Annotated in this window: 170 protein-coding genes and 1 pseudogene (1 of these 171 only partly in view); 103 read left to right on the top strand and 68 right to left on the bottom strand. The window is 58.4% G+C overall.

The features are described 5' to 3' along the window. Positions 1–148 precede the first annotated feature (148 nt). Together BFW87_RS12075 and BFW87_RS12070 are read right to left on the bottom strand one after the other, a co-directional pair. On the bottom strand, positions 149–1,369 hold the full coding sequence (locus BFW87_RS12075; protein ID WP_078740030.1) for a CaiB/BaiF CoA transferase family protein: 1,221 nt from the start codon (positions 1,367–1,369) through the stop codon (positions 149–151). A 12-nt stretch (positions 1,370–1,381) separates the two neighbouring features. Beyond that, positions 1,382–2,563: an acyl-CoA dehydrogenase gene (locus tag BFW87_RS12070; protein ID WP_078740029.1), complete on the bottom strand. Its 1,182-nt coding sequence runs from the start codon at positions 2,561–2,563 to the stop codon at positions 1,382–1,384. Positions 2,564–2,720: 157 nt separating this feature from the next. Here BFW87_RS12070 and BFW87_RS12065 point away from each other — a divergent pair, with 157 nt between their 5' ends. The 20 genes from BFW87_RS12065 (at position 2,721) to BFW87_RS11970 (ending at position 23,359) form a co-directional block, all read left to right on the top strand. Continuing rightward, positions 2,721–3,620 carry a LysR family transcriptional regulator gene (locus BFW87_RS12065; protein ID WP_078740028.1) on the top strand — a complete coding sequence of 300 codons (900 nt, stop codon included), beginning with the start codon at positions 2,721–2,723 and terminating at the stop codon, positions 3,618–3,620. A 452-nt stretch (positions 3,621–4,072) separates the two neighbouring features. Then, positions 4,073–5,194 (top strand): Re/Si-specific NAD(P)(+) transhydrogenase subunit alpha, encoded by a 1,122-nt coding sequence (locus tag BFW87_RS12060; RefSeq protein WP_078740027.1) that lies wholly within the window; start codon positions 4,073–4,075, stop codon positions 5,192–5,194. A 15-nt stretch (positions 5,195–5,209) separates the two neighbouring features. Then, entirely contained in the window at positions 5,210–5,530 is a 321-nt protein-coding gene (locus tag BFW87_RS12055; RefSeq protein WP_003187417.1) for an NAD(P) transhydrogenase subunit alpha, read from the top strand. Further along, positions 5,530–6,966: an NAD(P)(+) transhydrogenase (Re/Si-specific) subunit beta gene (locus tag BFW87_RS12050; protein ID WP_078740026.1), complete on the top strand. Its 1,437-nt coding sequence runs from the start codon at positions 5,530–5,532 to the stop codon at positions 6,964–6,966. Before BFW87_RS12055 ends, BFW87_RS12050 begins: the two co-directional genes overlap by 1 nt. Positions 6,967–7,203: 237 nt before the next feature. Continuing rightward, entirely contained in the window at positions 7,204–8,697 is a 1,494-nt protein-coding gene (locus tag BFW87_RS12045) for an acetyl-CoA hydrolase/transferase family protein (RefSeq protein WP_078740025.1), read from the top strand. Positions 8,698–9,015: 318 nt separating this feature from the next. Then, positions 9,016–9,231: a DUF1127 domain-containing protein gene (locus BFW87_RS12040; RefSeq protein WP_048721398.1), complete on the top strand. Its 216-nt coding sequence runs from the start codon at positions 9,016–9,018 to the stop codon at positions 9,229–9,231. 262 nt (positions 9,232–9,493) lie between these two features. Further along, complete coding sequence (locus tag BFW87_RS12035; RefSeq protein ID WP_078740024.1) at positions 9,494–9,676, top strand: DUF1127 domain-containing protein; 183 nt, start codon at positions 9,494–9,496, stop codon at positions 9,674–9,676. A 159-nt stretch (positions 9,677–9,835) separates the two neighbouring features. Next, complete coding sequence (locus BFW87_RS12030) at positions 9,836–10,156, top strand: DUF2388 domain-containing protein (protein ID WP_078740023.1); 321 nt, start codon at positions 9,836–9,838, stop codon at positions 10,154–10,156. Between the two features lie 106 nt (positions 10,157–10,262). Further along, complete coding sequence (locus BFW87_RS12025) at positions 10,263–10,571, top strand: DUF2388 domain-containing protein (RefSeq protein WP_078740022.1); 309 nt, start codon at positions 10,263–10,265, stop codon at positions 10,569–10,571. Positions 10,572–10,610: 39 nt separating this feature from the next. Then, complete coding sequence (locus tag BFW87_RS12020) at positions 10,611–10,931, top strand: DUF2388 domain-containing protein (protein ID WP_078740021.1); 321 nt, start codon at positions 10,611–10,613, stop codon at positions 10,929–10,931. Then, positions 10,928–12,889: a DUF7844 domain-containing protein gene (locus BFW87_RS12015; protein ID WP_078740020.1), complete on the top strand. Its 1,962-nt coding sequence runs from the start codon at positions 10,928–10,930 to the stop codon at positions 12,887–12,889. The genes BFW87_RS12020 and BFW87_RS12015 overlap by 4 nt, the downstream gene beginning before the upstream one ends. A 365-nt stretch (positions 12,890–13,254) precedes the next feature. Next, positions 13,255–14,562, top strand: coding sequence for a CitMHS family transporter (locus BFW87_RS12010; protein ID WP_078740019.1), 1,308 nt, complete (start codon positions 13,255–13,257; stop codon positions 14,560–14,562). 65 nt (positions 14,563–14,627) lie between these two features. Beyond that, on the top strand, positions 14,628–15,395 hold the full coding sequence (locus BFW87_RS12005; RefSeq protein WP_017734669.1) for a TerC family protein: 768 nt from the start codon (positions 14,628–14,630) through the stop codon (positions 15,393–15,395). A 211-nt stretch (positions 15,396–15,606) separates the two neighbouring features. After that, on the top strand, positions 15,607–17,265 hold the full coding sequence (locus tag BFW87_RS12000) for a Na/Pi cotransporter family protein (protein ID WP_078740018.1): 1,659 nt from the start codon (positions 15,607–15,609) through the stop codon (positions 17,263–17,265). A 58-nt stretch (positions 17,266–17,323) separates the two neighbouring features. Then, positions 17,324–18,706, top strand: coding sequence for a M16 family metallopeptidase (locus tag BFW87_RS11995; RefSeq protein ID WP_078740017.1), 1,383 nt, complete (start codon positions 17,324–17,326; stop codon positions 18,704–18,706). A gap of 70 nt (positions 18,707–18,776) precedes the next feature. Further along, the gene (locus tag BFW87_RS11990; protein WP_078740016.1) at positions 18,777–19,808 is read left to right on the top strand and encodes a DUF5924 family protein; all 1,032 of its coding nucleotides are present in this window, start codon (positions 18,777–18,779) and stop codon (positions 19,806–19,808) included. 54 nt (positions 19,809–19,862) lie between these two features. Beyond that, the gene (locus BFW87_RS11985; protein WP_078740015.1) at positions 19,863–21,011 is read left to right on the top strand and encodes an MlaE family ABC transporter permease; all 1,149 of its coding nucleotides are present in this window, start codon (positions 19,863–19,865) and stop codon (positions 21,009–21,011) included. Next, positions 21,008–21,811, top strand: coding sequence for an ABC transporter ATP-binding protein (locus BFW87_RS11980; protein ID WP_078740014.1), 804 nt, complete (start codon positions 21,008–21,010; stop codon positions 21,809–21,811). Before BFW87_RS11985 ends, BFW87_RS11980 begins: the two co-directional genes overlap by 4 nt. A 1-nt stretch (position 21,812) precedes the next feature. Beyond that, positions 21,813–22,751 carry an MlaD family protein gene (locus tag BFW87_RS11975; RefSeq protein ID WP_078740013.1) on the top strand — a complete coding sequence of 313 codons (939 nt, stop codon included), beginning with the start codon at positions 21,813–21,815 and terminating at the stop codon, positions 22,749–22,751. Beyond that, complete coding sequence (locus tag BFW87_RS11970) at positions 22,748–23,359, top strand: ABC-type transport auxiliary lipoprotein family protein (RefSeq protein WP_078740012.1); 612 nt, start codon at positions 22,748–22,750, stop codon at positions 23,357–23,359. The genes BFW87_RS11975 and BFW87_RS11970 overlap by 4 nt, the downstream gene beginning before the upstream one ends. Before the next feature lie 91 nt (positions 23,360–23,450). On the opposite strand, the gene BFW87_RS11965 is transcribed toward BFW87_RS11970, so the two are convergent. The 5 genes from BFW87_RS11965 to BFW87_RS11945 form a co-directional block, all read right to left on the bottom strand. After that, on the bottom strand, positions 23,451–24,680 hold the full coding sequence (locus tag BFW87_RS11965; RefSeq protein ID WP_078740011.1) for a nucleoside recognition domain-containing protein: 1,230 nt from the start codon (positions 24,678–24,680) through the stop codon (positions 23,451–23,453). 99 nt (positions 24,681–24,779) lie between these two features. Then, positions 24,780–26,111 (bottom strand): glutamate/aspartate:proton symporter GltP, encoded by a 1,332-nt coding sequence (gene gltP / locus BFW87_RS11960; RefSeq protein WP_078740010.1) that lies wholly within the window; start codon positions 26,109–26,111, stop codon positions 24,780–24,782. Between the two features lie 740 nt (positions 26,112–26,851). Further along, positions 26,852–27,319 carry an inhibitor of vertebrate lysozyme family protein gene (locus tag BFW87_RS11955; protein WP_078740009.1) on the bottom strand — a complete coding sequence of 156 codons (468 nt, stop codon included), beginning with the start codon at positions 27,317–27,319 and terminating at the stop codon, positions 26,852–26,854. A gap of 2 nt (positions 27,320–27,321) precedes the next feature. Beyond that, a complete protein-coding gene (locus BFW87_RS11950) occupies positions 27,322–27,486 on the bottom strand; it encodes a DUF1328 domain-containing protein (protein ID WP_003170804.1) in 165 nt (54 codons plus the stop codon). Between the two features lie 77 nt (positions 27,487–27,563). Further along, a complete protein-coding gene (locus BFW87_RS11945) occupies positions 27,564–27,851 on the bottom strand; it encodes a hypothetical protein (RefSeq protein ID WP_078740008.1) in 288 nt (95 codons plus the stop codon). A gap of 382 nt (positions 27,852–28,233) precedes the next feature. Between BFW87_RS11945 and algB the strand changes: the two genes are divergently transcribed. Next, positions 28,234–29,580 carry a sigma-54-dependent response regulator transcription factor AlgB gene (gene algB / locus BFW87_RS11940; protein WP_078740007.1) on the top strand — a complete coding sequence of 449 codons (1,347 nt, stop codon included), beginning with the start codon at positions 28,234–28,236 and terminating at the stop codon, positions 29,578–29,580. A 10-nt stretch (positions 29,581–29,590) separates the two neighbouring features. Then, the gene (locus BFW87_RS11935) at positions 29,591–31,378 is read left to right on the top strand and encodes a KinB sensor domain-containing domain (protein WP_078740006.1); all 1,788 of its coding nucleotides are present in this window, start codon (positions 29,591–29,593) and stop codon (positions 31,376–31,378) included. Positions 31,379–31,507: 129 nt separating this feature from the next. On the opposite strand, the gene BFW87_RS11930 is transcribed toward BFW87_RS11935, so the two are convergent. The 6 genes from BFW87_RS11930 to BFW87_RS11905 form a co-directional block, all read right to left on the bottom strand. Then, a complete protein-coding gene (locus BFW87_RS11930; RefSeq protein ID WP_078740005.1) occupies positions 31,508–32,284 on the bottom strand; it encodes an N-acetylmuramoyl-L-alanine amidase in 777 nt (258 codons plus the stop codon). Positions 32,285–32,372: 88 nt separating this feature from the next. Further along, on the bottom strand, positions 32,373–34,445 hold the full coding sequence (locus tag BFW87_RS11925) for a diguanylate cyclase (RefSeq protein ID WP_078740004.1): 2,073 nt from the start codon (positions 34,443–34,445) through the stop codon (positions 32,373–32,375). After that, positions 34,442–35,320: an endonuclease/exonuclease/phosphatase family protein gene (locus BFW87_RS11920; protein ID WP_078740003.1), complete on the bottom strand. Its 879-nt coding sequence runs from the start codon at positions 35,318–35,320 to the stop codon at positions 34,442–34,444. Before BFW87_RS11920 ends, BFW87_RS11925 begins: the two co-directional genes overlap by 4 nt. A gap of 10 nt (positions 35,321–35,330) precedes the next feature. Then, positions 35,331–35,966, bottom strand: coding sequence for a thiol:disulfide interchange protein DsbA (gene dsbA, locus BFW87_RS11915; protein ID WP_078740002.1), 636 nt, complete (start codon positions 35,964–35,966; stop codon positions 35,331–35,333). Positions 35,967–36,134: 168 nt separating this feature from the next. Beyond that, positions 36,135–36,740, bottom strand: coding sequence for a c-type cytochrome (locus BFW87_RS11910; RefSeq protein WP_078740001.1), 606 nt, complete (start codon positions 36,738–36,740; stop codon positions 36,135–36,137). A gap of 34 nt (positions 36,741–36,774) precedes the next feature. Continuing rightward, positions 36,775–37,077 (bottom strand): c-type cytochrome, encoded by a 303-nt coding sequence (locus BFW87_RS11905; RefSeq protein ID WP_078740000.1) that lies wholly within the window; start codon positions 37,075–37,077, stop codon positions 36,775–36,777. A gap of 192 nt (positions 37,078–37,269) precedes the next feature. Between BFW87_RS11905 and yihA the strand changes: the two genes are divergently transcribed. Further along, positions 37,270–37,911: a ribosome biogenesis GTP-binding protein YihA/YsxC gene (gene yihA / locus BFW87_RS11900; protein WP_032862650.1), complete on the top strand. Its 642-nt coding sequence runs from the start codon at positions 37,270–37,272 to the stop codon at positions 37,909–37,911. A gap of 267 nt (positions 37,912–38,178) precedes the next feature. Here yihA and polA read toward each other — a convergent pair whose 3' ends face one another. Continuing rightward, positions 38,179–40,956, bottom strand: a complete 2,778-nt coding sequence (polA, locus tag BFW87_RS11895; RefSeq protein ID WP_078739999.1) for a DNA polymerase I — start codon at positions 40,954–40,956, stop codon at positions 38,179–38,181. A 74-nt stretch (positions 40,957–41,030) separates the two neighbouring features. On the opposite strand from polA, the gene BFW87_RS11890 reads away from it, so the two are divergent. Together BFW87_RS11890 and BFW87_RS11885 are read left to right on the top strand one after the other, a co-directional pair. Then, positions 41,031–41,321 (top strand): DUF2782 domain-containing protein, encoded by a 291-nt coding sequence (locus tag BFW87_RS11890; protein ID WP_078739998.1) that lies wholly within the window; start codon positions 41,031–41,033, stop codon positions 41,319–41,321. A 56-nt stretch (positions 41,322–41,377) separates the two neighbouring features. Then, positions 41,378–42,331 (top strand): homoserine kinase, encoded by a 954-nt coding sequence (locus BFW87_RS11885; RefSeq protein WP_078739997.1) that lies wholly within the window; start codon positions 41,378–41,380, stop codon positions 42,329–42,331. A 92-nt stretch (positions 42,332–42,423) separates the two neighbouring features. Here BFW87_RS11885 and BFW87_RS11880 read toward each other — a convergent pair whose 3' ends face one another. Beyond that, positions 42,424–43,353 carry a zinc ABC transporter substrate-binding protein ZnuA gene (locus tag BFW87_RS11880; protein WP_078739996.1) on the bottom strand — a complete coding sequence of 310 codons (930 nt, stop codon included), beginning with the start codon at positions 43,351–43,353 and terminating at the stop codon, positions 42,424–42,426. Positions 43,354–43,411: 58 nt separating this feature from the next. On the opposite strand from BFW87_RS11880, the gene zur reads away from it, so the two are divergent. From zur to BFW87_RS11860, 4 genes are read left to right on the top strand one after another with little or no spacing between them, the layout of a single operon-like run. After that, the gene (gene zur, locus BFW87_RS11875; RefSeq protein WP_078739995.1) at positions 43,412–43,894 is read left to right on the top strand and encodes a zinc uptake transcriptional repressor Zur; all 483 of its coding nucleotides are present in this window, start codon (positions 43,412–43,414) and stop codon (positions 43,892–43,894) included. Then, positions 43,894–44,679: a zinc ABC transporter ATP-binding protein ZnuC gene (gene znuC, locus BFW87_RS11870; protein WP_078739994.1), complete on the top strand. Its 786-nt coding sequence runs from the start codon at positions 43,894–43,896 to the stop codon at positions 44,677–44,679. Before zur ends, znuC begins: the two co-directional genes overlap by 1 nt. Beyond that, positions 44,672–45,460: a zinc ABC transporter permease subunit ZnuB gene (gene znuB, locus BFW87_RS11865; protein ID WP_058421933.1), complete on the top strand. Its 789-nt coding sequence runs from the start codon at positions 44,672–44,674 to the stop codon at positions 45,458–45,460. The genes znuC and znuB overlap by 8 nt, the downstream gene beginning before the upstream one ends. A 37-nt stretch (positions 45,461–45,497) precedes the next feature. After that, on the top strand, positions 45,498–46,217 hold the full coding sequence (locus BFW87_RS11860) for a PA5502 family lipoprotein (protein ID WP_078739993.1): 720 nt from the start codon (positions 45,498–45,500) through the stop codon (positions 46,215–46,217). Between the two features lie 28 nt (positions 46,218–46,245). Here BFW87_RS11860 and katE read toward each other — a convergent pair whose 3' ends face one another. After that, positions 46,246–48,375, bottom strand: coding sequence for a catalase HPII (gene katE / locus BFW87_RS11855; protein WP_078739992.1), 2,130 nt, complete (start codon positions 48,373–48,375; stop codon positions 46,246–46,248). 229 nt (positions 48,376–48,604) lie between these two features. On the opposite strand from katE, the gene BFW87_RS11850 reads away from it, so the two are divergent. Genes BFW87_RS11850 through BFW87_RS11840 form a run of 3 tightly spaced genes read left to right on the top strand, consistent with a single transcriptional unit; the run spans position 48,605 to position 51,110 of the window. Continuing rightward, positions 48,605–49,612 carry a methionine ABC transporter ATP-binding protein gene (locus BFW87_RS11850; protein WP_078739991.1) on the top strand — a complete coding sequence of 336 codons (1,008 nt, stop codon included), beginning with the start codon at positions 48,605–48,607 and terminating at the stop codon, positions 49,610–49,612. Beyond that, positions 49,612–50,286 carry a methionine ABC transporter permease gene (locus BFW87_RS11845; protein ID WP_078739990.1) on the top strand — a complete coding sequence of 225 codons (675 nt, stop codon included), beginning with the start codon at positions 49,612–49,614 and terminating at the stop codon, positions 50,284–50,286. Before BFW87_RS11850 ends, BFW87_RS11845 begins: the two co-directional genes overlap by 1 nt. 50 nt (positions 50,287–50,336) lie before the next feature. Continuing rightward, entirely contained in the window at positions 50,337–51,110 is a 774-nt protein-coding gene (locus tag BFW87_RS11840) for a MetQ/NlpA family ABC transporter substrate-binding protein (RefSeq protein ID WP_078739989.1), read from the top strand. A 173-nt stretch (positions 51,111–51,283) separates the two neighbouring features. Here the strand turns inward: BFW87_RS11840 and BFW87_RS11835 are convergent, their stop codons facing one another. The 6 genes from BFW87_RS11835 to BFW87_RS11810 form a co-directional block, all read right to left on the bottom strand. Next, positions 51,284–51,628: a BRO-N domain-containing protein gene (locus tag BFW87_RS11835; protein WP_078739988.1), complete on the bottom strand. Its 345-nt coding sequence runs from the start codon at positions 51,626–51,628 to the stop codon at positions 51,284–51,286. 442 nt (positions 51,629–52,070) lie between these two features. Beyond that, the gene (locus BFW87_RS11830) at positions 52,071–52,706 is read right to left on the bottom strand and encodes an SCO family protein (protein WP_078739987.1); all 636 of its coding nucleotides are present in this window, start codon (positions 52,704–52,706) and stop codon (positions 52,071–52,073) included. Further along, the gene (gene cyoE / locus BFW87_RS11825) at positions 52,703–53,602 is read right to left on the bottom strand and encodes a heme o synthase (protein ID WP_078739986.1); all 900 of its coding nucleotides are present in this window, start codon (positions 53,600–53,602) and stop codon (positions 52,703–52,705) included. Before cyoE ends, BFW87_RS11830 begins: the two co-directional genes overlap by 4 nt. Beyond that, a complete protein-coding gene (locus BFW87_RS11820; protein ID WP_078739985.1) occupies positions 53,590–54,669 on the bottom strand; it encodes a COX15/CtaA family protein in 1,080 nt (359 codons plus the stop codon). Before BFW87_RS11820 ends, cyoE begins: the two co-directional genes overlap by 13 nt. Before the next feature lie 10 nt (positions 54,670–54,679). Then, the gene (locus BFW87_RS11815; RefSeq protein WP_078739984.1) at positions 54,680–55,264 is read right to left on the bottom strand and encodes a hypothetical protein; all 585 of its coding nucleotides are present in this window, start codon (positions 55,262–55,264) and stop codon (positions 54,680–54,682) included. Continuing rightward, positions 55,230–55,994 (bottom strand): SURF1 family protein, encoded by a 765-nt coding sequence (locus tag BFW87_RS11810; protein ID WP_078739983.1) that lies wholly within the window; start codon positions 55,992–55,994, stop codon positions 55,230–55,232. Before BFW87_RS11810 ends, BFW87_RS11815 begins: the two co-directional genes overlap by 35 nt. 28 nt (positions 55,995–56,022) lie before the next feature. Between BFW87_RS11810 and BFW87_RS11805 the strand changes: the two genes are divergently transcribed. After that, positions 56,023–56,226 carry a twin transmembrane helix small protein gene (locus tag BFW87_RS11805; protein ID WP_078739982.1) on the top strand — a complete coding sequence of 68 codons (204 nt, stop codon included), beginning with the start codon at positions 56,023–56,025 and terminating at the stop codon, positions 56,224–56,226. 6 nt (positions 56,227–56,232) lie between these two features. Here BFW87_RS11805 and BFW87_RS11800 read toward each other — a convergent pair whose 3' ends face one another. The 4 genes from BFW87_RS11800 to coxB form a co-directional block, all read right to left on the bottom strand. After that, complete coding sequence (locus BFW87_RS11800) at positions 56,233–57,120, bottom strand: cytochrome c oxidase subunit 3 (RefSeq protein ID WP_078739981.1); 888 nt, start codon at positions 57,118–57,120, stop codon at positions 56,233–56,235. 35 nt (positions 57,121–57,155) lie between these two features. After that, positions 57,156–57,707 carry a cytochrome c oxidase assembly protein gene (locus BFW87_RS11795; protein WP_078739980.1) on the bottom strand — a complete coding sequence of 184 codons (552 nt, stop codon included), beginning with the start codon at positions 57,705–57,707 and terminating at the stop codon, positions 57,156–57,158. Positions 57,708–57,851: 144 nt separating this feature from the next. After that, on the bottom strand, positions 57,852–59,438 hold the full coding sequence (gene ctaD / locus BFW87_RS11790; protein ID WP_065895270.1) for a cytochrome c oxidase subunit I: 1,587 nt from the start codon (positions 59,436–59,438) through the stop codon (positions 57,852–57,854). A 58-nt stretch (positions 59,439–59,496) separates the two neighbouring features. After that, complete coding sequence (gene coxB, locus BFW87_RS11785) at positions 59,497–60,624, bottom strand: cytochrome c oxidase subunit II (RefSeq protein WP_078739979.1); 1,128 nt, start codon at positions 60,622–60,624, stop codon at positions 59,497–59,499. A 369-nt stretch (positions 60,625–60,993) separates the two neighbouring features. On the opposite strand from coxB, the gene BFW87_RS11780 reads away from it, so the two are divergent. Beyond that, on the top strand, positions 60,994–61,641 hold the full coding sequence (locus BFW87_RS11780) for a hypothetical protein (RefSeq protein ID WP_016969520.1): 648 nt from the start codon (positions 60,994–60,996) through the stop codon (positions 61,639–61,641). Between the two features lie 130 nt (positions 61,642–61,771). Here BFW87_RS11780 and BFW87_RS11775 read toward each other — a convergent pair whose 3' ends face one another. The 6 genes from BFW87_RS11775 to BFW87_RS11750 all read right to left on the bottom strand — a co-directional run bounded on the left by BFW87_RS11775 (position 61,772) and on the right by BFW87_RS11750 (position 69,356). Continuing rightward, a complete protein-coding gene (locus tag BFW87_RS11775; protein WP_078739978.1) occupies positions 61,772–63,319 on the bottom strand; it encodes a SulP family inorganic anion transporter in 1,548 nt (515 codons plus the stop codon). A gap of 85 nt (positions 63,320–63,404) precedes the next feature. Beyond that, positions 63,405–64,136, bottom strand: coding sequence for a carbonic anhydrase (locus BFW87_RS11770; RefSeq protein ID WP_078739977.1), 732 nt, complete (start codon positions 64,134–64,136; stop codon positions 63,405–63,407). Positions 64,137–64,365: 229 nt separating this feature from the next. After that, positions 64,366–65,424, bottom strand: coding sequence for a PA0069 family radical SAM protein (locus BFW87_RS11765; RefSeq protein ID WP_078739976.1), 1,059 nt, complete (start codon positions 65,422–65,424; stop codon positions 64,366–64,368). An 81-nt stretch (positions 65,425–65,505) separates the two neighbouring features. Beyond that, positions 65,506–66,804: a cytochrome c gene (locus BFW87_RS11760; RefSeq protein ID WP_078739975.1), complete on the bottom strand. Its 1,299-nt coding sequence runs from the start codon at positions 66,802–66,804 to the stop codon at positions 65,506–65,508. Positions 66,805–66,816: 12 nt separating this feature from the next. After that, complete coding sequence (locus BFW87_RS11755; protein ID WP_078739974.1) at positions 66,817–68,601, bottom strand: GMC family oxidoreductase; 1,785 nt, start codon at positions 68,599–68,601, stop codon at positions 66,817–66,819. Between the two features lie 2 nt (positions 68,602–68,603). Next, the gene (locus BFW87_RS11750) at positions 68,604–69,356 is read right to left on the bottom strand and encodes a gluconate 2-dehydrogenase subunit 3 family protein (RefSeq protein WP_078739973.1); all 753 of its coding nucleotides are present in this window, start codon (positions 69,354–69,356) and stop codon (positions 68,604–68,606) included. 273 nt (positions 69,357–69,629) lie between these two features. Here BFW87_RS11750 and BFW87_RS11745 point away from each other — a divergent pair, with 273 nt between their 5' ends. Next, entirely contained in the window at positions 69,630–70,244 is a 615-nt protein-coding gene (locus BFW87_RS11745) for a dual specificity protein phosphatase family protein (protein ID WP_078740044.1), read from the top strand. A 35-nt stretch (positions 70,245–70,279) separates the two neighbouring features. On the opposite strand, the gene BFW87_RS11740 is transcribed toward BFW87_RS11745, so the two are convergent. From BFW87_RS11740 to prlC, 3 genes are all read right to left on the bottom strand, one after another. Next, the gene (locus BFW87_RS11740) at positions 70,280–72,283 is read right to left on the bottom strand and encodes a M3 family metallopeptidase (RefSeq protein WP_078739972.1); all 2,004 of its coding nucleotides are present in this window, start codon (positions 72,281–72,283) and stop codon (positions 70,280–70,282) included. A 125-nt stretch (positions 72,284–72,408) separates the two neighbouring features. Continuing rightward, positions 72,409–72,684 carry a YheV family putative zinc ribbon protein gene (locus tag BFW87_RS11735; protein WP_010207776.1) on the bottom strand — a complete coding sequence of 92 codons (276 nt, stop codon included), beginning with the start codon at positions 72,682–72,684 and terminating at the stop codon, positions 72,409–72,411. After that, complete coding sequence (gene prlC / locus BFW87_RS11730) at positions 72,681–74,780, bottom strand: oligopeptidase A (RefSeq protein ID WP_176159731.1); 2,100 nt, start codon at positions 74,778–74,780, stop codon at positions 72,681–72,683. The genes BFW87_RS11735 and prlC overlap by 4 nt, the downstream gene beginning before the upstream one ends. A 54-nt stretch (positions 74,781–74,834) precedes the next feature. On the opposite strand from prlC, the gene BFW87_RS11725 reads away from it, so the two are divergent. Both BFW87_RS11725 and BFW87_RS11720 read left to right on the top strand, forming a co-directional pair. Then, on the top strand, positions 74,835–75,377 hold the full coding sequence (locus tag BFW87_RS11725; RefSeq protein ID WP_078739970.1) for a gamma carbonic anhydrase family protein: 543 nt from the start codon (positions 74,835–74,837) through the stop codon (positions 75,375–75,377). Further along, positions 75,374–76,033, top strand: a complete 660-nt coding sequence (locus BFW87_RS11720) for an HAD family hydrolase (protein WP_078739969.1) — start codon at positions 75,374–75,376, stop codon at positions 76,031–76,033. Before BFW87_RS11725 ends, BFW87_RS11720 begins: the two co-directional genes overlap by 4 nt. Positions 76,034–76,117: 84 nt before the next feature. Here BFW87_RS11720 and BFW87_RS11715 read toward each other — a convergent pair whose 3' ends face one another. Further along, positions 76,118–77,161 carry an aminopeptidase gene (locus BFW87_RS11715; protein WP_078739968.1) on the bottom strand — a complete coding sequence of 348 codons (1,044 nt, stop codon included), beginning with the start codon at positions 77,159–77,161 and terminating at the stop codon, positions 76,118–76,120. Positions 77,162–77,304: 143 nt separating this feature from the next. On the opposite strand from BFW87_RS11715, the gene BFW87_RS11710 reads away from it, so the two are divergent. After that, the gene (locus tag BFW87_RS11710; protein ID WP_078739967.1) at positions 77,305–77,727 is read left to right on the top strand and encodes a PA0061/PA0062 family lipoprotein; all 423 of its coding nucleotides are present in this window, start codon (positions 77,305–77,307) and stop codon (positions 77,725–77,727) included. Here the strand turns inward: BFW87_RS11710 and BFW87_RS11705 are convergent, their stop codons facing one another. Both BFW87_RS11705 and BFW87_RS11700 read right to left on the bottom strand, forming a co-directional pair. Continuing rightward, complete coding sequence (locus BFW87_RS11705) at positions 77,728–77,967, bottom strand: DUF1161 domain-containing protein (RefSeq protein WP_078739966.1); 240 nt, start codon at positions 77,965–77,967, stop codon at positions 77,728–77,730. A 236-nt stretch (positions 77,968–78,203) separates the two neighbouring features. Next, positions 78,204–78,635, bottom strand: a complete 432-nt coding sequence (locus BFW87_RS11700; RefSeq protein WP_064450019.1) for an OsmC family protein — start codon at positions 78,633–78,635, stop codon at positions 78,204–78,206. Positions 78,636–78,851: 216 nt separating this feature from the next. Between BFW87_RS11700 and BFW87_RS11695 the strand changes: the two genes are divergently transcribed. Continuing rightward, a complete protein-coding gene (locus BFW87_RS11695; RefSeq protein WP_078739965.1) occupies positions 78,852–79,853 on the top strand; it encodes an LLM class flavin-dependent oxidoreductase in 1,002 nt (333 codons plus the stop codon). Positions 79,854–80,004: 151 nt separating this feature from the next. Here the strand turns inward: BFW87_RS11695 and BFW87_RS11690 are convergent, their stop codons facing one another. Together BFW87_RS11690 and BFW87_RS11685 are read right to left on the bottom strand one after the other, a co-directional pair. Next, positions 80,005–80,229, bottom strand: coding sequence for a DUF1161 domain-containing protein (locus BFW87_RS11690; protein WP_078739964.1), 225 nt, complete (start codon positions 80,227–80,229; stop codon positions 80,005–80,007). 113 nt (positions 80,230–80,342) lie between these two features. Beyond that, positions 80,343–80,558, bottom strand: coding sequence for a dodecin (locus tag BFW87_RS11685; protein WP_078739963.1), 216 nt, complete (start codon positions 80,556–80,558; stop codon positions 80,343–80,345). A gap of 154 nt (positions 80,559–80,712) precedes the next feature. Here BFW87_RS11685 and BFW87_RS11680 point away from each other — a divergent pair, with 154 nt between their 5' ends. Beyond that, positions 80,713–81,039 (top strand): DUF883 family protein, encoded by a 327-nt coding sequence (locus BFW87_RS11680; RefSeq protein ID WP_003170746.1) that lies wholly within the window; start codon positions 80,713–80,715, stop codon positions 81,037–81,039. Here the strand turns inward: BFW87_RS11680 and BFW87_RS11675 are convergent. After that, the gene (locus BFW87_RS11675; RefSeq protein ID WP_078739962.1) at positions 81,036–81,932 is read right to left on the bottom strand and encodes a LysR family transcriptional regulator; all 897 of its coding nucleotides are present in this window, start codon (positions 81,930–81,932) and stop codon (positions 81,036–81,038) included. The genes BFW87_RS11680 and BFW87_RS11675 overlap by 4 nt on opposite strands. Positions 81,933–82,042: 110 nt before the next feature. Between BFW87_RS11675 and trpB the strand changes: the two genes are divergently transcribed. The 3 genes from trpB (at position 82,043) to BFW87_RS11660 (ending at position 84,678) form a co-directional block, all read left to right on the top strand. Beyond that, the gene (trpB, locus tag BFW87_RS11670; RefSeq protein ID WP_078739961.1) at positions 82,043–83,284 is read left to right on the top strand and encodes a tryptophan synthase subunit beta; all 1,242 of its coding nucleotides are present in this window, start codon (positions 82,043–82,045) and stop codon (positions 83,282–83,284) included. Continuing rightward, the gene (gene trpA / locus BFW87_RS11665) at positions 83,284–84,093 is read left to right on the top strand and encodes a tryptophan synthase subunit alpha (RefSeq protein ID WP_078739960.1); all 810 of its coding nucleotides are present in this window, start codon (positions 83,284–83,286) and stop codon (positions 84,091–84,093) included. Before trpB ends, trpA begins: the two co-directional genes overlap by 1 nt. 138 nt (positions 84,094–84,231) lie before the next feature. After that, entirely contained in the window at positions 84,232–84,678 is a 447-nt protein-coding gene (locus tag BFW87_RS11660; RefSeq protein WP_078739959.1) for an anti-virulence regulator CigR family protein, read from the top strand. Positions 84,679–84,907: 229 nt separating this feature from the next. On the opposite strand, the gene BFW87_RS11655 is transcribed toward BFW87_RS11660, so the two are convergent. The 6 genes from BFW87_RS11655 to BFW87_RS11630 form a co-directional block, all read right to left on the bottom strand. Next, positions 84,908–86,212 carry an MFS transporter gene (locus BFW87_RS11655; RefSeq protein ID WP_078739958.1) on the bottom strand — a complete coding sequence of 435 codons (1,305 nt, stop codon included), beginning with the start codon at positions 86,210–86,212 and terminating at the stop codon, positions 84,908–84,910. A gap of 159 nt (positions 86,213–86,371) precedes the next feature. Beyond that, entirely contained in the window at positions 86,372–87,520 is a 1,149-nt protein-coding gene (dgoD, locus tag BFW87_RS11650; RefSeq protein ID WP_017137927.1) for a galactonate dehydratase, read from the bottom strand. A gap of 48 nt (positions 87,521–87,568) precedes the next feature. Beyond that, positions 87,569–88,189 carry a 2-dehydro-3-deoxy-6-phosphogalactonate aldolase gene (locus tag BFW87_RS11645; RefSeq protein ID WP_078739957.1) on the bottom strand — a complete coding sequence of 207 codons (621 nt, stop codon included), beginning with the start codon at positions 88,187–88,189 and terminating at the stop codon, positions 87,569–87,571. Then, the gene (locus BFW87_RS11640) at positions 88,182–89,150 is read right to left on the bottom strand and encodes a 2-dehydro-3-deoxygalactonokinase (protein WP_078739956.1); all 969 of its coding nucleotides are present in this window, start codon (positions 89,148–89,150) and stop codon (positions 88,182–88,184) included. The genes BFW87_RS11645 and BFW87_RS11640 overlap by 8 nt, the downstream gene beginning before the upstream one ends. Positions 89,151–89,267: 117 nt before the next feature. After that, the gene (locus tag BFW87_RS11635; RefSeq protein WP_078739955.1) at positions 89,268–89,594 is read right to left on the bottom strand and encodes a DOPA 4,5-dioxygenase family protein; all 327 of its coding nucleotides are present in this window, start codon (positions 89,592–89,594) and stop codon (positions 89,268–89,270) included. A 31-nt stretch (positions 89,595–89,625) separates the two neighbouring features. Continuing rightward, the gene (locus tag BFW87_RS11630; protein WP_078739954.1) at positions 89,626–90,576 is read right to left on the bottom strand and encodes a choline sulfate utilization transcriptional regulator; all 951 of its coding nucleotides are present in this window, start codon (positions 90,574–90,576) and stop codon (positions 89,626–89,628) included. A 103-nt stretch (positions 90,577–90,679) separates the two neighbouring features. On the opposite strand from BFW87_RS11630, the gene betC reads away from it, so the two are divergent. From betC to BFW87_RS11615, 3 genes are all read left to right on the top strand, one after another. After that, positions 90,680–92,194 (top strand): choline-sulfatase, encoded by a 1,515-nt coding sequence (gene betC, locus BFW87_RS11625; protein ID WP_078739953.1) that lies wholly within the window; start codon positions 90,680–90,682, stop codon positions 92,192–92,194. Positions 92,195–92,212: 18 nt separating this feature from the next. After that, positions 92,213–93,127, top strand: coding sequence for a choline ABC transporter substrate-binding protein (gene choX, locus BFW87_RS11620; protein WP_078739952.1), 915 nt, complete (start codon positions 92,213–92,215; stop codon positions 93,125–93,127). 163 nt (positions 93,128–93,290) lie between these two features. Further along, positions 93,291–94,859 (top strand): SulP family inorganic anion transporter, encoded by a 1,569-nt coding sequence (locus BFW87_RS11615; RefSeq protein ID WP_078739951.1) that lies wholly within the window; start codon positions 93,291–93,293, stop codon positions 94,857–94,859. Positions 94,860–94,987: 128 nt separating this feature from the next. Here the strand turns inward: BFW87_RS11615 and aroE are convergent, their stop codons facing one another. Continuing rightward, a complete protein-coding gene (gene aroE, locus BFW87_RS11610; protein WP_078739950.1) occupies positions 94,988–95,806 on the bottom strand; it encodes a shikimate dehydrogenase in 819 nt (272 codons plus the stop codon). After that, the gene (hemF, locus tag BFW87_RS11605) at positions 95,806–96,738 is read right to left on the bottom strand and encodes an oxygen-dependent coproporphyrinogen oxidase (RefSeq protein ID WP_078739949.1); all 933 of its coding nucleotides are present in this window, start codon (positions 96,736–96,738) and stop codon (positions 95,806–95,808) included. The genes aroE and hemF overlap by 1 nt, the downstream gene beginning before the upstream one ends. A 159-nt stretch (positions 96,739–96,897) precedes the next feature. Here hemF and BFW87_RS11600 point away from each other — a divergent pair, with 159 nt between their 5' ends. Next, on the top strand, positions 96,898–97,875 hold the full coding sequence (locus tag BFW87_RS11600) for an NADPH:quinone reductase (protein ID WP_078739948.1): 978 nt from the start codon (positions 96,898–96,900) through the stop codon (positions 97,873–97,875). Between the two features lie 113 nt (positions 97,876–97,988). On the opposite strand, the gene BFW87_RS11595 is transcribed toward BFW87_RS11600, so the two are convergent. The 3 genes from BFW87_RS11595 to BFW87_RS11585 all read right to left on the bottom strand — a co-directional run bounded on the left by BFW87_RS11595 (position 97,989) and on the right by BFW87_RS11585 (position 100,535). After that, complete coding sequence (locus tag BFW87_RS11595; RefSeq protein WP_078739947.1) at positions 97,989–98,546, bottom strand: L-threonylcarbamoyladenylate synthase; 558 nt, start codon at positions 98,544–98,546, stop codon at positions 97,989–97,991. Positions 98,547–98,600: 54 nt separating this feature from the next. After that, on the bottom strand, positions 98,601–99,695 hold the full coding sequence (gene dprA, locus BFW87_RS11590; RefSeq protein WP_078739946.1) for a DNA-processing protein DprA: 1,095 nt from the start codon (positions 99,693–99,695) through the stop codon (positions 98,601–98,603). A gap of 63 nt (positions 99,696–99,758) precedes the next feature. Beyond that, entirely contained in the window at positions 99,759–100,535 is a 777-nt protein-coding gene (locus BFW87_RS11585) for a peptidoglycan-binding protein (protein WP_078739945.1), read from the bottom strand. 135 nt (positions 100,536–100,670) lie between these two features. On the opposite strand from BFW87_RS11585, the gene def reads away from it, so the two are divergent. The 5 genes from def (at position 100,671) to BFW87_RS11560 (ending at position 105,232) form a co-directional block, all read left to right on the top strand. Continuing rightward, complete coding sequence (gene def, locus BFW87_RS11580) at positions 100,671–101,177, top strand: peptide deformylase (RefSeq protein WP_078739944.1); 507 nt, start codon at positions 100,671–100,673, stop codon at positions 101,175–101,177. Between the two features lie 69 nt (positions 101,178–101,246). After that, positions 101,247–102,200 carry a methionyl-tRNA formyltransferase gene (gene fmt, locus BFW87_RS11575; RefSeq protein ID WP_078739943.1) on the top strand — a complete coding sequence of 318 codons (954 nt, stop codon included), beginning with the start codon at positions 101,247–101,249 and terminating at the stop codon, positions 102,198–102,200. Then, positions 102,197–103,507 carry a 16S rRNA (cytosine(967)-C(5))-methyltransferase RsmB gene (gene rsmB, locus BFW87_RS11570; protein ID WP_078739942.1) on the top strand — a complete coding sequence of 437 codons (1,311 nt, stop codon included), beginning with the start codon at positions 102,197–102,199 and terminating at the stop codon, positions 103,505–103,507. The genes fmt and rsmB overlap by 4 nt, the downstream gene beginning before the upstream one ends. A gap of 22 nt (positions 103,508–103,529) precedes the next feature. Beyond that, positions 103,530–104,903 (top strand): Trk system potassium transporter TrkA, encoded by a 1,374-nt coding sequence (gene trkA, locus BFW87_RS11565; RefSeq protein WP_078739941.1) that lies wholly within the window; start codon positions 103,530–103,532, stop codon positions 104,901–104,903. 17 nt (positions 104,904–104,920) lie between these two features. After that, complete coding sequence (locus tag BFW87_RS11560) at positions 104,921–105,232, top strand: hypothetical protein (RefSeq protein WP_078739940.1); 312 nt, start codon at positions 104,921–104,923, stop codon at positions 105,230–105,232. A 130-nt stretch (positions 105,233–105,362) separates the two neighbouring features. On the opposite strand, the gene BFW87_RS11555 is transcribed toward BFW87_RS11560, so the two are convergent. Together BFW87_RS11555 and BFW87_RS11550 are read right to left on the bottom strand one after the other, a co-directional pair. Further along, positions 105,363–106,250 carry a lysophospholipid acyltransferase gene (locus BFW87_RS11555; RefSeq protein WP_078739939.1) on the bottom strand — a complete coding sequence of 296 codons (888 nt, stop codon included), beginning with the start codon at positions 106,248–106,250 and terminating at the stop codon, positions 105,363–105,365. Positions 106,251–106,290: 40 nt separating this feature from the next. Continuing rightward, positions 106,291–106,848, bottom strand: coding sequence for a DNA-3-methyladenine glycosylase I (locus BFW87_RS11550; RefSeq protein ID WP_078739938.1), 558 nt, complete (start codon positions 106,846–106,848; stop codon positions 106,291–106,293). A gap of 81 nt (positions 106,849–106,929) precedes the next feature. On the opposite strand from BFW87_RS11550, the gene glyQ reads away from it, so the two are divergent. The 4 genes from glyQ to BFW87_RS11530 all read left to right on the top strand — a co-directional run bounded on the left by glyQ (position 106,930) and on the right by BFW87_RS11530 (position 111,326). Continuing rightward, complete coding sequence (gene glyQ, locus BFW87_RS11545; protein ID WP_003187265.1) at positions 106,930–107,883, top strand: glycine--tRNA ligase subunit alpha; 954 nt, start codon at positions 106,930–106,932, stop codon at positions 107,881–107,883. Continuing rightward, positions 107,880–109,934: a glycine--tRNA ligase subunit beta gene (glyS, locus tag BFW87_RS11540; protein WP_078739937.1), complete on the top strand. Its 2,055-nt coding sequence runs from the start codon at positions 107,880–107,882 to the stop codon at positions 109,932–109,934. Before glyQ ends, glyS begins: the two co-directional genes overlap by 4 nt. Positions 109,935–109,936: 2 nt before the next feature. Beyond that, on the top strand, positions 109,937–110,473 hold the full coding sequence (gene gmhB / locus BFW87_RS11535; protein ID WP_176159730.1) for a D-glycero-beta-D-manno-heptose 1,7-bisphosphate 7-phosphatase: 537 nt from the start codon (positions 109,937–109,939) through the stop codon (positions 110,471–110,473). An 82-nt stretch (positions 110,474–110,555) separates the two neighbouring features. Continuing rightward, positions 110,556–111,326: a lysophospholipid acyltransferase family protein gene (locus BFW87_RS11530; protein WP_078739936.1), complete on the top strand. Its 771-nt coding sequence runs from the start codon at positions 110,556–110,558 to the stop codon at positions 111,324–111,326. Between the two features lie 182 nt (positions 111,327–111,508). Here BFW87_RS11530 and BFW87_RS11525 read toward each other — a convergent pair whose 3' ends face one another. Then, on the bottom strand, positions 111,509–113,782 hold the full coding sequence (locus tag BFW87_RS11525) for a CHASE2 domain-containing protein (RefSeq protein ID WP_078740042.1): 2,274 nt from the start codon (positions 113,780–113,782) through the stop codon (positions 111,509–111,511). Between the two features lie 384 nt (positions 113,783–114,166). Between BFW87_RS11525 and BFW87_RS11520 the strand changes: the two genes are divergently transcribed. Next, positions 114,167–114,889, top strand: a complete 723-nt coding sequence (locus BFW87_RS11520; protein ID WP_078739935.1) for a response regulator transcription factor — start codon at positions 114,167–114,169, stop codon at positions 114,887–114,889. A gap of 425 nt (positions 114,890–115,314) precedes the next feature. Here the strand turns inward: BFW87_RS11520 and BFW87_RS11515 are convergent, their stop codons facing one another. Both BFW87_RS11515 and BFW87_RS11510 read right to left on the bottom strand, forming a co-directional pair. Further along, positions 115,315–116,220, bottom strand: a complete 906-nt coding sequence (locus BFW87_RS11515; protein WP_078739934.1) for an SDH family Clp fold serine proteinase — start codon at positions 116,218–116,220, stop codon at positions 115,315–115,317. Then, on the bottom strand, positions 116,213–116,413 hold the full coding sequence (locus BFW87_RS11510) for a hypothetical protein (protein ID WP_078739933.1): 201 nt from the start codon (positions 116,411–116,413) through the stop codon (positions 116,213–116,215). Before BFW87_RS11510 ends, BFW87_RS11515 begins: the two co-directional genes overlap by 8 nt. Positions 116,414–116,811: 398 nt before the next feature. Here BFW87_RS11510 and BFW87_RS11505 point away from each other — a divergent pair, with 398 nt between their 5' ends. From BFW87_RS11505 to BFW87_RS11415, 18 genes are all read left to right on the top strand, one after another. Then, positions 116,812–118,368, top strand: a complete 1,557-nt coding sequence (locus BFW87_RS11505; protein ID WP_078739932.1) for a recombinase family protein — start codon at positions 116,812–116,814, stop codon at positions 118,366–118,368. After that, complete coding sequence (locus tag BFW87_RS11500; RefSeq protein WP_078739931.1) at positions 118,365–119,270, top strand: plasmid partitioning protein RepB C-terminal domain-containing protein; 906 nt, start codon at positions 118,365–118,367, stop codon at positions 119,268–119,270. The genes BFW87_RS11505 and BFW87_RS11500 overlap by 4 nt, the downstream gene beginning before the upstream one ends. Continuing rightward, positions 119,270–120,229, top strand: a complete 960-nt coding sequence (locus BFW87_RS11495; RefSeq protein WP_078739930.1) for a plasmid partitioning protein RepB C-terminal domain-containing protein — start codon at positions 119,270–119,272, stop codon at positions 120,227–120,229. The genes BFW87_RS11500 and BFW87_RS11495 overlap by 1 nt, the downstream gene beginning before the upstream one ends. A 751-nt stretch (positions 120,230–120,980) precedes the next feature. Then, the gene (locus BFW87_RS11490) at positions 120,981–121,289 is read left to right on the top strand and encodes a hypothetical protein (protein ID WP_139372420.1); all 309 of its coding nucleotides are present in this window, start codon (positions 120,981–120,983) and stop codon (positions 121,287–121,289) included. Between the two features lie 885 nt (positions 121,290–122,174). Beyond that, complete coding sequence (locus BFW87_RS11480; protein WP_254865870.1) at positions 122,175–123,377, top strand: EAL domain-containing response regulator; 1,203 nt, start codon at positions 122,175–122,177, stop codon at positions 123,375–123,377. A 144-nt stretch (positions 123,378–123,521) separates the two neighbouring features. Continuing rightward, positions 123,522–124,148: a response regulator transcription factor gene (locus BFW87_RS11475; protein WP_078739928.1), complete on the top strand. Its 627-nt coding sequence runs from the start codon at positions 123,522–123,524 to the stop codon at positions 124,146–124,148. Further along, positions 124,149–127,787 (top strand): transporter substrate-binding domain-containing protein, encoded by a 3,639-nt coding sequence (locus BFW87_RS11470; protein ID WP_078739927.1) that lies wholly within the window; start codon positions 124,149–124,151, stop codon positions 127,785–127,787. Positions 127,788–127,972: 185 nt separating this feature from the next. Next, positions 127,973–128,518 carry a fimbrial protein gene (locus tag BFW87_RS11465; RefSeq protein WP_078739926.1) on the top strand — a complete coding sequence of 182 codons (546 nt, stop codon included), beginning with the start codon at positions 127,973–127,975 and terminating at the stop codon, positions 128,516–128,518. Positions 128,519–128,580: 62 nt separating this feature from the next. Next, positions 128,581–129,321 (top strand): fimbrial biogenesis chaperone, encoded by a 741-nt coding sequence (locus BFW87_RS11460; protein ID WP_254865869.1) that lies wholly within the window; start codon positions 128,581–128,583, stop codon positions 129,319–129,321. 33 nt (positions 129,322–129,354) lie between these two features. Continuing rightward, positions 129,355–131,940, top strand: coding sequence for a fimbria/pilus outer membrane usher protein (locus tag BFW87_RS11455; RefSeq protein WP_078739924.1), 2,586 nt, complete (start codon positions 129,355–129,357; stop codon positions 131,938–131,940). A 12-nt stretch (positions 131,941–131,952) separates the two neighbouring features. Further along, positions 131,953–133,116, top strand: coding sequence for a fimbrial protein (locus BFW87_RS11450; protein ID WP_078739923.1), 1,164 nt, complete (start codon positions 131,953–131,955; stop codon positions 133,114–133,116). 232 nt (positions 133,117–133,348) lie between these two features. After that, positions 133,349–133,897, top strand: coding sequence for a fimbrial protein (locus BFW87_RS11445; RefSeq protein WP_078739922.1), 549 nt, complete (start codon positions 133,349–133,351; stop codon positions 133,895–133,897). A 66-nt stretch (positions 133,898–133,963) separates the two neighbouring features. Next, a complete protein-coding gene (locus BFW87_RS11440) occupies positions 133,964–134,698 on the top strand; it encodes a fimbrial biogenesis chaperone (protein ID WP_078740040.1) in 735 nt (244 codons plus the stop codon). 77 nt (positions 134,699–134,775) lie between these two features. Continuing rightward, a complete protein-coding gene (locus BFW87_RS11435) occupies positions 134,776–137,286 on the top strand; it encodes a fimbria/pilus outer membrane usher protein (protein WP_078739921.1) in 2,511 nt (836 codons plus the stop codon). A 55-nt stretch (positions 137,287–137,341) separates the two neighbouring features. After that, positions 137,342–138,385 carry a fimbrial protein gene (locus BFW87_RS11430; protein WP_078739920.1) on the top strand — a complete coding sequence of 348 codons (1,044 nt, stop codon included), beginning with the start codon at positions 137,342–137,344 and terminating at the stop codon, positions 138,383–138,385. Positions 138,386–138,549: 164 nt separating this feature from the next. Next, positions 138,550–139,758: an EAL domain-containing response regulator gene (locus tag BFW87_RS11425; protein WP_078739919.1), complete on the top strand. Its 1,209-nt coding sequence runs from the start codon at positions 138,550–138,552 to the stop codon at positions 139,756–139,758. Next, entirely contained in the window at positions 139,755–140,225 is a 471-nt protein-coding gene (locus BFW87_RS11420; protein ID WP_176159729.1) for a response regulator, read from the top strand. Before BFW87_RS11425 ends, BFW87_RS11420 begins: the two co-directional genes overlap by 4 nt. A gap of 34 nt (positions 140,226–140,259) precedes the next feature. After that, positions 140,260–141,030: an SIR2 family NAD-dependent protein deacylase gene (locus BFW87_RS11415; protein ID WP_078739918.1), complete on the top strand. Its 771-nt coding sequence runs from the start codon at positions 140,260–140,262 to the stop codon at positions 141,028–141,030. Positions 141,031–141,218: 188 nt separating this feature from the next. Here the strand turns inward: BFW87_RS11415 and BFW87_RS11410 are convergent, their stop codons facing one another. Continuing rightward, the gene (locus tag BFW87_RS11410) at positions 141,219–141,551 is read right to left on the bottom strand and encodes a hypothetical protein (RefSeq protein ID WP_078739917.1); all 333 of its coding nucleotides are present in this window, start codon (positions 141,549–141,551) and stop codon (positions 141,219–141,221) included. Positions 141,552–141,643: 92 nt separating this feature from the next. Here BFW87_RS11410 and BFW87_RS11405 point away from each other — a divergent pair, with 92 nt between their 5' ends. Together BFW87_RS11405 and BFW87_RS11400 are read left to right on the top strand one after the other, a co-directional pair. Then, positions 141,644–141,856 (top strand): hypothetical protein, encoded by a 213-nt coding sequence (locus tag BFW87_RS11405; RefSeq protein WP_078739916.1) that lies wholly within the window; start codon positions 141,644–141,646, stop codon positions 141,854–141,856. A 70-nt stretch (positions 141,857–141,926) separates the two neighbouring features. Next, complete coding sequence (locus tag BFW87_RS11400; protein ID WP_078739915.1) at positions 141,927–142,538, top strand: HAD family hydrolase; 612 nt, start codon at positions 141,927–141,929, stop codon at positions 142,536–142,538. 118 nt (positions 142,539–142,656) lie between these two features. On the opposite strand, the gene BFW87_RS11395 is transcribed toward BFW87_RS11400, so the two are convergent. From BFW87_RS11395 to dnaA, 8 genes are all read right to left on the bottom strand, one after another. Continuing rightward, positions 142,657–144,504: a TniQ family protein gene (locus tag BFW87_RS11395; RefSeq protein ID WP_078739914.1), complete on the bottom strand. Its 1,848-nt coding sequence runs from the start codon at positions 144,502–144,504 to the stop codon at positions 142,657–142,659. A gap of 81 nt (positions 144,505–144,585) precedes the next feature. Further along, positions 144,586–145,527, bottom strand: a complete 942-nt coding sequence (locus tag BFW87_RS11390; protein WP_078739913.1) for a TniB family NTP-binding protein — start codon at positions 145,525–145,527, stop codon at positions 144,586–144,588. After that, the gene (locus BFW87_RS11385; protein ID WP_078739912.1) at positions 145,524–147,479 is read right to left on the bottom strand and encodes a DDE-type integrase/transposase/recombinase; all 1,956 of its coding nucleotides are present in this window, start codon (positions 147,477–147,479) and stop codon (positions 145,524–145,526) included. Before BFW87_RS11385 ends, BFW87_RS11390 begins: the two co-directional genes overlap by 4 nt. After that, on the bottom strand, positions 147,460–148,098 hold the full coding sequence (locus BFW87_RS11380) for a TnsA endonuclease N-terminal domain-containing protein (protein WP_078739911.1): 639 nt from the start codon (positions 148,096–148,098) through the stop codon (positions 147,460–147,462). Before BFW87_RS11380 ends, BFW87_RS11385 begins: the two co-directional genes overlap by 20 nt. 899 nt (positions 148,099–148,997) lie before the next feature. Beyond that, complete coding sequence (gene gyrB / locus BFW87_RS11375) at positions 148,998–151,415, bottom strand: DNA topoisomerase (ATP-hydrolyzing) subunit B (protein ID WP_078739910.1); 2,418 nt, start codon at positions 151,413–151,415, stop codon at positions 148,998–149,000. Positions 151,416–151,419: 4 nt separating this feature from the next. Next, positions 151,420–152,523, bottom strand: coding sequence for a DNA replication/repair protein RecF (recF, locus tag BFW87_RS11370; RefSeq protein ID WP_078739909.1), 1,104 nt, complete (start codon positions 152,521–152,523; stop codon positions 151,420–151,422). 20 nt (positions 152,524–152,543) lie between these two features. Then, on the bottom strand, positions 152,544–153,650 hold the full coding sequence (gene dnaN / locus BFW87_RS11365) for a DNA polymerase III subunit beta (RefSeq protein ID WP_078739908.1): 1,107 nt from the start codon (positions 153,648–153,650) through the stop codon (positions 152,544–152,546). A 38-nt stretch (positions 153,651–153,688) separates the two neighbouring features. Continuing rightward, complete coding sequence (dnaA, locus tag BFW87_RS11360) at positions 153,689–155,209, bottom strand: chromosomal replication initiator protein DnaA (RefSeq protein WP_078739907.1); 1,521 nt, start codon at positions 155,207–155,209, stop codon at positions 153,689–153,691. Between the two features lie 586 nt (positions 155,210–155,795). On the opposite strand from dnaA, the gene rpmH reads away from it, so the two are divergent. The 26 genes and pseudogenes from rpmH (at position 155,796) to BFW87_RS11225 (ending at position 180,688) form a co-directional block, all read left to right on the top strand. Next, entirely contained in the window at positions 155,796–155,930 is a 135-nt protein-coding gene (gene rpmH / locus BFW87_RS11355; protein WP_003213577.1) for a 50S ribosomal protein L34, read from the top strand. Between the two features lie 16 nt (positions 155,931–155,946). Continuing rightward, complete coding sequence (gene rnpA, locus BFW87_RS11350) at positions 155,947–156,351, top strand: ribonuclease P protein component (protein ID WP_010565857.1); 405 nt, start codon at positions 155,947–155,949, stop codon at positions 156,349–156,351. Then, positions 156,344–156,589, top strand: a complete 246-nt coding sequence (gene yidD, locus BFW87_RS11345; protein ID WP_078739905.1) for a membrane protein insertion efficiency factor YidD — start codon at positions 156,344–156,346, stop codon at positions 156,587–156,589. The genes rnpA and yidD overlap by 8 nt, the downstream gene beginning before the upstream one ends. A gap of 2 nt (positions 156,590–156,591) precedes the next feature. Next, positions 156,592–158,274, top strand: a complete 1,683-nt coding sequence (gene yidC / locus BFW87_RS11340; RefSeq protein WP_078739904.1) for a membrane protein insertase YidC — start codon at positions 156,592–156,594, stop codon at positions 158,272–158,274. Positions 158,275–158,353: 79 nt separating this feature from the next. After that, on the top strand, positions 158,354–159,724 hold the full coding sequence (gene mnmE, locus BFW87_RS11335; RefSeq protein ID WP_078739903.1) for a tRNA uridine-5-carboxymethylaminomethyl(34) synthesis GTPase MnmE: 1,371 nt from the start codon (positions 158,354–158,356) through the stop codon (positions 159,722–159,724). Positions 159,725–160,274: 550 nt separating this feature from the next. After that, the gene (gene mnmG / locus BFW87_RS11325) at positions 160,275–162,167 is read left to right on the top strand and encodes a tRNA uridine-5-carboxymethylaminomethyl(34) synthesis enzyme MnmG (protein WP_078740039.1); all 1,893 of its coding nucleotides are present in this window, start codon (positions 160,275–160,277) and stop codon (positions 162,165–162,167) included. Beyond that, on the top strand, positions 162,164–162,808 hold the full coding sequence (rsmG, locus tag BFW87_RS11320) for a 16S rRNA (guanine(527)-N(7))-methyltransferase RsmG (RefSeq protein WP_078739902.1): 645 nt from the start codon (positions 162,164–162,166) through the stop codon (positions 162,806–162,808). Before mnmG ends, rsmG begins: the two co-directional genes overlap by 4 nt. Before the next feature lie 18 nt (positions 162,809–162,826). Further along, positions 162,827–163,624, top strand: a complete 798-nt coding sequence (locus tag BFW87_RS11315; protein WP_071485337.1) for a ParA family protein — start codon at positions 162,827–162,829, stop codon at positions 163,622–163,624. A 9-nt stretch (positions 163,625–163,633) separates the two neighbouring features. Beyond that, positions 163,634–164,506, top strand: a complete 873-nt coding sequence (locus tag BFW87_RS11310; protein ID WP_078739901.1) for a ParB/RepB/Spo0J family partition protein — start codon at positions 163,634–163,636, stop codon at positions 164,504–164,506. 145 nt (positions 164,507–164,651) lie between these two features. After that, positions 164,652–165,062 carry a F0F1 ATP synthase subunit I gene (locus BFW87_RS11305; RefSeq protein ID WP_078739900.1) on the top strand — a complete coding sequence of 137 codons (411 nt, stop codon included), beginning with the start codon at positions 164,652–164,654 and terminating at the stop codon, positions 165,060–165,062. Positions 165,063–165,078: 16 nt separating this feature from the next. Then, entirely contained in the window at positions 165,079–165,948 is an 870-nt protein-coding gene (atpB, locus tag BFW87_RS11300; RefSeq protein ID WP_017736231.1) for a F0F1 ATP synthase subunit A, read from the top strand. A gap of 133 nt (positions 165,949–166,081) precedes the next feature. Continuing rightward, positions 166,082–166,339 (top strand): F0F1 ATP synthase subunit C, encoded by a 258-nt coding sequence (atpE, locus tag BFW87_RS11295; RefSeq protein WP_002555987.1) that lies wholly within the window; start codon positions 166,082–166,084, stop codon positions 166,337–166,339. Positions 166,340–166,395: 56 nt separating this feature from the next. Further along, positions 166,396–166,866, top strand: a complete 471-nt coding sequence (locus tag BFW87_RS11290; RefSeq protein ID WP_078739899.1) for a F0F1 ATP synthase subunit B — start codon at positions 166,396–166,398, stop codon at positions 166,864–166,866. Positions 166,867–166,878: 12 nt separating this feature from the next. Beyond that, a complete protein-coding gene (locus tag BFW87_RS11285) occupies positions 166,879–167,415 on the top strand; it encodes a F0F1 ATP synthase subunit delta (RefSeq protein WP_017135121.1) in 537 nt (178 codons plus the stop codon). A gap of 21 nt (positions 167,416–167,436) precedes the next feature. Then, positions 167,437–168,981, top strand: coding sequence for a F0F1 ATP synthase subunit alpha (atpA, locus tag BFW87_RS11280; RefSeq protein ID WP_078739898.1), 1,545 nt, complete (start codon positions 167,437–167,439; stop codon positions 168,979–168,981). A 50-nt stretch (positions 168,982–169,031) separates the two neighbouring features. Further along, complete coding sequence (atpG, locus tag BFW87_RS11275; RefSeq protein ID WP_034139931.1) at positions 169,032–169,892, top strand: F0F1 ATP synthase subunit gamma; 861 nt, start codon at positions 169,032–169,034, stop codon at positions 169,890–169,892. A 27-nt stretch (positions 169,893–169,919) separates the two neighbouring features. Continuing rightward, on the top strand, positions 169,920–171,296 hold the full coding sequence (atpD, locus tag BFW87_RS11270; RefSeq protein ID WP_003177062.1) for a F0F1 ATP synthase subunit beta: 1,377 nt from the start codon (positions 169,920–169,922) through the stop codon (positions 171,294–171,296). Positions 171,297–171,340: 44 nt separating this feature from the next. Next, positions 171,341–171,757 carry a F0F1 ATP synthase subunit epsilon gene (locus BFW87_RS11265; RefSeq protein ID WP_003177061.1) on the top strand — a complete coding sequence of 139 codons (417 nt, stop codon included), beginning with the start codon at positions 171,341–171,343 and terminating at the stop codon, positions 171,755–171,757. Between the two features lie 122 nt (positions 171,758–171,879). Then, a complete protein-coding gene (gene glmU / locus BFW87_RS11260; protein ID WP_078739897.1) occupies positions 171,880–173,247 on the top strand; it encodes a bifunctional UDP-N-acetylglucosamine diphosphorylase/glucosamine-1-phosphate N-acetyltransferase GlmU in 1,368 nt (455 codons plus the stop codon). 227 nt (positions 173,248–173,474) lie between these two features. Continuing rightward, positions 173,475–174,242, top strand: a complete 768-nt coding sequence (locus BFW87_RS11250; RefSeq protein ID WP_078739895.1) for a DeoR/GlpR family DNA-binding transcription regulator — start codon at positions 173,475–173,477, stop codon at positions 174,240–174,242. Positions 174,243–174,252: 10 nt separating this feature from the next. Continuing rightward, the gene (gene glmS, locus BFW87_RS11245; RefSeq protein WP_078739894.1) at positions 174,253–176,085 is read left to right on the top strand and encodes a glutamine--fructose-6-phosphate transaminase (isomerizing); all 1,833 of its coding nucleotides are present in this window, start codon (positions 174,253–174,255) and stop codon (positions 176,083–176,085) included. Positions 176,086–176,091: 6 nt separating this feature from the next. Continuing rightward, the gene (locus BFW87_RS11240) at positions 176,092–176,985 is read left to right on the top strand and encodes a LysR family transcriptional regulator (RefSeq protein ID WP_078739893.1); all 894 of its coding nucleotides are present in this window, start codon (positions 176,092–176,094) and stop codon (positions 176,983–176,985) included. A 107-nt stretch (positions 176,986–177,092) separates the two neighbouring features. Then, positions 177,093–177,248, top strand: a pseudogene (locus tag BFW87_RS31495) (alkene reductase); the annotation flags it as partial. Between the two features lie 92 nt (positions 177,249–177,340). After that, positions 177,341–178,852: a class I adenylate-forming enzyme family protein gene (locus BFW87_RS11235; RefSeq protein WP_078739892.1), complete on the top strand. Its 1,512-nt coding sequence runs from the start codon at positions 177,341–177,343 to the stop codon at positions 178,850–178,852. 100 nt (positions 178,853–178,952) lie between these two features. Next, positions 178,953–179,534: a LemA family protein gene (locus BFW87_RS11230; protein ID WP_078739891.1), complete on the top strand. Its 582-nt coding sequence runs from the start codon at positions 178,953–178,955 to the stop codon at positions 179,532–179,534. Further along, complete coding sequence (locus BFW87_RS11225; protein WP_078739890.1) at positions 179,531–180,688, top strand: hypothetical protein; 1,158 nt, start codon at positions 179,531–179,533, stop codon at positions 180,686–180,688. The genes BFW87_RS11230 and BFW87_RS11225 overlap by 4 nt, the downstream gene beginning before the upstream one ends. Before the next feature lie 133 nt (positions 180,689–180,821). Here the strand turns inward: BFW87_RS11225 and pbpC are convergent, their stop codons facing one another. Further along, on the bottom strand, positions 180,822–183,131 hold the full coding sequence (gene pbpC, locus BFW87_RS11220) for a penicillin-binding protein 1C (protein WP_078739889.1): 2,310 nt from the start codon (positions 183,129–183,131) through the stop codon (positions 180,822–180,824). Further along, positions 183,112–184,323: the 3' end of an alpha-2-macroglobulin gene (locus BFW87_RS11215; protein WP_078739888.1), read on the bottom strand. 4,596 nt of this gene lie beyond the right edge of the window; only the last 1,212 of its 5,808 coding nucleotides appear in the window; its start codon lies off the right edge, out of view — the gene reads right to left on this strand; its stop codon occupies positions 183,112–183,114. The genes pbpC and BFW87_RS11215 overlap by 20 nt, the downstream gene beginning before the upstream one ends.

Raw genomic sequence — 184,323 nt, 5'->3', positions numbered from 1 at the left:
TCCGTTTCGACTGCGCCGGAAGTGGGGCGAATTATAGACTTCCAGAATCTGCCGTCAACCCTTAATTTTGCTTTTCTATCAATTAGTTAGGATTGATCAAAAAACCATCAAGAACGCCCACCAAAGCTCTCTATATAGAAGAGGGCCGCTAGATAACACCCAGCTCTCTTAAGGCGGCCACATTGGCAGCCTCCAACCCCAACACGTCCTGCAGCACTTGAGCCGTGTGCTCTCCCAATAAAGGTGGCGCACTACGGTATTCCACAGGCGTCTTGGACAACCGTATCGGGCTGGCGACCTGAGGCACCATTCCCGCCAGCGGATGCGGCAAGGCCATTGCCAACCCACGCGCCTTGACCTGAGGATCGGCAAACACCTGCGCCAGATCATTGATCGGCCCACAAGGCACACCCACTTGTTCCAACTGCGATACCCACTCCGCCGTCGTCTTGAAGACTGTCGCCTGGCGAATCAAAGGAATCAGCTCCGTACGGTTGGCCACCCGCACCTTATTAGTAGAGAAGCGTGGATCGTCCGCCCACTGAGGTTGCCCAGCCACCTCAGCGAACTTTCGAAACTGACTGTCGTTACCGACGGTAAGAATGAAGTCGCCGTCCGCCGTAGGAAAATCCTGATAGGGCACGATATTCGGGTGCGCGTTACCCAACCGTTTCGGCGACACACCCGTCGTCAGGTAATTCATCGCTTGGTTAGCCAGGCAAGCCACCTGCACATCCAGCAATGCCATATCGATATGCTGCCCACCACCGTCATGATCTCGATGAGCCAACGCCGCCAAAATCGCTACGGTCGAGTAAAGCCCCGTCAGAATGTCAGTCAACGCGACTCCGACTTTCACCGGCCCGGCACCCTCATCACCCTCAGGTCGACCGGTCAGGCTCATCAGCCCACCCAAACCCTGAATCATGAAGTCATAGCCCGCACGCGTCGCATAGGGCCCGGTCTGACCAAAGCCTGTGATCGAGCAATAGATCAACTCCGGGTTGATCTCCTTCAGCGAGTCATAATCCAGCCCATACGCCGCCAGACCACCCACCTTGAAGTTCTCGATCAGGATGTCGCACTTGGCCGCCAGATCACGCACCAGCTTCTGCCCCTCAGGGCGAGTAAAGTCGATAGTCACCGACTCCTTGTTGCGGTTGGCCGACAGGTAATACGCCGCCTCACTGGTATTCTCACCATAGGCATCCTTAAGGAAGGGTGGCCCCCACGCACGCGTGTCATCGCCATTACCCGGTCTCTCGACCTTGATGACCTCAGCCCCAAGGTCCGCAAGAATCTGTCCGGACCAAGGGCCCGCCAGCACTCGCGATAAATCCAGTACCCGCAGATGTGAAAGCGCGCCCATGCCGTGCTCCTATTAATAGAAAGCCTGAAGACCGGTTTGCGCCCGCCCGAGAATCAAGGCGTGCACGTCATGGGTACCCTCATAGGTATTCACCACTTCCAGGTTGACCAAGTGACGCGCAACCCCGAACTCATCGGAGATGCCATTCCCCCCCAGCATGTCACGCGCCATACGCGCGATATCCAGCGACTTGCCACACGAGTTGCGCTTCATGATCGAGGTAATCTCAACCGCCGCCGTTCCTTCATCCTTCATCCGCCCCAAACGCAGGCAGCCTTGCAAGGCGAGGGTGATCTCAGTCTGCATATCCGCAAGCTTCTTCTGGATCAGTTGAGTAGCCGCCAGCGGACGACCGAACTGCTGACGATCCAGGGTGTACTGGCGAGCGGTGTGCCAACAGAACTCGGCGGCGCCCAGAGCACCCCAGGAGATGCCATAACGCGCCGAGTTCAGGCAGGTGAAAGGACCCTTCAAGCCACGCACATCCGGGAAGATGTTCTCGTCCGGCACAAATACGTTGTCCATCACGATCTCACCGGTGATGGAGGCGCGCAGGCCGACCTTGCCGTGAATCGCCGGAGCGCTCAGCCCCTTCCAGCCTTTCTCCAGGACAAACCCGCGAATATCACCGGCATCGTCCTTACCCCACACCACAAACACATCGGCGATCGGGCTATTGGTGATCCACATTTTAGCGCCAGTCAGGCTGTAGCCACCGTCCACCTTGCGAGCGCGCGTGATCATCGCGCCCGGATCAGAGCCGTGGTCAGGCTCAGTCAGGCCGAAGCAGCCGATCCACTCACCGGAAGCCAATTTCGGCAGGTATTTCTGCTTTTGCGCCTCGGTGCCAAATTCATTGATAGGCACCATGACCAGCGACGATTGCACACTCATCATCGAGCGATAGCCAGAGTCCACACGCTCAACCTCACGGGCGATCAAGCCGTAGCTGACGTAGTTCAAGCCGCTGCCGCCGTATTGCTCCGGAATCATTGCGCCCAACAGGCCGATTTCGCCCATTTCCCGGAAAATCGCAGGGTCGGTCTTTTCATGGCGGAAGGCTTCGAGCACACGCGGCGCCAGTTTGTCCTGGGCGAACTGCTCAGCGCTGTCGCGCACCATGCGCTCTTCTGCGGTGAGCTGTTGATCCAGCAGCAGCGGATCGATCCAGTTGAAGCTTGCCTTGCCAGCCATGAATAAGTCCTCGCGAAGAAAATCAGAAGTCGTGAAAGCAGACTAGGCCGGGGAGGCGAAGAGGGCAAACGAGGTTTGTGCATAGCATTGTGCTAATTTCTCACTCCGAAAGAGCCGAAATCAGCAGATATGCATTTATTGAGTGAGGACAAGATACATGCGCAGAAAAATTCCCAGCACCACCGCCCTTGTCAGTTTTGAGGCTGCGGCCCGCCACGAGAGCTTTACCAAGGCAGCGCACGAGCTTTCCATCACTCAAGGCGCGATCTGCCGACAAATTGCGAGCCTTGAGGAGTTTTTGAGTGTCGAGCTGTTTCGCCGGTCACGACGCGGTGTAAAACTCACCGAAGCCGGCCTGTCTTACAGCCGTCGCGTGGCCATGCAACTGGACGCCGTAGAGCGCGACACCTTGTCAGTGATGGGACAGCAAGGCGCCAGCGTTATCGAGCTGGCTGTAGTCCCCACCTTCGGCACCCAATGGCTAATCCCCCGGCTCAAGGACTTCCAGGGCAAACACCCGGAAGTCACGGTCAACCTCACCAACCGCACACGTCCCTTCCTGTTTGCCGACACTGAGTTCGACGCGGCGATCTACTTTGGTGATGCCGACTGGTCAGGCACCGAATCCCACCGGCTGATGGGAGAAAACCCCGTGCCCGTGTGCAGCCCTCGATTACTGGGGACTCGAGCCTACTTCAACCCTCTGGAAATAGCAGAGCTGCCATTGCTGCAACAAACCACGCGTCCTTACGCCTGGCGCCAGTGGTTCAACGCCCGGCAACTGGACGTGCCTCGCGACATGACAGGCCCTCGTTACGAGCTATTCTCGATGTTGTCCCAGGCAGCCATGCATGACATGGGGATCGCGCTGATTCCACCGTTCTTTATCCAGCGCGAGCTGGACGAGAAACGCCTGGTGATCGCACATCCCGAAGCACTGACCAGTTCGAAGGCTTATCACCTGATGATTCCGGAGAGAAAGGTCGAGTCGGCATCATTACACGCCTTCAGAGACTGGTTGACTGACCAATCGCAACGCTACAGCCCAAGTATTTAAAGGACTCAAGTGTTTTATTGACCCTGTAGTCAGATATATTTTAATCCTACAGATATACGTATATGTCGCATTTCAACCAACTGTATCTATCACACAAAAATACCGCTCAAAGCCATGATTTTCATGGCTTGTAGCGACTATAACCTGCCCATGTACGACCATTCACACCAGCGATTGAAAAACCGGCTATAAACACCTGTAAGCCTTTAAATACCTGTATTTAAAGCGGTTATTTCAAGGTGTTGCGACAATCAGTCACAGGGTGACTTGTAGTTAATTTTTCGTCACCCGTCATAATCCCTTGATGGCCGTAAAGTTCGCCTGCAAAATGCCGCGCCCCGCTGTCATTTCAGCGGGATCGTGCTGATCGGTCGCCCCAGATGCGCCACTCACGGTGCACTGGCCTTTTTACAAAAAGATCAAAAGCAAAAAGATCATGCAGGAGATTTGACGTGCACATTGGTGTTCCTCTCGAAACCCAGACCGGTGAAACACGGGTGGCTGCCACCCCGGAAACCATCAAGAAACTGATCGGCCAGGGCCATAAGGTCACTGTTCAAAGCGGCGCAGGCATTAACGCCAGCATCGTCGACAGTGCCTATGAAACGGCAGGCGCAACCATTGGCAGCGCCAACGATGCGTTTGGCGCAGAGCTGATTCTCAAGGTAGTTGCCCCCAGCGACAGCGAGCTTGCGCTGATCAAAAGCGGCACCGTACTGGTGGGCATGCTCAATCCGTTCAGCAACGAAACCATCACCAAGCTGGCCGAACGCGGCATTACCGCTTTCGCCCTTGAAGCTGCACCACGTACGTCTCGGGCACAGAGCCTGGATGTGTTGTCCTCCCAGGCCAACATCGCTGGCTACAAGGCCGTGTTACTCGCCGCCCATCACTATCCGCGCTTCATGCCGATGCTTATGACGGCTGCCGGTACGGTCAAGGCTGCACGCGTGCTGATCCTCGGCGCCGGCGTCGCAGGCTTGCAGGCGATTGCGACAGCGAAACGTCTGGGTGCCGTGATCGAAGCGTCTGACGTACGCCCGGCCGTGAAGGAGCAGATCGAGTCCCTCGGCGCCAAGTTCGTCGACGTGCCTTACGAGACCGATGAAGAGCGCGAATGCGCCGTCGGCGTTGGTGGTTACGCCCGCCCGATGCCGAGCAGCTGGATGCAACGCCAGGCCTTGGCCGTGCACGAGCGCGCCAAGCTTGCCGACATCGTCATCACCACCGCACTGATCCCGGGCCGCAAGGCACCGACGCTGCTGAGTGCCGAAACCGTCGCGCAAATGAAGCCAGGCTCGGTGGTCATCGACCTCGCTGCTGCCCAAGGCGGCAATTGCCCGCTGACCGTTGCAGACCAAACCGTGGTGGAGAACGGCGTGATCATCTGCGGCCCGACCAACCTCGCCGGCGCTGTCGCCGCCGACGCTTCGGCTTTGTACGCGCGCAACCTGCTGGACTTCCTGAAGCTGGTCTTCACCAAGGAAGGGCAGTTTGAAATCAACCTCGAAGACGACATCGTCGCCGCGTGCCTGATGTGCCGCGACGGCCAAGTCATCCGCAAAAACGCCTAAGCAGGGATTCAGACGATGGAAGAGCTTATCTCCCCCGGTATCTACAACCTGATCATCTTTGTGCTGGCGATTTATGTCGGTTACCACGTGGTCTGGAACGTAACGCCTGCGCTGCACACGCCGTTGATGGCGGTGACCAACGCGATTTCCGCAATTGTGATCGTCGGCGCCATGCTGGCTGCTGCCCTCACCGTGACCCCACTGGGAAAAACCATGGGCACCCTGGCCGTGGCCTTGGCGGCGGTGAATGTATTCGGCGGCTTCCTGGTCACCCGCAGGATGCTTGAGATGTTCAAGAAGAAAGCCCCGAAAGTAAAAGAAGAGGCGCCGAAGTAATGAGCATGAATCTGGTAACGACGCTGTATCTGATCGCGTCGATCTGCTTCATCCAGGCCCTTAAAGGCCTGTCGCACCCGACCACTTCGCGTCGCGGCAACCTGTTCGGCATGCTCGGCATGGCGCTGGCGGTGCTCACCACCGTAGGCCTCATCTATAAGCTCGGCGCCGAACTGGCGACTGCTGGTATCGGCTACGTGATTGTCGGCCTGCTGGTCGGCGGCACTGCCGGGTCGATCATGGCCAAGCGCGTAGAAATGACCAAGATGCCGGAGCTGGTCGCCTTCATGCACAGCATGATCGGCCTGGCGGCGGTGTTTATCGCCATCGCCGCGGTGGTCGAGCCGCAGTCGTTGGGCATCGTCAAACATCTGGGCGACTCGATTCCAGCAGGCAACCGCCTTGAACTGTTCCTCGGCGCAGCCATCGGTGCAATCACCTTCTCCGGTTCGGTGATCGCCTTTGGCAAGCTGTCGGGCAAGTACAAGTTCCGCCTGTTCCAGGGTGCCCCCGTACAGTTCGGCGGCCAGCACAAACTGAATCTGGTACTGGGTTTGGCGACGCTGGGCCTGGGCCTGGCGTTCATGTTCACTGGCAACCTCACAGCCTTCGCGCTGATGCTGGCCCTGGCCTTCGTGCTGGGCGTGCTGATCATCATCCCGATCGGCGGCGCGGACATGCCGGTAGTCGTGTCGATGCTCAACAGCTACTCCGGCTGGGCAGCGGCGGGTATCGGCTTTTCGCTGAACAACTCGATGCTGATCATCGCCGGCTCGCTGGTGGGTTCAAGCGGCGCGATCCTGTCTTACATCATGTGCAAGGCGATGAACCGCTCCTTCTTTAATGTACTGCTGGGTGGTTTCGGCAACATGGCGGACGCCGGTGCAGCGGCAGGTTCGAAGGAAGCACGGCCGGTGAAGTCCGGCTCTGCGGACGACGCAACCTTCCTGCTGACCAACGCCGATACCGTGATCATCGTTCCGGGCTACGGCCTGGCGGTAGCGCGGGCGCAGCATGCGCTTAAAGAACTGACCGAAAAGCTGACCCATCGCGGAGTGACCGTGAAGTATGCGATCCACCCGGTGGCGGGTCGCATGCCGGGGCACATGAACGTCCTGCTTGCCGAGGCCGAAGTGCCTTACGACCAGGTGTTCGAGATGGAAGACATCAACTCCGAATTCGGCCAGGCCGACGTGGTGCTGGTTCTGGGCGCGAACGACGTGGTCAACCCGGCGGCGAAGAACGATCCGACCTCGCCGATTGCCGGCATGCCGATCCTCGAAGCGTTCAAGGCCAAGACCATCATCGTCAACAAACGCTCCATGGCCAGCGGCTATGCGGGCCTGGATAACGAGCTGTTCTATCTGGACAAGACCATGATGGTCTTCGGTGATGCCAAGAAGGTCATCGAAGACATGGTCAAGGCCGTCGAGTAACACTGCTTCAGCGCAATACAAAAAACCCTGGCCTCCCGTAGGCTGGGGTTTTTTTATCGTTCCCATGCTCCGCGCGGGAATGCATCCAGGGACGCTCTGCGTCCCGCTGTGCACACACATATGAAACCCGACCAAAGGCTCTAAATCGCACCCCGGCATTCGACCATGGTAGCGGGCCGAAATTTTTTGAAATCACTAAACTGCGCACCTTGCTTCCGTAGCCTGAGATAACAATCCATGTACCGTGATCGTATCCGCTTGCCTTCGTTGTTGAACAAGGTCATGAGCGCGGCAGACGCCGCTGCACTGATCGAGGACGGCATGACCGTCGGCATGAGCGGCTTCACCCGTGCCGGTGAAGCCAAGGCCGTCCCCCACGCCCTGGCCGAGCGCGCCAAGACTTCGCCGCTGAAAATCACCTTGATGACCGGCGCCAGCCTGGGCAATGACCTGGACAAGCAACTGACCGAAGCCGGCGTGCTGTCCCGGCGCATGCCGTTTCAGGTCGACAGCACGTTGCGCCGCGCAATCAACGCCGGCGAGGTGATGTTTATTGATCAACATTTGTCCGAAACCGTCGAGCAACTGCGCAACAACCAGCTCAAGCTGCCGGACATCGCGGTGATCGAAGCCGTCGCCATCACCGAACAAGGGCATATCGTGCCGACCACCTCCGTGGGCAACTCGGCCAGTTTCGCGATTTTCGCCAAGCAGGTGATCGTCGAGATCAACCTTGCGCACAACCCGAACCTGGAAGGGCTGCACGACATCTATATCCCGACCTACCGGCCGACACGCACGCCGATCCCGTTGGTGAAAGTCGACGACCGCATCGGAAGCACCGCGATTCCGATCCCGCCGGAAAAGATCGTCGCCATCGTCATCACCAACCAGCCCGACTCCGCCTCGACTGTGACGCCACCGGATGCTGATACCCAAGGCATCGCGAATCACCTGATCAACTTCCTCAAGCAGGAAGTGGACGCCGGGCGCATGACCAACAAGCTCGGCCCGCTGCAGGCCGGGATCGGCAATATCGCCAACGCGGTGATGTGCGGCTTGATCGAATCACCGTTCGAAGACCTGACCATGTATTCGGAAGTGTTGCAGGATTCGACGTTCGACCTGATCGACGCCGGCAAACTCAGCTTTGCCTCCGGCAGCTCGATCACTCTGTCAGAGCGGCGCAATGCCGACGTGTTCGGCAACCTGGAACACTACAAAGACAAGCTGGTGCTACGTCCGCAGGAAATCTCCAACCACCCTGAAGTGGTGCGACGTTTGGGCATTATCGGGATCAACACTGCATTGGAGTTCGACATTTACGGCAACGTCAACTCCACGCACGTCTGCGGTACGCGAATGATGAACGGCATCGGCGGTTCCGGGGACTTCGCGCGCAATGCGCACTTGGCGATCTTCGTGACGAAGTCGATTGCCAAGGGCGGCGCGATTTCCAGCGTAGTGCCGATGGTCAGCCATGTTGACCACACCGAGCATGACGTCGACATCCTCGTCACTGAAGTCGGCCTAGCCGATCTACGGGGCCTGGCGCCACGCGAGCGCGCACGCGTGATCATCGACAACTGTGTGCACCCCGCGTACCGCGACGCCCTGAACAGTTACTTCAATGCGGCCTGCGCCATCGGCGGCCACACCCCGCACATCCTGCGCGATGCCCTGAGCTGGCACATTAACCTGGAAGAAACCGGGCATATGCTCAAGGCGTGATTGATACAGATTCGGGCTGATGCAAACACAGTTTCATCAGCTCGGCATCTTAACGGCCAGATCTGTAAAAAACTGTACTGCTGTACCGGTCTTTTCCTAGCGAAATATCCTACTCCCTCTGTCGAAAATGCCTATTTCGCACTATTACAGTGCGGACAGGTACAGTTGCCCCATTTCCGTACAGTACAGCCGCTATAAACAGTTAACTGGGCCCTCACAATACAAGTGAACTGTATCTGGAGAGTCTTGTGCTGGAGGAGGATCATTGGCATCAGTTAAACCACTACCTAATCCCGCCACAAGCGGAAGGATGTCACCATGGAACGTACACTCAGTTCCGATCTGTTCTTCGAAGAAAAAGCTGTAAACACCCAGGCTTCCATGCCTTTGCGCGTTCTCGCCAACCTGATGTTGTGGCAGCGCCGCATCTCCAGCCGCCATCAATTGGCCCGTCTGGATTCGCGTCTGCTGGCTGACGCCGGTATCAGCGAAGCTCAACGCTACGAAGAGCTGAGCAAGCCGTTCTGGCGCTGATTCAGCGCTCGCTGGCCCTGACCTGACGGGTCCACTGCCAGCAACCTGATTTGTCAAAACAAAGCCCGCCCCGGGAAACCGGAGGCGGGCTTTGTTGTTTCCGGCATCCGGATTTCAAGGCCCAAACAGATCCATCGCGCAAGGATAGGTACAGTTTCAAAAACATAACAATTAATAGGTACAATTCTACATTGGTGTATCTGTATCGGTTATGGCAAGCCGCTCAAGATGGTGTTCCAGGACTTCACGAAAGGCGCTCACCATGACCACACCGCTCTTACTCCCGCGTTTGCTGGGCCGTGCAGCCCGTGTTTGGCTCAGATGGGTGCACCACGCGCATGAACGTCGCCAACTGGCGCAACTCAATCCCCGCGAACTGTCCGACGCCGGTATCACCTCGGGCGAGCGAACGGCGGAGTTGTCCAAGCCTTTCTGGCGTGACTAACCCGCCAAGAGACTTCCCGAACGGATAAACGGCAGCTTAAGATCCACTCACCACGTGGCGAACCTTGTAGAACGGGCGTCTGATGCTCAACAGCAATAATGCCCGTTTCACAGTGGCCGCTTTGCGCCGCTTTATTCGTTCATCTACAGGAGTCATTCCATGTCCCGTCTTCGCCTGCTGAGCGCTGCCGCCTTGTTGGCCGTAGCTGCCAACGCCAACGCGAGCAGCTTCCTTGTGACCACCGACTCCATCGTCGGCGCACTGAAAGCCACTTCCGATGCCAGCTCCGATGCCACGTCGTCCCTGCGTGACAACAAAGTCGTCCAGGCCGCCCGTGACGATGCCGCCAGTTTTGTCGCCAGCGAGGGCGCCATTCGTGGTGTGAAACTGGAAAGCGCCCTGGCGCAGATCCGCCAACAAGCACCGCAACTTAACACCGCCACTGACGCGCAACTGGCCCAAGCCATTCTGGCTATCTGAACGGCAGATGAAATTTGGAAGCGCCAGCCGCTTCCAAATGTGTCAACGCTGGCCCTCACCGGGGCATTAGGCTAGCCTTGGCGCTCGCTTTCAGTTGTCGAGTCCCATGGCTTTTTCATACCGCCTATTGATCGTTCCCGTGCTGCTTTCCATGTGCTGGTCACCCATGGCTTCGGCCTTTGACACGAGCACCCAGAGCACCGTCATCAGTGTGTATGCCACCAGCAAGGTGACCTCTGCGCCTTTTGACAAGAAGTTGATACTGGCCGCCAAGGATGATGCCGCAGCGTTTATTGCCACCGATGGTCAATGGCGGGGCGCTCGACTCGAATCCGCGCTGGATTACCTGCGCCGCACCCAGCCAAAACTTCATGCTGGCGACCTTGAACTGGCGCAAGCAATTCTCGTCCAATAATCATCGTGTATTTCCATCTTTGTATTCTGGAGTTATTCCATGCGTAGCCCGCTGATCGCCGCCGCTCTCGGCCTGCTGTTGTTGGCCGATGTTGCCCACGCGCAAACCTTGAAGGCCACCAGTAACATCATCGTGCGTGCCTCCGCGCGCACCATTGATTTCACCTCGGACACCACCACCTCGATCCGCGACTCCAAAGTCGTGCGCGAAGCCCACGACGATGCCGCGAGCTTCGTTGCCTCCGATGGCCAAATCCGTGGTGCGCAACTCGAAGCTGCTTTCGACACCCTGCGCACCCGCGTGCCGGAAGCCCGCGACGCCAGTGACCAGACCCTCGCTGAAGCTATCCTCGCACTGTGAGGCGACTGTTCGCCTGGCTACTGGCCGGGACTGTGCTGCTCTGTGCAGGCACAGCCCAGGCCAGCCTGCACCTGCGGCTCAAGACCGAGGGCTTGAGCCCGGCGCAACAGCAGGCCAGCCAGGCATTGCTCGATGAGGCGATGCGCTCGTTGCCGCCGCGCTTTATCGAGCAACTGGACCGCACCATTGATGTCGGCTGGACCGACAAGATGCCCGAAAATGCTTACGGCCAGGCCTCCCTGGTGTCCGAGCTGGACCTCAATCAAAACCTGCTCGCCAGCCTGACCGATGGCAGCGCCGCTACCCAGAAAACCAATCGCCCCCACGGCACCGTACGCCGCGAGATGCTCGCCACCGTGCTGCATGAACTGACCCACATCTATGACCGCGCGCGCCTGTGGACCAAAGAAGACCGCGCGCTGATCAACCGTTGCAGCCGCCAGAACAACATTACCGGCCTGATTGGTTTGCCCGATCAATGCCGGGGTCAGAATGACCGCCGCTTTACCCTCAGTGACGACCCGCGCCTGCTCGACCTCGCCGGCTGGCCGCAATACGTTGGCCGCCGCGGTGAGCGTGAGCAGAACAACCACCAGGTCGCCCGCAGCCCGGACATCTACGAAACCACCAGCCCGCTCGAATTCGTGGCGGTCAACATGGAGTATTTCCTCCTCGACCCAAGCTACGCCTGCCGCCGCCCCTCGCTGTTTCGCTATTACAAGGACCATTTCGGCTGGGCGCCGCCGGAACAGGACACCTGCGCCAAGACTTATGCGTTCCTCAACGCGGGCAACGATTTCGCGAAGACCCCGCTGGGCCAGATTGACCCGGAGCGCGTCTATGAAATCGACTACCTGCTGGCTGAAGCCAACGAGAACCTGGTGAGCCGCTGGGGCCATAGCATGTTGCGCCTGGTGATCTGCGCACCCGGTCGCCCACGTGGCCCGGATTGTCGCCTGGACCTGGACCAGCACCTGGTGCTGTCCTACCGCGCCTTCGTCGGTGACGTACAACTGTCGAGCTGGGACGGCCTGATCGGCAAGTACCCGTCGCGTCTGTTTGTGTTGCCGCTGGCCCAGGTGATCGACGAATACACCAAGACCGAGCTGCGCGGGCTGGCCTCTGTGCCGCTCAAGCTTTCGCGTCAGGAAATCAACGACACCGTCGAACATGCCGCCGAGATGCACTGGAGCTACGACGGCAATTACTTTTTCATTTCCAACAACTGCGCGGTGGAGAGCCTGAAACTGCTGCGCAGCGGCAGCGCCAACCCGCAATTGACCGGCCTGGACAACATTACCCCCAACGGTTTGCTGGAAGTCCTTGCCGCACGCGGCCTGGCGGACACCAGCGTGTTGAAGGACAAGCGCGAGGCGCTGCGCCTGGGCTACCACTTCGACTCGTTTCGCGAGCGCTACCAGGCGATGTTCGACGTACTGCGCAAACATCTGCCGATCAAACAAACCCGCGTCGAAGACTGGCTGTCCCTCAGCGCCGAAGAACGCCGCCAGTGGTTCAGCCAGGCCGACCTGCGTACCAGCGCCGCGTTGTTATTGCTGGAACAGGCCAGCTATCGCAAGCAATTGATGCTGGCCCAGGACGAAGTCAAACAGCGTTACCTCAATGCCCGCGAGTTGAAAAACGGCGGGATGGAGAAGGCCAACAACACGCTGCAACAAATCCTCGCCAATAGCGGCTTCCTCAGCCGCCCGGCGGAACTGCTCGGCAGTGGCGGCTACGGCTTGCCGCAACCGTCGGAATCCAAACGCCTGGAATCGGAAAGCGCGCAGCGCCAGAAGCAACTGCAATCGCTGACCGGCGACCTGGATAAAGAGGTGAGGGCGCTGCTGGATCCCGCACGCGCTAATGAAATCGCCGCCTGCGAGGCCAACCTCAAGCAGATGGGCGAGCATCTGCGAGCTTTGCACAAAGCGGCCGGCGGCCTTGAACTGCCCTGAAACCTGCTGCCGAACGCAGTCCAACTGTGGGAGCGGGCTTGCTCGCGAAAGCGCAGTGTCAGTTGATGCATCATCAACTGGCAGACTGCATTCGCGAGCAAGCCCGCTCCCACATTTATCTGCGTAAGCCTAAAGACCGTGTGTCCCCTGTTTTTCCAGCGAAAGCTGGCTGAAAGCTTCCCCGTCTAGGATCGCCCCCACTGCCGGCAAAAGACCGGCTGTTAACAACAACAATGGTGATTCCCGATGTCCGCTCCTACCCGCCTGTTCGCCCCAACTCCGCTCGTACGCCCCGTGCCTTTCGTACTGCGCTGACCCCAACCCGGTTCGCCATTCCCTAGCCGCGCTACGCCTGGAGTATTCCTATGCTGACTTTCCTTGGCTTTGCCATGGTCATCACGTTCATGTTCCTGATCATGACCAAGCGCCTGTCTGCGCTGATCGCCCTGATCATCGTGCCTATCCTGTTCGCGCTGTTCGGCGGTTTCGCGCCGCAGATCGGCCCGATGATGCTTGCGGGTATCACCAAGCTTGCGCCGACCGGCGTGATGCTGATGTTCGCCATCCTCTACTTCGCCCTGATGATCGACTCCGGCCTGTTCGACCCGGCCGTGCGCAAAATCCTCAAGATGGTCAAGGGCGACCCGCTGAAAGTCTCGGTCGGCACCGCTGTGTTGGCGCTGGTCGTCTCCCTCGACGGTGACGGCGCCACCACCTACATGATCTGCGTGGCCGCCATGTTGCCGCTGTACCAGCGCATCGGCATGAGCCCGCGGATCATGGCCGGGCTGATCATTCTCGCCGGCGGCGTGATGAACATGACGCCTTGGGGTGGCCCGACTGCCCGTGCCGCCAGCGCATTGCATGTGGACCCGTCGGATATTTTCGTACCGATGATCCCGGCCATGGCCGCTGGCGTGGTGGCGATCCTGGTGATTGCCTATATGTACGGCAAGCGCGAGCGTGCTCGCCTGGGTGAACTGCACCTGGCGGGCGATGAAATCGACCACAGCGAAATCAGCGTGTCGCAATTCCCGGACGCTCGCCGTCCAAAGTTGATCTGGTTCAACGGCGCCCTGACCTTCGCCCTGATGTGCACGCTGATTGCTGGCCTGTTGCCGCTCCCGGTGCTGTTCATGGTGGCGTTCAGTATCGCCATGATCGTCAACTACCCGTGCCTGCAAATGCAGAAAGACCGCATCGCCGCCCACTCCAGCAGCGTATTGGCGGTTACCGGCCTGATCTTCGCCGCCGGCATCTTCACCGGCATTCTGTCGGGTACCGGCATGGTCGATGCCATGTCCAAGAGCCTGCTCGCCGTCATCCCGGATGCGCTGGGCCCGTACCTGGCCGTGATCACCGCGCTGGTGAGCATGCCGTTTACGTTCTTCATGTCCAACGATGCGTTCTACTACGGCGTACTGCCCGTGCTCGCCGAAGCCGCCAGCCACTACGGCATCACTGCGGCGGAAATGGGACGTGCGTCAATCGTCGGCCAACCCGTGCATCTGCTGAGCCCGCTGGTACCCTCGACGTACCTGCTGGTCGCCTTGGCCGGTATCGAATTTGGCGATCACCAGCGCTTTACCCTCAAGTGGGCAGTGCTGGTATGCCTGTGCATAATGTTCGCCGCGTTGCTGATGGGGATTATTCCGCTGTTCAGCACTCTATAATCCTACACACCCAACCGCGCGGCGCTGCAGCTTGCGCGGTTTAACATTTGCTCAAAGGAATACACATGGAATGGCTGACCAATCCGGAAATCTGGATTGCCTTCTTCACCCTGACGGCCCTCGAGATCGTCCTGGGCATCGATAACATCATCATGATTTCGATCCTGGTCAGCCGCATGCCCAAGCACATGCAGGCACGCACCCGGATCTTCGGCCTGGCGCTGGCCATGGTCACCCGAATCCTGCTGCTGCTGTCGATCACCTGGGTCATGCAACTCACCGCCGACTTGTTCGTGGTGTTCGGCCAAGGCATTTCCGGTCGCGACCTGATCCTGTTCTTCGGTGGCCTGTTCCTGTTGTGGAAAAGCTCCCAGGAGATGTACCACGCACTGGAAGGCGAAGACGAAACCCACGAGGAGCCGGGTGGCAAGGGCGGCAAATTCATCTACACCATCATCCAGATCGCGATTATCGACATCGTGTTCTCCCTGGACTCGGTGATCACCGCCGTCGGCATGGTTTCCCATGTGCCGGTCATGGTGGCGGCGATCGTCGTGGCGGTGCTGGTGATGATGCTGGCTGCCGGCACCATCAGCGAATTCATCGACAAGCACCCGTCGCTGAAAATGCTCGCGCTGTCGTTCCTGCTGGTGGTGGGTACCGTGCTGATCGCGGAATCCTTCGACGTGCACGTGCCAAAAGGCTACGTCTACTTCGCCATGGCGTTCTCGCTGGCGGTGGAAGCGGTGAACATCAAGATGCGCACCGCCATCGCGAAAAAGAAAAAACAGCAGGATCCTGTGAAACTGCGCAAGGACATTCCGGGTCAATAAAAATGATCCGCTGCTGAAAAGGGGCTTTCGAGCCCCTTTTTTTCATCCGCAAAAAGCTGATTTCATGACAGTTTTGTTTCAATCCCCACTTTAGCTATGCGATGCTGGCGCAGAGCCCATTCGCCAACTACAGCTTAAGTACAAGACGTAGAACGGCACGCGGCAACTTTCCTTCGCTCCTTTTGGAGCGCACCCACACGGGGGGCCGAGCATGCTGACCTTGCTCAATCTGCTTTCCGCCGTGACCCTGCTTATTTGGGGCACGCACATCGTCCGTACCGGCATCTTGCGGGTTTACGGTTCCAACTTGCGCCAAGTCATCGGGCAGAACATGTCCAAGCGCTGGCTGGCGTTTATCGCCGGTATCCTGGTGACGGCCATGGTGCAGAGCAGTAACGCCACGGCCATGCTGGTGACATCCTTTGTCGGCCAAGGCCTGATGGGGCTGATGCCTGCGCTGGCGACCATGCTCGGCGCTGACGTCGGTACCGCACTGATGGCGCGGGTGCTGACGTTTGACTTGTCCTGGCTGTCGCCGCTGCTGATCTTTCTCGGGGTGATTTTCTTCCTGTCGCGCAAACAGACGCGGGCAGGGCAGATGGGCCGCGTCGGGATCGGCCTGGGCCTGATCATTCTCGCGCTGCAGTTAATCGTCGAAGCTGCCGGGCCGATTACCCACGCCCAAGGCGTCAAAGTCATCTTCGCCTCGCTGACCGGCGATATCTTGCTCGACGCCCTGGTCGGCGCCCTGTTCGCAATGGTGTCCTACTCCAGCCTGGCCGCCGTGCTGCTGACGGCCACCCTGGCCGGCGCCGGCGTGATTGGCCTGCACGTCGCCATCGGCCTGGTGATCGGCGCCAACATCGGCAGCGGTGTGCTGGCCTTCCTCAGCACCAACATGCAAAACGCCGCCGGTCGCCAAGTAGCGCTGGGTAGCCTGCTGTACAAACTGATCGGCCTGTTGTTGATCATCCCGGTACTCGACCCTCTCGTACGCTGGATGGACGGCCTGGACTACAGCGCCCAAGGCATGGTCATCACCTTTCATGTGCTCTACAACACCAGCCGCTGCCTGATTCTGCTGCCGACCATCGGCCCGATGGCCCGCCTGTGTGCGTGGCTGCTGCCGGAACAACCGGAACTCAACGGCAAAGCCAAGCCGCGCCACCTGGACCTGGCCTCGCTCGCCACCCCGAGCCTGGCTTTGGCCAACGCTGCCCGGGAAACCCTGCGCCTGGGTGACTTGATCGACAACATGCTCACCGCCATGCTCGAAGTGCTGCGCGGCAAGCAAACCGCCATTACCCAGGAAATACGCAGCCTCAGCGATGACGTCGAAGCGCTGTACAGCGCGATCAAGCTGTACCTCGCACAAATGCCCCGTGAAGACCTCAGCGAACACGACAGCCGCCGTTGGGCGGAGATCATCGAACTGTCGATCAATCTGAAACTGGCTGGCGACCTGATCGAACGCATGCTGCGCAAAGTCCAGCAGCAAAAAACCTCGCAGCGTCGTCAATTTTCCGAAGTCGGCCTGGAAGAGTTGGCGGGCCTGCACAGCCAATTGATTGCCAACCTGCGCCTGGGCCTGTCGGTATTCCTCAGTGCCGACCCGGAAAGCGCTCGCCAATTGCTTCGTGAAAAACGTCGCTTCCGCGCCCAGGAACGCCGCCTGGCCCACGCTCACGTCAGCCGCTTGCAGCGCAAAATCGTGCAGAGCCTGGAGACCAGCTCCCTGCACCTGGAGCTGATTGCCGACATGAAGCGCCTCAACTCGTTATTCTGCAGCAGCGCCTACGTGGTGTTAGAAACGTCCGACACTGGCGCACTCTCGGCCGAAGATATTGCCGACATCACCCATTCGCCCTGAACGTACGACGGCGAGTGAAGTCAGTTAACAATGGACTTCACTCGCCAGGAAGCTTGTTATGCGTCGCCTGCTATTCGCCTGCCTGCTCATGGGCTCTGCTCATTCTTTTGCCTTTGACCGCCTGCAAGTCGAGGGCTACACCTTGCCCAACGGCCTGCAACTGTTGCTCAAACCGGGCACCGAGCGCGGGCACGTGGCCATCCGCCTGGTGGTGGGTGTAGGGCTGGATGACTTCCCCTGCGCCGAAAAAGAACTGCCGCACCTGCTCGAGCACTTGCTGTTCAGCGGTATCGACGGCGGCGGTGAAGGTGACCTCGAAGACCGCATGCAAGCCCTCGGCGGCGAATGGAATGCCTACACCAGCAACGCCGACACTACATTCGTAATCGAGGCCCCCGCGCAAAACCAGCGCAAGGTACTCGACCTGCTACTGGCGATCCTCACCCGCACCCAGTTGACCGACGCCAATATCAATGCCGCCAAGCAGGTGGTCGAACGCGAAGACGGCGGCCATTACTCGCACCTGCAACGCCTGCTCGATCGCCAGGACCTGGGCCACACCGCCAGCAATCAATTGGCCGTGGAATTGGGCCTCAAATGCGCTGAACGTGCCGAAGTCGGCCACCTGACTCGCGACCAGTTGGAGAAGCTGCGCACGAGTTGGTACGCCCCCAACAACATGACGCTGATCATCGTCGGCGACCTCGACAAGCTGCTGCCCGCCTACCTGGAGCGCACCTACGGCCAGCTCGAGCCGGTCGAGCCGAGCGAGCATCTGCCATTACCGGAAATCCAGCACGCCGCCGCCAGCCATCGCGACTTGATCCACGGCTGGCTCGGTGACAGCGCCAAGCTGCACCTGCTGTTGCCCGAGCCGGTGCTGGACGATGGGCATGATGAAACCTACGACCTGCTCAAGGACTACCTCGACTGGGCGCTGTACCGCCAACTGCGCCTCAAGCATGCTTTGTCCTACGGCCCCTGGAGCGAACGTGAAGTGCTTGGTGGCGTCGGTTTCCTCAGCCTGAATGCCGACGTTGAGCGGGACAACCTTCCCGAGGCAGAACAAGTACTCCAGGACCTCAAGGCGCAACTGCTCAAGGACGGCCTCGACCCGGGCACCTTCGCCCGCCTGCAACAAGCCGCCATCGCCCGCCAAGCGTGGGCTGTTCAAGGTAATAGCGCACTCGCCGACTATTACTGGAGCGCCTCCGGCGACTACAACAATGGCCACTTCAGCGACCCGGTCAAACGCATCAAAGCCGTGAGCCTGGAACAAACCAACCAGGCCATGCGTCAAGTATTCAAGGAGCCGGGCTACTGGCGTATCGAAAAGCCGCTGCTGAGCTACGACAGCCTGAGCTGGATCGGCGCCGGTGTGCTCGCACTGATCGCCATTGTGTTGGGCGGTGTGCGGCTTTATCGCAAACGGGTCGCGTAATGAGGCACCGAACATACGGCTAAGACGTTATTCTGTCTGGGCTTTTTCCTACACCAAGTGTGAACCTCCCATGCCAAACCTGCCGCCCCTCATCCAGCGCATCATCGAACTGATCAAGCGCTACCCGGGGGTGATCGCACTCGGCGGCTTTATCTCGGGTGTGTGCAGCTTCATTCTGGTAGATCGCCAGCAAGGCATGGCCAGCTGGATTGCGGTCATCATGCTGGTGAGCTGGCTGTGGCTGATGCTGGAAAACAGCTTCACCCAGCTGTTCGCCAAGGTGTTCAAGCGGGAAATCCCCGAGCCGCTGCTGCGCTACGCCACCCAGATGATCCATCAGGAAAGCCTGTTCTTCGTGCTGCCGTTCTTTTTCGTGACCACCGCGTGGAACAGCGGCCAATCGGTGTTCACCGGCCTGCTCGGCGCGGCGGCATTGGTATCGATCACCGACCCGCTGTACTACAAGTGGCTCGCGCCGAAGCGTTCGTTGTTCCTCGCGCTGCACACCTTGACCCTGTTCGCTGCGCTGCTCACCGCGCTGCCGATCATCCTGCACCTGACCACCGCGGAAAGTTACAAATTGGCGCTGGGTGTAGCCATTGCGCTGTCGATCCCGAGCCTGGCCGTGAGCCTGCCGCTGCGCAGCGTCAAAGGTTGGGCAATGCTGCTCGGCGTCACGGCCGCGATTGGCTGCGCCGGTTGGTTCCTGCGCAGCTGGGTGCCGCCAGCAACCCTGTGGATGACCGAAGTCGCCATCAGCACCCAGCTGCAAGACCGCACGCCAGGCGATGACCTCAAGGAAGTCACCGCCGCCCAATTGCGCAGCGGCGGACTGTACGCCTATACCGCCATCAATGCCCCGCGCGGGCTGGATGAGCGCATCTACCATGTGTGGAAATTCAACGGTCAGGAAGTCGACCGCATCGCCCTGGACATCCACGGCGGGCGCAAAGAGGGCTACCGCGCCTGGACCCACAAGCAGAACTTCCCGCCCGACGCGGTGGGCCGCTGGCAGGTACGGGTGCTGACTGAGGATGGGCAGGTCATCGGCGTGCTGCGCTTCAAAGTCACTGACACAGCACAAACGGACAACCCAAAGTAAGCTGTATCGTGCTATTACGTAGCCATTGTGGACAGCCAAACAAGCTCGGAGCTTATGACCACCAGTACGACGGCCGGCGCCGCCCATCTCGACTCTTCCACCACTCCGCCGTTACTCAGGATTACGGGGGACTGGACGCTTGCCCACTACGCCAACCTGAAAAAGCTGTCGGACACCCTCGACGGTCAATACGACGCTGGCGCCCGCATCGACCTGAACGGCCTCGGCGCTCTGGACACTGCCGGCGCCTCCCTGCTGGTGGAGCTGCTCGGCCCAACTCGCATCGAGCAGTCCACCGAGCAGTCCGATTGCAGCCTGTCCACCGCCGACCGTGCATTGCTCAAGACCGTCTACCGCTCGCTCAATGATTTTTGTGTACCCGACAAAGCGCCGGAAGAAGCCGCCGGCATTCAGGTCCTGGCCCGCATCGGCCGGGCGGTGGATACGGTCTGGCAGGACAGCACGAGACTGCTCGGCTTTATCGGCCTGATCCTCGAGACCTTCGCCCGTGGCCTTTTCCGGCCCAAGCGCTGGCGTATCACGCCGATGGTCGCGCATATCGAACAAACCGGCCTCGACGCCGCGCCCATCGTGGCCTTGCTGACCTTTCTGGTCGGCGCCGTGGTGGCGTTTCTCGGCGCCACCGTGCTCAAGAGCTTTGGTGCGACCGTTTTCACTGTCGACCTGGTGGCGTTCTCGTTCCTGCGCGAATTCGGCGTGTTGCTCACCGCCATCCTGATCGCCGGCCGCACCGCCAGCGCGTTTACTGCGCAAATCGGCTCGATGAAGGCCAACGAAGAAATCGACGCGATCCGCACCCTGGGCCTCGACCCGATGGAGCTGCTGGTATTGCCGCGCGTGCTGGCGCTGTTGGTATCACTGCCAATGCTGACCTTTCTGGCGATGCTTTCAGGGATCGTCGGCGGCGGCGTGGTCTGCGCCGTGGCGCTGGACATTTCACCGGCGATGTTTCTCTCGCTACTGCAATCGGACATCGGCGTGCAGCATTTCCTGGTGGGCATGGTGAAAGCGCCAATCTTCGCCTTCCTGATTGCGGCGATTGGTTGCCTCGAAGGCTTCAAGGTCAGCGGCAGCGCAGAATCGGTCGGCGCTCACACCACCTCCAGCGTGGTGCAATCCATTTTTGTGGTGATCGTGCTGGATGCGGTCGCCGCCATGTTCTTTATGGAGATGGGCTGGTGAGTCGTCTACACCGAGCGCCCACCGAGGCGGTGATCGAAGTGCGCGGCCTGTGCAACCGCTTTGGCAGCCAGAGCGTGCACGAGAACCTCGATCTGGATTTGTACAAAGGCGAGATTCTGGCGGTGGTCGGCGGCTCCGGCAGCGGCAAGTCGGTGTTGCTGCGCAGCATCGTCGGCCTGCGCCGCCCCAGCGAAGGCGAAGTGCGGGTGTTCGGCAAGAACCTGCCCAACCTTTCGGAACATGAGCGCTCGCTGGTGGAACGGCGCTTTGGCGTGTTGTTCCAGAAGGGCGCGCTGTTTTCCTCGCTGACCGTTACCGAAAACGTCGCCTTGCCGTTGATCGAACACGCGGGCCTCAGCCGTCGCGATGCCGAGCACTTGGCCGCGGTGAAACTGGCACTGGCCGGGCTGCCGCTGTCGGCGGCGGATAAATACCCGTCGGCACTGTCCGGCGGCATGATCAAGCGCGCCGCCTTGGCGCGGGCACTGGCGCTGGACCCGGACATCCTGTTTCTCGACGAACCCACAGCCGGCCTCGACCCGATTGGCGCGGCGCAATTCGACCAACTGATTTTGACCCTGCGCGATGCGCTGGGCCTGAGTGTGTTTCTGGTGACCCACGACCTCGACACGCTCTACACCATCACCGACCGCGTGGCGGTGCTGGCGCAGAAGAAAGTGCTGGTGGCCGATGCCATCGATATCGTCTCGGAAACGGACGACGCGTGGATTCACGAATATTTCCACGGCCCCCGTGGCCGCGCGGCATTGGATGCCGCTCAATCGCTAGACGAGGTATGACATGGAAACCCGAGCCCATCATGTGATGATCGGACTGTTCAGCGTGATTGTGGTGGTCGGCGCGATACTGTTCGGCCTGTGGCTGGCCAAGTCCAGCGTCGACAGCGCGTTTCAGGACTATGAGGTGGTGTTCAACGAGGCGGTCAGTGGCCTGTCCCAGGGCAGTTCGGTGCAGTACAGCGGGATCAAGGTCGGCGACGTGACGAGCCTGCGCCTGGACCCGAAAGACCCACGCCGCGTCTTGGCGCGCATCCGCCTGGCCGGGCAGACGCCGATCAAGGAAGACACCCAGGCCAAGCTCGCACTGACTGGCATCACCGGCACCTCAATCATCCAGCTCAGCGGCGGCACACCGCAGAGCCCGGAACTGCAGGGCAAGGACGGTAACCTACCGGAAATCATCGCCTCGCCGTCGCCCATCGCGCGCCTGCTCAATAACAGCAACGACCTGATGACCAGCATCAACCTGCTGCTGCACAACGCCAACCACATGTTCTCCCGCGAGAACGTCGAGCGCCTGAGCAACACCCTCGACAACCTGCAGCAAACCACGGGTGCCATTGCCGACCAGCGCGGCGATATCAAGGTGGTGATGCAGCAACTGATGCAGGTGAGCAAACAGGCCAGCGCCGCGCTGGAGCAAACCACCACGCTGATGCGCAGTGCCAATGGCCTGCTCAACGATCAAGGCAAGCACGCCTTCGGCAGTGCCGAACAGGCGATGAAGTCCCTCGAAAAAAGCACCGCGACCATCAACACCTTGCTGACCGACAACAAGGATTCGGTGAACAGCGGCCTGCAAGGCCTCAACGAATTGGCGCCGGCCGTGCGCGAACTGCGAGAAACCCTCGGTTCGCTGCGCGCCATCTCCCGCCGCCTCGAAGCCAACCCCAGCGGTTACCTGCTGGGCAGCGACAAGAACAAGGAGTTCACGCCATGAAGCGTGCTTACCAAATCATCGCTCCCGTAGCCCTGGCGCTCATCAGCGCGTGCTCGATCCTGCCCAAGGCAGACCCGTCAGATGTCTACCGCCTGGCGGCGGCGCAAACGACCACTCAAGGTGCTCCGGTGAGCTGGTCGCTGCGCATCAGCAAGCCGCAGACCAGCGAATTCCTCGACAGCCCGCGCATTGCCGTGGTGCCCAATGGCGACCTGATCAGCAGCTATGCGAACTCACGCTGGAGCGACCCGACGCCCGTGTTGCTGCGTAATCGGTTTATGGACGGCTTCCAGCGCGATGGGCGGGTGACGTTGCTGAGTACCGACGAGACCAACTTGCAGGCTGACTATGAGCTGGGCGGGCAGTTGCAGGCGTTTCAGAGTGAATACCGGGGCAGTGCGGTTGAGGTGGTGATTCGCCTGGATGCGCGGCTGGTGCGCGGGAGTGATCAGCGGATTATTGCCAGTCGGCGGTTTGAAGTGCGCCAGCCGGTGAGCGATACCAAGGTGCCGGCGGTGGTGGCCGGGTTTGGTCAGGCGGGGGATCAGTTGAACAAGCAGGTGGTGGAGTGGGTGGTGCAGCAGGGCAATGCAGCGCCGAAACGCTGAAGGCCTCATCGCAGGCAAGCCAGCTCCCACACTTGAACTGTGAATACATTCAAATGTGGGAGCTGGCTTGCCCGCGATAGCAATTTCAGTCTCAGCCAAAAAACCAGTAACACACCGCAATAGCCGCGACCACACCGGCAAACTCAGCCAGCAACGCACACCCCACGGCATGCCTGGCCCGCTGAATCCCCACCGACCCAAAGTACACCGCCAACACATAAAAGGTGGTTTCCGTACTGCCCTGAATCGTCGCTGCCACGAGTGCCGGGAAGCTGTCCACACCCTTGGTCTGCATCGTCTCGATCAACAGCGCCCGCGCGGCACTGCCGGAGAAGGGCTTGACCATCGCCGTCGGCAAGGCATCGACGAAGCGCGTGTCCATGCCGGTCCAGGCCACCAGATGGCGGATCCCTTCAAGGCCGAAATCCAAGGCCCCCGAGGCGCGCAACACGCCCACCGCGCAGAGCATCGCCACCAGATACGGCAGCAGGTTCTTGGCAACGTCGAAACCCTCTTTGGCACCTTCGACAAACGCCTCGTACACCTTCACCTTGCGCAGCGCGCCGATCACCAGAAACAGCATGATCAGGCCAAACAGCGTCAGGTTGCCGAGGATCGAAGACAAGCCCGCCAGCGCCGTGACCGACAACGTCGCCAGCAATGCCATGAAACCACCGAGGATCAGCGCACCGGGAATCAGGTACGCCAGCACCACCGGGTCCCACAGGCGCAGGCGCTGCATGATCGCGACCGACAGCAGGCCGACCAATGTAGAGGCACTGGTGGCCAGCAGGATCGGCAGGAACACCAGCGTCGGGTCGGCTGCGCCTTGCTGGGCGCGGTACATGAAGATGGTCACCGGCAGCAGCGTCAGTGAGGACGCGTTGAGCACCAGAAACAGGATCTGCGCGTTGCTCGCGGTATTGGGGATGGGATTGAGTTCCTGCAACGCTTTCATGGCTTTCAGGCCGATGGGCGTGGCAGCGTTGTCCAGGCCCAGGCCGTTGGCAGCGAAATTGAGGGTGATCAAGCCGATGGCAGGGTGGCCGGCCGGCACTTCCGGCATCAGGCGCCGGAACAGCGGGCCGAGGGCCTTGGCCAGCCAGTCGACGATCCCGGCTTTTTCAGCGATGCGCAGAAAGCCCAGCCACAAGGTCAGGGTGCCGAACAGCAGCACCATCACTTCCACCGACAATTTGGCCATGGCGAAAATGCTTTCGACCATGGCCGCGAAAATCCCGGCGTTACCGCCGATCAGCCATTGCGCCAGTGCTGACACCATTGCCACGACAAAGAAGCCAAGCCACAGGCCATTGAGCATCAGTTAAATCCCCCGAAAGATGGGGCGAATGATAGCGGGGCTGGCAGAAACGACAAACCCCGGAATTTTCCGGGGTTTGTCTCAACGCAAGTCGTGCTGTCAGCCGCGAGTGGCTTGGGCGGTTGGCGCGGCTTCTTTGCTGCGCCAGTGCGGCAGCGAGTTCCAGTAGCGCTCGCCCTTGGCGTCGTCGTACATGCCTTCCCAGCGCGAGATGACCAACACGGCCAGGGCGTTGCCGATCACGTTGAGTGCGGTCCGCGCCATGTCCATCACGCGGTCGACACCGGCGATGAACGCCAGGCCTTCCAGCGGAATGCCCACGCTGCCCAGGGTGGCCAGCAGCACCACGAAGGACACACCCGGCACGCCGGCGATGCCTTTGGAGGTGACCATCAGGGTCAGCACCAGCATCAGTTGCTGGCCGATCGACAGGTCGATGCCGTACAGCTGGGCAATAAAGATCGCCGCGATGCTCTGGTACAGGGTCGAACCGTCGAGGTTGAACGAGTAGCCGGTCGGCACCACGAAGCTGCAAATGGCTTTCGGCGCGCCGTAGGCTTCCATCTTCTCGATCACGCGCGGCAGCACGGTTTCGGAACTGGCGGTGGAGTAAGCCAGCACCAGCTCATCCTTGAAGATGCGCATCAGCTTGATCACCGAGAAGCCGAACAGGCGAGCGATCAGGCCCAGCACCACGAAGGCGAAGAACAGGATGGCGACGTAAACCAGGATCACCAGCTTGGCCAGCGGCAGCAGAGAGGCGAAGCCGAAGTTGGCGACGGTCACCGCGATCAGCGCGAACACGCCGATCGGCGCGTACTTCATGATCATGTGGGTGACTTTGAACATGCTCTCGGACACGCCCTGGAACATGGTCACCAGCGGCTCGCGCAGCTCGGGCTTGAGGCTCGACAAGCCCAAGCCGAACAACACCGAGAAGAAAATGATTGGGAGCATGTCGCCACGGGCCACGGCGGCAAAGATGTTCGACGGGATCAGGTTGAGGATGGTCTCGATGAACGCATGCTCATGCTGCACTTCGGCGGCGGTGGCGGTGTATTTGGAAATGTCGACAGTACCCAGGGTACTCATGTCGATGCCGGCGCCTGGGTGGAACAGGTTGGCCAACAGCAGGCCGACCACGATGGCGATGGTGGTGACGATTTCGAAGTAAAGGATGGTTTTGACGCCGATACGCCCGAGCTTTTTCGCGTCACCGACACCGGCAATGCCGACGATCAGCGAGGAAATCACAATCGGGATCACGATCATCTTGATCAGGCGAATAAAGATATCGCCCGCTGGCTGCAACACATTGCTGATCCACCAGGCCTTTTCAGCACTGAAATGGTTGAGCACTGCACCGATTGCGATCCCCAGCACCAAACCGATGAGGATCTGCCAGGCGAGGCTTAGCTTTGCCTTCTTCATGTCATTACCCTTACTTCAAGTGGACGTATGGCAAATGCGCCAGCTGCAACGCTCGAAAGCGAAAAAGTGTGTGCATCAGCCTCCATGGAAGGTCACCGCAGCGTGGCCGAAATGGCTTACTGGCAGGCGAAAAAAGGCGCAACTATTCCCATGCAAGGGAGCGACGTCTAATGCCGTAAACGCCTACCCTATGCCGAATCGGCATGACTTTTTTTGAAATTAACTGTCCGAACGGTCAGTTCGATTCCGCCATTCAAGCGGGTGAATATGCCGTGGACCTGCCAATACCGGCTCGCTCAGAGATATTGGACGACCTGCAACGTTTAGCAGAAATACCTGAGAATTCACGGGATTGGCGTCAGAAACGTCCTATAGCGCGGACGAAATTTTCTAGATGGATGGTCGATTGGACACACCAGGTAATGGTTGGTCACAAGCAAACCGGAGAATTTCAGCTATGAGCGGTATGAGATGCAGGTGCTATGAGACGCGAGGAATAAGAGCGGTAAGCCCGTCGCAAGTTCAGCAAGCTTGAGGACTTGTGAACTTGCGTCGCAGCTTTTCACCTGACCCGGCCCTTGCGCAGGCACTCCCTGTACCCGTAGGTCACGCCGACCTTGATCGATCAGAGCAACCCGACCCCCTGGTCATGCATTGCCCTTGGCGGGCAACGCAGACAGAAAGAAGCGAGGGGCTTCTTCCTATGGACGCCAGTCCCGTTGACATGCGTCAGACGGAACCTAGTACCAATTCGGGTCTTTCTTCAGCTGCTCCATGAGCAGCTTTTGCATGCCTTCATTCGGCTTACCGAGGAACCGGTAATCGGCGTGCCGCGTGGGCGACTTGTCCGACGGCAAACCGGCCGGGACTTGCACCAACATGGCGTAGGCATCTTTCTTGTCGTAGCTGAAGGCAACGATCAGGCGCTTGTTCAGGCAGGTGTCAGCGGTTTCGCAGAGCGGCCCGACCAAGTACTTGTCGCCATCTTCTTCCACGGCATTCATTTGATCGGCCGTGCCCGACAGGTTCATCACCCATTCCGGCAGGCGTTCTTCTTTCTTCACCACGCCTTGCCAGGTCTCGCGAAACTGCGGGTCCGAGGTCAGCAATTCGTTGGCCCGGGTCTGGCCGTCATTGGCGGCCATCACCAGACCGCTGCCGCCCAGAAGCAGGGCGGCAGCAATGGTTTTGAGGGTCAGGGTGGTCATATTCAGCCTCGGCCGCGACGACCAAAGAAGAACGAAGCGATGAACATCACCAGGAAGACGACAAACAGGATCTTGGCGATACCCGTGGCGGTGCCAGCGATACCACCGAAGCCCAGGACTGCAGCCACAATGGCGATGATCAGAAATGTGATTGCCCAACTCAACATGGTGATTCTCCTTAGCTCTTATAGAGGTAACAGCGGTAGTGCCGTACAGCCGCTCAACACAAGCGACCTTTTATTGCCTAGAACACCCAGCGCTCTTGAGCGGGCAGTTCGGCCAGGGTCGAATCCTGGTCAGCCACTCTCAATTGCGGGGCAGTCACGTCGGCGGCAGTCACGCTGCCAACGGAACGGAAATGGGTTTGGGTCATTACTGGACGCTCAAATTGCGGGACTTGCTGCGCGCTCTGCTGCCAATGCTGCATCTGCTGACCGGCAATCAAGGTGACCATCAACGCCAGGCTGGCGAACAGGCCTTGCTGCAAGCGCAGTGGCGATACACGAAATTGGCTGAGGCCTTGGCGAGTCATGCTGTGTGTCTCCCGCATTCTGATTATTTGTTCGTTGGGAGAGATATTGCAGAGTGCATGCCAGTTTTTTTACAAAATAAATCTCAATAAAATCAATTATTTATGATCGATTCAAGATTGCCTCACCCAGCATCCTGCACGATGGGCCTATCCTGGCCGTGCGAAATGCACGATGGTCAGTGGTCGGGTCAAGGGATCGAAAGCAAGTAACGCATTGCCGAAGTGGCAAGAAGGCATGAAAACGCCACTAGGCGGGGGGTTCGTAGGAGGATGCGCAGATACCTGCGCGAAGATGCCTTTTATGAATCAGAATAAACCATGCAACTTGCCCGATTATTCCGGGACTAATCACCATCATTCATAGTTAAGGAGCGCGGGACAGATGGAATCAGCCAAGGAACTTCAAGGCCGCATTCTTTTAGTGGATGACGAATCCGCGATCCTCCGCACCTTCCGTTATTGCCTGGAAGATGAAGGCTACACCGTCGCCACCGCCAACAGCGCTGCTCAAGCCGATGCCCTGATGCAGCGCCAAGTGTTCGACCTGTGCTTCCTGGACCTGCGTCTGGGCGAAGACAATGGCCTGGATGTGTTGGCCCAGATGCGTATTCAGGCGCCATGGATGCGCGTCGTGATTGTGACCGCGCACTCGGCTGTGGACACCGCCGTCGACGCGATCCAGGCGGGCGCCGCTGATTACCTGGTGAAGCCGTGCAGCCCAGATCAATTGCGCCTGGCCACCGCCAAGCAGCTGGAAGTGCGCCAGCTCTCGGCGCGCCTCGAAGCGCTCGAAGGTGAAGTGCGCCAACCCAAAGACGGTCTCGACTCCCACAGCCCGGCAATGATGGTGGTGCTGGAAACTGCGCGCCAGGTGGCCGGTACCGACGCCAACATCTTGATCCTCGGCGAATCCGGTACCGGTAAAGGTGAGTTGGCTCGCGCCATTCACGGCTGGAGCAAGCGCTCGAAGAAATCCTGCGTGACAATTAACTGCCCGTCGCTGACGGCGGAGTTGATGGAAAGCGAGCTGTTCGGCCACAGTCGCGGCGCGTTTACCGGCGCCAGCGAAAGCACCCTGGGACGCGTCAACCAGGCGGATGGCGGCACGCTGTTTCTCGATGAAATCGGCGATTTTCCACTCACGTTGCAACCCAAGTTGCTGCGTTTTATCCAGGACAAGGAATACGAGCGTGTGGGCGACCCGGTCACCCGCCGCGCCGACGTACGCATCCTTGCGGCCACCAACCTGAACCTGGAAGACATGGTGCGCGACGGCCGCTTCCGTGAAGACTTGCTGTACCGCCTCAACGTCATCACCTTGCACCTGCCGCCGCTGCGCGAGCGCAGTGAAGACATCCTGACGCTGGCCGATCGCTTTTTGGCGCGTTTCGTCAAGGAATACGCCAGGCCTGCGCGGGGTTTCAGTGATGAAGCGCGCGAAGCGCTGCTCAACTACCGCTGGCCGGGCAATATCCGTGAACTGCGTAACGTGGTGGAGCGGGCCAGCATCATTTGCCCACAGGAGAAGGTCGAAATCAGCCACCTCGGCATGGCCGAGCAACCGACCAACAACGCCCCGCGTATTGGCGCAGCGTTAAGCCTGGACGAGCTGGAGAAAGCGCACATCGGCGCCGTGCTCGCCACCAGCGACACGCTGGACCAGGCGGCCCGCACCCTGGGTATCGACGCGTCGACCCTGTACCGCAAACGTAAACAGTACAACCTGTGAGCTGGACCCTATGAAGCTTGCGATGAAACTGCGCACTCGGTTGTTCCTGAGTATCTCAGCGCTGATCACCGTCGCCCTGCTGGGTTTGATCCTGGGCCTGGTCAGCGTCATGCAAATGGCCAAGACGCAGGAGTCGCTGATCCGCAGCAACTTCATCACCCTGGACCTGGGGCTGAAACTGCGCCAGAGCCTGGGCGATCAGTTGATCATGATGCTGGAGAAGCGCCCCGACCCCGAGGCGCTGCAAGCTTCGAAACAGCGTTATTTTGACCTGCTCGACCAAGGCATCGCTCACGAGCAGAACGATGGCAACAGCCATGGTTTCAGCCAGGCCCACACCAATTACCAGAACCTGCTGGAAGCGTTCGGCGAGTCCCAACAGGCGTCACCGCCGCCGGGCAGCAAGGAAAAACTCACCGAGACCTTCAACGTGCTGCGCAACGGCTTGATTGCCGAGCACAAGATGGCCTTGGAAAACATCAGTAACAGCGAGCACAAATCCCGCGAACGCGCCCTGCTGATTGCCGGTCTGCTGGGGTTGGTGGGGCTTGCGGTATTGATCATCGGTTTTGTCACGGCCCACGGCATCGCGCGGCGCTTCGGCGGGCCCATCGAAGCGCTGGCCAAGGCAGCGGACAAGATCGGCCAGGGTGATTTCGAAGTGACGCTGCCGATATCCTCGGCGGCGGAGATGAACCAGTTGACGCGCCGCTTCGGGATCATGGCCGAGGCGCTGCGCCAGCATCAGGCCACCAACGTCGACGAATTGCTGGCAGGCCAGCAACGCCTGCAAGCTGTACTCGACAGCATCGACGACGGCTTGCTGATGATCGACCGCCAAGGCCGCCTTGAGCACCTCAACCCTGTGGCACAGCGTCAACTGGGCTGGGACGAGGCGCGGCTCGGCCAAGGCCTGGGTGAGGCGCTGGGCCGCCCGGAAATGGATGAACAACTGCAACTGGTGCTGCGCGGCGGCAACCTGGAGCGGGCGCCGGAAGACCTGGAAGTGGAAGTGGACGGCGAACTGCGTCTGCTGACCTACAGCCTCACGCCGGTCAGCCATACCCAAGGGCATATTCTGGGCGCGGTGATGGTGCTGCATGACGTCACCGAACAACGCGCCTTCGAGCGCGTACGCAGCGAGTTCGTGTTGCGCGCCTCTCACGAACTGCGAACGCCGGTGACTGGCATGCACATGGCCTTCGGCCTGTTCCGCGAGCGCGCGAAGTTTCCGGCCGAATCCCGTGAAGCGGACCTGCTGGATACGGTCAACGAGGAAATGCAGCGCTTGATGCAGCTGATCAACGACCTCCTCAATTTTTCTCGCTACCAGAACGGCCTGCAAAAACTCACCCTGGGGCCCTGCGACGTTACCGACTTGCTGGAGCACGCACGCGCCCGATTCACAGAGATGGCGAACGCGCAGCACATCGAACTGCTGGTGGAAGCTCAATCGGACTTGCCCCGCCTGTATGCCGACCAGGCTCAGCTGGAGCGGGTGCTCGACAACCTGCTGGCCAACGCCCTGCGGCACACCGCCAATGGCGGGCAAATCCGCTTGCAGGCGCGCCGCCATGGCGAACGGGTGATTATCAGCGTCGAGGATAACGGCGAGGGTATTGCGTACGGTCAGCAGGGCCGGATCTTCGAGCCCTTCGTGCAGGTGGGCCGCAAGAAAGGCGGCGCTGGCCTGGGCTTGGCGCTGTGCAAAGAGATCGTGCAACTGCACGGCGGCCGTATGGGTGTGTATTCGCGGCCGGGGCAGGGTACGCAGTTCTATATGGCGTTGCCGCTGTAATTTGGCAGGTTGCAAAAAAATGTGGGAGCGGGCTTGCCCGCGATTGCGGTGGTTCAGCCAAGAATGTATTGGCTGACACTCCCCGTAATCGCGCGCAAGCCCGCTCCCACACTGGATTGATTTTTGTCTTTAGGTGCGGTTCAAGGCGCGCAGGATTGCGGCACTTTCAGCATCCGGCGTGCCATCAAACAGCGACGGCCGGAAATGCATCTGGAACGCGGCGATCACGTGGCGCGTGGCGACGTCCAACTCACCGGTCTGTGGTGTCTGGTAACCCAGGCGCGCCAGCTCTTCCTGGAACCAGAGGATGCTCGGCAACTCGGTGGTGTACTGCACCTGGAAGCGAGCAACCGCTTGAGCATCCGGCCAAACCCCTAAACCTTCAGCCGCCAACCGTTTCCACGGGAACAACGGACCCGGGTCGAGCTTGCGCAGCGGCGCGATGTCGCTGTGGCCAATGATGTTCTTGGGGTCGATGCCATTGCGCTTGCTGATGTCTTTGAGCAGCACGATCAGCGACTGCACCTGCGGCTCGGAGTATGGGAACCAGACCCGGCCTTTCGGCGTGTCCTGATACCCGGGATTAACAATCTCGATGCCGATGGAGCTGGAGTTGAGCCAGGTGCGGCCCATCCACTCGCTTTCACCGGCGTGCCAGGCGCGCTGGCTCTCGTCCACCAGCTTGTAGATGGTGCCCGAGGCGTCGTCGCCGATCAGGTAATGGCTGCTGACCTGGCCGTGAGTCAACAGCGCCAGGGAGCGTTCAAGGTTGGTGGAGGTGTAATGGACGACGACGAATTGCACGCGGTTGTCGTGGTTGACCGAAGGGTGGCTGGTGTTCAGTCGCGGGCCACTGGCGCAGCCGGCGAGCAGAAGAAATGCAAAGGCGAAGTACAAGGATTTCATGACGGATCACATTACGCTGAAGACGATAATGCAACAGTGTAACGTACCGTTTGTGGCCCGTCGGTCAAATCACAAAATGGAACATCTTTTACGCTGGCAGCACCTGGTTACGCCCTGCCGCCTTGGCCCGGTAAAGCGCTTCGTCGGCGCGTTTGAGCGCCAGATCACTGCGCTCGCCCGGCTGAAACTGCGCCACACCCATCGACACGGTAATGGTGACCGGCTCGCCCTTGAAGTGGAACGGGCACGCCTCGATCGCCGCCCGCAGCACTTCGCCCACGGCCAGCGCATCGGCCAAAGATGAATCGGGCATCAGCAGTACAAACTCTTCACCGCCAAAACGCGCGATAAAGTCGGTGGTGCGCAGGCGCCTGCGCAACACGTTGGCGATGATCTTCAACACCTTGTCGCCCGCCAAGTGACCGTAGCTGTCGTTGATGCGCTTGAAATGGTCCAGGTCCAGCATGGCCAGCGCCAGGCTGTTGCCGCGCTGGTGCCAGGTGTTGACCTCATGGTCCAGGCGCTCGCTCCAGGCAGCGCGATTGGGCAGGCCGGTCAGCGGATCAATCAAGGCTTTCTGGCGTTGTACCTCTAGATGCTCGCGATAACCCAGGGCTTCCTGCTCCATATTCGCCACGCGCTCGGCCAGGCTTTTCAGGCGTGCAGTCACTTCGTGCTCACGCTGGTCACGTTGCTGCTGGTGTTCGTCCATGGTGCCGAGCAAGCCTTCAAGGTGGCTTTCCAGCACGTGCTTGAGGCTGTCCAGATCGGCCGCCTCCTGCACGCTGCTTTGCAGACCATCAACCTGCTCACGAATCTGCGTATCCAGCTCGCGCGCCGCAGAGCTACTGTCGGCATGGCCGTCACTGGCGACCTGCAGATGGCCCTGGAACGTCTCCAGACGCTCGTTGAGCTGCTTGAGGTAGGCCTCGAACTCGTGCTGACCGCTGTCGGTGATCGCCAGCATCAGCACTGCCAGGTCATCGAGGATCGGCAGCAGTTCGTACCAGTTCAGGCCATGGGCCAGACGCTCGCGCATGGCTTCGGCCTGGGGCCGGTGGCGCTCGGGCAGAGACAGGTCCTCCAGCAGACCGAGCAGTGTGTCTTCGATGTGTTTGGCGACGGAACTGTAGGACGGTTCCGGGGAGTCGGGCAGGGCGTAGATACCGTCGGGTTGCAGAGCCTGCGGGTCTGGCTCGGCAGCTTCCAGCACCGGCGGGAGAGACAGGCTGCCAATGCGGGTTTCATCGGGCGTCTCGACCTGCGCCTCGGGCGTTTCGATGAAGGCGGCGAGGGCACTCTCGGGAGCAGGCTCTTCTGGTACAGACTCCGCGTCTTCAGGCTCGGGGGCCTCGACAGGCTGCGCGGTGACTGCCACTGGAGCAGGCGCCTCAAAGACAAACGTTTCGCTGGCGACCTCTACCACCTTGGCAGGCACAACCGGCTCGGATGGCGCGGCGGCCGGTGGTGACGGCAACGGCGCAAAGGCGCGCAAGGCTTCTGTCAGCTCATCGGACTGCGCAGGCGCTTGAGGCTCGGCCAAGGGCTTTGGGGCAACAGGCGCAACAGGCGCAACAGGCACAGGCGTGGCCGGTGGAAGGGTTTCAACCACCAGCGCTTCGTTCGAAACATCCTTTGCACCAAACAGACGCTGCAACAGGCCCGGCCCAGCACGTGTCGCTTCACCTTCGGGCTCCAGGTTATTCAATGCCTGCCCTTGCAGGCTGCTCAACTCACTGAGCAGCAGCGGTATCTCCCGCGCCTGACCGACGCGGCCATCCAGTTGCTTGGCGAAGGTTTTAAGCGGGCGCGCCACCTCACGCGGCAGCGGTAATTTCTGCAGTTGCGCGACGAGCGCCGTCAGTGCGGTGCTGATCTGGTCGACCCGTGTTTCGCGGCGCTGCTCCGAATCGAGCACCGCCTTTTCCAGGCGGGGCAGCAAGGCGGCGAGGGCGGCGTCCATGTCGTCGGTGCGCACCACATCGCGCATCTCTTTCATGCATTGGTCGACCGCGCGGTCCGTCCCTTCGGCGGCCAGTGTGCTGCGTACCAGTCCTCGGCGCAGCAGGTCGAGGCGTGCAGCCCAGCGGCGCTCAAGTTTGTCTTGGCGCTCGATGCTTTTAAGGTATTTCTCTTTCCAGCGCTGGGCGTCGTCGCTCATGCAAGGGGTCCGCGAGGGCCTGGGCTCAACGCGGGGTATGCATCAGCCGTGAGCGAACCCGGCAGACGAATCTCTACCGCGACCGGCAGGTGATCGGAGATGGGCTGCGCAAGAACCTGCACACTTTCGAGGGTGAGGGTCGGGCTGAGCAGGATATGGTCAAGACAGCGTTGCGGGCGCCAGCTGGGAAACGTGGCTTCGACTTGCGGCGCCAGTAACCCGAGGTCCCGCAGCGGGGAATTTTGCAACAGGTCGCTGGCGTGGGTGTTCATGTCACCCATCAGCACCTGATGTTTGTAATTGCCGATCAGCTCGCGGATGTAGGCCAGTTGCATCATGCGCGTACGTGAGCCGAGCGACAGGTGCATCATGACCACAACCAAGGCTTCCGGGCCTTCGCCAAAGCGCACGAGGATCGCACCGCGCCCCTTGGGGCCTGGCAACGGGTGATCTTCGATAGCCCACGGCTTCAAGCGGCTGAGCACACCGTTGCTGTGCTGGCCCAGGCGTCCGAGGTTGCGATTGAGTTGCTGGTACCAATACGGGAAAGCACCCAGTTGGGCCAGGTGTTCCACTTGGTTGATGTAGCCGGAGCGTATGCTGCCGCCGTCGGCTTCCTGCAGGGCGACCAAATCGAAGTCGTTCAGCAGGTTGCCGATCTTTTGCAGGTTCAGGGCCCGCCCATTGTGCGGCAGCAAGTGCTGCCAGCCACGGGTCAGATAGTGCCGATACTTCTCGGTACTGATGCCCACCTGGATGTTGAAGCTCAGCAGGCGCAAGCGGCTGTCTGCCGGCAAGCCTGTGGATTCCAGGTGATGTTCGTTGACCCGCGGATCATGCAGGCCAACAACACGTTCGGTACCCCAGCGGCGCATGGTGTCTCCCTTACTTGGCTGCGCGCTCTTTGGCGATCAGCTGGTCGGCAACGTTCAGAGTTTGCTCAGGACCACCGGTGGTGCCCAGGTCAAAGCGGTATTTGCCGTTGACGATCATGGTCGGTACGCCTTGCACGCCGTACTTCTGCGCGAGTTCCTTGGCCTGTTTGATCTGGCCCTGGATAGCGAAGGAGTTGAAGGTGGCCAGGAATTTGTCTTTGTCGACGCCCTGGGTGGCAACGAAGTCAGCCATTTCGTCAGGCTTGGTCAGGCGTTTGCCTTGTTTCTGGATCGCGTCGAATACCGCGTTGTGAACCTTGTGCTCGACACCCATGGCTTCCAGGGTCAGGAACAGTTGGCCGTGGGCATCCCATGGGCCGCCGAACATGGCCGGGATACGTTTGAAGTTTACGTCGGAAGGCAGTTTTTCAACCCATGGGTTGATGGTCGGTTCAAAAGCGTAGCAATGCGGGCAGCCATACCAGAACAGCTCCACCACTTCGATCTTGCCGGGTACCGAAACGGGGACCGGGTTGGCCAATTCAACATAGGTTTTACCGGCTTCAAGCGGCACGTCGGCAGCTTGTGCGGTCATGCCGAAGAGGCTGGCAGTGACGAGAGCGGCGCTGAGGATCAGATTACGCATGCTTTACTCCTGTACAAATAAAGTCGCCTCACGCGACCTTTGTTGTGACAGGTCTACGCGGGCATGAGTTCGTTAGTGTAACGGCACCGGCCACAAAAAAGGGCGGCCTGAGCCACCCTTTTTATGCTTGCATCGATGGATTAATCGAGCGTTAACGTAGTCTTGCGATCAATGCAGGCCCTGGATGTACTGGGAAACCGCTTCGATATCCTTATTGCTCAATTTGTTGGCGATGGTTTGCATGATTTTGGTATCGCCATCGTTGGTGCGATTACCTTCGCGGAAGTCCGTCAGCTGCTTGGCGATGTACTGCGCATGCTGGCCGCTCAAGTGCGGGAAGCCTGCAGCAGCAAGGCCTGCGCCGTTAGGCGAGTGGCAACCGAGGCACGAAGGCATGCCCTTTTCCAGGTTGCCGCCGCGGAACAATTCTTCACCGTGAGCCACGGTTTTAGGATCAGCAGCTCCCACACTGCCGTGCTGGCTGGCAAAATACGCCGCGATGTCTGCCAGGTCCTGGTCGCTGAGGTTGGTCAGCAAGCCGGTCATTTCGAGCACCGTGCGCTTGCCGTCCTTGATGTCGTGCATCTGCTTGGTCAGGTAACGTTCGCCTTGACCCGCCAGTTTGGGGAAGTTCGGTGCCGGGCTGTTACCGTCCGGTCCATGGCAAGCACCACACACGGCGGCTTTCGCCTGGCCGGCTGTAGCGTCGCCTGCAGCATGGGCAACACCGGTGATGCCCAAGGTCAACAGCAGACTCACGATCAGTTTGTTCATCAGCTAATCCAACTACGGCTAAGGGGTTTAAGAGTTATCTACCGGGTTTACTCACCATCATCTCAATGATGGCCTGGTAATCCTCAGTACTGCAGTCCATGCACAAACCACGCGGCGGCATTGCCTTGAAACCCTGGGTCACGTGTTGCACCAACGTGTCCATGCCCTTGGCCAGTCTTGGCTGCCAAGCGGCCTGATCACCCCGTTTGGGGGCGTTAGGCAACTGGCCGGCATGGCAAGCCACGCAAACTCGGTTGTACACCGCTTCCGGATCCTGTGTAGCCTGAGCGCCGTAAAGCGGAATCAGCACACCAAAAGCGAGCAACCATCGGGTCATACATCGACCTTTTCAGGGTTTGAGAGCGTTTTGCGTTCTAATGCGCAATGAAGGTCTTTCGCTCCCGTGAACTTCATCCTTCGCTGGGACAAAGCACACACAAAATCTGCGGCATTATATACTGGCGCTACTGAAACGGAAACGACACCGCTTGCCGCACCCTTTCTCGGCACCGCCCACATCGGAAATCTCATGCAACTCAAGAATCCCATCCTTGGCCTGTGCCAACAGTCCACGTTTATGCTCAGCGCCGCCAAAGTTGACCAATGCCCCGATGACGAGGGCTTTGAAGTCGCCTTTGCCGGCCGTTCCAACGCCGGTAAATCCAGCGCGCTGAACACCCTGACTCATGCCAGCCTGGCGCGCACCTCGAAAACCCCGGGCCGCACGCAACTACTCAATTTCTTCAAGCTAGACGATGATCGGCGTCTGGTCGACCTGCCGGGCTACGGTTACGCAAAAGTACCTATCCCGTTGAAGCTGCACTGGCAGCGTCACCTGGAGGCTTATCTGGGTGGCCGCGAGAGTTTGAAGGGTCTGATTCTGATGATGGACATCCGTCATCCAATGACCGACTTCGACCTGCTGATGCTCGACTGGGCCGTCGCCAGCGGCATGCCGATGCACATTCTGCTGACCAAGGCCGACAAGCTGACCTACGGCGCGGCCAAGAACACGCTGCTCAAAGTGCAGGCCGAAATCCGTAAGGGTTGGGGTGATGCGATCACCATCCAGCTGTTCTCGGCGCCCAAGCGCATGGGCCTGGAAGATGCTTACACCGTGCTGGCCGGCTGGATGGAATTGGCGGACAAGGGCGCGGAAATCGCCGAATAACTTTTCTGCGGGCAAAAAAAACCCCGGACTTCGTATGGGGAGGGGAAGTTCGGGGTTCAAGTTCCGGACCGCTAGGGCGGGGTCCAGATATCTGCCAACACTTAACACAACATAGGAGCATTGAAGGGCTTCACCACCCATTCAGTAACTCTGAGTAGCAATTCACGGGTTAAGTTCCGGCACCAGAAAAACAATTTGAAATAACTGACGGCGACTTCCGAACTAAAGCATTCTGCCATCACGCCCGGTGATGGCAGAGCAGCGCGATCAGTGTGCCTCGTCCCAGTTATCGCCCACGCCCACGTCAACCACCAATGGCACGTCCAGCTGAGCAGCAGCGCTCATGTGCTCGCGAATCTTCTCGCTGACTTCGGCGACCAGGTCTTCACGCACCTCAACCACCAATTCATCGTGCACCTGCAGGATCACTTTGGCATCCAGGCCGGACTCGGTCAGCCAATTGTCCACGCGCACCATGGCCTTCTTGATGATGTCTGCCGCCGTGCCCTGCATCGGCGCGTTGATCGCCGTGCGTTCTGCGGCTGCGCGGTCCTGAGGTTTGTTGGAGTTGATATCCGGCACGTAAAGCCGACGCCCGAAGATGGTTTCGACAAACCCCTGATCGGCAGCCTGCGCACGGGTGCGCTCCATGTACTCGCGAACCCCTGGGTAGCGGGCGAAATACACATCGATATAGGCCTTGGCGGTCTTGGTATCGACGCCAATGTCCTTGCCCAGCTTCTGCGCGCCCATCCCGTAGATCAGGCCAAAGTTGATCGCCTTGGCGCTGCGACGCTGATTCGAGGTGACTTCAGTCAGCTCAACCTTGAACACTTCCGCCGCCGTGGCCGTGTGCACGTCCAGATCGTTGCGGAAGGCATTCATCAGCCCTTCGTCCTTGGACAAATGCGCCATGATCCGCAGTTCAATCTGCGAATAGTCCGCCGCCAGCAGCTTGTAGCCCTTCGGCGCAACAAACGCCTGGCGAATCCGCCGACCTTCGGCCGTGCGCACCGGGATGTTCTGCAGGTTCGGGTCGCTGGAAGACAGACGCCCGGTCGCCGCCACTGCCTGATGATAAGACGTGTGAATGCGCCCGGTGCGCGGGTTGATCTGCTCCGGCAAGCGGTCGGTATAGGTGCTTTTCAGCTTGCTCATGCTGCGGTACTGCATCAGCACTTTCGGGAGCAGGAAGTCATCTTCGGCCAGCTTGGCCAACACTTCCTCGGCCGTGGAGGCCTGCCCCTTGCCGGTTTTCTTCAGGACCGGCAGACCGAGTTTTTCGTAAAGGATGGCACCCAGTTGCTTGGGCGAGCCCAGGTTGAACTCCTCACCGGCGATCTCGAACGCCTGGCGCTCCAGCTCCACCATCTTGTCGCCCAGCTCGATGCTCTGGATGCCCAGCAGCTTGGAATCCACCAGCGCGCCCTGGCGTTCAATACGCGCCAGCACCGGAACCAACGGGATTTCAATGTCGGTCAGCACACTGGCCAGCGTAGGAATAGCCGCTAGCTGCGCATGCAACGCCTGATGCAGGCGCAGCGTGATGTCGGCATCTTCGGCGGCGTATGGCCCGGCCTGCTCAAGCGCGATCTGGTCGAAGGTCAACTGCTTGGCGCCTTTGCCGGCGATGTCCTGGAAGCTGACGGTGTCGTAGTCCAGGTACTTCTTGGCCAGGCTGTCCATGTCGTGCCGGGTCGCGGTGGAGTTCAACACGTAGGACTCAAGCATGGTGTCGAACGCAATACCGCGCACGGTGATGCCTTGCGCAGGGTCGCCCCCGATGGCGCAGTTGGCCAGGATGTTCATGTCGAACTTGGCATGCTGACCGACCTTGAGCTTGGTCGGGTCTTCCAGCAACGGTTTCAGCGCTAGCAGAACCGTGTCGCGGTCCAGTTGCTCCGGCGCACCGATGTAGGAATGGGTCAGCGGAATGTAGGCTGCTTCAAAGGGCTGAACGGAAAAGGAAACCCCGACCAACTGTGCCTGCTGGGCGTCGATGCCGGTGGTTTCGGTATCGAACGCAAACAATTTGGCGTCGTTGAGTTTCTTCAGCCAGGTATCGAAAGTCGCTTGGTCGAGAATCGTGGTGTAGGTCGCCTTAACAGGCGCGGCAGCAACGGCCTCAACGTCTGCAACTGGAGCCGCTTTGAGCTCCACACGCTTGGCGTCGCGCTGAATGTCGTCGATCCAGCTTTTGAACTCCAGCAACTGGTACAGCTCCAGCAGCTTTTCACGGTCCGGCTCGATCAGGTGCAAGTCATCCAGGCCCACGTCCAGCGGCACGTCACACTTGATCGTCGCCAACTGGTAGGACAGGAATGCCGACTCCTTGTGCTCTTCCAGCTTGGCCGGCAGCGTCTTGGCGCCACGGATTGGCAGGGTCGGCACGATATCGAGCTGCTCATAGAGCTCTTTGATCCCGCCATTGACGCCCATCAGCAGGCCCGAAGCGGTTTTGGGGCCAATGCCCGGAACGCCCGGGATGTTGTCGGACGAATCGCCCATCAAGGCCAGATAGTCGATGATCTGCTCGGGAGCGACGCCGAATTTCTCCTTCACGCCCTCGATGTCCATCGCACTACCGGTCATGGTGTTGACCAAGGTAATGTGCCCGTCGACCAGCTGCGCCATGTCCTTATCGCCGGTGGAAATCACCACCGGGCGGCTGGCTGCCGCACTGCTGCGGGCCAGCGTGCCGATCACGTCATCGGCTTCGACGCCGGCGACGCACAGCAGCGGAAAGCCCAGGGCGATTACGCTTTGGTGCAGGGGTTCGATCTGCAAGCGCATGTCATCAGGCATGCTCGGACGGTTGGCCTTGTACTCGGCGTACATGTCATCGCGAAAAGTCCCACCCTTGGCGTCGAAAACGACGGCAAACGGGCTGTCGGGATACTGCTTGCGCAGGCTCTTGAGCATGTTCAACACGCCCTTGACCGCGCCGGTCGGCAGGCCTTTGGAAGTGGTCAGCGGTGGCAACGCGTGGAACGCGCGGTACAAATATGAAGAACCGTCCACCAGGACGAGGGGGGCTTGGCTCATGAGAGGGATCAACCTTTTCGGCGGGTCAGGCGCTAGAATAGCCGGACCAATGACGACAAAGGGACAAGGTTATCATGCGTACATTCAATCGCCTGCTCTTCACTGGCTTGATTGCACTCGCTCCGATGGCTGCCATGGCGGCGGACAGCGCCCCTTCGGGCGATCCGGAAGTGACCATTCGCACGGAAGGCGACAGAACCATCCAGGAATACCGCCAAAACGGTTTCCTGTACGCGATCAAGGTCACGGTTAAAGGCGCGCCGCCGTATTTCCTGGTGCGCGCGGACGGAACCGACGCAAACTTCATCCGCTCTGACCAGCCGGATATGCTGATCCCGTCATGGAAGATCTTCGAATGGAAATGATTTCTTAACTTAAATCGGCGCCGCCCACCGCGGCGCCCGTACTGGCAGTTTTAACCATGTCTGTGTTCACCCCCCTGGCTCGGCCCGAGCTGGAAACCTTTCTCGCCCCTTACGGGCTCGGCCGCCTGCTTGATTTCCAGGGGATTGCCGCCGGCAGCGAAAACACCAATTTTTTTGTCAGCCTGGAGAAAGGCGAGTTCGTCCTGACCCTGGTTGAACGCGGCCCGGTCGCCGAAATGCCGTTCTTCATCGAACTGCTCGACGTGCTCCACGACGCCGACCTGCCCGTGCCCTATGCCCTGCGCACCACGGGCGGCGAGGCCCTGCGTGAATTGAAGGGTAAACCGGCCCTGCTGCAACCGCGCCTGGCCGGCAAGCACATCAAGGATGCCAACGCGCAGCATTGCGCCCAGGTCGGCGACCTGCTTGGCCATCTGCACCTCGCGACACAAGGCGAGAAAGTGCTGGAGCGCAAGACCGATCGCGGGCTGGACTGGATGCTCAGTGAAGGTGCGCAGCTGATTTCACACCTGAACGACGCGCAACAGCGCCTGCTGCAAGACGCGCTGACCGAGATCGAGGCGCACAAAGCCGAGATCCTCGCCCTGCCCCGCGCCAACGTGCATGCCGACCTGTTTCGCGACAACGCGATGTTCGAAGGCACGCACCTCACCGGACTGATCGACTTCTACAACGCCTGCTCTGGCCCGATGCTGTACGACGTGGCGATCGCCCTGAATGACTGGTGTTCGGATGGCGAGGGCGTGATTGATGGGCAGCGTGCTCGTGCGCTGTTGGGGGCTTATGCGGGGCTGCGGCCGTTCACTGCGAAGGAAGCCGAGTTGTGGCCGACGATGTTGCGCGTGGCGTGCGTGCGGTTTTGGCTGTCACGCCTGATCGCGGCGGAGTCGTTTGCCGGGCAGGATGTGTTGATTCACGATCCGGCAGAGTTTGAGCACCGGTTGGCGCAGCGTCAGCAGGTCAGCGTTCACCTGCCGTTCGCGCTCTAAAAATCACCGCAGTCAGTGTGGGAGCTGGCTTGCCTGCGATAGCTATGTCGACTGACACACCGCTATCGCAGGCAAGCCAGCTCCCACAGGGATTACAGTGATTCCAGGCAACCGGCTAAATCATTCCCCAATTTTTCCAAGACCTGCTCATACCCCTGCGCCGTCGCCGGCGTGTAACCGCCCAACGCATCCAGCTCCGCCAGCTTCACCGGCAAACCAGCAACCAGCGTCTCAGCCAAACGCGGACGCAACGGCGGCTCGCTGAATACACACGTCTTGCCCACTTCCTGCAACCGCGTACGCATCGCCGACACATGCTGGGCACCAGGCTGCACTTCGGCGGCAACACTGAACACGCCGGTGTGTTTCAACCCGTAAGCATCTTCGAAATAATCAAATGCCTCGTGGAACACGAAGTAAGGCTTGTCGCCCACGGCTGCCAGACGGGCTTTCAGACGCGCATCCAGCGCATCCAGACGCTCATCAAACGCCTTCACGTTGCTCTGGTAACGCGCAGCGTTGGCCGGGTCCGCAGCACTAAGATCCGCCGCCATACGCGCCGCAATCACTCGCGCATTAACCGTCGACAACCACAAATGCGCATCCAGGCTGCCCGGGCGGTGATCGTGGTCGTGTTCGTCGGCATCATCGGCGTGGGAGTGGCTATCTTCCGCGAAACGACGCAGCTTCATGCCCGGCAGGTCCTGCACGGCGACGGTTGGCAAGCTTCGCCCCTTCAACACGCGTGGCAGAAAGGTCTCCATGTCCGGGCCGATCCAATACAACAGGTCTACCGACTGCACGCGCCGTACGTCGGATGGCCGCAACGCGTAGTTATGCGGCGACGCGCCCGGCGGCAACAGCACCTCGGGAATCGCCACACCGTCCTGCACAGCGGCGGCGATGAGCTGCAATGGCTTGATGCTGGTCAGCACCTTGACCTCGGCCTGAGCGGCACCCGCAATGAACAAACTAGTGACAAATACGACAAAAACGGGAAAAAGTCGGGACACGATGACCACTCAATGGCGTAGGAACGGGTAACATAATAACGTCTCTATCAAATATCTGTCGCCGCTCATGCCTAAAACACCGCTTGCCAGCCGTCCCCACGACCACTCTCACTGCGTGCACACTGCGCTGTCGGAGGCCGATGCGCTGTGCCTGCGCCAAGGCCTACGCCTGACCGCCTTGCGTCGGCGCGTGCTGGAATTGGTGTGGCAGAGCCACAAGCCGCTGGGAGCCTACGACATTCTCGGCGTGCTCAGCGAGCAAGACGGCCGCCGCGCCGCGCCACCGACGGTGTACCGCGCACTGGATTTCCTGCTGGAAAACGGCCTGGTGCACCGCATCGCTTCGCTCAACGCCTTTGTCGGCTGCAACCACCCGGAGCACGCGCATCAGGGCCAGTTCCTGATCTGCCGCGAATGCCACGCCGCCATCGAACTTGAGCAAAAAAGCATCAGCGACGCCATCGTCAAGAGCTCGGCCGAGGTCGGCTTCAAGGTCGAAGGGCAAACGGTCGAAGTGGTCGGCCTGTGCTCGGGCTGCCAGGGGGCTTGATGAGCGATGCGTTAATCCGCCTGGAGCAGGTCGGGGTCACGTTCGCCGGGCAAAACGTGCTGGATAACATCGCGTTGAGCGTCGAGCCCGGGCAGATCGTCACACTGATCGGCCCGAACGGCGCCGGCAAGACGACCCTCGTGCGCGCCGTGCTCGGTTTACTCAAGCCCGACAGCGGCACGGTGTGGCGCAAGCCCAAGCTGCGCGTGGGTTACATGCCGCAAAAACTGCATGTGGACCCGACGCTGCCGCTGTCAGTATTGCGCTTTTTGCGCCTGGTGCCCGGCGTAGACCGAGCCCGCGCCCAGTCTGCACTCAAGGAAGTCGGCGCCGAACAGGTGATCGACAGCCCGGTGCAAAGCATCTCCGGCGGCGAAATGCAGCGCGTTCTGCTGGCCCGCGCCTTGTTGCGCGAGCCGGAACTGCTGGTGCTGGATGAACCCGTGCAAGGCGTCGACGTCGCCGGCCAGGCCGAGCTGTACAGCCTGATCACGCGTCTGCGCGACCGTCATGGCTGCGGCGTGCTGATGGTCTCCCACGACCTGCACCTAGTCATGAGCACCACCGACCAGGTGGTGTGCCTGAACCGTCACGTGTGCTGCTCCGGCCACCCGGAACAGGTCAGCGGCGACCCGGCGTTCGTCGAGCTGTTCGGCAAGAACGCGCAAAGTCTGGCGATTTATCACCACCATCACGACCACGCCCACGATTTGCACGGTGCCGTGGTCGACGACCCCGCCACACCTCACGCTCACGTTCATGGAGATAGCTGCAAGCATGGCTGATTTTCTGCTTTACGCCCTGCTGGCAGGCTTGGCTTTGGCGTTGGTGGCGGGCCCGTTGGGCTCGTTTGTGGTGTGGCGGCGCATGGCCTACTTCGGCGACACGTTGTCGCACGCCGCGCTGCTGGGCGTGGCCATGGGCTTTTTGTTGGATGTAAGCCCGACCATCGCCGTGACCGTGGGCTGCCTGCTGCTGGCAGTGCTGCTGGTGACCCTGCAACAGCGCCAGCCGCTGGCCTCCGACACCTTGCTGGGCATTCTCGCGCCAAGCACGTTGTCCTTGGGCCTGGTGGTTCTGAGCTTCATGCACGAAGTGCGTATTGACCTGATGGCGTATCTGTTCGGCGACCTGCTGGCGATCAGCCCCACCGACCTTGCGTGGATCCTCGGTGGCAGCGCCGCCGTGCTGGTGCTGCTCGTGACCCTGTGGCGCCCGTTGCTGGCGATTACCGTGCATGAAGAGCTGGCGACCGTGGAAGGCCTGCCCGTGCCGGCGCTGCGCATGACCCTGATGCTGTTGATCGCCGTGGTGATTGCTGTCGCGATGAAGATAGTCGGCGTATTGTTGATTACGTCGCTGCTGATCATTCCCGCCGCCGCCGCCCAGCGCCACGCCCGTTCACCGGAACAAATGGCCATCGGCGCCAGCCTGTTGGGGATGCTCGCAGTGTGCGGGGGCCTGGCGTTGTCCTGGTTCAAGGACACGCCAGCGGGGCCGTCGATTGTGGTTACGGCGGCCGCCCTGTTTCTGCTGAGTTTTGTTCTGCCCCGTCGAGGGGTGTAGACTTGCTCGCTTTTTGCGCAATTAGAGAGTCGCAGGAATGAAGCTGTTCACCTCCCGTTATCTGCTCCTTGCCGCATTTTCCCTGCTGCTGGGCGCCTGTCAAAGCACATCGCCCGCCGCCCCCGAGGTGCCGGACGCTCGCGCTGCGGCCATCGCGCAGCTGGAACAAAACCTCGCCAGCAGCGAGTTGGCCACCGCCGAAGACGAACTGGCCGCCCTGCAAGCGCAGTCGCCAAACGACCCTGCACTCGAAACCTACCAGCGCCAATTGGCCGAAGCCTACCTGCAGCGCAGCCAGATTGTGTTGCAAAAAGGCGATGTCAACGCTGCCGCCACGGCCCTGAGCCGCGCCCGCGCATTGATGCCCAAAGCGCCCGCGCTGACCGGCGGCGTGAACAGCGCCATCAGCCACGCCCGCAAAGCCGAGCTGGACCAGGCCGAAGCCGCCTTGAAGGCCGCCGAAGCCAAGCCGGCGGCCAAGGTCATCGACCCGGCGGCTGAAAGCACCACGGTTGCGTTGAACCTCACCGATATTGAAGAACTTCGCCACCAACTGGATGCGATCGCCACCGATGTGGTGAATTACCAGTGTGATGTGAGTATCCAGGCGCCGCGCACCGAGGATTACCCGTGGCTGGCTACACTGCTGACCAAACGGGTGAAAAGAATTGATTCGGGGTATGACCTGAAAATTCACCGGCAGATTTTGAAACACATCCCGGCGCAAGTCGTGCTTATTCCGCGCAAGGCGGACTAAGGCAAAAGCATCGCAGGCAACCAAAAGCTTAAGCCGGAATCGCCTTGGCCTTAGCCTCCCGATCCCAAACCCGATGCTGCCCAATCGCAGCAAAGAACGCCTTGAACGCCTTGGCATCCGCCCCGACGATCAGCCCCGCATCCGGCTCAAGCTTCAGTTGCTCCAGCAACGGCTTCACATCGCTGGCCACCGCAATCGCCTTCAGGTGCTTGTAAGCCTCCAGTACATAATGCAGTGCCACGCCGTCGCCACTCAGTGCCTTCACCGACTCTTTCCCGCCCGGGATAAACACCGCGTCAAACGCCACCGACGGCAAACCTTCCATCGAAGCATCCACCGGCAGGCTCTTGCCATCGGCCGTGGTCACCGGCGCCGACGTCGGGCCCAGCAACTTGGCGTGTGCACCTTCAGCCTCCAACGCCTTCTTCAACGCTGCAATCGCGACGCCGTCCACGCCATTCGCCGCAAGGATCGCGACTTTGCGCGTTTTGATATCGCCCGGCAGCAGGTTGGCCTGGCTCAACGCCGGCGAACGCGCCAGTGAAGTCTCGCGCTCAGGCACCGTGCCTTTGCTTGGCACCGGCAAGCCGAGGTTCTGCGCCACACGCTTGGCCAGCTCCAGGTCAATGTTGGCCAGAATCTCGTTGACCTGACGTGCACGAATAAACTCACGCTCCACTTTGCCCAGCTCAAAGCTGTACGCCGCGATAATGTGCTCTTGCTCGTGCTTGCTCATGCTGCGGAAGAACAGGCGTGCCTGGGAGAAGTGGTCGCCAAACGATTCACTGCGCTCACGCACTTTGTGGGCGTCAATACGCTCGTGATACGACTCAAAACCACCGTCCTGAGCCGCAGGCGGGGTTTCTTTGGGCCAGCCGCCATCAATGGAGTTCGGCTCATAGGCCGCGCGCCCTTTGTCGATGGTGGTGCGGTGCATGGCATCGCGCTGGCCGTTATGAAACGGCGCGACCGGCCGATTGATCGGCAACTCATGAAAGTTCGGGCCGCCCAGTCGGCTGATCTGCGTGTCGGTGTAGGAAAACAGCCGACCTTGCAGCAGCGGGTCATTGGAGAAGTCGATACCCGGCACGATATGGCCTGGGCAGAACGCAACTTGCTCCACTTCGGCAAAGAAGTTGTCCGGGTTGCGGTTGAGCACCATCTTGCCCAGCGGCGTGATTGGCACCAGCTCTTCGGGGATCAGCTTGGTCGGGTCGAGGATGTCGAAGTCGAAGGCATGCTCCTTGTCTTCAGGAATCACCTGCACACCCAGCTCCCACTCCGGGTAGTCGCCCATCTCGATGGCTTCCCACAGATCGCGCCGGTGGAAGTCGGTATCTTTACCGGCAAGCTTTTGCGCTTCGTCCCACACCAGCGAGCAGGTACCCGCAGTAGGGCGCCAGTGGAATTTGACGAAGTTGGATTTACCTTCGGCATTGACCAGGCGGAAAGTGTGCACGCCAAAGCCCTGCATGCTGCGCAGGCTTTTTGGAATGGCACGGTCGGACATGGCCCAGATGACCATGTGCGCCGACTCCGGCTGCAGCGAGACAAAATCCCAGAACGTATCGTGGGCCGAACCGCCCGTAGGAATTTCGTTGTGTGGCTCGGGTTTTACCGCGTGCACGAAGTCAGGAAACTTGATCGCGTCCTGAATGAAAAAGACCGGCATGTTGTTGCCGACTAGGTCGAAGTTGCCTTCCTCAGTGAAAAACTTCACGGCAAAGCCGCGTACGTCGCGCACGGTATCGCCCGAGCCGCGCGGGCCTTGTACGGTGGAAAAACGCGTAAACACCGGGGTTTTATGGCCCGGGTCGCGCAAGAAACCCGCCTTGGTCAGCGCAGAATGGTTTTCGTAGGTCTGGAAATAACCATGGGCGCCAGTGCCGCGGGCATGCACGATGCGCTCCGGAATACGCTCATGGTCAAAGTGCGTGATTTTCTCACGCATGATGAAGTCTTCGAGCAGCGACGGGCCACGCGCGCCGACTTTCAGGCTGTTCTGGTTGTCGGAAATCTTCACGCCCTGGTTGGTGCGCAGGGCTTGGCCGGTAGCGTCGGAACGGAACTCTTCCAGGGCCTGCAACTTGGCGTTGGTGTTATTGCGGTCCAGGGTGTCGGTTCCGGCGAGTTCGCTCTTTGGCTTTTTCGTACTCATCAGTCAAAACTCCTTATTCAGGCCCAGGCACGGCACCCGGGAAATTGAGTTGCTTAAGTAGTGACTGATGGGGTTTTGGGCCGTTCCTTTTTTATGACCTTTGATCGCGTTATTGCCAAATCGCTGGATGAATGCGAAATAAATGCTAAGAAACGCTATACGGACAGGCTAAAATGCGCGCCCGGCTAACCGCTGATCCCTTTTCCATGCGCCCCACAAGGTTCGCTACGTGATCGAGTTTCATAACGTCCATAAAACCTACCGCGTCGCCGGTAAGGATATTCCCGCCCTGCACCCCACCAGCCTGCGCGTTGAAAACGGCCAGGTGTTTGGCCTCATCGGCCACTCGGGCGCGGGTAAAAGCACCCTGCTGCGCCTGATCAACCGCCTCGAAGAACCGAGCGGCGGCCAGATCAATGTCGACGGCGAAGAGGTCACCGCGCTGGACGCCAACGGCCTGCGCCGTTTCCGCCAGCAAGTCGGGATGATCTTCCAGCACTTCAACCTGCTGGCGTCCAAGACCGTCGCCGACAACGTGGCGCTGCCACTGACCCTGGCCGGCGAATTGTCGCGCAAGGAAATCGACCAACGCGTGGCTGAATTGCTCGCCCGTGTCGGCCTGTCGGACCACGCCAAAAAGTACCCGGCGCAGTTGTCCGGTGGCCAGAAGCAGCGCGTCGGCATCGCCCGCGCCCTGGCGACCAAGCCAAAAATCCTGCTGTGCGACGAAGCCACCAGCGCCCTCGACCCGCAAACCACCGCCTCGGTGCTCAAACTGCTGGCCGAGATCAACCGCGAGCTGAAGCTGACCATCGTGCTGATCACCCATGAAATGGACGTGATCCGCCGCGTGTGCGACCAGGTGGCCGTGCTGGACGCGGGCGTGATCGTCGAGCAAGGCTCGGTGACCGACGTGTTCCTGCACCCGCAACACCCGACCACCAAGCGCTTCGTACAAGAAGCCGAGCAGGTCGATGAGGGCGAGCAACACGATGTGTTCGCCCACGTGCCGGGCCGCATCGTGCGCCTGACGTTCCAGGGCGAAGCGACCTACGCGCCATTGTTGGGAACCGTCGCCCGTGAAACGGGGGTGGACTACAGCATCCTCGCCGGTCGCATCGACCACATTAAAGACACGCCCTACGGCCAACTGACCCTCGCCGTGACCGGTGGGGACATGGAAGCCGCTTTCGCCCGCTTTACTGCGGCAGACGTCCACATGGAGGTTCTGCGCTAATGGATGTTTTGTTGAGTTTCTTCGCCAATATCGACTGGTCGGAAATCTGGCTCGCCACCGGCGACACCATGACCATGCTGTTCGGCTCGCTGTTCTTCACCGTGGTGCTCGGCCTGCCGCTGGGCGTGCTGTTGTTCCTGACCAGCCCGCGCCAACTGTTCGAACAAAAGGGCCTGTACGCCTTTCTGTCGCTGATCGTGAACATCCTGCGTTCGCTGCCGTTCATCATCTTGCTGATCGTGATGATTCCGTTCACGGTGCTGCTTACCGGCACATCGCTGGGCGTGGCCGGTGCGATTCCTCCGCTGGTCGTGGGTGCCACGCCGTTCTTTGCGCGGTTGGTGGAAACTGCCTTGCGTGAAGTGGACCGCGGCATCATCGAAGCCACTCAGTCCATGGGCGCCACCACACGCCAGATCATCACCAACGCCTTGCTGCCCGAAGCCCGCCCCGGCATTTTCGCAGCGATTACGGTGACGGCGATTACACTGGTTTCCTACACGGCCATGGCCGGTGTCGTCGGCGCCGGTGGCTTGGGTGACCTGGCGATTCGCTTTGGTTACCAGCGCTTCCAGACCGATGTGATGGTAGTCACGGTGGTGATGCTGTTGATCCTGGTGCAAATTCTGCAAACCGTCGGCGACAAGCTGGTGGTGCACTTTTCTCGAAAATAACGGCCATGGCCGGCCCCCGCCGGCCCATGCCCGAACAAGGAGCTTGTTGGATGAAAAAACTACTGGTTGCTTTCGCCGCCGTTGCTGCGTTTTCCGCCCACGCCGCCGAGACCCTCACGGTCGCCGCGTCGCCTGTGCCACACGCGGAAATTCTCGAATTCGTGAAACCTGCGTTGGCCAAAGAAGGCGTGGATTTGCAGGTCAAAGTCTTCACCGACTACGTGCAGCCGAACGTTCAGGTGGCTGAAAAGCGCCTGGACGCCAACTTCTTCCAGCACCAGCCGTACCTGGATGAGTTCAACAAGGCCAAGGGCACTCACCTGGTGAGCGTCGGCGCTGTGCACCTGGAGCCTCTGGGCGCCTACTCCAGCAAGTACAAAAAACTCGACGAGTTGCCAAGCGGTGCCAACGTCGTAATCCCGAACGACGCCACCAACGGCGGCCGCGCGCTGTTGCTGCTGGCCAAGAACGGCCTGATCACCCTGAAGGACCCGACTAACATTCTGTCGACCATCAAGGACATCACCGGCAACCCGAAAAACCTGAAATTCCGCGAACTGGAAGCCGCCACGCTGCCACGCGTGCTGACCCAGGTTGACCTGGCGCTGATCAACACCAACTACGCGCTGGAAGCCAAACTGGACCCGTCCAAGGACGCCCTGGTGATCGAAGGCAGCGACTCGCCTTACGTGAACATTCTGGTGACCCGCGAAGACAACAAGGATTCGGACGCCGTGAAGAAGCTGGTAGCCGCCCTGCACACGCCTGAGGTGAAGAAATTCATCGAAGAGAAGTACAAAGGCGCGATCAAGCCGGCGTTCTGATGTAACCCGATCTCCCAAACACCGGAGATTGATCGTTCCCACGCTCCGCGTGGGAATGCATCCTGTGACGCTCCGCGTCACGACCCTCAAGAGCGGACGCAGAGCGTCCAGGGCGGCATTCCCACGCAGAGCGTGGGAATGATCGTCGCAGTTGTTTTGTGTTGCTGGTGGAGTCAGGCCCGCTGTTCAGCGCGCAAAGCCGGCACCACCTCATGGGTGAGCCACTGCCGCAAGCAGCGGTTTTCCGGGTAGTAGTGATAGATAAGCAGCGCATAGACGCCAGATTCGCTGACCATCAAGGTCGGCGCCGCATGGCCGTGGGTGATCAGGGGCTGGATTTGCTGTTGGTCGGGATCGAGCTTGCGCAGTAACGCGGGGTTGAGGTGCAAGCCCATCAGATGACCGATGTCACTGGCGCTGAACCAGGGTTCGGCGTCGATCAGCGCGGCGTGCAGTTGGTGGTGGTGGCGGGTGAAGACTTCAGGATTTAACGGTGGATCAGGGGTAAGCGCTTGCATGGTCTGGCTCCTAACGTATCAAGGGACCGCCAAGCACTACTTCCACGTAATGGGTGGCGGCTGTACGCAGGTGTGGAAGACCGGGACGTTAGGCACCCGGCGCACTCGAAAGCGCCCCGCGCACAGCCACCAAAAAACACAGACGAGAAAAAGCGCCTGACACTAGGTGGCGCTTTGTGCGCCTAACGATATAAGGGCTTCCACACCCTGTCACTGAATTTGCAGTGACAGGGCAAAGACTAGCCACCCCAAGCCCGCCCAACAAGTTCACGCACGGCACCACAACGTGCAGGAAATGTCCGACGACACCTCTCTCAAACCTTGCCCAAAATTACTGTGGGAGCTGGCTTGCCTGCGATGGCGGTGGGTCAGTCAGCCTGTTAGCCACTGATGCACCGCCATCGCAGGCAAGCCAGCTCCCACATTTGTTTTGCGTTGGTCGTTATTTACGCTGCAGCAGTACCGGCAACTGCACCACCAGCTTCTGATTGTTCAGCGGCGCCCGAATAAACCCGCGCTGGGTGCCGTCCGGCCCGATCACCGCCAGGTTGCCGCTGTGGTCCACGGTGTAATTTGGCTTGCTGGTATCGGCCGGAATGAACGGGATGCTCACGGCGTTCGAGACCTTTTGCACATCGTCCACATTCGCGCCGGTCAGGCCTTCGAACTGTGGGTCGAAGTAGCCCAGGTATTGCTTGAGCTGCGCCGGAGTGTCGCGGTTCGGGTCGACGCTGACCAGGATCACCTGCAAGTTATCCACAGCCTCTTTCGGCAGTTCACTCTTGATCTGGCGCAGTTGGGCGAGGGTGGTCGGGCAGATGTCCGGGCAGAAGGTATAGCCGAAGAACAGCAGGCTCCATTTGCCCTTCAACTCGTTGACCACCACCGGCTGGCCGTCTTGATTGGTCATGGTCACCGGCGGCAGCTGGCGGCTTTGCGGCAGCAGGATGATGCCGGCGTCGATCAGCGCGGTGGGGTCGCCCTGGCCTTTGCCCGAGAGCACTTTGTTGACGGTCAGGCCCATGATCAACGCGACGATGGCCACCAGGATAAAGACGGTTTTTTGAGTTCGAGTCATAGGTTCAACAGTAAGTAGTGGTCTACGAGCAGGGCGATAAACAGCAAAAACAGGTACCAGATAGAGTACTTGAAGGTGTTGATCGCCGCGTGCGGCTGGGTGCCACGGTACAGCACACAGGCCCATTGCAGAAAGCGTGCGCCCAAACCCAGCGCGCACACCAGGTAGAGCAGGCCGCTCATGTGGATAACGTACGGCATCAGGCTCACCGCCAGCAGGGCGAAGGTGTAGAGCAGGATGTGCACCTTGGTGTAGTGCTCGCCGTGGGTGACCGGCAGCATCGGAATGTCGGCCTTGGCGTATTCCTCCTTGCGGTGAATGGCCAGGGCCCAGAAGTGCGGCGGGGTCCAGGCGAAGATGATCAGCACGAGCAGCAAGGGCTCGGCGCTGACATGGCCAGTCACAGCGACCCAGCCGAGCAAGGGCGGCGCGGCGCCGGCGAGGCCACCGATGACGATGTTTTGCGGCGTCGCTCGCTTGAGAAAACCGGTGTAGATCACTGCATAGCCGAGCAATGACGCCAACGTCAGCCAGGCCGCCAACGGATTGGTAAACGCCAGCAGCAACGCCAAACCAGCAACAGCCAGAAACAATGCAAACGCCAGCGCAGCAACCGGCGATACGCGCCCTTCTGCCATCGGCCGCTTATGGGTTCGCGCCATCACCGCATCGATACGCCGGTCCACTACATGGTTGACCGCCGCCGCGCCGCCAGCACACAACGCAATGCCCAAATTGCCAAAAATCAACACCGTCCACGGCACCCCGGCGCGGGTGGCGAGAAACATGCCCACCAAGGAGGTGATGAGCATCAGCACCACCACTTTCGGCTTGGTCAGCTCCAAGTAGTCACGCCAGATGGCCTGGCTGTGACGCGCGCCGATCAAGGTCGCCATGGCATCTCTCCTTTAAGGGTGATGAGGCCCGATACGTGTTTACGCGGGATAAAGCGCCAGCCGAAGCGCGACGGGTTGCGCACCCGAACCAGGCTGGTACGTGCGTGGTAGTTGACCAGCACCAGGCTCAGCAACAACGCGGCGCCGCCTGCGTTATGCGCCACCGCGACAGGCAGTGGCAGATGGAAATACACGTTGCTCAGGCCCAGGCAGAGTTGCGCGGCCAGGGCGATCAGCAGCAAGCCCGCCAGACGCGTCATGCCAACTAGTTTGAGCTGCCACGCCAACCCCAGCAGCACCAACGTGACAATCACCGCGCCAATACGGTGGGTGAGGTGAATCGCCGTGCGCGCATCGCTGTCGAGCTGCCCGCCGAGGTAATTCGGGCCGATGTGCTGAGTGAGGTGAAACCCGTTGGCAAAGTCCGCCGCCGGCCACCACTGCCCATGACACGTCGGCAAATCGATGCAGGCCACTGCCGCATAGTTGGAACTGACCCAGCCACCCAGCGCAATCTGGCCGATCACCAGCACCAGCCCCGCCGTCGCCCAATATTGCAGGCGTTTGGGCACGATCAGCGCGGGCAGTACGCCAGACAAACGCAGCGTCAGCAGAAACAACAAACTCAAGGTCGCAAACCCGCCCAGCAGATGGCCCGTCACCACCTGCGGCCACAGCTTCAGCGTGACCGTCCACATACCGAACGCCGCCTGGGCAAACACCACCGCCAGCACAAACAGCGGCAATTTCACCGGCTGGCCAGGATCGCGCCGATGGCTCCACGAACGCGCCGCCAGCAGCACGATCAGCAGGCCCAGGGTGCCGGCAAAGTAGCGATGCGTCATCTCGGCCCAGCCCTTGTCGGCCTCCACTGGCGTATCCGGGAAATGCAGCTCGGCATGGGCCAACTGGGCTTCGCTTTGCGGCACGCTGATAAAGCCATAACAGCCCGGCCAATCCGGGCAGCCGAGGCCCGCGTGGGTCAGGCGCGTGTAGGCGCCGAGCAGCACGACGATCAGCGCCAGCAAGGTGGCAAACAACGCGAGGCGAAATCCAGGTTTGGCCATGACGATGCCCTTATCCGATGTTCGACAGTTTCAGCAGCATGCGCAGGTCGTTGAGCAAGTCCTTGCCCTTGACCTTGGCGTCATAGCGCAGCACCAGGTTGCCGTGCGGGTCGACGATCCACAGTTGCGCATCGCCAGGCGCGGCGGAATTTTTGGTGAAGGTCGAGAGGTCCAGCGGGTAGCGCCGCAATTGCGGGTATTCGGCCTTGAGTTTGGCCTCGTAGGCGGCACTCACCGGTTGCGCGCTGGCCAAGGCATGGCTGGCGCGCGAAGCGTCGCGACCCAGGCTGATTTGCAGCTGGCGCGCCAGGTACACCAGCTGTCGGCACTCGGCTACGCAGGCGGCGGGCGCGGTCACCAGCAACTGCCAGCGCTGTTCATCGGCCTGCACACCAATGTCGGCACGGGTCTGGCCATTGCCGATCATCTCGCCGTGGTAACTGCGGCTGTCCGGCACCCAGAACTGCAGTTTGTACATGAAGGTGGCCAGCGCCATCGGGCCGATCACCATCATCAGGATCAGGATCAGTTGCCAGCGGCCCTTACGCCGGTCCGGCACCTCAGACATGTTGAGTGGATTTGTGGCCGCGCCCATGGTGCGTCTCCTTTTTGTTATGCCATCCGAGGTAGAGGTACAGCGCGAGCAGCGCCAGCGACATGGCGAACCACTGCACGGCATACCCGAGGTGTTTTTCCGGGCCCATGGCGACCACCGCCCACGTGGTGTCGTACGTGCCCGGGCCAGCTTCGGCGCGCAGCTCGTAGGCGAAACCACTGCGGCCCAATTCCGCCCAGAGCGCGGCGGGGTGCAGCGCGGTGAGCAGGCGCGGCCATTGCGCGGTCGCGGGGTCGGCGTGCAGCTGGAAGGTTTCGCCGGGGGCTACGTAGACCCAGGCGTCGAGGTTCACCGGCTGATCCGGTGTGGTGAAGACGGGCGGTGTGCGCCGGTCGGGCCAGGGCAGCCAGCCGCGGTTGAGCAACAGCCATTGGCCGCTGGCCTGGTCGTGGAAGGGTTGCAGCAGTTCTACCCCGGCCTTGCCGTCACGCAGGCGGTTGTCGAGCAATACGCTGTGTTCGGCGTCGAATTGGCCGCGCAGGTGAATGCGGCGAAACGCCGGGTCGGTCATGTCGTTGAGCTGCGCACTGCTGATGGGCTCAGCCACGCGGCGCTCGGCGTAACTGTCCACCAGCCGTTGTTTTTCATGGCCGCGCGACAGTTGCCAGAGGCCCAGGCCGATCATTAACGGCAGGAGCAACATCACCACCACTGTCGGTGCGATGCCTGGGCGAAAGCGTTTCATGGCGCTGGCTATACTTGTTTTCATTGCCCGCCCATCCCATTGGAGCCAGACCATGCTCAAAGCAGCCATTGCCCTGATGCTGATCGCGACTGTTGTGAGCCTGTTCAGTGGCTTGTTCTTTCTGGTCAAGGACGAGGGCAACTCCAGGCGCCTCGTCACTGCCTTGACCGTGCGTGTGGTGTTGGCCGTGATCACCGTGGCCTTGATCGCCTGGGGCTTTTTTTCGGGCCAACTGGTGTCTCATGCGCCTTGGTAAGGCGCCTCACAGCACGTAAACGAAGAAAAACAGCCCGATCCACACCACGTCCACAAAGTGCCAATACCAACTGGCCGCTTCGAAGCCGAACTGGTGCTCGTTGTTGAAATGCCCTTTCAGGATGCGCATCAGCATCACGAACAGAATGATGGTGCCGATGGTCACGTGAGCGCCGTGAAAGCCGGTGAGCATAAAGAAGGTCGCGCCGTACACACCGGAGCCCAGCGTCAGCCCGAGCTCTTTGTAAGCGTGGATGTACTCCTCGGCCTGGAAGCCCAGGAATGCCCAGCCCAGCAGCACGGTAATCGCCAGCCAGATCTTCAGCGCGCCGCGATGGCCCTTGCGCAGGGCATGGTGGGCAATGGTGATGGTCACGCTGGAGCTGACCAGCAGGATCGTGTTGATCAGCGGCAGGCCCCACGGGCTGATGGTGCCCTCCGGTGGCGGATACAGCTTCGGATCGGGGTTATTGAGCAGTGGCCAGGCAAACTCGAAATTCGGCCACAACATGTGGGCAATGCCTTTGGAGCCCTCGCCCGCCAGCCACGGCGCCGACATGTGCCGCACATAAAACAGCGCGCCGAAGAATGCGATGAAGAACATCACTTCGGAAAAGATGAACCAGCTCATGCCCCAGCGGAACGAGCGGTCCATCTGCGAACTGTACAAACCGGCGCGACTTTCCTTGATAACCGCGCCGAACCAGCCGAACAGCATGTAGGCCAGCAGCAGGCCGCCGACGAAAAAGATCCACGGGCCGTGGGATTCCGGGCGTGCGGCCTTCAGATCGTTGAACCACACGGCCAGCCCGTACACGGTGACCAGCATGCCAATCGTGGCAATTATCGGCCATTTGCTTTGCGCTGGTACGTAGTACGTATCATGAGTCGACATGTATTCGCTCTCCTGATTGAGGGGGCAAACAGTAGCTAGCCGCCGCTGTTGGCAGCCACCGGCGGTTGACGCGCAGTGATATCAAACAGCGTGTACGCCAGGGTCAAATGCTTCACATCCTTGGGCATGTCGCGGTCGACGATAAAGCGCACCGGCATTTCGATGCGCTGGCCTGGCTGCAATACCTGCTGGGTGAAGCAAAAGCATTCGGTCTTGTGGAAATACATCGCCGCTTCGGCCGGGGAAATACTCGGCACGGCCTGGGCGGTCATGGCTTTGTCGGTGGGGTTGTAGGCCACGAACAGCATCTCGGTGACGGCACCGGGATTGACCACGACTTCGTCGGCCTTGGAGTGAAACTCCCAGACCATGTCGATGGCGTTGGTCGACAGGAACTGCACGCGCACCTGACGTGTGGGGTCGACCATTTGCTCGCCCTCGTACTGCCCGGCGGTTTTGCCGTTGATGCCGAAGGCTTTGCACATCACGTCGTAGATCGGCACCAGGGCGAAGCCGAAGGCGAACATGGCGACGACCAGGATCAGCAGGCGGGTGACGAGGCGTTTGAGGGGGATGGAATCAGCCATGGCGATCACCCCGCTTGTGATTTTCTGTGGGAGCTGGCTTGCCTGCGATGAGGGCCTGACAGTGGGTGGATTCAGTGCCTGGCACACCGCTATCGCAGGCAAGCCAGCTCCCACAGGAGACCGAGGTGGCCTGCACCAAGCTGTTCACTTGACCTCCGGTGGCGTAGTAAACGTGTGATACGGCGCAGGCGACGGAACGCTCCACTCCAGACCTTCAGCCCCATCCCACGGCTTGGCCGGGGCAGGCGGGCCGCCGCGGATGCACTTGATCACGATAAACAGGAAGAAGATCTGCGTGGCGCCAAACATGAACGCGCCAATGGACGAGACCATATTGAAATCGGCGAACTGCAGGTTGTAGTCCGGCACCCGGCGCGGCATGCCGGCCAGCCCCACAAAATGCATCGGGAAGAACGCCATGTTCATGCCCACGAAAGACAGCCAGAAGTGCAGCTTGCCGAGGGTTTCGTCGTACATGTGGCCGGTCCATTTCGGCAGCCAGTAGTACGCCGAGGCGAAGATGCCGAAGATCGCGCCGGGCACCAGTACGTAATGGAAGTGCGCCACCACAAAGTAGGTGTCGTGGTACTGAAAGTCTGCCGGGGCAATCGCCAGCATCAGCCCGGAGAAACCGCCAATGGTGAACAGAATCACGAAGGCCACGGCAAACAGCATCGGCGTCTCGAAGGTCAGCGAGCCCTGCCACATGGTGCTGACCCAGTTGAACACCTTCACCCCCGTGGGCACGGCGATCAGCAGCGTGGCGTACATGAAGAACAACTCGCCCACCAACGGAATACCGACCACAAACATGTGGTGCGCCCACACGATGAACGACAGGAACGCGATGCTCGCCGTGGCATAAACCATCGAGGTGTAGCCGAACAGCGGTTTGCGCGAGAAGGTCGGGATGATCGAGCTGACGGCACCAAAGGCCGGCAGGATCATGATGTACACCTCGGGGTGGCCGAAGAACCAGAACACATGCTGGAACAACACCGGGTCACCGCCGCCAGCGGCACTGAAGAAGCTGGTGCCGAAGTGGATGTCCATCAGCATCATGGTCACGCAGCCCGCCAGCACTGGCATCACCGCGATCAACAGGAAGGCGGTGATCAGCCAGGTCCACACGAACAGCGGCATTTTCATCAGGGTCATGCCGGGTGCGCGCAGGTTGAGGATGGTGGCGACCACGTTGATCGCGCCCATGATCGAACTGATGCCCATCAGGTGGATGGCAAAGATGAAAAACGTCACACTTTCCGGCGCGTAGGTGGTGGAGAGCGGGGCGTAGAAGGTCCAGCCGAAATTCGGCCCGCCACCCGGGGAAAACAGGGTGGACACCAACAGCAGGAACGCCGCCGGCAGCAGCCAGAAGCTGAAGTTGTTCATGCGCGGCAGGGCCATGTCCGGCGCGCCGATCATCAGCGGGATCATCCAGTTGGCCAGGCCGACAAACGCCGGCATCACCGCGCCGAACACCATGATCAGGCCGTGCATGGTGGTCATCTGGTTGAAGAACGCCGGCTCAACGATTTGCAGGCCGGGCTGGAACAACTCGGCGCGGATCACCATGGCGAATGAGCCGCCGAGCAGGAACATGGTGAAGGCGAACCACAGGTACATCGTGCCGATGTCTTTATGGTTGGTGGTCAGCACCCAGCGCATCAGGCCTTTGGCGGGGCCGTGGGCATGGTCGGCGTGACCATGGTCATCGATCACAGTGCTCATGGCCGTTCTCCTGCACGCGAGTGGGCGAAGTGGTTCAGGGCATACGCAGTGAGGGCAGTCATTTGCTTTCCGCCTGTTTCAGGGCCAGCACGTCTTTGGGCGTGACCATGTCGCCTTTGTTGTTGCCCCACGCGTTGCGTTCGTAGGTGACGACGGCGGCGATGTCGACTTCCGACAGCTGTTTGCCGAACGCGGCCATGGCCGTGCCGGGTTTGCCGAAGTAGACGCGGTGCAGGTGGTCTTCCTTGGGCCCAATGGCAATGGGCGAACCTTTAAGTGCCGGGAACATCGGCGGCAGGCCTTGGCCCTCGGCCTGGTGACAGGCCACGCAAGTGGTGTGATAAACCTTGTCGCCACGGGCCACCAGTTCTTCCAGCGTCCACTCTTTGGAAGTCAGTTCCTTGAGCTTGGCGGCCTCTTCCTTGCGCTCGCCGAGCCAGGTGTCGTAGTCGGCCTTGGATTTGACCTCGACCACAATCGGCATGAAACCGTGGTCCTTGCCGCACAATTCGGCGCACTGGCCACGGTAAATGCCGGGTTTCTCGACACGGGTCCAAGCCTCGTTGACGAAGCCGGGAATGGCGTCGCGCTTGACCGCGAACGCCGGCACCCACCAGGAGTGGATCACGTCGGCGGCGGTCACCAGAAAGCGCACCTTGGCGCCCACCGGCAGCACCAGCGGCTGGTCGACTTCCAGCAGGTAGTGCTCGCCTTTGACGGCCTGGTTATGGATCTGCTCGGCGGGCGTGGCCAGGTTGCTGAAAAACTCCACGTCCTGGCCCAGGTATTTGTAATGCCACTTCCACTGATAGCCGGTGACCTGGATATCGATATCCGACTCAGTGCTGTCGTAGATGTTGATCAGGGTCTTGGTCGCCGGAATCGCCATCGCCACCAGAATCAGCAAGGGCACCACGGTCCAGAGAATTTCCACGGTCGTGCTCTCGTGGAATTTGGCTGCGACCTGGCCCGTGGACCGGCGGTGCAGGATCATCGACCAGAACATCGCGCCAAACACGACAATGCCGATCACCACACAAATCCAGAAAATGGTCATGTGCAGATCAAACACGGCGTGACTGACTTCAGTCGCCCCTGGCGCCATATTCGTTGTCCAGGCGGCGTGCGCCTGGCCGAATACTGACCACAACAGTAGGCCCATCCAAACGTGTGGATGTCGCGTCATTGCGGGTTCCCCTTTATGTTTCTTGTTATCCCGCCGGTTTGCACCTGCGGCGAAGGGAGCGGCTTCCATACTGCTTACAACCGCCAAGCCTTGCCTGCGTCATGCAGTTGGGCGTCATCAGCTAATTGCGTACAAACCCGAGTATAGACAGCACCTGCAACCCCGCAATGTGTAGGGGCAAATGAACCAAAACAGACCAGCGGACCTAATAAAACCGGGCGCGGAATCGTTTATCCGACGAACGATGGCAATTCGATATAACGCGCGCGCATAACCATGAAATAATTATGACAAATGCGTCTTAGGCGCTCGTATAAACGAGCTACCTTATCCTCTCCCTTTTCCTACGCCTGTTTCACTGGAGCCTTCATGAACACCGCCGCATTGCGCGAGCAGATTTCCCGTGCCCATCAACACGAAGCCACCACGGGCCAGCTTGCCCAGCAACTGGAAAACCAATTGCCGCACCTGCATTCGGCCATCTCCCTGGCTGACGGTGATCGCACCCAAGTAATGACCCGCTTTGTCACGGCCTACATCGATCAAGTGCCGGACCTGCTGGACGCCGCCAATGACGTCGCCCGCGAAGCCGGGATCGAAAGCCAGATCAAACCGGTACTGAAAATTGCCGAGCATTTCTTTCTGCAACCGCCGGCCATTCTGGCGGGCCATGAAGGGCTCAACGGTTTGCTGGACGAAGCCTACCTGGCCCATCGCCTGGTCGAGGAAGTGAATGACCTGTACATCAAGCATTTCGGCCAGCCGTTGATTCCGGCGGACACCACCGTGGCCAACCTGATCGCTCACCAACTGATCGGCGAGCAGTTTGCCAACCAGCTGGATGAAGCGGTGCATTTGGCGGTGGACGAAATGTTGAACGAAGACAGCTTTGCGCTGGAGTCAGTTGAGGCGTACCGCGAGACGCTGAAAAGCCCGGACACGGAAGCGGCGTGGAAGCGCTGGCCGTGTTTGTCGCGGCAGTTGGGGGTTGAGTTGTCGCTGGACCAGCCTGCCTGATTTTCCGAGCCGCAAACGATCAACTGTGGGAGCGGGCTTGCTCGCGAATGCGGTGGCTCAGTCAACATTTTCGGTGACTGACACTCCGCCTTCGCGAGCAAGCCCGCTCCCACATTTTGATTCGGTTCCGTCAGCCAGCGGTAGCTGCTGACCCCAACCCGGTCGTCGTGCGCTCACGGCCTTCGAGTCGGCGCTTCAGCCCGCGCGCCTCGATCACCAGTTTCGAGCCTTTCGCCGCATTTGCCCGGCCCCATTCCTCCAGCAATTCCAGGCAGGAATGGTCGATGTAACTCAGGTTATTCAAGGGCACATGCACGGTAGTTCCCGCAGGCACCGTCGACAGCACCTGAGTCAGTGCCGGCACTTTCAGAAAGGTCCCGGCGCCGACCAATCGCAGCTCCATCTCGCCGTCCTGAGGCAGGTCGACCAGGCTGACTTTCAATCGCGAAGCCTTGAGGGCCAAGGTGACCAACGTTAAGCCGAAGCCGATCAATACACCCGTGAGCAGGTCGGTAAAGACGATCGCCAGCGCCGTTGCCGAATAGGTGAACATCGGCATCCGGCCGTATCGCCCCAGCCCTTTGAACGCCTTTATGTCCACCAGTTTGATCCCGGTGTAGACCAGCACACCCGCCAGGCTTGCCACCGGAATGCTTTGCAGCACGCTCGACAGCAACAACACGAAACCCAGCAACCACACGCCATGGAACATCGCCGACAAGCGCGTGGTGGCGCCAGCCTGCACATTGGCCGAGCTGCGCACGATCACACCGGTCATCGGCAGGGCACCGACCAAACCGCAGAGCATGTTGCCTACGCCTTGGGCGGACAATTCCTTGTCGAAGTCGGAACGCTGACCGTTGTGCATGCGGTCTACCGCTGCGGCGGACAACAAGGTTTCGGCACTGGCGATAAACGCCACAGCGAATGCGGCGATCAATAGCTGCGGATCCGCCAGGTTCAGCAGGTCGCTGGGACGTAACCAGTCGATGGCATCCGCCAGGTTCTCCGGGACTTCCACGCGCTTGACCTGCAACGCCAGCACCAGGCTGGTCACCGTCGCCAAGCCCACACCGAGCAAGGCGCCCGGTACGAAACGTAATTTTTTCGGGCGGAATTTATCCCACAGGTACATCACCAGCATCGTCGACAAACCCAGCAAACCTGCCTGCCAGCCAAGGCCGCCGCCGAGAGTCGGAATCGCTTCGACCAACGCCGCCGGGAAGCCCGCCAGGTTATCCAGCCCTGAAGGCTTGGGCGCGCCGTCGAGCATCACATGCACCTGCGATAGCACAATCAGCACACCAATCCCCGCCAGCATGCCGTACACCACGGCGGGCGCGGTAACACGGAACCAGCAACCCAGACGCAAACGACCGGCCACCAGTTGCAGGAACCCCGCCAGCAACAGAATCGGGCCCAGCATCATCATGCCGTGCTGACGCACCAGCTCGAACACCAAAACCGCCAAGCCCGCGGCCGGGCCACTGACCTGCAGCGGCGAACCCGCCAGCCAACCCACCACCAGGCCACCGATGATCCCGGTGATCAGCCCTTTGGCCGGCGGCATGCCGGACGCGATCGCAATACCCATGCACAAGGGCAGGGCGACCAGAAACACAACCACAGAGGCGAGCAGCTCCCGTGGCAATACAGCTTTCAATTGAGCAGCACGCATAATGGCTCTCCCGAGGCATTCGCCGGGCGCGGCAAAGCCTGGCTGCATCCATGGCAGCCACCGCTTTACCCGGCAGGGAAGTGTTTTAGAAGCGCGCTTTAGGCGTCGCGGAAGGAATCGGCCCGTCGCCGCTCAATGAGCGAAACGCCGCCTGATCCGCATCGTAGGCCCGGATCTCACTGGTCTCGATGTTGTAGATCCAGCCATGGATAAACAAATGACCATTGGCCATGCGCGAAGCCACAGAAGGGTGGGTGCGCAAATGTTGCAGCTGGGCGATGACGTTTTCTTCGGTCAGCACCTTCATGCTTTCGCCTTCATTGGCGCAGTCGCAGTTGTCTTCAACCATCGACTTGGCCACTTCAGCGTGACGCAGCCAGGCACGAACCGTCGGCATCTTTTCCAGGCTGGCGGGGTTGAGTACCGCGCGCATGGCGCCGCAATCGGAATGCCCGCACACGATGATGTGCTGCACACCCAACGCAAGTACCGCGTACTCGATGGCGGTAGAAACACCGCCGTTCATCTGGCCGTAAGGCGGCACCACGTTGCCCACGTTACGGGTCACGAACAAATCACCCGGGGAGCTTTGGGTGATCAGCTCGGGCACGATGCGTGAATCGGCGCAGGTAATAAACATCGCCCGTGGGCTTTGGGCCGTGGCGAGTTTCTTGAACAATTCTTCCTGCTGCGGGAAGACGTCGTGATGGAAATGCAAAAAGCCGTCAACAATATGCTTTAGCGCTGCATCGGCGGTTTCCGCCACCTGAGGGGCTGAAGCCGACGCAGCCAACGGCTGTTTATCCTTGTCACTCATGATTCATCCTCTTGATTAATGCAGGGGAGTGGTTCAACTCAGTTCGACGCCTGGCCTGTGCAATAGTTGTAAAACGCCACACAAACAACGCGCCGACTCATCAGTCACTCGCTGAACAAGGTAACCGCCGAAACTTAACTCAAACTGAATGGACCGCTCTAGAACGCGGGTTTCAGTGATGTCAAAACGCGACTATTCCGGCGACAGCGTAGGACGCTTCCCCGCAAGTTTACAACAAAGCCATCTGCCTGCCCGGTGGGCAGAATGCCGTGCAATCCAGATTGAACCCTTCCCGTCGATCCAGCCCCAATCGCTTGATCGCCTTGCTGAAACGTTGTGCCAGCAAATCCGCAAACGGCCCTTCACCGCGCATGCGCACACCGAACCGGCTGTCATACACCTCACCGCCACGCACCTGCCTCACCAGGCTCATCACATGGGCCGCGCGCTGCGGGTAATGCGCCGCCAGCCACTCCTCGAACAGCGGCGCCACTTCCAGCGGCAGACGCAGCATCATGTACGCCGCACTTTGTGCACCCGCTGCGTGGGCTTCGGTCAGCAGGCTCTCCAGCTCGCTGTCGTTGATCATCGGGATCATCGGCGAGCACAGCACGCCCACCGGGATGCCCGCCTCGCGCATCACCCGAATCGCCCGCAAACGCGCCTTGGGTGCCGCCGTGCGCGGTTCCAGGATGCGCTTGAGCTCATCGTCCAGGCTGGTGAGGCTGATCATCACCGCCACCAGACGCTGCCGGGCCAGCTCGGTCAGCAGGTCCAGGTCGCGCAAAATCAGCGAACCCTTGGTGATGATGGTCACCGGGTGCCGGTAACGCAGCAATACTTCGAGGGTTTGCCGGGTGATTGTGTATTCGCGCTCGATAGGCTGATACGGGTCGGTATTGGAGCCCAGATTGATCGGCGCACACACATAACCCGGCTTCGACAGTTGCTGTTCCAGCACATCGGCGGCATTGGTCTTGGCGATCAGTTTGGTTTCGAAATCCAGCCCCGGTGACATGTCCCAATAGGCATGGCTGGGCCGCGCGTAGCAGTAGATGCAGCCGTGTTCGCAGCCGCGATAAGGATTGATTGAGCGGTCGAACGGCAAGTCCGGCGAGTTATTGCGGGTGATGATGGTCTTGGCCGTTTCGATACGCACTTCGGTGCCCTGGGTGGGCGGCACTTCCTGAAACCAGCCGTCGTCCTCGACCACGCTGACGGTCGGCGCAAAGCGGTTATGCAGGTTGGTGGCCGTGCCCCGGCCACGGGGCGGCAACGGAGTAGACATAAAAACGCCTCGATACTGTTTTTATATACAGTATCGAGGCGCGAGGTTTCTGACCAGTGCCGTTTGGCGGTCAGGGATGAATCAGTGCTTTTGCGTCACTTGGCCCAAGTCATCGCCCGAGGTCGTGCGCATGTCACTCTTGCGCAGGTCGGCCACATCACTGGCCTTCACCGGCTCACCTTTGTTACCCCAGCTGCCACGAACAAAACTGACCACATCCGCCACTTCCTGGTCCGACAGACGCCACGCAAATGCTGGCATGGTGAAAGTCGACGGCGCCGTATGAGTGGCCGGCAACGTGCCGCCGTTCAACACGATGTTGATCAACGAGGTGGCATCCGCCGTCTGTAATACAGGGTTGCCCGCCAGCGCCGGGAACACCCGCGTATAGCCATGGCCGTCGGTACGGTGGCAGGCCGCGCAGTTGTCGATGTACACCGACGCGCCTGGCTTGCTGTCATCGCCCTTCCACAGCGCGTCAGCCACCTGCTTGTCGTACTGATGCGGCTGATCCTTGGGATCCACCGCCGGCAGGCTTTTGAGGTAACGCGCGATAGCGGTCAGGTCGTCTTGCGACATGTACTGCATGCTGTGGACGACAACATCACTCATGCCGCCAAACACCGCGCTGCGATCACTGCGGCCGGTCTTGAGAAATTGCACCAGCTGCTCTTCGCTCCAACTGCCGAGACCGTCCTTGTGGTCGCCGCGCAGGCTTTTCGCGATCCAGCCTTCCAGCGGTGCGCTGCCCGACAGGAACGCGTTGCCGTCAGTCGCGCTCAGGGCTTTTTCCTGCATGGTCAGGGCGCGCGGCGTATGGCACGCGCCGCAGTGGCCGAGGCCTTCCACCAGATACGCGCCCCGGTTGATCACCGGGTCCGCAGCGGCCTGGGCCTGATGCTCCTCGACCGCCGGCGCAAACATCCAGCGCCATGCCGCCAGCGGCCAACGCATGCTCAAGGGCCAGGGAATATCGCTGTCCTTGTTCTCTTGGGCGACCGGCTCAACGCCTTTCATGAAATACGCATACAGCGCCTGCATGTCGCTGTCGCTCACACGCGCGTAAGACGGGTAGGGCATCGCCGGGTAAAGCGTACTACCGTTTTTGGCGACGCCATGGCGTACGGCTTTGTCGAAGTCTTCGAAGCTGTAATCGCCCAGGCCGGTTTTGTCCGGGGTGATGTTGGTGGAATAGATCACGCCGATCGGGGTTTCCATCGGCAAGCCACCGGCAAAGGGTTTGCCACCCTTGGCGGTGTGGCAGGCCACGCAGTCACCGGCGCGGGCCAGGTATTCGCCCTGTTTGATCAGGTCGGTTTCAGCCGCGCTGACCGAGCAACTGCTGAACAGGGCAAGAGAGGCAATAACAAGTGCTTTCATGGTCATCGCTCCTTATGCCTGAACCAGCGGGCCGGGGTTTTTCAGGTACTGCTCGCGGATCGCCCGCGCCGACCAATAGGTCAACGCCGCCACCAGGCCGGTAGGGTTGTAGCCCAAACCCTGTGGGAAGGCGGACGCGCCCGGGACAAACACATTGTGTACATCCCAGCTTTGCAGGTAACGGTTCAACGCACTGGTCTTCGGGTCGGTACCCATGATTGCGCCACCGTTGAGGTGGGTGGTCTGGTACGACGCGGTATTGAAATGCTCACCGACCTTCTTGCCGAGCAGGGCAATCGCCTTGGGGTTCATCGCCTCGGCGACCTTGCTCATTTTGTCGACCATGAAGCGGTTCATTTTGATGTCGTTTTCCTGCCAGTCGAACGTCATCCGCAGCAAGGGCAAGCCGTAGGCATCGCGGTAAACCGGGTCCAGATCCAGGTAGTTACCCCGGTAGGATTGATGGGCGCCATGAGCGTCCATCGATACCTGGTGAGTGTAGTAATCGGCGGTGGCGCGTTTCCAGGCACTGCCCCAGGCCGGGGTGCCCGGCGGGTTGGACGTACCGGCAATCGGCCGGCTGCCGGCCTGGTTGACCCACATCGGCGAACCGCCCACAAAGCCGTGGGGCCCGTGGTCGAAGTTGTCGGCGTTGAAGTCATCCATGGCCACGCCGTTGCCGCCCGCACCGATGAAGTTGTTGGTGTGAGTGTCTTTATCGAAGAAGGCCTTGATGGTGGCCATGTTCTGGTAGGCGAAGTTTCGGCCGACCACGCCTTCGTTGGTAATCGGGTCGTAGGGTTTGCCGATGCCCGACAGCAACATCAACCGCACGTTGTTGAACTGGAAGGAGCCGATGATCACCAAATCCGCCGGCTGCTCGCACTCGCGGCCCTGAGCGTCGATGTAAGTCACGCCGGTGGCCTTGCTCTTGGTGCTGTCGAGGTTGACCTTGAGCACATGGGAGTTGGGCCGCAGCTCGAAATTCGGCACCTGGCGCAGCGCCGGCAGGATATTCACGTTTGGCGAGGCCTTGGAATACATGTAACAGACATAGCCACTGCAAAAGCCGCAGAAGTTGCACGGGCCCATCTGCGCGCCGTAGGGGTTGGTGTACGGCCCCGAGGTATTGGCTGACGGCAGGTTGTAGGGTTTGTAACCCACGTCCGCAGCCGCTTTCTGAAACAGCTGTGCGGAGACGGTGTTTTTCTGCGATTCCAGCGGAAACGGGTTGGAACGATCCGGCGCGTAGGGATTGCCGCCACGGCCTTCGCCCACCAACTGACCTTTAACGGTCCAGGCCTGGCCGGAGGTGCCGAAGACTTTTTCCGCATAGTCGAAAAACGGCTCCAGCTCTTCATAGCTGACGCCGAAGTCCTGGATGGTCATGTCTTTGGGAATGAAGTTTTTCCCATAACGCTCTTCGTAGTGGCTGCGCATGCGCAGCTCAATCGGGTCGACGCGAAAATGCACGCCCGACCAGTGCAGCCCCGCGCCACCCACACCATTACCCGGCAGGAATGCGCCCAACTGGCGGTTTGGCAAGGCGACGTCATTCACGCTGTGGCGAATGGTCACCGTCTCCTTGGAAATGTCCTGGAAGAGTTTTTTACGCACGCTGTAGGTCAATTCGTCGATGACCTGGGGATAGTTGCCGTCGGGGTAAGTGTCCTGCATCGGGCCGCGCTCCAGCGCTACCACGTTGAGGCCAGCTTCCGTCAGCTCCTTGGCCATGATCGCGCCGGTCCAGCCGAAGCCTACGATCACCGCATCGACTTTCTTCATGATGGTCGCCACGTTTATGCCCTCTCGCCGCGGATGGAAACAGCCGGGAAGGGGTATTGCTCGTTGCGTTCAACCCAGTCCATGAAGTCGGCGCGGGCGCCGGGGAAACCGATCATGGTCCAACCGACCATGCCTTTGTTGCCGCCGTGGATGGGGTCACAGAAGAACCCTTCCTTGGTGTTTTGCAGCAGCAAATTGAAAAACATCTTCGGAGGTACCGACGTGAAATGCGCGCTCACTTCGCTACCGCCCGCCTCAAGACGGCGTAACATATCGTCTCGGGTAGCGCTGTCTTGGGCAGCAAAAGCTTTCCCGTTGAACGCCTTCGACCAGGCATCCGTCGCGGCAATGCCCAGGCGATAGATTTCTTTGGGCACCAATTTGCTTTGCCAACCCATTTCCGGCGCGGCATCGGTGTTGAATGGGCCTTGCATAAACCACAGGGCGCCGCTGGCGTAAGGCGTGTTCATCTGGCGGTCGATGTATTCCGGCGCGCCGGCTTCCAGAGCGCCCGGGCCTTGGGCATCGGCGGGAATCAACTGCGCGACGGCGGCATTGATGAACGCCCACTCTTCGGCGGTGAAATAGCTCGGCTCGTAGGCTTTGTCACTCGCCACAGGCTGGGCAGGCGCGGCCTGAGCCGGCTCGGGCGTGGCCATCAATATCGAGCCGCCAAGGCCGGTGCTGGCAACCGTGACCACCGGGATCAAGGTCAAGGATTTGCGCAAAAAGTCACGCCGGGGGTTGTCTTGATCTTGATCAGACATGGGTGCTCCTCATCATGTGGTCACGGGTTGATCCGCCGCTTCTGGGAGCAGCGTGAAGGCTTGCCAGGGAATTGGATCCAAAGGGATAGAACACTCTGGCAAACAATAGTTACAAATGATAGCAGCCTAAGCATTGGGGAGAATCGATTCAGCGACAAAAACACCGGATCAGATGCGCCGATTCACGATTCTTTGACGGCCGCCTCACACCCCATTCACCCCACAAAGACCACTCTGAGTGCCATAACCCTTCCTGATCCGGTCATGTCGCGCATGCTCACCTTTCGATTGCCACCTGCCCTCGGCTTGGCGCTGCTGGCACTGTTCGCCACCTTCCAGGCCCAAGCCGATGACGTCACGCCCGTCCGCTCTCCCGAGTGGGCGCAGCCTGTGGGTGACAGATTCAACCTGCATCAGATGACGCCGACGCTGTACCGCAGTGCATTGCCGGACAGCAGCGCGCTGCCCGTATTGCAACAACTGAAGATCGGCACAGTGATCAACTTTCTGCCGGAATCTGATGCGCCCTGGCTGCAGACATCTGATATCAAACAGGTACAGCTGACGTATCGCACCAACCATGTCGACGATTCCGACGTGCTGGCGGCGATACGGGCGATTCAGGAAGCCGAAGCCAACGGCCCGGTGTTGATGCATTGCAAACACGGCTCCGACCGCACCGGTTTGATGGCTGCGATGTATCGCGTGGTGGTTCAGGGCTGGAGCAAGGAAGAGGCGCTGAACGAGATGACCCAGGGTGGCTTCGGCAGCAGCAACGGTTTCAGGGACGGCGTTCGCTACATGATGAAGGCGGACGTAGCCAAGTTACGCACGGCACTGGCCAACGGCGAATGCAGCACCAGCGCCTTTGCCCTGTGCTCGATGTAAGGCTGGATGAACACGGCAGACAAAGGCACCTGACCTCACAGCGCGCCGCCCGGTGGACCGCCCAAAAACAGTTGAACCGACTCAAGCAGCGACCGTGAGTGGCCGGGAGCAAGTACACATTCGCGAAACGCACGTCCGGTCGCAGCGCTGAACACACCCTCGCGTTCAAACCTTTTAAACGCTGAACGCGCCAGCACATCAGACCACTGGTAGGCATAAAACCCGCCCTCATACCCCGACACCAGGTAGCTGAAGCCGTTGGCGTAACGCACTGCGTCCAGCGCCGGCAAGTGCCCGACCTCACGGTTGGCGCTGGCGAATACCTGCTCAATACTGCGCCCGTCGCCTTGGGTACGGTGTAGCTCGATATCAAACAACGCCAGGGTCAATAACTCTGCGCGCTCCCAGGACATTTGAGTGTTGGCGTATACCACCTGCTGGCGGGCCAACGCCTCAGGCAAATGAGCGCCCGTGTCGACATGGCTGGATAGCCACACAAGACAGTCAGGAGAATCACACCAGCGCTCGAAGAACTGGCCGCAGAACTCCGCGTTGTCCATGCCCAGGTCATCAATGCTCATTTTGGTTCGATAACCCAGGCCCATCATCATCTGTTGCAAGCAATGGCCGAACTCATGAAACAGGATCTTGAGCTGCCGATGCCCGAGCAAGCAGGGCTCATCAGGGGCTACGTCAAACTGAGTACAGAGCACGACCACCGGTTGCACCCTGCGGCCTTCGGCTGTAGTCCAGCGGTTTCTCAACGAAAACGCATTGGCAAAATCACCGCTTTTTTGCAGGTAGGGCACGAAATAAATGTAGCCCAGCACCTCATCATGGGCCTGCACCTGCAAGAGTCGAACACCGGGGGTCCAGGCGTCGAAGCCATCCAGCTCGATAACCTCGATATCGAACAGGCGCTTTACCAGTGCACACAGGCGCAACAAGGTCGAATCCAGCGGGAAATACGCGCGCAACGCCTCTTCAGCAATGCCACTGGCCTCTTGCCGGATTTCCTGCGCCAGAAACGCGTAATCCCACGGCTGCAAATCGGCCAGCCCCTGCTTTAGGCCCAGCGCCGTGAGTGCTTGCTTGTCCTGCGCAAAGGCTGTGCGCTGCGACGCGATCTGGTCGCGAATAAAGTCCAGCACTTGCTCATCGGTCTCCAATACCTGGAGCTCAAGTGCCAATTGAACAAAGTTGGCGTGACCCAATAGCTGGGCTTTCTGACCGCGACTGGCCAATAGCATTTGCAGCAGGGGGCCATTATCGAACTCCCCGGCATGCGGGCCCAGCTCGGACGCACGCGTGTTGTAGGCCGTGAAAACCTCTTCTCGCAGCGCACGATTCTGCGCGTACGCCATAAGGTCCCGGTACGTCTCTTCGTTCAGGGTAATCAGCCAGCCTTGCAGGTTCGCGGCGCGGGCCTTGTGCGCCATACGCGCCTTGAGTGTCGGCGCAAGCCCCAGCAGCTGTGATTCATCGGTGACGTGTTTGCGCCACGCCTCGTTGGCCTGCTCTAACCGGTTCAGGAACAATTGCTGGAGCCCGGCGATTTCACGGTTGAGCGTCACCAGTCTCTGCTGCGCGGCAGGCTCCAGGTTGATACCGGCCAGTTGAAATTTTTTCAGCGTGCGCCTCAGAAAACTCTGACGGGACGCATCGAACAATTCGGCCGGTGAGCTGGCGGCCAACGCCCGATAGCAATCGAATAGCGCGCGGTTGCCTGTTAACTCGCGCACGAAATCTGTGGCCGTGAACGTCGCTTGCGCGCTGGCTTCCATCCATTTTTGATCGTTTTTAACGCTGTCGAGGATATCGATCACCCTTAACATTTCATCGAGCCGCGATGTGACGAGTTCTATTGCCAGCACCAGGTCATCCCAGTTTGGGCTGTTTCGCTGACTGGCAGTGATGCGGGCCACCTCGGCGCGGCTGCGCAGTACGACCGCATCAACGGCAGGCACAAGGTGTTCGGCTCGAATGGCCGAAAAAGGCGGCAGGTGATGGTCCTGCAACAGGGGGTTGGGGTCGGGCATGGTCGCTTCCTTGAAGACAACAAGAGGGAGTTGTCATCCTGGAAGGCGGTGCGCAAGAGGGGGCTGTAGATGCTTAACGCCCCGCACCCGGAAAGCCTGTTCCAGAGCGCGGGGCATCAAGCCGGTCAGTCTTTTTTCAGCTTCGGGTTGGGGAAGAACTGCACCGCCTGCACCTTCGGGTCCGCCGGCGCTTTCAACGCCGACGTATTCACCCGCGTGCCCAATTCCTTGGGCACTGACAACCCTTGGTCATTGAGTGTGTCGGTATAACCGCAGGCCACGCACTCGCGGTGCGGCACGTTGTCTTCGGTCCACATCTTCAACTTGTCCGGCTCGCTGCACGCCGGGCAAACCGCCCCGGCGATAAATTGCTTTTTGGTAATCACAGGCCCTTCACTCATGCTGCCGCGTCCTCACTCAGGCCGCTGTGGCGCAAGAGTGCGTCAATCGACGGTGCACGTCCGCGGAAGTCGACGAACAGCACCATCGGCGCCTGGGAACCGCCGCGCGCCAGGATCGCCTCGCGGAAAGCGCGGCCAGTCTCGGCATTCAGCACGCCGTCTTCTTCAAATTTGGAGAAGGCATCCGCCGACAGCACTTCGGCCCACTTGTAGCTGTAGTAACCGGCTGCGTAACCGCCAGCAAAAATGTGCGCGAAGCTGTTGGGGAAACGGTTATAGGCCGGTGGGCGCATGACCGACACTTCATTGCGCACGCCTTCAAGCACCTGCGCCACGCTGCGGCCATCGCCGTGGGTGGCGTGCAGTTCGAAGTCGAACAGCGAAAACTCCAGCTGGCGAACCATCATCAGGCCGGACTGGAAGTTCTTTGCCGCGAGCATTTTTTCCAGCAGGTCCTGAGGCAGCGGTTCGCCGCTTTCATAGTGACCGGAGATCAGTGCCAGGCCTTCCGGCTCCCAGCACCAGTTCTCCATGAACTGGCTCGGCAACTCCACCGCGTCCCAGGCCACGCCGTTGATGCCGGACACGCCGGCATGTTCAACGCGGGTCAGCAGGTGATGCAGGCCGTGGCCGAATTCGTGGAACAGGGTGGTCACTTCGTCGTGGGTCAGCAGGGCAGGCTTGCCGCTGTCGGCCGGGGTGAAGTTGCACACCAGGTTGGCCACCGGGCTTTGCAGCACGCCGTCAATGGTGCGGCGACGGTCACGCGCGCCGTCCATCCAGGCGCCGCCACGCTTGTTGGCGCGGGCGTAGAGGTCGAAGAAGAAGCGACCGACGTGCTGGCCGTTTTCCTTGATTTCAAACAGGCGGACATCCGGGTGCCAGGTGTCGAAGCCTTTCTGCTCGGCGATTTCGATGCCGTACAGGCGCTGCACGATGGCGAACAGGCCGCCGAGTACTTTGTCGATCGGGAAGTAGGCGCGCAGGGCTTCCTGGGACACGCTGTAACGCTGCTCACGGAGTTTTTCACCGTAGAAACCGCTGTCCCAGCTTTGCAGGTCGGCGCAGCCTTGTTCGGCGGCGTAAGCCTTGAGCTGTTGCAGGTCCTGGGCGGCAAACGGCTTGCTACGCTTGGCCAGGTCACGCAGGAAGCTCAGCACCTGATCGCTGGACTCGGCCATTTTGGTGGCCAGGCTCAGTTCGGAGAACGATGCGTAGCCCAAGAGGTGAGCAAGCTCCTGACGCAGGTCGAGGATGTGTTCCATCACCGGGCCGTTATCGTTCTGACCGGCATTCGGGCCTTGGTCCGACGCACGGGTGCAGTAGGCGGCGTAAATTTCCTCACGCAGGGCACGGTCCTGGGCGTAGGTCATCACTGCGTAATAGCTCGGGAATTCCAGGGTGATCAGCCAGCCGTCGAGGCCTTTTGCCTGGGCGGCGGCGGCCATTTGCGCCTTGGCCGAATCGGTCAGGCCGGCGAGGGTGGCCTCAAAGGTAACGTGTTTGGTCCAGGCTTGGGTGGCGTCCAGCAGTTGGTTGGAGAATTTGCTGCCCAACTCGGAGAGCTTGCTTTGCACTTCGGCGTAACGTTTTTGCTGCTCTGGCGGCAAATCGATACCCGACAGGCGGAAGTCACGCAGCGAGTGTTCCAGAATGGTTTTTTGCGCCACGTCGAAACCGGCAGCTTCCGGGCTGTTGGCCAGGGCTTCGAAGGCCTGGAACAGCGCGCGGTTCTGGCCCATCTCGGTGGAGTAGGCGCTCAACGCGGGCAGGCAGCTTTCATAGGCTTCGCGCAATTCGGCGCTGTTGCACACGGCGTTGAGGTGGCTGACCGGGCTCCAGGCAGCGCTGAGGCGGTCATTCAGCTCGTCCATGGCCAGGATCAAGCCCGCCCATGTAGGATTTTTACCCTGGCTTTGCAGGATGCCTTCGATGGCGACACGGTTGTCGGCGAGGATCTGTTCGATGGCCGGTTGCACGTGCTCGGCACGGATCGCCGAGAACGGCGGCAGGTCGTAGGACTGCAGAAGCGGGTTGTTCGCGCTCACGGTGGGCACCTTGGCTGAAGAAACATGTAAGAACAAAGATGGGGCCATCTTAATTACAATCAACTCCCACCGCAGCTATCAGCAGAAGAGAGAGAAGCTATCGTGACCCTTCGCACCTATCAGAACCACACGCCAACCCTGGGCGCCGGGGCTTTTGTCGATATTTCGGCGGTGGTGATCGGCGACGTCGAAATCGGCACCGACAGCTCGGTCTGGCCGCTGACCGTGATTCGTGGCGACATGCACCGCATCCGCATCGGCGCACGCACCAGTGTGCAAGACGGCTGCGTGCTGCACATCACCCACGCCGGGCCGTTCAACCCGGATGGCTTCCCGCTGCTGATCGGCGATGACGTGACCATCGCTCACAAAGTCATGCTGCATGGCTGCACGGTGGGCAATCGCATTTTGATCGGCATGGGCAGCATCGTGATGGACGGCGCCGTGGTGGCAGACGACGTGATCATCGGCGCCGGCAGCCTGGTGCCGCCGGGCAAAAAACTCGAGAGCGGCTTTTTGTATGTGGGCAGCCCGGTTAAACAGATCCGCGCGCTGACTGACAAGGAACGCGCCTTTTTCACCTACAGCGCCGCGAACTACGTGAAGCTCAAAGACCTGCACCTGGCCGAAGGATTCGATCAATGACCCTGAAATACCAAACTGTGCTGTTCGACCTGGACGGCACCCTGACCGACCCGCGTGAGGGCATCACCCGTTCGATCCAGTACGCCCTCGGCAAACTCGGTATTGATGAGCCGGACCTGACCAAGCTGGAACACTTTATCGGCCCGCCGCTGTTGCAGGCGTTTATGCAGTTCTATGGCTTCGACGAGGCCAAGGCGTGGGAGGCGGTGAATTTTTATCGGGAGCGTTTCAAGGTCACCGGGCTGTATGAAAACCGCGTGTTCGACGGCGTGATGCCGCTGCTCGAAGTACTGAATGGCCAGGGCCGTCAGTTGTACGTGGCCACGTCCAAGCCCTGGGTGTTTGCCCGCGAGATTGCCCGGCATTTCGATTTTGCCAGGCACTTCAAGGTGATTTACGGCAGTGAGCTGGACGGTACGCGCACAAACAAGGTTGAGCTGATCGCGCATTTGATGAGCGAGGAGGGGCTGGACCCGGCGACTACCTTGATGATTGGTGATCGCAAGCACGACCTCATCGGCGCACACAGCAATGGGCTGGATTCGGCGGCGGTTGGGTATGGGTTTGGGAGTTTTGAGGAGTTGAGTGCAGAGGCGCCGACTTGGCATTTTGAGACATTGGATGAGATGCATCAGGCGTTTTTGCAGCGGGCTTGAGACCGCTATCGCAGGCAAGCCAGCTCCCACATTGGATCGGCGAACTCGGTCAACTGTGGGAGCTGGCTTGCCTGCGATGAGGCCCTAAAGACCTCCACCCTCCAACTGCCTCAACGCCGCCTTCCGCTGCCCCACCGGCAACCCACCCATCTTCTCCACCGCCGCAAAAAACCTCACCCAATCCCCATCCACCTGCCGAAACAACGCGGCAAACGCCGGCACCCACTGGTCATACAGCCCAAACGGCAACAGCCGCGCATTGTTCATCGGCTGGTTGATCCACACGTCATAGCGCTTGTCCCCGCCCCATTGGCTGTCGCGCATCCGGCGATACTCGCTGCGCAAATGCTCAAACTCCGCGGCCTTGGCCTGGCGCATTACATCCGCCGCCAATGGCTGCGCATACAGCGTTTCCAGGCGTTTTCGGGTATCGAGAATCAGGCGGATGAACTGATCGCGCTGCTGCAACGCCGCATCGCTGATCGGCGGCAGACCTCGGGCCGCACGCCATTGGCGCGTGCCTTCCTGTTCGACGAAGTTGGCGTAGGACTCGTTGAACTCGGTGTCGTCCTTCACGTAAAAACGCTGGTGCGCCAGCTCATGGAAAATCAGCGTGGCCAGGCGCTCATCGCCCCAGCTCATCATCGAACTCATGATCGGGTCGTTGAACCACCCCAGGGTGGAATAGGCCTCCACGCCGCCAATCGACACGTCCATGCCTTGTTGCTTCAAAAGCGCCGCTTCACCGCGTGCCGCGCCCTGGTTGTAGTAGCCGCGATAAGCGACGCAACCGGCAATCGGGAAGCAGTGGGTTTCGGGCGAGAGGGAAAATTCCTGCGTGGCGAAGACATTCCAGACCACATATGGCCGGCCAATATCGGCGTACAGGCGGTAACTCTGGTTGTCAGGCAGGTGCAGGTGTTCGCTGGCAAAAGCGCGCGCCTTCTGCGATTGCGCCAAATGATCACGCAACAGCTGTGGGCGGGAAGGGTCGGCAATCACCTCGGACACCGGCTCGCGGGCGCGCAGCAACTGCCACTGGCCGCTCGCCAACTGGCTGTAATAACTGACGCTGGAGCACCCGCTGAGCAACAACACCAACAAGCCTGGAAGAAAACGCCTGACCATGCCGCGAACACTCCTGAGTAATGTGCTCGCCAGACTATCCTGCCCTTACGGAATTTTTCCATGACTTGGCGTGTTTATACTCATAGGGAGTCTGCTGCCATCAGCACTGGGCTCAATTCTTTCCTACCGCCTGAGTGCCTGCCATGCGCCAGCTTTTGCTACCCGTCACCGCCCTGTTTCTCAGCGCTTGCGCATCGACGCCGATTCCCCCGGCGGACCCGCAGCAAGCCTGGGTCGATTTCGCCACGCCGACACCGGGTGCCAAACTGGTGATGGCGCAGCGCCTGGACGGTAAAAACCTTAACGACGGGCGTTTCTTCCAGGTGCCACCCGGCAGCCATGACCTGATGGTGCGTTTTGATTTCGAGGTGAATACCGGCACGGGGATTGGCGGGCTGGACCAGACGCGCGACCGCACCTGTTTCATGAGCCTGCAGTACAACAACTTCCAGGCGGGCCAGCACTATGTGCTGGAAGGGCGCTCGCTGGCCTTCACGCCCAACATTCGGCTGTATAACTCGGCGAAGCAGTTGCTGGCCGAAGAACACAGCGTGAACTGCCTCTGATCAGTCGTTGTTTTTCTGATAGATGATGGTTTTGGAGCCGTTATCGCAGGTGCCGACACGCATCGCTTCATCGTGCTTGTCACCTTCTTCCTTGCTGACGACTTCCAGGGTGTAGGACGGCACGGCATTCGCCTGGATTTTGATCTCGATCTCTTTCCTGAGCTCTTCACAATCTTTTGGAGCGGCCACAGCCGATGTGGCCAATACACCGCAGATGATCGCCAAGGCAAAACGTTTCATGTGTGAAGCTCCCTGAATGCATGCGCACGGATGTGCGGCTAAGGCTGCATAGCGTATAGGACCACATCGGGGAAACACGAGTGCTGATTTAACGCACAACTAACTGTGGAGGGAGACCTGTGTGGGAGCTGGCTTGCCTGCGATGGAATCGCCTCGGTGTAACTGAAAACCGAGGTGAACCCATCGCAGGCAAGCCAGCTCCCACACAAGCCAGCTCCTCCATGGGAGCGTCGGTATCAGCTGACCAGCGTCGCATCCAGGCTGATTTTCGCATTCAGCACCTTGGACACCGGGCAACCTTCCTTGGCCTTCTTGCTCAGCTCATCGAACTGCGCCTGGCTGGCGCCGGGGATTTTGGCCTTGAGAATCAGGTGCACAGCGGTAATCGCAAAACCACCCTCAACCTGGTCCAGCGTCACTTCAGCCTGGGTGTCGATGCTGTCAGCCTTCAAGCCGGCATCGCCAAGAATCATGGAGAACGCCATGGAGAAACAGCCGGCGTGGGCCGCGCCAATCAATTCTTCAGGGTTGGTGCCCTTTCCGCCTTCGAAACGTGCCTTGAAGCCGTAGGGCGCTTCGCGCAGCACACCGGTTTCCGTGGAAATGGAACCCAGGCCTGTCTTCAGATCACCTTCCCAATGCGCGGATGCTTTTTTAACGATACTCATAGCGGTCTCCTCGAACGGTGGTTTTGCTTCAGTAAGGTTCTGAGGATAGAAGCTCTGGCAAAGTTCATCTTGTCGGAGAAACCTAGTGATTCAGTAGGAAATTTCCCAGTGCGCTATTGAATCTCGGGTATATGCCCACATCTCTTAAGGCATGCACATGAAGCGGCAGGTTTTGGTTCGTCTATAAGCCTGCGCACCTAATGGAGAAGCAGGCTTATGAAATCGCTGTCCGACGTGAAGTTTTCGACCCTCGACCTCGTGCCCGTGCGCGCCAACGGCAGTATTGCGCAATCGTTGCGCAACTCCCTGGACCTGGCCCAGCATGTGGAAAAGTTCGGCTACAACCGTTTCTGGGTAGCTGAGCACCACAATATGGACGGCATCGCCAGCTCGGCCACCTCGGTGTTGCTGGGTTATCTGGCGGGTGGCACCTCGACCATCCGCGTCGGTTCCGGCGGTGTCATGCTGCCCAACCACGCGCCTCTGGTGATCGCCGAACAGTTCGGCACCCTGGAAAGCCTTTACCCCGGCCGTATCGACCTGGGCCTGGGCCGTGCGCCGGGTTCCGACCAAATGACCGCCCGCGCCCTGCGCCGTGAACGCTCCGGCAGCGCCGACGATTTCCCGGATGATGTGGCCGAACTAGTGGCCTACCTCGGCCCACGTGCGCCCGACCAACGGATCATCGCGGTACCAGGTACCGGCACCAATGTGCCTGTCTGGTTGCTGGGCTCCAGCCTGTTCAGTGCACAGCTGGCCGGTGAGCGCGGTTTGCCCTACGCCTTCGCCTCCCATTTCGCACCGCGCCTGATGCACGAGGCGATTCGCGTCTACCGCAATCACTTCAAGCCTTCAGCTGTGCTGGATAAACCCTACGTAATGCTGGGTATTCCGCTGGTAGCCGCCGACACCGACGAACAAGCCGATTACCTGGCGACCTCGGTGTACCAGCGCATTCTCGCGCTGATGCGCGGGCAAAGCCTGGTGCAGCGCCCACCAGTGAAGACCATGGACGGCCTGTGGCTGCCCCATGAAAAAGACGCCGTGGGCAGTTTCCTCGGCCTGGCCATGGTCGGCAGCCCGGCGAAGATCCGCGCCAAACTGGAGGTGTTGATCGAACAAACCGGCGCCGACGAGTTGATCTTCACCAGCGACCTGTACGAGCACGCCGACCGGATTCATTCCTACGAGCTGTTGGCGCAGGTGATGAAGGGCTAAATCCCAGGCAAAAAAAACGACGCACCTGTGGCGAGGGAGCTTGCTCCCGCTGGGCTGCGTAGCGGCCCCAAAATATTGGGAGCGCTGCGCACTCCAGCGGGAGCAAGCTCCCTCGCCACAAGTACGTCGTCTTTATAGCTGAAACACGGGATTAACCGCGCTTGTAGACGATTTCCTTGGTGCCGCCTTCACAACTGCCAATCACTTTGCCATCGGCCGTCGCGCCTTTCTCGACAACATCCAGCGAATAGTGCTGAACGCCTTTAGCATCAAGCTTCGCCGCGAGTTCGCTTTTCAGCTCTTCGCAAGGCTTGCCCGCCGCCAGGGCTGTACCCGCAATGCTCAACAGACCGACTGCTAACAGGAACTTCTTCATCCGTTACTTCCTTACGCTGATCGAAAAGAACGTGCCGACGCTATTGCATCGGCACCCCAACGTTGTAGCGCAGGTTATGGCAATCGGCCAGTCAGCAAGTTCAACTCGCGGAATCAACTACTGGCAATTCGGAACCCCACCTTCAGCGTGACCTGAAAATGCGCGGCCTTGCCGTCCTTGATGTGACCGCGAGTTTCGGTCACCTCAAACCATTCCAGGTGCTTGATGCTCTTGTTCGCTTCAGCAATGGCATTGTTGATGGCGTCTTCGATGCTGGTGGTCGAGGAACCGACCAGTTCGACTTTCTTGTAGGTGTGATGATCAGACATGGCGTTTCTCCTGAGGTCTTTAGTGAGCGTAGCAGTCAATGTTCGTACTGCTTCTGGCGACCGTTCCTACTCGAAAGTTCAGATTTACTGCACTTTCTGAAAACAGCGCAGTCGGTATCTACACATGCCACTCAATCACTTCAGGAGAGCCCACATGGCCAACACTTCTTTACGCAAAGCGTCACTGGAAAGCATGGAAGCCGAGATTTCGAGCCTGCTCAAATCCCTTGAAAGCCTCAAGGACGATGCGTCTGACGAGTCGCGCAAAACTTTGAAGGCCCTGAAAAGCAATGCCGAGAATGCACTCAAGCATTCCCGTCACTTGATCAGCGATGCCTACGAAGAAAGCAAAGTCAAAATCCGTGAAACCGGTGTTGCAACCCGGGACTACGCGCAAGAGCACCCATGGACTACCGCCGGCGTCGCCGTTGGCGCGCTGGGCCTGCTGGCGGCTTACTTGCTGTGCAAACGGGGTGACTAAAGAGGTTGGCGCACCAGCTCTGCCTTGAGCCACTGCGCCAATTGCCGGGCGCGCCCATCTGCGGCGCGCTTGGGTAGCCACAGCGCCAGGTGCGCCGGGGTTTCACTGAACCCCCACGGCGCCACCAGGCGACCCGCACGCAGGTCCTCTGCCACCAGCGGTTCAGGGGCGATCGCCACCCCCAGCCCTGCCACTGCCGCTTCCAGCAAATAATACAAATGCTCAAATCCCTGGCCGTGTTTCAACGCGCCGGGCTCGATGCCGTATTGCTGTGCCCAACTGGGCCAGGCTTGCGGGCGCGACGTCGTGTGTAACAACGCCTCGCCGCACAAGGCCGAGGCGGGCGCCTGCCGCAGACGTTCGTAACCGGCAAAACGCGGGCTCATGACCGGGCCAATGCGCTCGCTGGCCAGCTCATACACCTGCATATCCGCCGGCCATGGCGGCTCAGCGAAGACCAGTAGGGCGTCGAGACCCGGCCGCCTTGGGTCGAGGTCACCATCACCCGCGGACAGGTGCAGGCGCAGATCCGGCAGGTCGGCATTCAAACGGCCCAGGCGCGGAATCAACCAGCGCGCCAGCAAACTGCCCGAGCAACCGAGCACGAAAGGCGCATCCGCACTGCTTTGAGTGAGTTCGGCGCACACGTCCCTTAAACGCTCAAAAGCCTCGGCGCTTGCATCGCGTAAGCGGATACCTGCATCTGTGAGTTTAAGTCCACGCCCATCCTTGACGAACAGGCTGACACCCAAATGCTCTTCCAGCACCTTGAGCTGCCGGCTGACAGCACCATGGGTCACATGCAGTTGCTCGGCAGCCTGGCTCACGCTGTTAAGCCGGGCAGTGGCTTCAAAAGCGCGTAAGGCATTAAGGGGGGGAAGGTCTCGGCTCATCTGTGAGTTTTCCTGACAGGTTGCGGCGATCTTATCGGTTTTCAGTGTCAAGTGTCAGGGGTAGAGTGGCCCTCATTGCTTCTCCCACACATTCTTTACTGGAGCGTCTCATGACTCAGTCCCAGACCGATCTGCGCAACGGCCCAGACCTCAACGGCCTCTTCGGCGCGTTCGGCGGCCGTTACGTCGCTGAAACCCTGATGCCGTTGATCCTCGACCTGGCCCGCGAATACGAAGCGGCCAAGATTGATCCGGCTTTCAACGAAGAACTGGCCTACTTCCAGCGCGACTACGTCGGACGCCCAAGCCCGCTGTATTTCGCTGAACGCCTGACCGAGTTCTGCGGCGGCGCCAAGATCTACCTCAAGCGCGAAGAGCTGAACCACACCGGCGCGCACAAGATCAACAACTGCATCGGCCAGATCCTGCTGGCGCGGCGCATGGGCAAAAAACGCATCATCGCCGAGACCGGCGCCGGCATGCACGGTGTGGCCACAGCCACCGTGGCTGCGCGTTTTGGCCTCGACTGCGTGATCTACATGGGCACCACCGACATCGAGCGCCAACAAGCCAACGTGTTCCGCATGAAGCTGCTGGGCGCTGAAGTCATCCCGGTAGTCGCCGGCACCGGCACCCTGAAAGACGCGATGAACGAAGCCCTGCGTGACTGGGTGACCAACGTCGACAGCACCTTCTACCTGATCGGCACAGTGGCTGGCCCGCACCCATACCCTGCGATGGTTCGCGACTTCCAGGCCGTGATCGGCAAGGAAACTCGTGACCAACTGCAAGCTCAGGAAGGCCGCCTGCCGGACAGCCTGGTGGCATGCATCGGCGGCGGTTCCAACGCCATGGGCCTGTTCCACCCGTTCCTGGATGACACCGGCGTCGAGATCATCGGCGTTGAAGCCGCCGGACACGGCATCGAAACCGGCAAGCACGCCGCCAGCCTGAACGGCGGTGTACCCGGCGTACTGCACGGCAACCGCACCTTCCTGCTGCAGGACGACGACGGCCAGATCATCGACGCCCACTCGATTTCCGCCGGCCTCGACTACCCGGGCATCGGTCCTGAACACGCCTGGTTGCACGACATAGGCCGCGTTCAGTACACCTCGGTGACCGACGACGAAGCCCTGGATGCCTTCCACAAATGCTGCCGCCTGGAAGGGATCATTCCTGCCCTGGAAAGCGCCCACGCCCTGGCTGAAGTGTTCAAACGCGCACCGACCCTGCCGAAGGATCACTTGATGGTGGTCAACCTCTCCGGCCGTGGCGACAAAGACATGCAAACCGTGATGTTCCACATGGAACACTCTCAAGAAGAGCAGTCCAAGCAGGAGAAACACTGATGAGCCGCCTGCAAACCCGCTTTGCCGAGCTTAAAGAACTAAACCGCGCCGCTTTGGTGACCTTCGTCACCGCCGGCGACCCGGGCTACGACACCTCGCTGGCTATCCTCAAAGGCTTGCCCGCAGCGGGCGCCGACGTGATCGAGCTGGGCATGCCCTTCACCGACCCGATGGCCGACGGCCCGGCGATCCAACTGGCCAATATCCGCGCGCTTACCGCCAAGCAGAACCTGGTGAAAACCCTGCAGATGGTCCGCGAGTTCCGCAAAGACAACAGCGACACCCCGCTGGTGTTGATGGGCTACTTCAACCCGATCCACAAATACGGCGTGCCGCAGTTCATCAGCGATGCGAAAGAAGCCGGTGTGGATGGTTTGATCGTGGTCGACATGCCGCCTGAGCATAACGGCGAACTGTGCGACCCGGCCCAGGCCGCCGGTATCGACTTTATCCGCCTGACCACGCCGACCACTGACGACGTGCGCTTGCCGACCGTACTCAACGGCAGCTCCGGCTTTGTCTACTACGTGTCGGTGGCCGGTGTGACCGGTGCGGGCGCCGCCACCCTGGAACACGTCGAAGAAGCCGTGGCCCGCCTGCGCCGCCATACCGACCTGCCGATCAGCATTGGCTTTGGTATCCGCACGCCGGAACAAGCCGCCGCGATCGCGCGCCTGGCGGATGGCGTAGTGGTGGGTTCGGCATTGATCGATCACATCGCCAATGCGAAAAATGATCAGCAAGCCATCGATGGGGTTTTGACCCTGTGCGCGGCGCTGTCGGAAGGTGTACGCAACGCCCGTACGTAAGCGCCATGTAGCGGTAGGTAAAGTTCCTGATACAGAGGAATCAATCCGCCGGATCAGTACCTAAAGTGACAAGACCCAGGGATTTCGAACCTCGTTCGAAATCCCTTTTTTGTTCGTGCAGGACTGAGGAAAACCCCCATGAAAATGCCAAAACGCTTGATCGCTGGTCTCGGCGTGCTGATGCTTGGTGCGAGCGCCCTGGCGCAGGCCGCGCCTTACGATCAAGGCGGCCCCGACCGTGGCGGCCCGCAGGGCCCTCAAGGCCAGCACGAACAGCGTGGCGATGATCACCGCGGCCCGCAGGACAACCGTCGCGGTCCGCCGCAGGACTTCGGCCCGGTACGGCAGATCATCCACGACAACCACGGCCAGTTCTCCCGTGGCGCACCGCCACCGCCGAACGTACGCCTGGTCCGCGGCCAACCGCTGCCACGTGGCTACTACGGCGAACGCCTGGACGGCCGCGCCCTGTCGCGCCTGCCGGTGTACCAGGGTTATGAATGGCGCCGTTCCGGCCCGGACGTGGTGTTGATCGCTGTGGGCACGGGCATCGTCTACGAGATCCTCGACGGCGTGCTCAACTAAACCCCGACCGTGACCTGGCTTTGTGTAGCAACTTGGCTTCTTGTGGCGAGCGGGCTTGCCCCGCGTTGGGCTGCGCAGCAGCCCCACTTCAGGCGACTGCGTTTTTTCAGAAAGAACGCGTCGGTTGGTTTTTGGGGGCGCTTCGCGCCCCAACGCGGGGCAAGCCCGCTCGCCACAACAGGCCCGCTCGCCACAGAAAGCCTGCTCACCGAAACTAAACGGTCGTCAGTTAGAGTTCGATGCGCTCGACTTTGCCTACCAGCAACACGTAGGACAGCGCCCCCAACAACGCCAGCACCGCGATATACGTAATCGCCGGCGCAAACGAATCCCCACTGGCCAGGAAGCCAATCACAATCGGCGTGGTAATCGCCGACAAATTGCCGATAAAGTTGAACACCCCACCCGTCAGCCCCAGCAATCGCGCGGGCGCCAAGGTCGAGACCAGTGACCAGGTGATCGACGCCAAGCCATTGCCAAAGAACGCCACCGCCAGAAACGCGATAACCCAAGCGGTTGAGTCCACATAGTTGGCGCCAATGATCGCGGTGGAAATCAGCAAGCCTCCAATGATCGGCAACTTGCGCGCAAAGCCCACCGATGAGCCACGGCGAATCAGCCAGTCGGAAAAAATCCCCGAACACAGTACGCCGACAAACGCAGCAAGGAAGGGCAACGACGCCAGCAGCCCGGATTTGATGAAGTCCATGCCGCGATATTTCACCAGGTAGGTCGGAAACCACGTCAGGAAAAACCACAGCGTTGAGTTCAGGCAGAACTGCCCAAGGTAAATGCCCCAGAGCTTGCGCTTGCTCAGCACGATGCCCAGGTCCACCCAACTGAACGGTGCCTTGGTGGCCTGCGCCTGAATATCCACCAACCCGCCGCCCTCACGGATCAGCTCGATTTCCGCCGCATTGGCGCCTTTGAAATTCTTGGGTTCGCGGTACACCGCGTACCAGATCAGCGCCCACAGAATGCCCACGCCGCCGGTGGCGACAAACACCATGTGCCAGCCAAAGGCGTGTTGCAGCCACGCCAGCACCGGCGTGAGAAACGCCAGCCCCACAAACTGCCCGGAGGTGTACACACCAATCGCCGTGGCGCGCTCACGCTCGGGAAACCAGGTGGTGACCACGCGGCTGTTGATCGGGTAGGCGGGGGCTTCCAGGGCGCCAACGGCCATGCGCAGCACGAACAACGCGATAAAGCTGGCGGCAAAGCCAAGCATCACGGTGGCAATGGACCACAGCAGCAGGGCGACGGTGTACAGAATGCGCGGTGGCACCCGGTCGACCAGCCAGCCGCCGGGGATCTGCATGGCGGCGTAGGTCCAGCCGAACGCGGAGAAGATCAGCCCGACATGCACGGGGTCGATGCCCAGTTCGCTGGTGAGCGCCGGGGCGGCAATCGACAGGTTGCTGCGGTCGAGGTAGTTGATCACCACGGTGATGAACAGCAGCACCATGATGAAGAAACGCTTTCTGCTGGGCGTGACTAAAGAAGCCTGCCCGGTGAAGGATTCAGGGTGCATGGGGGTTGCCTCTTCTTATGTTTATTGAGGACGGGTCGCGGTCAGTGTGGGAGCTGGCTTGCCTGCGATGGCGGTGTGTCAGCTTGCCTGTCTAGCACTGATACACCGCTATCGCAGGCAAGCCAGCTCCCACATGGACTGTGTTTCTTCAGGAAGGGCTTACCACTCGGCAAAGCTGCCGTCGGCATGGCGCCAAATCGGGTTGCGCCAGCGGTGGCCGATAGCGGCGCGTTCGATCACGTATTCCTCGTTGATCTCAATGCCCAGGCCCGGCCCGTTGGGGATCTTCACAAAGCCTTTGTCATAGTCGAACACGCCCGGGTCGCGCACGTAGTCGAGAAGGTCGTTGCTCTCGTTGTAGTGAATGCCCAGGCTTTGTTCCTGGATAAACGCGTTGTAGCAGACGGCGTCGAGTTGCAGGCACGCGGCCAGGGCAATCGGGCCCAGCGGGCAGTGCAGGGCCAGGGCCACGTCGTAGGCTTCGGCCATGTTGGCGATCTTGCGGGTTTCGGTAATGCCGCCGGCGTGGGAAGCATCCGGCTGGATGATGTCGACGTAGCCTTCGCTGAGCACGCGCTTGAAGTCCCAGCGCGAGAACAGGCGCTCGCCCAAGGCAATCGGCGTGCTGGTCAGCGGCGCCAGTTCTTTGAGCGCTTCGTAGTTTTCGCTGAGCACGGGCTCTTCGATAAACATCAGTTTGTACGGGTCCAGCTCTTTCATCAGCACCTTGGCCATGGGCTTGTGCACCCGGCCATGGAAGTCGACGCCGATGCCGACGTTCGGGCCGACCGCATCGCGCACAGCGGCGACGTTGGCCAGGGCCAGGTCGACTTTCTCGAAGCTGTCGACGAACTGCAATTCTTCGGTGCCGTTCATTTTCACGGCAGTAAAACCACGGGCCACGGCCTCTTTCGCGGCGCGAGCGGTGTCGGCAGGGCGGTCGCCGCCAATCCACGAGTACACGCGGATCTTGTCACGCACCTGGCCACCGAGCAGGTCGCTGACGGACACGCCGAGGGCCTTGCCCTTGATGTCCCACAGCGCTTGGTCGATGCCGGCGAGGGCGCTCATGTGCACGGCGCCGCCGCGGTAGAAGCCGCCCCGATAGAGCACGGTCCAGATGTCTTCGATATTGCGTGGGTCTTTGCCGATCAGGTAGTCGGACAATTCCTCAACCGCGGCGGCCACGGTATGGGCGCGGCCTTCGACCACGGGCTCGCCCCAGCCGGTCACACCCTGGTCGGTTTCGACCTTCAGGAAACACCAGCGCGGCGGGACGATGAAGGTAGTCAGTTTGGTGATTTTCATCTGTTATCTCTCTTATAGATGCAGCGCCTGTGGGCGCGGAACTTGAAATCAGCTCAGGGCTTTCCAGGCGGCGACATACGCCTGAGCGCGGCTCGCGACCTGATCCACGGTCATACCCGGTTTGAACAACCCGGAACCCAGCCCAAACCCTTTGGCACCAACGTCGATAAACACCTGCATATTGTCCGGGGTGATACCGCCCACCGGCAGCAGCAAGGTGCCGGTCGGCAACACCGCGAGCCACGCCTTGATCACCGCCGGGCCCACTTGCTCGGCCGGGAACAGCTTCAACACGTCAGCACCTTCGGCCAGGGCGGCGAAGGCTTCGGTCGGCGTGGCCACGCCCGGCGACAGGAACAAGCCCGCCGCTTTGGCAGCGCGCAGCACGTTGGCATCGCTGTGGGGCATGACAATCACCTGACCGCCCGCCGCCTTCACCTGCTCGACCTGTTGCGGCGTCAACACCGTGCCCGCGCCGATCAGGCAATCGGCGGGCAGGCTGTCGCGCAGTGTGCGAATGCTGGTGTAAGGGTCCGGCGAGTTCAGCGGGACTTCGATTACGCGAAAGCCTGCCTCATACAGCACGTGGCCGATCGCCCGGGCTTCGTCCGGACGCACGCCGCGCAGGATCGCGATCAAACCGTTTTGTGCGAGCGCTTCTTTAAGCATGTCTGGCCTCCGTTGCAGGTTGAGTAAGCCCGGCCGCCACGGCCAATTGCCACAGCCCGCGCTCGGTGGCTTCCTGCGCCAGGCTCACCTGAGTAAAACCGCAGAGGGCGAGGGCACGCTGGTAGCGGGCGCAGAGTGGGGCAGTGCCGACCAGGACGATCGGTTTGGATTTTGAGCTGGCCGGCAAACCCGCCAGTTCGTGGCCGATCAACAGGCCGGACAGGTAATCAGGCTGCTGGTCAGGGGCGAGTTCGGCAGTCAGCCCAAGGGTGCGCGCGCTGAACAAGGTGGACAGCACGCCACGCTCGCCGTCTTTTGAAAGCGCCACTTGCACGCCTCGGTCGAAGGCTTCGGCCTGGAAGTGCTCGGAAATCTGTTGGGTGCGGCCGAGGATGCTGTGTTTACTCAACACGGCAAACAGTTCACCGGTCATGAACGTGTCGAAGTGAGTGATGCGGCCCTGAACGACTTCGACCCATTTGGAATGGCTGCCGGGCAAGCCAATCAACACGTCGGCACCAATGTTATGCAGCACGCCCAGCACCTGGGTTTCTTCGCCGCGCATCACATTGGGCAAGCCGACCTGCTCGATCACGCCCGGCACGATGTGCACCTGCACCCCACGCAGGCTGCGCACGCAGTGCAGCGCCTGGCCAAGGCTGGCGACATCAATGGGGGTGTTGCGATACGCCGCCTCGCTCCAGCCCTGGGCGCTGCCCACCATGCCGCACGCGATCACCGGCAGGTAAGGTTGGGCGTCGAGCCAGTCACCACAGGCGGCGTCGAACGCCAACTCAAAGCCATCGCTGCACTGCACGCCGGCAATGTCCCGGGGCTCGCTGGGCAGGTGCATGATCCCGAACGCCAGCGCGCGCTGTTCGAGCACCACGCCTGCGGGGCCGAGTTTGTAAGCTCGAAGGGAGCTGGTTCCCCAATCGAGCGCGATCAATTGCGCCTGCATCGCTTCACCTGAGTTCAGAGCGGATGCAGCGAATATAAACCTAAGCTTGCGCAAGTCTCAATATATAAATACACATCCCATATAACGGGATTATGTATTGGCAGCACGGGAAGGCGATCAGAAAATAGACAGGTCCAGTTCGCGCATCGCGCCCATCCAGATCGCGTAGTCGGTGTGGTCCTTCAGGTCATCGCCGGTATCGGGGTGCAGAAACACCACCAGCCCCTCGCGATGCAACGCCAGCCACGGCAGCACCACGCCGATGTATTCCGGCTCGAACGCCAGCTGGCAGCTCCAGTCCGGGTGCGGGCCAACCGGCCGTTCGTGCATGCGGCCCATGCGCAGGGGGAACAGCTTGGCGGCGTCTTCGCACAACGTGCGCGCTTGGTCGAGGGTGCTGGCGTCGTAATAGATGTGGGCGTGGTAGCCCTTGATACGTTGCATGGCGAAATCCGGAACCGATAGGCGCCAAATCCTAGACCGCAATCGACGGCAGGGCCAGCCCGGTCAGCGACTGCGCACTGCTGGCTTGCTCGGCTAACAGCCAGTCGACAAAACGCTCGACCAACTGCCCACGGCGTTTGCGCTGGGGTTGCACCACGTAGTAGCCGAAACGCGAGACCACGGTGTCGCTGACCGGGCGGCACAGCCAGTTCTGTTGCAGCAGGTTATCCACCAAGTGGCGCCAGCCAATGGCCACGCCCTGGCCGGCAATGGCGGCCTGAATCAGCAGGGTGTAGTTATCGAAGCGCAGCTGGCCAGGGGTGGGCGCGGCGCTGATACCCAGTTCGCGAAACACGCCGCTCCAGTCGAACCACTGGCTGTTGTTCTCCTGGCGCAGGTGCAACAACGGGTAATCGTGCAAATTTTGCACAGTCAGCGGCGTCGCCTGCGCCTTGAGCCATTGCGGGCTGCACACCGGGAACACTTCCTCGTTGAACAGCCACAGGCTTTCACCCTGTTTGAAACGGCCATCGCCAAACAGCACCGCCACGTCGATGTCACTGCGCAAGGTGGCGTGGTTGCGTTCGCTGGTCACCAGGCTCACGTCCACCTGCGGGTTGGCCGCATGAAAACGGTGCAGGCGCGGCATCAGCCAATAAGCGGCGAAGGCAAAGTCGGTGGCCACTTGCAGCACTTCATGCTGGTCTTGCTGGGTGATGGCGCTGAGGCCCTGATTGATGGTCTGCAGCCCGCCTTGCACGTGTTCGAACAGCAGGGCTCCGGCGTCGGTCAGCTCGATACCCCGGTAGATGCGGTCAAACAGGCGAATCGTCAGCTGCTCTTCAAGGCGCTTGATCTGCTGGCTGATGGCTGGCTGGGTGGTGCCCAGTTCCATGGCGGCCGCGGTAAAGCTGCGGTGACGCGCCGCCGCTTCGAAGGCGCGCAGCAAATCGAGAGAGACATCACCGAGGGCTTCATACATAAGCTGTGCTTATCCTAGACATTGCTTTTCATGGGCTTTACCCCATTTTCCATGGGCTGCATGCTCATTCGCATAAACACTGCCTATGGAATGCCGAGAACCCATGAAGCGCAAGAACATTCTTTTCATCATGGCCGATCAAATGGCCGCGCCGTTGCTTCCGTTCTACGGTTCTTCGCCCATCAAGCTGCCTAACCTGAGCCGCCTTGCCGAGCAGGGCGTGGTGTTCGACGCCGCCTACTGCAACAGCCCGCTGTGCGCACCTTCACGTTTTACGTTGGTCAGCGGCCAGTTACCGAGCAAGATTGGTGCCTACGACAACGCGGCAGATTTCCCTGCCGATGTGCCGACCTATGCCCACTACCTGCGTCGCCTTGGCTACCGCACCGCGTTGTCGGGCAAGATGCACTTCTGCGGTCCCGACCAACTTCACGGTTATGAAGAGCGCCTGACCAGTGACATCTACCCCGCCGACTACGGCTGGGCAGTGAACTGGGACGAGCCGGACGTGCGCCCCACCTGGTATCACAACATGTCTTCGGTGCTGCAAGCCGGGCCGTGCGTGCGCACCAATCAGCTGGATTTCGATGAAGAGGTGGTGTTCAAGGCGCAGCAATATTTGTTCGACCATATTCGCGAAGACGGCGATCAGCCGTTCTGCCTGACCGTGTCGATGACGCACCCACACGACCCGTACACCATTCCCAAGCCGTTCTGGGACCTGTACGACGACGGCGACATCCCTTTGCCTACAACGCCCGCGCAAGGTGATCTCGACCCGCACTCCCAGCGCCTGCTCAAGGTCTACGACCTGTGGGACAAGCCGCTGCCGGTCAACAAGATTCGTGATGCGCGCCGTGCCTACTTCGGCGCGTGCAGCTACATCGACAGCAATGTCGGCAAGCTGCTGCAAACCCTTGAAGACACTGGCCTGGCTGACGACACCATCATCATTTTCTCCGGTGACCACGGCGACATGCTCGGCGAGCGTGGCCTCTGGTACAAAATGCACTGGTTTGAAATGTCGGCTCGTGTGCCGCTGTTGGTGAGTGCGCCGGGGCAATTCGCGGCGGGCCGCGTGAGCAAAGCCGTGTCTACTGCCGACCTGTTGCCGACCCTGGTGGAACTGGCGGGTGGCGAGCTGGACCCACGTCTGCCACTGGACGGCCGCTCACTGCTCCCGCACCTGCGTGGGCAAGGCGGGCACGACGAAGTGTTTGGCGAATACATGGCCGAAGGCACCATCAGCCCGCTGATGATGATTCGCCGTGGTGCCTACAAATTCATCTACAGCGAAGACGACCCTTGTCTACTGTTCGATGTGCACAACGACCCGCACGAGCGGGAAGACCTCAGCCAGTCACCGGAACACCGGCCACTGTTCGAGGCGTTTTTGAGTGAGGCGCGGGCCAAATGGGACATCCCGGCGATCCACCAGCAGGTGCTCGCCAGCCAACGCCGCCGTCGTCTAGTGTTTGAAGCACTGACTGAAGGAAAGCTGAAGAGCTGGGATCACCAGCCACTGGTGGACGCCAGTCAGCAATACATGCGCAACCACATCGACCTCGACGACCTGGAGCGCAAGGCACGTTATCCACAACCCTGCCAAAACCAATAAATAGACAGAGGGAAGGCCATGCAAAAGTTAACTGCGGTGCTGGGTATGTTGGCGCTGGTGAGCGCCAATGTGTACGCGGACGCCAGTTGTGACACGGTGAAAATGGCCGATCCAGGCTGGAGCGATATCGCTGCCACCAACGCCATTACCAGTTTTCTGCTGAACGGCATGGGCTACAAGCCAAAGGTCGACACCCTCGCGGTGCCGATCACCTTTGGCGGGCTTAAGGACGGCCAGGTGGATGTGTTCCTGGGCAACTGGATGCCGGCGCAGCAGGCTTTCTATGACAAGTTCGTGGCCAATGGCGACGTGGTCCAACTGGCGAAAAACCTCGACGGCACCGAGTTCACCCTCGCCGTGCCGGACTATGTGTGGGACGCCGGGGTGCATGACTTCGCCGACCTGAACAAGTTTGCCGACAAGTTCGACAAGAAGATCTACGGCATCGGCTCCGGTGCGCCGGCGAATATCTCGTTGCAGGAAATCATCAAGAAAAACGACTTTGAGCTGGGCCAATGGAAGCTGGTGGAGTCCAGCGAGCAGGCGATGCTCGCCGAAGTGTCGCGGGCCGTGAAGAAGCAGAAATTCGTGACCTTCCTCGGCTGGACGCCGCACCCGATGAACGTGCAGTTGAAAATGCATTACCTCAAAGGTGGCGAGAAATACTTTGGTGACACCGGCAGCGTGTATACCTTGACCCGCAAGGGGTATGCACAGTCGTGCCCGAATGTCGGGAAACTGCTGACCAACCTGAGTTTTACCCAGGAGATGGAGAACGCGATCATGGCTGAGGTGGCTAACAAAAAAGTCAGCAATGCCGATGCCGTGAAGGCGTGGATCAAGGCCAATCCTGCTGTGTTGGACAAGTGGCTGGATGGCGTGAAAACCGTGGATGGCAAGGATGCGTTGGCGGCGGTAAAAGCCAAGCTCTGACACCTCACTGTAGAAACTGGTTTGTGTGGGAGCTGGCTTGCCTGCGATAGGATCACCTCGGTCTGACTGACAGAATGCGTCGTCTGCATCGCAGGCAAGCCAGCTCCCACAGGGGCCAATGTGTACTGATACTCTGGCTCAAACCTTCCAACCCGAGTTAACGATGCCCCGGCCCAACCGCCACACACTCTTCCCCTTCCTCGCCTGGCTCCCGCGCCAAACCCGCGCCAGTGTCGGCCGGGATGCGGTTGTCGGCCTCAGCGGCGCCGTGCTCGCCTTGCCGCAGTCAATTGCCTACGCACTGATTGCCGGCCTCCCACCGGAATACGGTTTGTATGCCGCCATCATCCCGGTGTTGATCGCTTGCCTTTGGGGCTCGTCGTGGCACCTGATCTGCGGCCCGACGGCGGCCATTTCGATCGTGCTCTACGCCAGTGTCAGCCCTCTGGCCGTGCCAGCGTCACAGGACTACATCATGCTGATCCTGCTGCTGACCTTTCTCGCCGGGGTGTTCCAGTGGTTGCTGGGCATGCTGCGGTTCGGCGCGCTGGTGAATTTTGTCTCTCACTCGGTGGTGCTGGGTTTTACCTTGGGCGCTGCCGTGGTGATTGCCTTGGGGCAACTGCCCAATCTGCTGGGGCTGGATTTGCCAAGCCAAGCCACCGCGATCAAAAGTTTGCTGGCACTGGTGGATCACGGCGGGGAATGGGACCACGCCTCGCTGGCACTCGGGCTGGGCACTTTGCTGGTGGGCGCCTTGCTCAAATATTGGGTGCCGCGCTGGCCGACGCTGTTGATTGCCCTGGCACTGGGCAGCCTGGTGGCATGGCTGTGGCCAGCGATGTTCGGGCATGTGGCGCAGGTGAGTTCGTTTGTGGGCAAGCTGCCGCCGTTCAGCCCGCTGCCCATGGACCTGGATATGATTCTGCGCCTGCTGCCGAGCGCCGTGGCGGTGGGCATGCTGGGTTTGGTGACCAGCCTGTCGATTGCGCGCTCGCTGTCAGCGCGCTCGCAACAATTGCTCGATGCGAACCAGGAAGTGCGCGCGCAGGGCTTATCCAATATCGTCGGCGGATTTTTCTCCGGGTATCTGTCGGCGGGTTCCTTTACGCGCTCTGGGCTTAGCTATGAGGCCGGTGCGTGCTCGCCGTTGGCGGGGGTGTTTTCAGCCCTGTGGGTGGCGCTGTTTGCGTTGTTTGGCGCGGCGCTGATCGCACACATTCCGATCCCGAGCATGGCGGCGAGCATCCTGCTGATTTGCTGGGGGTTGGTCGACCACAAAGGCATTCGCGCCTTGTTCCGCGTGAGCCGCGCCGAGTTTGTGGTGATGAGCCTGACCTGTGTCGCCACGTTGCTGCTGGAGCTGCAAACCGCGATTTACGCCGGCGTGCTGGCGTCGTTGTTTTTCTACCTCAAACGCACCTCGCAACCGCGGGTACAGCAATGGCGCGACGGCGATGAGGATGTGTTGCGGGTCGGTGGGTCGATCTTTTTTGGCGCGAGCCACTACCTGCAAGTGCGCCTGCAAAGCCTGCAGGGCGAGCGGGTGGTGATTGAGGCGCAGCAGATCAACTTTATCGACTATTCGGGGGTGGAGATGTTGCACCAGGAGGCGCGGCGGTTGCGAGGGTTGGGGCGTAGCCTGACATTGCGCCGGGCCAGGCCGCAGGTCGTGGAAGAGCTGAGGAAACTGGAAGGGGCCGACCTGTGCCCCATCCATTTCGAAGACTAAACGCAGTTAAAACTGTGGGAGCTGGCTTGCCTGCGATAGAGGTTTGTCAGGTACAAGTGTGTTGGCTGACCCACCGCTATCGCAGGCAAGCCAGCTCCCACATTGACTGTGCCCACTTTGGATTGGGGTTAGGCCAACTGACGGCGCAGCTCGGCCAATACCGGCGCCGACTCCGGGCGCACGCCGCGCCACAGGAAGAACGCTTCCGCTGCCTGCTCAACCAGCATGCCCAAGCCATCCATCGCCACCGCTGCGCCTTGTTCGGCAGCCCAGCGGCAAAACGCTGTCGGCTCCTTGCCATACATCATGTCGTAGCAAAACGTCCTGCCCGGTTCGATCAGGCTTCCCGCAATCGGCGGTACATCGCCTGACAAGCTGGCCGACGTGGCATTGATGATCACGTCCACCGGCTCACGCAACCAGTCGAAACCACTGGCAGACACCGGGCCCAAATCGTCGAACAGCTCGGCGAGCAATTCGGCCTTTTCCACGGTGCGGTTGGCGATGATCAGCGAAGCAGGCTGCTCGGCCAGCAACGGTTCCATCGCCCCACGCACCGCGCCGCCCGCCCCGAGTAGCAGGATGCGTTTGCCTTTCAGGCTCAAGCCGGCATTTACCGTCAGGTCACGCACCAGGCCCGCGCCGTCCGTGTTGTCGCCGAGCAGGCTGCCATCGGCCAGCTTGCTCAGGGTATTGACCGCACCCGCGCGCTGGGCGCGTTGGGTAAGCGTGTCTGCCAGCCGATACGCTTCTTCCTTGAACGGCACGGTGACGTTGGCGCCACGGCCTTGTTGAAAGAACTCACGGGCACAGCCGGTGAAATCCTCCAGCGGTGCGAGCAGGGTGCTGTAGTCCAGTCGATCGCCGGTCGCCTCTGCGAACATACGGTGAATCAGCGGCGACTTGCTGTGGCTGATGGGGTTGCCGAACACGACATAACGGTCCATCAGACAGCCGCCTTTGGCGCAGCTACGCCAAGCCAGTCGCGGTCCTGCAGGAAGTAATCGGTCAGGCGCGCTTCTTCGCTGCCAGCCTCGGCCTTCCAGTCATAGCTCCAGCGCACCTGGGGCGGCAGCGACATCAGGATCGACTCGGTACGCCCGCCCGATTGCAGGCCAAACAGGGTGCCACGGTCGTAGACCAGGTTGAATTCAACGTAGCGGCCGCGGCGGAATTCCTGGAACTGGCGCTGTTGCTCGGTGTAAGCCATGGCTTTGCGGCGCTGCAAGATCGGCAGGTAGGCGTCGATGTAGGCGTCGCCAATGGCGCGAATGAAGGCGAAGCAGGTATCGAAACCCCACTCGTTCAAATCATCGAAAAACAGGCCGCCGATGCCGCGGGGCTCATTGCGGTGCTTGATGTGGAAATAGCTGTCGCACCAGGCCTTGTAGCGCGAGTACACATCCGGGCCGAACGGCGCACAGGCTTGCTCGGCCACGCGGTGCCAGTGAATGCAGTCTTCCTCGTTGCCGTAATAAGGCGTGAGATCAAAGCCGCCGCCGAACCACCACACCGCCTCTTCGCCTTCTTTTTCAGCGATGAAAAAGCGCACATTGGCGTGGGACGTCGGCACATGCGGGTTGTGCGGGTGAATCACCAGCGACACACCGAGTGCTTCAAAGCCACGACCCGCCAGCTCAGGGCGATGCGCACTGGCGGACGGTGGGAGGCCGCTGCCAAACACGTGGGAAAAGTTGACGCCGCCTTTTTCGATCACCGAACCGTTTTCAATCACACGGGTGCGACCGCCGCCGCCGGCAGGCCGGGTCCAGGCGTCTTCGATAAAACGAGTGTCCGTCTCGAAGGTTTCCAGGGCGCTGCAGATGCGGTCTTGCAGGTCGAGCAGGTAGGCTTTTACAGCCTCGGTGCGGGTAGTCATGGCATCACCTTGAATCGGGCAAAGCTACGCGAGGCCATTGGGCGTCGGCGGCAAATGGGCGCACAGGATAACACCGCACCCGCTTGCACCGCAGTTGACGAAGATCAAGCTTAGGAGTTCGATAGGGGGCTACGCGATTCGACCTCAGGAGAAGTGCAGATGGCCAAACGTATCCATTTCAGTGCCCATGGTGGCCCCGAAGTACTTGAGTATGTGGACTACACGCCAGCGGAGCCTGGCCCACAACAGGTTCGCGTACGGAACGAGGCCATTGGCCTGAACTTCATCGACACCTATTTCCGCAGCGGTTTGTACGCGCCGCCCGCCCTGCCATCAGGGTTGGGGGCAGAGGGTGCTGGCGTAGTCGATGCCGTGGGCAGTGAGGTCACCCAATTTAAAGTCGGTGACCGCGTGGCCTATGGCAGCGGCCCACTCGGTGCCTACAGCGAACTGCATGTGCTGCCAGCCGCCAACCTGGTGCACCTGCCGGATGACATCAGCTTCGAACAAGCCGCCGGCGCCATGCTCAAAGGCCTGACCGTGCAGTACTTGTTGCGCCAGACTTATGAATTGAAAGGTGGCGAAACCATTCTGTTTCATGCGGCAGCCGGTGGCGTGGGCTCTCTGGCCTGCCAATGGGCCAAGGCCTTGGGCGTGAAGCTGATCGGTACCGTGAGTTCGCCGGAAAAAGCCGCTCTGGCCAAATCCCTCGGCGCATGGGAAACCATCGACTACAGCAAGGAAAACGTCGCACAGCGCGTGCTGGAATTGACTGACGGCAAAAAAGTCCCGGTGGTGTACGACGGCGTCGGCAAGAACACCTGGCTGACCTCGCTGGACAGCGTGGCGCCACGCGGGCTGGTGGTGAGCTTTGGCAATGCGTCGGGTGCAGTGGACGGCGTAAACCTGGGGATTCTGGCGGCGAAGGGCTCGCTGTATGTCACCCGGCCGACGTTGGCGACGTACGCCAACAACCCGGAAAACCTGCAGGCGATGGCTGATGACCTGTTCTCGATGATCAAGAGCGGCAAGGTGCGCATTGATGTTAACCAGCGGTATTCGCTGGCGGAGGCGGCGAAGGCACAGACCGAGTTGTCGGGGCGGCGGACTACGGGGTCGACCATTCTGTTGCCGTAGGGTTTTAGAGCTCTAGAGGTTGATAGGGCCTCATCGCGGGCAAGCCCGCTCCCACAGTTGGAATGCGTTTTCCTGTGGGAGCCGGGCTTGCCCGCGATGGGCGCACCTCGGTCTCAGGAGGGCCGAACTACCTCACCCGTCGCCAAATCACGAATCAGGCTCGGGTTCTTGCGCCCACCGAGCGCGCCGCCCAACACCACATCCACCTGGCCACGAAAATATTGCTCCACGCGAATCCGCGTGCGCGCAGAAGGGCGACCCTGCGGGTTGGCCGAGGTGGAAATCAGCGGCCCCACCAATGAGCACAAATCCCGCACCAGCGGATGGTCACTGACGCGCAGCGCCACCGTGTCGTGCACACCCGTCACCCATTCGGGCAGCAAGCCCTGATGCGGCACCAACCAAGTGTTCGGCCCCGGCCAGGTGCTGGCCATACGCTCAATCCAGGTGTCCGGGAAGTCTTCGAACAGGAAGTCGAACTGACGGATATTGTCCGCCACCAGGATCAGGCCCTTATCCACCGAGCGATTCTTGATCGCCAGCAGCCGGTCCACCGCCTCTTCATTCCACGGGTCGCAGCCCAGGCCCCAGACCGCTTCGGTCGGATAGGCAATCACCGCGCCTGCGCGAATTTCTCGTGCGGCTTCCAGCACACGCCACCTGTTGACCATTGTTTGTTCTCCGGACTAAAGCTCTGCGCAGTTTACCGATCTTCGTTACAAAACCTAGAGGCGCGCATACCAGTGCCCGCTTTCGCAGATCACCTGGCCTTCGAGCTCCAACTCGGTCAGGGCCGCCAACACTTGGGACAGGGGCCGACCGCTGGAAAGCGCCAGCGCCTCGCTGGTGTGGGGAGCGGCATGCAACAGTGCCACCAGCGGGTGGGTGACCGGCATCGGTGCCGGCCGCGACAATGCCTGCCAACCGCGCAGCCCTTCCAGAATGTGCTCGATGGTTTCGACCAGCACCGCACCCTCGCGGATCAACTGGTGACAGCCCTTGGCGCCCGGATGGTGAATGGAGCCCGGAATCGCATACACCTCGCGCCCTTGCTCAGCCGCCAACTTCGCGGTGATCAGCGAACCGCTGGACACGCCGGCTTCCACCACCAGCACACCCAGGGACAGACCGCTGATGATCCGGTTGCGCCGTGGGAAGTTGGCGGGCTGGGGCGCAGCGTCCAGCGGAAACTCGGAAACCACGGCGCTGCCCTGGGCAATCATCGCGTCTGCGAGCTTTCTGTGGCGTTGTGGATAAAAATTTTCCAACCCGGTGCCGAGCACGCCGATTGTTTGCCCGCCCACATCCAAAGCCGCTTGATGCGCGGCACCGTCGATGCCCAGCGCAAGACCGCTGGTGATGACAAAACCGGCGCTCGCCAGGCTGCGGGAAAAGGCCGCTGCGGTGTCCATACCGGGTCGCGAAGCACGGCGACTACCGACCATGGCCAACTGCGGTTTTTCCAGAATTGTCGGGTCGCCAGCCACGAATAATAACGGCGGGGCATCGTCTATCTGAGCGAGCAGCGCCGGGTACTCAGGCTGGTCCCACATCAGTAAATGCTGGGCCGGGCGCTCCAGCCATGCCAATGCTGCACTGGCGCCATCACGGATTTCGGGACTGCGCCGGGCGTCGGCACTGATGGCCGGCAACCCGAGTGATCGCCAGGTACTCGCCGGGGCGCCGATGGCCTTGGAGGCGCAACCGAATGCCTCTATCAATACACGAAAACGCTTGGGACCCAGCTCCGGCAGCCTGTGCAAGCGTAGTCGAGCTTCCAGTTCTGACGGAGAAATTTCGCTGCTGTTTATCGGATACATTTGATCATCCTTGACCGGAACAAGCTGTGGATAACTCTGTTGGTAACTTATTTAGCAGGCTACTTATTGCGTTTGTGAGGCAGTCTCGAAACGGTCCATCACCGCCAGTGAGCGTGAGGCGCTGAGCACCAGGCCGTAGCTGAGCTTTTCATAGGTGCGAAAGACCAACAGGGTGCCCGCGCGTTCGTCGGGGAGTCTGGTCTGAGCGTTGGTGGAGGGGTCGTATACGGTGGCGCCGGCCTTGATCACCGTCAGCAGTTGGCCTTCAACCAGGCCGTCACGGCGGCCTTTGTTCAGGGTAACGGCGTCGAGCACGCCGATTTGGGTCACGCCCCTAGGGATGTCGATGATGTGCCCTTCGACAAGCCGCGCAGGCGCCGGGACGGTGAGGCTGGAACGCTCGACGGGCGTTTCGGCCTGCAGCAAACGGTCGCCTGGACGTACCTCCTGAGTTACCCGCAGCACCGCCAATGTGGTGAGGTCACCGGCCATGACAAAGCGCGCGGTGCCGATGTCATCGGCGTTTATCCCCAGCAATTCCTCGGTTTGAGGGTCGGTGTAGGTCTTGCCACGCCGAAATATCCCATAGCCGGGCGCGGCCGGGTCCAGGTTGCCCCGGGCATGCACGCGGTCACCCTTGGCGCCCAGCACCCGTCCCGTTTCTGCCGCCACAATGTAGGGCGCGCGGTCCAGGTCCTGTGGGTTATCAATGATGCGGTTATGCAGTAGAAAGTGCTGGATGGCTTGCTGTGTCACTTGATCCAGACGCTGCGCGGGCAGCGGCAGCAGGGCCATCGCAAAGGGTGCCCACAGCAGCAAGACGAGTAGCGATTTCCTCATGGGGTGAATCTCCTTTATTATGTGCGTTCGCGTGAAATGCCAGAGCCTTCGCGGCTTTCGCTCCTTTCACACCGGCTGTGTGGGTCCATCCCAACGCCGATTTGCATTTACCTCACATGTGCAGCAATTACGCTTATGGCTATTTTGAACATCCTCGAATTTCCCGACTCGCGCCTGCGCACGATCGCCAAACCGGTGGCCGTAGTGGACGACAAGGTTCGTCAGTTGGTCGATGACATGTTTGAAACAATGTATGAAGCCCCCGGCATCGGCCTCGCCGCGACCCAGGTCAACGTGCATCAGCGCATCGTGGTCATGGACCTGTCGGAAGATCGCAGCGAGCCTCGGGTGTATATCAACCCTGAGTTCGAACCGCTGACCGAAGAGATGGGCGAATACCAGGAAGGCTGCCTGTCGGTGCCGGAGTTTTACGAGAACGTCGAACGCCCGCTACGCGTGAAGATCAAGGCGCTGGACCGCGACGGCAAGCCGTTCGAACTGATTGCCGAAGGCCTGTTGGCGGTGTGCATCCAGCATGAATGCGACCACCTCAACGGCAAGCTGTTTGTCGATTACCTGTCCACGCTTAAACGCGACCGGATCAAGAAGAAGCTGGAAAAAAAGCATCGCCAGCAAGCTTGATGCCCTCCTTCCAAAGGCTTGCTGCGGCAAGCCTTTTTCTTTTGTGACTGTTTTTAACCGAGACCTCCCATGACCGAGCCACTGCGCATTGTTTTTGCCGGCACTCCCGAATTCGCTGCCGAACACCTCAAGGCGCTGCTCGACAGCCCTTATGAGATCGTGGCGGTGTACACCCAGCCGGATCGCCCGGCGGGTCGCGGGCAAAAACTGATGCCAAGCCCGGTCAAGCAGCTGGCGCTGGAGCACAACATTCCTGTGCTGCAACCGCCGACCCTGCGCAACGTCGATGCCCAGGCTGAACTGGCGGCGCTGAAGCCAGACTTGCTGGTGGTGGTGGCCTACGGCTTGATCCTGCCTCAGGCCGTGCTGGATATTCCGCGCCTGGGCTGCATCAACAGCCATGCCTCGTTGCTGCCACGCTGGCGCGGTGCGGCACCGATCCAGCGCGCCGTGGAAGCCGGCGACAGCGAAAGTGGCGTGACCGTGATGCGCATGGAGGCGGGTCTGGACACCGGCCCGATGCTGCTGAAAGTCACCACGCCGATCACCGCCCAAGACACCGGCGGAAGCCTGCACGACCGCCTCGCCGAGCTGGGCCCGCCCGCCGTGATCCAGGCTATCGCCGGCCTCGCTGCCGGTACCCTGGAAGACGAAGTGCAGGACGACAGCCTCGCCACCTACGCTCACAAATTGAACAAAGACGAAGCGCGCATCGACTGGAGTCGCCCGGCCGTTGAGCTGGAGCGCCTGGTGCGGGCGTTTAACCCTTGGCCGATGTGCCACAGCACGCTCAATGGCGAAGCCTTGAAGGTGTTGGCCGCCACCCTGGCCGACGGCAAAGGCGCGCCCGGCGAAATCATCGGCGCCAGCAAGGACGGCCTGCTGGTCGCGTGCGGCGAGCAGGCACTGTGTCTGACCCGTCTGCAATTGCCCGGTGGCAAAGCGCTTAATTTCAGCGATTTGTTCAACAGCCGTCGTGAGAAATTTACCCTGGGCACGGTTCTCGGGGCGGTTGCTCAATGAACCCGCGTCTGGCCGCCGCAAAGGCTCTAGCCGCCGTCCTCAACGGCAAAGCTTCGCTGAACAGCTCGCTGCCCACGCAGCTGGATAAGGTTGAAGACCGCGACCGTGGTTTCACTCAAGACCTGGCCTTCGGTACCGCGCGCTGGCAACCGCGTTTGTCGGCACTGGCGGCCAAGCTGCTGCAAAAGCCCTTCAAGGCGGCAGATGCTGATGTGGAAGCGCTGCTGTTGGTCGGCCTCTATCAACTGCTCTACACCCGTGTGCCGGCCCACGCCGCCATCGGTGAGACGGTCGGTTGCGCCGACAAACTGAAAAAGCCCTGGGCCAAGGCCCTGCTCAACGCCGTATTGCGCCGTGCCCAGCGTGAAAGCGAAGCGCTGCTGGCCGAGCTGGAGCACGACCCGGTGGTGCGCACTGCTCACCCGCGCTGGCTGCAAAAATCCCTGAAAGCCTTCTGGCCTGAGCAGTGGGAAGCCATTTGCGCTGCCAACAATGCGCATCCGCCGATGATTTTGCGGGTCAACCGCCGCCATCACAGCCGTGACGCCTACCTGCAATTGCTCACCGATGCCGGTATCAACGCCACACCATGCGTGTACAGCGTCGACGGCATCGTGCTCGAAGCTGCCGCCGATGTGCGCAGCTTGCCGGGCTTTGCCGAAGGCTGGATCAGCGTGCAGGACGAGGCCGCGCAATTGGCGGCCGACTTGCTCGACCTGGCCCCCGGCCAACGGGTGCTCGACGCGTGCTGCGCGCCGGGTGGTAAGACCTGTCACATCCTCGAGGTGGAAAAAGACCTGGTTGGTGTAGTCGCCGTCGACCTGGAAGCCAAGCGCCTGGTGCGTGTGCGTGAAAACCTCGCACGCCTGGGCCTGAGCGCCGAGCTGATTGCTGCCGACGGTCGCGACACCGCCACCTGGTGGGACGGCAAACCGTTTCAGCGCATCCTGCTGGATGCGCCGTGTTCGGCCACCGGCGTGATCCGACGCCACCCGGACATCAAGCTGACCCGCCAACCGGACGACATCGCCGCCCTCGCCGTGCTGCAAGGCGAGCTGCTTGACGCCCTGTGGCCAACCCTGGAAGTCGGCGGCATTCTGCTCTACGCCACTTGCTCCACGCTGCCGACCGAGAACACTGAAGTCATTGAAGCCTTCCTCGCCCGCACCAGCGGCGCACGGGAGCTGGACCTCGCCACGGCGGCCGGCATCAAGCAGCCCCACGGTCGCCAATTGCTAGCACAGGAAGGCGGCCACGATGGCTTCTACTACGCCAAACTGATCAAGATCGCCGCCGCGCGCGGCTGAACGGTTTTAAGGGAGTGACCGGATGAAAATCATCATCCTTGGGGCAGGGCAGGTCGGCGGCACGCTGGCCGAACATTTGGCCAGCGAAGCCAATGACATCACCGTGGTCGACACCGACAGCGAGCGCCTGCGCAACCTCGGCGACCGCCTGGATATCCGCACCGTACAGGGTCGCGCGTCGTTCCCGACGGTGCTGCGCCAGGCGGGTGCCGACGATGCCGACATGCTCGTGGCGGTGACCAACAGCGACGAAACCAACATGGTCGCCTGCCAGGTCGCCCACACCCTGTTCCACACACCCACCAAAATCGCCCGGGTGCGTGAGGCGGCTTACCTGACGCGTGCAGGGCTTTTCGACAACGACGCGATTCCGGTGGACGTTCTGATCAGCCCGGAACAGGTGGTGACGCACTACATCAAGCGCCTGATCGAAATTCCCGGCGCCTTGCAGGTGATCGACTTTGCCGAAGGCAAGGCGCAACTGGTGGCCGTGAAGGCTTACTACGGTGGGCCGCTGGTGGGCCAACAACTGCGCCAGTTGCGCGAACACATGCCGAATGTGGAAACGCGCGTGGCTGCGATTTTCCGTCGCGACCGGCCGATCCTGCCCCAAGGCGATACAGTGATCGAGGCCGACGACGAGGTATTTTTCATCGCTGCCAAAGCGAATATTCGCGCTGTGATGAGCGAAATGCGCCGGCTCGACGAAACCTACAAACGCATCGTCATCGCCGGCGGCGGGCAGATTGGTGAGCGCTTGGCTGAAGCCATCGAGAGCCGCTACCAGGTGAAGATCATCGAGATGAATCCGGCACGCTGCCGGCATTTGTCCGACACGCTCGACAGCACTGTCGTACTGCAAGGCAGTGCCTCGGACCGCGACCTGCTGATGGAAGAGAACATCGCCGACGCCGATATCTTCCTGGCGCTGACCAATGATGACGAAGCCAACATCATGTCTTCATTGCTCGCCAAGCGGCTGGGGGCGAAGAAGGTGATGACCATCATCAACAACCCGGCGTATGTGGATTTGATTCAGGGCGGCGATATCGACATCGCCATCAGCCCGCAGTTGGCCACCATCGGCACCTTGCTGGCCCACGTGCGGCGTGGCGATATCGTCAGCGTGCACTCCCTGCGCCGGGGTGCGGCGGAGGCCATTGAGGCCATCGCGCACGGTGATTCAAAGTCGAGCAAGGTGATCGGCAAGGCCATTCGCGATATCGGTTTGCCGCCGGGTACCACCATCGGCGCGATCATTCGCGATGAAGAGGTGATCATCGCCCACGACGACACGATGATCGCCACCGGCGACCATGTGATTCTGTTTCTGGTGGATAAAAAACATATCCGCGATGTGGAGAAGCTGTTCCACGTCGGCTTGAGTTTTTTCTGATTTAAGGAACAACCGACATGCTCGAATCCCTGGAAAAAATGCTCGCCAAGGGTGTGGATAATTCACTGCTGCGCTTTGGCCTGGGCAAGGGTTACCTGGACCTGAAGGAGAATGCCAAGGCAGCGGAGCATTTGGGCAAATGTGTCGAATTTGACCCGAAGTATTCGGCGGCGTGGAAGTTGTTGGGCAAGGCTCAGCAAGGGCTGGGTGATAGCGCTGCAGCGCGGTTGGCGTGGGAAAAGGGCATCGAAGCGGCCCTGGCGCATGGCGACAAACAAGCCGAGAAAGAGATGGCGGTGTTCCTGAAGAAACTGGATCGCCAGGCCTGAGGCGATCCCTGTGGGAGCTGGCTTGCCTGCGATGCAGGCGACTCGGTTTGTCAGTTACACCGAGGTGATGCCATCGCAGGCAAGCCAGCTCCCACAGTTGATCTCCATTGACAGGGAGGTCAGGGGTGTCTCAATACCACCGCGCCTCACCCGGCGGGCGTTTCTTGAAGCGCTTCATGCTCCACATGTACTGGCTCGGGTAGGCACCGACATAACGCTCCACCACCTTGCTCATCGCCGCGCAGGACGTGGCGGTGTCGGTGCTGTACATGTCTTCCGGCGCTGCTTCCAGGATCACTTTGTAGCCCGAACCGTCCGGCAGCCGCAGGGCATGCAGAAATACGCCGACCGCTTTGTGGCCCGCGAGCATGTTCGGCACGAACTTGCTGGTGAGCGCCTGGGTAGCGAAGAACGGCACGAAGATCCCGGCGGATTCCGCCGGCTCAGGATCGGCCGGGATGCCTACCTGACCACCTTTGCGCACTTCCTTGATCACGCTCAGAATGCCTTCCTTGGTCGACGCCGCCACGCGGTTACCCAGTTGCACGCGCTGCTTGCGCAACAAATCATCCACCGCTTTGAGCTTTGGCGGACGGTAGAAAATGATCGGTTTGCACTGGCTGCAATAAAAGTGATTCAACACTTCCCAGTTACCCAGGTGGCTGGTGATGCCGACCACGCCTTTGCCTGAGGCCAGCGCTTCGTGCAGCACTTCCAAGCCTTCGACTTCACGTACCAGGTCGATGGAACGCTGGGCCGGCCAGATCCAGGCGCAGGCGCTTTCGGTCAGGGATTTGCCGATGTCCATCAGGCTGCGGCCAACTAACGCTTCGCGCTCGGCGGGGTCCATGTCCGGGAAGCATTTGGAGAGGTTGATCCGCACCGTCTCGCGGGAGCGGTTAGGGGTTTTCCACATGATCCAGCCAATCGCCGTGCCCACGGCCTGAACGGCGCGCCAGGGCAGCAAGGCAAATAACCGGAGAGCGCCTACCAGCAAGGCGCCTTTAAACTTTTCCACAGGTCACTCCTGATCGTGTGTGGTGCGCAAAGCGGGCATTCTAACCGGCGTTGGCCAAGTCCGCGTAACGGTCGCAGTCCAGGGTGTGGTCCATGACCATCCCGGAGGCCTGCATGAACGCGTAACAAATGGTCGGGCCGACGAAGGTGAAGCCGGCTTTTTTCAGGGCTTTGCTCATGGCTTCGGCCTCGGGGGTAATCGCCGGGACTTCGCTGCGGTCCTTGAAATGATTGACCCTGGGCACACCGCCGACAAACGACCAGAGCAAACCCACCGGGTCTTCCAGCGCCAGCCAGGCAGCGGCATTGCGGCGGGTGGCATTGAGCTTGAGGCGGTTGCGCACGATGCCCGGATCCTGCATCAGCGCTTCAATTTCGGCGTCGGCCAAACGTGCCAGACGCTGCGCATCAAACCCGAACAAGACCTTTCGATAATGCTCGCGTTTGCGTAAAACGGTGATCCAGGACAGGCCCGCCTGGAACCCTTCGAGCAAAAGCAACTCGAACAGACCCTGCGCATCGCGCAGCGGCGTTCCCCACTCCTGATCGTGATAAGCCATGTACAGCGGATCTTCAGAACACCAAAAGCAGCGTGGCATAAGGCTCCAGGGGATGGTGGCGCGGCCGAATCGGGTATACTCCCGCTCTTTAAATCGCAGCCCAAGTAACAGGTGAATTTCGTGAGCCAGCCTACGCCAGCCGTGCGTACCTTCCAAGACTTGATCCTCGCCCTCCAGCAATACTGGGCCGAGCAAGGTTGTGTGGTACTTCAGCCCTACGATATGGAAGTAGGCGCCGGCACTTTCCACACCGCAACATTCCTGCGGGCCATCGGCCCGGAAACCTGGAACGCCGCTTATGTGCAGCCCAGTCGTCGCCCGACTGACGGCCGCTACGGCGAAAACCCGAACCGTCTGCAGCACTACTACCAGTTCCAGGTGGTGTTGAAGCCGAACCCGGACAATTTCCAGGAGCTGTACCTGGGCTCGTTGAAACATGTCGGCCTGGACCCGTTGGTCCACGACATCCGTTTCGTCGAAGACAACTGGGAGTCGCCAACCCTGGGCGCCTGGGGCCTGGGCTGGGAAGTCTGGCTCAATGGCATGGAAGTGACGCAGTTCACGTACTTCCAGCAAGCGGGCGGCATCGAGTGCTACCCGGTGACCGGCGAAATCACTTACGGCCTTGAGCGCCTGGCCATGTACCTGCAAGGCGTGGACTCGGTTTACGACCTGGTCTGGGCTGACGGCCCGTTCGGCAAAGTGACCTACGGCGACGTGTTCCACCAGAACGAAGTGGAGCAGTCCACCTACAACTTCGAACACGCCAACGTCGACAAGCTGTTCGAACTGTTCGACTTCTATGAAAGCGAAGCCAAGCGCCTGATCGAACTCGACCAGCCGCTGCCGTTGCCAAGCTACGAAATGGTGTTGAAGGCCTCCCATACCTTCAACCTGCTGGATGCCCGCCGTGCCATTTCGGTCACCGCGCGCCAGCAATACATCCTGCGTGTACGCACCCTGGCGCGTTCCGTCGCCCAAGCCTACCTGCTGGCTCGCGCCAAGCTGGGCTTCCCGATGGCAACCCCGGACCTGCGTGATGAAGTACTGGCCAAGCTGGAGGCTGCACAATGAGTGCTCAAGATTTTCTGGTTGAACTGGGCACCGAAGAGTTGCCGCCCAAGGCACTCAACACCCTGGCCGACGCGTTCCTGGCCGGTATCGAAAAAGGCCTGCTGGCTGCTGGCCTGAAATTCGAAGCGAAAAAAGTCTATGCTGCGCCACGTCGCCTGGCTGTTCTGCTGACCGCGCTGGAAACCCAGCAACCGGACCGCAGCATCAACCTCGACGGCCCGCCACGTCAGGCGGCATTCGACGCCGAAGGTAACCCGACTCAAGCTGCCCTTGGTTTTGCCAAAAAGTGTGGCGTTGAGCTGAGCGAGATCGACCAGAGCGGCCCGAAGCTGCGGTTCAGCCAGGTCATCACCGGCAAGCCGACCGCCAGCCTGTTGCCGACCATCGTTGAAGACTCCTTGAACGACCTGCCTATCCCCAAGCGCATGCGCTGGGGTGCACGCAAAGAAGAATTCGTACGCCCAACCCAGTGGCTGGTGATGTTGCTCGGTGACCAGGTCATCGACTGCACGATCCTCGCCCAGAAGGCTGGCCGTGATTCCCGTGGTCACCGCTTCCACCACCCGCAAGCTGTACGCATCACCTCGCCAGCCAACTACGCCGCTGACCTGCGTGCTGCTTACGTGCTGGCCGATGCCAACGAGCGTCGCGAGCTGATCAGCAAGCGCACCGAAGAACTGGCGCGCCTGCAGGAAGGCACCGCCATCGTGCCGCAGAGTCTGCTCGACGAAGTGACCGCGCTGGTTGAATGGCCGGTGCCGCTGGTGTGCTCGTTCGAGGAGCGTTTCCTCGACGTGCCGCAAGAAGCGCTGATCACCACCATGCAGGACAACCAGAAGTATTTCTGCCTGCTGGACGTGGATGGCAAGTTGCTGCCGCGCTTCATCACCGTGGCCAACATCGAGAGCAAAGACCCGCAGCAGATCATCGCCGGTAACGAGAAAGTCGTTCGCCCGCGCCTGACTGACGCCGAGTTCTTCTTTAAGCAAGACAAGAAGCAGAAGCTCGAAGACTTCAACCTGCGCCTGCAAAACGTGGTGTTCCAGGAAAAACTCGGCAGCGTCTACGACAAGGCCGTGCGTGTTTCCAAGCTGGCCGCCTACATTGCGCCGCGCATTGGCGGTGATGCCGCTTGGGCCGCGCGTGCTGGCCTGCTGTCCAAATGCGACCTGGCCACCGAAATGGTCGGCGAGTTCCCGGAGATGCAAGGTGTTGCCGGTTACTACTACGCCCTCAACGACGGCGAGCCGGACGATGTAGCCCTGGCGCTGAACGAGCAGTACATGCCGCGCGGCGCTGGCGCCGAGCTGCCGACCACCCTGACCGGTGCGGCAGTGGCTATCGCTGACAAGCTGGATACTCTCGTCGGTATCTTCGGTATCGGCATGTTGCCTACCGGCAGCAAAGACCCGTATGCCCTGCGCCGTGCGGCCTTGGGCGTGCTGCGCATCCTGATCGACAAGAAGCTCGACCTCGACCTGACCCAGGCCGTGGTGTTCGCCGTCGGCCAGTTCGGTGGCAAGGTCAAGCAAGCCGGCCTGGCCGAGCAAGTGCTGGAATTTGTCTTCGACCGCCTGCGTGCGCGTTATGAAGACGAAGGCGTGGACGTTTCCGTCTACCTGTCGGTGCGTGCCCTGCAACCGGGTTCGGCACTGGACTTCGACCAGCGCGTGCAGGCCGTGCAAGCCTTCCGCAAACTGCCGGAAGCCGACGCCCTCGCCGCCGTGAACAAGCGTGTGTCGAACCTGCTGAGCAAGGCCGATAACCTCGGCAATGTTGAAGTCGACCCGGGCCTGTTTGCCGATGCCAAGGAGTTCTCGCTGAGCTCGGCCATCGCCAAGGCAGAAAACGCGGTGAAGCCGTTGATCGCTGAGCGCAATTACGCTGAAGCACTGGCGCGTCTGGCCAGCTTGCGTGAGCCGGTGGATGCGTTCTTTGAAGCGGTGATGATCAATGCCGAAGACGCGGGCGTGCGCAAAAACCGCTACGCCATGCTGGCGCGCCTGCGCGGCTTGTTCGTCAACATCGCTGACATTTCGACGCTGAGCTGACCATGGTGAAACTGCTGATTCTCGATCGGGACGGAGTGATCAACTACGACTCCGATGCTTACATCAAGTCGGTGGCGGAGTGGATTCCACTGCCCGGTTCGATCGAGGCCATTGCGCAGTTGAGCAAAGCCGGCTGGACGGTGGCCATCGCCACCAACCAGTCCGGTATTGCCCGCGGTTATTACGACATCGCCACGCTGGACGCCATGCACGCGCGCTTGCGCACGTTGGTGGCCGAGCAGGGCGGCGAGGTGGGGCTGGTGGTGTATTGCCCTCACGGGCCGGATGAGGGCTGCGAGTGCCGCAAACCCAAACCGGGCATGTTGAAAACTATTGCAGAACATTACAAGGTACCCCTGGCTGGGCTATGGTTCGTCGGGGATAGCCTCGGTGACCTGGAGGCGGCCAAAGCCGTCGACTCTCAGCCAGTTTTGGTTAAGACCGGGAAAGGCGAAAAGACCCAGGCGAAAGACCTGCCGGTAGGCACTTTGATTTTTGACGATCTGGCGGCGGTTGCCGCAGAACTTATTAACAACTAGCGGCCCTCGACTTCCTGAACAAGGATGGCTCGGGAGTGCGCTTTTAGCAGGCGGGCCGTGTCCCGCAACGGTAAATGCCGCCATGTCGATCTTGCAGGCCATCAGAACCTTTTTCTTTTACCTGCTGTTGGGCACCAGTTCGTTTCTCTGGTGCACCCTGAGCTTTTTTATTGCGCCGTTCCTGCCGTTCAAGGCGCGCTACCGTTTTATCAACGTTTATTGGTGCCGCTGCGCGTTGTGGCTGACCAAGGTATTTTTGGGCATTCGCTTCGAGATCAAAGGTGCTGAAAACGTCCCGCAAACACCCTGCGTGATCCTGTCGAACCACCAGAGCACCTGGGAGACGTTCTTTCTCTCGGCGTACTTCTCGCCCTTGAGCCAGGTGCTCAAGCGCGAGTTGCTGTACGTACCGTTCTTTGGCTGGGCCATGGCCATGTTGCGTCCGATCGCCATCGACCGTGACAACCCCAAGGCGGCGCTCAAGCACGTGGCCAAGAAGGGCGACGAACTGCTCAAGGATGGCGTTTGGGTGCTGATCTTTCCGGAAGGTACGCGCGTGCCTTACGGCACCGTAGGCAAGTTCTCACGCGGTGGTACTGCGTTGGCGGTCAATGCGCACCTGCCGGTGCTGCCGATTGCGCATAACGCCGGGAAGTTTTGGCCCAAGACGGGCTGGGCTAAACGCGAAGGCACCATCACTGTGGTGATCGGCGAACCGATGTATGCCGAAGGTGAAGGACCACGCGCCATTGCAGCGCTGAATGACCGTGCGCAGGCGTGGAATGAAGCCCAGCAACGCGCCATGGGTTCGCTGCCACCGAAGCCGGTTGTGGTGGACACGCCAGCGATCTGAGCATCTGTGGATAACCTGTGTACGGTTTGTTGGCGAATCGCCGCTTTTGATTCATAAGAAGCTGATTTACTTACATATTTCTTGAGCTCATAAAATCTGGAAAAACGTGCATAAGTTTTTTCGGCATTAAAAAACCGGTCCTTGAGACCGGTTTTTTATGCACAGCACAAACGTACGTTTTTTCAGTCGTCGAGCAAGGGCAGTTGGAGGGTGAAGGTAGATCCTTTACCCAACTCGCTTTCACACAGAATGCGGCCTCCGTGGCGTTCTATCACCGCCTTGACCATCGTCAGGCCCAAACCCAAACCCTCACTGCCCTGCGCTGAATCGAAGCGCCGGTACTGGTTGAACAGCTCAGGCAAATCCGCTGACGCGATGCCTGGCCCCTGGTCACTGATACGGCACTGCAGCAGGCCACTCGCGTTGCCGTGGCTCAACGTAACGGTTGTACCGGACGGCGAGTATTTGATGGCGTTCTCCAGCACGTTGAACAATGCCCGCGTCAGCAGCGATTGATCGGCGGATACCATGCTCTCATCCGCTTCATCCAAGTCATGAACCAGTTGGATGTTCTTGAGTTGGGCAATGACCGCGACCTGGTCAAATGCATCCATCACCAGCATGGCGAACAACGTTGGCTGAAAGTGGTAGCCATCCGCTTCAGCCTTGGCCAATTGCACGAAGGATTCGGTGAGACTCAGGGCCCGCCGTACCTGCTGCTCGATCTGGGCGAAGACCGGTGACTCGCCGTTGTGCACATCCAGCAGCGCCAGAATCGCTGAATGCGGCGCCCGCAAGTCGTGTGACAGGAAGCGCAGCATGGTCTCGCGGTGCTGCTGGGCGTCACGCTCTTTGCTCAGGTCGGTCAGGCTCAGCAGCCAGCCAAGCGCGACGTCGCCTTCAGCCGGTAGCAAGGGCGCGAGTTCCATGCGCAGGCTGCGCTGGTGAATGTCACGGAACTCGACAAGCTCCATCGCCGACAGGGCAGGGCGCACGCCGTTGTGCAGCGGTGGATAACCCAGATCAGCGAGGAGTTCGAGCAGATTGCCACTGACCAGATCACTTCCAAACACTTCGCGAGCAACGCGATTGGCCAATAGAACCGTGCCTCGGGGGTCGGTAATCAGTGTCGCTACCGGCAGGCACTCCAGGCCGTCGGCCATGAATCGCCGGGTGTCACGTGTGCGGCTGACGGCTTGCTCCAACGCAAAGATACGGCCCTGGAGCACATCGCCTCTGCTGGCGGGAGCACGGCGGCGTTCGGGCAGCACTTTGGGCTCGTCATCCAGACGAGCCAGTTCCCAGCCGAAGTAAGCGAGGATGACGCTGAGGCGGCGCCAGTTCCAGATCAGATAGCTGAGCAATAAACCAATCAAACACGCGGCGGGCGACCACCAGTGGCCCAGGCGCAACAGCACCCAGGAGCCCATCAAGGCTGCCGCCATGCAACCCAACGTCATCCACAGCGCATAGCGCGGGCGATACAGCAGAAGGCCCAGCAGCGACGCCACGAGTGATGTCGCGAGCAGGGCAGCCAGCCAGCCGGGGAGGTCGACGACGCTCCGCCCTTGCAACAAGCCGTTAAGGATATTGGCCTCGATCTCCACGCCGGCAGTAGAGCCGACCGAGGAGAGAGGGGTAATGAAACGGTCGCCCATGCCGTATGCGGTGGCCCCGACCAGAATCAAGCGGCCACGCAGCGCCTCGGGAGGCACCTCGCCGCGCAATACGCTGACATAAGAGACGCTGGGGAAATGCTCATCGGCGGTGAAGGGCACCCGAATCGCATGCTCACGATGCCAGTGCGCGATGGTCGCTTCTGCAGGGTTTCCCGGCATCGGCGACGCTCCCCCGCTCAACGTGTACGCGAGCCATGCCAACTGTGGGAGCGTGCTGCCGGGCGGGCCTTCGCGCAGGTACAAACTGCGCACGCCCCCATCGTTGTCCGGCTCAACATTGATATGCCCCACGCCTTTGGCGCACTTGAGCAGTGGCAACATCGGGGCAGCCGGTTGGCTTGAACTGAGTGTGCCATCGGCCACCAGCGGCAATAATACGTTACCGGCATTGCACACAGCGTCGGCCAGACGTCTGTCGTCCGCTGCGTCACCCGGTTCGCTGAAGATGACATCAAACATTATGCCGGCCGGTTGGGCAGCGCTCAGGCGATCAATCAGGTCGGCGTGCAGACTACGCGGCCAGGGCCACGGCCCGAGTTGTTTCAGGCTCTGATCGTCGATCGTCACCAGCAAGATGCGCGGGTCGACCGGCACGGGAGTGAGACGGCGGAGACTGTCGTACAGTGGATTGTTGAGGGCCAGGCCGGCGCTCAAAGACAGGTACGCGGTGAAGGGCAGCAGCACCACGCCAATCCACAGCCACTCACGCACCAGGCCATGAAACAGCAACTGAGCCTGAGTCGGCTGGCGTTTTTCAGCCTTGCGCCACAGCATCATGAAAGCGCCGCCGCAGGTTGATAGTGAGTGGTTGATGGTGTCATAGGCCCCGGCTTCTCCCTCCAGGTAATGTTTGTCGTGGGCAATATCCTGGAACCCATTGAAGCTCATTCCTGTCTGACATGGGGACTTTCCTGAATGTTTCCCTGCCAGCGCCTTGAAGGCCCATCTGCAGCGATCCTTTTCCTTGCGGGCAGGAGTCGGTATCTTTCCTTATGGGTCTCTCGAAAAGTCACAGGCGCTTTGATATCAGCGTACGCAGAGATCTGGAGGTCGATGAATCTGACCACAATTATTCAGATTCATGGAATGGCATCTGCGCAGTATGTGCCCGCTTTAATTCACGCCATCGGCTGCCGTATTTTTTTGTAGAAGGACCCACCCATGCGTGTCGCAATACTGGATGACGAGCCTGCTGAATTGCGCCGGGTTGAACAGACACTGCGACAGATTCCCGGCACTGCGGAACAACCCTGGTCTCTGCACTGCTTTGAGCGCGGCGAAGATCTGCTGCGCCAACTGCGACGTGAAACCTTTGACCTGCTGATACTCGACTGGCAACTACCCGATATCACTGGTATCGCGTTGCTGCGCTGGACCCGCGAACATATGGAGTCCCCACCCGCCGTGATCATGCTCACCAGCCGCGATGCAGAGAGCGATATCGTCACCGCGTTGAACAGCGGGGCGGATGATTACGTCAGCAAACCCTTTCGCCCCAACGAGCTTAAGGCTCGAGTGACAGCTGTGTTGCGTCGCCATGGCCTACAGAAATCTGCGACCCATGAAGTGCAAAGTTTTAATGATCTGACCTTCGATGATGCTGAGCTAACGGTGACCCGTGCCGGTAAACCCATCAATTTGACAGAGCGAGAATACCGCCTCGCCAGTTGCCTGTTTGCCAACTTGGCGCGGCCGTTGTCTCGTGAGTATCTCTATGAGCGGTTTTGGACTCACGAGGAAATGGTGTCATCGCGGCCTCTAGACACGCATATCTACCGCCTGCGCAATAAGCTTGGGCTGACCGCAGACCGGGGTTGGCAGCTGCTAACGATCTACGGGTATGGCTACCGTCTGGAGAGTGTCGCGGCGGCCACAGCGGGTTAAAAATGTAGATGTTCCACGTGGAGCATTTGAATAACGCGTGTTCATCACGCAATAAAAAAGGCCAACGCTAAGCGTTGGCCTTTTTGTTTTGGCAGGTTTACCTGATGTAGGTTCACAAAATAGCTGATTCAGAAGGCCCAGCAAACGCGCGAAAAAAATCATCTTTTCTGTGAGTTCGGAGCGGGGGAGTAACAGAAAAGATGAGAAAAGCCTCCTGGATTCACAAAATAAACGCGCTCTCGGCACCGACAGGAAATCCAAGTGCTGCCGCTCATCAACGGCGTTTACGCTTTCGATGGAGGAAAACAAAAATTCAGGCTGTGATGGGACACATGCCGGTGACGCAAAGGACCAAAGTGATTTCGGCGGGATACTGGTGTATGCCGAGCCTTACCAGCCCGGCGGGAGGAGCACAAAGGATTTACTCAGTTCAGATTTAGCCTGACATGAGCAACATTACGGTCATTCTCTACAATTTTCGAAACACGACCGCTATCCATTGCATGTATATAACAATGATGCACTGTGAGGATAAGATCTTGGAGGGTGTCATCCTCTTCCATTTGAATGATCTTCAATCCAACCTCCCGGCATCGATTGATATTTATGTGGCGAGTATGATGGCGCGTAGAGTCAAAATCGCTTAAGAATTCTACAATCGCTTTAGCCTTTGACTCAGCTTCTGGATCATCGTGAAACATAACAGTAGTCAACGAACTCTCAACAAACTCCTTCGCCCATTTGACAGCCTGCTCACAGCTAACGACGAGCGTAGGATGATACTTGCCAATGATCATTCGCCAGAGTTCAAGCTTGGCGGCATCTTCTTTGATATCGGCAGCAGCTTTATCAAGCTCCGCAAGAACGCCAATTGCAGGAACATTCTGTATTTGCGGATCAATTGGCCCCAGGCTCGACTGCTTGCCCATAATAATAGACGCTGCGGAGCAGGCAATCATTGTTCCCGCCGACATGGCCAGTTGAGGAACGATAACTCTTATGTCTGATCCGAAAAGCTGGTGGAGATAATCAACCAAAGACTCCGCAGCAGCAATATCCCCACCAGGAGTATGAAGGATTAAGTCTAAACCTTTATTAAACTCACAACCGTGTACTACGGTCATGAAGGCATTTTTATCACCGTCATTAACATAGAGCTGCGGATTATTCGGATTAGACGTTAACCAACCAGAGTAATACGCAATTGTATTACGACCAGTATGCGCGCTGAGCTGGGCCAAATATTTGCGCCGAACAAGGTCCAGCGCTATTTCACCGTGGGTCTGTGCTTCCGCTGCAATTTCTGTGAGAACATCGTTCCAGTTAGGCATTCCGTGCGCTTATGGTATTGGTGGTCACGATAGTCTTAAGTGTGTAGTCCAGCCCGGTGTAAATCTCAAACCCTTGACTCATAGGTTGAGGATGCTGGTGCATCGAGGAGGGAGCAGTGAGTTGCGCCTGCCCGAAAATCGTCTGCAATAGCTCCGACCGCGCGACCGCCTTGTCTTGCGTGTTCTGCTGCATGCTTTCTCCTCGCTGTCGGCCACAGGCCAACAGCATTTATCTGTGTGCAAATATCTGTCTGCAAAAAAAGCCCACATCTGAAATCAGGTAGGCTTGCTTACGAAGCCAGGATTCTGATAAAGGATTGCCTTTTGCACAATAGCCGAACGTCGATTTTCACGATGTTTTTTTAAGGAAAAATCAGCTTTTTAAAAAAAATCAAGAAAAAACGCATCAAAAATCTTTCTTCAGCCCTGGCCTGTCTAAGACTCTAGACCAATCTTTTAGATTTCTGCTCAATTTTTTTGGCCTGACTGAGGCTTGTGGCTCGTCACCATCTCGTCACAACGCATCGCTAAGCTGAATGGAATGGGCTAGCCTTCTCTGGCCTAGAGGAGGCCTGCTTGTCCTCTCCTTCCATGCGAATAGATTCGACTGACTGTTCCGACAGCTTGGTGCCAGCTGCGGAGTACATTCGCATGTCTACTGATCACCAACGCTACTCCACAGAAAACCAATCAGCAGCCATTCATGCTTACGCCATGAGCCATGGCATGAAAATCGTCAAAACTTACCAAGACGATGGGAAAAGTGGCCTAGATATCGGCGGCCGTGATGCTCTGCGTAGATTGCTTGACGACGTCCAGGCCGGACATACCCAGTATCAGGTGATTCTTGTCTATGACGTCAGTCGTTGGGGACGCTTTCAGAACACGGACGAAAGTGCCCACTATGAATACCTTTGCACCAGCTCCGGTATCAATGTGGTGTATTGCGCAGAGCCTTTTGAAAACGACGGCTCGCCTCTAGCAACCATTTACAAAGGCATCAAACGATCCATGGCTGGTGAGTACAGCCGAGAGCTTTCCCAAAAAGTCTTCGCTGGTCAGTGCCGCCTCGTTGAAAAAGGTTTTCATCAAGGCGGCCCGGCGGGATATGGATTGCGCCGCGCTTTGATCGATGAGAAAAGCGAATTCAAGGCAGAACTGTCGCGGGGCCAACAGAAAAGTCTCCAGACAGATAGGGTTATCTTAATTCCGGGACCCGAAACCGAAATCGAGGTGGTTCAACACATCTATCACCAGTTCATCCACAACGGGATGAGTGAGCACGAAATTGCCGATGCACTGAACGCCGAGGGGCTGATCACCGATTTCGAGCGCCCCTGGAGTAGAGGTAGCGTGCACCAAGTGCTGACCAACGAGAAATACATAGGTAACAACGTCTACAACAAAACATCCTCCAAACTACGTAAACGTATCAGCCGCAACACACCCGAAAAGTGGGTTCGATGTGATGGGGCATTCCAGGGAATTGTCTCACTGGAGGTGTTTGCCGCAGTTCGCGAAATCATTTTGCAACGCTCACGCCGCTTGGACGATGCACAACTGCTAGAACTGCTTCGCACCCTGTTACGGCGGGCGGGCTCTTTGTCCGGGATGCTCATCGATGACCAAGACCACATGCCCTCCAGCACGACCTATATAAATCGCTTCGGCGGCCTCTTACGTGCCTACACGCTTATCGGCTACACACCAGACCGAGACTATCGGTATTTGGAGGTCAATCGCTCCCTGCGGCAGCTGCATCCGCAGGTTCTTGAAGATGTTGTAAAACACTTCAAGCATGTGGGTGCCGGAGTCGAGCTCAATATTCAGAGTGACCTACTGACAATTAACGATGAATGGACAGCATCAGTGGTCATCGCGCGCTGCCAATCCACACTGGCAGGTACTCTTCGTTGGAAGCTCCGGTTTGAAAACAGCCTGACACCCGACATCACCATCGCAGTACGCATGGAGCACGAAAATCTACAAGTGCGAGACTATTACCTCATCCCCAGTATGGATATAGGGGCGTGGCCGCGAAAAATGTCCGAAGAAAACAGCCCCTTAATAGACAGTTACCGTTTTGCAACGCTGGACGTACTTGATGGACTTGCTGCGCGTTGCTCGCTGAAGGAGGCACGTCAATGACTGTCCCATCAACCTCGCGTGATCGCGTCGCACTGATTCCAATATCAAATATCCACATCCTCAATCCTCGCACGAGGAATAAGAAGGTTCACCGCGAGCTTATAGAAAACATAAAAACGGTAGGACTCAAGCGCCCCATTACCGTGAGTCTTAGAGCCACGCCTTTAGGGCAGATCAGCTACGACCTCGTGTGTGGGCAAGGCCGTCTTGAAGCATTTCTTGCGCTAGAAGCCACAGAAATTCCAGCGTTTGTGATTGATGCCGTGGAAGAAGACTGCTTGGTCATGAGCTTGGTAGAGAACGTAGCTCGAAGGCAGCATAGGCCGATAGACCTTATGAACGAGGTCGGGCGATTGAAAGAACGGGGCAAAACCGATGAGGCGATCGCAAAAGTAATTGGCAGCACAGCCTCTTGGGTCAGCATGATTGTTGGTCTACTTGAACGCGGTGAAGAAAAACTTCTGTCAGCAGTCGAGACAGGGTTGATACCTCTAAGCATGGCTGCCGATATCGCCCGTAGCAGTGAAAGCGACATTCAAAACCTACTTACTGACGCCTACGAGCGTGGAATAAAAGGAAAGAAGATTACCAAGCTGCGTCACCTTTTAGAGCTACGTGCCAAGAAAGACAAACTGGTGCGGGGAAGCCCTCTGGGTCGTGATAGCCAGAATAAGAAGAAAAGACTGACGCCCGCAGACTTGAGAAAACTATTCGAACGAGAGGCCGAGCGGCAGCGCCTGATGGTTAAAAAGGCTTCTTTTACCCATGAACGGGTCATTTTCTCCATTCAGGCGATTAAAGAACTCTTGGCAGTTAGTGATTTCGAAAAGCTTCTTTCTACAGAGCAACTGAGTTCGATGCCCAAGCTGATACAGGCTCGGCTTCGCAATGGGGGACTGTGATGCCTGAGAAATCGCTCGAAACCGCGGCCCCTCAGGCGACTCACCCTCTAAAAAATGCTTTTTTAGATGAGTGCGTTCGAGTCAAAGTAGCCAATATCCTGCCGCTTAAAATCTCTCGGTCTGCGGTAAAAGAAAGCCTCAAGTACCAACAAATCCTTGCGTCAATCCAGGACGTAGGACTGGTAGAGCCACCGGCTGTAACACCAGTACCTGGCCGCGCTGGACATTACTTCTTGGTTGATGGGCACCTGCGTATTGAAGCGCTCAAGGATCTAGGTGAACTGGAAGTCGATTGCCTCGTAGCAACGGACGATGACACGTACTCATATAACAAGCGCATCAACAGACTATCCGCCGTCCAAAGTAACAAGATGATAGTGCGAGCGATGGAGCGTGGAGTCTCTGCAGAGAGGCTTGGCAAAGCACTTGGATTGGCACCGGAGACAATCAAACAAAAATTTCGCCTGTTAAATGGTATTTGCGCAGAAGCTATTTCGCTCTTGGGGGACACAGACTGCCCCGCAAACGTATTCCATCTTCTGCGGCAGATGAAACCATTGAGGCAAATCGAAGCGGCTGAATTGATGATTGGAAATAAAAATCTTTCTGTCCTGCTCGCTAAAGCACTTTTGGCTGCCACTCCATCAGACCAGTTAGTAGTACCTAGAGCCCCCCAACCTGATCAGCAGATCTCTGCGGAGTCAATTGCTCGCCTAGAGCGTGAGCTCGCAGCCCTACAGATGCAGATAAAAACAGTGGAGGAGGGCTACGGGCCTGATGTACTTCATCTCACAGTCATCAAAGGCTACCTAGCAAAGCTTCTCGCAAACGCAGCGGTCGTTCGCTGGCTGGCCAGACATCAACCTGAGTACCTGAAAGAATTCCAATCCATTGCTGAGCTGAAAGAACTTCCTTGGGGAATTGACGAATTGAGCTCTGCCCTAAAGGAGCATGTTTAGGCATTTCAGTTGGTAGGCTTACTGCTTAACACGAATAGAAGAACTCGCTAAATTTGTGTAGCCTATTCAGGCCCGCGTCAGCAGGTGGGTCAATTCGGCATCGGCGTCAATACACTGCTCATTGCTTGCCGTGGGATCAAGCAACGATCTCTCGTGTGCTCTGTGTTAGCCGAGGCCGGGCGTTTTCAAGCACCAATGTCTGGCCTTTAGGCCGGCGCCGAGCAGTCGTCCTCATCCAGTTGAGTTTCTGCGCACGGACGACACCTTATTTGTCCGATTGGACGCAGGGAACACATCACGGCCCGCGCACTTTGTGCTGCGTTGCCAAATAAAAAAGCTTGTATGCATCTAATGATCAGGTAGCGTAACGGCACACTCAGAGCTCATTGCCACGCTGATTACCCTGTGTTCTCCTGCTCAAAAGTGAGGAGAAGCAGTTGAGCACCTGGCTCAGTTTTCGATCACAAGAGCATACCTCATGCGATAAATTAGACGCCTCAACCCTATAGAATACTGACAGCCTGATTGATTCCAATTTCCTTTCTACCCTTTCCCTCTCTTTTACTTCAAAGAATTGCAAAAACAAAGTTTTTGACAAGAAATGTAACATAACGTTCTGATTGTATTTTCTTGATTAATACTGAAAAAAGCCATAACTTACTTAGTGTTGCGTCGTAAGCTTATAGTGTTGAGCGGCGGAAACAATTAAGACTCCGCCCCCATATATCGCTCCAAAACTGAGACATATTTAATGAACCAAGACCACGTATTACATTCTTCCATGCACCCTAAAAACGAGTCTGCTGTTGAAGACATCATCAGCACGAACGAATTAAAAATGCTAACCCAGATTAAAAATATTCTTCAATCTACTGCTAACCAAATAAACCTTGAACTTGACCAGCAAGGCCTCAGAAACGTCAGTGGATATGAGGGGATAGACGTAGGTTATATTAGTGCCGTATTGCACCAGTCCTGTTTTGCATGGCTACATGATAATGATAAAGAAGTGGCTATATGGATTGCAGAAAATCAAGTTAAGCTTGCTCATTCATTGTGACACGCCGCCGCCCTCAACGATAATATCTAAAGTTGTCGAACGGCCGTCGTGATGCCCTTCGAAGAGACATCGACGCTATGAGCTTATCATTCATGCCTCAAGTTCCATTTTCCGCTACTGACTTAGGAGTAATCACTTGACTCATGCTTGCTCTCTTACGGACTGGCGGAGAGCACGCGATCATTGCGCTTGCCATTCGAGCGCAGTATTCGTCGGCCAAGTCCTCTCGGATCATCTCCTTCAATCGTCAACGTCAGGTGCATGCCCGATGAGATCAATCAGTTTCTATTTTGTGCTGCTCGAGCATGTTTCCCATAAGAAGTCGAGCCAGTCCATGCAAATCTTCGGAGGCTCACGCTCCGTACTCCTATCAATAATGCGAAAAGGTCGCAGGATGCTGAACGTGAGCTTTTAGTTCATCTTCCGTCAACGACGTCTTGACTATGAAGCGCTGTTGATCGTCCCTGCGAACGACACACACTGCCTCTCTCAACGTGGGCATAACGAGGCAGCTCTCTACCGTAGCCTCTATCGCGTTCCGTTAGGTGCTGGCACCTCCATCCGCTGACCAACCTAACGAAAACTTGGCATTTTTTATCACTCCTTAATTAGTATACATACCCGATCGGGCGTTTTTGGCGGGAAGCGGCCAGAAGCTAAATAGGGTATTAAAAGTAGCCCTCAGTTTGTCTCAGGTAAGGTGCAGCTTCATCTTATGAGACCTCCCAAATTTTCTCTTGCGAAGCTGTTAAAGCCGAAGGACACCCGGCTTAAGTAAATTGCTGTTTAGGAAATTTCCTACGCAACACAAGGCCGTTTCCGCCCGTAATTCAAGCTGCTTCCCGCCATTATCAATATCTTCGCACCTGAAAGTGGTTGATAAGTATGGCCCCCCCCCGCGTCCTGGTTCTGGAAAACCAACGATTTCAGCGCAGTGTCTTGATCAAAATGCTCCATCACCTGGGCGTGCATGATGTGTTGCAGGCTAGTAGTGGTGAACAAGCCCTCATACAGATGCAGCAGACTGGCGGGGTCGATATTGTGGTGTGCGATCTGGCTGACCGTAGCTTAGATTGCTTAGGCTTCCTTCAACGCGCTGCCCAGTTCGGCATGATTCGCGCGGTGGCGCTGTGCAGTGACCTCCGACCAGAGCTGCGCCGTGCGCTGAAGCAGATGCGGTCGTTAGCGGGACTGCGATTATTGGGTGTGATGCGGCCGCCTCTACAATTGGGTGCATTGCGCAATATATTGCGATGCTACGCCTCTCGGCACCAGACGAACACTCTTCTTCCCCCGGCCAAGCCCTTGCCCGGCGAGGAGGAGATTCAACGTGCCCTCGCATTGGGTGAGTTTCGCGCTTGGTTCCAACCAAAATTTGTACTGAGTACAGGGAATCTAGCCGGCGTTGAGGCCTTGGTGCGCTGGGAACATCCCGAGAGAGGCATATTGCTACCAGCAGATTTTCTCGCGGCGGTGCTTGCGTATGATTTGATTGACGAAATGTTCAAACAACTACTAGAGCAAGGGCTAAATCTTCTGGGCATTCTGCGTCGGCAAGAGGTACAGCTTGAACTTGCGTTCAACCTGCACGCGTCGCAGCTGATCAACGCCGATCTGGTGGTACATATCCAACAATCGCTGGAACAGCATGGCTTTTCCGGCAATACGCTAATGTTTGAGTTGGCAGAAAATGGTCTGCTAGATATTTCGCAGCGAATCCAGGAAAACCTGTTGCGCCTAAGGATGTTGGGTTGCGGACTTTCTATTGATGATTTCGGTATGGGCTTTTCCTCTCTTAAGTTGCTCTGCCAACTGCCATTCAATCAACTCAAGCTCGATGGAGAGTTTGTCCGGCATGCGGGCGACCCCCGTGGCGAGGCAATGATCAGCAGCACCTTGGCACTAGCCCGTTCATTGGAGATGAACCTGGTGATAGAGGGCGTCAGCAACCAGCGAATTCGCGATGCCGCAGTTAGAATGGGTTGCGCGTTCGGCCAAGGCTTTTATCTGGCACGCCCCATGCCCGGCTACCGTCTACTGCCTTGGCTGGAGGCACGCATCACTGACGTACGGTACCCAAGCAGCTAGCGATCAAGGTTCTCAAGAAATTTTCTACATTGGTGTCACGCTCGTGTAGCTTGAACGTTGCGGCGACTAGTTTTTCACTTATTTTCTGCACCACAGACAGCCTCGTCGTTGCTCCAGACTGGCGCGTGTCTAATAGAGGTTCTTATGTTTAAAGCGTTAGTTGTCGACGATCATCCTTTTATTCGCTCCTCGGTCAAAATGCTTCTAAAGCAGGAAGGGTTCGAGGTAGTGGCAGAAGCCGATAACGGGGCGGAGGCGATACAGATGGCTCGGGAGCACGAGCCGGACTTGATTGTGCTGGATATCTCCATGCCCAAATTAGACGGGCTCGAGGTCATTGCGCGGATCTGTGCCCTGCGCCTATCGTGCAAAATTCTTGTGCTGACATCGCAGTCGCCGCTGTTCTATTCCATGCGCTGCATGAAGGCTGGCGCGGCTGGTTACATTTCCAAAACTAATGACCTAGACGAACTTGTAAAAGCTATCAAAGCGGTGATGGGCGGCTATACTTTTTTTCCTAATCTGGCCAACAGTTCAGTGCGACGCAGCGATGCCGGGGCTACAGACCTAGAGTTGATCCAAGCCCTATCCGACCGCGAGTTGACAATATTGCAACAACTCTCTCAAGGGCTGACCAATAAGCAGATCGCCGATGCCATGTTGCTTAGCAACAAAACTATTAGCACCTACAAAACACGAATTATTGAGAAGCTCAACGTGAAATCGGTGGTGTACCTCGCCGACTTTGCTAAACGCAATAACTTGGTCTAAATGAGAACGTCCTTGCGCACATGGCTGATGGCATTTGTACTGGCCGGTACCTTGAACGGTGCCGTACAAGCTGAAGCACTGATAGAAACCTATCAAGTTTTAGGCCGCTCGCACGTGGAGGACTACGGGGTTTCACTCGCAGAAAAAGATTGGAGTTGGCTGAGAAGTAAAGGTGTATTGATCCTCGGCACTTCCGTTCCGGACTATGCACCGTTTGGCATCACTAGCGACGGCCATGACTATGAAGGCCTGACCGCTGACTACGCGCAGTTGCTGAGTGAACTGTTGCGCACGCGCGTTGAAGTACGCCAGTTTGCTTCCCGAAACGATGTGATCCAGGGCCTGAAGGACGGCAGCGTCGACTTCCTCGGCACCGCTAACGGCTACGAGCAAGCGGATGCTCAGATGATGATGTCGACATCTTATGCCGAAGATCAGCCGACACTAGTTACCCAAGTCGCCGACAGCCAAACGCTGACACCCGACTTGGCGGGCAAGAAAATTGCGATGCTCTATCACTACCTACCGCCCGACGCAGTCAAGGCGTTTTACCCCAAGGCTACTCTGCAGCTCTATCCTTCGACCTTGAGTGCCATCGGCGCGGTGGCATTTGGAACCGCGGATGTATTTCTAGGCGACTCCATCAGCGCGCATTATCTGATCAACAAGAACTACCTGAACAATGTGCAATTGGCTGATTTCTCCCGCATGGAAGTCAGCAATTTTTCATTTGCTGTGAACCACGACAACGTCCGGCTGCTTCGGATCATAGATAGCGCTCTGGCGGTGATCCCCACCAGTGAACGCATGACGATCCTACGCCGCTGGAGTGCCGGCGGCGCGAGCATGCCAGGGCGTACGGTGTTGAATTTCAGTGCGAACGAGCAGCGCTGGATGAACAGTCATCCACGGCTAAAGGTATCGATTGACGAGAGTTTTCTTCCGTTTGCGTTCGTCAATGAGGAAGGTGAGTTCCGCGGTATCAGCGCCGACGTGCTGGCAAAGGTCGCGCTGCGCACCGGTTTGAAGTTCGATATCCAGCGCACCAACTCGGTGGCTGAAATGCTCGAGCAGATTCGCACCGGTAAGTCTGATCTCCTGATTACGTTGACGCCTAGCCGCGCCCGCGAAGGGCTTTTGCGTTTTACCCGCCCCTATTTGAGCACCCCATATGTGTTGATTAGTCGTACCACCCCCGGCAGTCCTGCAACCCTGGACGAGATGGCCGGCAAACGGTTGGCGGTGATCCAAGGCAATCCAGTGCGCGATTTACTGGTGGAGGATTACCCGAACATCACGCTAGTTGAGGCTGGCAACGCCCAGGAGATCATGGCGCTGGTAGCTAACGGGCAAGCGGATGCAGCAGTTAATTCACTGATCACAGCCCGCTATATGATTTCGCGCCAGTATCGTGATCAGTTACAGATCACCAGCACCGTTGGCACGCAATCGGCGCGTGTCGCCTTTGCCACATCTCGAGGGGCGCTGGAGTTGTACTCGATCCTTGAAAAGGCCCTGCTGAGTATCCCACCGGAAGAGATGGACGAAATTACCAATCGCTGGCGCAGCGAGATTTCCGTCGATGATAGTTACTGGCTGCGCAACCGCACGGTCATCCTGGAAGGATTCTCCGTATCTGCGGTGTTGCTGTTGGTGGCACTGGGATGGATCGCTTATCTGCGGATGCTTATGCGCCAGCGCAAACAAGCGCAACTGGCCCTGAATGACCAAATGGAGTTCATGCGGGTATTGATCGACGGCACTCCGCACCCGATCTACGTTCGCGATCGCCAAGGACGACTGATGATCTGCAACAGCGGCTACCTTACGGTGTTTGGTGTTGAACGGGAAAAGGTGCTGGGTAAAACCGTAGTCGAAGGCGTGCTCAAAAGCGTCGATGAAGCGGCGGCTTACCATGCAGACTATTTGGCGGTGATGGATGAGGGCGTGCCAAGGGTCCAGGACCGCCTGCTGACCATGGGGCCCAACAAAGTGCTGACTATCTATCATTGGATGTTGCCGTACCGTGGCAGCGACGGTGAAGTCAGTGGGATGATTGGTGGCTGGATCGATATCAGTGAGCGACAGCATCTGCTGGAAGCGCTACGTGAAGCCAAGGAAGGTGCGGATGACGCCAACCGCGCTAAGACCACTTTCCTGGCCACTATGAGCCACGAGATCCGTACACCGATGAACGCCATCATCGGGATGCTAGAGTTGGCACTTAAGAAGGCCGATCAGGGTTTCATGGACCGATTCTCCATCGAAATCGCCTCGGGTGCTGCTCGGGGTTTGCTGGACCTTATTGGCGACATTCTGGATATCGCACGAATTGAGTCTGGCCGTTTGTCTCTAGCACCGGAGCGTGCAAATCTACGGGAACTAGTGGAGTCAGTAGCGCGGATTTTCGAAGGACTAGCCAGGCAGAAACAGATACAGTTGGTCATAGACTTGGACTCTACCATCAGCCGCCCGGTGCTGGTGGACCCGCTCCGCTTTAAGCAAATCACCTCCAACCTGTTAAGTAACGCCATCAAGTTCACCACTGAAGGCAAGGTGCATTTGCGGGTCAGCGCAGTACCAAGCAACAATGACGAGCGCCTGAGCATCTGTATGCGAGTGGAAGATACTGGCATCGGTATCTCGAGTGAGGACCAACAGCGGTTGTTCAGTCCTTTTGCCCAGGCTAGCAACAATGCTCAGTCAGCGAGGGGAGGCTCAGGGCTGGGGTTGATGATCAGTCGCACCCTATGCGAAATGATGGGTGGCAGCCTGGTACTCAACAGCCTGCTAGGGCAGGGAACCCAGGTTGATGTCCGACTCACTTTGCCGATCTTGGTGGAGATCCGAGAACCCGAGAACGCCGAAGTATCTTCACTTGTATCAGCCCAAGTGCTGAATATTCTAGTGATCGACGACTATCCGGCCAACCGCCTATTGCTGTCCCAGCAGCTCAACTACCTTGGCCACCACGTCACCGACGCTGAAGACGGCGCTCATGGTCTCCGGGCATGGCGCAGCCAGCATTTCGATGCTGTGATCACCGACTGCAACATGCCCTTGATGAACGGCTACGAACTGGCTCGGGCGATCCGTGACGAGGAGCGTACTAGAGGCTTAAAGCCGGGGCTGATCCTCGGCCTCACCGCGAATGCCCAGCCGGAAGAAAAGGACCGTTGCCTCGAAGCAGGAATGGATAACTGCTTATTCAAACCCATTAGCCTCAAGGACCTCAGCGCCCACTTGGCAGCAGTGACCGCCGATGCCGTGCCAGTGCCTACCGAGGAGGAACGTGAGGAGATCCTTCACGATATAGATCTCTCCAGCCTCGAACAACTAAGTCGAGGCGACGCAGATTCAGTCAAAAGTCTGCTTCAGGATCTAGCCACAAGTAACCAACAGGATATGACGCGGCTTATACAGCTGTTTACTCAGCACGATCTTACAGGCCTGGCTGACCTCGCACACAGGGTCAAAGGCGGCGCGCGTATCATCAAGGCGCGGCGTCTGATTCATACCTGTGAGTCATTAGAGGCTGCCTGCAAGGGCCTCAATTCAGCGGTCCTGACAGACGCGGTGGATGACTTGCAGCAAGCCATGGAACAGCTGGAGCGGCGTCTGGAGGAGTATCTGGACTGATCACATAGTCCTCGGCGGAAGGAAATTTCCTACAAGTCGAAGGGACAGGTACTACAGGAAGGAGCAACTCACAAGAAGAAGATAAACCCCGTCGCCCAAGCACTTGTGCCCAGCACGCATTCAGCGTCTGGAATCGTATCAAAGTGTGGCGGCAGTGTTTAAAACCTTCCCATTGGAGTTGCACCATGAAAACTAAAGCTCTTACGCTCGCTGCCCTGGTTTGCGCATCCAGCGCTCAGTTCGCCAACGCTGCCGACGGCACCGTCAATTTCAACGGTGAACTGGTCAACCAGACTTGCACCGTCGCCGTTGATGGCGTCGTTTCGCCTGCTATCCAGACCGTTACGCTGCCGACGATTTCCACAGGTCTACTCACCAGTGCTGGACAAACGGAAGGCCGTACAGGCTTTAACGTGACCTTAAGTGATTGCGTAGGCACGGCAGCTACTGCTGCTTCGTTCTTCAATTCCGGCGCTACCGTTGACCCTGTCAGCGGCAACCTCCTCAACACTTCAGGCACTGCCACCAACGTGCAGTTGCAATTGGTTGACGCTCAGGGCGGTGCCGTGATTCAGGCCGGCAACACCAATCAGCGCACTAATACTACTCGAAACACTATCGACACTAATGGTGCGGCCAACATGCCATACGCCATTCAATACGTCGCTACTGGCGCTACCACCGCTGGCACTGTGATCAGTTCCGTAACATTCAACGTCGACTACCAGTAAGCAGCCTCCACTTCCGCGTGCTGGTTTTCCGGCGCGCCGATGTTGGGCTGATGAGGTGTTCTATGTCCTACATGAAAATGCTTCGTCGTAGTGTAAATGTGGCCCTTGCCACGCTGGTCTGTTCACAGGCCATGGCGGGCGTCGTGATCACAGGTACTCGCCTGATTTATCCATCGGATCAAAAAGAAGTTACGGTCAAATTAAATAATAACGGCAGGGTACCCGCGCTTGTACAGGCCTGGGTCGATACTGGGGACATTAAGTCCAGCCCTACCAGCTCGAAGGCGCCATTCGTGTTGTCTCCGCCTGTGTCGCGCATCGACCCGAGCAAAGGCCAGAGTCTACGACTGATGTTCACCGGCGCGCCGTTGCCGATGGAGGCAGAGTCCGTGTTCTGGCTCAACATCCTGGAAATCCCGCCGAAAGCTGAAGGCCCGCTGGACTTGAATGTGCTGCAGATGGCGTTCCGGTCTCGGATCAAGATTTTTTACCGTCCCGCCGGGCTACCAGGTAGTGCCGCCGACGCACCGATGCTAGTGCAATGGAAGCTCATTCCCCAAGGTGCAGATTTCGCGCTGCAAGCATTCAACCCGACCCCGTTTTACGTATCCCTTGTTGAATTGAGTCTGACCGTAGGCAACCGGCGCCTGGAGAGCGAAAACGGCATGATCAGCCCCGGTGAAACTCGGCTGTTCGCCTTGCCGGGTGTTAGTTCACAGCCAATCGTCCCCGCCCAGGTAGAGTTCAATGCGATCAACGATTACGGCGCACTGACGCCGATCAAGCAGCCGCTCAAGCCCTGATCTCACGCTAACGCTCAAGCGTACGAGTAACTTATGACAATTACCTCCCGCCTGGGTCGATACCCGCAGGTGCGCCCTTTCTTTGCCCTTAATCCGCTGACGACGCTGATTATCAAGATGCTGGCCGCGCTGCCTGGCATGTTGCTGACGCCGTTCGTGTGGGCAGCAGATGTGCAGTTCAACGACGCTTTCCTGCCCGAAGATTCCCGCAGCCTCGACCTGACCCAGTACGAGAAAGGTAACCCGGTGCTGCCTGGTAACTATCGGGCGGACGTGGCAGTAAACGGTACGTTGGTCAGTCGTCAGGACATACGCATAAGTGCCGAGCCGGACGGCAGCCATCCAGTAGTGTGCTTCAGCCGAGGCCTGCTGGAACTGATCGGTGTGGACTTGCACAAACTGTCGGCCGAAGCCACGGAGAGCCTGGAGAGCGAAGCGGCCTGCCTGAGCCTCGAGCTATTGATTGATAGCGCTACGGCGAGCTTTTCGCCGTCCAGCCAGCAATTGGATATCAGCATCCCACAGATTGCCCTACGCCGGGATGCTCGTGGTTACGTGAGCCCCGAGCTCTGGGATCGAGGTGTTACCGCCGGGACCCTGAACTACACGTTCAACGCCAACCACAACATCACCAACTCAGGAAATTACGACTCAGCCTATTTGGGTCTGAGCGCAGGCTTGAATCTTGGGGACTGGCGCCTCCGCCACAACGGTTCGTTGAATTGGCAAAAAGACACTGGCCAAAACTATCAGAAGCTCAACACCTATGCCCAGCGCGACGTCACTTCGCTGAAAAGCCAGTTGACCGTCGGCGAGGCCAACACTAGTGGCGAAATCTTCGACACTCTAGCCTATCGCGGGGTGCAATTAGGTACAGATGACCGCATGTTGCCCGAGTCGCAGCGCGGCTATGCACCGGTTATTCGGGGGATCGCCCGCACAGCATCCCGGGTCGCGGTGCGCCAAGCTGGCAACCTACTTTATGAAACCACGGTAGCCCCAGGTGCGTTCGTCATCGACGACTTGTACTCCACTGGATATGGCGGCGACCTAGAAGTCACTGTTTATGAAGCCGACGGCAGCGAGCAACGCTTCATCGTGCCCTATGCCTCGACAGCGCAACTATTACGCCCCGGCACTTCGCGCTTCAGCATCACCGCAGGTGAAACTCGCAACAATTACATCGACCGCCAGGCCAAGCTCGTGCAAGGCACCTACCAACTAGGTCTGAGCAATATTTTCACCGGCTACGGCGGCGTCCAGGGCAGCGATGACTACCGCGCGTTGCTTGGGGGCTTAGCGTTCAGTACGCCGATTGGCGCCATGGGGGTTGACTTGACTCAAGCCCAGACCGAACTCAAGAGCGGCAAGGCCAGTGGCCAAAGCGTGCGTATGAGTTACAGCAAAAACATCCTCAGTACCGGGAGCAACTTCGCGGTAGCAGCTACGCGGTTCTCCACCGAGAACTACCTCGACTTCAGTAATGCCATGCAACTACTGGATGCCGAACGCAAGGGTTACGACACAGTATCTTTAGGCCGCCCGCGCAGCCGCTTGACCCTCACTGCCAACCAGAGCCTCGGACGCTGGGGACAGGTAGCATTCAGTGGTTTTACCCAGAACTACTGGAACCAGCCCGGGCGCGATGTGCAGTACCAGTTCAGTTACAGCAAACAGGTACGCCAAGTCAGCTACGGCCTTAGTGCGAATCGCAGCCGCGTCGGCCTGGGAGAAATGGACAACAGCCTGTTGTTTACCGTGAGCATGCCGTTGGAGTTTGGGTCCTCTACGAGCTCGCCGCAATTGTCGGCACGAGTATTACGCGACACCCAAAACAGTTTCAGTGAGCAAGCGACTCTTAGTGGTACCGCAGGCGATGATCGCCAATATAACTACAGTCTGACCGGAAGCCATGAGGGCACAAACCGCACAAACAGCACTTCGGCCAACGGCCAATACACCGGTTCCAAAGCCATTGTTGGTGCCACCGTCAGCCAAGGTGAGGGCTATAGCGGCGTGTCTGTGAGTGCCAGCGGCAGTATCGTTGCCCATCCCAATGGCGTGACTTTTACTCCGTATCGCGGTGAGACCATTGCCATCGTTAGCGCCAAAGGCGCAGAGGGTGCCAAAGTAGTGGGTTTCCCAGGCTTACGCCTCGATAGTCGCGGCAATGCCGTAGTGCCGTACCTGCGTCCATATGAGTTGAACGAGGTGGCAATTGATCCATTAGGCACGTCCCTCGACGTCGAGTTGAGTGAAACCAGTCAACAAGTCGCGCCGCGTGCCGGTGCGGTGGTCGCCCTCAAATACGGCACCAGCAATGGCCAGGCCTTATTGCTTAACGTGACCTTGGCTGATGGAAGCACGCTGCCGTTTGGTGCCAGTGTTGAAGACGACCGTGGCGTCTCGGTAGGCGTAGTTGGGCAAGGTGGTCAACTCTATGCACGAGTTAAGGAAGACGCACGCAGGTTATTGATCAGGTGGGGAGCGCGAGCAGGGCAGCAATGTGCGTTGTCGCTGCCTCCTAGAAAAAGTGACGGCAAGACATTGCAACAAGTGGAAGCAGTATGCGCGTCGATTACCAATACTTCGCGGCAGACTGCCGCCCTGTCGAATTAAACTGGTGCACTCATGAAACAGATATTGGCTTTTTTGCAGCAGGGCCTCATCAACGCGATGGGCAATCGTAGCAGTTGGATAGTATGTGGATTACTGCTGCTCAATAGTGGCGTGGTGAGTGCTGGCAGTTGCAAATTCGACAGCAGTAATCCAACCGGTAACCTCGGGCTAATCGCAACCATGCCGCTTTCAGGTGGCAACTTGACCGTTGGCCGAGATGTACCGGTGGGCGCAGAGGTGTATCGACAGACGTACTCCCCTTCAAGCGAGCTCTTAGTGACGTGCAATGGCATCACTACCGATGTGACTGAACGAAACTACTTTAGTCGCTTGCCGCTACCATCGGCGAACTGGAACTCGGGACCCTATGCAGGGAAGGTCTATCAAAGTGGCGTACCGGGTATCGGCGTGGCGATCTGGAGAGGAGCAAGCGTGTTGCCCTACGACTGGAATTGGGGCAACTGCACTGGCTGGACGGTGACGTGCACTATCAGGTTGTACCCTTTCAGTAACTCGATGACTGTTTCATTAATCAAAACCGGGCCGGTTTCGGCGGGTACCGTTAACGGTGCTAATTTTCCTTCGATAGCTCGAGATTTGATTTCTGATACTACTCTGCAAGCGATACGGGTGAACTTTGTCGGCAGTATTAACATTGTGTCGCGCACCTGTTCCACACCTGATGTATCCGTGCCCATGGGTACTCACATAGTCAATGAGTTTTCCGGCAAGAACACTTTCACCCCGTGGATAGATTTTAATATTGCCTTGAATAATTGCCCGGCATTCAACGGTTACTACCAAGCTGACGGCCCCATTTGGACGGGTAGTGGAAGTCAAGGTACCGTAGATAATTTGAACTCTCGCAAAAACAACACGCTTCAAGTACGCCTTGATCCAACTTTGGCAGCTATCAACCCGTCCCAGGGCATATTAGCACTTAACCCCAGCGCTCAAGGCAATGCACCAGCTGCCACAGGCGTCGGTCTGCAAGTCGCCGACAGCAACGGCGGCCCTCTCTCGCTTGCGATTTTGCACGCCAGCGGCATTACACCGCGAGCTCAAGAAGGCGCCAGTTATAGCATCCCTCTCAAGGCTCGCTACATCCAGACTGAAGACCATGTTACTGCTGGCCCTGCGAATGCTACCGCAACGTTCACTATCGATTATTACTAAGTTCTGAAGCCTACCGCGCAGCATCTTCTCCAACCACGGAAACGTCGCCAAAGGTCGGATAAGTGCGCCGGAAATTTCCTACAAGCAGTGTACCTACCTCCTACAGATTGCTCCCCCTCCAACTCCGATAATGAACCCGTTGAAGCGAAAAACCTGCCACCGGCAGCGCTGCCAACATTGAGATCTAGGCCCCTGCGGGCCGCCTCCTACCACTCATTATCTGGATACCGTTATGAACAAGTTCGCTCTGAAAAGTCTGGTTGCCGCTGTAGTCCTCGCCGCAGGTTCCCAAGCTGCGATGGCAGCCGATGGCGAGATCAACTTCATCGGCAGCGTTACCGACAACACCTGCCCCGTGGTGGTCAGCGACCTGAACGGTTCGGCAGGCGCCGGTGATGTGAGCCTGGGCAACGTGCCAGCGACCTCCCTGGCAAAAATCGGCGACATCGCCGGCGGCGGCGCCTTCAGCCTGACCATCGACACCTCTGCCCCTGGCTGCAGCGTTACCGGCAAAAAAGCCGTGGTCAAGTTCCTGTCCCTGAGCGGCAGCGCCGGTGCCAGCGGCCAGTGGGTGGGGATTGCCCCGGACGCCGGTGCAGCAACCAACATCGCGGTACAGATCAAGGATGCCCAAGGCAAGGACGTGCAGTTGGGCTTGGATTCCTCGCCTTACGCCGACCTGACCCAGCCACTGCGGTTCACCGCGAACTACATCGCGACTGGTGCTTCCACTGCGGGTCCGGCCAACGCAAAGGCAGCGTTCACCATCGACTACCAGTAAGGCCTTCGATGCACAGCTGGGGCACCGCGCTCCGGCTGCCATCCCAACGGCAAGAGGATGATCGACATGAAAGCTTTTCCCTTCAAAACACTGTCCCTGGCGGCACTACTGGTTGGTGCGGTCTTGCTCAGCAGCGCCAGCCAGGCCGGCATCATGCTTGGCGGTACGCGGGTAGTGTTCGATGGCAGCAAGCGTGACGCAGCAATCACGGTGAGCAACACCACCTCTCAACCGTATGCCGTACAAACCTGGGTGAACACCGAGGCGGATGACAACAGCACTCCGACGCCGTTTGTGGCGACTCCACCGCTGTTTCGCCTCGATCCACGTAAAGAGCAGGTGGTGCGTATCCAGAAGGTGCCGGGCAACCTGCCGGCGGACCGTGAGTCAGTGTTTTATTTCAATGCCCAGGAAATACCTGTGGCCAGCGCCGGCGACGAGAACACCCTGAAGATAGCAATGCGCACCCGGATCAAGCTTTTTTATCGCCCTGTCGGCCTCAAGGGCTCCGTATTGGACGCGCTACAGAAGTTGCAGTGGAGCCTGGTGCAAGCGCAGGGCAAGCCGGTCCTGGTGGTCAACAACCCGTCGGCGTTCCATGTGTCGTTTATCGGGGTCAAGGTCAGTACCAGCGGCAGGTCGGTGGAGGTCAACGAGCCGACGATGGTCGCTCCGATGAGCAGCCAGCGTTATTCGTTACCGGGATTTACCGGCACCAGCGGTGAGGTCGAGTTCAGCGCCATCAACGATTACGGCGGCTACACCGACCCGCAAAGCGCCCCATTGGGCAGCGCCCGCTAACACGCTCCTTCTCTTTTACCTGCTAACGAAACCGCGTGCCGCCTATGTGGTGCGACGGGCTCGTATTGAGTATCGCCATGCGAATCCATATCCCAAGTATCAGCCATTCGAACGTGCCCTTCGCACCTTTGCCGCTGTGCGTTGCTGTCCTGGCCGCGTTTGTCGGCAGCCTGGCGCAAGCGGGGGAGCCTGCGAAGTTTGACTCAAGCTTCATGCAGTCGTTTGGCGGCACCAGTGCCGGCCCGAACCTCGACCTGGACGCGATTGCCAACAGTGGCAGCATCGGCCCCGGAACTTACCCGGTGGCGGTGCGCCTGAATCAGAGCTTCTTCGGCCGCCGCGACATGACCTTTGCCAGGGAAGAAAGTGGTGACGTGAAAGCGTGCCTGTCTGAAGCCTTCCTTAAGGAGCTTGGGGTCAAGCTTAATGGCTTCGTCACCCCGAGTGAAACCCTGCCGGAATGCGTCAATCTGGAAAGCCTGATTGACGGCGCTTCGGTGAGCTTCGATGCGAGCCACCTGGTGCTAGATATAAGCGTGCCGCAGATCGCTTTGCGCCGCGATGCCGCCGGCTACGTGGACCCACAAGAGTGGGACCGCGGGATTAACGCAGCGATGCTCAACTATCAATTCTCGGCTGCGCAAACCAGCAGCGACGCCCGAGGCAGCGGCCATCAGTATAACCTGTACGCCACCGGCGGTTTCAACTACGGCGATTGGCGCTTTCGTTCCAGCTCCTCGTTTCGCCAGGACGACCAAGGCGGCAGCGACTGGCAGCGTAGCAACACCTATGCTCAGCGCGACCTGACGGCCATCAAAGGCACGCTGACCGTCGGTGAAAGCTTCACTCCCGGCGATGTGTTTGACAGCGTGCCGTTCCGGGGTATGCAAGTGGCTTCGGATATGGGCATGTTGCCCGACTCGATGCAGGGCTACGCGCCAATCATTCGTGGTATCGCAGAAACCCAGGCCAAGGTGGAGGTGCGTCAAAACGGCTATTCGCTGTACACCACCTACGTGGCGCCAGGCGCCTTCGAGATTGATGATTTGAACTCGGCGTCCGGCAGTGGCGACCTGGAAGTAATCATCACCGAAGCCGATGGCCGTGAACGCCGCTTCACTCAGCCTTACGCAACCCTGGCCAACATGCTGCGGGAAAAGACTTGGCGCTATAGCTTCACCGCCGGTCAATACAACGCGGCCAATGGCGGTGATCATCCGGCCTTCGTGCAGGCGTCGCTGGCCTACGGTTTACCGTTCGATCTGACCCTTTACGGCGGCGCCCTCGGCGCAAATTTTTACCATGCTGGTGTAGTGGGTGTCGGCAAGAGCTTGGGCAACCTCGGTGCGGTGTCAGTGGACGTCACCCAGGCTCAGACCGACGTCCCCAACGCTCGCGCAGCCAAGGAAGGCAGCGAGAAAGGCCGCAGCGTCAGTGTGCGTTACGGCAAGGCGTTTGAGACTGGCACATCGGTGCGGTTCGCGGGCTATCGCTACTCTACTGAAGGATACCGTGACTTCGCCGAAGCGGTGAGTCTGCAACAGCCCAACGACTACGCCAACATCTCCAAGCGCAGCAAGGTCGAGGCCAGCGTCAACCAGGCACTGGACAGCTACGGCTCGCTGTACCTGAACGTGAGCCAGCAAAATTATTGGGGCTCGTCCCGTGTAGACAAGCAGATGCAACTGGGCTTCAACACCCAGTTCAAGGGTGTGACCTACGGTGTCTACGCCAGCAAGACCCTGACCGACAACTATGGCCAGAGCAATCAGGTGGTGTTCACCGTATCTATGCCTCTGGGCCAGACCCGCAGCACCGGTACCTTCAGCGTCACCCGCAACAACGATGGCAGCCTTGATCAGCGAGCCGGTATCAGCGGTCGCAACGGTGAGATGACGTACAACGTAGACGCCAACCGCGTGGAAAACACCGGCAACAATGGTTCGGCATTGATCGGCTACCGCGCACCGTTTGCTCAGTTGGGCGCCGGAGTGAGTGTTGGCCAAGGTTACAAGCAAGCTTCGATCAGCGCCTCGGGCTCAGTACTTGCCCACAGCGAGGGTATTGAGTTCGGCCAGACCTTGGGTGAAACCGTGGCATTGGTGGAAGTCAAGAACACCCCGAATGTTGGCGTGCAGAACGCTCCGGGCATCCTAACCAACAAGCAGGGCTACGCCTTGGTGCCGTATGTCACGCCGTACCGCAAGAACCGCGTGACCGTCGACACCAGCGAGCTGGACACCAACGTCGACATCTCCGAAGGGGTGACCAATGTTGTGCCGCGTCGTGGCGCAGTGGTGAAAGCCAAATTCGCCGCTAGCCGTTCGGAAAAAGTGGTTCTCAACGTCCGCATGCAGGACGGTTCGCTGCTGCCGTTCGGCACCACTGTCGAGGACGATAAGGGCACCAGCGTGGGCGTGGTTGGGCAAGGCGGGCAGGTGCTGCTGTCCGCAGGCGAGGGCAAGACCTACAGCATGAAGTGGGGCGATAAAGCCTCACAACGCTGCGAGATTCAGCTGGATGTTAGTCGGGCGCCGATCACCGATGGTTATCGCGTGATGGAAGCGCTGTGCCGGGTTGCGCCTTGAGTACACAGGTTCCCTTTCAACAAAAGGCCGTTGCTGGCATCTTCGTGAGGTTGTAATGAACAAGTATTTGGCTTTGATTATATTCGGTGTTCTACAACTGCTTGTGGGCAGGGCAGCTTGGGCTAGTTGCGATGTTACTCCGACGAACTTGAGCTATAACGTGGGCAGCTTGTATATCCCCCAGGATGCACCTATCGGCTCAACCATTGGCATCCGCAAGTACATTGGCAGCAAGAGTATCTTCTGCACTACGACCGTACCTTTTAACGTTGAGGGCAATGTGTTGGGTGCTAAGGTCCAGACAATCCCGACAGCAGTTGGCGGTCTGATTAGTGACAACCTGTACGCGACCAACATTCCAGGCGTCGGTGCGGTAGTCAACTATGATAGCGGCCCTAGCTACCTGTGTCGTACCAGCGCCGTCAGCGCTTTTCCAATCCGCTTCACTGGTTGTGGTACCGGCGGCTATATCGCAGCTGTTACCTTCAGTATCTTTCTGATCAAGATCGGCCCTATTTCAGCAGGTAGTCACGACTTCAGCGGCCTGCAGATCTACACCTTCGACATCAACAATGGCAGCGGTCCTGAGCGCTGGGCTACTGGCGTGTTGAATGGCAGCATCACCGTAGCTGGCTGCAGCCTACCTCAAGAGACCGGTAACATCGTCGACGTACCGATGGGTACCTGGGAGCGCCGAGTGTTCAATGGTCCTGGCACTACCACCACCACCCAGAACTTTTCCATTACCTTGAACAATTGCCTGGCGGGAACCTACGCATCGGGCCAACCCTGGAACTATTTTCAGGGTAACAACGCAAATATCCGCCTGGAAGGTGTGCGAGGTTCAGCCATCGTTGACGCTGGTAACGGGGTGATGGGGCTCAACGCCGAATCAACCGCCAAGGGCGTCGCCGTTCAAGTTCTTAAACAAGACGGCACACCGTTGGCGCTGGGAGTCGATACGCCTGTCATGCCAGTACGCGATGGCGTAACTACCTTGCAGTTCGGAGCTCGTTATATCCAGACCGCCGGCAGCGCCATTGGTCCGGAGCCTGGCGTAGCCAATGCTACAGCGAATTTCACGATTACCTACAAGTAACTTTACTAACTGAAACGCGCCGGACAGCTTTTCACACATTGTTTTGTCTGACGCGGAAGGCTTTGGGAAAACGCCTATGAAAGCGAGGCTTGTTTCCCAGCTAATCCCACAAGCCATTCCCTGAAAATGGGCACATTCCTTATTATATCCCCGAGTGAACCAAAATGCCGAGCCTGCCACTTCGTGTCCTGGTGCTTGAAGACCATCTGTTCCAACGCTCCGTGGCGGTCAGCCTTCTGAAACAACTGGGTTGCAGCGAGGTGCTGGAGGCCGGGCATGGGGCTGAGGCATTAGCCATCTTACAGGCGGTTGGCTCCGTCGATGTAGTGCTGTGCGACCTGCAAATGGAAGGCATGGATGGTCTCGAGTTCATTCAGCGCGTAGGTGCCACCGGGCAACTAGGTGCCATTTTGATCAGCAGTTGCATGCCAAGCGATGTACGCCGCGCGGTGAGACAAATGGGCTCATTGTTGGGATTGAACATGCTCGGAGACATTGCAAAGCCCTTGCAGGCGGAAACGTTGCGACAATTTCTGGAAGACTATTTGAGCGCTCAACCTTCTGCTTTGTCGCTGCCAGCGGGCGTAGAGGAAGTAAGTGAAGAGCAAATACAACAGGCTTTCATCGACCAGCAACTGGAGCCCTATTACCAGCCAAAATTTGATTTGCGTACCGGCGAAGTATTGGGGGTAGAAGTCCTAGCGCGCTGGAACCACCCATTCAAGGGATTGCTACCGCCTGCTGCTTTTCTACCGACGGCCGAACGCTGCGGTTTGATCGATGAGTTGCTGTTTAGCCTAATGCGTCAGGCGCTTAGCTTACAGTCGCAGGTCAGGAGTCAGGGTGCGGCCTTGAACATGGCGTTTAACCTGCAAGCAGGCCAATTAACCAGCATCGAGTTGACTTCGCAGATCAAGCGGATATTGGCGTGGTACCAAACCCCAGGGTCAAGCTTGACCTTCGAATTGACCGAAAGCGGCCTCCTCGAAGTGCCGGCGATGTCTCTGGAGAACCTAGTTCGCTTGCGCATGATGGGGTGTCGCTTGTCGATCGATGATTTTGGTGCAGGCTTCTCATCGTTGCAGCGTCTTTGCCAGCTACCTTTTAACGAAATCAAGCTCGACGCTGAGTTTGTCCGCGGTCTAAATCACGAGCCCCGCTGCCGGGCTGTGATCAGTAGCACTCTGGCCTTAGGGAAAACGCTGGGTATGTCGGTGGTAATTGAAGGCATTGAAACCAAAGAGCAACACCGGGAACTTCTAGAGTTGGGCTGCACTCAGGGTCAGGGGTACTGGCATGCCCGTCCCATGAATGGTGCAGACCTGCGGCATTGGCTACAGCGTACGGCGCATGTCGCCGGGAGCTTTTCATGACCAATAAAGCCTTGCGCATCATGATCGCCGATCCACAACATTTTCAACGCTTACGGTTGGAGCGTGACTTCAACTACCAAGGTTACTATGCCATCGCACCTGTATCGAACTTGGAGGAAATGTTAACGTTGCTGGAATATGGTGACCGTGCATTCGATCTGGTGCTGATCAATGCCAGCTTGGCTATAGACGTTCACTTCAATCTGTTGGCGTTTTGTCTGGACCACCCCTTAATCCGACAAGCCTTTATCTACGACGTACCTGAGCGTCGACTTGCGAAACTGAGCACTGAGATCAAAGGTCGCATTATTTTCAGCTCCGCGCAGCTGCCAGAGGGTGTACCGATTAGGCGTTTATTGCATAGCGTCGATCCCTCGGCCTTGTATGGCGAAGTGGATCGCACCGGATTATCTAAACACCTTCAAAGCTCGTTGGCCCATACCGAGCAAAGGTATACATCTCCTTGAAACGCAAAGCGGGAAGATAGGAGAGACTCTTACCATGACTGACATAGAGCAGGCTGTAGCTGTGCTACAGAACGCCAAGAAGGTGGTCTTTTTCACCGGCGCAGGCATCTCCGCCGATAGCGGTATCCCGACCTATAGCGAAAGTCTTTCTGGAGTCTGGGCAGGACACGATCCGAGGGATTTAGAGACAGCCAACGCGTTTCGTGAGAACGCAGCATTGGTATGGGGATGGTATCTGTGGAGGCGTCTCCAAGTCGCTCGAGCAAAACCAAATGCAGCACATCTTGCGGTACTTGGCATAGCTAACACACAACGCCAGATTTCTGTGATCACCCAGAATATCGATGACCTTCATGAGCGAGCAGGATCTCTAGATGTGGTTCATTTGCATGGCACTTTGGCAATGCCCGAGTGCTTCGCCTGCCATCGGTCTTCGGCTGTGTCGCTAGATCAATCAGCAATTCCGGATGAGGGCGCTCTGATCGAGCCTCCAAGGTGTGGACGTTGTAACGGCAAAATGCGCCCTGCGGTAGTCTGGTACGGAGAGGATTTGCCGCCCCAGGCTTGGAAGAAGGCAGTTCGCCTGGTTAAGGACTGCGATCTTCTGATCTCAGTGGGCACCTCTGGAATTGTAATGCCCGCCGCGGGCCTTCCAGACCTTGCATTGGCGTCTGGAGCATCGGTCATTCATGTAAACAAGGCTGATGTTTCAATGGGCGAACAGAGGGAACTCATGCTGGTAGGGGCTGCAGTCCAGATATTGCCAATGTTAGCCCAAAGGATAGAGACCATTCGCGCGAGTTAATGACTAGCAAACCGGTTTCGGCTAGAAAAAACCATAGGGATTTTCCCTTCTTGATAATTTATTTCCACCAAAAATATTGCCTTCATCAATTAGTCTCAACGACCGAGCCCAAGTACTCGAATCGAGCCGAGTACAGGCCTCACTACGTCATTGGATACCTTGCGAACCAGCCAAATCCGTGCATCCAATTACATTGACTCAATCGATACCACTTCCACGAACCTGAATTTCTTTCTGGCCGTCCTAGTCGCTTCTTGCTGCGCGAACAGGGAGCTCAGTGTATCGGCCTCATACACAATCTCGTGCATCTTGCCCTCAAATTCGTTTCCTACCCGCAGCGTGACTCTCTGCCTTGCAGTAAAGCTTTTTGAAACTTGCTTTTTTTTCGCATCTTTCGATGGATCCACCGCCAACAAATCCGGCACGGTGTCTTTTTCGTGTGTATCAATTGCAAGCGCTGGGGTCACAGGCCCACCGAATAGTGCGCGTCGCATCTCATCTTCTGTTAATTCCATAATCATCCAATTTCTCAGAAAAAACGTTATGTATAGCCAACCCATTCTAGCGGGAGCCACTGCTATGCTTGAAGTTTCTCGAATGGAATTTACGCGAAATGTCTGGGGAATATTCTCTGTCAGACCTGTTGGACAGAATGTACCAAAACCAATTGGCGCTGGAGGCTGCGCTGATGGAACTGACCCTCCACATCGAGAATGGAGGATTCAGCGAGATCAGTGAAAATGTCCGCGGTGCGTTGTACACCATTGGTGAAAATGCCGGCCACATTAAACAGGGCCTGGCGAAGCTCAAATCTAATGACCTCTGACTGATGATCGGCAACCGCCTAATGACCCATTTGATAGCTGAAAGTCAGTCCCACATGTGAGCGCCTTTCCATGCCCGTTTCGGCAGCCATATTTGATGCGTTTGGCACACTCGTAAAAATCGGTGTTGGGACAAATCCTTATCGCAAGATTCTTAAAATAGGGATCGAACAAGGCCGACGCCCCAAAGCCACCGACGCGGAGGACCTACTGTCCATGCCTATGGACCTTAGACAAGCCGCTGATTATTTCGGGATATCTGTTGAAACTGATTTTATGAACCGACTTGAGGACGGCCTCCGTGAAGAGCTGGCGGCCATCCAAGCCTATCCTGACGGAATTGCTGCTGTGGCGACCCTCCAAGCAGCAGGATTAAAAGTGGCGGTTTGCTCCAATCTCGCTCAACCATATGCATCGGCCATCGAAAGGTTGTACCCAAATCTGGACGGTTACGCTTACAGCTTTGCGATCAGAGCTATCAAACCGTCGTTCAAAATCTACCAGCATGTGACGCAGCTCGTCGGTACCAGCCCTGGTGAAACATGGATGATTGGTGATTCACAAAGGTGTGATTGTGATGGTCCTCTTGGGTTCGGTATGCACGGCTTTTACCTGGATCGGAAAGGTGGAGGCAGCTACACGACCTTGCAAGCGTTTGCAGAAGACATCCTCCGCAAAAGCTGATGGCCATTCAGAAGCGATATAAATTGGCAATTAATTGACCGAAATCAAAGAAATACCATCTCAGCCGGGACAACGGAATGTCGACACCACTTGCAATCGGGCTTAGGCGGTAACCAGCTTACTCAGGTAAACCATATAGCCTTGCAAAAGAAGCAAGATAGGCTGTCAGCTTTTTGCTCCGCCGCCACGCATACTGTCGGCATTTCGCGTGCAATAAGGTAGGACCTACTACAGGAGAAAACCCTTCGTCTCGCAATTGCAGTAACACGTTTCCTCGTGGTAAATCCAAAAGCAACGCGATTTCAGGAGAAAGAATATAATTTCGTTTAAAATGCAGTATTGCCTCAGAACTTATAATCTGTGCTGACCGCCTAGAGCATTGAACTGTTTCACTACGAAGTCGGCCGTGACGTACTAATGCGTAAGCTACTTCCTCCTTCACACCCAGCTCTTTCGCTGCATTAGCGATTGACATTCCTTTTTCTTGATTGGATGAATGAAGATTTACTCTATTCAACACAATTTTGCTCTTACTAACTAGCCACTTACCAACACACAATGATTCTGACTCAGCTCTGCAAAAAACAGGTATCTCACCATCCTTAATTGCGACGACCAGCTCCGTTAAGCCGCTAGAAGTAGGAAAATAGTGCTTTGCGGCTTGAGAAATTGTTATAAAGTCTACGCCGGAGCTTTTCAAAAAAGTTTTAGGTGCTAAGGCCTCTATTGAAGAGAAGTCGATTAACCACTTCTCACCAGCATCCGGGAAACCACCAACGAATTTTAATATTTCTGCCCCTATTAATTGTTCGATACGCTTCCTACTCAGGCAAAGCAAGCGGGATGTTTCCCGTAAGTTAAGCGGCTCATGCCGAAATGTGGTGAGATTGCGGGCGTCTTCTAGATCTACCACTGTGGCAGTTTTACCACAGGTGTAAGTAAATTCTCTCGTGGCAAGCTCTCCTGACGCATGCATCCTTCGAAGAAAACTTTCAGGAAGCCCGACTGCTCTAGCTGCCTTCTTGTATGGAAGCCATCGATGGGCAAGTAATGTACACTCACTTAACCGCCGATTCCTCATAGCCAATGGACCCTCCCAGTATAGAGCAACGTACTGTTCGAACTCATCACGAATGAAGTCGTAGCACTTATCTGTCAACGATAAATAAATATCATTATAGATTCTTCCAAACGCAGATCCTAACCTCCAAGAAAGGCTAGACTCTCTAAGAGCCATAAGATCGTTGAGTAAATCATGAAAATTTTTTGGCCAACCTTGTAGTACTTTACCCGCAGCAGCAGCTAACTCGGGAACTACATTTTTGTAGGACTTCGAGGCGACAATCATGTTCATATCTTGTGTACAGCTCAACGCTCTTACAGCGACTCGAATGGCCAAAAAATGAAACTGGGCCAACGTTAGCGAATCGACTCCTAACGATATATTCTTACTACGACCGCGGATGCGCTGCTCGAGTTCGACAGAAATCCACAGTTTTAATTCATCCACCGTCTGCGGGGCTGAACATGCCGTAATAATGGGATGACCACAGCTGTCGCAGCTCTCCCTAAACAATATTTTTTTTTGTGTTGCTTTTGCTTGGCACCCGGGGCATCTGTACAGTAGCTCACGCTTATGTACAGTGCACACTGTATATAGAGTAAGGTCCCACAACTCTCGCCAATAGAGTTCTGAAGCCATGCAAATTGGGCAATACTTTGTATTTGTTATGGACCATACCTTCTGATTATTAAATTTAGGCGCTCGAATTTCCGCACTCACATCACGCCAACTTGCATGTCTAGCATGCTCACTTAGCCAGTCATATACCAGCTCATCAGAGAGATCTTTGAAAAGCCTAATAACCTCGCCATTCCACAGACCATTACATCCTCCCAAGCGATGTAAATAACCCGCAAAGCTCTCATCATACTTAGGCGCAAGGTTTACTACTAAACCGAACATAAAACTGTTCCTTCGAAAAACATCGCAACCGTTTAGATTTAATTAATCAAAACCCGATGATTACACCGGGTTTGACTAACTTTAAGCCGCAATAATATCGAAGCTTTCAAATGGCTCATGATCTCTGATCAACGGTCTGAAATCGAACATATTACTAAATGGATTTCGCTCATCAGGAGCTGCACTCCAGACCTCGTCCTTAAAGGCCTCACTAAGTATTTCAAGATTGATGCCTTCGGCTCCTAGATGTTGTACCAACCAAACGGCGCGATCAACAATTTTGATCAGATAATCAATTAAACCGAATGAGGCTAAAAAAAAACGACGAATCATTTCCTTATCCGTAAAAGTAATGGAAAGGACCGGTAGTAGCTCACGAACGCTTTGAAGCAACAGAGCGAACTGCCTCCAACTGGTCTCATTTAGAGTGAATCGGTTGTAATCAACTGTTGCAGAAAATCTTCGTCGCAACTGCTCGTTGGCCCAAAGCAGACCTTCAGTCCGCTTTAGGCCAACGAGGACGAACATAATGCGAGTTTCGTTCATCAGACTTTTGACCCAGTCAGCTGCCTCGTAGGCATCATTACGCTTGTAATCCACGAGATGCTGCGCTTCGTCTAGAACAACGACTTCAACGTTGAGGTTACTCAAAAGCAGAATGATCCTCGCAAATTTCGTTTCGGCAGAATGGCTACGCGAGTCTGCATAAGGATCTTTCATCGCCGTTAGCATGGCTGTTGCGAGATTTTTCTTGGTAGGCGAGGAGGGAATCTCTACAACGAGCACAGAGCGTTTTACCTCCTCGGTTTCTTTCGCAGACTCCAATCCCCTAACGTACTCTTTGATCAACGCGCTTTTCCCCACACCGCTTGGTCCTTGTATAACAAGCCCCTTGCTAGAGCCTGTCCGTCGTGTGTCCCCATGGACTTCAATCAGTCGAGTCAGTGCTCGCTCTGCTTGCGGGCTGAGGATGAAGTGGTGACGTAGGGAGAATTGCGCTTGGTTTTCTTGATAACCGCTCATGATTTATTTTCTCCGCTCGGCTGACGAAAGGTCACCTTGTATGGAGTCGCCGTACCCATTGTCATCTCAATATCAAAACAATCTATATCGGCGGATACAACTTGATGCTTCGCTGGTTGAATCTTCCAACCGTTTTTATCTAACTTGGCACGGGCTACCTCCCGACGCTTACGCAGCATCTGAGACCGGCGAGCCTCGTTGATATCCTCGGTTATATCACGATGCGATTGATGAACTTGTTCAAAACTAGGATTAACGACTCCGCTATCTTTTAACGCTTTATTAGCTGCTTTCAATACATCACGACTCAACCCAAGCATGCGCTTGTCTTTTATCGGGACCTGTAAAAAAACATTTCTGAACCGATCATGCACCCAAACGTGGCCGACCTCGTCACGATACCGAACGCTTACCTTTTCCTTCGGTTGCAGCCGCACTCTCAACTCAGATAGTTCAGGAGAGTGGTATCCATAGCCTCCTACTTCTATACCGTAGTGATGTATCTGCGCCATACTTCGGCGTGCAAGGATACATTCGAGAGCGTCAAGATCAACGGGAAGCCTAAGCTGTCGGCCTGCCTCGTGGGCAGCCCACACTTGCGCAGGAGTCCTTTTGTTAAGCCCTCGGTGGGGTGTTTGGTGGTACACGTCAACAATCCACTTAACAACGCTGGCTTCAAGCTGAGTCAACGTGAAGCAAGCGTGTTTCTCCGATTTGTAATCCCCCTTCTCTTGGATATTGGAAAACGTCGTTCCTGGTAACTTATGAATCAATCCAATATTCAGTGTACGGAAAAATCTCTCAACTGAACCTTTCATTTCCGGCCCTCGGGATCGGGGGTACATAATCTCGATACCAAGCTCGTTGAAGCCAGCGATCATATCGTCCGCATGGAATTCAGCGGCGTTGTCAGGGACGAGCCGTGCGGGCATTCCATGAGCACGCCACTCGTTCTGGACTTTAGGAAAGCGCGCCAAAAGCTCTGCTTTAGGCCGAATGGCGCGTTCGATTACTCGAAGGACGCTTTCAGTATTAGGTGCAGCTAAATGAAGCAGGTAGCCCATGATTACGCGAGAAAACTTATCAAGCACGACCGTGATATATGGACGGCCAATAACTAATCCTGTTTCTTCGTCAACCAGCAACACATCCAGTAGAGTATGGTCGATTTCCCATCGATCCAAGATGTCATCAACCACAAGTACTTCGCCCGCAACCCGATGCTTTTTTTTGGCTGCGTGTTTACCTATACGATGTACATCAACCTCATATGGATCAAGCTTTGCTATATACCTACGGATAGTCATTCCACACGGTTTTAGCAAGTGATCGGAAGGCAGGCGAGTAGCATTTATCTCACCCAGACGTTTTAAATATTCGCCGACTACCACCGAAATTTTTTGACGTTCTAACTGAAGGTATATTAGATTTATGACATCGAGCAACACCTCTTCTAGCTCACCAGATATTACGTTAACCCTTCCTTTAGACGAATGTTTCGGTACGAGCCTTACAACATTGTTACCCAGAAACCTCGAGCACCACCTCCTAACTGTTGAAATGGAGGGAGTACACGAATCTCCCTGCGCCTCCGAAATCAATTTTAATTTAGCTCGTAGAGTTTCCTTACCGGGTACCCTTGTATTACCCTCCATTATGCCAGTTATATAGTTACGCCGGCGCAAAGCTTCGTCACTGTGCTTTTTTGGAAAACAAGTTAAATCCGGGCTTGCGTTCCTCACATAGGGAATTTCACCAAGGAATGGCTGTTCCGCACAGATTTCAATCTCCCGCCTTTCGTAACCTAGATAAAACTCAGACTCAGTTAACTTAGTTGGCTCTCCTAGCTGATCATAAAACAGCAAGCTCCCATTAATAATTCTCCGGTGAAGCGACATCGTTACCCCTTTTATAATAACAATGAGTTTCGACTTAAGTAAAAATGTTTGCATGGCGATGTCCTCCGGTTAGAAAGATCGGTGATTTATAAGCTAGTGGAACGTCAAGGTTGACGCCAATAATGCACTGAGCTAACAAACGCCAGGCTTCCATTTCCCCAAAAATCGATACCATTTCCTCAAAAGTATTAGGTTGATATTTATTTAACTCGGAATAGGCGTCAGCTTTATTCGACGGAGAAAGCAAAGGGCCGCGTCGGTGATATAGAATCTTTTGTAGATTATTTGCTAGTGGCTCCCGCCATATTAAATGATCCGTAACGACGGAAAAATTCCGATTGGTCGCAGTGAAGTGCATTTTTGCTGCATCAAGTTTTAGCTTAACGCTGTTAATTAACAGTTTTTTTTCTGGCTTCACTTCGAACCACCACTCACAACCGTTTTCAAGAAAAACGCGGAGATCGGGAACGTAATCTACAAATGAATTACCCAGTGGAACTCTTTCCCGAGAAGGCTGCACCTCATAACGAACAACGGTCGGGGAGAGCTCTAGAAGCCGGAAAAAACCTCCTTCCAACTGAGATTCCCACGCCACAGAATGCCCATTTTTTAGAGAGGGGAAATACCCCCGAAAATGACATGAGCTTCGGGTAACTACCTTACGTACTGCCATAGCACACCTCCATAGACGTGCACCGTCGCTGCACCGGGAAGCCAGGTGCAGAGCGGTAATCGAGGTCTACAATCGACAGGCAACACTTTCCCGTCGAGCAGCCTCGATAAAGTCGAAATGATGGGAGGGGATTGACAAGCGCTGAAAAAAAGCTGAAATTGCGGTTTCCAAGCCTGCAATTCAGCTTCAAATCGGCGCGGTCAAAACCCTTAGGTTTTGGTCGCGTTTTTACATTTCACACCTCCCTTCTTTCATTTTTTATCCTCTGACATTGATAGCTAAACAACGTTTAAGTACGGCCTGCTTATACGGGCCTGATCTATACCTCTTGACCTATTCAACTCCTAATTCAAGATTCTGCTTGAATCTCCTTCAGCAACCTTTTGATTTCACTAACGGAATAGGCACTCGCTCAGAAATTTGATATTAAATAATATTCCAGCGCGATAGGAAAATCCACGACTTATATCTAAAAATCGGCCGTTTCGTTAGCATTTTAACGATTTGGAAACCAAACTTTTTAAATTAACTAGGTATAATATATTTATACCTATCTAACGCTAAGAATATAAATAACCCAAGCCAGAAGTACTGTTCTTAATATTTCAAGCATCTGATTATTAACGTTTTTTACCCTATCGCCTGTTAGTCCCTACCTGCTTGAAACACGCTCCGTATTCATTAAGCTCCTCACTTTATTTTTGCTGCCGAATAGGTGCGCGAACGCCTTGGTTCTTTAACCTCCGGCAGATGTGCTAATACCCAGTAGCCTATACAGCCGTTTTATAAGCAAAAAAAAGCCCGCTATAAGCGGGCCCTTCTATGGATCCCTAACCCTAAGGTCTGCTGGAACCATTTATTTGTGAAAATGCGCAGCTATTCTGTGAACCTACACCTGATCAGAAGTCCAGGTTGGAGACCGCCAAGGCGTTGCTCTCGATGAAGTCACGACGAGGCTCGACCGCATCACCCATCAGGGTGTTGAAGATCTGATCCGCGCCAATGGCGTCTTCGATAGTCACCCGCAGCATGCGCCGCTGGGCTGGATCCATGGTGGTTTCCCACAGCTGATCCGGGTTCATTTCACCCAGACCTTTGTATCGCTGGATGGTATGACGCTTGGTGCTTTCGGCCATCAGCCAGTCGAGGGCTTCCTTGAATTCCTTGACCTGCTTCTTGCGTTCGCCACGCTGGATGTAAGCGCCGTCGTCCAACAGCGTGCTCAACTGCGCACCCAGGGTCACAACGGTTTTGTAGTCGTTGCTGCCGAAGAAGTCGCGGTTGAAGGTGACGTAGTTCGACAGGCCGTGGGAGATCAGTTCGACCTCTGGCAGCCACACGTTACGTTCACGGTCTTCACGCAGGCTGGCTTTGTACACCAGGCCAGACTTCTCGACGGTGCGCAGACGTACTTCGTACTGTGCCAGCCAATTCTGCATGTGGGCGTGATCACCCAGCTGCTCCAGGCTCACAGCCGGCAGGTAGATGAAGTGTTCGGTCAGCTCCTGAGGGTACAGGCGCGACAGACGCTTGAGGGTCTTCATCACCATGCGGAAGTCGTTAACCAGACGCTCCAGCGCTTCACCGGAAATGCCCGGTGCTTCGTCGTTCAAGTGCAGGCTGGCATCTTCCAGGGCCGACTGCGTCATGTATTCTTCCATGGCGTCGTCGTCTTTGATGTACTGCTCTTGCTTGCCCTTTTTGACTTTGTACAACGGCGGCTGAGCGATGTAGATGTAGCCACGCTCGATCAGCTCCGGCAACTGACGGAAGAAGAAGGTCAGCAGCAGGGTACGGATGTGCGAACCGTCGACGTCAGCATCGGTCATGATGATGATGTTGTGGTAGCGCAGCTTGTCGATGTTGTACTCGTCACGGCCAATACCGCAGCCCAGCGCCGTGATCAAGGTGCCGACTTCCTGGGAGGAAATCATCTTGTCGAAGCGCGCTTTCTCGACGTTGAGAATTTTGCCCTTCAGCGGCAGGATAGCCTGGGTGCGACGGTTGCGACCCTGCTTGGCGGAACCGCCAGCAGAGTCACCTTCCACCAGGTACAGTTCAGAGAGGGCAGGGTCCTTCTCCTGGCAGTCAGCCAGTTTGCCTGGCAAGCCAGCGATATCCAGTGCGCCTTTACGGCGAGTCATCTCACGGGCTTTACGCGCGGCTTCACGGGCACGTGCGGCGTCGATCATCTTGCCGACGACCAGCTTGGCTTCGTTCGGGTTCTCCAGCAGGAAGTCGGAGAAGTATTTGCCCATCTCCTGTTCCACAGCTGTCTTCACTTCAGAAGACACCAGCTTGTCTTTGGTCTGGGAACTGAACTTCGGATCCGGCACTTTTACCGAGATGATCGCAGTCAAGCCTTCGCGCGCATCGTCACCGGTGGTGGCAACTTTGTGCTTTTTGGCCAGGCCTTCAGCTTCGATGTAGGTGTTCAGGTTACGCGTCAGCGCGGAACGGAAACCCACCAGGTGAGTGCCGCCGTCGCGCTGTGGAATGTTGTTGGTGAAGCACAACAGGTTCTCGTTGAAGCTGTCGTTCCACTGCAGGGCGATTTCCACGCCGATGCCGTCTTCACGCTGGATGTTGAAGTGGAACACCTGGTTGACCGCAGTCTTGTTAGTGTTCAGGTATTCAACGAACGCTCGCAGACCACCTTCGTACTTGAACAGCTCTTCCTTGCCGCTGCGTTCATCCTTGAGGACGATACCCACACCGGAGTTGAGAAAGGACAGCTCACGAATACGCTTGGCCAGGATGTCCCAGCTGAAGTGAATATTCTTGAAGGTTTCGTCAGACGGTTTGAAATGGATCTGCGTACCCGTGGTTTCACTCTCGCCAACGATTTTCATCGGCTCTTGTGGAACACCATGGACGTAAGTCTGTTCCCAGATTTTGCCGCTACGGCGCACGGTCAGGATCAGCTCTTCGGACAGAGCGTTCACCACCGACACACCTACACCGTGCAAACCGCCGGAGACTTTATAGGAGTTGTCGTCGAACTTACCGCCAGCGTGGAGCACGGTCATGATGACCTCTGCCGCCGATACGCCTTCTTCTTTGTGCACGTCGACCGGAATACCGCGACCGTTGTCGCGTACGGTGATCGACTCGTCCGGATGGATGATGATGCTGATGTCGTCGCAGTGACCGGCCAAAGCTTCGTCGATGGAGTTGTCGACCACCTCGAACACCATGTGGTGCAGACCGCTACCATCATCGGTGTCGCCGATGTACATACCAGGACGTTTGCGTACGGCATCCAAACCTTTCAGCACTTTAATGCTGGTCGAGTCGTACGTGTTTTCTTCGCTCATGCCTTCACTCCCGATGGTCGTGGGTCTGGGTGATACGGCCTTGTTCCACGTGGAACAAAGCGACTGGCGTTTCCGTCTGCCAGCCTTCCCTCAATAATTCGTGGTCTACACAGGTGATAAACACCTGGCAGCGTAAGTCTTCCAACAAGCGGCATAGCGCGCGACGGTGCTGCTCGTCGAGTTCCGACGGCAAGTCATCCACCAGATAAATACACTGACCGCGTCGGGCCTGGCTCACCAAATGGCCCTGAGCGATACGCAGTGCACACACCACCAACTTCTGCTGGCCGCGGGACAATATATCCGCAGCATTATGTGCGCCTAATCTAAGGCGCAAATCAGCCCGTTGGGGTCCAGCCTGGGTATGACCCATTTGCTGATCCCGCTGCAGGGAGGTCGCGAGCACTGCACTCAATTCACGCTCTTTGTCCCAACCACGGTAGTAACTCAGCGTCAGGCCTTGGAGATCCAACAACTCACTCAAGGTCTGCTCAAAGACTGGTTTCAAGGCTTTGATATAGGTGCGGCGGTATTCATCTATTTCGTCGCTGGCCAGGCACAGTTCCCGGTCCCAGGCCGCTTGCGAGGCGGCGTCAAGTGTACCATGCCGCAGCCATGAGTTCCGCTGCCGCAGGGCCTTCTGCAGGCGCTGCCACGTGGCCATAAAACGAGGTTCCACGTGGAACACACCCCAATCGAGGAACTGCCTGCGAATCTTGGGTGCGCCTTCCAACAGGCGGAAGCTGTCGGGGTTGATCAATTGCAACGGCAGAATTTCTGCGAGCTGCGCAGCACTTCGCGCATTTTGCCCGTCGATGCGAATTTGGAACTCCCCACCGCGATCACGGGATATCCCCAGGCTGCTGTGGCCACCTTCCGCCAATTCGACTTGGCCAAACACCGTGCACGCCAATTGTTCGTACTGAATCACCGGCAACAGGCGAGCGCTGCGAAAGGAGCGGGCAAGCCCCAGCAAGTGAATGGCTTCCAGCACGCTGGTTTTGCCACTGCCGTTGGCGCCGTGGAGGATATTGATGCGGGGGGAAGGGGAGAAGGTCACCGGGTGCAGATTGCGCACCGCGGTGACCGAGACACGACTGAGGGACATCTAGCTTCTGCTGAGCATGATTACAGACGCATCGGCATAACAACGTAAGCCGAGTCGTCGTTGTCGGATTCCTGCACCAAGGCGCTGCTGTTCGAATCCGACAAAATCAGGCGTACCTGTTCGGTCGTCATCACACCCAGCACGTCGAGCAAGTAACTCACGTTGAAGCCGATTTCCAGCGAACCGCCGTTGTAGTCGACACCCACTTCTTCTTCAGCTTCTTCCTGCTCCGGGTTGTTGGCCTGGATTTTCAGCTGACCGTTGGCCAGTTGCAGACGGATACCGCGATACTTTTCGTTCGACAGAATCGCGGTACGGCTGAATGCCTCACGCAGGGCCTGACGATCACCGAGTACCAGCTTGTCGCCGCCTTTAGGCAATACGCGCTCGTAGTCCGGGAATTTACCGTCTACCAGTTTGGACGTGAAGGTGAACTCGCCGGTGGTTGCGCGGATGTGGTGCTGACCCAACACGATGCTGACATTGCCATCCGGCTCGGTCAGCAAACGCGCCAGTTCAAGGATGCCTTTGCGTGGCACGATGACCTGGTGACGGTCCGGCTGGCCGATATCGGCTTTCATCGAGCACATGGCCAGACGGTGACCGTCGGTGGCCACCGCACGGATGATGCCTTCCGACACTTCCAGCAGCATGCCGTTGAGGTAGTAGCGCACGTCCTGCTGGGCCATGGCGAAGCTGGTGCGCTCGATCAAGCGGCGCAGCCGGCTTTGTTCCAGGCTGCAGGTCAGCGAGCCTGGACCCTCTTCAACAGTCGGGAAATCATTGGCAGGCAACGTGGACAGCGTGAATTTGCTGCGACCAGCCTTGACCAACAGCTTGTTCTGTTCGTCGACCTTGATATCGATCAGCGCGTCGTTAGGCAAACTCTTGCAGATGTCCATCAGCTTGCGCGCCGGCACAGTGATCTCGCCCGGTTCAGCAGGCTCTTCAAGCTGTACGCGACCGACCAGTTCGACTTCAAGGTCAGTACCGGTCAAGGACAATTGCTGGCCTTCGACCACCAGCAATACGTTGGAGAGCACCGGCAAGGTCTGTCGGCGCTCGACGACGCCTGCGACCAGTTGCAGGGGTTTCAACAGGGCTTCGCGTTGAATGGTGAAATGCATGGTCTAGTCCCTTGCCTTAATAAGCTGCGCTGGTGTCATCAAGTTGTCAGTGTACGCAGCAGGTTCTTGTAGTCCTCGCGAATATCCGCGTCGGATTCCTTAAGTTCATTGATCTTGCGGCATGCGTGCAAGACCGTGGTGTGGTCGCGGCCGCCAAACACATCACCGATTTCCGGCAGGCTGTGGTTGGTCAACTCTTTGGAGAGGGCCATGGCCACTTGACGCGGACGAGCTACCGAGCGCGAACGGCGCTTGGACAGCAGGTCGGAAATCTTGATCTTGTAGTATTCAGCCACGGTGCGCTGGATGTTATCCACACTCACCAGCTTGTCTTGCAAGGCCAGCAAATCTTTCAGGGACTCGCGAATCAGCTCGATGGTGATGTCGCGGCCCATAAAGTGCGAGTGAGCGATGACACGCTTGAGCGCGCCTTCCAGCTCACGCACGTTGGAACGAATGCGTTGGGCGATGAAGAAAGCCGCGTCGTGGGGCAGATCGACTTTGGCCTGGTCGGCCTTTTTCATCAGGATCGCGACGCGGGTTTCCAGTTCCGGCGGCTCCACCGCCACGGTCAAGCCCCAGCCGAAGCGCGATTTCAAACGCTCTTCCAGGCCTTCGATTTCCTTCGGGTAACGGTCACTGGTCAAGATGACCTGTTGGCCACCTTCGAGCAAGGCGTTGAAGGTATGGAAGAATTCTTCCTGAGAACGCTCTTTTCGCGCGAAGAATTGAATGTCATCGATGAGCAAAGCATCCACCGAACGGTAGAAGCGCTTGAACTCATTGATGGCATTGAGCTGCAGGGCCTTGACCATGTCAGCCACGAAGCGCTCCGAGTGCAGGTAGACGACCTTGGCATTCGGGTTCTTCTTTAATAGATGGTTACCCACAGCGTGCATCAAGTGCGTCTTACCCAAACCCACACCGCCATAAAGGAAGAGCGGGTTGTAACCGTGCTTGGGGTTATCGGCGACTTGCCAGGCGGCTGCGCGAGCCAGCTGGTTGGACTTACCTTCAACGAAGTTCTCGAAGGTAAACGTGCGATTCAGGTAGCTGGTGTGCTTGAGCGCGCCTTCAACCTGCACGGTGCGCTGTTCGGCGCGGACCGGTGCTTGTTGGGAGCTGGCACCCGCCATCGGATCAAAGCTGTCACGCGACGGCTCTTCATTTATAGGTGCGTTTTTCTGCGACGACGATTTGGACGGCGTCTGCGCAACCGGCGCCGGCGCGTTATTAACAGGTGCTGCCGCGGCCTGCGCCTGCGAGGCACTGGCTGCCAGCGGAGCATTCGGCGCAGCGCGAGGCGCGGAGCTGCGTTTGCTGCCTATTAATAAGGAGAGCACGGGGGCGATGCCATTGCCGTGTTCATCGAGCAATTCGAGAACGCGGCTCAGGTATTTTTCGTTGACCCAGTCGAGAACGAAACGGTTAGGCGCATAGACGCGCAACTCGTCGCCTTCGGCTTCGACCTGTAGCGGGCGGATCCAGGTGTTGAATTGCTGGGCAGGCAGCTCATCGCGCAAAAGCTCCACGCACTGCTGCCAAAGTTCCACTGACACGGATATCCCCTAAGTTGAAAGCCGGTGAGGCAAAAACAGCCGCCATTGTAGCGGCCAGCCGCCCACTTATCCACATGTAGGTTGCGCACAGGACACCCAAAATCAATGTGTTAACCGCAAAAAAGTCGACCAATGGTCTGTGCATAAGCTCTGTGGATAAGCGTGCCTGAGCTCGTTGTACAAGTGGGGTCAAAAGTCTGTGGGTAACTGGCCTGTGGATAACAAGCCATTCCACCCACAGCTTATCCGACAGTGCAGCACAGGGAGAGCACCGTTTTCCCCCGTAGTTGTCATTCTCTGTACAGCCCGTGGAATATAGCCTCAGAGCAGTTATCCACAGATGATGGCGGCCCTAGCTTTTATAAGCTTTACAGAAAAGCTTTAAATAACTTCCTTCTTTATTTTTATATCTATGGCATTGCCCCTGTCATCCGGGAGCCCTGCAAAGGGTCGCAATGCCTATAAAGATCTAATTGAAGGAAAAGCTGGTTGGAAATTGACCTAGAGGCTTGCTTTCTCTAGAATCGCCGGTCTCTTAAAACGGGGGCCATTCCGGCCCGTTGTGGACGAACCAGGTAACAACGCCATGAAACGTACTTTCCAACCAAGCACCATCAAACGCGCCCGTACTCACGGCTTCCGTGCTCGCATGGCTACCAAGAACGGCCGTGCTGTCCTGTCGCGTCGCCGCGCCAAAGGTCGTGCGCGTCTGGCAGTTTGATAATCCGGTACTGGTGGTGAGTCAGGACTTCAGTCGGGAAAAGCGTCTGCTAACCCCCCGGCATTTCAAGGCAGTCTTTGACTCCCCCACCGGCAAGGTTCCGGGGAAAAATCTCCTGCTCCTTGCGCGTAACAACGATCTTGATCACCCCCGTCTCGGGTTGGTGATCGGCAAGAAGAGCGTAAAGCTCTCCGTTGAGCGCAATCGCCTCAAGCGTCTGATGCGCGAATCGTTTCGCCTCCACCAGGACACTCTGGTTGGTTGGGATATTGTTATCGTCGCGCGCAAAGGCTTGGGGGACGTAGAAAACCCCGAATTGATTCAGCATTTCGGCAAGCTCTGGAAACGTTTGGCGCGTACCAACAAGCCAGCACCAGCAGTCAGCACCGAAACTGTAGGGGTAGACAGCCTTGATGCGTAAACTGGCCCTCGTTCCGATCCAGTTTTACCGCTATGCCATTAGTCCTCTGATGGCTGATCACTGTCGTTTCTACCCCAGTTGTTCCTGCTACGCGCTGGAAGCCATAGAAAATCATGGTGTTCTGCGCGGTGGCTGGCTGGCCTTTCGTCGTTTAGGTCGCTGTCATCCGTGGAATCCCGGTGGTTATGACCCGGTTCCACCTATCCCTACCTCCCGTTCTTCTTCGATGGCCGAGTAATCATGGATATTAAACGCACGATCCTGATCGTCGCCCTGGCAATCGTGTCCTACGTTATGGTTCTTAAGTGGAACCAGGACTATGGCCAGGCTGCCCTGCCGACTCAGAATGTTGCTGCCAATCAGGCTGCGCCGGCTATTCCGGACACCCCGTTGGGTAACAATGCGTCCGCGAGTGCCGATGTTCCCAGCGCGAATGGCGAGACAAGCGCCCCTTTAGAAACGCCAGTTGTTACTAACAAAGACCTCATCCACGTAAAAACGGATGTGCTCGACCTGGCTATCGACCCACAAGGTGGTGATATCGCGCAGTTGAAACTGCCGTTGTATCCACGTCGCCAGGACCACCCGGATGTTCCGTTCCAACTGTTCGATAACGGTGGTGAACGTACTTATCTGGCACAAAGTGGCCTGACCGGTACCGATGGTCCGGACGCACGTGCTACCGGTCGTCCGGTTTATTCGACCGAACAGAAGACTTATCAACTGGCTGATGGCCAGAACCAGTTGAACGTTGACCTGAAATTCAGCCTCGACGGCGTCAACTACATCAAGCGCTTCAGCTTCACCCGCGGTTTGTACGACTTGAAGGTCACTTACCTGATCGACAACGAAAGCGCCAAACCATGGAGCGGCAACCTGTTTGCCCAGCTCAAGCGTGATAACAGCGCCGATCCTTCTTCCAGCACCGCCACCGGCACCGCCACTTACCTGGGCGCAGCCCTGTGGACAAGTAGCGAGCCGTACAAAAAAGTGTCGATGAAAGATATCGACAAGGGCGCGCTGAAAGAAACGGTACAAGGCGGTTGGGTAGCCTGGTTGCAACACTACTTCGTGACCGCATGGATCCCAAACAAGGGTGATGCCAACCTGGTTCAAACCCGCAAAGACAGCCAAGGCAACTACATCATTGGTTTTACTGGCCCGGCGTTGACCGTCGCTCCAGGTGCCAAGGCTGAAACCAGCGCCACTCTGTATGCCGGTCCGAAAAGTCAGGCTGTGCTGAAAGAATTGTCCCCAGGTCTGGAACTGACTGTGGACTACGGCATTCTGTGGTTCATTGCCCAGCCGATCTTCTGGCTGCTGCAACATATCCACAGCATCGTCGGTAACTGGGGCTTCTCGATTATCTTCCTGACCATGCTGATCAAAGGGATCTTCTTCCCTCTGTCGGCAGCCAGCTACAAGTCGATGGCGCGCATGCGTGCCGTGGCACCGAAACTGGCCGCGTTGAAAGAACAACATGGTGATGACCGGCAGAAAATGTCGCAGGCCATGATGGAGCTGTACAAGAAAGAGAAGATCAACCCGCTGGGTGGATGCTTGCCGATTCTGGTACAGATGCCGGTGTTCCTGTCGCTGTACTGGGTACTCCTGGAAAGCGTCGAGATGCGCCAGGCACCGTTCATGCTGTGGATAACTGACCTGTCGATCAAAGACCCGTTCTTTATCCTGCCGATCATCATGGGCGCGACCATGTTCATCCAGCAGCGTCTGAACCCGACTCCGCCGGACCCGATGCAGGCCAAGGTGATGAAAATGATGCCAATCATCTTCACCTTCTTCTTCCTGTGGTTCCCGGCTGGTCTGGTGCTGTACTGGGTGGTCAACAACTGCCTGTCGATCTCCCAACAGTGGTACATCACTCGTAAAATCGAAGCGGCTACCAAAAAAGCTGCGGCGTAATTTACTCTGTGGATAACCACTCAAGACGCCCCCTAGTGGGGCGTTTTGCTTTCCGTCACTTTTGTTCTGGAACCTGCTGATGAGCGCTCCTCGTGAAACCATCGCTGCTGTTGCTACCGCTCAAGGTCGCGGCGGTGTCGGCATCGTTAGAATTTCCGGGCCGCTCGCCGGCGTGGCTGCCAACGCTATCAGCGGCCGCGAGCTCAAACCGCGGTATGCCCATTACGGTCCGTTTCTGGATGCTGATAAAAGCGTTCTGGATGAAGGCCTGGCCCTTTATTTCCCGGGGCCGAATTCCTTCACCGGTGAAGATGTCCTGGAACTGCAGGGCCACGGTGGCCCGGTCGTACTGGATATGTTGCTGCAACGCTGCCTGCAACTGGGCTGCCGGCTTGCTCGCCCGGGTGAATTCAGCGAGCGTGCATTTCTCAACGACAAACTCGACCTGGCCCAGGCCGAAGCCATTGCTGACCTGATCGAGGCGAGTTCCGCACAGGCCGCGCGCAATGCGTTGCGCTCGCTGCAGGGCGCATTTTCCCTGCGTGTGCATAACTTGACCGAGCAGTTGATCAACCTGCGTATTTACGTGGAAGCGGCGATCGATTTTCCGGAGGAGGAAATCGACTTCCTTGCCGATGGCCATGTATTGGCGATGCTGGATAAAGTCCGCGGGGAGTTATCCACCGTATTACGCGAAGCAGGACAGGGCGCCTTGCTGCGCGACGGAATGACCGTGGTGATAGCCGGGCGTCCCAATGCCGGTAAATCCAGCCTGCTGAACACCCTCGCCGGCCGTGAAGCCGCTATTGTCACCGAGATCGCCGGCACTACCCGGGACATCCTGCGCGAACATATCCACATCGACGGCATGCCGCTGCACGTGGTCGACACCGCCGGTTTGCGCGACACCGATGATCAGGTGGAGAAGATCGGCGTGGAGCGGGCGCTCAAGGCCATCAGTGAAGCTGACCGTGTGCTGCTGGTAGTCGATGCCAATGCGCCGGAGGCGGTAGATCCTTTTGCCCTGTGGCCGGAATTCCTTGAGCAACGACCAGACCCCGCCAAGGTCACCTTGATCCGCAACAAGGCGGACCTGACCGGTGAAGCTATTGCGATGGAAACCAGCGAAGATGGCCACGTCACTATCAGCCTGAGTGCCAAATCAGCGGGTGAGGGTCTGGAGTTGCTGCGTGACCATCTCAAGGCCTGCATGGGCTACGAGCAGACCTCCGAGAGCAGCTTCAGTGCGCGCCGCAGGCACCTGGAGGCGCTGCGACATGCCAGTGCAGCGTTGGAGCACGGTCGAGCGCAGCTGACCTTGGCGGGTGCTGGTGAGCTGCTGGCGGAGGATTTGCGTCAGGCTCAACAGTTGCTGGGGGAAATCACCGGTGCATTCAGCTCGGATGATTTGCTGGGGCGCATCTTTTCCAGCTTTTGTATCGGTAAATAGCCTTATCGCTGTTCCCAGACAGGCCATTCGCGCCTGTCTGCTCTACCCGTATCCGGGTGCTCAACACTTAATTTGAAAACATGGCTGCTCGCCAGGGCATTTGCGTGGGCGAAATTTGAGCAGAAAGATAGATTTCTGTGGATTAAGCCCTGTTAATAACCACCCCTGTGCCCAGTTGATAACAGGGCTTGAAACCTGAGTAAAAACCCGCCTGTGGATAACCACCTGTTTAATCCACAGGCTTAGGGCACTTATCCAAGCGCCTCACGGGCACATGACCACAGACTTTTGAATCTCTGTACACACCGTGAATAAAGGCCTGTAGAGATCTATCCACAGAAAGTAGCCTCAGTAGAAATAAACATAAAAACAAAGATTTAATAGATTTCTCTCTTTTAATTTCTATTGTCAGTGATTCATCCACAGCTGGTTAAATTTTGTGCAAAGGGTTCTTTAGGAAGGGCTAAGTCCCTATACTTGCCGCCTTGGCTCGAAAACCCTTTCAACAAACAATTCCTGATTACCTACATAAGCAGGCACGAGGTGCGTGGTGGATTTCCCTTCCCGTTTTGAAGTGATCGTCATCGGCGGCGGTCATGCCGGTACCGAGGCAGCACTGGCGTCAGCACGCATGGGTGTAAAAACCCTGTTGCTGACGCATAACGTGGAAACCCTCGGTGCCATGAGTTGCAATCCCGCCATTGGCGGGATTGGCAAAAGCCATCTGGTCAAAGAAATCGACGCCCTCGGTGGCGTAATGGCCATGGCTACCGACAAAGGTGGTATTCAATTTCGCGTGCTCAACAGCCGCAAAGGCCCGGCCGTACGTGCGACCCGGGCACAGGCCGACCGCATCCTGTACAAGGCGGCGGTACGCGAAACCCTGGAAAACCAGCCGAACCTGTGGATATTTCAACAGGCTGCCGATGACCTGATCGTCGAACAGGATCAGGTACGCGGTGTTGTCACCCAAATGGGCCTGCGTTTTCACGCAGACTCCGTGGTGTTGACCACCGGTACCTTCCTCGGCGGACTTATCCACATCGGTATGCAGAACTATTCCGGTGGCCGCGCCGGTGATCCGCCGTCGATTGCCCTGGCAAAACGCCTGCGTGAATTGCCGCTGCGTGTCGGCCGCCTGAAAACCGGGACTCCACCGCGTATTGACGGGCGTTCTGTGGATTTCTCGGTGATGACTGAACAAGCCGGTGACACGCCGATCCCGGTCATGTCGTTCATGGGTAACAAAGAACAGCACCCGAAACAGGTGAGTTGCTGGATTACCCACACCAACGCCCGGACCCACGAAATCATTGCTGCCAACCTCGACCGTTCGCCGATGTATTCCGGGGTGATCGAAGGTATCGGCCCGCGTTACTGCCCGTCGATTGAAGACAAGATCCACCGCTTTGCCGACAAGGAAAGCCACCAGGTCTTCATCGAGCCCGAAGGCTTGACCACCCATGAGCTGTACCCGAACGGGATTTCCACATCTCTGCCGTTCGACGTGCAAATCCAGATCGTGCAATCGATTCGCGGCATGGAAAACGCACACATCGTGCGTCCGGGCTACGCCATCGAATACGACTACTTCGACCCGCGTGACCTAAAATACAGCCTGGAAACCAAAGTCATCGGCGGCTTGTTCTTCGCCGGGCAAATCAACGGCACTACCGGCTACGAAGAAGCCGGAGCCCAGGGTTTGCTGGCCGGGACCAACGCGGCACTGCGTGCACAAGGCAAAGACAGCTGGTGCCCGCGTCGCGATGAGGCGTACATCGGCGTATTGGTCGACGACCTGATTACCCTGGGTACCCAGGAACCGTACCGGATGTTCACATCCCGGGCTGAATACCGTCTGATCCTGCGCGAAGACAACGCCGACCTGCGCTTGACCGAAAAAGGCCGCGACCTGGGCCTGGTCGATGACGCGCGTTGGGAAGCTTTCTGCAAAAAACGCGAAAGCATCACGCTCGAAGAACAACGCCTGAAAAGTACCTGGGTCCGCCCGGGCACCGAGCAGGGCGATGCGATCGCCGAAAAGTTCGGCACGCCGCTGACTCACGAATACAACTTGCTGAACCTGCTGTCCCGTCCGGAAATCGACTACGCTGGTCTGGTCGAAGTGACAGGCGGCGGTGCAGAAGACCCACAGGTCGCCGAGCAGGTCGAAATCAAGACCAAATACGCCGGTTACATTGATCGCCAGCAGGATGAGATTGCTCGCCTGCGCGCCAGTGAAGACACCAAGCTGCCTGTGGATATCGACTACACCGGGATTTCCGGGCTGTCGAAGGAAATTCAAAGCAAGCTGGGGATAACTCGGCCGGAAACCCTGGGCCAGGCTTCACGCATTCCCGGCGTCACTCCGGCAGCCATTTCGCTGTTGATGATTCATTTGAAAAAACGCGGCGCGGGCCGTCAGTTGGAGCAAAGCGCTTGAGTTCGTCTGTTACCTCGCAACACGCCGAAGAGTTATCCACAGGTGCACGCCAGCTAGGCGTCGACCTGAACCCGGCCCAGCACGACTTGCTGTTGGGCTACCTGGCCCTGTTGATCAAGTGGAACAAGGCTTACAACCTGACCGCCGTACGTGATCCGGACGAAATGGTTTCGCGTCACCTGCTCGACAGTCTGAGCGTCATGCCGTTTATCGAAAACGGACGCTGGCTCGACGTTGGCAGTGGCGGCGGCATGCCGGGCATCCCGTTGGCCATCCTGTTTCCAGAGTCCCAAGTGACGTGCCTGGACAGCAACGGCAAGAAAACCCGTTTCCTGACCCAGGTTAAACTCGAGCTCAAGCTGGACAACCTGCAAGTTATCCACAGCCGCGTCGAAGACTTCACACCTGAACAGCCCTTCAACGGAATTGTTTCCCGGGCCTTCAGCAGTATGGAGAACTTCAGCAACTGGACGCGTCACCTGGGCGACCGCGACACCCGCTGGCTGGCAATGAAGGGCGTCCATCCAAGCGATGAGCTGTTAGCATTGCCGGCAGACTTCCACCTCGATAGCGAACACGCCTTGGCCGTACCCGGTTGCCAAGGCCAACGCCATCTGCTGATACTGCGCCGCACGGCATGATTGGGAACACAAGCAAGAATGGCTAAGGTATTCGCGATAGCGAACCAGAAAGGTGGCGTGGGCAAAACCACCACCTGCATCAACCTCGCAGCATCCCTGGTCGCTACCAAGCGCCGGGTGCTGTTGATCGATCTCGATCCACAGGGCAACGCCACCATGGGTAGCGGTGTGGATAAACACGGCCTGGAAAACTCGGTCTACGACTTGCTGATTGGCGAGTGCGACCTGGCCCAGGCGATGCATTACTCCGAGCACGGCGGTTATCAACTGCTGCCGGCCAACCGCGATCTGACCGCAGCGGAAGTGGTGTTGCTGGAAATGCAGATGAAAGAAAGCCGTCTGCGCAGCGCCTTGGCGCCGATCCGCGAGAACTACGACTACATTTTGATCGACTGCCCGCCGTCCCTGTCGATGCTGACATTGAACGCGTTGGTCGCCGCCGACGGGGTGATTATCCCCATGCAGTGCGAGTACTTCGCGCTGGAAGGCTTGAGCGACCTTGTGGATAACATCAAGCGTATCGCCGAGTTGCTCAACCCGAACCTGCAGATCGAAGGGTTGCTGCGCACGATGTACGACCCGCGCCTGAGCCTGATGAACGATGTGTCGGCGCAGCTCAAGGAACACTTTGGTGAGCAGCTTTACGACACGGTGATCCCGCGCAACATCCGTCTGGCCGAGGCTCCAAGCTACGGCATGCCGGCGTTGGCGTACGACAAATCATCGCGGGGTGCCATTGCCTATCTGGCGCTGGCCGGCGAGATGGTTCGCCGTCAACGCCGCAACTCTCGCACCGCTGCAGCCCAGCCAACTTAAGGAATCCCCATGGCCGTCAAGAAACGAGGTCTCGGACGTGGACTGGATGCACTCCTGAGTGGTCCGACCGTCACATCGCTTGAAGAACAAGCGGTGCAGGCCGACGAGCGCGAGCTGCAGCACTTGCCCCTGGACCTGATCCAGCGTGGCAAATACCAGCCTCGCCGGGACATGGACCCCCAGGCGCTGGAAGAACTGGCCAACTCGATCAAGGCTCAAGGCGTGATGCAGCCGATCGTGGTACGCCCCATCGGTGGCGGGCGCTTTGAAATCATCGCCGGCGAACGCCGCTGGCGCGCCAGCCAGCAGGCCGGCAAGGAAACCATCCCGGCGATGGTGCGCGATGTGCCGGATGAAACCGCCATCGCCATGGCATTGATCGAGAATATTCAGCGTGAAGACCTCAACCCGATCGAAGAAGCGATCGCGTTGCAGCGTTTGCAGCAGGAATTCCAGCTGACCCAGCAACAAGTGGCCGAGGCAGTGGGTAAATCCCGCGTGACCGTCTCCAACTTGCTGCGCCTGATTGCGTTGCCGGAAGTCATCAAGACCATGTTGTCGCATGGCGATCTGGAAATGGGCCACGCCCGTGCTTTGCTGGGTTTGCCGGAAAATCAACAGGTTGAAGGGGCGCGAGACGTTGTCGCACGGGGGCTCACCGTTCGTCAGACCGAGGCGTTGGTTCGCCAGTGGCTGAGCGGCAAACCTGCACCGGTCGAACCGGTCAAAGCTGATCCGGATATCGCACGCCTTGAGCAGCGGCTGGCCGAGCGGCTGGGCTCCGCGGTGCAAATTCGCCACGGCAAGAAAGGCAAAGGGCAATTGGTCATCGGTTATAACTCGCTCGATGAGCTTCAGGGCGTCCTTGCCCACATCCGCTGAAACATTTGCTTATGTAGCGCGCGATCGGAAAACACTACCCGACAGTTGAATAGGGGCTGAACCGCCCCTATACTCTGCGCGCATTTTGTCGGCACAAATTATGCCAAGTTATTGATTTGCGGCAGCCGGCCATTGAGGAGCAAGAGTGAGGGAAACCCGCACGCCAAACACGTCGCCGTTCCATCGCTTGGCCGTTTTTCCGGTTTTATTGGCTCAATTTGTCATTTTACTGATCGCCGCATTGGCGCTTTGGTATTGGCATGGAGTCGTTGCCGGATATTCAGGACTCTGCGGGGGCCTGATAGCCTTGCTGCCCAATATGTATTTTGCTCACAGGGCCTTTCGGTTTTCCGGCGCCCGAGCAGCCCAGGCTATCGTCCGGTCTTTTTATGCTGGCGAAGCAGGGAAATTGATTTTGACGGCAGTGCTGTTTGCACTGACCTTTGCAGGTGTGAAGCCATTGGCGCCGCTGGCTGTATTCGGCGTCTTCGTGTTGACCCAACTGGTCAGCTGGTTCGCTCCCCTGCTAATGAAAACAAGACTTTCGAAACCTTAGGGCGTTTGAGGCAACCATGGCAGAAACAACCGCTTCGGGCTATATCCAGCACCACTTGCAGAACCTGACCTTCGGTCAGCTTCCTAATGGCGGCTGGGGCTTTGCCCACTCCGCAGCAGAGGCCAAAGAAATGGGCTTCTGGGCTTTCCACCTGGACACTCTGGGCTGGTCGGTCGCATTGGGTCTGATCTTCGTCCTGATTTTCCGCATGGCGGCAAAGAAGGCGACTTCCGGTCAACCTGGTGCCTTGCAGAACTTCGTTGAAGTGCTGGTCGAATTCGTCGATGGCAGCGTGAAAGACAGCTTCCATGGCCGTAGCCCGGTGATTGCACCGCTGGCACTGACCATCTTCGTCTGGGTGTTCCTGATGAACGCCGTCGACCTGATCCCGGTTGACTGGATTCCTCAGCTCGCCATGGCAATCAGCGGCGATCCGCACATTCCATTCCGTGCCGTATCGACCACTGACCCTAACGCTACCCTGGGCATGGCCCTGTCGGTATTTGCGTTGATCATTTTCTACAGCATCAAGATCAAGGGTATCGGCGGCTTCATCGGCGAACTGACCCTGCACCCGTTCGGCAGCAAGAACATCTTCGTTCAAGCCCTGCTGATCCCGGTGAACTTCCTGCTGGAATTCGTCACCCTGATCGCCAAGCCGATTTCCCTGGCACTGCGACTGTTCGGCAACATGTATGCCGGCGAGCTGGTGTTCATTCTGATCGCTGTGATGTTCGGCAGCGGCCTGCTCTGGCTTAGCGGCCTGGGCATTGTTCTGCAGTGGGCGTGGGCTGTATTCCACATCCTGATCATTACCCTGCAGGCCTTCATCTTCATGATGCTGACCATCGTTTACCTGTCGATGGCGCACGAAGAGAACCATTAAGACCAGTCTCGACTAGTCTGATGTCCTTCCCGGTGAAACGGGAAGGTGGCCCAACAGGGCTATGAAACGATTTGTTTTACCGCTTTAAAATCTAAAAAACCTAAACCATACGACGTAAAAGTCGGGAGGAAAGATGGAAACTGTAGTTGGTCTAACCGCTATCGCTGTTGCACTGTTGATCGGCCTGGGCGCCCTGGGTACTGCCATTGGTTTCGGCCTGCTGGGCGGCAAGTTCCTGGAAGGCGCAGCGCGTCAGCCAGAAATGGTTCCAATGCTGCAAGTTAAAATGTTCATCGTCGCCGGCCTGCTCGACGCCGTGACCATGATCGGTGTTGGTATCGCTCTGTTCTTCACCTTCGCGAACCCTTTCGTTGGTCAACTCGCCGGTTAATCACTCGTTTTTTCGAGTGATTGGTGTGTTGTGCAACGAATGAGCGAGGTATTGGCGTGAACATTAATGCAACCATTATTGGTCAGTCCTTAGCGTTCTTGATTTTTGTCGTTTTCTGCATGAAGTTCGTATGGCCTCCGGTCATCGCAGCTCTGCACGAACGTCAGAAGAAGATTGCGGATGGGCTGGACGCTGCAGCCCGAGCAGCTCGCGACCTGGAGTTGGCCCAAGAGAAAGCGGGTCATCAACTGCGCGACGCTAAGGCACAGGCAGCTGAAATCATTGAGCAAGCCAAGAAACGCGGTAACCAGATCGTCGAAGAGGCTGTTGATAAAGCCCGCGTCGAAGCTGACCGTGTAAAGGCTTCGGCTCATGCCGAGATCGAACAAGAACTGAACGGCGTCAAAGACGCGCTGCGTGCCCAACTGGGTGCTCTGGCGGTTGGCGGTGCTGAGAAGATCCTGGGTGCCACAATCGATCAAAACGCGCACGCGGAGCTGGTTAACAAACTGGCTGCTGAAATTTAAGCGAGGGCGATCATGGCAGAACTGACCACGTTGGCTCGACCTTACGCTAAGGCAGCCTTTGAGCACGCCCAGGCCCACCAGCAACTGGCCTCTTGGTCAGCCATGCTCGGCCTGGCTGCAGCAGTGTCGCAAGACGACACCATGCAGCGCGTGCTCAAGGCCCCGCGCCTGACGAGCGCAGACAAGGCCGCCACTTTTATTGAAGTGTGCGGCGACAAGTTTGATGTGAAAGTGCAGAACTTCATCCACGTCGTTGCCGAAAACGACCGTCTCCCGCTTTTGCCGGAGATCGCCGCTCTGTTCGACCTGTACAAGGCCGAAGAAGAGAAATCGGTAGATGTTGAAGTCACCAGTGCTTTTGCATTGAACCAAGAACAGCAAGACAAACTCGCCAAGGTTCTCAGTGCACGACTCAATCGGGAAGTGCGCCTGCAAGCTTCGGAGGACGCATCCCTTATTGGTGGTGTTGTTATCCGTGCCGGCGACCTGGTTATCGATGGCTCGATTCGCGGCAAAATCGCGAAACTTGCCGAAGCATTGAAATCTTGAGTTTGAAGGGGCAGCAGAGCAATGCAGCAACTCAATCCTTCCGAAATAAGTGAAATTATCAAGGGCCGCATCGACAAGCTCGATGTGACCTCCCAAGCCCGTAACGAAGGCACTGTCGTCAGCGTATCTGACGGCATCGTGCGGATTCACGGTCTGGCCGACGTAATGTACGGCGAGATGATCGAGTTTCCGGGCGGCGTCTACGGTATGGCCCTCAACCTGGAGCAAGACTCCGTAGGTGCTGTTGTATTGGGCGCTTACCAGTCTCTTGCCGAAGGCATGAGCGCCAAGTGCACAGGCCGCATCCTGGAGGTTCCGGTTGGTAAGGAACTGCTGGGTCGCGTAGTCGACGCACTGGGTAACCCTGTTGACGGTAAAGGTCCACTGGGCAACACCGAGACCGACGCGGTCGAGAAAGTTGCTCCAGGCGTGATCTGGCGTAAGTCGGTAGACCAGCCTGTACAGACTGGCTACAAGGCTGTCGATGCCATGATCCCTGTCGGCCGTGGCCAGCGTGAGCTGATCATCGGTGACCGTCAGATCGGTAAAACCGCTCTGGCCATCGACGCGATCATCAACCAGAAAAACAGCGGCATTTTCTGCGTCTACGTAGCGATCGGTCAGAAGCAATCGACCATCGCCAACGTGGTTCGCAAGCTGGAAGAAAACGGCGCCCTGGCCAACACGATCATCGTGGCTGCCAGTGCTTCGGAATCTCCTGCGCTGCAATTCCTGGCACCGTACTCCGGTTGCACCATGGGCGAATACTTCCGCGACCGCGGTGAAGACGCGCTGATCGTTTATGACGATCTGTCCAAGCAAGCAGTGGCTTACCGCCAGATTTCCCTGCTGCTGCGCCGTCCACCAGGCCGTGAAGCTTACCCAGGCGACGTGTTCTATCTCCACTCCCGTCTGCTGGAGCGCGCATCCCGCGTGTCCGAAGAGTACGTAGAGAAGTTCACCAACGGCGCAGTGACCGGCAAAACCGGTTCCCTGACCGCACTGCCGATCATCGAAACCCAGGCTGGCGACGTTTCCGCGTTCGTTCCGACCAACGTGATTTCCATCACCGACGGTCAGATCTTCCTGGAATCGGCCATGTTCAACTCCGGGATCCGTCCTGCAGTGAACGCCGGTGTTTCGGTATCCCGTGTGGGTGGTGCCGCTCAGACCAAGATCATCAAGAAGCTCTCCGGTGGTATCCGTACCGCTCTGGCTCAGTACCGTGAACTGGCGGCATTCGCCCAGTTCGCTTCTGACCTGGACGAAGCGACCCGTAAGCAACTTGAGCATGGTCAGCGCGTTACCGAGCTGATGAAGCAGAAGCAATACGCCCCAATGTCGATCGCCGACATGGCGTTGTCGCTGTATGCCGCTGAGCGTGGGTTCCTGACTGACGTCGAAATCACCAAGGTCGGCAGCTTTGAACAAGCGCTGATTGCTTACTTCAACCGCGATCACGCCGACTTGTTGGCCAAGATCAACGTGAAGGGTGACTTCAATGACGAAATCGACGCTGGCATGAAAGCCGGTATCGAGAAGTTCAAGGCCACCCAAACCTGGTAAGCCGCAGCGGGAGCCGCAAGGCTCCCGCTTGCTAACCTGATAGGTGTTACATGGCAGGCGCAAAAGAGATTCGCAGTAAGATTGCGAGCATCAAAAGCACGCAAAAGATTACCAGCGCCATGGAAAAAGTGGCGGTCAGCAAAATGCGCAAGGCACAAATGCGCATGGCTGCTAGCCGTCCTTATGCGGAGCGTATCCGCCAGGTAATTGGGCATTTGGCCAACGCCAACCCGGAATACCGCCACCCGTTCATGATCGAGCGCGAAGTTAAGCGTGTAGGTTATGTGGTAGTGAGCAGTGACCGTGGTTTGTGCGGTGGTTTGAATACCAACCTGTTCAAGGCCCTGGTCAAGGACATGGCGGTAAACCGCGAAAAGGGCGTCGAGATCGATCTGTGTGTTGTTGGTAGCAAGGGTGCGGCCTTTTTCCGTAACTTCGGCGGTAACGTCGTAGCAGCTATCAGCCACCTGGGTGAAGAGCCGTCGATCAATGATTTGATCGGCAGTGTGAAGGTGATGCTGGATGCGTACCTGGAAGGCCGGATTGACCGCCTGTCCGTGGTATCCAACAAGTTCATCAACACCATGACCCAGCAGCCAACCGTGGAGCAATTGATTCCACTGGTGGCGACTCCGGATCAGGAACTCAAGCACCACTGGGACTACCTCTACGAACCAGACGCCAAAGAGCTGCTTGACGGCTTGATGGTGCGCTACGTGGAGTCGCAGGTGTACCAGGCGGTGGTCGAGAACAACGCAGCTGAACAAGCGGCGCGGATGATCGCGATGAAAAACGCTACCGATAACGCCGGTGATCTGATCAGCGATTTGCAGCTGATCTACAACAAGGCGCGTCAGGCTGCGATCACCCAAGAGATCTCGGAAATCGTCGGCGGCGCTGCCGCGGTTTAACGGTTCAAATATTCAGAGGATCCAGCTATGAGTAGCGGACGTATCGTTCAAATCATCGGCGCCGTTATCGACGTGGAATTTCCACGCGACAGCGTACCGAGCATCTACAACGCGCTGAAAGTACAAGGCGCGGAAACTACTCTGGAAGTTCAGCAACAGCTGGGCGACGGCGTAGTTCGTACCATTGCGATGGGTTCCACCGAAGGCTTGAAGCGCGGTCTGGACGTTATCGACTCTGGCGCTGCCATCTCCGTACCGGTCGGTAAAGCGACCTTGGGCCGGATCATGGACGTACTGGGCAACCCGATTGACGAAGCTGGCCCGATCGACACCGAAGAGCGCTGGGGCATTCACCGTCCAGCACCTTCGTTCGCCGAACAAGCTGGCGGCAACGATCTGCTCGAAACCGGTATCAAGGTTATCGACCTGGTTTGCCCGTTCGCCAAAGGTGGTAAAGTCGGTCTGTTCGGTGGTGCCGGTGTAGGCAAAACCGTAAACATGATGGAACTGATCCGTAACATCGCCATCGAGCACAGCGGTTATTCCGTGTTCGCCGGTGTGGGCGAGCGTACCCGTGAGGGTAACGACTTCTACCACGAGATGAAGGACTCCAACGTTCTGGACAAAGTGGCACTGGTTTACGGTCAGATGAACGAGCCGCCGGGTAACCGTCTGCGCGTAGCACTGACTGGCCTGACCATGGCCGAGAAGTTCCGTGACGAAGGTAACGACGTTCTGCTGTTCGTCGACAACATCTACCGTTACACCCTGGCCGGTACTGAAGTATCCGCACTGCTGGGCCGTATGCCTTCCGCAGTAGGTTACCAGCCGACCTTGGCCGAAGAGATGGGCGTTCTGCAAGAACGTATCACTTCGACCAAAGAAGGTTCGATCACCTCGATCCAAGCGGTATACGTACCTGCGGATGACTTGACTGACCCGTCGCCTGCGACCACCTTCGCCCACTTGGACGCCACCGTCGTTCTGTCCCGTGACATCGCTTCCCTGGGTATCTACCCGGCGGTCGATCCACTCGACTCGACTTCGCGCCAGCTGGACCCGAACGTGATCGGCCAGGAGCACTACGACACCGCTCGCGGCGTTCAGTACGTGCTGCAGCGTTACAAAGAACTGAAGGACATCATTGCGATCCTGGGTATGGACGAGCTGTCGGAAGCCGACAAGCAGTTGGTAAACCGTGCTCGTAAGATCCAGCGCTTCTTGTCGCAGCCGTTCTTCGTGGCTGAAGTCTTCACCGGTGCATCGGGTAAATACGTTTCCCTGAAAGACACCATTGCTGGCTTCAAAGGCATCCTCAACGGTGACTACGACCACCTGCCAGAACAAGCGTTCTACATGGTCGGCGGCATCGAAGAAGCGATCGAGAAAGCCAAGAAACTGTAATCCCGGCGCCCGGCAACGGGCGCTCATCAGGTTGAGGCAATCAGATGGCTATGACAGTCCATTGCGATATCGTCAGCGCGGAAGGGGAAATCTTCTCCGGTCTGGTAGAAATGGTGATTGCACACGGCGAACTGGGTGACCTTGGTATTGCCATGGGCCACGCACCGCTGATCACCAGCTTGAAGCCAGGTCCGATCACTCTGACCAAGCAAGGCGGGGAAAAGGAGGTGTTTTACATCTCTGGTGGTTTCCTCGAGGTTCAGCCGAACATGGTCAAGGTACTTGCCGACACCGTGCAACGTGCTGGCGACCTGGATGAAGCCTCCGCTCAGGAAGCCGTCAAGGCTGCCGAGAAGGCCCTGAACGAAAAGGGCGCGGACTTCGACTACAGCGCTGCTGCTGTACGTCTGGCCGAGGCTGCAGCCCAGCTGCGCACGCTCCAGCAGATCCGCAAGAAGTAAGCGGCCACGCCGTCTTGTTTCATGCGCGATTGATTAAAAAGGGTAGCCTCGGCTACCCTTTTTCTTTTTTGCAAAACACTTCTTTGGTCTGAAGTCGGACCGCCCAGGATTGGTAGCCATTCATGTCTCTCGAAATCGTCATTCTCGCCGCAGGTCAAGGCACTCGCATGCGTTCAGCCTTGCCCAAGGTGCTGCACCCGGTGGCCGGCAACTCCATGCTCGGTCATGTTATCCACAGCGCCCGGCAACTCGACCCCCAGCGGATTCACGTAGTGATCGGCCATGGTGCCGATGCCGTCCGTGAGCGTCTGGCCGCAGATGACCTGAATTTTGTTTTGCAGGACAAACAACTCGGCACTGGCCACGCCACTGCGCAAGCCGTGCCCTTCATCAATGCCGACACCGTACTGATCCTGTACGGCGACGTGCCGCTGATTGAAGTGGAAACCCTGCAACGCCTGCTCCAGCACGTCGTGCCGGGTCAGATGGGCCTGCTCACCGTAGAGCTGGATGACCCCACCGGCTATGGCCGCATCGTGCGCAATGCCGACGGCAGGGTCGCCGCCATCGTAGAGCATAAGGACGCCAGCGATGCCCAACGTGCGATCACCGAGGGCAACACCGGGATCATGGCGGTCCCAGCCAATAAGCTGGCTGACTGGATGAGCCGCCTGTCCAACAACAACGCCCAGGGCGAGTACTACCTCACCGACGTCATCGAGATGGCCGTGAGTGATGGCTTGCTGGTCGCGACCGAACAACCTCACGACCCGATGGAAGTGCAGGGCGCCAACGATCGCAAGCAACTCGCCGAACTGGAGCGTCACTACCAGTTGCGCGAAGGCCGCCGCCTGATGGCACAAGGCGTGACCCTGCGCGATCCGGCGCGCTTTGACGTGCGCGGCGAAGTCACCGTGGGCCGCGACGTGCTGATCGACATCAACGTGATCCTCGAAGGCCGCGTGATCATCGAAGACGACGTGGTGATTGGCCCGAATTGCGTGATCAAGGACAGCACCTTGCGCAAAGGCGTGGTGGTTAAAGCCAACAGCCATATCGACGGTGCGGTGATGGGCGAGGGCAGCGATGCGGGTCCGTTTGCGCGTCTGCGTCCTGGCAGCGTGCTGGGGGCGAGGGCTCATGTGGGTAACTTCGTTGAGCTGAAAAACGCGGTGATGGGTGATGACGCGAAGGCAGGCCATTTGGCCTACTTGGGCGATGCCGTCATCGGCGCGCGCAGCAACATCGGCGCCGGTGCGATCACCTGCAACTACGACGGTGCGAACAAATATCAGACGACCATTGGTGAAGACGTGTTCATCGGCTCCAATAACTCGCTGATCGCACCGGTGACCATCGGCGATGGCTCGAACACCGCTGCCGGCTCCACCATCAACCAGGATGTGGATAAGTCCCAACTGGCCGTCGCCCGTGCCCGCCAGCGCAACATCGACGGCTGGAAACGCCCGGTAAAAATCAAAAAAACCTGAGTTATCCACAATCCAGCTGGCTGACCCTACCTCCTGTGGGAGCTGGCTTGCCTGCGATAGCGGTCTGACATTCTGCATTGATGTCGCCTGACACTCCGCTATCGCAGGCAAGCCAGCTCCCACATTGGGTTGGTGACAAACAAAAAATTGTTCTCCCTACTTGACGATCTTTCACCAATAGGTTTTGATTGCCTTCGTTATCTTTCGAAACGAAACTTATCGTCACCATGTCGAAACGAAATACACCCCAACGGCGCCACAACATTCTGACCTTGCTCAATGAACAGGGCGAAGTCAGCGTGGACGAATTGGCCAAGCGTTTCGAAACCTCGGAAGTGACCATTCGCAAGGATTTGGCTGCCCTCGAAAGCAACGGCCTGTTGCTGCGTCGCTACGGTGGCGCAATCACCATGCCTCAGGAACTGGTGGGCGACGCCGCTCAACCCATCTCGGTCTACAAGCGCGCCATCGCCCGTGCGGCCGTGATGCGTTTGCGCGAACACGCTCGCATCATCATCGACAGCGGCAGCACCACCGCCGCCATGATTCCCGAGCTGGGCCACCAGCCCGGCTTGGTGGTGATGACCAACTCTCTGCACGTAGCCAGCGCCCTGAGCGAACTGGAACACGAGCCGGTGTTGTTGATGACCGGCGGCACCTGGGACCCGCACTCGGACTCGTTCCAGGGTCAGGTCGCCGAACAGGTGCTGCGCTCCTATGACTTTGATCAACTGTTTATCGGCGCCGACGGCATCGATCTGCAGCGCGGTACCACCACCTTCAACGAATTGCTGGGCCTGAGCCGTGTGATGGCCGACGTCGCTCGTGAAGTGGTGGTGATGGTCGAATCCGACAAGATCGGCCGCAAGATTCCCAACCTGGAACTGCCCTGGAGCAGCGTCCATACCCTAATCACCGATGATCGCCTGCCGCTTGAGGCCCGCGACCAGATCCAAGCCCGCGGCATTACGCTGATATGCGCGGCAATCATCTAGGAGAAACACCATGTGCGGAATTGTTGGCGCAGTCGCTGAACGTAACGTAACAGCCATCTTGCTCGAAGGCCTCAAGCGCCTCGAATACCGTGGCTATGACAGCGCCGGTGTGGCGGTTTTCTCCAACGCGGGCAAGCTTGAGCGCGTGCGTCGCCCGGGCAAGGTCAGCGAATTGGAGCAAGCCCTGGCCGGTGAGCCACTGGTCGGCCGCCTCGGCATCGCCCACACCCGCTGGGCCACCCACGGCGCGCCCTGCGAGCGCAATGCCCACCCGCACTTCTCCGGTGACCTGGCAGTGGTGCATAACGGCATCATCGAAAACCACGAAGTGCTGCGCGAACAGCTCAAGGGCCTGGGTTATGTGTTCACCTCGGACACCGACACCGAAGTCATCGCGCACCTGCTGAACCACAAGCTCAAGGATCTGGGCGACCTGACCGTCGCCCTCAAGGCCACCGTCAAGGAACTGCACGGCGCCTACGGCCTGGCCGTGGTCAGCGCCAGCCAGCCTGACCGTGTGGTTGCCGCCCGCAGTGGCAGCCCGCTGGTGATTGGCCTGGGCCTGGGCGAGAACTTCCTCGCCTCCGACCAACTGGCCCTGCGTCAGGTGACCGACCGCTTCATGTACCTGGAAGAAGGCGATATTGCCGACATCCGTCGTGAAAGCGTGCAAATCTGGGACGTCAACGGCAATTCCGTCGAGCGCGAAGCCGTGCAGTACCGCGACGGTGCCGAAGCCGCCGACAAAGGCGAGTTCCGCCACTTCATGCTCAAGGAAATTCACGAACAGCCGTCCGTGGTGCAACGCACGCTGGAAGGCCGCCTGAGCCAGAACCAGGTGCTGGTCAACGCGTTCGGCCCTCAAGCCGCCGAGCTGTTCGCCAAAGTGCGTAACGTGCAGATCGTCGCGTGCGGCACCAGCTACCACGCCGGTATGGTTGCCCGTTACTGGCTCGAAGAACTGGCCGGCATCCCGTGCCAGGTCGAAGTCGCCAGCGAATTCCGCTACCGCAAGGTGGTGGTGCAGCCCGACACCCTGTTCGTGACTATTTCCCAGTCCGGCGAAACCGCCGACACCCTGGCCGCCTTGCGCAACGCCAAGGAGCTGGGTTTCCTGGGCAGCCTGGCGATCTGCAACGTCAGCATCAGCTCGCTGGTGCGTGAATCCGACCTGACCCTGCTGACCCAGGCCGGTCGCGAAATCGGTGTAGCGTCCACCAAAGCCTTCACCACCCAACTGGTCGGCCTGCTGCTGCTGACTCTGTCGCTGGGCCAGGTTCGCGGCACCCTCGCCGAAGGCGTTGAAGCCACCCTGGTCGAAGAACTGCGCCGCCTGCCGACGCGCCTCGGCGAAGCCCTGGCCATGGACAGCACCGTGGAAAAAGTCGCCGAACTGTTCGCCGACAAGAACCACACCTTGTTCCTCGGCCGTGGTGCGCAGTACCCGGTGGCGATGGAAGGCTCGCTCAAGCTCAAGGAAATCTCCTACATCCACGCCGAAGCCTACCCGGCGGGTGAGTTGAAGCACGGCCCATTGGCCTTGGTGGATGACGACATGCCGGTGGTCACCGTTGCGCCCAACAACGAACTGCTGGAGAAGCTCAAATCCAACCTGCAGGAAGTGCGCGCGCGTGGCGGCCAATTGATCGTGTTTGCCGACGAGAAAGCCGGCATGACCAATGCCGAAGGCACCCACGTCATCAACATGCCGCACATCCATGACACCCTGTCGCCGATCCTCTACACCATCCCGCTGCAGTTGCTGTCGTACTACGTTGCCGTGCTCAAGGGCACTGACGTTGACCAACCGCGCAACCTCGCCAAATCGGTGACGGTTGAGTAAAGCGCGATGAATCGACTGGCTGCCATGGAAGCCTTGGTGCGCGTCATCGAAACCGGTTCGTTTTCCGGCGCAGCACGACAGCTTCACGTGGGTCAGCCAGCGATTTCAAAATCCATCGCCCAGCTCGAAGAGCGGCTGGGCGTTCGGCTGCTCCTGCGCTCCACGCACGGCCTGACGCCCACGGAGGCGGGGCAAAATTTTTACGAACACGCCAAGCGTTCGATCCAGGAGGCCGATGAGGCAGACATGGCTGCTCGCGGGGCCGGGGCGACGCTGTCCGGCCGTTTGCGGATTTGCGCTGCCGTGACCTTTGCGAGGCTGCACATCGTGCCTCATCTGGGGCAGTTTCTGGCGCAACACCCGTCGCTGGATGTCGAGGTGGTGCTCGATGATCGCAATGTCGACTTGATCGAAGCGGGCATCGACGTGGCCCTCAGGATGGGCGACTTGGTCGACTCCGGTTTAACCGCCAGAAAAATCGCTCAAGGCCGTCGCCTCGTGCTCGGCACGCCGGCCTATTTCGAAACGGCTGGCAAACCGCAGACACCTGCCGACCTGAATGCTCACCAGGCCGTCGTCTATGACCAACGAGGCGGCGGCGCGGTGTGGGCATTCCAGCAAGAGTCGGTAAAAACCAACGTGACCCTTCGCGGGCGGCTGCGCATCAGCGCTGCCGAAGGGATTCGCGAAGCGGTGCTGGCGGGCCTGGGCCTGACCATCTCTTCGGAGTGGATGTTCGCACCCGAATTAAAGGCTGGAACCGTGCAAGCCGCCCTCGAAGACTGGACCTTGCCACCCATCGACCTGTGGGCGGTGTTCCCGACCGGCCGCCAAGCCAGCGCCAAAGCGCGGGCTTTTGTGACGTTCGTCGAGTCGCGGATGGTGGAGGCATCTCGGTAGACCCAGTCCTGTTCCTCAAAGCACCAAAATATTCCTTTACGGAATAACCGTCATGATTGGCCACCCTTAACAAGGAATGTGCCTCTCCCCGTACTTTTGAGTCCTTCCTAGTGGCGTTCGGCCGACTCTTCATCTCCAACCCCGACCTGCCTGAGCGCCTGCGCACGGGTGCACCGCTCAATGATTACGACCGCAACACCTTCTACGGTGGTCGTGGCGAAGGCTATATCGATTACAGCTTCCTCGATGAAGTCGTTGCGTAACCGAAGCTTCACGAAATAAATCGGCCCTTCCAGGTGTTCCCTTGGGACAGCGCGCAACTGCGCGGGTAGTTCTAGCCCCCTGGAAGACGATCATGCTGACCTGTTTCGAACCTGCTGAAGCCCCGTCCCCCTCGCAAACGCCGCTGCACGCGCTGTTTCATCACGCTGACGAACGGCCCAACGCCATTGCGCTGATCGCTGACGGTGACGTCTGGTCCTATCACCGCCTGGCCAGTGAAGTGGTGCGCCTGAGCAATGGGCTCAAGCACGCAGGCGTCGAACCGGGTGATCGCATCGTCATGCTGGTGCGCACGTCGCCGCTGTACGCGGTGTTCCTGTTCGCCGCGATGATGAGCGGGGCGATCATGGTGCCGCTCAAGACGGAATTCACGGCCCGTGAACTGGATGAGTTCCTGGGTTGGCTGCGCCCCAAATTGTTTATCCACGAAGCAGATTTGCAGCCCGTGGTCTCGCAGATGGACAGCGACGTCCTCGAACGTACGCGCAGGTTTACCAGTGCAAATTGGGAAGCACTGCTGGGCGATGGCAGCCGCCACACTGCCGTAGTCCCCGTGGACATCGATTCAACCTGCCTGCTGCTGGCGACCTCCGGCACCACCGGCATGCCCAAGCTGGTGGCCTACAACCAGCGCGCCATTTCCCACGTTGCCGGCGCACTCAGTGCGTGGAAGCTGGATTCTGACGCCTGCACGATTGGCAGCACGCCGGTGGCGCATGTCTCCGGCACCTTCGTGCTGATGGCGACGGTCATTCGTGGTTGTCAGGAGGTCATGTTCAGCCGCTTCGATGCCGACAAGCTCCTCGACGCCATCGAGAGCGAAGGCGGCACCATGCTGTTTGTCGCGCCGTTTATCTGCCAACCGCTGGTGGACGCCCAACGCAAACGCCCGCGTGACCTCAGCTCGCTGCGCGTCTGCGGCGTCGGCGGGGACGCCTGTCGGCCAGCCATTGCCGAAACCTTCCAAAGCGCCTTCGAGCTCCACTTGAACAACACCTATGGCCTGACGGAATGCCTGGGCAGCATGGCGTTTGGTTCTGCCTGGGACACCCTGACCGCCGTCCCCGGTCGCGCGCGACTGGTGGATACCCACGGCGTGGAAGTCACGCCAGGCGAAGTCGGCGAATTGCAGATGTGCGGCCCCAACCTCAGCCTCGGCTACTGGACCGGCCCCGGCGACATCATCAGCCATAGCCGTGACGGCTGGTTTTCCTCCGGCGACCTGATGGTGCAGCAACCCGATGGCGAGTATCGATTCATTGGGCGCTGCAAGGACCAGATCGTGCGCTTTACCGACAAAATCTCCCCGGTGGAAGTGGAAAACCAACTGATCCTGCACCCGGCCGTCGCCGATGCCGCCGTAGCCGGCGCACCGGATTGCGAAGCCGGGCAGCGCGTGGTGGTGCTGGTCAGGCTGGCGCCCGATGCCGCCGGTACTTCGGCAAATGAGATTCTCGATTGGCTGCGTACGCGACTGGCGCCATTCAAATTGCCGGAGCGGATTGTGCTGAGCGATGTAATTCCGCGTAACGCGTTGGGTAAGGTGGACCGCAATGAGGTGGTGCGCATGGCGGCCCTGAATTAACGACCTCCTGTCGAAACTGTGGGCTACTGCCGGGCGCGTCGCCCGGCTTTACCCCTAGAATGCCTCCCTGTGGATAACTTCAGCCAGGGACGCCTTCACCATGAATATTGAACTGCTTATCGCCGGCATCGTCGTGATTATCATCGTCGTCGGCCTGATCGGCTGGATGGTCGGCGTCTACAACGGCCTAGTGATGCGGCGTAATGATGTGGATAAAGCCTTCGCCAACATCGATGTACTGCTCAAGCAACGCGCGGATCAAATCCCTGATCTGATGCGCGTGGTGCAAACCGCCATGAACCATGAGAACGCGCTTTTCACGCGCCTGAGTGACGCGCGCACTCAATACCTGAACGCCAGCAGCCTCAACGACAAGGTCGAGGCGTCCAACCAGCTCAACGCGGCGCTCAAGTCGGTGATTGCGGTGGCGGAGAGTTATCCCACCCTGATCTCGGGCCCGAACATGGTCGAGTTGCAGCACGCCATCTCGGCCGTGGAGGAGCGCATTGCCGACCGTCGCGAGTTTTTCAACGAGTCGGTGAACCTCTACAACATTGCCATCGCGGTGTTTCCGGACCTGTTCTTCGCGCGGATGCTCAGCTATCAGCGCATTCCGCTGTTGGCGGTCAGTGCAGAAGAAACCCGCTATGACGGCGTGAAACTTGAGGTGCCGGGCGCATGAAAACCACCCAGGCGGGCGTCGTGGTGAAAAAGCCAAAGTGGAAAACCCTGCTGGGGCTGGTGTTTCTCGCTGGCTTTATCGCCTTGATGGTGTACGCCCCCAACATCCTGATCGCGCTGTTTTTCCCGATGTTTATCCTGATCGGCCTGCTGGTCAGCTTCGGCCCCACCTTCTATAAAACCGAACAGCGCCTGGCCACCAGCCAGATACGCTCGCTGGCCATGGGCCTGGTGGAAGTGCGCGGCAAGGTGATAGCCGACAAAACGCTGCTCTCACCGGTGCTGGGCAAGCCGTGCGTGGGTTATGTGTGGATTGTCGAAGAGGGGACGAAAGACAAAGACGGCGATTGGAGCTGGAGCCGCATATCGAGCGACGCGCGTTGCAATGACTTCCGGCTGCAGGACGCCAGCGGTGAGGTCGGCGTGGTTGCCGAGGGCATTGACCTGTTCGGCAATAAATCGCCCGACGAATACGAGCTGATTGGCAGCTCCCGGCGCCAAGGTGAAATCCTCTTGGTTCAGGACCTGGACGTGATGCTGATCGGCGATGCCTGCGAGCGGGCGGGTCAGACGGTGATCGCCCAGGGCAAGCACCCGAAGGCCGTGTTCGGCGTGGCGCTGACCGAGGATGTGGAAAACCGCCGCGTTCTGGCGCCATTGTGGCGGGCCGGTGGCTTTTATGGCGCGGTGGTGGACTTGCTCGGGGTCGGCATCATGGCCATGACCCCTGAGCATTTCACTCAATTGCATTTGCCGGGCCCCGAGACGTATCAACAGATGGCCGGGCAGGGCCCGTTTTATCAACTGCTCGCCTGGCTGTACCGCGAAGAGGGCTTCCCGATTCCCTTCATGGCCGCGTTTGGCTTTTTCCTGACGCTGATCGTGGTGATCATGGCGACCCGGCTGCTGCTGCCCAAAGGCATGCGCATCGCCGTAGCCCGCGTGCTGGGCGCCTGGACGGGGTTCGGCATGGTCATCGGCGGCGTGGTGACCCTGCTGCTGTTTGTCGCCCACGTGGATGTCATGAAGCTGTTTCTGGTGTGGATGCTGATCCTGCTCGGCACCCTGGTGTTCTCGCTGTTTGAGCAACGAAAGATGGGCGTTGCCTATCAACATTTTGCCAAGCGCGTGAGCAACAGGGCAGACACCCAGTGAGCCCGCGATAGAACAGCAACACCCTTGTGGCGAGCGGGCTTGTCCCGCGTTGGGTTGCGCAGCGACCCCAAAAATGGGACTGCTACGCAGTCCAACGCGGGACAAGCCCGCTCGCCACAATGAAGGTGCTCGTCTAGGGCACAAACTCCACTTTCAAACCCCGGCTGGTGCTGCGTCCCTGATCATCGCTGACCCGCAGCCGGTACTCCCCCGACTTGCCCGGCCGCCAGTTCAGCGTGGTTTGCGGCGGGCCCTGGCCGATCAGGGTCTGGTTGGCAAACCAGTACAGCGTCGCGGCATCGCTGGCGGCGTTGGCGTTCAGCGGGATGCTTTCCTGTGGCTGAGACAGGCGCAACTGATAGCTCACTTGGGTCAGCGGCGAGCGTATTTGCGGCGCTTCGCTGCGGTCGCTGAGGCGGTTGGGCTGGCAGTTTTTCATCACGTTGGGCGGCGTGCGCCGAGGCAGGCCGGCGGCGCGGTACAGGCGCTGCACATCGCTGGGCCAGAATTCGAAGACTTCTTCGCGGGTGTATTGCGCCTCGAACGGCGGGCACGCCGCCTTGCCGGTGCGTGTGTCGATGAGCACCGGACGGTGCAGGTTGGACACGCGAATCGGCGACACGCCGGGGATGTACCAGGTCTTTCGGGTTTGCGGGCACCAGCGGTTGGGCAACTCGCCAGACGCGGCACACACGTCGATGCGCACCAGCCCGGCGGGCGGCTTGTCGGGCTTGATCACCACGTTGGGCTGCGCCAGTGGCAGCGCGTCGGCAATCCGGAAAAACAGCGGCGCGGCGGTCTTGGCGCCGATAAATGCCGGGTTCGGCCGGCCATCGAAATTGCCCACCCACACCACCAGCACATACGGGCCGACCAGCCCTGCGCTCCATGCATCGTGAAAACCCCACGAGGTGCCGGTTTTCCAGGCGGTGCGCCAGTGGCGACCGGGCAAACCGTCGGGCCGCGGGTTGCGGCGCAGCATGTCGCGCACCATAAAGGCGGCTTGCGGCGTCAGCAGTTGCGCACCGGTGGATTGCGGCTGCTCCTGCACATAGCGCAGCGGCCGCAAATGCCCGTCACCGGCCAGCATCACGTACAGCCGCGCCAGTTCCTCCGGCGTCATCTCGCCGCCGCCGAGGGCCAGGGCCAAGCCGTAATGGCTTTCGTCACGCAAGCCTTTGATGCCGGCGCGTTGCAGCAGGCCGTATAAAGAGGGGGATTTCACCTGGCTGGCGAGCCACACCGCCGGGATATTTCGGCTACGGATTAACGCGTCCCGTGCCGTCAGTGGGCCGACAAAACTGCCGTCGAAATTTTCCGGTTGGAAGTAGCCGAAGTTCGTCGGCAAATCCTTAAGGATGCTCATGGGGTGGATCACGCCCTGATCCAGCGCCAGCCCATACAAAAATGGTTTGAGGGTCGAACCCGGCGAGCGCCGCGACAACACGCCGTTGACTTGACCGTGAATGCCTGTGGATAAGTAATCCGCCGAGCCCACCAGCGCTTTCACGCTCTGGTCGCGGCTGTCGATGAGGATCGCCGTGGCGTTCTCCACGCCGGTGCTGCGCCGCTCGGCGATAAAGCCGGTGATCAGGCGCTCCAGCAATTGCTGCAACGGCAGATTAAGCGTGCTGTTGATTTCATTGCCGGCCTGGGACGCCAGCAGTTGCTCGCTCAAGTGCGGCGCCAGAAACGGTATTTGCTGGCGGTTGCGGGCTTCCAGCGCCAAGTCCAGCAAACTGTCGTTACGCGGGTCTTGTGGATAAGTTTCGCGCCAGTCCGCCATCAACCGCAGCCGTGCGTTTTGCAGCGAAGGCCCGAAGCGTGCGCGCCGTCCCGGTTGCTGCGGAATCACCGCCAGCGCCAAGGCTTCGGACAACGACAACTGCGCGGCCGACTTGCCAAAATAGATGCGGCTGGCCGCCTCGGCGCCTTCGATATTGCCGCCCATGGGCGCCAGGTTCAGGTAAGCCTCAAGGATGTCGTGTTTGCTGTAACGCGCCTCCAGCCACAACGCCAATGCCATCTGCTGCAACTTGCCGGGTACCTGGCGGGTGTTCAGGTCCCACAGGCGCCGTGCCAATTGCATGCTCAAGGTTGAGCCGCCCTGGCGCTGGCCGCCGCTGTAAGTGGCCAGCGCCGCGCGCAGCAACGCCGGGGGATTGATCCCCGGGTGCCAGTAGAAATTGCGGTCTTCCTTGAGCAGCAAGGCTTCGACCAATGACGGTGACATACGCTCCAGCGGTAGCCAAAGTCGGTATTGGCCGTCGTCAGCCAGCGTCATGCGCAACAGCGAGCCATCGTCGGCCAATACCACCCGCGACGAGGTCACGGCTTGCTCCAGCGGGGCATGCGGCCACAGCCGCAGCCCCGCCAGCCCTCCCACAAAGAGCGCCGCCGCTGCCAGCAGCGGCGTCAGGCGTTTAAGGCTTGGTAATTTCAAGCTGGCCTACTTTGCCGCGCCCTTGCAGGGTGGTTTCGTACATGCCTTCGGCGTAGGCCGGTGGCGTGTTGAAGGTACCGGCGTTGGTGGCGCGCACGCGGTAAACGAAAGTGCCTACGTCGCGCAGCGCGGTGCCGTACAACACTACCCGATCATCGCGCACGTCCACGTAGTCCGGCTGCCAGTTACTCAGCTCGGTTTCGCCGATGGGCGCCTGCCAGGTTTCAGTTTCTTCGCCGTCGGCGGTTTCCACGTACTCGGCATCATCGCTTTCACTTTCCTCGGTGCTGGCGGCTTCCGGCTCCGGCGGCAAGTTATACACAGGCTCGACGCCCCCCGGCAGCAAGTCGACCACGGCCACTTGCTGCACTTGGTCACGGTCGGTGGCGCGCAGGCGCAGGCGCACCAGGAACTCATCGCCTACCGCGACTTTGCTCACCGGCTCGCCTTTGAGGTCGAGGTACTCGTGGATAATTTCCAGGCCATTGGTGATCGGCTTGAGCTTGGCGCCCTTGTCGAAACCGGCTTCGCTGAGCATGTAGAACGCGGCCGGGCCGTCGGTTTTTTCCATCACTAGCTTCTGCGTGGCGCCCGGTACGGCAGCGCGCGGCGGTTGGCCAGCCATTTCCAGCAATTGTTGTTGCTTGTCGCCCAGCCAGGCGGTGGCCTTGAGGGTCATGTCGCTTTGGGCACGCTGGCCGTAATTGTCCAGGGCGCGCAGCAACAGGGCTGCCGACAACGAGTTGTAACGCTGCTCGTTAAGGCGCTTGCCGAGTTTATCCAGCAGCGCCGCCGGCACGTCGTCCAGCAACTCGGGGAAGTGCCGCGCGAGCAGGTGCAGGTGCTCGGCATCGTGCACCAGCGGGTCGTAATACAGGCCGTCGCTGTCCCACTTATCCACAAGCGAGCGCCATGGAACCTTGCGGAATAGCGCGTCCGCCTGACGATCCTGCTTGAGCAGTTTGTAGCTGGCGGCCAGGTACGCGGCGCCCAGATCGTTCTGCCACGTGTCCTTGAAGTAAGTCTCGTAGCGCTCGCGGATATCGCTCAAGGCGCCGCTCACCAGAATCCCCTGACGGCTTAGCAGGTAACTGGCGTACGCGCGGTTGCGCAATTCCGACAGGCCTTCGCTCGGGCCGTTGGCCAAATCTGTCAGATAGGCATTCGAGCGTACCAACAGGTCTTCCGGCAC

This window comes from Pseudomonas fluorescens, from assembly GCF_002022275.1.
Classification (GTDB): domain Bacteria; phylum Pseudomonadota; class Gammaproteobacteria; order Pseudomonadales; family Pseudomonadaceae; genus Aquipseudomonas; species Aquipseudomonas fluorescens_AJ.
This window is presented reverse-complemented; position numbering and strand designations above follow the sequence as displayed.

What these genes read in the sequence shown, in the direction of transcription:
- BFW87_RS11930 (WP_078740005.1), bottom strand. Translation starts at nt 32,284, where the DNA reads ATGAAATCCTTGTACTTCGCCTTTGCATTTCTTCTGCTCGCCGGCTGC.
- dprA (WP_078739946.1), bottom strand. Translation starts at nt 99,695, where the DNA reads ATGTATCCGATAAACAGCAGCGAAATTTCTCCGTCAGAACTGGAAGCT.
- BFW87_RS11470 (WP_078739927.1), top strand. Translation starts at nt 124,149, where the DNA reads ATGAGAACGTCCTTGCGCACATGGCTGATGGCATTTGTACTGGCCGGT.
- BFW87_RS11250 (WP_078739895.1), top strand. Translation starts at nt 173,475, where the DNA reads ATGTCGAAACGAAATACACCCCAACGGCGCCACAACATTCTGACCTTG.
- BFW87_RS11440 (WP_078740040.1), top strand. Translation starts at nt 133,964, where the DNA reads ATGAAAGCTTTTCCCTTCAAAACACTGTCCCTGGCGGCACTACTGGTT.
- atpA (WP_078739898.1), top strand. Translation starts at nt 167,437, where the DNA reads ATGCAGCAACTCAATCCTTCCGAAATAAGTGAAATTATCAAGGGCCGC.
- gyrB (WP_078739910.1), bottom strand. Translation starts at nt 151,415, where the DNA reads ATGAGCGAAGAAAACACGTACGACTCGACCAGCATTAAAGTGCTGAAA.
- BFW87_RS11985 (WP_078740015.1), top strand. Translation starts at nt 19,863, where the DNA reads ATGACCACCAGTACGACGGCCGGCGCCGCCCATCTCGACTCTTCCACC.
- BFW87_RS11885 (WP_078739997.1), top strand. Translation starts at nt 41,378, where the DNA reads ATGTCTGTGTTCACCCCCCTGGCTCGGCCCGAGCTGGAAACCTTTCTC.
- recF (WP_078739909.1), bottom strand. Translation starts at nt 152,523, where the DNA reads ATGTCCCTCAGTCGTGTCTCGGTCACCGCGGTGCGCAATCTGCACCCG.
- rpmH (WP_003213577.1), top strand. Translation starts at nt 155,796, where the DNA reads ATGAAACGTACTTTCCAACCAAGCACCATCAAACGCGCCCGTACTCAC.
- BFW87_RS11415 (WP_078739918.1), top strand. Translation starts at nt 140,260, where the DNA reads ATGACTGACATAGAGCAGGCTGTAGCTGTGCTACAGAACGCCAAGAAG.
- BFW87_RS11780 (WP_016969520.1), top strand. Translation starts at nt 60,994, where the DNA reads ATGAACACCGCCGCATTGCGCGAGCAGATTTCCCGTGCCCATCAACAC.
- rsmB (WP_078739942.1), top strand. Translation starts at nt 102,197, where the DNA reads ATGAACCCGCGTCTGGCCGCCGCAAAGGCTCTAGCCGCCGTCCTCAAC.
- BFW87_RS11840 (WP_078739989.1), top strand. Translation starts at nt 50,337, where the DNA reads ATGAAAAAACTACTGGTTGCTTTCGCCGCCGTTGCTGCGTTTTCCGCC.
- ctaD (WP_065895270.1), bottom strand. Translation starts at nt 59,438, where the DNA reads ATGAGCACTGTGATCGATGACCATGGTCACGCCGACCATGCCCACGGC.
- BFW87_RS11430 (WP_078739920.1), top strand. Translation starts at nt 137,342, where the DNA reads ATGAACAAGTATTTGGCTTTGATTATATTCGGTGTTCTACAACTGCTT.
- BFW87_RS11695 (WP_078739965.1), top strand. Translation starts at nt 78,852, where the DNA reads ATGAAATCGCTGTCCGACGTGAAGTTTTCGACCCTCGACCTCGTGCCC.
- BFW87_RS11860 (WP_078739993.1), top strand. Translation starts at nt 45,498, where the DNA reads ATGAAGCTGTTCACCTCCCGTTATCTGCTCCTTGCCGCATTTTCCCTG.
- yidD (WP_078739905.1), top strand. Translation starts at nt 156,344, where the DNA reads ATGCGTAAACTGGCCCTCGTTCCGATCCAGTTTTACCGCTATGCCATT.
- BFW87_RS11405 (WP_078739916.1), top strand. Translation starts at nt 141,644, where the DNA reads ATGTCTGGGGAATATTCTCTGTCAGACCTGTTGGACAGAATGTACCAA.
- BFW87_RS12020 (WP_078740021.1), top strand. Translation starts at nt 10,611, where the DNA reads ATGCGTAGCCCGCTGATCGCCGCCGCTCTCGGCCTGCTGTTGTTGGCC.
- aroE (WP_078739950.1), bottom strand. Translation starts at nt 95,806, where the DNA reads ATGGACCGTTATGTCGTGTTCGGCAACCCCATCAGCCACAGCAAGTCG.
- hemF (WP_078739949.1), bottom strand. Translation starts at nt 96,738, where the DNA reads ATGACTACCCGCACCGAGGCTGTAAAAGCCTACCTGCTCGACCTGCAA.
- BFW87_RS11990 (WP_078740016.1), top strand. Translation starts at nt 18,777, where the DNA reads ATGCCAAACCTGCCGCCCCTCATCCAGCGCATCATCGAACTGATCAAG.
- atpE (WP_002555987.1), top strand. Translation starts at nt 166,082, where the DNA reads ATGGAAACTGTAGTTGGTCTAACCGCTATCGCTGTTGCACTGTTGATC.
- BFW87_RS11925 (WP_078740004.1), bottom strand. Translation starts at nt 34,445, where the DNA reads ATGAGCGACGACGCCCAGCGCTGGAAAGAGAAATACCTTAAAAGCATC.
- BFW87_RS11765 (WP_078739976.1), bottom strand. Translation starts at nt 65,424, where the DNA reads ATGTCTACTCCGTTGCCGCCCCGTGGCCGGGGCACGGCCACCAACCTG.
- dnaN (WP_078739908.1), bottom strand. Translation starts at nt 153,650, where the DNA reads ATGCATTTCACCATTCAACGCGAAGCCCTGTTGAAACCCCTGCAACTG.
- BFW87_RS11420 (WP_176159729.1), top strand. Translation starts at nt 139,755, where the DNA reads ATGACCAATAAAGCCTTGCGCATCATGATCGCCGATCCACAACATTTT.
- gmhB (WP_176159730.1), top strand. Translation starts at nt 109,937, where the DNA reads ATGGTGAAACTGCTGATTCTCGATCGGGACGGAGTGATCAACTACGAC.
- yidC (WP_078739904.1), top strand. Translation starts at nt 156,592, where the DNA reads ATGGATATTAAACGCACGATCCTGATCGTCGCCCTGGCAATCGTGTCC.
- BFW87_RS11680 (WP_003170746.1), top strand. Translation starts at nt 80,713, where the DNA reads ATGGCCAACACTTCTTTACGCAAAGCGTCACTGGAAAGCATGGAAGCC.
- BFW87_RS11835 (WP_078739988.1), bottom strand. Translation starts at nt 51,628, where the DNA reads ATGCAAGCGCTTACCCCTGATCCACCGTTAAATCCTGAAGTCTTCACC.
- BFW87_RS11685 (WP_078739963.1), bottom strand. Translation starts at nt 80,558, where the DNA reads ATGTCTGATCATCACACCTACAAGAAAGTCGAACTGGTCGGTTCCTCG.
- BFW87_RS11635 (WP_078739955.1), bottom strand. Translation starts at nt 89,594, where the DNA reads ATGCAACGTATCAAGGGCTACCACGCCCACATCTATTACGACGCCAGC.
- BFW87_RS11965 (WP_078740011.1), bottom strand. Translation starts at nt 24,680, where the DNA reads ATGCTCAATGGCCTGTGGCTTGGCTTCTTTGTCGTGGCAATGGTGTCA.
- BFW87_RS11475 (WP_078739928.1), top strand. Translation starts at nt 123,522, where the DNA reads ATGTTTAAAGCGTTAGTTGTCGACGATCATCCTTTTATTCGCTCCTCG.
- BFW87_RS11800 (WP_078739981.1), bottom strand. Translation starts at nt 57,120, where the DNA reads ATGTCGACTCATGATACGTACTACGTACCAGCGCAAAGCAAATGGCCG.
- BFW87_RS11710 (WP_078739967.1), top strand. Translation starts at nt 77,305, where the DNA reads ATGCGCCAGCTTTTGCTACCCGTCACCGCCCTGTTTCTCAGCGCTTGC.
- BFW87_RS11500 (WP_078739931.1), top strand. Translation starts at nt 118,365, where the DNA reads ATGACTGTCCCATCAACCTCGCGTGATCGCGTCGCACTGATTCCAATA.
- BFW87_RS12005 (WP_017734669.1), top strand. Translation starts at nt 14,628, where the DNA reads ATGGAATGGCTGACCAATCCGGAAATCTGGATTGCCTTCTTCACCCTG.
- BFW87_RS11595 (WP_078739947.1), bottom strand. Translation starts at nt 98,546, where the DNA reads ATGGTCAACAGGTGGCGTGTGCTGGAAGCCGCACGAGAAATTCGCGCA.
- BFW87_RS11845 (WP_078739990.1), top strand. Translation starts at nt 49,612, where the DNA reads ATGGATGTTTTGTTGAGTTTCTTCGCCAATATCGACTGGTCGGAAATC.
- BFW87_RS11525 (WP_078740042.1), bottom strand. Translation starts at nt 113,782, where the DNA reads ATGATGCTGTGGCGCAAGGCTGAAAAACGCCAGCCGACTCAGGCTCAG.
- glyS (WP_078739937.1), top strand. Translation starts at nt 107,880, where the DNA reads ATGAGTGCTCAAGATTTTCTGGTTGAACTGGGCACCGAAGAGTTGCCG.
- polA (WP_078739999.1), bottom strand. Translation starts at nt 40,956, where the DNA reads ATGAGCCAAGCCCCCCTCGTCCTGGTGGACGGTTCTTCATATTTGTAC.
- choX (WP_078739952.1), top strand. Translation starts at nt 92,213, where the DNA reads ATGCAAAAGTTAACTGCGGTGCTGGGTATGTTGGCGCTGGTGAGCGCC.
- gltP (WP_078740010.1), bottom strand. Translation starts at nt 26,111, where the DNA reads ATGAAGAAGGCAAAGCTAAGCCTCGCCTGGCAGATCCTCATCGGTTTG.
- BFW87_RS12050 (WP_078740026.1), top strand. Translation starts at nt 5,530, where the DNA reads ATGAGCATGAATCTGGTAACGACGCTGTATCTGATCGCGTCGATCTGC.
- BFW87_RS11585 (WP_078739945.1), bottom strand. Translation starts at nt 100,535, where the DNA reads ATGAGGAAATCGCTACTCGTCTTGCTGCTGTGGGCACCCTTTGCGATG.
- BFW87_RS11750 (WP_078739973.1), bottom strand. Translation starts at nt 69,356, where the DNA reads ATGTCTGATCAAGATCAAGACAACCCCCGGCGTGACTTTTTGCGCAAA.
- BFW87_RS11795 (WP_078739980.1), bottom strand. Translation starts at nt 57,707, where the DNA reads ATGGCTGATTCCATCCCCCTCAAACGCCTCGTCACCCGCCTGCTGATC.
- BFW87_RS11385 (WP_078739912.1), bottom strand. Translation starts at nt 147,479, where the DNA reads ATGCAAACATTTTTACTTAAGTCGAAACTCATTGTTATTATAAAAGGG.
- BFW87_RS11700 (WP_064450019.1), bottom strand. Translation starts at nt 78,635, where the DNA reads ATGAGTATCGTTAAAAAAGCATCCGCGCATTGGGAAGGTGATCTGAAG.
- BFW87_RS11400 (WP_078739915.1), top strand. Translation starts at nt 141,927, where the DNA reads ATGCCCGTTTCGGCAGCCATATTTGATGCGTTTGGCACACTCGTAAAA.
- dsbA (WP_078740002.1), bottom strand. Translation starts at nt 35,966, where the DNA reads ATGCGTAATCTGATCCTCAGCGCCGCTCTCGTCACTGCCAGCCTCTTC.
- betC (WP_078739953.1), top strand. Translation starts at nt 90,680, where the DNA reads ATGAAGCGCAAGAACATTCTTTTCATCATGGCCGATCAAATGGCCGCG.
- trkA (WP_078739941.1), top strand. Translation starts at nt 103,530, where the DNA reads ATGAAAATCATCATCCTTGGGGCAGGGCAGGTCGGCGGCACGCTGGCC.
- BFW87_RS12000 (WP_078740018.1), top strand. Translation starts at nt 15,607, where the DNA reads ATGCTGACCTTGCTCAATCTGCTTTCCGCCGTGACCCTGCTTATTTGG.
- BFW87_RS11515 (WP_078739934.1), bottom strand. Translation starts at nt 116,220, where the DNA reads ATGCCTAACTGGAACGATGTTCTCACAGAAATTGCAGCGGAAGCACAG.
- BFW87_RS11775 (WP_078739978.1), bottom strand. Translation starts at nt 63,319, where the DNA reads ATGCGTGCTGCTCAATTGAAAGCTGTATTGCCACGGGAGCTGCTCGCC.
- trpB (WP_078739961.1), top strand. Translation starts at nt 82,043, where the DNA reads ATGACTCAGTCCCAGACCGATCTGCGCAACGGCCCAGACCTCAACGGC.
- BFW87_RS11655 (WP_078739958.1), bottom strand. Translation starts at nt 86,212, where the DNA reads ATGCACCCTGAATCCTTCACCGGGCAGGCTTCTTTAGTCACGCCCAGC.
- BFW87_RS11510 (WP_078739933.1), bottom strand. Translation starts at nt 116,413, where the DNA reads ATGCAGCAGAACACGCAAGACAAGGCGGTCGCGCGGTCGGAGCTATTG.
- BFW87_RS11265 (WP_003177061.1), top strand. Translation starts at nt 171,341, where the DNA reads ATGGCTATGACAGTCCATTGCGATATCGTCAGCGCGGAAGGGGAAATC.
- BFW87_RS11480 (WP_254865870.1), top strand. Translation starts at nt 122,175, where the DNA reads ATGGCCCCCCCCCGCGTCCTGGTTCTGGAAAACCAACGATTTCAGCGC.
- atpG (WP_034139931.1), top strand. Translation starts at nt 169,032, where the DNA reads ATGGCAGGCGCAAAAGAGATTCGCAGTAAGATTGCGAGCATCAAAAGC.
- BFW87_RS11640 (WP_078739956.1), bottom strand. Translation starts at nt 89,150, where the DNA reads ATGCAGGCGCAATTGATCGCGCTCGATTGGGGAACCAGCTCCCTTCGA.
- cyoE (WP_078739986.1), bottom strand. Translation starts at nt 53,602, where the DNA reads ATGGCGACCTTGATCGGCGCGCGTCACAGCCAGGCCATCTGGCGTGAC.
- BFW87_RS11450 (WP_078739923.1), top strand. Translation starts at nt 131,953, where the DNA reads ATGAAACAGATATTGGCTTTTTTGCAGCAGGGCCTCATCAACGCGATG.
- BFW87_RS11950 (WP_003170804.1), bottom strand. Translation starts at nt 27,486, where the DNA reads ATGTTGAGTTGGGCAATCACATTTCTGATCATCGCCATTGTGGCTGCA.
- BFW87_RS11735 (WP_010207776.1), bottom strand. Translation starts at nt 72,684, where the DNA reads ATGAGTGAAGGGCCTGTGATTACCAAAAAGCAATTTATCGCCGGGGCG.
- BFW87_RS11720 (WP_078739969.1), top strand. Translation starts at nt 75,374, where the DNA reads ATGACCCTGAAATACCAAACTGTGCTGTTCGACCTGGACGGCACCCTG.
- BFW87_RS11820 (WP_078739985.1), bottom strand. Translation starts at nt 54,669, where the DNA reads ATGGCCAAACCTGGATTTCGCCTCGCGTTGTTTGCCACCTTGCTGGCG.
- BFW87_RS11230 (WP_078739891.1), top strand. Translation starts at nt 178,953, where the DNA reads ATGAATATTGAACTGCTTATCGCCGGCATCGTCGTGATTATCATCGTC.
- coxB (WP_078739979.1), bottom strand. Translation starts at nt 60,624, where the DNA reads ATGACGCGACATCCACACGTTTGGATGGGCCTACTGTTGTGGTCAGTA.
- BFW87_RS11645 (WP_078739957.1), bottom strand. Translation starts at nt 88,189, where the DNA reads ATGCTTAAAGAAGCGCTCGCACAAAACGGTTTGATCGCGATCCTGCGC.
- BFW87_RS11935 (WP_078740006.1), top strand. Translation starts at nt 29,591, where the DNA reads ATGAAGCTTGCGATGAAACTGCGCACTCGGTTGTTCCTGAGTATCTCA.
- BFW87_RS11390 (WP_078739913.1), bottom strand. Translation starts at nt 145,527, where the DNA reads ATGAGCGGTTATCAAGAAAACCAAGCGCAATTCTCCCTACGTCACCAC.
- BFW87_RS12035 (WP_078740024.1), top strand. Translation starts at nt 9,494, where the DNA reads ATGACCACACCGCTCTTACTCCCGCGTTTGCTGGGCCGTGCAGCCCGT.
- BFW87_RS11905 (WP_078740000.1), bottom strand. Translation starts at nt 37,077, where the DNA reads ATGACCCGATGGTTGCTCGCTTTTGGTGTGCTGATTCCGCTTTACGGC.
- BFW87_RS11805 (WP_078739982.1), top strand. Translation starts at nt 56,023, where the DNA reads ATGCTCAAAGCAGCCATTGCCCTGATGCTGATCGCGACTGTTGTGAGC.
- atpB (WP_017736231.1), top strand. Translation starts at nt 165,079, where the DNA reads ATGGCAGAAACAACCGCTTCGGGCTATATCCAGCACCACTTGCAGAAC.
- BFW87_RS11225 (WP_078739890.1), top strand. Translation starts at nt 179,531, where the DNA reads ATGAAAACCACCCAGGCGGGCGTCGTGGTGAAAAAGCCAAAGTGGAAA.
- BFW87_RS11310 (WP_078739901.1), top strand. Translation starts at nt 163,634, where the DNA reads ATGGCCGTCAAGAAACGAGGTCTCGGACGTGGACTGGATGCACTCCTG.
- BFW87_RS11520 (WP_078739935.1), top strand. Translation starts at nt 114,167, where the DNA reads ATGCGTGTCGCAATACTGGATGACGAGCCTGCTGAATTGCGCCGGGTT.
- BFW87_RS12070 (WP_078740029.1), bottom strand. Translation starts at nt 2,563, where the DNA reads ATGGCTGGCAAGGCAAGCTTCAACTGGATCGATCCGCTGCTGCTGGAT.
- BFW87_RS11630 (WP_078739954.1), bottom strand. Translation starts at nt 90,576, where the DNA reads ATGTATGAAGCCCTCGGTGATGTCTCTCTCGATTTGCTGCGCGCCTTC.
- glmU (WP_078739897.1), top strand. Translation starts at nt 171,880, where the DNA reads ATGTCTCTCGAAATCGTCATTCTCGCCGCAGGTCAAGGCACTCGCATG.
- katE (WP_078739992.1), bottom strand. Translation starts at nt 48,375, where the DNA reads ATGAGTACGAAAAAGCCAAAGAGCGAACTCGCCGGAACCGACACCCTG.
- BFW87_RS12065 (WP_078740028.1), top strand. Translation starts at nt 2,721, where the DNA reads ATGCGCAGAAAAATTCCCAGCACCACCGCCCTTGTCAGTTTTGAGGCT.
- BFW87_RS12040 (WP_048721398.1), top strand. Translation starts at nt 9,016, where the DNA reads ATGGAACGTACACTCAGTTCCGATCTGTTCTTCGAAGAAAAAGCTGTA.
- BFW87_RS11715 (WP_078739968.1), bottom strand. Translation starts at nt 77,161, where the DNA reads ATGGTCAGGCGTTTTCTTCCAGGCTTGTTGGTGTTGTTGCTCAGCGGG.
- BFW87_RS11690 (WP_078739964.1), bottom strand. Translation starts at nt 80,229, where the DNA reads ATGAAGAAGTTCCTGTTAGCAGTCGGTCTGTTGAGCATTGCGGGTACA.
- BFW87_RS12045 (WP_078740025.1), top strand. Translation starts at nt 7,204, where the DNA reads ATGTACCGTGATCGTATCCGCTTGCCTTCGTTGTTGAACAAGGTCATG.
- BFW87_RS11550 (WP_078739938.1), bottom strand. Translation starts at nt 106,848, where the DNA reads ATGCCACGCTGCTTTTGGTGTTCTGAAGATCCGCTGTACATGGCTTAT.
- BFW87_RS11285 (WP_017135121.1), top strand. Translation starts at nt 166,879, where the DNA reads ATGGCAGAACTGACCACGTTGGCTCGACCTTACGCTAAGGCAGCCTTT.
- fmt (WP_078739943.1), top strand. Translation starts at nt 101,247, where the DNA reads ATGACCGAGCCACTGCGCATTGTTTTTGCCGGCACTCCCGAATTCGCT.
- BFW87_RS11920 (WP_078740003.1), bottom strand. Translation starts at nt 35,320, where the DNA reads ATGCGCCGCTGGGGTACCGAACGTGTTGTTGGCCTGCATGATCCGCGG.
- BFW87_RS12030 (WP_078740023.1), top strand. Translation starts at nt 9,836, where the DNA reads ATGTCCCGTCTTCGCCTGCTGAGCGCTGCCGCCTTGTTGGCCGTAGCT.
- BFW87_RS11445 (WP_078739922.1), top strand. Translation starts at nt 133,349, where the DNA reads ATGAACAAGTTCGCTCTGAAAAGTCTGGTTGCCGCTGTAGTCCTCGCC.
- BFW87_RS11530 (WP_078739936.1), top strand. Translation starts at nt 110,556, where the DNA reads ATGTCGATCTTGCAGGCCATCAGAACCTTTTTCTTTTACCTGCTGTTG.
- mnmE (WP_078739903.1), top strand. Translation starts at nt 158,354, where the DNA reads ATGAGCGCTCCTCGTGAAACCATCGCTGCTGTTGCTACCGCTCAAGGT.
- BFW87_RS11495 (WP_078739930.1), top strand. Translation starts at nt 119,270, where the DNA reads ATGCCTGAGAAATCGCTCGAAACCGCGGCCCCTCAGGCGACTCACCCT.
- BFW87_RS11970 (WP_078740012.1), top strand. Translation starts at nt 22,748, where the DNA reads ATGAAGCGTGCTTACCAAATCATCGCTCCCGTAGCCCTGGCGCTCATC.
- BFW87_RS11955 (WP_078740009.1), bottom strand. Translation starts at nt 27,319, where the DNA reads ATGACCACCCTGACCCTCAAAACCATTGCTGCCGCCCTGCTTCTGGGC.
- BFW87_RS11975 (WP_078740013.1), top strand. Translation starts at nt 21,813, where the DNA reads ATGGAAACCCGAGCCCATCATGTGATGATCGGACTGTTCAGCGTGATT.
- BFW87_RS11395 (WP_078739914.1), bottom strand. Translation starts at nt 144,504, where the DNA reads ATGTTCGGTTTAGTAGTAAACCTTGCGCCTAAGTATGATGAGAGCTTT.
- BFW87_RS11425 (WP_078739919.1), top strand. Translation starts at nt 138,550, where the DNA reads ATGCCGAGCCTGCCACTTCGTGTCCTGGTGCTTGAAGACCATCTGTTC.
- BFW87_RS12025 (WP_078740022.1), top strand. Translation starts at nt 10,263, where the DNA reads ATGGCTTTTTCATACCGCCTATTGATCGTTCCCGTGCTGCTTTCCATG.
- BFW87_RS11995 (WP_078740017.1), top strand. Translation starts at nt 17,324, where the DNA reads ATGCGTCGCCTGCTATTCGCCTGCCTGCTCATGGGCTCTGCTCATTCT.
- algB (WP_078740007.1), top strand. Translation starts at nt 28,234, where the DNA reads ATGGAATCAGCCAAGGAACTTCAAGGCCGCATTCTTTTAGTGGATGAC.
- BFW87_RS11615 (WP_078739951.1), top strand. Translation starts at nt 93,291, where the DNA reads ATGCCCCGGCCCAACCGCCACACACTCTTCCCCTTCCTCGCCTGGCTC.
- def (WP_078739944.1), top strand. Translation starts at nt 100,671, where the DNA reads ATGGCTATTTTGAACATCCTCGAATTTCCCGACTCGCGCCTGCGCACG.
- znuC (WP_078739994.1), top strand. Translation starts at nt 43,894, where the DNA reads ATGAGCGATGCGTTAATCCGCCTGGAGCAGGTCGGGGTCACGTTCGCC.
- dgoD (WP_017137927.1), bottom strand. Translation starts at nt 87,520, where the DNA reads ATGAAAATCACCAAACTGACTACCTTCATCGTCCCGCCGCGCTGGTGT.
- BFW87_RS11315 (WP_071485337.1), top strand. Translation starts at nt 162,827, where the DNA reads ATGGCTAAGGTATTCGCGATAGCGAACCAGAAAGGTGGCGTGGGCAAA.
- BFW87_RS11660 (WP_078739959.1), top strand. Translation starts at nt 84,232, where the DNA reads ATGAAAATGCCAAAACGCTTGATCGCTGGTCTCGGCGTGCTGATGCTT.
- BFW87_RS11410 (WP_078739917.1), bottom strand. Translation starts at nt 141,551, where the DNA reads ATGATTATGGAATTAACAGAAGATGAGATGCGACGCGCACTATTCGGT.
- yihA (WP_032862650.1), top strand. Translation starts at nt 37,270, where the DNA reads ATGCAACTCAAGAATCCCATCCTTGGCCTGTGCCAACAGTCCACGTTT.
- BFW87_RS11235 (WP_078739892.1), top strand. Translation starts at nt 177,341, where the DNA reads ATGCTGACCTGTTTCGAACCTGCTGAAGCCCCGTCCCCCTCGCAAACG.
- BFW87_RS11810 (WP_078739983.1), bottom strand. Translation starts at nt 55,994, where the DNA reads ATGAAAACAAGTATAGCCAGCGCCATGAAACGCTTTCGCCCAGGCATC.
- BFW87_RS11460 (WP_254865869.1), top strand. Translation starts at nt 128,581, where the DNA reads ATGTCCTACATGAAAATGCTTCGTCGTAGTGTAAATGTGGCCCTTGCC.
- BFW87_RS11675 (WP_078739962.1), bottom strand. Translation starts at nt 81,932, where the DNA reads ATGAGCCGAGACCTTCCCCCCCTTAATGCCTTACGCGCTTTTGAAGCC.
- BFW87_RS11435 (WP_078739921.1), top strand. Translation starts at nt 134,776, where the DNA reads ATGCGAATCCATATCCCAAGTATCAGCCATTCGAACGTGCCCTTCGCA.
- zur (WP_078739995.1), top strand. Translation starts at nt 43,412, where the DNA reads ATGCCTAAAACACCGCTTGCCAGCCGTCCCCACGACCACTCTCACTGC.
- BFW87_RS11455 (WP_078739924.1), top strand. Translation starts at nt 129,355, where the DNA reads ATGACAATTACCTCCCGCCTGGGTCGATACCCGCAGGTGCGCCCTTTC.
- BFW87_RS11490 (WP_139372420.1), top strand. Translation starts at nt 120,981, where the DNA reads ATGAACCAAGACCACGTATTACATTCTTCCATGCACCCTAAAAACGAG.
- glmS (WP_078739894.1), top strand. Translation starts at nt 174,253, where the DNA reads ATGTGCGGAATTGTTGGCGCAGTCGCTGAACGTAACGTAACAGCCATC.
- BFW87_RS12075 (WP_078740030.1), bottom strand. Translation starts at nt 1,369, where the DNA reads ATGGGCGCGCTTTCACATCTGCGGGTACTGGATTTATCGCGAGTGCTG.
- znuB (WP_058421933.1), top strand. Translation starts at nt 44,672, where the DNA reads ATGGCTGATTTTCTGCTTTACGCCCTGCTGGCAGGCTTGGCTTTGGCG.
- BFW87_RS12055 (WP_003187417.1), top strand. Translation starts at nt 5,210, where the DNA reads ATGGAAGAGCTTATCTCCCCCGGTATCTACAACCTGATCATCTTTGTG.
- BFW87_RS11240 (WP_078739893.1), top strand. Translation starts at nt 176,092, where the DNA reads ATGAATCGACTGGCTGCCATGGAAGCCTTGGTGCGCGTCATCGAAACC.
- atpD (WP_003177062.1), top strand. Translation starts at nt 169,920, where the DNA reads ATGAGTAGCGGACGTATCGTTCAAATCATCGGCGCCGTTATCGACGTG.
- BFW87_RS12010 (WP_078740019.1), top strand. Translation starts at nt 13,255, where the DNA reads ATGCTGACTTTCCTTGGCTTTGCCATGGTCATCACGTTCATGTTCCTG.
- BFW87_RS11560 (WP_078739940.1), top strand. Translation starts at nt 104,921, where the DNA reads ATGCTCGAATCCCTGGAAAAAATGCTCGCCAAGGGTGTGGATAATTCA.
- BFW87_RS11380 (WP_078739911.1), bottom strand. Translation starts at nt 148,098, where the DNA reads ATGGCAGTACGTAAGGTAGTTACCCGAAGCTCATGTCATTTTCGGGGG.
- BFW87_RS11760 (WP_078739975.1), bottom strand. Translation starts at nt 66,804, where the DNA reads ATGAAAGCACTTGTTATTGCCTCTCTTGCCCTGTTCAGCAGTTGCTCG.
- BFW87_RS11830 (WP_078739987.1), bottom strand. Translation starts at nt 52,706, where the DNA reads ATGACTCGAACTCAAAAAACCGTCTTTATCCTGGTGGCCATCGTCGCG.
- BFW87_RS11600 (WP_078739948.1), top strand. Translation starts at nt 96,898, where the DNA reads ATGGCCAAACGTATCCATTTCAGTGCCCATGGTGGCCCCGAAGTACTT.
- BFW87_RS11815 (WP_078739984.1), bottom strand. Translation starts at nt 55,264, where the DNA reads ATGGGCGCGGCCACAAATCCACTCAACATGTCTGAGGTGCCGGACCGG.
- BFW87_RS11910 (WP_078740001.1), bottom strand. Translation starts at nt 36,740, where the DNA reads ATGAACAAACTGATCGTGAGTCTGCTGTTGACCTTGGGCATCACCGGT.
- BFW87_RS11705 (WP_078739966.1), bottom strand. Translation starts at nt 77,967, where the DNA reads ATGAAACGTTTTGCCTTGGCGATCATCTGCGGTGTATTGGCCACATCG.
- BFW87_RS11745 (WP_078740044.1), top strand. Translation starts at nt 69,630, where the DNA reads ATGCTCACCTTTCGATTGCCACCTGCCCTCGGCTTGGCGCTGCTGGCA.
- BFW87_RS11945 (WP_078740008.1), bottom strand. Translation starts at nt 27,851, where the DNA reads ATGACTCGCCAAGGCCTCAGCCAATTTCGTGTATCGCCACTGCGCTTG.
- BFW87_RS11740 (WP_078739972.1), bottom strand. Translation starts at nt 72,283, where the DNA reads ATGCCCGACCCCAACCCCCTGTTGCAGGACCATCACCTGCCGCCTTTT.
- trpA (WP_078739960.1), top strand. Translation starts at nt 83,284, where the DNA reads ATGAGCCGCCTGCAAACCCGCTTTGCCGAGCTTAAAGAACTAAACCGC.
- prlC (WP_176159731.1), bottom strand. Translation starts at nt 74,780, where the DNA reads ATGGCCCCATCTTTGTTCTTACATGTTTCTTCAGCCAAGGTGCCCACC.
- BFW87_RS11770 (WP_078739977.1), bottom strand. Translation starts at nt 64,136, where the DNA reads ATGAGTGACAAGGATAAACAGCCGTTGGCTGCGTCGGCTTCAGCCCCT.
- BFW87_RS11505 (WP_078739932.1), top strand. Translation starts at nt 116,812, where the DNA reads ATGCGAATAGATTCGACTGACTGTTCCGACAGCTTGGTGCCAGCTGCG.
- BFW87_RS11890 (WP_078739998.1), top strand. Translation starts at nt 41,031, where the DNA reads ATGCGTACATTCAATCGCCTGCTCTTCACTGGCTTGATTGCACTCGCT.
- BFW87_RS11465 (WP_078739926.1), top strand. Translation starts at nt 127,973, where the DNA reads ATGAAAACTAAAGCTCTTACGCTCGCTGCCCTGGTTTGCGCATCCAGC.